201 protein-coding genes and 1 tRNA gene (2 of these 202 cut by a window edge) are annotated in these 230,686 nt (G+C 45.5%); 110 read left to right on the top strand and 92 right to left on the bottom strand.

Features of this window, described 5'->3' with window-relative positions; genetic code table 11:
- Window positions 1-68, bottom strand: the 5' end (the start) of a protein-coding gene (locus tag FIU99_RS19920) for an amino acid ABC transporter permease (protein WP_006960396.1). The gene continues 730 nt to the left of window position 1, outside the view; only the first 68 of its 798 coding nucleotides appear in the window; the start codon lies at window positions 66-68; its stop codon lies beyond the left edge, outside the window.
- Window positions 65-784 carry an amino acid ABC transporter ATP-binding protein gene (locus tag FIU99_RS19915; protein ID WP_006960397.1) on the bottom strand — a complete coding sequence of 240 codons (720 nt, stop codon included), beginning with the start codon at window positions 782-784 and terminating at the stop codon, window positions 65-67. The genes FIU99_RS19920 and FIU99_RS19915 overlap by 4 nt, the downstream gene beginning before the upstream one ends.
- 307 nt (window positions 785-1,091) lie before the next feature.
- On the opposite strand from FIU99_RS19915, the gene aroG reads away from it, so the two are divergent.
- Together aroG and FIU99_RS19905 are read left to right on the top strand one after the other, a co-directional pair.
- Window positions 1,092-2,144, top strand: coding sequence for a 3-deoxy-7-phosphoheptulonate synthase AroG (gene aroG / locus FIU99_RS19910; RefSeq protein ID WP_006960398.1), 1,053 nt, complete (start codon window positions 1,092-1,094; stop codon window positions 2,142-2,144).
- Between the two features lie 202 nt (window positions 2,145-2,346).
- Window positions 2,347-2,586 carry a hypothetical protein gene (locus FIU99_RS19905; protein WP_006960399.1) on the top strand — a complete coding sequence of 80 codons (240 nt, stop codon included), beginning with the start codon at window positions 2,347-2,349 and terminating at the stop codon, window positions 2,584-2,586.
- A gap of 46 nt (window positions 2,587-2,632) precedes the next feature.
- On the opposite strand, the gene FIU99_RS19900 is transcribed toward FIU99_RS19905, so the two are convergent.
- Together FIU99_RS19900 and FIU99_RS19895 are read right to left on the bottom strand one after the other, a co-directional pair.
- Window positions 2,633-4,696 carry an alpha-amylase gene (locus tag FIU99_RS19900; protein WP_039951911.1) on the bottom strand — a complete coding sequence of 688 codons (2,064 nt, stop codon included), beginning with the start codon at window positions 4,694-4,696 and terminating at the stop codon, window positions 2,633-2,635.
- Window positions 4,697-4,820: 124 nt separating this feature from the next.
- Entirely contained in the window at window positions 4,821-5,219 is a 399-nt protein-coding gene (locus FIU99_RS19895) for a helix-turn-helix transcriptional regulator (RefSeq protein ID WP_172855162.1), read from the bottom strand.
- 95 nt (window positions 5,220-5,314) lie between these two features.
- Here FIU99_RS19895 and FIU99_RS19890 point away from each other — a divergent pair, with 95 nt between their 5' ends.
- A complete protein-coding gene (locus FIU99_RS19890; protein WP_006960402.1) occupies window positions 5,315-6,223 on the top strand; it encodes an aldo/keto reductase family oxidoreductase in 909 nt (302 codons plus the stop codon).
- Window positions 6,224-6,269: 46 nt separating this feature from the next.
- Here FIU99_RS19890 and FIU99_RS19885 read toward each other — a convergent pair whose 3' ends face one another.
- A complete protein-coding gene (locus FIU99_RS19885) occupies window positions 6,270-7,859 on the bottom strand; it encodes an EAL domain-containing protein (RefSeq protein ID WP_152472521.1) in 1,590 nt (529 codons plus the stop codon).
- A 350-nt stretch (window positions 7,860-8,209) separates the two neighbouring features.
- Between FIU99_RS19885 and FIU99_RS19880 the strand changes: the two genes are divergently transcribed.
- Entirely contained in the window at window positions 8,210-21,439 is a 13,230-nt protein-coding gene (locus tag FIU99_RS19880; RefSeq protein WP_152472520.1) for a retention module-containing protein, read from the top strand.
- A 69-nt stretch (window positions 21,440-21,508) separates the two neighbouring features.
- Here FIU99_RS19880 and FIU99_RS19875 read toward each other — a convergent pair whose 3' ends face one another.
- The gene (locus FIU99_RS19875) at window positions 21,509-22,837 is read right to left on the bottom strand and encodes an anaerobic C4-dicarboxylate transporter (RefSeq protein ID WP_006960406.1); all 1,329 of its coding nucleotides are present in this window, start codon (window positions 22,835-22,837) and stop codon (window positions 21,509-21,511) included.
- A gap of 419 nt (window positions 22,838-23,256) precedes the next feature.
- On the opposite strand from FIU99_RS19875, the gene FIU99_RS19870 reads away from it, so the two are divergent.
- The 12 genes from FIU99_RS19870 to FIU99_RS19815 all read left to right on the top strand — a co-directional run bounded on the left by FIU99_RS19870 (window position 23,257) and on the right by FIU99_RS19815 (window position 35,993).
- Complete coding sequence (locus tag FIU99_RS19870) at window positions 23,257-23,721, top strand: low molecular weight protein-tyrosine-phosphatase (protein WP_006960407.1); 465 nt, start codon at window positions 23,257-23,259, stop codon at window positions 23,719-23,721.
- A 210-nt stretch (window positions 23,722-23,931) separates the two neighbouring features.
- Window positions 23,932-25,050 (top strand): non-hydrolyzing UDP-N-acetylglucosamine 2-epimerase, encoded by a 1,119-nt coding sequence (wecB, locus tag FIU99_RS19865; protein WP_006960408.1) that lies wholly within the window; start codon window positions 23,932-23,934, stop codon window positions 25,048-25,050.
- A gap of 17 nt (window positions 25,051-25,067) precedes the next feature.
- Window positions 25,068-26,309, top strand: coding sequence for a UDP-N-acetyl-D-mannosamine dehydrogenase VpsB (vpsB, locus tag FIU99_RS19860; protein ID WP_006960409.1), 1,242 nt, complete (start codon window positions 25,068-25,070; stop codon window positions 26,307-26,309).
- A gap of 65 nt (window positions 26,310-26,374) precedes the next feature.
- Window positions 26,375-27,508: a VpsD family glycosyltransferase gene (locus FIU99_RS19855; protein ID WP_006960410.1), complete on the top strand. Its 1,134-nt coding sequence runs from the start codon at window positions 26,375-26,377 to the stop codon at window positions 27,506-27,508.
- Entirely contained in the window at window positions 27,505-28,935 is a 1,431-nt protein-coding gene (locus FIU99_RS19850; protein WP_006960411.1) for an oligosaccharide flippase family protein, read from the top strand. Before FIU99_RS19855 ends, FIU99_RS19850 begins: the two co-directional genes overlap by 4 nt.
- Window positions 28,925-30,169: a VpsF family polysaccharide biosynthesis protein gene (locus FIU99_RS19845; RefSeq protein ID WP_006960412.1), complete on the top strand. Its 1,245-nt coding sequence runs from the start codon at window positions 28,925-28,927 to the stop codon at window positions 30,167-30,169. Before FIU99_RS19850 ends, FIU99_RS19845 begins: the two co-directional genes overlap by 11 nt.
- A complete protein-coding gene (locus FIU99_RS19840) occupies window positions 30,162-30,662 on the top strand; it encodes a serine O-acetyltransferase (protein WP_006960413.1) in 501 nt (166 codons plus the stop codon). Before FIU99_RS19845 ends, FIU99_RS19840 begins: the two co-directional genes overlap by 8 nt.
- An 11-nt stretch (window positions 30,663-30,673) precedes the next feature.
- Entirely contained in the window at window positions 30,674-32,002 is a 1,329-nt protein-coding gene (locus FIU99_RS19835) for a phenylacetate--CoA ligase family protein (protein WP_039951912.1), read from the top strand.
- Window positions 31,978-33,087, top strand: a complete 1,110-nt coding sequence (locus tag FIU99_RS19830) for a glycosyltransferase family 4 protein (protein ID WP_006960415.1) — start codon at window positions 31,978-31,980, stop codon at window positions 33,085-33,087. The genes FIU99_RS19835 and FIU99_RS19830 overlap by 25 nt, the downstream gene beginning before the upstream one ends.
- Window positions 33,084-34,250 (top strand): hypothetical protein, encoded by a 1,167-nt coding sequence (locus FIU99_RS19825; protein ID WP_006960416.1) that lies wholly within the window; start codon window positions 33,084-33,086, stop codon window positions 34,248-34,250. The genes FIU99_RS19830 and FIU99_RS19825 overlap by 4 nt, the downstream gene beginning before the upstream one ends.
- Complete coding sequence (locus FIU99_RS19820; protein WP_006960417.1) at window positions 34,247-34,978, top strand: WecB/TagA/CpsF family glycosyltransferase; 732 nt, start codon at window positions 34,247-34,249, stop codon at window positions 34,976-34,978. The genes FIU99_RS19825 and FIU99_RS19820 overlap by 4 nt, the downstream gene beginning before the upstream one ends.
- Window positions 34,979-35,174: 196 nt before the next feature.
- A complete protein-coding gene (locus FIU99_RS19815) occupies window positions 35,175-35,993 on the top strand; it encodes a hypothetical protein (RefSeq protein ID WP_006960418.1) in 819 nt (272 codons plus the stop codon).
- Window positions 35,994-36,210: 217 nt separating this feature from the next.
- On the opposite strand, the gene FIU99_RS19810 is transcribed toward FIU99_RS19815, so the two are convergent.
- Window positions 36,211-37,425 (bottom strand): glycosyl hydrolase family 28-related protein, encoded by a 1,215-nt coding sequence (locus FIU99_RS19810; RefSeq protein ID WP_006960419.1) that lies wholly within the window; start codon window positions 37,423-37,425, stop codon window positions 36,211-36,213.
- 269 nt (window positions 37,426-37,694) lie between these two features.
- Between FIU99_RS19810 and FIU99_RS19805 the strand changes: the two genes are divergently transcribed.
- The 4 genes from FIU99_RS19805 to FIU99_RS19790 all read left to right on the top strand — a co-directional run bounded on the left by FIU99_RS19805 (window position 37,695) and on the right by FIU99_RS19790 (window position 43,680).
- On the top strand, window positions 37,695-40,544 hold the full coding sequence (locus FIU99_RS19805) for a beta-prism lectin domain-containing protein (RefSeq protein ID WP_006960420.1): 2,850 nt from the start codon (window positions 37,695-37,697) through the stop codon (window positions 40,542-40,544).
- A 237-nt stretch (window positions 40,545-40,781) separates the two neighbouring features.
- Entirely contained in the window at window positions 40,782-41,777 is a 996-nt protein-coding gene (locus FIU99_RS19800; protein WP_006960421.1) for a trypsin-like serine protease, read from the top strand.
- A 67-nt stretch (window positions 41,778-41,844) separates the two neighbouring features.
- Complete coding sequence (locus tag FIU99_RS19795) at window positions 41,845-42,834, top strand: trypsin-like serine protease (RefSeq protein WP_006960422.1); 990 nt, start codon at window positions 41,845-41,847, stop codon at window positions 42,832-42,834.
- Between the two features lie 177 nt (window positions 42,835-43,011).
- Window positions 43,012-43,680, top strand: coding sequence for a LuxR C-terminal-related transcriptional regulator (locus tag FIU99_RS19790; RefSeq protein ID WP_031342955.1), 669 nt, complete (start codon window positions 43,012-43,014; stop codon window positions 43,678-43,680).
- A gap of 51 nt (window positions 43,681-43,731) precedes the next feature.
- Here the strand turns inward: FIU99_RS19790 and nadE are convergent, their stop codons facing one another.
- On the bottom strand, window positions 43,732-44,559 hold the full coding sequence (gene nadE / locus FIU99_RS19785) for an ammonia-dependent NAD(+) synthetase (RefSeq protein WP_006960425.1): 828 nt from the start codon (window positions 44,557-44,559) through the stop codon (window positions 43,732-43,734).
- A gap of 110 nt (window positions 44,560-44,669) precedes the next feature.
- On the opposite strand from nadE, the gene FIU99_RS19780 reads away from it, so the two are divergent.
- Window positions 44,670-45,182 (top strand): nicotinate-nicotinamide nucleotide adenylyltransferase, encoded by a 513-nt coding sequence (locus FIU99_RS19780; protein WP_006960427.1) that lies wholly within the window; start codon window positions 44,670-44,672, stop codon window positions 45,180-45,182.
- A gap of 30 nt (window positions 45,183-45,212) precedes the next feature.
- Window positions 45,213-45,701, top strand: coding sequence for a hypothetical protein (locus tag FIU99_RS19775; RefSeq protein ID WP_006960429.1), 489 nt, complete (start codon window positions 45,213-45,215; stop codon window positions 45,699-45,701).
- A 34-nt stretch (window positions 45,702-45,735) separates the two neighbouring features.
- Here the strand turns inward: FIU99_RS19775 and FIU99_RS19770 are convergent, their stop codons facing one another.
- Together FIU99_RS19770 and FIU99_RS19765 are read right to left on the bottom strand one after the other, a co-directional pair.
- Entirely contained in the window at window positions 45,736-47,595 is a 1,860-nt protein-coding gene (locus FIU99_RS19770; RefSeq protein ID WP_006960431.1) for a bifunctional diguanylate cyclase/phosphodiesterase, read from the bottom strand.
- 111 nt (window positions 47,596-47,706) lie between these two features.
- Window positions 47,707-48,600 carry a LysR family transcriptional regulator gene (locus FIU99_RS19765; RefSeq protein WP_006960433.1) on the bottom strand — a complete coding sequence of 298 codons (894 nt, stop codon included), beginning with the start codon at window positions 48,598-48,600 and terminating at the stop codon, window positions 47,707-47,709.
- A 113-nt stretch (window positions 48,601-48,713) separates the two neighbouring features.
- On the opposite strand from FIU99_RS19765, the gene FIU99_RS19760 reads away from it, so the two are divergent.
- Window positions 48,714-49,892 (top strand): multidrug effflux MFS transporter, encoded by a 1,179-nt coding sequence (locus tag FIU99_RS19760; RefSeq protein ID WP_006960436.1) that lies wholly within the window; start codon window positions 48,714-48,716, stop codon window positions 49,890-49,892.
- A 63-nt stretch (window positions 49,893-49,955) separates the two neighbouring features.
- A complete protein-coding gene (locus FIU99_RS19755; protein ID WP_152472519.1) occupies window positions 49,956-50,309 on the top strand; it encodes a hypothetical protein in 354 nt (117 codons plus the stop codon).
- A gap of 55 nt (window positions 50,310-50,364) precedes the next feature.
- On the opposite strand, the gene FIU99_RS19750 is transcribed toward FIU99_RS19755, so the two are convergent.
- The 9 genes from FIU99_RS19750 to norR all read right to left on the bottom strand — a co-directional run bounded on the left by FIU99_RS19750 (window position 50,365) and on the right by norR (window position 59,912).
- Window positions 50,365-50,988, bottom strand: a complete 624-nt coding sequence (locus tag FIU99_RS19750) for a glutaredoxin domain-containing protein (RefSeq protein ID WP_006960438.1) — start codon at window positions 50,986-50,988, stop codon at window positions 50,365-50,367.
- A gap of 52 nt (window positions 50,989-51,040) precedes the next feature.
- The gene (locus FIU99_RS19745) at window positions 51,041-51,931 is read right to left on the bottom strand and encodes a DMT family transporter (protein WP_029236124.1); all 891 of its coding nucleotides are present in this window, start codon (window positions 51,929-51,931) and stop codon (window positions 51,041-51,043) included.
- Window positions 51,932-52,075: 144 nt separating this feature from the next.
- A complete protein-coding gene (locus tag FIU99_RS19740; RefSeq protein WP_006960440.1) occupies window positions 52,076-52,999 on the bottom strand; it encodes a DMT family transporter in 924 nt (307 codons plus the stop codon).
- Between the two features lie 199 nt (window positions 53,000-53,198).
- Window positions 53,199-54,533, bottom strand: coding sequence for an MATE family efflux transporter (locus tag FIU99_RS19735; protein WP_039951913.1), 1,335 nt, complete (start codon window positions 54,531-54,533; stop codon window positions 53,199-53,201).
- Between the two features lie 52 nt (window positions 54,534-54,585).
- Window positions 54,586-56,505 carry a monovalent cation:proton antiporter-2 (CPA2) family protein gene (locus FIU99_RS19730; protein WP_006960442.1) on the bottom strand — a complete coding sequence of 640 codons (1,920 nt, stop codon included), beginning with the start codon at window positions 56,503-56,505 and terminating at the stop codon, window positions 54,586-54,588.
- Window positions 56,502-57,122 carry an NAD(P)H-dependent oxidoreductase gene (locus FIU99_RS19725; RefSeq protein WP_019275992.1) on the bottom strand — a complete coding sequence of 207 codons (621 nt, stop codon included), beginning with the start codon at window positions 57,120-57,122 and terminating at the stop codon, window positions 56,502-56,504. The genes FIU99_RS19730 and FIU99_RS19725 overlap by 4 nt, the downstream gene beginning before the upstream one ends.
- A gap of 81 nt (window positions 57,123-57,203) precedes the next feature.
- Entirely contained in the window at window positions 57,204-57,836 is a 633-nt protein-coding gene (locus FIU99_RS19720; protein WP_006960444.1) for an HAD family hydrolase, read from the bottom strand.
- A 21-nt stretch (window positions 57,837-57,857) separates the two neighbouring features.
- Complete coding sequence (locus tag FIU99_RS19715) at window positions 57,858-58,217, bottom strand: glutathione S-transferase N-terminal domain-containing protein (RefSeq protein WP_006960445.1); 360 nt, start codon at window positions 58,215-58,217, stop codon at window positions 57,858-57,860.
- Between the two features lie 105 nt (window positions 58,218-58,322).
- Window positions 58,323-59,912: a nitric oxide reductase transcriptional regulator NorR gene (norR, locus tag FIU99_RS19710; RefSeq protein WP_006960446.1), complete on the bottom strand. Its 1,590-nt coding sequence runs from the start codon at window positions 59,910-59,912 to the stop codon at window positions 58,323-58,325.
- Between the two features lie 244 nt (window positions 59,913-60,156).
- On the opposite strand from norR, the gene hmpA reads away from it, so the two are divergent.
- Window positions 60,157-61,329: an NO-inducible flavohemoprotein gene (gene hmpA / locus FIU99_RS19705; protein ID WP_006960447.1), complete on the top strand. Its 1,173-nt coding sequence runs from the start codon at window positions 60,157-60,159 to the stop codon at window positions 61,327-61,329.
- 38 nt (window positions 61,330-61,367) lie between these two features.
- On the opposite strand, the gene FIU99_RS19700 is transcribed toward hmpA, so the two are convergent.
- From FIU99_RS19700 to FIU99_RS19690, 3 genes are all read right to left on the bottom strand, one after another.
- The gene (locus FIU99_RS19700; protein ID WP_099608635.1) at window positions 61,368-61,904 is read right to left on the bottom strand and encodes a hypothetical protein; all 537 of its coding nucleotides are present in this window, start codon (window positions 61,902-61,904) and stop codon (window positions 61,368-61,370) included.
- Window positions 61,897-62,436 carry a YaeQ family protein gene (locus FIU99_RS19695; RefSeq protein ID WP_043010713.1) on the bottom strand — a complete coding sequence of 180 codons (540 nt, stop codon included), beginning with the start codon at window positions 62,434-62,436 and terminating at the stop codon, window positions 61,897-61,899. The genes FIU99_RS19700 and FIU99_RS19695 overlap by 8 nt, the downstream gene beginning before the upstream one ends.
- 74 nt (window positions 62,437-62,510) lie before the next feature.
- Complete coding sequence (locus tag FIU99_RS19690) at window positions 62,511-62,720, bottom strand: cold-shock protein (protein WP_006960450.1); 210 nt, start codon at window positions 62,718-62,720, stop codon at window positions 62,511-62,513.
- Between the two features lie 379 nt (window positions 62,721-63,099).
- Here FIU99_RS19690 and arfA point away from each other — a divergent pair, with 379 nt between their 5' ends.
- The gene (gene arfA / locus FIU99_RS19685) at window positions 63,100-63,312 is read left to right on the top strand and encodes a ribosome alternative rescue factor ArfA (protein ID WP_006960451.1); all 213 of its coding nucleotides are present in this window, start codon (window positions 63,100-63,102) and stop codon (window positions 63,310-63,312) included.
- A gap of 47 nt (window positions 63,313-63,359) precedes the next feature.
- Here arfA and FIU99_RS19680 read toward each other — a convergent pair whose 3' ends face one another.
- A complete protein-coding gene (locus FIU99_RS19680) occupies window positions 63,360-64,523 on the bottom strand; it encodes a threonine/serine exporter family protein (protein WP_152472518.1) in 1,164 nt (387 codons plus the stop codon).
- Window positions 64,524-64,993: 470 nt separating this feature from the next.
- On the opposite strand from FIU99_RS19680, the gene FIU99_RS19675 reads away from it, so the two are divergent.
- Window positions 64,994-65,356, top strand: coding sequence for a hypothetical protein (locus FIU99_RS19675; protein ID WP_006960453.1), 363 nt, complete (start codon window positions 64,994-64,996; stop codon window positions 65,354-65,356).
- Between the two features lie 212 nt (window positions 65,357-65,568).
- The gene (locus tag FIU99_RS19670; RefSeq protein ID WP_021457197.1) at window positions 65,569-66,735 is read left to right on the top strand and encodes a D-alanyl-D-alanine carboxypeptidase family protein; all 1,167 of its coding nucleotides are present in this window, start codon (window positions 65,569-65,571) and stop codon (window positions 66,733-66,735) included.
- A gap of 41 nt (window positions 66,736-66,776) precedes the next feature.
- Here FIU99_RS19670 and FIU99_RS19665 read toward each other — a convergent pair whose 3' ends face one another.
- On the bottom strand, window positions 66,777-67,292 hold the full coding sequence (locus FIU99_RS19665) for a cytochrome b (RefSeq protein WP_152472517.1): 516 nt from the start codon (window positions 67,290-67,292) through the stop codon (window positions 66,777-66,779).
- Window positions 67,293-67,713: 421 nt separating this feature from the next.
- Here FIU99_RS19665 and FIU99_RS19660 point away from each other — a divergent pair, with 421 nt between their 5' ends.
- The 6 genes from FIU99_RS19660 (at window position 67,714) to FIU99_RS19635 (ending at window position 72,165) form a co-directional block, all read left to right on the top strand.
- The gene (locus tag FIU99_RS19660) at window positions 67,714-68,067 is read left to right on the top strand and encodes a helix-turn-helix transcriptional regulator (protein ID WP_006960455.1); all 354 of its coding nucleotides are present in this window, start codon (window positions 67,714-67,716) and stop codon (window positions 68,065-68,067) included.
- An 85-nt stretch (window positions 68,068-68,152) separates the two neighbouring features.
- A complete protein-coding gene (locus tag FIU99_RS19655; RefSeq protein ID WP_006960456.1) occupies window positions 68,153-68,368 on the top strand; it encodes a DUF3820 family protein in 216 nt (71 codons plus the stop codon).
- A gap of 29 nt (window positions 68,369-68,397) precedes the next feature.
- On the top strand, window positions 68,398-68,640 hold the full coding sequence (locus FIU99_RS19650; RefSeq protein WP_006960457.1) for a hypothetical protein: 243 nt from the start codon (window positions 68,398-68,400) through the stop codon (window positions 68,638-68,640).
- Window positions 68,641-68,945: 305 nt separating this feature from the next.
- On the top strand, window positions 68,946-69,806 hold the full coding sequence (locus tag FIU99_RS19645; protein ID WP_152472516.1) for a hypothetical protein: 861 nt from the start codon (window positions 68,946-68,948) through the stop codon (window positions 69,804-69,806).
- Window positions 69,807-69,934: 128 nt separating this feature from the next.
- On the top strand, window positions 69,935-70,375 hold the full coding sequence (locus FIU99_RS19640; protein ID WP_152472515.1) for a hypothetical protein: 441 nt from the start codon (window positions 69,935-69,937) through the stop codon (window positions 70,373-70,375).
- A 359-nt stretch (window positions 70,376-70,734) separates the two neighbouring features.
- Window positions 70,735-72,165: an NAD-dependent succinate-semialdehyde dehydrogenase gene (locus FIU99_RS19635; protein ID WP_152472514.1), complete on the top strand. Its 1,431-nt coding sequence runs from the start codon at window positions 70,735-70,737 to the stop codon at window positions 72,163-72,165.
- 47 nt (window positions 72,166-72,212) lie between these two features.
- Here the strand turns inward: FIU99_RS19635 and FIU99_RS19630 are convergent, their stop codons facing one another.
- Window positions 72,213-72,461 (bottom strand): hypothetical protein, encoded by a 249-nt coding sequence (locus FIU99_RS19630; RefSeq protein ID WP_006960461.1) that lies wholly within the window; start codon window positions 72,459-72,461, stop codon window positions 72,213-72,215.
- A 231-nt stretch (window positions 72,462-72,692) separates the two neighbouring features.
- Here FIU99_RS19630 and FIU99_RS19625 point away from each other — a divergent pair, with 231 nt between their 5' ends.
- From FIU99_RS19625 to FIU99_RS19585, 9 genes are all read left to right on the top strand, one after another.
- Complete coding sequence (locus FIU99_RS19625) at window positions 72,693-73,325, top strand: hypothetical protein (RefSeq protein WP_006960462.1); 633 nt, start codon at window positions 72,693-72,695, stop codon at window positions 73,323-73,325.
- Window positions 73,326-73,334: 9 nt separating this feature from the next.
- Entirely contained in the window at window positions 73,335-74,018 is a 684-nt protein-coding gene (locus tag FIU99_RS19620; RefSeq protein ID WP_152472513.1) for an ABC transporter ATP-binding protein, read from the top strand.
- On the top strand, window positions 74,006-75,265 hold the full coding sequence (locus tag FIU99_RS19615; RefSeq protein WP_152472512.1) for an FtsX-like permease family protein: 1,260 nt from the start codon (window positions 74,006-74,008) through the stop codon (window positions 75,263-75,265). The genes FIU99_RS19620 and FIU99_RS19615 overlap by 13 nt, the downstream gene beginning before the upstream one ends.
- Window positions 75,258-76,007, top strand: coding sequence for an outer membrane lipoprotein-sorting protein (locus FIU99_RS19610; protein WP_006960465.1), 750 nt, complete (start codon window positions 75,258-75,260; stop codon window positions 76,005-76,007). Before FIU99_RS19615 ends, FIU99_RS19610 begins: the two co-directional genes overlap by 8 nt.
- A 34-nt stretch (window positions 76,008-76,041) precedes the next feature.
- Window positions 76,042-77,274, top strand: coding sequence for a hypothetical protein (locus FIU99_RS19605; RefSeq protein WP_050778628.1), 1,233 nt, complete (start codon window positions 76,042-76,044; stop codon window positions 77,272-77,274).
- Window positions 77,274-78,332 (top strand): sensor histidine kinase, encoded by a 1,059-nt coding sequence (locus tag FIU99_RS19600; protein ID WP_006960467.1) that lies wholly within the window; start codon window positions 77,274-77,276, stop codon window positions 78,330-78,332. The genes FIU99_RS19605 and FIU99_RS19600 overlap by 1 nt, the downstream gene beginning before the upstream one ends.
- Window positions 78,322-79,107, top strand: a complete 786-nt coding sequence (locus FIU99_RS19595; protein ID WP_006960468.1) for a LytTR family DNA-binding domain-containing protein — start codon at window positions 78,322-78,324, stop codon at window positions 79,105-79,107. The genes FIU99_RS19600 and FIU99_RS19595 overlap by 11 nt, the downstream gene beginning before the upstream one ends.
- A 16-nt stretch (window positions 79,108-79,123) precedes the next feature.
- A complete protein-coding gene (locus tag FIU99_RS19590) occupies window positions 79,124-79,633 on the top strand; it encodes a DUF6653 family protein (protein ID WP_039951920.1) in 510 nt (169 codons plus the stop codon).
- An 81-nt stretch (window positions 79,634-79,714) separates the two neighbouring features.
- Window positions 79,715-80,341, top strand: a complete 627-nt coding sequence (locus tag FIU99_RS19585) for a LysE family translocator (RefSeq protein WP_006960471.1) — start codon at window positions 79,715-79,717, stop codon at window positions 80,339-80,341.
- 52 nt (window positions 80,342-80,393) lie between these two features.
- Here the strand turns inward: FIU99_RS19585 and FIU99_RS19580 are convergent, their stop codons facing one another.
- Window positions 80,394-80,576: a hypothetical protein gene (locus tag FIU99_RS19580; RefSeq protein WP_006960472.1), complete on the bottom strand. Its 183-nt coding sequence runs from the start codon at window positions 80,574-80,576 to the stop codon at window positions 80,394-80,396.
- Window positions 80,577-80,746: 170 nt separating this feature from the next.
- Between FIU99_RS19580 and FIU99_RS19575 the strand changes: the two genes are divergently transcribed.
- A complete protein-coding gene (locus FIU99_RS19575) occupies window positions 80,747-81,361 on the top strand; it encodes a DsbA family protein (protein WP_152472511.1) in 615 nt (204 codons plus the stop codon).
- Here the strand turns inward: FIU99_RS19575 and FIU99_RS19570 are convergent.
- The 10 genes from FIU99_RS19570 to FIU99_RS19525 form a co-directional block, all read right to left on the bottom strand.
- Window positions 81,358-81,807, bottom strand: coding sequence for a hypothetical protein (locus tag FIU99_RS19570; RefSeq protein ID WP_152472510.1), 450 nt, complete (start codon window positions 81,805-81,807; stop codon window positions 81,358-81,360). The genes FIU99_RS19575 and FIU99_RS19570 overlap by 4 nt on opposite strands.
- Window positions 81,808-82,005: 198 nt before the next feature.
- On the bottom strand, window positions 82,006-83,853 hold the full coding sequence (malZ, locus tag FIU99_RS19565; protein WP_152472509.1) for a maltodextrin glucosidase: 1,848 nt from the start codon (window positions 83,851-83,853) through the stop codon (window positions 82,006-82,008).
- Window positions 83,850-85,643: an alpha-amylase family glycosyl hydrolase gene (locus FIU99_RS19560; protein WP_152472508.1), complete on the bottom strand. Its 1,794-nt coding sequence runs from the start codon at window positions 85,641-85,643 to the stop codon at window positions 83,850-83,852. Before FIU99_RS19560 ends, malZ begins: the two co-directional genes overlap by 4 nt.
- Before the next feature lie 171 nt (window positions 85,644-85,814).
- Window positions 85,815-87,605, bottom strand: coding sequence for a M28 family metallopeptidase (locus FIU99_RS19555; protein ID WP_006960476.1), 1,791 nt, complete (start codon window positions 87,603-87,605; stop codon window positions 85,815-85,817).
- Window positions 87,606-87,950: 345 nt separating this feature from the next.
- A complete protein-coding gene (locus FIU99_RS19550) occupies window positions 87,951-89,660 on the bottom strand; it encodes an ABC transporter permease subunit (RefSeq protein ID WP_169312892.1) in 1,710 nt (569 codons plus the stop codon).
- 46 nt (window positions 89,661-89,706) lie between these two features.
- Window positions 89,707-91,221, bottom strand: a complete 1,515-nt coding sequence (locus FIU99_RS19545) for an ABC transporter substrate-binding protein (RefSeq protein WP_006960478.1) — start codon at window positions 91,219-91,221, stop codon at window positions 89,707-89,709.
- Window positions 91,211-92,059: an ABC transporter ATP-binding protein gene (locus FIU99_RS19540; RefSeq protein ID WP_006960479.1), complete on the bottom strand. Its 849-nt coding sequence runs from the start codon at window positions 92,057-92,059 to the stop codon at window positions 91,211-91,213. Before FIU99_RS19540 ends, FIU99_RS19545 begins: the two co-directional genes overlap by 11 nt.
- 20 nt (window positions 92,060-92,079) lie before the next feature.
- The gene (locus tag FIU99_RS19535; RefSeq protein ID WP_006960480.1) at window positions 92,080-92,841 is read right to left on the bottom strand and encodes an ATP-binding cassette domain-containing protein; all 762 of its coding nucleotides are present in this window, start codon (window positions 92,839-92,841) and stop codon (window positions 92,080-92,082) included.
- A gap of 169 nt (window positions 92,842-93,010) precedes the next feature.
- Window positions 93,011-94,315, bottom strand: coding sequence for an MATE family efflux transporter (locus tag FIU99_RS19530; protein WP_152472507.1), 1,305 nt, complete (start codon window positions 94,313-94,315; stop codon window positions 93,011-93,013).
- 209 nt (window positions 94,316-94,524) lie between these two features.
- Window positions 94,525-95,538, bottom strand: coding sequence for a methyltransferase (locus FIU99_RS19525; RefSeq protein WP_006960481.1), 1,014 nt, complete (start codon window positions 95,536-95,538; stop codon window positions 94,525-94,527).
- Window positions 95,539-96,001: 463 nt separating this feature from the next.
- Between FIU99_RS19525 and FIU99_RS19520 the strand changes: the two genes are divergently transcribed.
- The 13 genes from FIU99_RS19520 to FIU99_RS19460 all read left to right on the top strand — a co-directional run bounded on the left by FIU99_RS19520 (window position 96,002) and on the right by FIU99_RS19460 (window position 118,657).
- The gene (locus FIU99_RS19520; protein ID WP_006960482.1) at window positions 96,002-99,052 is read left to right on the top strand and encodes a non-ribosomal peptide synthetase; all 3,051 of its coding nucleotides are present in this window, start codon (window positions 96,002-96,004) and stop codon (window positions 99,050-99,052) included.
- A 67-nt stretch (window positions 99,053-99,119) separates the two neighbouring features.
- Window positions 99,120-100,607 carry an amino acid adenylation domain-containing protein gene (locus tag FIU99_RS19515; RefSeq protein ID WP_006960483.1) on the top strand — a complete coding sequence of 496 codons (1,488 nt, stop codon included), beginning with the start codon at window positions 99,120-99,122 and terminating at the stop codon, window positions 100,605-100,607.
- Window positions 100,608-100,625: 18 nt separating this feature from the next.
- Window positions 100,626-100,901, top strand: coding sequence for an acyl carrier protein (locus FIU99_RS19510; RefSeq protein WP_019276642.1), 276 nt, complete (start codon window positions 100,626-100,628; stop codon window positions 100,899-100,901).
- A 139-nt stretch (window positions 100,902-101,040) separates the two neighbouring features.
- Window positions 101,041-106,569 (top strand): type I polyketide synthase, encoded by a 5,529-nt coding sequence (locus FIU99_RS19505; protein WP_152472506.1) that lies wholly within the window; start codon window positions 101,041-101,043, stop codon window positions 106,567-106,569.
- Between the two features lie 93 nt (window positions 106,570-106,662).
- Entirely contained in the window at window positions 106,663-110,748 is a 4,086-nt protein-coding gene (locus FIU99_RS19500; protein ID WP_152472505.1) for a non-ribosomal peptide synthetase, read from the top strand.
- Window positions 110,745-112,334, top strand: coding sequence for an MDR family MFS transporter (locus FIU99_RS19495; RefSeq protein ID WP_152472504.1), 1,590 nt, complete (start codon window positions 110,745-110,747; stop codon window positions 112,332-112,334). The genes FIU99_RS19500 and FIU99_RS19495 overlap by 4 nt, the downstream gene beginning before the upstream one ends.
- The gene (locus tag FIU99_RS19490; protein ID WP_095664210.1) at window positions 112,331-112,948 is read left to right on the top strand and encodes a hypothetical protein; all 618 of its coding nucleotides are present in this window, start codon (window positions 112,331-112,333) and stop codon (window positions 112,946-112,948) included. The genes FIU99_RS19495 and FIU99_RS19490 overlap by 4 nt, the downstream gene beginning before the upstream one ends.
- Window positions 112,949-113,017: 69 nt before the next feature.
- Window positions 113,018-114,034 (top strand): NADP-dependent oxidoreductase, encoded by a 1,017-nt coding sequence (locus tag FIU99_RS19485; RefSeq protein WP_040121343.1) that lies wholly within the window; start codon window positions 113,018-113,020, stop codon window positions 114,032-114,034.
- 34 nt (window positions 114,035-114,068) lie between these two features.
- Window positions 114,069-115,073 (top strand): HlyD family secretion protein, encoded by a 1,005-nt coding sequence (locus tag FIU99_RS19480; RefSeq protein ID WP_152472503.1) that lies wholly within the window; start codon window positions 114,069-114,071, stop codon window positions 115,071-115,073.
- Between the two features lie 2 nt (window positions 115,074-115,075).
- Window positions 115,076-115,837: a 4'-phosphopantetheinyl transferase gene (locus FIU99_RS19475; protein WP_152472502.1), complete on the top strand. Its 762-nt coding sequence runs from the start codon at window positions 115,076-115,078 to the stop codon at window positions 115,835-115,837.
- Window positions 115,838-116,160: 323 nt separating this feature from the next.
- A complete protein-coding gene (locus tag FIU99_RS19470; protein ID WP_006960491.1) occupies window positions 116,161-116,817 on the top strand; it encodes a response regulator transcription factor in 657 nt (218 codons plus the stop codon).
- Between the two features lies 1 nt (window position 116,818).
- Window positions 116,819-118,258, top strand: a complete 1,440-nt coding sequence (locus FIU99_RS19465; protein ID WP_152472501.1) for a HAMP domain-containing sensor histidine kinase — start codon at window positions 116,819-116,821, stop codon at window positions 118,256-118,258.
- Between the two features lie 207 nt (window positions 118,259-118,465).
- Window positions 118,466-118,657 carry a hypothetical protein gene (locus FIU99_RS19460; RefSeq protein ID WP_006960494.1) on the top strand — a complete coding sequence of 64 codons (192 nt, stop codon included), beginning with the start codon at window positions 118,466-118,468 and terminating at the stop codon, window positions 118,655-118,657.
- 42 nt (window positions 118,658-118,699) lie between these two features.
- On the opposite strand, the gene FIU99_RS19455 is transcribed toward FIU99_RS19460, so the two are convergent.
- From FIU99_RS19455 to FIU99_RS19425, 7 genes are all read right to left on the bottom strand, one after another.
- Window positions 118,700-120,511 (bottom strand): GGDEF domain-containing protein, encoded by a 1,812-nt coding sequence (locus FIU99_RS19455; RefSeq protein ID WP_152472500.1) that lies wholly within the window; start codon window positions 120,509-120,511, stop codon window positions 118,700-118,702.
- On the bottom strand, window positions 120,504-121,673 hold the full coding sequence (locus tag FIU99_RS19450; protein ID WP_006960498.1) for a substrate-binding protein: 1,170 nt from the start codon (window positions 121,671-121,673) through the stop codon (window positions 120,504-120,506). The genes FIU99_RS19455 and FIU99_RS19450 overlap by 8 nt, the downstream gene beginning before the upstream one ends.
- Before the next feature lie 119 nt (window positions 121,674-121,792).
- Entirely contained in the window at window positions 121,793-122,521 is a 729-nt protein-coding gene (locus FIU99_RS19445; protein WP_006960499.1) for a GGDEF domain-containing protein, read from the bottom strand.
- A 34-nt stretch (window positions 122,522-122,555) separates the two neighbouring features.
- Window positions 122,556-122,864 (bottom strand): helix-turn-helix domain-containing protein, encoded by a 309-nt coding sequence (locus FIU99_RS19440; protein ID WP_019276654.1) that lies wholly within the window; start codon window positions 122,862-122,864, stop codon window positions 122,556-122,558.
- Between the two features lie 345 nt (window positions 122,865-123,209).
- Window positions 123,210-124,190 carry an N-acetyl-D-Glu racemase DgcA gene (gene dgcA / locus FIU99_RS19435; RefSeq protein ID WP_152472499.1) on the bottom strand — a complete coding sequence of 327 codons (981 nt, stop codon included), beginning with the start codon at window positions 124,188-124,190 and terminating at the stop codon, window positions 123,210-123,212.
- An 8-nt stretch (window positions 124,191-124,198) separates the two neighbouring features.
- Window positions 124,199-125,203: an N-acetyltransferase DgcN gene (gene dgcN / locus FIU99_RS19430; RefSeq protein WP_152472498.1), complete on the bottom strand. Its 1,005-nt coding sequence runs from the start codon at window positions 125,201-125,203 to the stop codon at window positions 124,199-124,201.
- A 98-nt stretch (window positions 125,204-125,301) separates the two neighbouring features.
- Window positions 125,302-126,186, bottom strand: coding sequence for a LysR family transcriptional regulator (locus tag FIU99_RS19425; protein ID WP_095571439.1), 885 nt, complete (start codon window positions 126,184-126,186; stop codon window positions 125,302-125,304).
- A 151-nt stretch (window positions 126,187-126,337) separates the two neighbouring features.
- Here FIU99_RS19425 and yegD point away from each other — a divergent pair, with 151 nt between their 5' ends.
- From yegD to FIU99_RS19410, 3 genes are all read left to right on the top strand, one after another.
- Window positions 126,338-127,690, top strand: coding sequence for a molecular chaperone (yegD, locus tag FIU99_RS19420; RefSeq protein ID WP_152472497.1), 1,353 nt, complete (start codon window positions 126,338-126,340; stop codon window positions 127,688-127,690).
- Window positions 127,691-128,079: 389 nt separating this feature from the next.
- The gene (locus FIU99_RS19415) at window positions 128,080-129,111 is read left to right on the top strand and encodes a porin (protein WP_006960509.1); all 1,032 of its coding nucleotides are present in this window, start codon (window positions 128,080-128,082) and stop codon (window positions 129,109-129,111) included.
- 191 nt (window positions 129,112-129,302) lie between these two features.
- Window positions 129,303-129,917 carry a fumarylacetoacetate hydrolase family protein gene (locus FIU99_RS19410; RefSeq protein WP_152472496.1) on the top strand — a complete coding sequence of 205 codons (615 nt, stop codon included), beginning with the start codon at window positions 129,303-129,305 and terminating at the stop codon, window positions 129,915-129,917.
- A 175-nt stretch (window positions 129,918-130,092) separates the two neighbouring features.
- Here the strand turns inward: FIU99_RS19410 and FIU99_RS19405 are convergent, their stop codons facing one another.
- From FIU99_RS19405 to FIU99_RS19395, 3 genes are all read right to left on the bottom strand, one after another.
- The gene (locus FIU99_RS19405) at window positions 130,093-130,401 is read right to left on the bottom strand and encodes an AzlD domain-containing protein (RefSeq protein ID WP_099608599.1); all 309 of its coding nucleotides are present in this window, start codon (window positions 130,399-130,401) and stop codon (window positions 130,093-130,095) included.
- On the bottom strand, window positions 130,401-131,117 hold the full coding sequence (locus tag FIU99_RS19400) for an AzlC family ABC transporter permease (protein WP_172974079.1): 717 nt from the start codon (window positions 131,115-131,117) through the stop codon (window positions 130,401-130,403). Before FIU99_RS19400 ends, FIU99_RS19405 begins: the two co-directional genes overlap by 1 nt.
- 76 nt (window positions 131,118-131,193) lie before the next feature.
- Window positions 131,194-132,021, bottom strand: a complete 828-nt coding sequence (locus FIU99_RS19395; RefSeq protein ID WP_152472494.1) for an AraC family transcriptional regulator — start codon at window positions 132,019-132,021, stop codon at window positions 131,194-131,196.
- A gap of 211 nt (window positions 132,022-132,232) precedes the next feature.
- Between FIU99_RS19395 and FIU99_RS19390 the strand changes: the two genes are divergently transcribed.
- The 6 genes from FIU99_RS19390 to FIU99_RS19365 all read left to right on the top strand — a co-directional run bounded on the left by FIU99_RS19390 (window position 132,233) and on the right by FIU99_RS19365 (window position 137,196).
- Window positions 132,233-132,871: a LysE family translocator gene (locus FIU99_RS19390; RefSeq protein ID WP_038158378.1), complete on the top strand. Its 639-nt coding sequence runs from the start codon at window positions 132,233-132,235 to the stop codon at window positions 132,869-132,871.
- Between the two features lie 49 nt (window positions 132,872-132,920).
- A complete protein-coding gene (locus tag FIU99_RS19385; protein ID WP_021457600.1) occupies window positions 132,921-133,340 on the top strand; it encodes a GNAT family N-acetyltransferase in 420 nt (139 codons plus the stop codon).
- 83 nt (window positions 133,341-133,423) lie between these two features.
- The gene (locus tag FIU99_RS19380) at window positions 133,424-133,789 is read left to right on the top strand and encodes a hypothetical protein (RefSeq protein WP_019276666.1); all 366 of its coding nucleotides are present in this window, start codon (window positions 133,424-133,426) and stop codon (window positions 133,787-133,789) included.
- A gap of 92 nt (window positions 133,790-133,881) precedes the next feature.
- Complete coding sequence (locus tag FIU99_RS19375; protein ID WP_152472493.1) at window positions 133,882-135,984, top strand: protein-disulfide reductase DsbD; 2,103 nt, start codon at window positions 133,882-133,884, stop codon at window positions 135,982-135,984.
- Entirely contained in the window at window positions 135,984-136,484 is a 501-nt protein-coding gene (locus FIU99_RS19370; protein WP_006960533.1) for a redoxin domain-containing protein, read from the top strand. The genes FIU99_RS19375 and FIU99_RS19370 overlap by 1 nt, the downstream gene beginning before the upstream one ends.
- Window positions 136,485-136,494: 10 nt before the next feature.
- On the top strand, window positions 136,495-137,196 hold the full coding sequence (locus tag FIU99_RS19365) for a DsbA family protein (RefSeq protein ID WP_095571447.1): 702 nt from the start codon (window positions 136,495-136,497) through the stop codon (window positions 137,194-137,196).
- A gap of 53 nt (window positions 137,197-137,249) precedes the next feature.
- Here FIU99_RS19365 and FIU99_RS19360 read toward each other — a convergent pair whose 3' ends face one another.
- The 8 genes from FIU99_RS19360 to FIU99_RS19325 all read right to left on the bottom strand — a co-directional run bounded on the left by FIU99_RS19360 (window position 137,250) and on the right by FIU99_RS19325 (window position 146,432).
- The gene (locus FIU99_RS19360) at window positions 137,250-138,569 is read right to left on the bottom strand and encodes an O-antigen ligase (RefSeq protein WP_031343092.1); all 1,320 of its coding nucleotides are present in this window, start codon (window positions 138,567-138,569) and stop codon (window positions 137,250-137,252) included.
- Window positions 138,570-138,627: 58 nt separating this feature from the next.
- Complete coding sequence (locus FIU99_RS19355) at window positions 138,628-139,203, bottom strand: hypothetical protein (RefSeq protein WP_039951931.1); 576 nt, start codon at window positions 139,201-139,203, stop codon at window positions 138,628-138,630.
- Between the two features lie 136 nt (window positions 139,204-139,339).
- Window positions 139,340-140,032, bottom strand: a complete 693-nt coding sequence (locus FIU99_RS19350; protein ID WP_038158365.1) for a VpsP family polysaccharide biosynthesis protein — start codon at window positions 140,030-140,032, stop codon at window positions 139,340-139,342.
- Window positions 140,032-142,236 (bottom strand): exopolysaccharide regulatory tyrosine autokinase VpsO, encoded by a 2,205-nt coding sequence (gene vpsO / locus FIU99_RS19345; RefSeq protein WP_040121359.1) that lies wholly within the window; start codon window positions 142,234-142,236, stop codon window positions 140,032-140,034. Before vpsO ends, FIU99_RS19350 begins: the two co-directional genes overlap by 1 nt.
- A 9-nt stretch (window positions 142,237-142,245) precedes the next feature.
- On the bottom strand, window positions 142,246-142,764 hold the full coding sequence (gene vpsN / locus FIU99_RS19340) for an exopolysaccharide export protein VpsN (RefSeq protein WP_040121360.1): 519 nt from the start codon (window positions 142,762-142,764) through the stop codon (window positions 142,246-142,248).
- Between the two features lie 4 nt (window positions 142,765-142,768).
- Window positions 142,769-143,968: an outer membrane beta-barrel protein gene (locus FIU99_RS19335; RefSeq protein WP_172974083.1), complete on the bottom strand. Its 1,200-nt coding sequence runs from the start codon at window positions 143,966-143,968 to the stop codon at window positions 142,769-142,771.
- A gap of 12 nt (window positions 143,969-143,980) precedes the next feature.
- Entirely contained in the window at window positions 143,981-145,375 is a 1,395-nt protein-coding gene (gene vpsL / locus FIU99_RS19330) for an exopolysaccharide biosynthesis glycosyltransferase VpsL (protein ID WP_152472491.1), read from the bottom strand.
- A gap of 448 nt (window positions 145,376-145,823) precedes the next feature.
- A complete protein-coding gene (locus FIU99_RS19325) occupies window positions 145,824-146,432 on the bottom strand; it encodes a TetR/AcrR family transcriptional regulator (RefSeq protein WP_006960550.1) in 609 nt (202 codons plus the stop codon).
- 109 nt (window positions 146,433-146,541) lie between these two features.
- Between FIU99_RS19325 and FIU99_RS19320 the strand changes: the two genes are divergently transcribed.
- Complete coding sequence (locus tag FIU99_RS19320; protein WP_152472490.1) at window positions 146,542-147,702, top strand: MBL fold metallo-hydrolase; 1,161 nt, start codon at window positions 146,542-146,544, stop codon at window positions 147,700-147,702.
- A gap of 158 nt (window positions 147,703-147,860) precedes the next feature.
- A complete protein-coding gene (locus FIU99_RS19315; RefSeq protein ID WP_039951937.1) occupies window positions 147,861-149,105 on the top strand; it encodes an MFS transporter in 1,245 nt (414 codons plus the stop codon).
- A 29-nt stretch (window positions 149,106-149,134) separates the two neighbouring features.
- Here FIU99_RS19315 and FIU99_RS19310 read toward each other — a convergent pair whose 3' ends face one another.
- The 3 genes from FIU99_RS19310 to FIU99_RS19300 all read right to left on the bottom strand — a co-directional run bounded on the left by FIU99_RS19310 (window position 149,135) and on the right by FIU99_RS19300 (window position 152,310).
- Window positions 149,135-150,229, bottom strand: coding sequence for a mechanosensitive ion channel family protein (locus FIU99_RS19310; protein WP_006960555.1), 1,095 nt, complete (start codon window positions 150,227-150,229; stop codon window positions 149,135-149,137).
- Between the two features lie 137 nt (window positions 150,230-150,366).
- Window positions 150,367-150,813, bottom strand: a complete 447-nt coding sequence (locus FIU99_RS19305; protein ID WP_039951939.1) for a DUF2850 domain-containing protein — start codon at window positions 150,811-150,813, stop codon at window positions 150,367-150,369.
- A 186-nt stretch (window positions 150,814-150,999) separates the two neighbouring features.
- Window positions 151,000-152,310 (bottom strand): AarF/ABC1/UbiB kinase family protein, encoded by a 1,311-nt coding sequence (locus FIU99_RS19300; RefSeq protein WP_152472489.1) that lies wholly within the window; start codon window positions 152,308-152,310, stop codon window positions 151,000-151,002.
- Between the two features lie 170 nt (window positions 152,311-152,480).
- Here FIU99_RS19300 and FIU99_RS19295 point away from each other — a divergent pair, with 170 nt between their 5' ends.
- Complete coding sequence (locus FIU99_RS19295; protein ID WP_064486068.1) at window positions 152,481-152,762, top strand: pyrimidine/purine nucleoside phosphorylase; 282 nt, start codon at window positions 152,481-152,483, stop codon at window positions 152,760-152,762.
- Between the two features lie 349 nt (window positions 152,763-153,111).
- On the top strand, window positions 153,112-153,399 hold the full coding sequence (locus FIU99_RS19290; protein WP_039951941.1) for a hypothetical protein: 288 nt from the start codon (window positions 153,112-153,114) through the stop codon (window positions 153,397-153,399).
- Here FIU99_RS19290 and FIU99_RS19285 read toward each other — a convergent pair.
- Both FIU99_RS19285 and FIU99_RS19280 read right to left on the bottom strand, forming a co-directional pair.
- On the bottom strand, window positions 153,386-154,552 hold the full coding sequence (locus FIU99_RS19285) for a GGDEF domain-containing protein (protein WP_006960560.1): 1,167 nt from the start codon (window positions 154,550-154,552) through the stop codon (window positions 153,386-153,388). The two genes, FIU99_RS19290 and FIU99_RS19285, sit on opposite strands and share 14 nt — an antisense overlap.
- Before the next feature lie 296 nt (window positions 154,553-154,848).
- Complete coding sequence (locus FIU99_RS19280) at window positions 154,849-155,736, bottom strand: LysR substrate-binding domain-containing protein (protein ID WP_152472488.1); 888 nt, start codon at window positions 155,734-155,736, stop codon at window positions 154,849-154,851.
- Window positions 155,737-155,826: 90 nt separating this feature from the next.
- Here FIU99_RS19280 and FIU99_RS19275 point away from each other — a divergent pair, with 90 nt between their 5' ends.
- Window positions 155,827-156,738, top strand: coding sequence for a DMT family transporter (locus FIU99_RS19275; RefSeq protein WP_152472487.1), 912 nt, complete (start codon window positions 155,827-155,829; stop codon window positions 156,736-156,738).
- 4 nt (window positions 156,739-156,742) lie between these two features.
- Here the strand turns inward: FIU99_RS19275 and FIU99_RS19270 are convergent, their stop codons facing one another.
- Window positions 156,743-157,342 (bottom strand): alpha-ketoglutarate-dependent dioxygenase AlkB, encoded by a 600-nt coding sequence (locus FIU99_RS19270; protein WP_152472486.1) that lies wholly within the window; start codon window positions 157,340-157,342, stop codon window positions 156,743-156,745.
- A gap of 190 nt (window positions 157,343-157,532) precedes the next feature.
- On the opposite strand from FIU99_RS19270, the gene FIU99_RS19265 reads away from it, so the two are divergent.
- The 8 genes from FIU99_RS19265 to gntR all read left to right on the top strand — a co-directional run bounded on the left by FIU99_RS19265 (window position 157,533) and on the right by gntR (window position 165,839).
- Window positions 157,533-158,906, top strand: a complete 1,374-nt coding sequence (locus FIU99_RS19265) for a diguanylate cyclase (RefSeq protein WP_039952048.1) — start codon at window positions 157,533-157,535, stop codon at window positions 158,904-158,906.
- Window positions 158,907-158,991: 85 nt separating this feature from the next.
- Entirely contained in the window at window positions 158,992-159,426 is a 435-nt protein-coding gene (locus FIU99_RS19260; RefSeq protein WP_006960565.1) for a DUF962 domain-containing protein, read from the top strand.
- Window positions 159,427-159,697: 271 nt separating this feature from the next.
- Window positions 159,698-160,714, top strand: coding sequence for a TRAP transporter substrate-binding protein (locus FIU99_RS19255; RefSeq protein WP_006960566.1), 1,017 nt, complete (start codon window positions 159,698-159,700; stop codon window positions 160,712-160,714).
- Between the two features lie 65 nt (window positions 160,715-160,779).
- Entirely contained in the window at window positions 160,780-161,337 is a 558-nt protein-coding gene (locus FIU99_RS19250) for a TRAP transporter small permease subunit (RefSeq protein ID WP_019274236.1), read from the top strand.
- Window positions 161,330-162,646 (top strand): TRAP transporter large permease subunit, encoded by a 1,317-nt coding sequence (locus FIU99_RS19245; RefSeq protein WP_006960568.1) that lies wholly within the window; start codon window positions 161,330-161,332, stop codon window positions 162,644-162,646. Before FIU99_RS19250 ends, FIU99_RS19245 begins: the two co-directional genes overlap by 8 nt.
- An 85-nt stretch (window positions 162,647-162,731) precedes the next feature.
- Window positions 162,732-163,232, top strand: coding sequence for a gluconokinase (locus FIU99_RS19240; RefSeq protein ID WP_019274238.1), 501 nt, complete (start codon window positions 162,732-162,734; stop codon window positions 163,230-163,232).
- Window positions 163,229-164,722 carry an NADP-dependent phosphogluconate dehydrogenase gene (gene gndA / locus FIU99_RS19235; RefSeq protein ID WP_152472485.1) on the top strand — a complete coding sequence of 498 codons (1,494 nt, stop codon included), beginning with the start codon at window positions 163,229-163,231 and terminating at the stop codon, window positions 164,720-164,722. The genes FIU99_RS19240 and gndA overlap by 4 nt, the downstream gene beginning before the upstream one ends.
- A gap of 115 nt (window positions 164,723-164,837) precedes the next feature.
- Complete coding sequence (gene gntR, locus FIU99_RS19230; protein WP_019274240.1) at window positions 164,838-165,839, top strand: gluconate operon transcriptional repressor GntR; 1,002 nt, start codon at window positions 164,838-164,840, stop codon at window positions 165,837-165,839.
- A 285-nt stretch (window positions 165,840-166,124) separates the two neighbouring features.
- On the opposite strand, the gene FIU99_RS19225 is transcribed toward gntR, so the two are convergent.
- A complete protein-coding gene (locus FIU99_RS19225) occupies window positions 166,125-167,654 on the bottom strand; it encodes a DUF3612 domain-containing protein (protein ID WP_038158333.1) in 1,530 nt (509 codons plus the stop codon).
- A gap of 161 nt (window positions 167,655-167,815) precedes the next feature.
- Between FIU99_RS19225 and FIU99_RS19220 the strand changes: the two genes are divergently transcribed.
- The gene (locus FIU99_RS19220) at window positions 167,816-168,391 is read left to right on the top strand and encodes a malate synthase (protein ID WP_006960573.1); all 576 of its coding nucleotides are present in this window, start codon (window positions 167,816-167,818) and stop codon (window positions 168,389-168,391) included.
- Window positions 168,392-168,784: 393 nt separating this feature from the next.
- Window positions 168,785-170,608: a M4 family metallopeptidase gene (locus tag FIU99_RS19215; RefSeq protein ID WP_019274242.1), complete on the top strand. Its 1,824-nt coding sequence runs from the start codon at window positions 168,785-168,787 to the stop codon at window positions 170,606-170,608.
- 52 nt (window positions 170,609-170,660) lie between these two features.
- On the opposite strand, the gene FIU99_RS19210 is transcribed toward FIU99_RS19215, so the two are convergent.
- The 15 genes from FIU99_RS19210 to FIU99_RS19140 all read right to left on the bottom strand — a co-directional run bounded on the left by FIU99_RS19210 (window position 170,661) and on the right by FIU99_RS19140 (window position 181,712).
- Complete coding sequence (locus FIU99_RS19210; protein WP_152472608.1) at window positions 170,661-171,617, bottom strand: iron ABC transporter permease; 957 nt, start codon at window positions 171,615-171,617, stop codon at window positions 170,661-170,663.
- 70 nt (window positions 171,618-171,687) lie between these two features.
- Window positions 171,688-172,644: an ABC transporter substrate-binding protein gene (locus FIU99_RS19205; protein WP_152472484.1), complete on the bottom strand. Its 957-nt coding sequence runs from the start codon at window positions 172,642-172,644 to the stop codon at window positions 171,688-171,690.
- The gene (locus FIU99_RS19200) at window positions 172,644-173,471 is read right to left on the bottom strand and encodes an ABC transporter ATP-binding protein (protein WP_172974078.1); all 828 of its coding nucleotides are present in this window, start codon (window positions 173,469-173,471) and stop codon (window positions 172,644-172,646) included. The genes FIU99_RS19205 and FIU99_RS19200 overlap by 1 nt, the downstream gene beginning before the upstream one ends.
- 214 nt (window positions 173,472-173,685) lie before the next feature.
- Window positions 173,686-174,774 (bottom strand): nickel/cobalt transporter, encoded by a 1,089-nt coding sequence (locus FIU99_RS19195; protein ID WP_253899456.1) that lies wholly within the window; start codon window positions 174,772-174,774, stop codon window positions 173,686-173,688.
- Between the two features lie 21 nt (window positions 174,775-174,795).
- Window positions 174,796-175,446, bottom strand: coding sequence for a DUF1007 family protein (locus FIU99_RS19190; protein WP_253899458.1), 651 nt, complete (start codon window positions 175,444-175,446; stop codon window positions 174,796-174,798).
- A gap of 384 nt (window positions 175,447-175,830) precedes the next feature.
- Window positions 175,831-176,082 (bottom strand): DUF2999 family protein, encoded by a 252-nt coding sequence (locus FIU99_RS19185; protein WP_152472481.1) that lies wholly within the window; start codon window positions 176,080-176,082, stop codon window positions 175,831-175,833.
- Window positions 176,083-176,154: 72 nt separating this feature from the next.
- Window positions 176,155-176,409, bottom strand: a complete 255-nt coding sequence (locus tag FIU99_RS19180) for a Rho-binding antiterminator (RefSeq protein WP_152472480.1) — start codon at window positions 176,407-176,409, stop codon at window positions 176,155-176,157.
- Between the two features lie 2 nt (window positions 176,410-176,411).
- The gene (locus FIU99_RS19175) at window positions 176,412-176,726 is read right to left on the bottom strand and encodes a cupin domain-containing protein (protein WP_152472479.1); all 315 of its coding nucleotides are present in this window, start codon (window positions 176,724-176,726) and stop codon (window positions 176,412-176,414) included.
- 4 nt (window positions 176,727-176,730) lie between these two features.
- Window positions 176,731-177,027 carry a Dabb family protein gene (locus tag FIU99_RS19170; RefSeq protein WP_021455366.1) on the bottom strand — a complete coding sequence of 99 codons (297 nt, stop codon included), beginning with the start codon at window positions 177,025-177,027 and terminating at the stop codon, window positions 176,731-176,733.
- The gene (locus FIU99_RS19165; RefSeq protein WP_040121373.1) at window positions 177,024-177,551 is read right to left on the bottom strand and encodes an O-acetyl-ADP-ribose deacetylase; all 528 of its coding nucleotides are present in this window, start codon (window positions 177,549-177,551) and stop codon (window positions 177,024-177,026) included. The genes FIU99_RS19170 and FIU99_RS19165 overlap by 4 nt, the downstream gene beginning before the upstream one ends.
- Window positions 177,551-178,528 (bottom strand): D-2-hydroxyacid dehydrogenase family protein, encoded by a 978-nt coding sequence (locus FIU99_RS19160; protein WP_152472478.1) that lies wholly within the window; start codon window positions 178,526-178,528, stop codon window positions 177,551-177,553. The genes FIU99_RS19165 and FIU99_RS19160 overlap by 1 nt, the downstream gene beginning before the upstream one ends.
- Window positions 178,529-178,596: 68 nt before the next feature.
- The gene (locus FIU99_RS19155) at window positions 178,597-179,004 is read right to left on the bottom strand and encodes a VOC family protein (protein ID WP_152472477.1); all 408 of its coding nucleotides are present in this window, start codon (window positions 179,002-179,004) and stop codon (window positions 178,597-178,599) included.
- An 18-nt stretch (window positions 179,005-179,022) separates the two neighbouring features.
- Entirely contained in the window at window positions 179,023-179,619 is a 597-nt protein-coding gene (locus tag FIU99_RS19150) for a LysE/ArgO family amino acid transporter (protein ID WP_152472476.1), read from the bottom strand.
- A gap of 8 nt (window positions 179,620-179,627) precedes the next feature.
- Entirely contained in the window at window positions 179,628-180,176 is a 549-nt protein-coding gene (locus FIU99_RS19145) for a DUF924 family protein (protein WP_019276195.1), read from the bottom strand.
- An 87-nt stretch (window positions 180,177-180,263) separates the two neighbouring features.
- Entirely contained in the window at window positions 180,264-181,712 is a 1,449-nt protein-coding gene (locus FIU99_RS19140; protein ID WP_152472475.1) for a PLP-dependent aminotransferase family protein, read from the bottom strand.
- An 86-nt stretch (window positions 181,713-181,798) separates the two neighbouring features.
- On the opposite strand from FIU99_RS19140, the gene FIU99_RS19135 reads away from it, so the two are divergent.
- The 3 genes from FIU99_RS19135 to FIU99_RS19125 all read left to right on the top strand — a co-directional run bounded on the left by FIU99_RS19135 (window position 181,799) and on the right by FIU99_RS19125 (window position 183,912).
- Entirely contained in the window at window positions 181,799-182,710 is a 912-nt protein-coding gene (locus FIU99_RS19135) for a DMT family transporter (protein ID WP_152472474.1), read from the top strand.
- A gap of 67 nt (window positions 182,711-182,777) precedes the next feature.
- Entirely contained in the window at window positions 182,778-183,053 is a 276-nt protein-coding gene (locus FIU99_RS19130; protein WP_029236156.1) for a hypothetical protein, read from the top strand.
- Window positions 183,054-183,126: 73 nt separating this feature from the next.
- Window positions 183,127-183,912 carry an ABC transporter substrate-binding protein gene (locus tag FIU99_RS19125; RefSeq protein ID WP_052126595.1) on the top strand — a complete coding sequence of 262 codons (786 nt, stop codon included), beginning with the start codon at window positions 183,127-183,129 and terminating at the stop codon, window positions 183,910-183,912.
- Between the two features lie 27 nt (window positions 183,913-183,939).
- On the opposite strand, the gene FIU99_RS19120 is transcribed toward FIU99_RS19125, so the two are convergent.
- Entirely contained in the window at window positions 183,940-184,488 is a 549-nt protein-coding gene (locus FIU99_RS19120) for a hypothetical protein (RefSeq protein WP_006960594.1), read from the bottom strand.
- A gap of 283 nt (window positions 184,489-184,771) precedes the next feature.
- Here FIU99_RS19120 and FIU99_RS19115 point away from each other — a divergent pair, with 283 nt between their 5' ends.
- Entirely contained in the window at window positions 184,772-187,060 is a 2,289-nt protein-coding gene (locus FIU99_RS19115) for an ATP-binding protein (protein WP_006960596.1), read from the top strand.
- A gap of 123 nt (window positions 187,061-187,183) precedes the next feature.
- Window positions 187,184-188,533, top strand: coding sequence for a UDP-glucose/GDP-mannose dehydrogenase family protein (locus FIU99_RS19110; RefSeq protein ID WP_039952055.1), 1,350 nt, complete (start codon window positions 187,184-187,186; stop codon window positions 188,531-188,533).
- A 43-nt stretch (window positions 188,534-188,576) separates the two neighbouring features.
- On the opposite strand, the gene FIU99_RS19105 is transcribed toward FIU99_RS19110, so the two are convergent.
- A complete protein-coding gene (locus FIU99_RS19105) occupies window positions 188,577-189,038 on the bottom strand; it encodes an RDD family protein (protein WP_039951948.1) in 462 nt (153 codons plus the stop codon).
- A 434-nt stretch (window positions 189,039-189,472) separates the two neighbouring features.
- Between FIU99_RS19105 and FIU99_RS19100 the strand changes: the two genes are divergently transcribed.
- Window positions 189,473-191,941: an immunoglobulin-like domain-containing protein gene (locus tag FIU99_RS19100; RefSeq protein ID WP_006960599.1), complete on the top strand. Its 2,469-nt coding sequence runs from the start codon at window positions 189,473-189,475 to the stop codon at window positions 191,939-191,941.
- Window positions 191,942-192,032: 91 nt separating this feature from the next.
- Here FIU99_RS19100 and FIU99_RS19095 read toward each other — a convergent pair whose 3' ends face one another.
- On the bottom strand, window positions 192,033-192,296 hold the full coding sequence (locus tag FIU99_RS19095) for a DUF3012 domain-containing protein (protein ID WP_006960600.1): 264 nt from the start codon (window positions 192,294-192,296) through the stop codon (window positions 192,033-192,035).
- Between the two features lie 307 nt (window positions 192,297-192,603).
- On the opposite strand from FIU99_RS19095, the gene rbsD reads away from it, so the two are divergent.
- The 7 genes from rbsD (at window position 192,604) to FIU99_RS19060 (ending at window position 200,260) form a co-directional block, all read left to right on the top strand.
- Window positions 192,604-193,023, top strand: coding sequence for a D-ribose pyranase (gene rbsD, locus FIU99_RS19090; protein WP_006960601.1), 420 nt, complete (start codon window positions 192,604-192,606; stop codon window positions 193,021-193,023).
- Between the two features lie 24 nt (window positions 193,024-193,047).
- Entirely contained in the window at window positions 193,048-194,553 is a 1,506-nt protein-coding gene (rbsA, locus tag FIU99_RS19085) for a ribose ABC transporter ATP-binding protein RbsA (protein ID WP_006960602.1), read from the top strand.
- Window positions 194,550-195,533, top strand: coding sequence for a ribose ABC transporter permease (rbsC, locus tag FIU99_RS19080; protein WP_006960603.1), 984 nt, complete (start codon window positions 194,550-194,552; stop codon window positions 195,531-195,533). Before rbsA ends, rbsC begins: the two co-directional genes overlap by 4 nt.
- 58 nt (window positions 195,534-195,591) lie before the next feature.
- Entirely contained in the window at window positions 195,592-196,470 is an 879-nt protein-coding gene (gene rbsB, locus FIU99_RS19075; protein WP_006960604.1) for a ribose ABC transporter substrate-binding protein RbsB, read from the top strand.
- Between the two features lie 136 nt (window positions 196,471-196,606).
- Window positions 196,607-197,527, top strand: a complete 921-nt coding sequence (rbsK, locus tag FIU99_RS19070; RefSeq protein ID WP_006960605.1) for a ribokinase — start codon at window positions 196,607-196,609, stop codon at window positions 197,525-197,527.
- Window positions 197,528-197,549: 22 nt separating this feature from the next.
- Window positions 197,550-198,554 (top strand): substrate-binding domain-containing protein, encoded by a 1,005-nt coding sequence (locus FIU99_RS19065; protein WP_006960606.1) that lies wholly within the window; start codon window positions 197,550-197,552, stop codon window positions 198,552-198,554.
- Window positions 198,555-198,712: 158 nt separating this feature from the next.
- Window positions 198,713-200,260 carry a DUF3369 domain-containing protein gene (locus FIU99_RS19060; RefSeq protein ID WP_152472473.1) on the top strand — a complete coding sequence of 516 codons (1,548 nt, stop codon included), beginning with the start codon at window positions 198,713-198,715 and terminating at the stop codon, window positions 200,258-200,260.
- Window positions 200,261-200,270: 10 nt separating this feature from the next.
- Here the strand turns inward: FIU99_RS19060 and FIU99_RS19055 are convergent, their stop codons facing one another.
- The gene (locus tag FIU99_RS19055; RefSeq protein WP_095571479.1) at window positions 200,271-202,205 is read right to left on the bottom strand and encodes an ATP-binding protein; all 1,935 of its coding nucleotides are present in this window, start codon (window positions 202,203-202,205) and stop codon (window positions 200,271-200,273) included.
- A gap of 127 nt (window positions 202,206-202,332) precedes the next feature.
- Between FIU99_RS19055 and FIU99_RS19050 the strand changes: the two genes are divergently transcribed.
- Window positions 202,333-203,301: an ABC transporter substrate-binding protein gene (locus tag FIU99_RS19050; protein ID WP_095664252.1), complete on the top strand. Its 969-nt coding sequence runs from the start codon at window positions 202,333-202,335 to the stop codon at window positions 203,299-203,301.
- A gap of 60 nt (window positions 203,302-203,361) precedes the next feature.
- Here FIU99_RS19050 and FIU99_RS19045 read toward each other — a convergent pair whose 3' ends face one another.
- Entirely contained in the window at window positions 203,362-205,287 is a 1,926-nt protein-coding gene (locus FIU99_RS19045) for a DEAD/DEAH box helicase (RefSeq protein ID WP_006960610.1), read from the bottom strand.
- Between the two features lie 309 nt (window positions 205,288-205,596).
- Between FIU99_RS19045 and FIU99_RS19040 the strand changes: the two genes are divergently transcribed.
- Together FIU99_RS19040 and rnb are read left to right on the top strand one after the other, a co-directional pair.
- On the top strand, window positions 205,597-206,754 hold the full coding sequence (locus tag FIU99_RS19040; RefSeq protein WP_006960611.1) for an NAD(P)/FAD-dependent oxidoreductase: 1,158 nt from the start codon (window positions 205,597-205,599) through the stop codon (window positions 206,752-206,754).
- Window positions 206,755-206,994: 240 nt separating this feature from the next.
- The gene (gene rnb, locus FIU99_RS19035; protein ID WP_152472472.1) at window positions 206,995-208,998 is read left to right on the top strand and encodes an exoribonuclease II; all 2,004 of its coding nucleotides are present in this window, start codon (window positions 206,995-206,997) and stop codon (window positions 208,996-208,998) included.
- A 72-nt stretch (window positions 208,999-209,070) separates the two neighbouring features.
- On the opposite strand, the gene FIU99_RS19030 is transcribed toward rnb, so the two are convergent.
- The gene (locus FIU99_RS19030; RefSeq protein ID WP_021455390.1) at window positions 209,071-209,424 is read right to left on the bottom strand and encodes a DUF3024 domain-containing protein; all 354 of its coding nucleotides are present in this window, start codon (window positions 209,422-209,424) and stop codon (window positions 209,071-209,073) included.
- Between the two features lie 138 nt (window positions 209,425-209,562).
- Between FIU99_RS19030 and FIU99_RS19025 the strand changes: the two genes are divergently transcribed.
- Complete coding sequence (locus FIU99_RS19025; RefSeq protein ID WP_152472471.1) at window positions 209,563-210,381, top strand: phosphate ABC transporter substrate-binding protein; 819 nt, start codon at window positions 209,563-209,565, stop codon at window positions 210,379-210,381.
- Between the two features lie 50 nt (window positions 210,382-210,431).
- On the opposite strand, the gene FIU99_RS19020 is transcribed toward FIU99_RS19025, so the two are convergent.
- Window positions 210,432-211,124, bottom strand: a complete 693-nt coding sequence (locus FIU99_RS19020; RefSeq protein WP_006960615.1) for a MaoC family dehydratase — start codon at window positions 211,122-211,124, stop codon at window positions 210,432-210,434.
- A 309-nt stretch (window positions 211,125-211,433) separates the two neighbouring features.
- Between FIU99_RS19020 and FIU99_RS19015 the strand changes: the two genes are divergently transcribed.
- A tRNA-Ser gene (locus tag FIU99_RS19015) sits at window positions 211,434-211,524 on the top strand.
- Window positions 211,525-211,638: 114 nt separating this feature from the next.
- Here the strand turns inward: FIU99_RS19015 and FIU99_RS19010 are convergent.
- Both FIU99_RS19010 and FIU99_RS19005 read right to left on the bottom strand, forming a co-directional pair.
- The gene (locus FIU99_RS19010; RefSeq protein ID WP_152472470.1) at window positions 211,639-212,892 is read right to left on the bottom strand and encodes a peptidoglycan DD-metalloendopeptidase family protein; all 1,254 of its coding nucleotides are present in this window, start codon (window positions 212,890-212,892) and stop codon (window positions 211,639-211,641) included.
- Between the two features lie 121 nt (window positions 212,893-213,013).
- Window positions 213,014-213,901 carry an AraC family transcriptional regulator gene (locus tag FIU99_RS19005; RefSeq protein ID WP_152472469.1) on the bottom strand — a complete coding sequence of 296 codons (888 nt, stop codon included), beginning with the start codon at window positions 213,899-213,901 and terminating at the stop codon, window positions 213,014-213,016.
- Between the two features lie 189 nt (window positions 213,902-214,090).
- Here FIU99_RS19005 and FIU99_RS19000 point away from each other — a divergent pair, with 189 nt between their 5' ends.
- Window positions 214,091-215,287: a sugar efflux transporter gene (locus tag FIU99_RS19000; RefSeq protein ID WP_152472468.1), complete on the top strand. Its 1,197-nt coding sequence runs from the start codon at window positions 214,091-214,093 to the stop codon at window positions 215,285-215,287.
- A 39-nt stretch (window positions 215,288-215,326) separates the two neighbouring features.
- On the opposite strand, the gene FIU99_RS18995 is transcribed toward FIU99_RS19000, so the two are convergent.
- From FIU99_RS18995 to FIU99_RS18970, 6 genes are read right to left on the bottom strand one after another with little or no spacing between them, the layout of a single operon-like run.
- A complete protein-coding gene (locus FIU99_RS18995) occupies window positions 215,327-216,109 on the bottom strand; it encodes a heme ABC transporter ATP-binding protein (protein ID WP_152472467.1) in 783 nt (260 codons plus the stop codon).
- The gene (locus tag FIU99_RS18990; RefSeq protein ID WP_152472466.1) at window positions 216,109-217,146 is read right to left on the bottom strand and encodes an iron ABC transporter permease; all 1,038 of its coding nucleotides are present in this window, start codon (window positions 217,144-217,146) and stop codon (window positions 216,109-216,111) included. The genes FIU99_RS18995 and FIU99_RS18990 overlap by 1 nt, the downstream gene beginning before the upstream one ends.
- A gap of 12 nt (window positions 217,147-217,158) precedes the next feature.
- A complete protein-coding gene (locus FIU99_RS18985; RefSeq protein WP_152472465.1) occupies window positions 217,159-218,013 on the bottom strand; it encodes a hemin ABC transporter substrate-binding protein in 855 nt (284 codons plus the stop codon).
- 8 nt (window positions 218,014-218,021) lie between these two features.
- On the bottom strand, window positions 218,022-218,438 hold the full coding sequence (locus FIU99_RS18980; protein WP_038158278.1) for a biopolymer transporter ExbD: 417 nt from the start codon (window positions 218,436-218,438) through the stop codon (window positions 218,022-218,024).
- Window positions 218,435-219,124, bottom strand: a complete 690-nt coding sequence (locus FIU99_RS18975) for a MotA/TolQ/ExbB proton channel family protein (RefSeq protein ID WP_095664260.1) — start codon at window positions 219,122-219,124, stop codon at window positions 218,435-218,437. The genes FIU99_RS18980 and FIU99_RS18975 overlap by 4 nt, the downstream gene beginning before the upstream one ends.
- A 2-nt stretch (window positions 219,125-219,126) precedes the next feature.
- Window positions 219,127-219,891, bottom strand: coding sequence for an energy transducer TonB (locus FIU99_RS18970; RefSeq protein WP_172974082.1), 765 nt, complete (start codon window positions 219,889-219,891; stop codon window positions 219,127-219,129).
- Between the two features lie 163 nt (window positions 219,892-220,054).
- Between FIU99_RS18970 and hutW the strand changes: the two genes are divergently transcribed.
- The 4 genes from hutW (at window position 220,055) to FIU99_RS18950 (ending at window position 223,164) form a co-directional block, all read left to right on the top strand.
- The gene (gene hutW / locus FIU99_RS18965; RefSeq protein WP_172974077.1) at window positions 220,055-221,428 is read left to right on the top strand and encodes a heme anaerobic degradation radical SAM methyltransferase ChuW/HutW; all 1,374 of its coding nucleotides are present in this window, start codon (window positions 220,055-220,057) and stop codon (window positions 221,426-221,428) included.
- A gap of 11 nt (window positions 221,429-221,439) precedes the next feature.
- Window positions 221,440-221,943, top strand: a complete 504-nt coding sequence (gene hutX, locus FIU99_RS18960; protein WP_006960634.1) for a heme utilization cystosolic carrier protein HutX — start codon at window positions 221,440-221,442, stop codon at window positions 221,941-221,943.
- A gap of 80 nt (window positions 221,944-222,023) precedes the next feature.
- The gene (gene hutZ, locus FIU99_RS18955) at window positions 222,024-222,554 is read left to right on the top strand and encodes a heme utilization protein HutZ (protein WP_019277743.1); all 531 of its coding nucleotides are present in this window, start codon (window positions 222,024-222,026) and stop codon (window positions 222,552-222,554) included.
- Window positions 222,555-222,630: 76 nt separating this feature from the next.
- On the top strand, window positions 222,631-223,164 hold the full coding sequence (locus FIU99_RS18950) for an ATP:cob(I)alamin adenosyltransferase (RefSeq protein WP_152472463.1): 534 nt from the start codon (window positions 222,631-222,633) through the stop codon (window positions 223,162-223,164).
- Between the two features lie 63 nt (window positions 223,165-223,227).
- Here FIU99_RS18950 and malK read toward each other — a convergent pair whose 3' ends face one another.
- Complete coding sequence (gene malK, locus FIU99_RS18945; protein WP_006960640.1) at window positions 223,228-224,349, bottom strand: maltose/maltodextrin ABC transporter ATP-binding protein MalK; 1,122 nt, start codon at window positions 224,347-224,349, stop codon at window positions 223,228-223,230.
- Between the two features lie 679 nt (window positions 224,350-225,028).
- Here malK and malE point away from each other — a divergent pair.
- The 6 genes from malE to FIU99_RS18915 form a co-directional block, all read left to right on the top strand.
- Window positions 225,029-226,210: a maltose/maltodextrin ABC transporter substrate-binding protein MalE gene (gene malE / locus FIU99_RS18940; protein WP_152472462.1), complete on the top strand. Its 1,182-nt coding sequence runs from the start codon at window positions 225,029-225,031 to the stop codon at window positions 226,208-226,210.
- A gap of 72 nt (window positions 226,211-226,282) precedes the next feature.
- A complete protein-coding gene (gene malF / locus FIU99_RS18935) occupies window positions 226,283-227,854 on the top strand; it encodes a maltose ABC transporter permease MalF (RefSeq protein WP_039951955.1) in 1,572 nt (523 codons plus the stop codon).
- 11 nt (window positions 227,855-227,865) lie between these two features.
- Entirely contained in the window at window positions 227,866-228,756 is an 891-nt protein-coding gene (gene malG / locus FIU99_RS18930; RefSeq protein WP_006960645.1) for a maltose ABC transporter permease MalG, read from the top strand.
- A 158-nt stretch (window positions 228,757-228,914) separates the two neighbouring features.
- Entirely contained in the window at window positions 228,915-229,361 is a 447-nt protein-coding gene (gene tnpA / locus FIU99_RS18925; RefSeq protein ID WP_039951144.1) for an IS200/IS605 family transposase, read from the top strand.
- A gap of 540 nt (window positions 229,362-229,901) precedes the next feature.
- Window positions 229,902-230,492: an outer membrane beta-barrel protein gene (locus FIU99_RS18920; protein ID WP_006960646.1), complete on the top strand. Its 591-nt coding sequence runs from the start codon at window positions 229,902-229,904 to the stop codon at window positions 230,490-230,492.
- Window positions 230,493-230,567: 75 nt separating this feature from the next.
- Window positions 230,568-230,686, top strand: partial view of an ABC transporter substrate-binding protein gene (locus FIU99_RS18915; protein ID WP_006960647.1) — the start only. Its footprint extends 1,534 nt past the window's final position; 119 of the gene's 1,653 nt are visible here — the first part of the coding sequence; it begins with the start codon at window positions 230,568-230,570; the stop codon falls past the right edge of the window.

Here is a 230,686-nt window from a genome sequence, read left to right as displayed (position 1 = left end):
AGCCCTAAACCTAGTATTAGGATTTGAGCGAAGGCGGACAAAACGGGCTTTAAAATTCGGCTAATCATTGGTGGCTCAGGATTTGCTCCAGAAACTGTTGTGTTCTAGGGTGTTGCGGCGTACTGAACAATTGCTCAGGAGTAGCCATTTCGAGTATTTCTCCCTGATCCATAAATATCACTCTATCGGCCACCTTTCGGGCAAAGCCCATTTCATGTGTTACGCATATCATTGTCATGCCATCTGTAGCTAAATCTGTCATGACTTCCAAAACTTCTTTGATGGTCTCTGGATCTAAAGCGGAGGTTGGCTCGTCAAACAACAAAATCTCGGGCTTCATACACAAAGAGCGTGCAATCGCGACACGCTGCTGCTGCCCGCCAGACAATTGAACGGGATATTTGTTTGCCTGTTCCGTGATGTTGACGCGATCTAGAAAGTGCATGGCTGTATCGATAGCTTGTTGTTTCGACTGCTTCAATGTGCGCATCGGTGCCAGCGTCAGGTTCTCTAATACGGTTAAGTGAGGAAAAAGATTAAAATGCTGAAAAACCATGCCGACTTTTCCCGGTGAGACAGAGGTCAAAGGCTGGCCGAGTACTTGAATATTGCCATTTGAGATGGTTTCCAACCCGTTAACGGTTCGAATTAAAGTCGACTTTCCAGAACCAGAAGGGCCACAAACGACTAACCTCTCTCCTCTCTGTACTGAGAGGCTAATATTCTTCAGTGCCTGAAATTGGCCGTACCACTTGCTGACGTGTGTAAAATCGATGGCGCTCATGCCGATTCTTTATATGCATTTATTTGTATTTCCACCTTAACAATATCAAGAAGATATTGCATCTCATGTGGTTCAAATAGAGCTAGAAAGCCTGATATTGCTCACTCTTTATCGTATGTAATTTAAATTTTACATGCGGTGTAAAATGTAAAAATAGAAGAAATATTGCCTTTTGGTTTAAAAAGTGGTTGCAAGCATCGTTTTTGATAGATAAGTTACAGGGAAGATGAAAAACAAAATAGAGCATTTATGCACCACTAATTTTTGGTGCGGTGTTCAAGCTAAGAGAAATAGGAAGACGTAAGCAATGTTCCAGACTGATGATGTACGAATTAGCAAAGTAAAAGAATTATTACCGCCAGTGGCTGTTTTAGAGAAGTTTCCGGCGACTGAAACTGCGTCTTCAACGACTTTTCGCTCTCGTGAAGCAATCTCTAAGATTTTAAACGGCGATGATGACCGCCTGCTGGTTATCGTTGGTCCTTGTTCTATTCACGATCCTGAAGCAGCAATCGAATACGGTAAGCGTTTGAAAGTATTGCGTGATGAGCTGGGTGACCGCCTAGAAGTCGTGATGCGAGTTTACTTTGAGAAGCCACGTACAACTGTGGGTTGGAAAGGCCTGATTAATGACCCGTACCTGAACGACACGTTTAAGATCAACGACGGTCTGCGCATGGGTCGTAAGTTGCTGCTGGATCTAACTGATCTTGGCCTACCAACGGCAAGTGAATTCCTTGATATGATCACTCCGCAGTACGTTGCAGACTTAATCAGCTGGGGTGCTATCGGCGCACGTACAACTGAGTCTCAGGTACACCGTGAACTGGCTTCTGGTATCTCTTGCCCAGTCGGCTTCAAAAACGGCACTGATGGCAACATCAAAATTGCATCAGATGCAATCCGCAGTGCGAGTGCTTCTCACCACTTCTTGTCAGTCACGAAGTACGGTCACTCAGCAATCGTTGAAACTGCTGGTAACCCAGACTGCCACATCATCCTACGTGGTGGTAAAGAGCCTAACTACAGTGCTGAACATGTTGGTGCTATTAAATCTGAACTTGAAGCGTCAGGTCTGCCTCAGAAGGTGATGATCGACTTTAGTCATGCGAACAGCTCGAAGCAGTACCAGCGTCAGATGTTGGTTTCGGAAGATGTAGCGGGCCAAATTTCTGCAGGTGAAGATGCTATTTTTGGTGTAATGATTGAGTCGCATCTTGTTGAAGGTCGTCAAGATCTTGTTGATGGTCAAGCTCCAACTTACGGTCAGTCTATCACTGATGCGTGTATTGGTTGGGAAGATACTGAAAAGGTTCTTCGTCAGTTAGCCGATGCTGTAGAAGCTCGTCGTAACAAATAACCTATTTCTTATTTGTAAGAAAAGCTCCCAAGTCGGGAGCTTTTTTCGTTTTAGGGGTTTAATTGAACACTGTTTAATATATTATGGAAATCAAACTTATCGACCCCAATGATTCATGAAGCGAACGTCAACGACTATCTGGACTGTCATACTATGCTTGGCTTTATCCCCATGGACTCACGCGGCCCAAAGCGAGAGTGATTTGTTTATTTACACTCTGCCCAAGTACGATGACTCGCGCAATGTGATGAATCAAGACCCGAATGATGCGAAGGTTGATACTACGCCGCCGTCTCCTACCTTGAAGCTAGATTACGAAGTCCCTTGCGATCTCAAATGTGGTATCGGTCATACAGGGCTGTTCTTACTTTATATTGCGGCTGAAGGGCAGAAAGATCAGCAATATCGATATTCATTGATGAATCCAAACTACGAACCTTAATCTGACTAATTTGAACAAGGGCTCTCGGCAGAGAGCCCTTGTGTATTTATTTACCAACGAAACCTACAACAACCGTGTCGCCTTCCAAACTCCGAGAGAAAACATAGGCTGAATTGTTGCCAATTTCTTTGTGTATACCAGCTCCTATTGCTGGGTGGGATTGACGGAACTGGCCTAACGTTTGCCAGTGCTTGAGAAGTTGTTGGCGCTCTTTGCTTAGCTCCCACAGCATGTCTGAGCGAGTGCCCTGATGGAAGTCATCAGCATAGGGGCCTAAATCTCTTCCCACTTCATCACCGTAGTAAACCTGAACAGCGCCGGGGCTAAGTAATAAAGCGTTGGCGGCGTTACGCTGCATCTCAATCGAGTTGAAACGACTGAAAAACAGTTCTGTGTCGTGTGAAGACATGTAGCTGACAGGGGTAAAATCTGGCGTTTCTTGCATTGAATCGGCGTAGTTTTGATAGGTCTCCTGCATTTGGCTCAGACAAGCAGCGCCTTTGTCGAGTTTCTTCTGCATATCAAAGTTGATTAGCGCATCGAAACCTTGGTCAGCATAAGGAGAGCGGTAAGCAGAATGACCCCAGACTTCACCCATCATCCAGAAAGGTTGTCCGATCTGATTATCATTGGCACGCCATTGCTCAAGGCTCTTTGTTGCCTCGTTTTTCAACCGTTTCCACACATCTCCTTCAACGTGCTTAACGGTATCAACTCGAAAACCATCAATACCAAATCGTTTGACCCAGTCTGTTTGCCACTCGATGAGATAGTCGGATACAGTGTAGCTTTCGCGTATTTGAACGCGGGTTCCTGGATTGTTGAGTAACCATTTTGGTGGCGTAACGTGCTGCTCAGACTCGGTCAAAAAATCAGGTAAGCCGGCTAGTGTCATGGTGATGTCGCTTGAGCCGGGTTTGCTGTAGCCTGGCAGACCTGCACGAACCCAGTCTTTACCCCACCACTGATGCCAGTTAGAACTCGTGTAATCAACGGAATCATTAAAGCTATGCCAGTTCTGCCCTGATTTGGGTGCCCAGTCTTGCCACTTATCGGGCATATTATCGGTGTTAACAACGTTTATGTTGTCGAACTGTAAGTCTGCCAGTGTCGAGTAACCCGAATGATTGACCACGGCGTCTAGGAAGATACGCATACCGCGTTTGTGAGCCTCTGTGACCAGCTGCTTTAGATCCTCTTCATTACCAAAGTTCTGATCGATTTTGGTGAAATCACGAGTCCAGTAACCATGGTAGCTATAGAATGGAAAACTGCCTTTCTCTCCACCACCGACAAAGCCGTGGACTTGCTCTACGATAGGAGAAAGCCAGATCACGTCAGTGCCAAGGCTTTGAATATAGTCGAGCTTTTCGGTTAGTCCTTTAAGATCCCCTCCATGAAAGGTGCCGATCTCTTGTTTGCCATCTTTCTTTCGGCCATAGCTTTGGTCATTGGATGTATCTCCGTTGTTGAATCGATCCACCATGGCGAAATAGATATTGGCGTTTCGATAGTCGAATTGCGCAGAGGAGGCGCTGGCGTCGGCCTGTTCAAGTAGAACAAGTCCACCACTGTTCGGGGAGGGCTTTAATCTGACTTGGTCGTTTTGCACGGTAACGAGTTGATTTGAAAATACTTCTCTTAATTGAGTACCATCAGTGAAGGTGCCACCTAAAGAAAGTGTCACCTCTCCACCTTTGTATTGCTCGCAAACGACATCAGGGATAGATCGGGTAAACTTCTTGGCTGCCACTTTCTTAGTTTCTCGAGCTATCGTGATCGTGTGTTGGCCCTCATCGTAGGCAAATGAGTAATCACCACTGAAGCGAATTTTGACCGATAATTCAGTGTCGCTGCTGCAATTGAGGCTCAGTGGTTTACGAAACTTAACTTTCTGTTCTGCTACTGATGGGCACGTACCATCAATCCCCGATATACTGACTTGATAAGTTTCTTTTTTGAGTGGCAGGACCAATGGATCCGATGCGCTTAAAGGGAAATCCCGACTTGTGGTGGTGGTTGAAATGGTGAGAGTCGGCGCGGCTATACTTGCTGAACTGATTAGGGCAGTCAGCACAGCAAGAGATACATGTGTTTGCTTCACGTTCATTCCTTGATTGTTTTTTAAACAAGGTTAAACGGATTACCTCAAGCTGACATCATTCCCCTAATCTACGCCCCAAAATTTGCTCAAAATCACAGCAGTCATCCTTTATGTTGTACGAATGACAGTTTCAGCGTTGTGCCTTTATCTGGAGGTTTAAAAATTGCACCATGGCAGATTCATCCAGGTAGCCATCGGCTTTCTTGTGACCTCGTAGATATTGATAGCCTGCAATGACATGGCGGTGTGGTTCGTGGTCTTTTGGCTCAAAGCCATTGACGTGTCGATAGGCCATTATATAGGCGTCCATGTCGACCACTTCAGCTTGTCTATATAGATACCCGCAGCCAGTAGCCAGCCATTCAAGTGAACAGTTGGCTTTCATGGCTATCTGATTAGCTTTCGACAAACTCGGTTCACTCCCGTTGAGGTATTTGCGAATCAGGGCTTCTGAAAGTTCTACTCGGCGAGCAAAACCAGAAACCGACTCCTCACCAATCAATTGTTTTAGCCGTTCGGAGAAACTCAATTTTTCGTACTCTGGTTCGAATTTGTTGTCAGTATACGTTGAGCATTGAATTAAACAAGAATACTGTAAAGGCAGTTTTTATTAGGAGGTAAGTGATGGTGTCTAAAGTCACAATTGCGCCGCAAGGCCCGGAGTTTTCTCAACTGGTTCAGGGTTACTGGCGCCTTGCAGAATGGGGTATGACGCCTCAGCAAAGATTGTCGTTTCTCAAGCAACATATTGAGTTAGGTGTTACAACAGTCGACCATGCCGATATCTACGGCAATTACGAATGTGAAGCTCTATTTGGTGAAGCGTTAAAGTTAGATCCTGCCGTCCGTGATGAGATTGAGATCGTCACTAAGTGTGATATTAACCTCTGTACTGACAAATTTCCTCAACGCAAGGTGAACCACTATGACACCAGTGCGGGGCATATTTATGAATCTGTTAACAATTCGCTTGCACGTCTGAACATCGAGCAAATTGATGTCTTGCTTATCCATAGACCTGATGTACTGATGGATGCGGATGAAGTGGCTGATGCGTTTAATGAATTACACAAAGTTGGCAAAGTGAAGCACTTTGGCGTGTCTAACTTCACTCCAAGTCAGTTTGATCTTCTACAATCTCGTGTGGCCAAACCGCTCGTTACTAACCAGGTTGAAATCAATCCATTGAATTTTGAAGTTGCCCATGATGGTACGTTAGATCAGCTTCAAATGAAGCGCGTGCGACCAATGGCGTGGTCTTGTCTCGGCGGCGGGAGCATCTTTACTGGTGCAACCGAGCAGGCACAACGTGTTCGTGATGAGCTAGAAGCAATCCGATGTGAAGTAGGTGCGCAGAGTATTGATCAAGTGATCTACGCATGGGTAAATAGACTGCCATCACGACCTCTGCCTATTATTGGTTCAGGAAAAATTGAACGCGTGAAAAGCGCTGTTGAAGCGATGGACATTGAGCTCACTCGTGAGCAATGGTATCGCGTTTGGGTAGCCTCTAAAGGTCATGGTGTGCCATAGGCCACTCAAAAGGAAGCAAAAAGGAGCCAGCTAAGCTGGCTCCTTTTTAGTAACAGATAGAACGATTGGCAAAACGAACACTAAACGGTGTGACCGTATATTCGACAAGTGCCTCCGGCTTTATCGGCCTCGAATAGTAAAAACCTTGGATGTAGCGGACGCCAAGCTCATTCAACTGGCTGATCTGAAGTTCGTTTTCTACACCCTCAGCAATAACCTTCATGTTCAGTTCTTTTGCTAAGCTCACCATAGACTGAATAACAGGTTTAATATGGGTGTCTGCGCCTAAGCTGTTAATGAAAACCTTATCTATTTTCATCACATTAAACTTGTGCTGTCTTATCAAATTTAACCCGGAATATCCGGTACCAAAATCATCCACAGCGACTTCAAATCCAAGCTGGCTTATACGTTGCAAAGAACTGAGAGCGTCTTTAAGTTGATCGACAGGGAAATCAAGGTTTTCCGTCACCTCTATTAGAATGTGCTGCACGTAAGCTGGGTTTTCTTTGGCGTAAGACTGTAGAAAAGCCATGAAGTCAGGCTTGAGTAATGATGTACGGCTTAAGTTTATACTAATGTAATGATTACCCAGGTTATGGCCATTCTGTGTTAGAAACCCTGTCACCGATTGAAAGGTGTGGCGAGTCAAATCATCAATGAGATCCAACTTCTCTGCGAGTGGAATAAATATTTCAGGAGAAATGCGGCCTTTCAGCGGGTGATTCCAACGCAGCAAGGCTTCACTACCGACCACATTGCGTGTTTCGATATCCACAATCGGTTGCAAATACAGTTCGATCTGACGCTCGCTAATGGCTTTATTCAAACAGAATTCGATCGAATGCCTGACAAGAGTGTGATGGCGCAGCAGGATATAAATCAGTGACAAGGCGAAAGCGAACAACACGACCTGCCAAATGTTTTGTTGGTAGTGGTGAAGATAGGCGGCGGTATCAAGCTGGATTTTGACCGACAACGGATAGAGTTGTGATGAGAAGTTGAAAGGCGTGGTCATATATTCAGAAATCTGATGCTGTCCTTGAATACTGCGGCTGAGAAGCTGAATCTGATACCCGTAGTGTTGATTGTCTAACAGAGAAGACGTTTGTTGCAGAAACTGATTAGGCGGAAGCAACGCGTTAATACCTGTTCCGTCATCGGAAGAGACATAAATGAAAAATGAATTGAGTTTGCTTTTTGATTTGGTCAGCGAAATGGTGATGTTATTTGATGACTCTGAAATGCGTTGCAACACGGAAGAAAATAAGCGGATACGGGTTGGTCCTTCGTTACTGGTGCAGTAAACATGGGAGCCTTGATATAAGCCAATCTCTTTAATCATATCAGAGTGGAACATATGAGCACGAAGAGCGAGTTTGTCTTCTTCGCTACACGAAGCGCTCACATTCTTCTTTAGGATGATTAATTCGCTGGCTACTCGGTCGATATAATTTTCCAACGTGGTCACTGAGTGATTGCCGTCGAGAACGGCCTGTTCTCTCGTTTGATGGTAGTTCCAAATAAACGACACGATAAATACTGCCCCAAATATGCCCGCTATGGGAAATAAATTGGGTAAGTGCGCAAAAACTTCTCTTCCATTAGCCAAGTAACGCTGAATTTTGTAATTCATGAAGACATCAATGTCCGTATAGTATTTTCTTTACTTTAAGAGTTATCTATCAAAGATGATGTTTTTCATAGCCTTATTTTGGCGTTTAACGTATTTTTTAATCTATTTTCTCACTTGTGAGACTTTTGGCGGCGAGCATGAGTTAACTGTTGAATATCATGCAGTTAGCTGAGGGGTGACAGTGTGCAATTAGGTCTATACTTACTCTAATAGCGAACAACGGCCATATTGCGGAAATAAGCACTGGAATCACGTACAAATTTTGATATTTTTGTCGCCAATACGCTTGTTAAATATTATTAAAATTCTTAATTGCTGTTGACTTGCTGAGTCAGATTGAGGGGATAAGTATGGAAGTCGAAATTGTACGCCAGACTCGCATCGTTGAAGAGGTAAATGGTGATGTTATTGCCGTGAAGCCAGACGGTGCTGCGAGAAAAGTCATTCAAGGCGAGACTATCCAGTCGAATGAAATTATGATCACCGCTCGTAATGCCTCCGTGGTGTTAAGTGCGGACGGTGTTCCCTCAGAGATTGACGAAAATAGCATTTCTCTTGATTTGGAAAGCGCAGAAACAGGTGCATGGCATGTTGCGCCAGTTGATGGAGATGTTGAGTTTGATCTTGACCAGCTTGGTGAAGGTGCTTTAAGTGAAGACGATATTGCGGCAATTCAAGGCGCAATTTTAGACGGTGCTGACCCGACTCAAATTCTAGAAGCAACTGCTGCGGGAGCAGGTGGTGCTGGTTCCGCTAATGGTGGCTTTGTAACCATCGACTACAATGGCACCGAAGTGTTAGCAAGTACTTTCTTCGAAACATCTGCGCAAGCACAAGACGATGCAGAAGAGACAGAAGATGAGCTAAGAACGTTAGTATTTGCTGCTGGTGGTGAAAGCATTTCAGAAGCGCTTGTTGAGGGCTCTCTATCATCTGGTACTTACCCCCAATCAGAAACAGCAACAGTCACCATCTTTGCTGGTGACCTTCCCTTAGATGCCGATAGTTTTGTCCCTGAACCTGCTTCACTCGCTAGCTTATTGGCTGAACTCAATTCTGATATCACATCTTCAGGCGAAGCCGTTACGTTTACTTATGATTCTGCCGAGAACGCTATTATCGGTGTCAACGCTCAAGGTGAAGTGTTGCGCATTGATATTGATACGACTCTGGTCGGCAAAGATGTCAGCCTTGAGCTGGCCACAACAGTAAGCCAGCCTATTGATCATGTAGATTCTGTTGGTGGTGGACAAGTTGCAATCAGCGATGATCAGATTTCAGTCAGCTTTGATATCACAGGTGCTGATTCAGGTGGTAACGCTATTCGAGCTCCTATCGATGCTCAGGTTTCAATTGGAGATGGCGTTAATCCAACACCTCAAGCGACGAATGTTCAGAACGTCGAATCTGATTCAACGTTAATCCAAGGCGCATTCGTTGAAATTGGCAGTGATGCACTGGCCTCAGTAACGTTTGACAGTTCTGCACTTCAGCAATTTGATGGCTTACTCAGTGACAATCAAACCACGACGGCAACGCTGTCAGATGACGGGACAACAATCACGTTAACGGCTGATGGTTCAGGAGATACCGTACTGACGGTTAGCGTTGATACGCAGGGGCAGTATGAGTACCAGCAGTTTAAGCCTTTGGAACACAATGGCTCTGATACGATTTCTCTTTCGCTGCCTACCACTATCGTAGATTACGATCAGGACACGGTAACCAATGACCTTAATATTGAGATTACTGACGGCGACAACTCTGTTATTACTAATGTTGATGGGTTGAGTCTTGATGAATCAGGTGTTGCTGGTGGTTCGCAAGTGGGGACTGCTGTGGTTTCGGGTAGTGGTTCTATTACAGCCACCGCAGGCAGCGATATTATCGATCACTTTGAGTTGGAGCCTAGCGAATTTAATACCGATGGCTCACTGACTTCACAGGGGCAGCAGGTCACTCTTGAACTAACGGCTAATGAGAACGGTGTTCGAACGTACGAAGGTGTGATTGAGCTCAATGGCAGCCGTGTCACAGTGTTCGAAATTAAGGTGGATTCACCTGCGCAAGGTGATTATGAGTTCGCGTTGTTTGAACAGCTTGATCATTTAGGTGCGAACGATGAGTCATTGACGATTGAACTCCCAGTTTACGCGGTTGATGCGGATGGTGACCGTTCTGAATTAGCGGGCGGTACGGGTTCCGAGGAAGCGGGCAAAATTCTCATCCAAGTGAAAGACGATGCACCGACGATTAGCAGCGCTGACGCCTTGACTCTTGACGAAGATGACCTCGCTTCAGGTTCCTCACCAGACGTGGCTTCTTTGACGGCAAACGGTCAGTTTACTGTAACTGAAGGCGCAGATACGGTAGTTGAATACCGACTCGATACGAACTCTAATCCAGTATCAGGTTTGAAGTCCGATGGCTTGGCGGTATCGCTGAATGAAACCTATGACAGCGCAACTAATACCTATACCTATACCGCTTCAACGTCTGCTCAGGATGTATTTGTCCTGACGATAAAAGGAGATGGCACCTACTCATTTGAGTTGAAAGGACCGATTGATCATGCTGCGAATGCTGATGATAAAACATTGAATTTCGCGGTTATTGCCAAAGATAATGATGGTGATACTGCTGCGCAAAATATTTCTGTCAATATTGTCGATGATGCTCCTTCGATAACCCATGCTGAGGCGTTAATCCTCAACGAGAATGACTTAGCCAGTGGCACTAGTCCAGACGCGACACGCGTGAGCCAAGATGGAGACTTCACCACGCTTGAAGGGGCGGATAAGGTCGTGAGCTACAAGCTTGACCTGACCACTAACCCGATTGATGGCCTGACTTCTCAGGGCAAAGCGGTGACGCTCTCTGAGTCCATCGATGCTGATGGTGTGGCGACGTACACGGCTTCAAGCACTGATGGCGATGTGTTTGTACTGACGTTACGTCCTGATGGCAGCTACACCTTTGAGCTGAAAGGTCCGATTGACCATGACGCTAACAGCGACAGTGAACGCCTTGATTTCACGGTGGTGGCGACCGACACTGATGGAGACACCGACCGTATTACCATGCCTGTGACTATTGGCGATGATAGCCCGAACATCGCATCGGCTGAGGCGTTAATCCTCAACGAGAATGACTTAGCCAGTGGCACTAGTCCAGACGCGACACGCGTGAGCCAAGATGGAGACTTCACCACGCTTGAAGGGGCGGATAAGGTCGTGAGCTACAAGCTTGACCTGACCACTAACCCGATTGATGGCCTGACTTCTCAGGGCAAAGCGGTGACGCTCTCTGAGTCCATCGATGCTGATGGTGTGGCGACGTACACGGCTTCAAGCACTGATGGCGATGTGTTTGTACTGACGTTACGCCCTGATGGCAGTTACACCTTTGAGCTGAAAGGTCCGATTGACCATGACGCCAACAGCGACAGTGAGCGCCTTGATTTCACGGTGGTGGCGACCGACACCGATGGTGACACCGACCGTATTACCCTGCCTGTGACCATTGGCGATGATAGCCCGAACATCGCATCGGCGGAGGCATTAATCCTCAATGAGAATGACTTAGCCAGTGGCACTAGCCCAGACGCGACACGCGTGAGCAAAGACGGAGACTTCACCACGCTTGAAGGTGCGGATAAGGTAGTGAGCTACGAGCTTGACCTGACCACCAACCCGATTGATGGCCTGACTTCTCAGGGCAAAGCGGTGACGCTCTCTGAGTCCATCGATGCTGATGGTGTGGCGACGTACACGGCTTCAAGCACTGATGGCGATGTGTTTGTACTGACGTTACGCCCTGATGGCAGTTACACCTTTGAGCTGAAAGGTCCGATTGACCATGACGCCAACAGCGACAGTGAGCGCCTTGATTTCACGGTGGTGGCGACCGATACCGATGGCGACACCGACCGCATTGCGCTGCCAGTTACGATTGGCGATGATAGCCCGAACATCGCATCGGCTGAGGCGCTAATCCTCAATGAGAATGACTTAGCCAGTGGCACTAGCCCAGACGCGACACGCGTGAGCAAAGACGGAGACTTCACCACGCTTGAAGGTGCGGATAAGGTAGTGAGCTACGAGCTTGACCTGACCACCAACCCGATTGATGGCCTGACTTCTCAGGGCAAAGCGGTGACGCTCTCTGAGTCCATCGATGCCGATGGTGTGGCCACCTACACGGCTTCCAGCGTAGATGGCGATGTGTTTGTGCTGACGTTGCGCCCTGATGGCAGCTACACCTTTGAACTGAAAGGTCCGATTGACCATGACGCCAACAGCGACAGTGAACGCTTTGATTTCACAGTGGTGGTGACCGATACCGATGGCGACACCGACCGCATTACTCTGCCTGTTACGATTGGCGATGATAGCCCGAACATCGCCTCGGCGGAGGCGTTAATCCTCAATGAGAATGACTTAGCCAGTGGCACTAGCCCAGACGCGACACGTGTGAGCCAAGACGGAGACTTCACCACCCTTGAAGGTGCGGATAAGGTCGTGAGCTACGAGCTTGACCTGACCACTAACCCGATTGATGGCCTGACTTCTCAGGGCAAAGCGGTGACGCTCTCTGAATCCATCGATGCCGATGGTGTGGCCACGTACACGGCTTCAAGCACTGATGGCGATGTGTTTGTGCTGACGTTACGCCCTGATGGCAGTTACACCTTTGAGCTGAAAGGTCCGATTGACCATGACGCCAACAGCGACAGTGAGCGCCTTGATTTCACGGTGGTGGCGACCGACACCGATGGTGACACCGACCGTATTACCCTGCCTGTGACCATTGGCGATGATAGCCCGAACATCGCATCGGCGGAGGCATTAATCCTCAATGAGAATGACTTAGCCAGTGGCACTAGCCCAGACGCGACACGCGTGAGCAAAGACGGAGACTTCACCACCCTTGAAGGTGCGGATAAGGTCGTGAGCTACAAGCTTGACCTGACCACCAACCCGATTGATGGCCTGACTTCTCAGGGCAAAGCGGTGACGCTCTCTGAATCCATCGATGCCGATGGCGTGGCGACCTACACGGCTTCAAGCACTGATGGCGATGTGTTTGTGCTGACGTTGCGCCCTGATGGCAGCTACACCTTTGAACTGAAAGGTCCGATTGACCATGACGCCAACAGCGACAGTGAACGCTTTGATTTCACAGTGGTGGCGACCGATACCGATGGCGACACCGACCGCATTACTCTGCCTGTTACGATTGGCGATGATAGCCCGAACATCGCCTCGGCGGAGGCGTTAATCCTCAATGAGAATGACTTAGCCAGTGGCACTAGCCCGGACGCGACACGCGTGAGCAAAGACGGAGACTTCACCACGCTTGAAGGTGCGGATAAGGTCGTGAGCTACGAGCTTGACCTGACCACCAACCCGATTGATGGCCTGACTTCTCAGGGCAAAGCGGTGACGCTCTCTGAATCCATCGATGCCGATGGTGTGGCCACGTACACGGCTTCAAGCACTGATGGCGATGTGTTTGTGCTGACGTTACGCCCTGATGGCAGTTACACCTTTGAGCTGAAAGGTCCGATTGACCATGACGCCAACAGCGACAGTGAACGCTTTGATTTCACGGTGGTGGCGACCGATACCGATGGCGACACCGACCGCATTACATTGCCTGTTACGATTGGCGATGATAGCCCGACAATTCGCTCTATTGACCCATCAAGCACGTTTGTCGTTGATGAAGATGATACGGCAGCAGGTTCTGATTCGTCTGGTGCAGTCGCCGTTGCGACAGGTAGTTTTGTCACCTCACAAGGGGCTGATGGTGTTGTTGCCTATGAGTTGGTGAATATAGCTGATACGCAAAATGGTCTAACGTCTAATGGGCAAGCCGTTACGATTTCAGAGGTGAATGGCGTTGCCGGCGCGACCACTTATCAAGGTGTGGCTGGCGGTCAAGTGATCTTCACTATAGTGCTGTCTGACAACGGTGATTACACTTACACCCAATTTAAAGCTTTGGACCATGCACAAAACAGCGATACGTTGACCATTCCGTTCGATGTGGTTGCGATTGATAAAGACAACGACATCTCACCTGCTGTCCGCCTACCAATTGCAGTCATTGATGATCAACCTGTACTAACGGGGACGACAGGGGAAACATCTGTCGACGAAGATGACCTAGCGGGTATCGGCTCGGATCGCTCAGAAGACACCACGATTAATGGTAACTTCGTCATTGCTGAAGGCGCTGACAGTGTTGTGGAATATGAGTTAACTAATGCAGATGATACGTTAGATGGTTTGTCTGCTGACGGCGAAGCGCTTGAGTGGGCTGCTGTCCAAACCAGTGGCACGACGTTCACCTATACAGCAATGACTGAAAATGGTCATGAGCCAGTATTTAGAATTGTTTTTGATACATTAGACAACAGCTATCAATTTGAATTACTTAAACCTCTTGATCATGCAGACGGTGCGGGTGAAAACAGTGTCCAAATAGACTTTACAATCAAGGCGACAGATTTTGATGGAGATGAGTCCGCTGCGATTACTCTACCTATTACCGTCGTCGATGATGTCCCATTGTTGACTGACCACTCGATTTCTAGAGTTGAAGGTAGTGGTTTCAAGAGAGTGAATATGTTTGAAGCCTCCACTGATAAAGGGGCTGATGACGCTGCTATTACGATGATTGAAGGGACTACAGACGGTACTTCGGTGATTAAATTTGGCGGTGAAAATGGTACCTATGTCGATAGTGTCGATATTCAGTCTGGCAATCAAACGATCAAAGTTTACGAAGAGTACGATACTGGTAACGGAACAAGAGATATCCGCGAACTGGGTGAGTTGAGAGTCAACTCTAATGGTGACATCCGTTTCAAAGCGTACGATAACCTAGAACATGATGGTGATACGTTTGATTTTAGTATTGATGTGACTGCGACGGATGGAGACAAAGATACCTCAACGGCGCAATTGGATCTGACCATCGTCGATAGAAAAGCGTCAGCAATCGCGCTCAAAGTTACGACTTTCGAAGAATCTGGTCGTGATCCGTCGATTGACTACGATCCAAATAATCCGAATACCGTTGATACCGCTAACGTTCAGGATAACCAGAGCGGCATCACGGGTCTTGACTCTCCAACACAGATTTTGCTTCAAGCGAATTTGTATGATGCGGATAACAACGAATCTATCGGTGGTATGACGATCAAGGCGGGAGATCACCACGGTACCTTCTACTACTTTGACGGCAGCCAATACGTCGAACTTGAACCAAACAACAGAGGCAAAATCTACATTGATGGCTCTTTGATTGATCAGACATCGAGTGTGAATGGCGATGGCGATCAAATCACCACGATCACTAACCTGTATTTTGTACCAGACAGAAACTACTCGACCGATGAATCAGGTATCCAGATCAAGTACCAGCTTGAAATTGACAACGATGGTACGTTGGATCATAAGCTGAATTCGAGCTTCAGAATTGAAGTGGAAAGTGTCGCCGATATTGCCACCTGGGATGATGCCAATAGCACCTACGAATACACGCTAACAGAGGATGGGGCTCATCAGACGCTCAACTTGAGTGCGGTGACACAAGATACCAGTAATCCAGAGACGATTACGTACCGTCTTGAAGTGACTCAAGGTCAAGGCGAGTTTGAGTTACTGGATGCATCAGGAAACGTCATTGCAGAGTCATCTCCAGGCGTTTATCTGATCAGCTCTGATGACATCAACAGTGTTCAGCTAAATCCGAGGGATAACTTCTCTGGAGCGATTAAGTTTGACGCAAAAGCATTGACCGAAGAAAGCTCCAATGCTGTTTCTGGCAAAGAAACTGCCGAGTCCGTGGTTCAAGAGCTGGTATTCAATGTTACGCCGAAGGCAGATGAGAGTAGCTTCTCAGTCAACCGTATCTCAATCTTTGAGGATAATGCGGCGAGCCAGAACACAGTCGATCCCGATACCGATCATGAACCGTTTACACTCGATAAAGTCATCACGCTCAATTCAACGGTTGACATTGATACTCCGGGAGATACTTCTGAAGTGCTGTATGTCCGTTTATCTGATTTCACTGACGAAAATGGTCAGCCGCTAACTGGCTTTGAAGTACGTTGGGTGAGTTCAGGTGATCCGCTAACGCTGATTACGGATGGTAGTGAAAGCTATTACGAGATTGCACAATCTGATTTGGATAAAGTTGAAATTCAACCGCCACTACATTCCAACGAGAGCTTCACCTTTGAGGCCACAGGTGTTGTGAAAGATACCGCAACACTTGGCGATGGCTCTCAGGTTACCGATGTGGTCGAAATGGGTGCGGGTAAAACCGTTCATGTGTCGGTGAAAGGTGTCGCTGACATCCCTTACATCCCAGATGTACCAGATGTTCCTGACACTGGTGCTGAGCTTGATACTTGGTACAGCTACACAGACGGTAATGGCAATGCAGGTGCGCAGGTTGTCATTAACGAAAACTCCAGTATTGAGCTGAGTTTTGCCGTCCTGTCGGGTGAAGAAAAAGATGGTGTCAATGATAACTCTGAATCGATAACGGTACTTCTCTCGGATATTCCTGATGGCGTTCAATTGTACGACAGTAATGGTGGTGCAATTGACTTGGTATATGTAGGTAGTGATGCTAATGGCCCTATTTATCAGGCCAATATTACTCAAGAGCAATACAATTCAGGTATTACGGTTGAACCGCCAAAACATTCGACGGAAGACATTAACATAACGACGAAAGTTATCGTTACGGAGAATGACGGCCACATCAGAGAAGTTGACGGCAGTATTCTGGTTAAAGTTGTTCCTGTTATTGATGCCGGTGGTAGTGATGACGCTTACAGTAGGACTTCTACAGGTAACGAAGACAGCTTTATCGTCGTCCCTTGGAATCTGCAAAATGCAGAGAATCCTGACAGAGCACCAGATACCAATGATCGTGATTATGAGTTCGTCTCATCCATTACTATTTCAGGTTTCCCTGAAGATGTTGAGATTACGATTGATGGCGTTCCAGTGGCTAACTACACAGGCGGCACCGCGATTTATGATGACGTTACCAATACATTGACGATCACTGGGTTGGACGAAAACTCCAGCCAACCTGTCGTGCGTGTTAAGCCGCCAGAAGACTCTAGCGTCGACATGAACTTACAGACCAAATTGGTCATCGAAGAGCATGACGCCGATAATAATGGGGACAGTGTTGCCCCTAAAGAAGTGACGGGTTCACTCACCGTTGTGGTTAGGCCAATTGTTGAGAGTGATGGTGATCTTCAGGTTAAATCTAATAATGCTGTTGTTACCACGATTGACGATGCAGATGATGATGGTCGTATAGACTTCACTATCAACGATCAAAATGGTGATGCGAATGTTATTGTCTTTGAAGATCTTGATCCGAGTTCGGATGAACTAGTCAAAGAAGTGGTGGTTCGTTTTGTCGGCATTTCAGGTGATGACTTGGATCAGCTGTTTGTCACAGGTGCTGTCAACAATGGTGACGGCTCTTGGACAGTGACGGATGAAGAAAACTTCAGCATTGTCGCCCCTGATGGCCTTAGTTACACCGATAGCAATGGGTTACCGAGCAGTACCTTGACGGTTGAGTTTGTCGCTCAGGTTTACGATAAAGGTGATGAAAACGAGAATGGCCCAGTGAGTCAGAAATCGACCACTGTGGATCTTACTTTCCCGACTGATGTTATTGATCAAAACAGCGAAGCTGCGGTTATTGAGCAAGTGACGACTCCAGACGCCATTATCACAGGAGTCGAAGACAACTACGTTGACCTTAGTAGTCAGCTAAGCAATGTTGTCCAAATTGGTGTCGATGGTAGTAATATCAGTACTGCTGATCATGTCGCGGATCAGCTCACGATAGTGATTGATCCAAGCGATATTCCAGCAGAAGTGAGTGGTTTGAAAGTGATCGGAGCGGAATACGATTTCGCTAATAACCTTTACCTGTTCGAAGCAACCGTCAATCCTGATGGCAGTATTTCGATTCCTGATGGCCTCAAACTAGAGCTGCCAGAGGATTATGCTGGTGACTTCAACTTACCGATTACCTTTGTCACTACGGATAAAGCGTCCGGTGATGAGAATCGTGTCGAATTGAATATTCCTGTCGCAATAACACCGGTAGTTGATATAGCGCCGGGAGCGGGCGAGCAGGGTCAGCCTCTCGACAGCGATGTCACTCCTGAAATAAGCCTGAGTGCGACTTCAGTTGAAAAAGGCACGGGTACTCAGTTGGACGCTAATGCACTGGAAGATAATCTTATTAAGTTAGATCTTGATATTGATTTGGCAGATGTTCGCAACGATAGTCACCAAGGCCAAGAAACACTGACGAGAGTTGAAATCACGTTACCTGATTCTAGCTTGGGTTATTTCGCTGATGTGAATGGTGACCCTATCCAACCAGACAGCAGTGTGTTTGTCGTTGATTCTAACGATCCTGTGGTTATTCAGGCGGCATTAGATGGCTTGTACTTTGTACCTAAAGAGAACTATCCGACGGACAGCAGTGGCAATTCAATCTCCTTTACAGTGAAAGGCACGGTGGTTGACCAAACCACTTTTGATACCACAGGTACGACGCAAGTTTCCAATACGAGTAGTGAGCGCACCTTCACGCAGAACGTGGACATTGATATCACGCCAGTCCTGGATCCTGTCACTATGCCAACCGCAGCGGACAATATCGTTGTGGTTGGTGATGAAGATACCGACATTTCGCTCACTTCAGGTGGTTCTGGATTGTCGATCGCATTGAATGACACGGATGGCTCAGAGCAATTCCTTTCAGCCAAACTAACGGGTGTGCCTGATGACTTTACGGTAACCAGTACTTCGTCTGACTTTGTAGTTAAGAACAGTGGTGGTGGTGAATGGGTTATTCAATTGACTGACCCGAGCGTAACAGAAATCGATCTGTCAGCGATTTCGATTCGCCCAGCAGAGCATTTCAGTGGCACTGCCAATATTGGAATTACTGTGTTTACGCAAGAGCAACTGTTACAAGAGCCTACTGCACATCAAGGGCAATTCACCATTGATGTTACCCCTGTTGGCGATGTGGTAGACATTGACCCAACAAGCAGTGTGACTGGTAATGAAGGTGAGAATATCGACATTGCTATAAACGCGAGTATCGTTGATAAAACCGATCTGTTACCGGGTGATTCTGCTCAGGATCAGCCAGAAACATTGTTAATTACTGTTGAGCAAGTACCGGACGGTGCGACGATTTACTACCCAGATGGTGTGACACCTGCGAACAATCTAGGCAATGGTAAATGGGAGCTGCGTGTCGATGCTCAGGAAGTCGACAAGATTGTGTTTAATTCCGGGGATCACAACAAAGGAACTTGGAATGAAGATAGCCTGAAAATTACCGTCCAATCGGTGGATAAAGATGCGGATGGCAATGAATATCTTGGTCCGACAACGAATCAGGTCTTTGATGTCGCCGTTGATGTTGAAGCGGTGAATGACCGCCCAGAGTTCAACAATATCGCTGATATTCAGACCGCAGAAGATACTGTCGTGGCGATTAAAGGCTTCACGGTGTCCGATGTGGATTCTAGCCTTGATGATCCCGATGCTGAATACACGTTGACTTTAAATGTAGATAGCGGCGAGCTATTCCAAAACACCACGATAGCAGCTAACAATGGGCTCACCGTCTCGGTGGATGCATCAGGCCAGACTGTGACAATTACGGGTAAAGTCGCTGACATCAACTCGGCTCTTGCTCAAGACCTTGTCACATTCAAGCCGGATGAAAACAGCAATGATTTGATCGACACTGATGGCGTTAAAGTGACGGCCCACATCGACGATCAAGGCAATGTGGGTTCGGTGGATGCTGCAAACCCAGACACCTCAAACACCAACGAAACGTCATTCGTTATTCATGTCTCTGAAGTGAATGACGAGCCTCAAGCTGGCGATCTTGACCTAGGGGATATTCTTGAAGAAGGCAGTATTCAGATCACCGCCGCGCAGTTGATTGCCGCCAGCAATGACATTGATGGTGATGATTTGGTGGTTAAGTCCATCTCTGTCCCCGCAGAGCAAGGTACACTGACTCTTAACCCAGACGGTGTTTCTTGGACGTTTACGGCAGCAGATGACTTTAATGGTGATGTGTCCATCAGCTATACCATTGAGGACAATGGTGCAACGAACGGAGTCAATGACTTCCTTCAAGATACAGGTACGGTTTCATTGTCTGTGATAGGGGTAAATGATAAGCCTGAGATTGATGTGGACGACATTACGACCATCATCAATGAATCTTCGGGCCAGTTGATCAGTGGAATCTCCGTCAGCGATGCTGACTATGTTGACGCATTTGCTAATGACGCCATGACTGTCACGCTCAGTGTCGATTTTGGACAGCTGAATGTAACCATACCTGCGGGCTCTTCTATCACAGCGACTCCGTCGTCAGGCAGTTCAATTACACTGACGGGCACTATTGGTGAACTGAATACCCTGCTGGATTCTCCATCTGCTGGCACTGGTGTAACCTTTGATGCGACGCACGCCCCATCTGACAGCGTGACGCTTACCATTACTGCGACGGATTCAGGCAACCCTTCAGGCATGGTGATGTCGGAGACAACGCAAAAACCGATCACGATTACGCCTGTTGCAAACGCGCCAACTCTATCGATTGCGCCAGATAACAATTATGTGAAGAACATTAATGCCAGCCTAACAGCAAGCAATAATGGTATCGCTCTACTGGGGATCGTTGCGGCACTTACGGATGTCCATGAAGCTCTATCTCTGGAGTTGTCGGGACTTCCTGCTGGATCAACGGTGGAAACATCGTCAGGAACGCTGGTTCCAGTGGACGGTAAAGTTGTCGTGCCTGCAGATGATATTGATAGCGTCTCTATCGTCGGTGCACAGGAAGGGGCACATACCATTCAATTGACTGCGGTGTCGACTGAAACGGATAGCTCTACGGCTGAATCAGCACCTATTGATATCAACCTTAACGTGACCAATGATATCTCCGATATTGATGTTTCTTCCTCTAGCCAAGATAACCAGCTATTGGGAAGTGACGAAGGTATCGAGTTGCAGGCGGGTTCCGGTGACGACCGAATCGAAGGAGGAACTGGCAATGATACGCTTATCGGTGGTGCTGGTGACGATATTCTTGATGGTGGTTTAGGTTCAGACATTCTGACAGGTGGAACTGGTGAAGATACCTTTATTTGGCATGAAATTGATGATGGTGCGACGGACACTATTACCGATTTCAGTATTGCTGAAGGAGATCAGATTGACCTGCGTGAAGTGTTACCTGAACTGAAGCAAGCTAATGTGGATATGGATACTTTACTGTCCCATTTGGATGCAAAGTTAGTTGATGGAGATGATATTGAACTTAAAGTGCACCCTGATGGTAATGGAAATGGTGAGCAAACTATTCTGGTGGAGGATTTAGGTCAACAAATTGACTTCAACAGCATGGATTCCTCGCAAATTATATCGACCTTGCTTGATCAGCACATTATCGTCCACGATCAGTAATTCTGAATATAAAAACGCCCTCAACCTTGTTCAGGCTAGGTTGAGGGCGCTTTGTTTTATCTCATGCTTTTAACCGATAACAACCTGGCCTAGCACGTATCCTAGGCAACATGCCCCAATCACACCTATCAAGCCGACAGACATAAATGAGTGGTTGAAATACCACTTACCGATTTTAGTTGTACCGGAAGTATCAAAGTTTACCGTGGCGATATCTGAAGGGTAATTTGGGATGAAGAAATAGCCGTAAACGGCAGGCATCAAACCAATCAATAGGGCAGGATCTAAGCCGAGCCCTAGACCGACAGGGAGCATCATACGAGCAGTCGCTGCTTGAGAATTGACCACAACAGAGACGATGAACAGTGCCAGAGCGAATGTCCAAGGGTAGCTGGTCACCATTTCGACGATACCTGAACGGAATTGAGGCATGGCATATTTAAAGTATGTGTCGGACATCCATGCAATACCAAAGATGGCAATAGCTGCGACCATACCAGACTTAAATACCACGCCGTTGGGGACATCGCGGGGGTCGGTTTTGGTTGCCAGCAAGATTACACCACCAAAACACAGCATCATCATCTGGATAATGACGGACATTTTTATTGGCTTATCGCCCTCAACAACGGTGCGTATTTCCGGCACCATCGCGATAATGACAATGGTTATGATGGAGGCAAGGAAGATCAGCACTGCGTTGCGAGCAGATGCAGGTAGCACTTCGTCGAGAGAAGTGGCTGTTGTGCTCTCGATACGCTTGCGCCATTCGGGATCTTTGAGTCTCGCCTGATACTCCGGGTCATCATCCAGTTCCTTTCCTCGTTTTAGGCTATACAGGGACATCAGCAGAGTGCCAAACAGCGTTGCGGGAACTGTCACCATCAGGATGGACAGTAAGGTGATGTCATGTTGAATATCGGCAAGCTGAGCGAGGTAGTAGACCACAGCCGCCGATATAGGTGACGCGGTAATCGCTATCTGAGAAGCCACTGAAGAAGCAGCCATGGGTCGCTCAGGACGAATACCATTTTTCAACGCCACATCCCCAATGATAGGCATGATCGAATAGACAGCATGACCAGTACCTAAGAGAAAAGTCATTGAGTAAGTGACGAAAGGGGCGATGAGTGTCACGCGTTTGGGATTTTTGCGCAGAAGTCTCTCTGCCACTTGCAGCATATACTTCAGGCCACCAGCAGCTTCCAAGATAGAGGCACAGGTTACCACCGCAAGGATTATCAACATGACCGTCACAGGTGGCGATGTTGGTGGCATCTTAAAGATGAAGACCTCGATCACCAACCCAATTCCTGATACGACACCTAAACCGATACCACCATAGCGTGAACCGATATAGAGCATTAACAGCAGGAAGAGAAACTCAAAATACAACATAGAGTAATTCCTTAAAATTATTGTGGATAATGACATTGTCAGAAGCTGACGGATAATTTCTTCGCTGATGGTCACACAATACAGATGAGCAAAAATGGAAAGTGCTTTCTAAGACGTTGCTCACAGGGATATCAATGCAACTTACTGACGGTTAACAATAATTTCACATAATTGGAACGCTATAGATAAGTAGCGGCTAAGTTGTAATGTGCTTTTGGAAAGTCGTTCTTCTTAGTAGAAGAATGGATTTGCATACAAGTGTGGCGGATTATAATTGGAATAATAACTCAAATATTGTTTAGCAATTATTTTATATACTCAAAATTGAGACAACTTAGATTACATCAATAAGATAACCTATAGCCGATTTATAGTTTGGGAAAAATATATATAAAATTTGGTTAGTCGCTATGGAAAGTATGCCTTCGATCCTTATTGTTTGTATGGGTAATATATGCCGATCACCACTTGCTGAAGCTGTTCTGAAAACAAAAGCACAGCAGCGTGGCTTAGTACTCAATATTGCCAGTGCTGGAACTATTCGAGATCAGGTTGGCAACTCGCCAGACAGACAGGTTCAATCATTAGCGAGCCAGCACGGTTATGACCTGAATGGTTTGACTGCAACACAAGTGACGAAAAATGATTTTTCTAACTATGACATGGTGTTAGCAGCAGATAAGGCAAACTTGGCTGCGTTATATGACCTCTGCCCTAGGGAGTACAGAAACAAACTTGCGTTGTTTCTTTCGTATTCCGATGTTGATGAAAAAGAAATCCCCGACCCATATAAAGGGAGTCAAGTTCGTCACCAGAAGGCCTTTGAGCTGATTGAACAGGGAAGTGATGGTGTACTTAATTATATTACGTCAATAGCGGCATAAATTTAATTTTTCCAGTTATTAAAAATGAGACACACCAGAAGAACTGTTTATTAATTGATATTGAGTCTTTCTTATATATAAGACTCATTTTTTATCTTTGTATTTATTTTCCTATTGTCTTGCCGGGCTCAGGTTCGGTTGGGTAAGTATTATTTGAATTTTTATCGATAGCGATAAATGACTCTTGGCTTAATTCAGGGAACAAGTGTTGTGAAAAAGGTTTTGATTACGTTTGGTACGCGACCAGAAGCAATAAAAATGGCGCCTTTGGTTCATCAAATGAAAAGTGATTCTCGATTTGAAACCAAAGTATGTGTAACTGGGCAGCACAGAGAAATGCTGCATCAGGTATTAGAGCTTTTCCACGTCGAACCGGACTATGACCTCGATATTATGGAACCGGGTCAAACACTGACAACGGTGACAACCAAGATTTTAACTGGGATGGAAGAGGTTCTTAGCGAATTTAAACCTGATGTTGTTTTGGTTCACGGTGACACGGCAACAACTCTGGGTGCGACGCTCGCCTCGTATTACCAGCAAATTCAGGTTGGCCATGTTGAAGCTGGTCTTCGAACTGGAAACATCTACTCTCCATGGCCTGAAGAAGGGAACCGAAAACTTACAGGTTGCCTAACGAAATTCCATTTCGCGCCCACAAAAACCTCTTTACAGAATCTGGTTGATGAAAACGTGCCTGCCACGGATGTTCATGTGACGGGTAACACGGTTATCGATGCGCTGTTCATGATTCGCGACAAGATTGAAAACGATTCAGATCTTAGAGCAACACTAGACAGTGTGTTCCCAATGCTTGAGTCCGACAAGAAACTGATTCTGGTGACTGGTCATAGAAGAGAGAGCTTTGGTGGCGGCTTTGAGCGTATCTGTCAGGCGCTGTCTGATACGGCATTGCGTCATCCAGATTGCCAGATCTTGTATCCGGTTCATCTAAACCCGAACGTACAAGAACCAGTCAATCGCTTGCTCAAAAACATTCCAAACATCCATTTAGTGGAGCCTCAACAGTATCTGCCATTTGTTTATCTGATGAATAAGGCTCACATCATATTGACGGACTCTGGCGGTATACAGGAAGAGGCTCCATCTCTCGGTAAACCCGTTTTGGTTATGCGAGATACCACCGAAAGACCTGAAGCTGTGGAAGCAGGAACGGTCAAACTGGTAGGTACGGACAGCGATTTGATTTGTCGCGAGCTCACTCAGCTTTTGACTGATCAAACAGCCTATGAATCCATGAGTCAGGCCCACAACCCGTATGGTGATGGGCAGGCTTGTCAAAGAATTGCAGATATTTTAGCGCTTTAAAGATTAAGGAACACACAATGTTTAACAAGGTTTCAGTTGTAGGCTTAGGCTATATCGGCTTACCAACAGCTGCGGTTATTGCTTCACGCGGAATTGAAGTTATCGGTATTGATGTCAATCAGCATGCGGTGGACACCATCAATCAAGGTGAGATTCATATCGTTGAACCGGATTTGGATATCGTTGTTCGCAGTGCGGTAATGACAGGTAAACTAAAGGCAACAACCGTTCCTGAAGCAGCCGATGCGTTTATGGTTGCGGTTCCAACACCATTTAAAGGTGACAACCACGAGCCTGATTTGAGTTACATAGAAAGTGCCGCAAAGGCAATTGCACCAGTGCTTGAAAAAGGCAACTTAGTGGTTTTGGAAAGTACGTCACCAGTGGGTGCTACTGAGAAAATGGCTGGCTGGTTAGCGGAAGCTCGCCCTGACCTGACGTTCCCACAGCAAAGCGGAGATGCTGCTGATGTTAAAGTTGCACATTGCCCTGAACGTGTTTTGCCGGGTTATGTTCTACAGGAACTGGTGAGCAACGATCGCGTGATTGGCGGCATGAGCGATGCCTGTAACAAGCGTGCAGTTGAACTATACCAAACCTTTGTGCGCGGAGAATGTATTCTTACGAATTCTCGTACGGCGGAAATGGCTAAACTGACTGAAAACTCATTCCGTGATGTGAACATTGCTTTCGCCAATGAACTGTCCCTTATTTGTGAAAAGTTGAAGATCAATGTTTGGGAATTGATCAAGCTTTCTAATCGCCATCCACGCGTAAATATTCTTAATCCAGGACCTGGTGTCGGTGGACACTGTATCGCTGTTGACCCATGGTTCATCGTCAACAGCTGCCCAGATGAAGCAAAAGTAATTGCAATGGCTCGTGAAGTTAACGATGGCAAGCCTCTTTGGGTGATTGATCAGGTTAAACAAGCTGCAGATGAATTTAAAAAGCCAGTGATCGCGTGTTTAGGCTTGGCGTTTAAAGCCGACATTGATGACCTGCGTGAGAGCCCTGCGCTGGACATTACCACTCAGCTTGCCAATGAAAATGTTGGGCAGGTGATTGCTGTCGAGCCTAACATTTCTTCGCTGCCGGAAAACCTCGTTAAAGCGGGAGTTGAATTTATGGATCTGGAGCGTGCTCTTGAAGTAGCGAATGTGGTTGTGGTCCTTGTCGATCATAAGCAGTTTAAAGCCGCAGACAAACTCGCTTTCAGTAAGAAAGTGGTCATTGATACAAGAGGTGTTCTGGCGTGATATGAATCAGAGAGTGAAGCGGCTCAGTCATTCACTCTCTGAGCCTTCTCGCTAAAGGTTCGATGATGAAAAAAGTCCTACTAGTGATGCCATTGAGTACCCTTAAATGGGGAAGTGATAACGCCGGTGGCGTTGACTCCGTCTGCCAGCAAATAGTTCAGTCACTTGAGCTCAGCGCGCCTAAAGGTTTTGAGTATGAAATTCTGGCGATCAAAGTGGGTTCGTCGCAACAAGAGTTAAACAAAAGAATTCAACTCAATGAGCGAACTCATATCACTTTCATACCCAAGAAAGGGAAAGTATTTGGACTACCTGTGCCAGGGTTTGTTTTTCAGAACGTTAAGCTAAGTGAGCTTGCTCGTCGCTTTCAACCGGATGTGATTCATAGCCATCTACCGAGCCTTCCACTACTGCCAAGTCGTAAAGCCAGTTCAGTAATTACACTGCACTCATTAGGAAAGGTAGGTCGAAAAAGTCGCAGTTGGCTCAATAACTTAATTTTTGAAACTTTACTGCCTGCTTTCAGTTTGCGCTCTGCTGATCGATTAACTTGCGTGGGTGATATCTTGCTTGATGCGCTACCAAATAGGATGCATGAGAAGGCGTACAAAGTGGGTAATCCGGTTAATGATGTCTACTTTAAGCAAACAAAACGAACAACGTCAGACGCATTGCGCTTGGTGACCTGTTCTTTAATTACACCTCGCAAACAAGTCGATCAGATCATTAGGCTGCTGGCTCGGTTAGCGAATACTGTTAACGTTGATCTAAAAATCATTGGCCCTGTAGATGAGAGCTACGCGAGAGAGCTTAACACTCTTGCTGAAGAGTTAGGCGTCGCAGAAAAAATAGTTTGGCTTGGCCCGATGAATGTTGAGCAGATCAAACAAATGTATGCAGACTCTGATGTCGGAGTATTTCTTTCCCGTGAGGAAACGTTTGGACTTGCGCCATTGGAAAAACTTGCCTCTGGCCTGCCTGTGATCGCGACCGAAGTGGGTATCTTGCAGGAAGAACGAGCCTATTTCCGTGCTGCTGGGGTGCACTACACATCGGCCGACGGATCCGACGAGGAAACTGACAACGTTTTGCAGTTTTTGCACAACCTACCTGTGGTGGATACCGAATCCTTGAAAGCGAAGTTTTCATCACGTGCAGTGGTCGATGAATATCAAAAGCTCTACGGAGAGTTGTTGTGATTAAAAAGCTGCTCACTTATGCTCCTGTTCAGCTCTTTTCTGCTCTAAGCCTATTTACACTTATTGCAGTACAGACTCGCTTTCTTTTGCCGCAAGAGTACGGCTTTCTCGCTGTCTTGATGGTGATTGTAGAAGCGTCACGTTCAGTATTAGTTCAGTGGATCAATAACTGCCTTATTCGCTTCTATCCGAGTGCGGAGCAGGATCGGCAAAAGCAGATCAGCGCGACAGTTGTTCGTTGGTTGATTGGCAATATTCTCTTCTCTTTCTTTGTCATTGGTGTTTTGGTCGCGTTATTGACTGAGTTTGAATGGCGCGTCTTTTTCGCGGTTTACGCCTTTTTTGTCGCTAAAGCTCTTTATCTGTTTTCGATTGAGTATGCGCGTGTGAACCAAAAGTCCGGCCACTACCGCCGGTCTGTAATGACTCAAGCAGTCCTGTCGATACTCACAACCGTGTTATTCCTATCATTTTTTCCCGCTTTAGAAATGGCGTTGCTGTCTTTAGTCGTGAGCTATTCGATAGGATCTGCGATGTGTGTTGGTGCTGGAGCGTGGCATCGAAAAGTGACGCCTGAAACTGCGCTTAAAAAAGAGCTGTTCTCCTACGGCGCACCGCTTATGTTGTCTGGCCTGCTGGGCATACTGGCAGCGAGAAGTGATCGTCTTTTTATTGCCAATCTCACTGGGCTTGAACAAGCAGGGCAGTATGCCGCGATTGCGAATCTATTGTTCGGCATTATGGCGTTGGTTTTTATGGCTATTGCTCTACCGCTTTATCCAGAACTCACCAAGCTTACCGAAGACAGAACACGCCTAATTGCAAAGCACAAGATGTATAGCGGATTACTGTTTGCACTCAGCTTGCCCGCGACTACTGGTCTGTGTTTGCTAGCTCCGGCACTAGTGGGTATTTTCCTTGGTGACGCCTACGCAGATATCGACCTAACAACGTTTTATTTGGTCGCCGCTGCCGCTTTACTGTTTAACTTACGTGCGCATTTCTTTGATCATGGTTTGCAGTTCACCCTACAAACCAAGTACGTGCCTTTGATTATGGCGACTGTTTTATTCGTTCAAGTGCTGGCAGCTTTTGCTCTTATTCCTCAACTTGGCGCGCAGGGAGCAGCAATCGGCATTCTATTGGCCATGTTTGTTGGCCTGTTGCTAACCGCCTTTGTTGGTTGGAAGGCTGGATATCGATACCCGGCTCCTCAATCTGCGCTAAAAACAGTTACCGCATCAGGTGTGATGGCGTTAGCGATTCTTGTTGTCCAGCCATTCCTTGGGCAAATTAACGATGTCTTGGCTCTAATTGTCTCGATTAGTATTGCTTTAGTCGTATATGGCTTAGCGCATTTGCTGTTGAACAGCTTTGAGGTTCGCTCATCTCTACTCAAGCTAAGGAGTAGACAACGTGCTGTCTAAGATCTATTTATTGCCTTTTATCGCAATTACATCTGCGATTCTTCTTGGCGGTTACATGTTAGAAGATCTTGGGGTGCCGTACGTATCTCAAGGGGGATCACCGCTGTTTAAGATCCATTTGTACTCTTATCTGGTTTTGATGGGGTTTGGGTTGGTTTTTCTGTTTGATGGGGTGAAAGGAATTTCTCAACGGTTAGGCAGCTATTACCGTTTTTGGCTGATTGCTTTGGCATGTAATGTTTTCGTGATCCTATATGGTTTTGCCATTCATGGTTCTTCAGGGATGGCCTATTTGGTCAATACGTTTTTAGCACCAGTTTTGATCGTGCCGTTACTGGCTTACCTTAGTGATAATCAAAAATCGTTTCTGCTCAAACTGATTGCCTATCTAATATTACTTAACTCGCTTGTGGCTGTGATGGAATACATGCTCCATTTTCGTCTGGTCAAGGTTGAGTTCCAGGAGTTTTCATTCTTTCGCTCAACGGCATTTCTTACTCACCCTCTTAACAATGCGTTGATCACGGTCAGCATTGCGCTACTCATCGCCAACAAAACCAAGCTACCAAGTTTTGTGTATATGTTGATCGTTGCGTTAGCGTTATTCGCGTTTGGTGGTAGAGCTGCGTTAGCCATCTTTATTTGTGCGGTATCCGTGTCTTTTGCTCCCATGCAGTGGAAAGCCATCACGCAGGGCATCCCTGACAATAAACAAAAAATCGCATTATTCATGCTGATTGGATATTTCGCTTTCTGGGCTGGTGCGTACCTGCTTGTTGAGTCTGGAATTACGGAACGAATTGCATCAAAACTCTATATTGATGGCAGTGCGTCAGCACGATTAAACGTGTTTTACCTCATTGATCAACTTAGCCTTCGTGAATGGTTGCTGGGTGCAAGCCATCGTTTGATGGAATCCATTGAGCTTTATATTGGCATCAATGTAATCGAAAACTATCTCATTGGCTGGATATTCACCTTTGGACTCGTAGGAACTATTCCCTTGTTCTTAGTGGTTTATGTACCACTTACTTATTTTGCGATGACAGGAAACCTTATTGAAAGAATGAGCGTTTTCTCTTTTGCTGTAATCAGCATCACTAACAACTCTCTGACGACGAAAACACCGACCTTGCTATTGCTTTTCACCTGTTTGTACTTAAGCAAGTCATTGAGAGAAAAGTTGTCAGCTCCTCAAAATTTTCAATTAAATTCGGGTTACTCACATGCCTAATGCTATTGCCATCTATCGAATTGCTCGCTGGTTTTATCTGAAGAAAATCCCGCTGATTCCAAAGCTATTCCAGCTGTTTATTTTTATGTTCTATAACTGCCGAGTGCCCGTTAAGTGTCATATTGGTAAAGGAAGTTTTTTCGTCGTTAAAGGTATCGGCGTATCGCTGCATGACAAAACGGTAATTGGCGAGCAGTGCAGTATTGGTATTGGTTGTAAAACGGTGGGTAAAGGGCCGTTTAAAGAAGTCCCTAATGTCGGTGACCGTGTGTTTATCGGCCCAGGAGCAGTGCTGGTTGGGCCGATTGTGGTTGGTGACAACGCGATCATCGGCGCAAACAGTGTGGTGACAAAAAGCGTCCCAGAAGGTGCCATTGTTGGTGGGATTCCAGCCAAAATTATTGGATGGGTAAAAGACAACGATTATGACATCCATGACAATCGTTCTGACGTTGAAGGGACAGCCCCATTCCTTCAGGACCTCCGTGGTTAGGGGATAGTAACGTGTACACCTCGTCGATATATAAGAAATCGCCAATATTTATTCAGAACGTAATGGTGTCTTTACGAGACCTAGTGCGTGCAGCCATTCGTAGTGAAAAACGTGTCGCAGGCTTGAAGGGGCAACTTAGAGAAAACGAATACTCTCATGATGCACTCAAGATCTTTTGTGATTCGCAACTTGAAGCGGCATTGTTACGCGCAAAAAGCACTGCTGCTTACGGAACACATCAACAGCTAGACCAGTTTGCGTTTATTGACAAACAAGATGTCAAAGCCTCACCGGACGCTTTTCTCAACACACAGCTCAACCCTAAAGTGACAGTGAAGGGCAGTACTAGTGGCACAACAGGTACGCCTCTATCGATCCCACAAGACCTCAATTCGGTGCTTAGGGAGCAGGCGTTTGTCTCTCGTCATTTAGAGTGGGCTGGCTACCAAAAAGGCGACAAGCGAGCGTGGATTCGCGGTGATGTAGTCGTGCCACTATCTCAGAAAGTTGGCCCTTATTGGCGCTATTCAGTTTTTGAAAACATGATTCTAATGTCGTCGTTTCATCTGACAGCGGATGCGATTCCGGGTTATCTGACAGCAATGGAAGACTACGGTGTCGATATTATTCAAGCGTACCCATCCTCAATCGCTACGCTAGCCAAGTTCCTAGAAAGCAAGGACTTGTATTACCGAGGCAAATTGAAATCGATCGTGACCTCCTCAGAATCTCTCTCACAAGAAGATCGAGAAGTAATTGAGAAACGTTTTCAGTGCAAGGTGTTTGATTGGTATGGGCTGTTTGAGCGTGTCGCAGCGATTGGTAGTTGTGAACATGGCAATTATCACCTTATTTCTGATTATTCGCATGTTGAATTTCTAGATAGTGGTGATGGCAAGCACGAGATTGTTGGCACGAACTACAACAATGCACTTTATCCCCTCGTACGCTACCGCACTGGGGATCACGTTGTTTTGGCAACTGAACAACGTTGCCCATGTGGAAGAACATACCCTGTTATTGAGAAAATCGAAGGACGCGTTGGTGATTTTCTGCTCGGTGAAGATGGTCAGAAAATCCATATTCTTAACCACATACCAAAAGGTATAGAAGGTTTAATAAGCTGCCAGTTTGTTCAAGAAAAAGCAGAATCAATCAAAGTATTAGTTGTCGTTGACCAAGCCAAGTTTACGACGCAGCAGGAACAGCAACTCATCGCCAACACTAACGAGCGTGTAGGACAAAGCATTACAGTCGATGTTCACAGAGTAGATGCATTACCGAGAACGAAAAATGGCAAGGTGCGTCAGGCCGTATGCAGCGTGGAGAGCAAATTTTGAAAAAGACCATCAATCTGACCATTGCAACTGATATCAAAGGGCAGGGCGGAATTGCAACTGTATTGGGCGTTTACCAACAGTCCGGTTTCCTTGCTGACAATGCGGTAAGGCTGATTGCAACTCACTCTACCAACAATCGACTTGGTCGCGTTGGAGCATTACTGCTTTACATTAGCGCGTTAGTTAAAGTCTTGTTCTATTTTGCGTTTTATCGTGTCGGGTTAGCACATATTCATGTTGCCTCAAGAGGAAGCTATTTGCGGAAATCAGTGCTTGTGAGGTTGATTAAAGCACTGGGTGGCAACGTGATATTGCATTTGCATGGCGCTGAGTTTCGCGATTTCTATGCGAACGAGTGTGATGAGAATAGAAAGAAGCACATTCGTGACACATTCGAAATGTCGGATGTGGTTATTGTGCTCTCCTCTCAGTGGATCGATTGGGCAAGAGCGACTTTTCATCGCTCAGAGCACTTCCAGTTGGTCTATAACGCTGTGCCATCACTTGAGCTTGAAGCATCGTCTACATCTTCTTCAACCATCAGCTTTCTAGGAAGAGTGGGTGAGCGTAAGGGCGTTCATGACCTGCTCAAGGCCATGGTTAGAGTCAAACGACACTGCCCTGACGCTAAGCTTATGATCGGAGGTGACGGTGACGTTGAAAAGTACCGTGCGATGGCAAGGGATTTAGGGCTTGAATCCCATGTGGAGTTTTTGGGTTGGGTTTCTGGTCAACGCAAGCTCGACGTACTGAGACAGACTCAAATCTATTGCCTGCCTAGCTATAACGAAGGGTTTCCAATGGGTGTATTGGAAGCGATGTCGGCTGGTATTGCCGTGGTGTCCACTTTCGCTGGTGGTATTCCTGATGCGATATCTCATGGCAAGGAGGGCACTCTCGTAGAAGCTGGGGACTCAGAGGCCTTGGCTGATGCGCTTATTGAACTATTGATTAATCAAGATATGAATCAAAATTATACCCAAAACGCAAAACAAAAATTTGATGAACACTTTTCTGTGCAAGCAATTATTCCTCAAGTGCAACGTATTTATGATGCCGTGCTTCTCCAAAGGAGCCGCGCATGATTACTGATATTCGTTGCTCACTTTTAGACGATGCCACTCACAATGATTTTGCCGGTTTTGATCCGTTTGATGGATTAAATGCTCGCCTTTTCGATATTTTCCCACGGTTGCGTAATTCGCTATTCGGCCTCGCATGGATTCAGATTTTCAAGCGCTCGAGTATTAATATGCGTCACCTTCTTGGGGTACCAAAGAAGCGCAATCCCAAAGGCGTTGCTTTGTTTATTTCAGGGATGTTAGAGCAATACCAGACCACTCATGAAACTCACTTACTTGAAGAAGCCCAGAAATTGGCTGACTGGTTGTTGGAGCATCAGTGCTGCTCGAAAACTTGGGGTGCTTCTTGCTGGGGGTATCATTTTGATTGGAAAGCCCGGGCATTTTTTGTACCCAAGGGTAAACCCAACGTCATATCAACCATCTACGTAAGCAGAGCTTTGTTCGACCTTGGAAAGCTGACCAACAACCAACGCTATGTTGATGCAGCATGTTCCAGTGCAGAGTTTATTGTTGAGCATTTATACACAGAAGATCAGCAACGACAATTTTTTGCTTATATCCCAGGGGAAAAAGCATTCGTCCATAACGCAAGTTTATGGGCCGCTGCCTGGGTTGGATTTGTTGGTTCTGAGACAGACAACGCGAAATATCAAGAACTTGCTAGAACTGTGGCTTGGCAAAGTATCAATGAGCAGTCACCTGATGGCAGTTGGGTATATGGTGCACGCAGCCACCACCAGTTCATTGATGGTTTTCATACAGGTTATAACCTTGAAGCGTTATACGAACTCAAACATTCGCTGCAAACCGACGAGTTTGACGAGTCGATTGATCATGGGTTGGTTTACTACAAAGAGCATCTTTTTGAAGAAGATGGTACGGCTAAGTACTACAACAATAACCGCTACCCTCTTGATCCGCATTCAGTAGCCCAAGCTGTGATCACCTTAATTAAGGTCGGTGGAGAGCAAGACGATTTAGACATGGCAGGTAAAGTACTCAATTGGTCTGTCAAAGAGCTTTATCTTTCAGATAAAAAACAATTTGTTTATCAAAAGACCGCACGCACAACTAACGCAATTAACTATGTGCGTTGGACTCAAGCTTGGATGTACCTGTCCATGAGTATTTATTTAAAGAATCAGAAAGGAGAAAAGTCATGAGTCGAGTGACATTCTTGGGAAGCCCAATGGACACAATGACCATGGCTCAAACCGTAGAGTCAATAAAAGATCGTATTGAATCCGGAGAGTTTACTCAACACGTGGTTGTGAATGTTGCCAAACTGGTAAACATGAAAAAAGATCACGAGCTGGCAAGATCTGTGACTGAATGTGACATCATCAATATTGATGGTATGGGTGTCGTGTGGGGTGCAAGGTTTCTTGGTCATCAGATCCCTGAGCGAGTCGCGGGTGTCGATCTGTTTCATCATCTCAATGCTATGGCTGAGGCTGAGGCGTTTCCTGTATTTTTCCTAGGAGCAAAACAAGAAGTTGTAGAGAAAACGGCGCAAGTCATGAAAGCCAATCACCCCAACCTCAATATAGCTGGATATCACCATGGCTATTTTTGGGATGATGAAGAAGCTTTAGTAAACAAAATCAAGGAGTCAGGCGCAAAATTACTATTTGTAGCTATTACATCGCCAAAAAAAGAAAACTTCATTAATAAATGGCGGGATGAGTTGGGCGTGGACTTTGTTATGGGAGTAGGAGGTACATTTGATGTGGTTGCGGGTAAGGTTAACCGCGCTCCGATTTGGATGCAAAATGCTGGATTAGAGTGGTTATATCGAGTTATTCAGGAACCAAGAAGAATGTGGAAGCGCTATTTGGTGACTAACTCAAAGTTTGCTCTTTTATTACTGAAAGAACGACTTGGCAAATAATCAATCCTGTCTATATAATTCTTAATGTGACTTTTGTCACTAAAGTAATGTAACAACTGAAAACATTTTCTTTGATTAATAAGTTTAATTATTACCCAAGGTGTTATTGGTTTTTTGTTTGAATGCAAAACACTCAGTTGTTACGCTTTGTTCTGCCGTACTAATCAAATCTATTTATTAACATTTTGGTGTGAAAATGAAAAAACTAATTATCGCTCTACTTTCGGGTAGTATAGCGCTGAGCACTTCTTTGTCTGTATTTGCTGTTGAGAATCAAATTGCGAACGAAGAATTTCTTCTTGATGCACAAATTCAACTTTCTAAAAATCAGGTACCGACAGAAGGTGGGTATTTGTCTGCAAGTATTGATTTAACAAATATTGGTGATGGAGATGCCAGCCTTAAATATTGGGTATCTGTAAAAGGTCCCAAAGGTATTGTATTTCCTGCTAAGTCAGTTGTTGGTGTTAATAGTTCTGAATTTGACAGTGAAAATATTGAAGAAGGGTCTGCACTACATATCGAACGTGGTATTTGGGTACGCGAGTATATGGATGATGGTTTATATCAAGTAGCTGTCGAAGGTGTTAACGTTGAAACGGGTAAAACTTTCTCTAAATCAGAGACGTTTGCCAAGGGCGTAAGTATTGAACAGCCAGCGGCTATCGATGGCCTGATACTAGAAGCATTTGCTGTTAACGACACGATTTTCCCTAGTGAAGGTGGTTATCTGATTCTCGACCTGCAAGCTCATAATACCAGAGATCAATCTGCCAACATTGAGTTCTGGGTAACTGCTGTTGGTCCAGACGGCTTGGCAATTCCTGTTCACGCTCGTGTACTTAAATCGGTACCAGCTCTGGAGGAACTTAGTATTATTCGTGGCTTCACTCTGGACGCTAGCTACCCGGATGGCGAATATACTATCGTACCGCAACTATATGATGTAGATAGTGGCAAACGTGTTGAAGGTGCAATTAAAGTTTATAAAGGTGAACGTGCCGTTACTGACTAAATCTTTCGTATATCCATCATTTCATATTCTGTAGCAGGTATCTTCCTGCTACTTTCTTCATCCATCCCTTCTAAATACCTACATTAGTTTAAGTACTTCCCCATGTAATATTCTCAATATTTTTAAATTCATGTATTTTCATAGCAGGTGCCTCTAATTAAACTCACGAATTAAAGTACGCTTCCACTTGTCACGTGAAGTATCAAACGTTAGAGAGCTAGTTTCCATCGACCTTTAGCGTTTTGGTATTTTCTTCTATTTTTATTTTTTCGGATGACGTATCAATAGAAAGAAAATCGCATCCTGACTCCCCGTCGTACTCGTTACCAACAATATTTACGTTTTCAAATGAGTAGCCACTTTTCTGACTATAAGTTCGAATGATCTTTTTATATTTCTGCTCATTTGTTCCTTCACAGGTAATGTTGGAGAAACGATTATGTGAGACGGAAATATTTTCCACTGACTTTGTCGGTGACTCGTTCGCGGAAAAACTTTGTAGCCTGATCCCCATCGTACTATCGGATACATCGTTATTATGAAACTCAACATTACCCCAGTGTACTGGCTGTTCAGCACGTGTATTGGGGTACACATTCATGACGTAACCGGTGATATTGTCGAATTTATTGTCTTTCACCGAGACATCCGTGTAATAGCTGACTTCTAATGCCGCGCTACTAATATCTTTGAAAGTATTGTGAAGAACAAGAGCACCCTGAACTTGGTGTCGGCTTGAAAGCTTTAGAGTACATCCCTGAAATAGATTGTATTCGAAAGCGATGTTTTGTGTGCCGGGTGCACTAGAGCCCTGAGTCGCCTGCGTGGTGGTGACTTGGCTGCAGTTGCGAAATGTGTTGGCGAACAATGTCGCATCTTGCGAAAGAGACTCCCCTTGATTCGGTCCGGTTGTGACTCTTAATGCCGCGTCACCAAAATTCTCAAACGTATTGTTCGATAGATGGGAGCCAGACGTACTGGCGAGATAAACGCCTTGCTCGCCCCAAACCTGTTTGATGTCACCATTATTTAGACCGATAAAGTGAAGACCACTTATGAATATGTTCTGAGTTTCTTTTATATAAAGTAGGTATTCACCAATAAAATCAGCGCACTTACGCAATACCGCTCCTTGGCTACCAATTAGGGAGATTTGCTTGGTGTTGGTTAAGTACAGCGTTTGACACACATCATATGTGCCTTCAGGGATGACGAGAATGTCCCCAGGGTTTAGAGAAGAGAGGGCGCTCTGAATTGCCTGGCTATCGTCTTGGGAATCGTTACCAATGGCACCAAACTGATCCAGTCTGTACACCTTGTCCTGAGATAACGTGGGCAGAGCAAAAAGAGCGATAATGACGAACAAAGGTATTTTCATAATAAACTGACCTAGCTTGGGCATCGGTACGTTTTCTCGAATTATGGCTGCCATTCTATACGCCGCTGGATATTGAGATAAAAGTTTTTATCTTTTGTCTGTTAAATGAAGCGGTATCCCAATTTAAATGTCTCGTTTCTAAGATGTCTCATTATTGAGGCGTGATATTCTCGCCTAATTGTTGAACAGACCAAATTCCATACAGATAATTTGCGCGAATCAATCCTAACCGCTTATTTCTGGATTAAGCAACGTAACAGAAGAATTACGCCAGTCTTGAGCAATACATTAATTTGGCAACAAATCAGCAAAGGGTGTTCTTAATGGAACGTAAATTATTAGCAGTGGTATTTGGCTCACTTGCATTAGCCAACATCAGCTTGCCTGCCCATGCATCCGAACCTATGGGATGTATTATCAGTCAGCAGTCAGGGGAGAAGTATTGCCTTAAAGCGGGAGAGCGCTCAGGTTATTCACTTCCAAATTGGATCTATGCGCACCCGGTCGATGTTCTCGCTCCGAGTGGTGTTTCTGTTATGTTGAGTGACTGGGATAACTTGTCATACAACAGACTAGCCGTTTTTGACTCTTATACGTCAAACGAACAACTTAAAAATGTGAAAGCGTATAACGGTCGTTACTTAGACTTTTCTAAGCCTCGTTCGATGCGTGTATTGGCGTCGGAGCAATACCCAGAAGCATGTATTGTCAGCCTAGAGAATGATGAACGTTACTGTCTAAAAGAAGGACAACGTTCAGGTTACTCGTTACCTGAGTACATTAAAGGTCATGAAGTTGAAGTCCGTGCTCCAGAGGGGCTTGGGGTGATGCTAAGTGATTGGGACAACCTATCTTACAATCGCCTAGCGGTATTTGGTGGTTACAAGTCTAATGCTCAGCTAGAGTCAGTTAAAGCGTACAACGGTGAAATCCTTGATTTCTCAAACCCACGCTCTATGCGAGTTTTGGCTTACACTGAGCCAGATAAGAAAATCGAGACTGAGCTGAAATGGTCTTGGCAGGGTAGCAGCTTTAAACCCGAGTCTGATCAGGTAATGGTAACGCCAGTTACCGCTCAGCTTAATGACGACAACGGTGATGGTCGAATCGATAACCAAGACGTCGCAGATGTGATTGTTGTAACGTTTGAAGGCCGCAATTATTCAAGCGGTGGTCTTGTTCGAGCACTAAGTGGTGTGGATGGTTCCGAGCTATGGAGCTACGACAATGGCGGTGTTATTGCAGATGCTCGCTACAGTCCTGCTGTTGCCGATCTTGATCATGACGGTGTGGTGGAAATTGTCACGACCAGTACAGGCAGTGACTTCATCAAGGTGCTAGATAATCACGGTAATGTGAAGAAGCAGATTGCGACTATTGAGTCTGGCTGGAGAACAGTCGGTGACATCGCATTAGCAGACTTGGATGGCGATGGTGATATTGAAATTCTGTCTGCGGATGGCGTCTACGATTATCAATCTGGTCAGCTAGTGTTTAGCCATACTTGGTCTCCAGCATCAATCAGTGGTGATTTTGACGGTGACAACCGCCAGGAAGTGTTTGCTGATGGTACTTTATTCCAAAGCTCTGGAGCTGTTGATTGGCAGTACAGCGCAGCTGATAAAGTATGGTTCTCTTCATTGGTCAACCTAGATTCAGATAAGAACCCTGAGTTGGTCGTCTCTGTTCCGGCAAGTTACTCGTCGGCTCAGAACAGCTCACTTGCAGTGTTGGAGCATGATGGTTCAACTAAATGGGAAATCACTAACGAGAACAACCCAGGTGGCGGCGTTCAAGCTGTTTCAAGTTTCCTAGCTGCGTACAGTGAGTCAGTGACTCAGCAATCGGAAGTTTTTGGTTACGAGAAAGGCAATGTGGAGTCGGCACAAGTCGGTAATGACAGCCTGCTCTATGTCCGTTCTGGTGCTGCAATCGATGCGATTGGTACGGATGCCCATAACACGATTGGTGGTAATGGCGGAGCACTTCGTGATCCTATCGATCTTTCAAATGTTACGGCAATTGACGTCACATACGGCAAGTACTTCTGGGGTGGTCGCCATCTCCTGGCAATGGAATTCTCTCTGAAGAATGGTTCATCAGTCATGGTGGGATCTAAAAACTATGGCTACCATCTGCAAACCAAGCGCTTTGTTCTTCCTGAAGGTGAGAGCGTTACGGGCGTTAACGTTTGGTCGCAAGGTTGGCTGGTTGAAGGCGTACAGTTTGAAACGGCAACGACAGCAGGTACAGACAGCATCGGTATTGTTTACGCAGGTTATAAAGCCGTTGATATGTACAATGCTAAAGGCGAGTTAGTTTGGTCTGTTGAAAACGACGATATTGGTAGCGGTAAGATTGGTGTCTCTGCGTACGACTTTGATGCTGATGGTATCGACGAAGTGCTTGTACAGGATCATTTCAAAGTACGAATCCTTGACGGTCAAACTGGTAAAGAGTTAGCTGTTATCGATAACTCAACCGGAACTTTGTGGGAATACCCAATCGTTGTTGATCTAGAGGGTGATAACAATGCTGAAATGATCGTGGTCGCAAACAACTACGACGGTAAGTACAGCATCAACAAGGGCGTGTATGTGTATCAGTCTGCTCAGGATGACAAACCATGGACTAACGCGACGCGCATCTGGAACCAACACTCGTTCAACCTAACGAATATTACACAGGCGGGACAAATTCCTGAAACGTATCAGCCAAGCTGGCTAAGTCACAACACTTACCGCTCGAGCACGCTACGCGCAGGTAAAACGGAGTTTTCTCCTATCTTTGGTTACCCGAATGGTGATGTACAAAAAGCGGAAGTGACAGCGAGCAACTTGCTTTACGTACGTTCCGGCTTAGCGATTGATGCAGTAGGTACAGAGCTTAATGCGCTAATTGGCGGTAACGGAGGCGCGCTACGTAGCCCTGTTGATTTGAGCCAAGTAGAGAGCATCGAAGTCAGCTCGGGCCACTACTACTGGGGTGGTAACCATATCGTTGCGTTGAAGTTTAAGTTCAAGAATGGTTCTTCAGTCATGTTGGGATCTAAAGGCTACGCTTCGCCAATCAAAGTCGAAACTTTCGATATCCCTCAAGGTAAGCAGATCAAAGCAATCAATGCTTGGACTGCGGGTTGGTTAGTCGACGCGATTCAGTTCGAACTGAACTAATTGCCACTTAAGCTAGTACATATAATGCCAGTCAGATTCTCTGACTGGCATTTTTTATCCTCATTTTGTCGAAAGTAGCTCGACATATCAGTTTCTATAGTAGATATGAGTCTTAACCAAGTTAACACTTTGGGTCAAAAGATAGCCCGAACGCATGAAATCTCTCGACGTAAGTAATTTCTGATATGTACTATCAGACCTGATATTAATGATAATAATTCGCATGGAAAATTTTGTATGAGAAAGCTATCCATACTTTTACCGTTTGCATTGTTTGCCAGTGGTTATGCTCAAAGTGCCGAGATTTCGCCCTATATAGTGAACGGTAGTTACGCTAACGTAACGACATACCCCTCGATAATAAGCTTGTTTAAAGATCGTATTGATTATGACAACAAGTATTATGTCGGAAGTTACTGTGGCGGGACGTTACTAAATGATCAGTATGTTTTAACTGCTGCGCATTGTATTTATGGTGACGAAGAAAAGCAGTTGTTTACCTCCGCCGTACCAAAGCTTCAAAACGAGTCAGATTTTCCATATAGCGTCATTGAACGTGTGATGGTAAATGAGATTTACTATAAAAGTACCTATAACGATTCGACTTTAACCGATGATATTGCGATTTTGAAGCTTGCAACCCCTATGCAAACATCAAGTTCAGCAGACTACGTAGTTAGAGTTAGTACTGGTGATGATACTACATATAGAAGTACCTCTGAGACCTTTCACGCGGTCGGGCACGGGAATACAGAACCTGGAGCGGACAATAATGATAATCTGCTATTCACTCAACTCCAATATGTAGCCAACTCATCTTGTAATGTTTACACAGGTGTTGATACCAGTGCTAACCTTTGCATGGGGTGGCCAACACCAAGTAGCAATGGTCTCGATAATGCTACTTGTCAAGGAGACTCGGGAGGCCCGCTATACTGGTTGGATGGCAGTACCTACAAGCAAGCCGGTATTACAAGCTTTGGTCCTGCAAGTGGGTGTGGAAATCCTGCAGTTGAACCTAACTCAGTGTTTACTGAGGTTTTAGATCACGAAGCATGGATAGTCTCTGTGCTTAGCGGCTCGGAAACGCCTGTTCGGACTATTAGTGACTCAGATCGAACTAGTTATTTAAATTCAACGAACTCTTCTGGAGGCGGTGGCGGCGGTTCACTTGGCTATCTGTCTTTTCTATTGATAAGCGCCGCCTTATTTAGAAGGAAATTAACAAGTTAGAATCTAAACCGTTTGCCCTTTCGTAAGCTAAACTTAATGTTGACGGATGCGAAAGGGAGACGGGAAAATGAAAAATCCAATTTGGTTCCTTAGCCTAATACTGGTTAGCTCCCGATTGCTGGCTGTCGACGTATCGCCTTATATCGTGAATGGCAGCAACGCGAATATCGTCAATTACCCATCTTTTGCCAGCCTTTTTTACCGCAACGGAAATACTTACAGTACCTCGAGTTATTGCGGCGCGACTATGATTAACAGCCAATACGCGTTGACCGCGGCTCACTGTATTTATGGTAATGAAAGTACCATGTTATATACGGTTGTCGTCCCCCAGTTAGAAGATGAAACGAATTTTTTATCTACTCAACAAGCAAAAGCAGAAGAGTTTTATTATCCGGATGACTACATTGATTCAGGCTCTGAGCTGTGGCCCAATGATATTGCGATTATAAAACTTGAATCTCCACTGTCCGTATCTGATTACACCTCTCTTCTAAATACCACTCTCAATAACAACTTTCCCAGCTCAGCAGACTACAAAGCGATTGGACATGGTCTGATAGAAGGGGGAGGAAATGGAACCCAGCTTTTGGAAACGTCGCTAGACTATATATCGCTTGCTAGCTGTCAAACGCAGTACAGTAAAGTAACCGATAAACAAATCTGTTTTGGCGGGCCTCAAATTGGCAGTTATCAAAACTCCACGTGTAATGGTGACTCAGGAGGGCCAGTCTATTGGTTCAACGGTGTTCAATACATACAAATAGGTATTACTAGTTTTGGTCCCAGCACTTGTGGAGACCCATCCTTGAATGTCACTTCTGTGTTTACCGATGTCTATGACTACATTGGTTGGATCAACAACGTCATTAATGGGCAAGTCACACCAAAGTACTATGTTACAACCGTTAACGGGAATAGGGTGTTGAATAGTAATGTGAATGGCAACTCTGTCGCAGCGACTTCGGGTGGCAGCAGTGGGGGCTCGCTGCACTATGCCGCTTTATTGATGATGATTGTAATATACTGTCGAAGAAAACTGACCTCAGCTCACTGATTTAGCCTGATGTTAGCTAAATAAAATCGTTCTCAAAAGTGAGAATTGTGCGTAAATAATTGAAAGATATCTTCTTAATGGTGTATTTAGCCAGCGAACAATGATTTGCTATGTTGACTAATTTTAACTAAACGATAGTTTTAAATTACATAATAAGTTGAGCCGGAGAGTTCGCAGATGGCAAATAAATGTACCCACGAGATAACACTTCTTTCAGATGTAAGCATGCAGTCTAGATTGTTTAAAGACTCTTTGGAGCAGGGCATTCAGTTAAACGTGTCAATTGTTCCGGTTGAAGAACTTGAAGCGTGCGAAGGTGAGACTTCCGTTCTCGGCGACTATATTCTGTTCGACTATCATTATTTGGATGATGAAAAGTTCGATTTCTATAATCAAGTTCGATCAAAAAGTTATAAGAATTCTAAAGAGATAGTCATTAATTGCCCGAAGGATGTCCCATCCACTCAACTTTTCAAATGGCGTAATTTGGTCGGTGTGTTTTATGTCGATGATGACATCTCGTTATTGCTCAAAGGCATGGAAAAGATCATGCAAGATGAGATGTGGTTATCAAGGAAAGTTGCGCAAGACTATATTGAACACTTCCGCTGTGCTAACAGCGTCACCACATCACAGGCATACGCTAATCTGACTAAACGCGAGAAAGAGATCATGCGCTTACTGGGCCATGGTGCATCCAATCTACAGATTGCAGATGAGCTGTTTGTCAGCGAAAACACGGTTAAGACACATCTACACAATATTTTTAAGAAGATAAATGCCAAGAACCGTTTGCAGGCTTTACTGTGGGCAAACAACAACATTGCGCTAGAAGAAAGAGTCTAGAAGCGTTTAAGGTAGCCATTAAAAACGGGAGCTGAGAGCTCCCGTTTTTTATTAGTCGTATATGGTTGGAATAGGTTGACGCTTATGCTGTGTGGCTTTGTAGATTGCGACCAACCTGTCTGACGCTTCCTGTGATACTGGCTTACCTTCTAAGAAGTCATCAATCTGATCATAAGTGAGATTAAGAGCATCTTCATCGGCCTTTTGTGGAGCCAATTCTTCAAGGTCAGCGGTAGGTGTTTTCTTTACAAGAAGCTCTGGTGCACCTAGTGTTGCTGCAACTTCACGTACCTGACGCTTGCTCAAGCCAAATAACGGGGCAAGGTCACATGCGCCATCACCGAATTTGGTATAGAAACCTGTGATGTTTTCCGCTGAGTGGTCTGTCCCAAGTACTAATCCACCAACATAACCGGCAATTTCATATTGAGCGACCATGCGAGCACGTGCTTTTACATTGCCTTTGACGAAATCGATCTTAGATGCCTGCTGAGGCAAAAGTTCAGTATGAGCGAGTGCTTCGCGGGAGGCGGCGTGCAGGCCATCAACTCCAGCTTTAATATTGACGGACACAGAGTGAGTTGGCTGAATGAACTGCAACGCTATCTGGGCTTCATCTTCATCTTTTTGTTCACCATAAGGTAGACGAACTGCGATAAACTGGTATCCGCCATCGGTTTCTTCATTCAGCTCATTGACGGCAAGCTGTGCTAGACGACCACAGGTTGTTGAGTCGACACCTCCACTGATACCCAGTACTAACGCTTTGCATCGTGCTTCCTGCAACTTGCGCTTAATAAATTCGACACGACGTGATATCTCAAACTGAGGGTCGATTGATGGCAATACGCGCATCTCGTCGCGAATTAGCTGTTCCATTATGTTTCCTTCCTGCAAGCAATGATTTTTAGAAAATAATGGTAATATCATACCTAAATGAACAGATTAGAAAACTGTGAACAGTGATTTCACAATCATCAGGAAAGAAAATGAACAAAATCGCAGTATTTGGCAGTGCATTTAACCCGCCGAGCCTTGGACATAAGAGCATTATTGATTCGCTTATGCATTTCGATAGGGTACTGCTACTTCCTAGTATTTCTCATGCTTGGGGTAAAGAGATGCTTGATTATCAAGCACGTTGTGAACTGGTGGATGCATTTATTGAAGACTTGCAGTCGAGCAATGTCGTGCGGAGTACTGTTGAAGAGACGCTTTATCAGCCAAACCATAGCGTAACGACATTTGCGGTTTTAAGTGAATTGCAGCGTCAATATCCAGAATATGAAATAACTTTCGTAATTGGCCCTGATAATCTTTTTAATTTTGCTAAATTTTATAAAGCGGATGAAATACTTAATCGCTGGTCAGTGATGGCATGCCCTGAGACCGTGAAGGTACGTAGTACGGACATAAGAAAGGCAATAAGTGATAAAAAAGACATTAATTCACTTACTACGCCTAAAGTTTGCCAAATGTTGGTCGAAAAAGGGTATTATTAACGAATGCTGTACTAATTATTTGGGGTGTGAATGAAAACTCATGCATTGATATTGCTAGCAAGTCTGGCTTCTTCAACTATTGGTGCATGTGAGCTATATAGCTCTGGCTATCAGTCTGATTCGGTTTTATTTCATTCCTCACAAGGTGTGTGTTTTTCCTTACTTGACGGTATTCAATACACCGCTGACAAACTGGATGCGTTCGATGACTGGGTATCAGAGGAACAATCTCCAGATTATTCTTCTTATTGGTCTGATTGGGTTCTGCAAACAGAGACTAACCCTATACTGAGTCAAAGTTTAGCCTCTAATTATATTGGCATTGGCGTTTGGGTACCGTCTGAGTTGGAAGATCAGATTAATGTCTCTGATACAGAAAATTGGATCATGAGCCATGGCCTTCAACTCAGTCTAGGCTTCGGTGATAAGAAGCCGGGAGAGCCTCGACTCCGATTAGATTATCGCTGGCACGATGACTACGAGCGCGATGTTATCATGCAGCTTGAGTTACCTTTCTAATGAAAAGTGAAATGGACGCAGCGAGCGTCCATCTTTAAGATTTGAACATGTTCACGACGGTTGGTGGTTCATCCTGAACGGTGTGTGAAGCCTGTATATCAATAATCGTTTTAGGTTTCTCTGGGCGTGAGTAGAAGTAGCCCTGAATCTGATAACAATCCATCTCATGCAATTTCTCTAACGCTTCTTGGCTCTCCACTCCTTCAGCCACTAAATCAACTTTGAGCTGTTTAGCAAGCTGAATAATCAGCCAGACTACGCGTTCCGATGTTTCGTTACACAGCATGTTGCGAATGAAAGTTGCGTCAATCTTAATACAATCAATGGGGTAACTGTGAATGTAGTTAAGGCTTGAGTATCCGGTACCAAAGTCATCCAGTGCAACGGTAAAGCCTAATAGCCGTAACTGGTCCAGAATAAATCGAATTTCATTGGTCTGAGACAGTAAGACGGTTTCGGTTAGCTCAATCGTAAACTCATTAGGTTTGAAGCCATAACGGTGGATGGTCGATGTGAGGTGCTTTAAGTAACGATTAGTATCATTGAGTTCATGCGCTGAGCAGTTGATTCCAAGTTTGACCTTGTAACCAAGGCCTTGCTCAAGTTCCTGCTTTGCCTGACAAGCGAGATCGACAATACGTTCTCCCAACTCCACAATCAAACCTGACTGCTCAGCTGCTTCTATGAATTCCAATGGGGAAATCATTCCAAGTGCGCTGCTTTCCCACCTAGCGAGGATTTCAAAGTAATCCCAGTGTTCTTGGTTTCGACGCACTATAGGTTGCGCTAGCACATAGATTTCGCTGGGATTAAGGTTCGATGGTGAGAGCTCGTTGCGCAGTGCGTCAATGACCATAGTACGTCGATAGTATTGCGCGCTGAGGTGGGTGTCATAACATTGCACTTGAGAGTTTCTTGACTGCTTGCAATCTTTCAGAGCTAAGCTGGCGTTGAGGATGAGCTGATCGGCAGTGAGTCGATTATCTGATTTTCTCGCAATGCCTATGCTGACATTGACTTTGATATTGTGTGCAGGGTCTTTATAACCGGACTCCAACTTGTGCAATATTAAGCGGCACACTTCGAGCGGGTCTCTATTGTACGTAATAAAGGCAAATTCGTCCCCCGCAATTCTAAAGGCTAACTGTCTGTCCTGAATCGAGGTTTCAATCGCCTTGGCAACAAACTTAATAACTTGGTCACCGATATAGTTGCCGTACAAGTCATTGATGGACTTAAAGCTGTCAATATCGACATAGGCTAGAGTGAATGAGTCTCCACTGGTTTCCGACAATCTTTCGAGCTTGTCGGATAAAAAGCTTCGATTGAGCAAGCCTGTGAGATTGTCGTGCGATACTTCATAGCTAAGTTGATTGACGAGACTCTCCGATCGTGCCGAGAGCCACTTAGCTCTCAAGCTATGCACTACGACATTAGCGAATAGAGTGTGGTAGTAAATCAACTCTTCACTTTGCTCAATTGGGGTTCTAAAGGCTGATAGCAAAATGCCAAGCACATCTCCAGAACGAGTTCTCAGCGGAATACCAAGGTAAGCCTCAATATTATTCTCTCGAATGTAGATATCTTCAGGGAAGTCTTTTGCTACACCTTTGGGGTAAAGTACAAAGTCAAGATCTGACTTGCTAACGTGTGCGCTGGGAGTTCCTCTCAGGGCATAGGAGAATGGTTTTTTTAAAGCGCTATCGCTAGCATGAGATAACATATGAGCATTGGAGTTGAACTTATCAATCTCTATCACGCAGGTGCAAAAAGACTCAAAATGCTGATGGAGCACTAAAGTGACCTGATCGAGTAGCTGCGCACCGTCTAATTGAAGAGTTTGATTAACCACATCTAAGCTAATAGACGTAGTTTGTTCATGTAACCTAGCCATTTGAGTACCCTACCTTATCGTGATTTAAATCACTTATTTGTTGGTATTGGTTCAATTAAAATATGGTACAGATCTCATAACAATTCAAATTGGAAGGAGATATTTCTTGGCTTAATGCTCTTCCATTTGTTCTTTAGCTAAACGCTCTTTAAGGTAGTCGAGAAACAGTTTTGTCCTAGTATGTTGATAGTCCAGCTTAGGATAATACGCGTAAACTGTTGCTTCATCAGCAGTTATTCGGGGTAGGATACGTTTTAAGGTGCCAGCTTTTAGTTCATCTTTTATCATCACATCGTTGGAAATTAAAATCCCCATAGCATTTTTAGCGGCGTAAAAAAGTGCTTCGGGGTTAGTGGTTGCAAGATTTCCTGACAAAATGATCTTCTTTCCATTCGTCAGTGTTATTTCACGATGTGGCCGTTCTCCCCATATTAGCGTGTTGTGTCCAGTCAACTCATCAACCGATTGTGGTTCACCGTATTTATCCAAATATTCAGGCGAAGCGTAGAAGCCTGCTTTGTGCTCGAACAGTGCTGAGGCTTTAAAACTGAGTGAATTAAGCTGTTCTATCTCACGGCTGATGAACAGATCAAGGCTAAGTTCAGGCAGTTGGCCAGGGGTAGTAGTGATCAATTGGATGCGAATGTCTGGATACATTTGTAGAAAATCATCGAGATACTGAACCAGAAATTTGGATCCAACTGCAATGGTGGCACCAATTTTTAAAAGCCCCGCTGGTGTCTGGTTTACTGAACGAGTTTCATCGACAATGGATTGCCAGCCATCAAGTTGGACCTTAGCTCGCTCATAGAACAGCGCTCCGGCTTCGGTTTGAGTCACGGTTCGGGTAGTGCGCTTGAGAAGTTGAACCCCAATCCTTTCTTCCAGCCAATGGACACGCTTGCTGATCGCTGAGCTGGTGGTATTCATTTTTCTCGCTGCGCCGTTGAAGCTGCCTTCGTCTACCACACGAATGTAGCTTTGAACACTTTGTATCCAGTCCATGATTTCCTCCCATTAATTCTTTTTGGGAACTAATTAGTTTCCAATTGAGGATATTATCATTCGTTAGCGTCGAATTTAAACTTTATTGCATAAAGAATAAACGAGGTGACGCTATGAAAAAAACGCCGATTCTGCTGGCGATGATGATAATTGCGACGGGTCAGGTAGGTGTGAGTATCTATCTGCCATCATTACCGATGATCAGTGAAACGCTTCAGGTTAACCAAGCTGATGTCCAACTTCTTGTGACGCTGTTTTTAGTTGGCTTTGGTGCTTCGCAGTTGTTTTATGGCCCATTATCGGATGCTATCGGACGTCGTCCGGTGTTTCTGCTCGGGCAAGGGATATACCTGATCGGAACCGTGATTTGTTTGCTGTTTTCTCATAACTTGTGGATTTTGGTGTTGGGGCGTCTTCTACAGGGCCTCGGAGCGGGCAGCGCGTCTGTATTAGGCAGAAGTGTGCTTCGTGACTGCTATGACGGTGCAGAGCTGACCAAAGCTTTATCTTACGTTTCTGTCACGGCTTCGATCATGCCTGTGATTGCGCCTGTCTTCGGTGGCTGGGTGGCATTTTATCTGGGTTGGGAAGCTGTGTTTATTTTTGTTCTGGTCTACCTAGCCGCAATTTTTACACTGGGTTACTTCATCTTACCTGAGACAATGAACTACGGTCGAACATCATTCAAGGTAGGCCAAGTGGTCAAAAACTATGGAGAATTGATCACCAACAAACAAGTATTGAGTAGCGCAAGCTACAACTGGATTACTTACCTTGCTTGCATGGTTTCCTTGTCTGTAATGCCTTTCATGTTACAGCATGAATTGGGCTTAACGGCTGCCGAGTATGGTTCAGTCATGGTGATACCGTCCGCAGGGCTACTGATTGGTACACTGGCATTGAATGTCCTTAATCGCTATTTGAGTACACAACAACTCATGGCTCTCGCTATCTTCATCATGATGGCTGCTGGAGCTTGGTTGGCGGTGACTGGGTTGACGCTGTTCAATATTGTCTGGGCCTTTACATGGATGACGATTGCACAGGGGTTGTCTTTCCCTCTCTCAATTAGCATGTTGCTTGCGCCACATAAACGGCAGGCTGGTTCTGTATCTGCTCTGACAGGAGCAATCCAGATGTGTCTTGCAGGGGTGTTTGGGGGTTATTTAGTGGAGAATTGGATACAAAGCCAAATGGCATTAGGTGCGTTTTATTTGATATCAGCAAGCCTGTTGGCAATGGTGCTTTACTCGAGTCGGGTTCGGCCAGTGACACGCCAAGAGTTTGCTTGAAAGGAGTAAAACCCCTGCTACAATGCGCCTCAATGATTGAACTGACGATCTGAGAGGTCGACGATGGAACACAAACAATTCGAAGAGTTAGTCACTGCGCTTTGTGCAAAAGAGAACTTACCGCAAGCACTTGAAGTGTTGAAACAACATGAAAATGAAGAAGTTGCTGAGGCGGCGCAGTCTCTAACAGGTCAGTTTGCTTTGGCAGAAGTTGACGGTGAACAACGCATTTACCATGTGACGATGCAAGAAAATGAGCAGGGTGAAGAGCAAGAATACGTTGAGCATGTGATGAATGAAGGCGATGACGTGATTCGATTTGTTGCTTGGTTCTTTGAAGTGATGTTTGATGTGAAACGTAAAGATACCTATCAGGCTGCAGGTAAAACGTACCAACAACCAAAACGCGCGAAATAGTCGAGTTTACGCTTCCTATAAAAACAAAGCCCCATATTTGGGGCTTTGTTTCTTTTTAACCAACAGAGCTTTGGTTGTTGTCCATGGTCACTACATTATCGGGCACATTACTTAAGCCTTTTTCTGCCAGCCAAGCTTGCAGATTGTCGGCGCCGCCAATGTAATGACCATCAAGCCAGATCTGGGGAACGGTTACCGGTGTTTTTTCGCCGATAATGGCTTTCACTTCTGGGATCATGCGATACAGAGCCGCACTGTCTTTAACGACGTCGTGATACTGGTAATCAATCCCAGCGTCATCAAGTAATTTCTTGGCTTTCACGCAGTAAGGGCAGGTCGCTTTTCCGTAGACAATGTTTCCTTTCAACGTATCGCGTTTAGTCCACTCTTGAATAATAGACTGTACCAACACACCGCGATTCAAGGCTTCACCTTGGCTGACCACCTTGCCTTCGACCATAAGAATAGGAGCATGCCAGGCTCCAACCTTCAACGGTTCCCACCAATGAGAGAGCCAATCTTTCACTTCCAATTCAACGGGAACATCGACCAGTTCGTTCTCAAATGTATCTTTGAGAATGTCTTTGGTCAGGGTACATTCGCCACATGGAATTTTTACACTGAACGGTCCCCAACTGCCGGCCCAGCGATATAGTGTTACTTTGATTGGATCTGTCATAGAGCTCTCTCCCTTAAATGCCTTTAACTAATAGAACGGCGCGCGCTGATATTTATTTCAATTTGCGGGATTTTTTTGATTCCCATTGAGTAATAAAAGCGACAGAAGCAATGATGATCGCAGCCCCTAGCCACAGTCTGCCTGGTGGTACCCAACTAAATACAATCCAACCTGCCAGTACATTTAATGGTAATTTCGCGTGGTCAAATGGCTGAACAAACGAAGCATCGGCGACTGAATACGCTTTTACAATAGCCCACTGTGCCAAAGCTGTCAGTGCTCCAGCGGCGAATAGCACCAGCCAGATCGTACCGCCAGTTGGCGTCTGCCAATCTGGAATTGCTAGCAAGATATTAAATGGTGTGATGAGGATCAGTAGGTAGACCACCATCGTCGATGGGGAGTCATCGGAGGATAGTTTTTTGACCATAAGTGAATAGCAAGCCCAGAAAAATGCAGCGCCCACTGGGAGTAAAGCGGCCCAGTTAAAGCCATCAGCCCAAGGTTCAAGGATGATCATTGCCCCAATAAAGCCGGACAGTGTTGCTCCCCAACGTGCAATACCTACGTTTTCTTTAAGAATTAGCCCTGAGCCTACCGTTGCAAAGAGTGGTGAGGTCATCAGCAGTGCGATCCCCTGCCAAATTGGTACCGGGTAAGCTAGCGCCCAGAGCCACAATTGAATACCGATAACCGATAGAAAAACCCGGAAAATGTGCATTCCGAGATGTTCAGTACGCAGAGAGTGTCTGATACCCAATGTTTTTAAGTAGGGCAGAATGACAACCAACGCAATCGCATATTGGATCAATGCGACAGTAGTGGAAGACAAGCCGAAATTAATACTAGCAACCTGAGCGAGGCTGTTAACCAAGGCAAAGGCTAAACCAGCTGTGAGCATCCAGCTCGCGCCCTGAATAGGATGGTGGGGTCTTGAAGCCATAATTGTTGTGTTAAGGAATGTAGTAGGCTGAATCATACGATGTTCTTTGTAGTACGTCATCTATCTATCTTGTTGTACTTCATCAAAAAAACTGAAGAAACAGCCTGTTTTATTGTGCGGTGTCGTATCATTAGCGACGACGGACTAGTCGGTTTTGGGTTTATTGAGCAGGTAAACCGAAAATACGACCAAAGTCATTCCCATGGCATGCCAAACAGTAAATGCTTCCCCTAATACGAGTACTGCAGATATCGCAGTGATCGCAGGGCCAATATTACTGGTTAGGCTCAATTGAGTCGGTGTTAAGCTCGCCATCGCGGCCGCAATCAAATAGGAAGGAACAACCGTACAAAAAATACCTAATGTAACGCCGATGGTAATTAGCTCTGAGCTCCAACTGTAGATTTCTGCCTGACTTAATAGCAGGTGAATGACGATTGCGACTCCGGCACTGCCCATGCCAATGCTCGTGAACAGAGAGCTACCCATTCTTGAGATGAGCGGCTTACTCCACACAAGATAAAAGGCGAACACTAAGGCCGACGTGATGGCGAGACCGCTGCCGAATAAAACAGAGCTGCCAAGGGTGTTAAAGTCATGGACAAAGATCAAAGAGATACCAATATAGCCAAGCAATGTGGTCACAATGACCCGACGGCTTGGGACCTGCCGATACAGAGCCCAACTAATGAGCACGACAAAAGTGGGGAACAAGAAAATCAGTAGTCGCTCTAATTGAGCAGAGATGAACTCCAATGAGGCGATATCCAGATAGCTGGCGATGTAGTAGCCCATGATACCGATAGCCACGGCTTTAAGACCATGTTGCTTGGCCTTGGTACGATTGTCTGGTGTGCGACACAAATACACCAACATGGCCAGATAAAGCGGCAGAGAGCTAAATGCACGCAGTGCCATGATAGAAGTTGCGTCACCACCGTATTGGTAGGCGATCTTGATCAGTACAGGTTTGATGGAGAAGAGCAGACAACCCGCTAGAGCCAGCAACAGGCCAACTTGAGTGGCGCGAAAAGCAAGAGGTCGAATTGTCTGGGTGTTTTCGGTCATTAATCTCGTATCCTTTATTGAGAGTTGGGCTACGAGAAGAATTAGGCTGGCTACGTGTTCTCGTAGCCAGGCACAGGTTTACCTACCGGCTACAGGCAATGAGAAGGAGCCAAAGGTAAGTAAACGAAATTTGCATCAGAGATATTCCTTAGTGATGAAAAACCAGATTAACCAGCATAGTTAGGAAAGGCAATCAGTTTTATCGCTCAAGATTGGCTTCAATCTGCCTCAATGCTTTTTGATACATTAGCCATGCACAGATGCCAGCTAATAGGTTACCAACCATAGAGCCCCAAAATAGCCCCTCTATTCCGCCAAGATGTGCACCTAGCCAAAGGCAAGGCAAAAAGAACGCAAATAAACGCAACGCTGAAATGGTTAAGGCGGTGTAGGATTTACCTAATGCATTGGCAATGGATACCATTAGCATGCAGATGCCTAGTGGTCCGAGGCTGACAGGGACAATCAATAAATGCCAGATTAAAATCTCAGTGACTTGAGATTCGCTGGTCATCAATGAAGCTAGCCAATCTGCAAACAGCCATGTAAAGGCGGCAATCAGTAGTTGAAATCCAATCACAAATTGGCTGGCAATAACCACTAGTCGACGTATATCAGTGATGTTTTTCGCCCCTAATAATCGACCGACCATTGGTGGCATAGACATCGTAAGAGCAAGCACAGAGACGATAGCAAAAAACTCGAATCTAGATCCCAGTGCCCAAGCGGCGACTGCAGCAGTGCCAAACCCTGCGAGTAACTTGGTTGCTAACATCGAAGACAAAGGTGGTAGCAATTGGCTGATCATCGCTGGTCCCATGATATTACCAATCGACTTAACACTTTGAGTGATGTTGAGGTCATGCCAGTCAAAGCTCATCCAATGTTTGCGTGTGACTTTAGGTGCAACGATTAGGATACCGATACCAAAGGCGATAATGGTTGCGATGGCAGCGCCGTTTAGCCCGAGATCGAGAGTAAAAATGAAAATTGGATCTAGGATCAGGTTAAGTACACTGGTGACCATCATCATTGTGCCTGGCAGCATAGTATTACCATTGGCTCGGCAAACACTGTACAAGAAGTAGAGTAGAGCGCCTGTCCAAGCACTGACTAGCCAGTAAATCCAGTAGCTGTCAATTACAGGAAAGAGAGTTTCGGGTGCACTGAGTAACTGCAGGATCGGGACTCGAATGAGGTAAATAAACACAGAGATAACCGCAACACCAATTGTCCCTATGGCAATCACTAACCCGCCAAGCTGGTGGGCAAAGCGTGTGTTGTTAGCCCCAATAGCCTTGGCGATTACGGCGGTTGTTGCGATACCTAATCCGACTTGAATGCCGATGATGATCATTTGAATAGGCAAGGTAAAACCTTGTGCTGCAAGCGGCAGTACGCCAAGCTGGCCGATGAAAGCACTGTCGACCAACTGAAAGCTCATCAAAGACAGGACACCAAATAGCATTGGCCATGTCATTTTGAACAGCTGTTGACCCAGAGATGGGGAGTTTTCAATGTTTGTAGCAGTCATATCATTCAATCATTCTGTAAAAGAAAAACCGAGGCAGTGCCCCGGTCTCAACTTATTCTTCCTTGAACTCTTCAGCATAACCTTTGGGTGGCGGTGTCCAGCCTCGCTCACCACCCTCATGTTTGTCTGAGCGATCGGTATTCATCGCCAGCTTTATTTGCTCTTCGAGGTGCATAAAGAGTTTTCGGTAGTTATTATCAAATCGTTCGCCTTCAGAGTCATCTTCCCATGCCTGATAAAGCATGTCGGATTTCTTGTCTTCAATTCGGCGATACGCAGCTCGTTGTTGCTCTACATGAAATGGGTGGTATCCCAGAGATTTCAAGGCCTGTGCTCCAAGTTCAAGCGCAGAATGGTAAGTTTCTGACTCGATAATGTCAGCGCCAGCCTGACGTAATAGGTAGCCATGGCCTCGGTCGAAGGCACGGACCAACACTTTGATCTTTGGATACGTGTGTTTGACGTACTTGGTCAGCTCAACGCTGGTTTCAGGGTTATCAATGGCTATAACCAGCATAGAGGCTTCTTCAATACCAGCCGTGTGAAGTAGGTCAGGCCGAGTGGCATCACCAAAGTAAGCTTTGGTGTCGATACGTCTTACGACATCAACTTGATCAGCCTGATGATCAAGCACCACAGTTTTGACCCCATTAGCGACGAGTAATCGATTTACAATTTGTCCAAAGCGGCCGATACCCGCAATGATGACTGTGCCCTTTTCTTCAATTTGATCGGCTTCACGGTCATTCGACTCAAGTTCAAACCTTGGCAAGATGACTTTATCAAACAGGATAAATAAACCCGGAGTCAGGAACATCGACAGGGCGACCACCAGTGACAGAGTTTGAGCAATATCTTGTGGAATGACATGATTCTGCACCGTAAAACTGAGCAAGACGAAACCGAATTCGCCCGCTTGGGCTAAGCTGAGTGTAAACAGCCACTTGTTGCTGTTTTTAATACGGAATATCAGTGCTAACACGTAAAGAATAGTTGCTTTGAGTAACATTACGCCCAGTGTTAAACCGATGATAAGTGCAAAGTCGTCGAACAGGATACCAAAATTGATACCAGCACCGACGGTGATGAAGAATAGGCCTAATAACAAGCCCTTAAACGGATCGATGTTGGACTCAAGCTCGTGGCGAAATTCACTGTTTGCCAGAACCACGCCTGCAAGGAAAGTCCCGAGTGCAGGGGACAGACCAACCAAGCTCATCAGCGCCGCGATACCGACAACTAACATTAACGCCGTAGCGGTAAAAATTTCACGAAGCCCTGAACTAGCGACGAAACGAAACAGTGGACGACTTAAATAATGTCCTCCAACGACCAGGCCAATAACAGAGCCGATAATCACCAAGGCATACGCCCAACCCGGTAGACCTGCGACTAAACTGAGTTCATCGTGGTGATCGGCTGCACTGCTGACTGCCGCCTGAGCTTGTTCCACCAACTCGGGGAGTGCCAATAGTGGGATAAACGCCAGCATAGGAATGACGGCGATGTCTTGAAACAGCAACACTGAGAAGGCATTCTGTCCCCCCTCTGTTTTGTTTAGACCCTTTTCATTAAAGGTCTGTAATACAATCGCTGTTGAAGAAAGTGCGAAGATCAAACCAATCGCAAGGGCAATGGTCCATGGTTGGTCAAACAGTAAAGCCACGCCCATGATTGCCGCTGTGGTTCCTCCGACTTGTAGACCTCCTAAGCCAAGCAAGCGATTTCTCATTGACCAGAGCATCTTTGGCTCTAACTCAAGGCCGACCAAAAACAGCATCATGACAACACCAAATTCAGCAAAATGCTGAATGGTCGTTGTTTCTTCTCCAACTAAACCTATGATTGGTCCAATGACGACGCCTGCAATTAAATAACCGAGTACAGAACCGAGCCCAAGTCGCTTTGCAATAGGAACAGCGATGACAGCGGCAACAAGATAGATAAATGCTTGTAGGAAATAACTGGTCATTGTAAACCTCCTACAATGATTTCATCCAAACAGTGGCAGAGTTTTTCGACTTTTGAAGCTTTGTCGTAATCGACTCTATCTTCAACCAATGCCGATAACAGTGCTTGCCAAGCCTCAACATGTGTTTTGATACGACCATCTTCTTTCGCGGTACGAGCACCAAACAGAGCAAATGGAGCAAGGTATTCCATACCTGTCAGCGTCGCCATTTGTTCAAGAGGTTGGAGTAATTCACGTATGGTGAAGTGGTTGTATCCTTCTGTTTGGTACGCTTCTTCTTGACCACCCGCAGTGAGAGCACAAAGAAACTTTTTACCGTGTAATGCAGTGCCATCGTGGCCATACGCAAAGCCGTACTCCAATACCAAGTCTTGCCACTCTTTTAAAATTGAAGGTGTTGAATACCAGTAAAGCGGGAACTGAAATACGATTACATCGTGGTCGAGTAAGCGTTGCTGCTCACGATCAATGTTGATGTTGTAGGTCGGGTATTCGTAATACAGATCAACCGCAGTGACACCTTCGACCGCCTGACAGGCTTTAAACAGTGGTTGGTTAACTTCGGAGCGACGCTGAGAGGGGTGGGCATAGAGCACTAAAACTTTATTCTTTGACATTATCCAGTTCGCAGATCTTAGGTTTAGAACTTTATTGTTGCACACAGATCAACTTTTAACCATTGGTTACTTTTTGGTAAGTCATGAAATAGTTTCAGTTTTTTGTTGATAAAAAGTTGAGAACAAGTCCAATAGGTCGTTGAGATGATTTACAGTCAATGAGGCGTGTTGAGTAAATGTACTTGGTTTACCATGAGTCACGAGACAAGACGGCATACACGCGTTGCTTGCTGCCTGTAGGTCATAGACATAGTCACCTACGTAGAGAATTTGTTGCGGATCCAATTGCCATTCTTTTGCGAGTGCAAGAAGCGCATCTGGTGCTGGTTTAGGCGGGAAATGTTCACGACTGATTACACGCGAAATATTGAGTTGGTTATGCTCGATTTTTCGTTGTGAGGCTTGTTGGCAGTTGCGAGTAATAATAGCGGTGTGAAGGTTATGATGTGTGATGAAGTCAAGCAAGTCGTGACAGCCGGGCATCGGAGAGGAGTGATCGGCATCATCCAATTCATGTTGCAGTATCAACTGTTTTGCTCGAATAGCTGATTGAGAGCAATCCAATTCGTCAATGAAGGTGAGCAAGTCGACTTCTTTTGGACAGCCGACTTGTGTTCTTAACCAATGAAAGTCCAAGTTTGAGGTGACTAAGGTGTTATCTAAATCAAAGACAATGGCTTTGATTTTGCTGATCTCCAGAGTCACTACATTCATGGCATTTTCCTTCAGTTAGTTTTAGGCAAATTCCTGCTCTAAGTAAGCAACAATATCAGAGGATTCATACATCCACTCGACCTTGCCTTCTTTCTCGATTCTTAGGCATGGCACTTTGATTTTGCCACCGCCAGCTTCGAGTTCAGAACGGTGTGCCTGATTTGTTTTGGCATCGCGCAGCTCAATATTGACTGATTGGCGCTTCATAGCACGACGAACCTTTACGCAAAATGGGCAAGCTTCGAATTGGTACAGAGCCATAGACTGGGCTTTGTCATTGACGGCTTGCTGACTCTCTGCCGAGCGTTTTACACCTTTTGGTGAAAAGACAAAGTTAAGCAATAGGATTACGCGGCCTAAAAACCAACGGATAAACTTCATAACATTCCTTTACAATACAACAAATAGGGTGACTTTAGCGTGGGTTGTCTCACCCACTTTTTATATCGTGACTAACTAGTGTTTGCATTGTAACCAAGTTGTTCGTCAATTAGTACTTATCTTATGCTGCTTCGTAACTGTGATACCTAATCGTTTTGCTAACCGCGTCAGATTCGCTCGGTCAGTTTTAAGCTGTCTTGCTGCCTTTGCCCAGTTAAAGTCGGCATCGGTCAAGGCGAGTGTGATGATGTGTCGCTGGTACTCTTCCGTTGACTCACGAAGTCCTTTTGTCCAATCGATGGATTCCGTATGTTTAGTTGCAACGACGCTGCTTGGCGACTCTTCAACAGGCAGAGAATGGAGCTCACCGATGTCATCAATGGAGACTGTGATCAGTTTGCCGTTGTTGCCTCTCGCTCTTGCTTTCAGCGCCGCTCGGTTAATCACATGTTCTAACTCACGAACATTGCCCGGCCAGTTATAACGCGATAAGAGGAGTTGAGCCTCTTTGCCCAGCTTGATTTGGACGATACCAAGCTTACGTCGCGCTTGTTCGAGGAAGTAACCCGCGAGAAGAACAATATCACCTTCGCGTTGACGAAGTGGTGGGACGCTGATCGGATACACGCTAAGGCGATGATAAAGATCTGAGCGAAAACGACCTTCGCTGACTTCTTCTTTCAAATCACGATTGGTCGCGGCCAAAACGCGAACATCAATTGTCTCCACTTTATCTTGACCAACGGGTTGAATCTCGTTGTTTTGCAATGCACGAAGAATTTTGCTCTGTGCTGTCAGAGGCAGTTCACCAATCTCATCAAGAAATAGAGTGCCGCCGTCTGCCAAGGCAAATTTGCCTAGCCGCGATTTATCGGCTCCCGTAAACGCTCCTTTAACGTGACCAAATAGTTCACTTTCTACCAAGTTTTCAGGAATGGCTGCGCAGTTGACATAAACAAGAGGCTGCTTACGGCGATTGGATAGGTGATGAAGGCTTCGAGCGACAAGCTCTTTACCTACACCAGTTTCGCCATTGATCAGAATATTGAAATTGGATGGAGCGACGACATCGATATCGGACTTCAGCGTCGTCATTTTTTCGCTGGCACCGATGATCTCGCCGCCTTCACGCTCCCATGCATCCTCATTGAGTTCTTCGAAACGTTGTTGAGTCTGCTTAGCTTGTTGTTCTAACTGACTAACGGTCATAGCAACTTTGAGAGTTGATGCCACAATCGCCGATAGAGCGTCTAAACTGCGAGTAGGGATTTGGTCAAAGACATTAGGTGTTAGGCTGTCCAGAGTCAGAATGCCAAGCAGTTTGTCAGCATAGAGCAGAGGAAGGCCCATACAAGCATGCATTGGCAAATCGCCATCGTAATCAAGCAGTAAGTTATCGAACGGATCGGGCAGTTCGCAGTCTGCGTCGAAACGCACAGCGGCTTTTGAGGCACAGATTGCGTCAAAGCGAGGATGTTCGTCGACCTTAAAGCGACGACCCAGCGTATCACGTGTTAAGCCCTGAATGGCTAAGGGGACTAAGGTATCTCCTTGCAAAGAAAGCAGCGCCACACTGTCGCATTGGATGGCTTTGCGAATAGCATCAAGCAGTTTGTTGAAACGATCGTGCTCATTGTGGCCTGTGGCTAGGCCGATGGTCATATCGATTAAAGTCGAAACAGAGATATCTTGCATGGTGCGGTAGGGCTCCAAATGACAGTAGGTGACTCCTCACAGAACGATGTGAGCTAAAAGTAACCAGTGCTAACGTGTAATTATTATATTTTAGAGTCATTTCGACATATTTCAACTAGGTCATTATGACTTTTTGATAGTGAATAATGCTCGATAATCCAAGTAATTAGGAGATGTTTAAACTTGGCATCAATCGTGCTCTTAGAAGGGAAAAAGATAATACCCATATGAGGAGAAAATAAAGATGCTTAACAACCAACATATCGAAGTCGTAAAAAGTACTATTCCTTTGCTCGAAAGTGCCGGCCCGGCTTTAACACAGCATTTTTATCAACGAATGTTTTCGCACAACCCAGAGCTTAAAGATATCTTCAATATGACGCACCAGAAAACGGGCCGTCAAAGTGTTGCTCTATTTGAAGCGGTAGCGGCTTACGCCAAGAATATTGAAAACCTTGAAGCACTGACATCAGCGGTTGAGCGTATTGCTCATAAACACACCAGCTTTAACATTCAAGCTGAACACTACCAGATTGTTGGTCATCACCTAATTGAAACGTTACGTGAATTGGCGTCAGAGGCATTTACCAAAGAAGTGGAAGAGGCATGGACGGCAGCATATCTGTTCTTGGCAAAAGTGTTTATTGATCGTGAAGGCGAGCTGTATCTTCAGCGTAAGCAAGCCATTGGTGGCTGGGAAAACGCACGTCAGTTTGTGGTTAAACAGAAGCAACCTGAATCAGAATACGTTACCAGTTTTGTTCTTGAACCAAAGGATGGTGGTGATGTGTTGGATTATAACCCTGGTCAGTACGTTGGTGTTGAAGTTAAGCCGTCTGCAGGCGAGCACAATGAAATTCGTCAGTACTCTCTGTCTCAGAAACCTAATGGCAAAAACTACCGAATTTCTGTTAAACGTGAAGTTGGGGAACACAATGGGTTGGTATCTAATTTCATGCATGATGAAGTAAATGAAGGCGATACAGTTCATTTATATGCACCGGCAGGTGATTTCTACTATCAAGAAAAAGACGCGCCAGTGGTTCTGATTTCTGCCGGCGTTGGCGCGACGCCAATCCAGTCGATGCTGCAAACATTGGCTGCGGCTGATAAAAAAGACGTCTCGTACCTTTACGCTTGTAATAGTGCTGATCAGCATACCTTCAAGAGTGAAACAGAACAGCTGATTTCACAGCGCGGTTGGCAGCAGTTTACATGGTACTTAAACGATCAGGCCCATTTCGAAGGACAGATGAACCTGTCTTTAGTGGAACGCGAGTTACCGTTAAGCAGTGCTGACTTTTATCTTTGTGGGCCGGTCGCGTTTATGGAAGCGGTGGTTAAGCAGTTAGAAGGATTGGGTGTGACAAGAGATCGAATTCACTACGAAGTGTTTGGACCTCATACCTATCTTTAAGATTGATAAAGGGCTTCCCATTGGGAAGCCCTTTTTAATCAACCGAAGGTGCGTTTGAACCAACTCCAAATAGGGTTGCTTCGTTGCGTTACTGGGGAATTGTCGCTTCCCAGGTAGTAGCTCGCGAGATACTGTGTCCGGATGGCATTTACATCTAGACCAGAAAGGTCGTTTTGTAGATTAGCGGTTGTTTCAGCGTGGTCATTAGCCAGGCTGAAATCCATTTTCAGATAACCCTGAATATAGAGCCAGACATGTGTTACCAGAGTTAGCATTTGATAATCTTGATACTCGAATCGCTTGGCATTTTGTTCACCAAGGTTATCGTGTAATGCTTTCCACATGGCTTGAACCGCTTCTCGGTTGGTTTCAACACGAGACAGGCACTCAATATGCGCTTTCGTCATGATGCCGAGTAAATGGGATTCATCGGCGCTATTGGGTTTATTCTGTTTTACTTTGTCAAACAAGGCCGATTGGTGCTGCAAAAACTGCTGCCACAGTTTGGGATGTTCCTTTACTGCGTCCAGTGACTCTGCGCCAATCGCTGTGAATGCCTGTTCCAGATCAGTCATTGGATTGTAGAGTCTCGATCTGAACTTCAAATGAGCCTTTGTCACAGTCAATGAACAGGCTGCTGCCAGTAATCATTACGGATAGATCCATTCCGCGTTCAACTACTTCAGACAAAGCATCGATGCCTTCTGCACTGAGTCGGTATATGTTGGCGTCATACTGGTGAGATTTGTTTTTGGTTTGCGTCCACCAGACGTCAGATTTGCTGGTAAAGGTGAAGATGTCGACTCTCTTTGCTAAGCGAGTGGCTTTCTTAATGCGATCAAGGGAAGGTTCACCAATTTCAATCCAGTGTAGGATCGTATCATCAAGTGCTTTGATCCAGAGGTCCGGTTCTTCAATCGAAGATAGGCCTTTAGTGAATGCAAGTTCCGGTTGATATTGAATACAGTAAGCCAGAATACGCGCCATCATTCGCGGAATGGTTTCTGATGGGTGCTGTGCGATAGTCAGTTGCGGAGAATCGTAGACGTCACGGTTAGTGTCCGAGAGCGAAATTCGAAACTTATAGATAGTGGGTTTGAGTGCCATAGTCGTTTACTACACATAAAAAAATAGCCAGCTTTAAGCTGGCTATTGTAAAACTTTATCTAGCTAGTTGAAAATTAAACTAGTTTGATGTTCTCAGCTTGTGGGCCTTTTTGACCTTGAGATACAGTGAACTCAACTTTTTGACCTTCAACTAGAGTACGGAAACCGTCGCCAGTGATTGCAGAGAAGTGAGCGAAAACGTCAGGGCCGTTTTCTTGTTGGATGAAACCGAAGCCTTTAGTTTCGTTGAACCATTTAACTGTACCAGTAACAGTGTTAGACATAATGTATATCCTTGATAAATCTTGTAAAAGCCATGACGGCAACGATAGCGTGGAAAAGGAGATTGCTATTGCGCACGACGTTACGGAAGAAATACAAGAAATCCAACGAAACGGCGGAATAAAAACAAGAACCGTTTTCTAGCTGCCGTCTAGTCTAAAGCTAAGTGGCACTAAGTCAATAAAATTCATATGATACTTTTTCGTTACCATGCTCTTTTCATTCGAAATTTGCGCTAGGTAGAGTTTCGGAAATATTACTGATTGGGCTATAGATAGTGTAACATTCGTTTGTATGGTGATTTATTCTGTCAAATATGGGTTTGATGAGTGATTTATCACCAAGTACTAGTCGTTTGTAAAATCAAAGCAGGACAAAATTATGGGCAAGAGTGCCAGAAAAAAACTTAAGCACGCCGCTTCCCTTCAAGCTAATTTGGAAGTTGGAAGAGGTGAAATACAAGACAATGCGTTAAAAGCCATCGTTACCAGCCAACTGTTTAAAACGCGGGTAGAGAAGTCGAAAAAGGGTAAAGGGAGTTTTTCTCGTAAGCTAAAACATAAGGGCAAAGAGCCCTATTCAAAAGCCGCTTAAACAGCAACTTTCGAATAGGGCTCTTTTCTTTTATCTATTGAGTGCGACTATCGCTCGATTCGCGGTGAGTAAATCGAATAAGCCGTAACCTGACCAGCAACAATCGCTGAGAACATAAACAGTGCTGAGAGACCAATACTTGGAATGGGCAAGATAGACTGTTCAAATACAGATTGCCCAGCACTGACCAAAACTCGACTACCTGGTACCAAGATGATGATGCCCTGAACGATATAGATAGACCCGGTGAGCTCCATCTTCTTCGCCACCCAAGTGCCGTAGAGCGTGATCAGTACGGTGGTAATCCAAGTACCCACAACCCAACCACTTTCGAAACCTAGGTAAAATGGTCCCCACATGCCCAGTACCGCTACAGGCAAACCGAGCAAAATGTCTTTAGGTCTGGCATTGAATATCACACCAAGAGATACGGATATTAGAAACAGCCCTGAGATGTGGAGCCAAGTGGGTATCTCATTGACGTAAGAAGTGGTATCCGGCTGCCCCCAGATTGCTTCTCCGATGTTCAAACCCATCATAATGCCGACAAACAGTTTAATCAGGGTGAGAAAGCTTTGACCCAGCAGGCTGGTCCCTGAAACCAAATCGTTAAACGCTAGACATTCGAGCGAGTTAGCTATCGATAAACCGGGAACAAATAAGACGATAGCGGCGATACACAGCGCCCAGACAGGGAGATCGGCGCTGGTACTTGCGAAAAAGGCAACCAGAATGCCGGTGACCAGTGCAGCGACAAACTCTACGGCGATAGAGCGCCTCGCTTTACAGATTTGCTGAGCGCCCCATGCGAGAAAACCAAGAAAGATCGAAATATAGACAGCCTCTAGCGTACTACCAACCAGCATAAGGTACGCAGGTGGAATCCCCATATTCGCAAGTGCCGTGACCCATTTAGGGTAGCCTACAGGCTCTGGAACGGGCTCCTTACTGGGTTGGTTAATTCGAATAATGGTGTTCGCCAGTAAGCTGAGGTTAATCGAAGCGGGCTGATGGCGCTTCATAACCACGGCATTGTTGTCGTCAGGAAACTGATAGTTAACGGTTGTTGGAGTCGCTTGAATCATGACATCGACGCCATGTTTTCGAGCATAAAATTGAGTGTATTTTTCTAATTTGTAGGGCGCGCAGCCACTACGATGCAAGGTGTCACCGATCTCAACGATCTTTTTGATTCTGTACTCTGAAGGCATGGTATGTAGTACGAAATATCGAATGCGCGCAAAGGTAACAAAGCCATATGTTCTATTCGAGCGCAAATCTACTGAACAGTGGCTAGAGTCACACTCTTTTTGATATTCCCAATGATAGGGATGCTGAAAAGTGAAAACTTAGATTGTAACAACGTATTTGGGCTCGAAATGTCTGGTTTAAAATGCATCAGATCACAAAATTGCCAACGATTATAGATGTAAATGTTGTTACTTAAATGTAACTGTATATTTCGATTTTGGCGGGTTTGTTGGGTTTTGAGCTTGAGTTGTAAGGAACCTTACCTATTGTTTTGTTAACCATTATTTTACATATGTTGCAGGGGTATTTGACGGACAAAAAATGTACCAATTTAGGGGTTGAATTTCGGAGGGAAATGGCGAAAATATGTGCAAAATGAGTTTGCAAAAATGAAAGGAAGCTTTTTCCAAGTTTAAAAAGCGAGGCAATGATGAAACTATTTCTGATAATAATGGCGTCAATCTCAGCAGGTGTGCTATCCGCTGAACACCTTCATTCTTTCATGTTAGGTCTTTCGATTTCTGCATTGGCCGTTGGCAGCTGCTACTGGTTTGCATTCCGAACGACTCGTTTTCCTCAGCTAGCTTTGTTGCTTCTGATTTGTGGCATGCTATCTAAGCTGACTATCACCGTGATTGGGGTGAGTTGGAGTATGTCGGAAGAGCTGATTACTTCTCCATTAGTATTCGCACTGTCATACCTATTCTTCTCTTTAGTAGTGACTTACTTGTGGTTTAGCTACCGAGACAGCATTACGCCAAAACCGAAGAAGGTTCAGGAAGCTCAAGCTTAGTCGCTCAGAGAATCAAGATTGATAAAGCCAGTGTTATGAACACTGGCTTTTTTGTACTAATCTACCCATATATGGAGTCGAACTCTCATTATTTAATAAAACTTTCCAATAAGCGTAACGATTGATTACAAAGCGAATAAATATCATTGTTGTTTGTTTATACTCGAACTAATCATAAAAACTCCGATTGTGACTAGAGTTGGTAACGTCCCATGAAAAAAACGTTTCTCCTAAAAGCAGCACTTTTCTCCTCTATCGCTGCGACATTCAATGCCATTGCGGCACCTACTATTATCCCTGAGCCTCCGACATTAGGGGCGAAAGGCTATGTTTTGATTGACTACAACACTGGGCAAGTGTTGGTAGAAAAGAATGCGAACACCAAGCTTAATCCGGCCAGTTTAACCAAACTGATGACGGCTTATGTGGCGGGACAGGAAGTTAAAGCGGGCAACATTACTTTGGATGATCAGGTTGTGATCAGCAAAAACGCTTGGGCAAAGAACTTCCCTGATTCGTCAAAGATGTTTATCGAAGTAGGCACTACGGTACCTCTGATGGATCTTTATCGTGGTCTTATCGTGCAATCAGGTAACGATGCGAGTGTCGCGATTGCAGAATACGTTGCTGGCAGCGAAGGGGCCTTTGTTAACTTAATGAACTCCTGGGCTGAAAAGCTTGGCCTAGAAAACACCGCCTATACCAATCCGCACGGTTTGGATAGCAATGGTCTTTATTCAACCCCTATGGATATTGCGAAACTGGGCCAAGCCATAATTCGTGATTTGCCTGATATCTATCCTCTCTATAGCGAGACGTCTTATACCTACAACGGCATTACTCAGTACAACAGAAATGGTTTGCTACGAGATCGCAGCATGAACGTTGATGGTATGAAGACAGGTTACACCAGCGGTGCAGGGTACAGCTTGACCACATCCGCAACCAGTGGGGACATGCGTTTGATCGCAGTGGTGATGGGCGCAAGCAGCACTAAGAGTCGAGAATCTGAAAGTAAGCAATTACTTAGCTATGGTTTCCGATTCTTCGAAACGGTGTCACCTACCAAAGCTGGCGACACTGTGACCGAAGCGAAAGTCTGGATGGGTGAGCAGGATCAGTTAAGTGTGGGTGTCAATGAAGATATCTACATGACACTACCAAAAGGTAATGCGGCCAAATTGACGGCTGAAGTCGAATTTGACCGCGAATTGGTGGCTCCTATCACTGAGGGAGAAAAAGTCGGCACCATCATATACAGCGTGGAAGGTGACGAGGTCGCGACGGCAGATCTAATCGCTCAGGCTGATGTTGATGAAGGCAGCCTTTTCAAAAAGCTCATGGACTGGTTCAAACGTCTGATTTCTAGCTGGTTCTAACAGATAAGCGGATGCCTTGTGCATCCGCTTTTGTCTGTACTCTAAAGCATCAATTTAAGGACATTGTGTTTCCTAATAAGATGATGGTGAGCCACTGCGAGAATATGAAGCATCACCAGTGAAGCAAGCATCAGGCAAGATAAACGGTGAACTTGAAAGAAAAACGAACTTATTTCTACTTCTTGAATTAGATTGCTAATTTCTACTATCCAGAAAAAATAATACGGGCTTTGTAGCATCAGAAATCCGGAAATAAATACCCAAGACATCATGAAATACATCAGCGAATGAATGAGTTTAGCAATACTCTTTTGCCAATGAGCAATGTTGTCGTCAACCTCTAGGCTTGGCCTAAAATACTTCCACACCCAACGTGCCAAAAACACGGGAGCAGCAACTGTGGCAAGAGACATGTTTAATGTCGACAAGAAGTGAAACATAGGAGAATCCTGGGTTGTAAGGTGCATCCCATATCCTGCCATTGTTGTGTACACAATGATGATTGCCATAAACCAATGAAACGTTTTGGTGACTCTGTCATAACTTACTCCGCTCATGTTCATACCTTCCCTTTCATATTCACACTAGACAGAATCAAGCCAACATAATAAGTGCTTAATAAAAGTTATTAGATGATTCTGCTGTTATTTTATTTTGCTAATTAAGTGAGAATCTAGCGGAAGGAGAGTTATATTCATCATTTATCCCTGTTTTTGGAAAGGATATCCCGAATAAAAATAACGGTTGTAAGTGAGTTTATAAAACTATTGTTTGGTTTATTAATAAGCATTTATTTGGAAGATATGAGCCGTCGAACTGTTACATATAGTAAATGGGTTTGTACGTCATCATTGCACCGCATTAGAGACTGCCGTTAGCGAGCAAACCAAACTCTTAACTAACGTTAACTCATTGCTGACATCTCTGTGAATGAAAAGGCGCAGAATCCATCGCACTAAGCGATACAAGGATTCACCCATGGAATTTACTGAGAAGGATAGAGAGGCGTTATACAATACGTGGATGTCTCAAAAGTCTAAAATGCGTCTCACGCAAATGGAGTTTGCGAAAAAGTTAGGGATCAGTCAGCTAAGCTTCTCGCAACTCTTACGCGGAGAAGAGCCTTTGACGATGTCGTTCATTAGCCACTTTTGCCGATTACTTCATCTCGATGCGAAACTGGTCTTTCCTTCACTTAAACAAGCTAATGATATGGGCCCTAAGGTGGTTTATCTCCAAAGCCGAATGAGTGTTGACGGAGAAATCCAGAACGCTTACATCGAAGGTAATCAAATCGTGGTCGAGTACGCTCACACTGTAAATCAAGCGTAATGTGAGCCTACGGTAGCGCCGCCTCTGTCTGGCATTAAATTTCAGTGGTACTCTAGGTATAGAGTTCATCCTGAATAGTAATATCATGCTGGAAAAAGAAAATCTTATTAAGTTAGCACGCGTCCAGATGCCGTTTGGCAAATATGCTGGACGCGTTTTGATCGATCTCCCCGAAGAATATCTACTGTGGTTTGATAAGAAGGGCTTTCCTAATGGGGAGCTCGGCGACCTCCTCAAGCTATGCCTTGCGCTAAAAATCGAAGGATTAGATAGCGTCGTTAAGCCTTTAAAGCGAATGTAACCCCCAAAAACTTAAATAAAAGACTGACTATGAATTTTGATATCGAAGCATTGAGACACCACCAACTGGTCGAAGATGGCCAACTTGAGGGATGTTACATTCATCAACCTGCTGAAGGTAGCCAGCAAGATGACAAAGCCGTTTTGGCAGAGCGCCAAGCGTTAGAAAAGATGGGCTATAAAGTAGTGCAGGTTCAAGCGAAAGGTAAAACAACAACCTTTGCTGAGGCGATGCAAAAGTTTGCGAAGAAGAGTGGTCATCAGTCCAAATAATCGGCGGATGTAACCTGCCACAATATCCTTAACCTCTCCCAAGATAAATCCTGTTTCTATTCAAAAGAGTCAGCCTGTTAGGCTGACTCTTTTTTGCCCTGTTCCGTGCCATAACCGCTCAACCTCATGAATCATATTGTGGTGGTTTGACTTACTTTTTCTTATCGGTGTAATGTCTAATGAGTTGGGGCTTACCATTTAGCTATAGTTCGTAAGTTACTGATAAATTATAATCTTTATCAAAGGTAATCTTGAAAGTAGAAAGTCAGATACCACCTCTATAACTCATTGGGTTGTACTTATATATGGATACTAAGGCGCAGAGAAAAGCTCTCGATTTGAAACAAAGTAGGCTAGAAAAAATGTTCATTCTGATACTTTCTATCGGAGCAGCTCTAGTCCTTTGCTTACTATCAATCGTGCTTGTTGATGCCTTTTCTAAACCAGTTGATCTTAGTGTCTCTGGAGTGAACTACTTTTTTGGAGAGGTGTTAAAAATCCCTCTTCTTACATTGGCTGCATTGATACCTGTTTTGGGACTGATTAAGGCTTCGAGTAAGATGATTCAGTCTGAGAGGCAGTTGTTCGAGACTCAAATCCAAAACACAGCTAGTAATTATTATCTTCATAAACAGCAATTCGCTGTGCTGTGTGACAGAGTTACTAAGAATGAGTTTCTTGATATAGAAGTTGATTCTGATGCATTGTATCGTTGGTTGTTCCCCCAAAATACGCCTTACAATATGGTTTTTGATCGCGATATGGAAAACGTAAGTCCTCTCGGTGGACTAGTTTCTTTTCTCAAAGGTCAAGAAATGACTTACGGTAGTTTTGAAAATTGGGTAAAGCACATTGGAGACTCTGGGGACAAGCAGCATGTAATTCATCTTCATAAAAGCTTCAGAGATACATGTCGAGCGTATGGTATTAACGCCAAAGGTAATAGCAATCATTCCGTGTCCATTCAGATTGACCAAGACAGTTGGCATGTGTTCCCAATTATTGCTGATGGCACTGGGATGTCTATTATGGCGTTAAGAAAGGTTCTTGATAAATTGTGTAGTTTCGCAAACGCAAGACTAGATTATCCAGCTAGTAATGATTTCTTTTGGCTCGACGGAAAATTATCAGAGCTCGACTTTTATGAAGTCAAAGCAATAGAGTGAGACGAACATAACTCGAGAATCGTTAATTGTCGTAGTGTTTACCTTGCCGAGATCGACTCTGCTCTGTATTAACACTGGTGTTGTATCGCTCACAAGTTAACAAAGGGTCATGTTTACACGGAGGAAAATTGGAAGATATTCGAGGTAATTTAGAAACTTACAACAAGCAAGATTTAGCTATAGAACATCTTAATCTTGCACTATCGCTGTACGTAAAAAATGAAAATATGGCTTCAGTCATCCACTTAGCAGGTGCCGCAGAAGAGATGCTAGGTAAGATCGTTGCTCTTCATGATAAAGAAAATTCTAAAGACGCTTTATTTCGCCAAATGCGCACATGGTGGCAGCAAGTACTGAATACAGATACACCGAAAAACTCAGTTTTAGATAAAACAGTGTTGAATGCGAAAAACACTGTTAAACATATCAACGGTAAAGAGGATCTCACTGTTGAACTTGATTTAAAGAAACAGGCAAGACAACTCTTAGATCGAGCAGTTCAAAATTATCACAAGATACCGGGTTTGAAGAACACCCCGGAAATGCTCGCGTATCATCAAAAGAAATAAACATAGAAACGTTTAAGGGGGCAAAGTAATTTCTCTCATCAATTCCGATTGAATTAGGTTCATTGCTCTAACAAGCTTTTGTCCAATCTTGAGTTGCAGCAAAAACTCCTCAAAGAAAGCTCTTTACTTTGGTTTGATAAACAACGCAGACCAACTAGTGAACTGGATCAGTGACCTCAACTATGTTTCTCTTTGAACATTGAAGACCTAGATAGTGTTGTTAAACCCCTCAAACGTATGTAATTCTAGAGGCACACAAACCGTGGGCTTTATTTCCTAGCGTGAGCAGTTTTTCATCGTCAGAAAATCACCAGTATTCACAGCCCAATCCTCAATAGGCGAAGAACAAGGTAATCACAATGCAGCAAATAGGTAATCAGAGTTTAGTGTCTTTTATGGTGTCGGATCAGGACAGAAGTATCGCGGTTTATAACCCCGCGACACAAGAGCTGCTGGGTTATGCACCGGTTTCCACTCAGGAGGAAATCGAACAGGGAATCGTTCGGGCTCATAACGCTCAGAAAGAGTGGGCCAAGCTGACTGGCAAGCAGCGAGCTGCCATCCTCCAAGGTTGGTTTCGATTACTGGTTGAAAACCAAGATGACCTCAGCCGTTTAATGACCCTAGAACAAGGCAAGCCACTAGCGGAAGCGAAAGGTGAAGTGCTCTATGGCGCGAGCTTTGTTGAGTGGTTCGCTGAAGAAGCAAAACGCACTTATGGCGAAACCATTCCAGCACCAACACCGGACAAGCGTATGGTGACCATTAAGCAGCCAGTCGGTGTAGCGAGTGCGATTACGCCGTGGAATTTTCCGATAGCGATGATTACTCGCAAAGCCGCTCCCGCGCTTGCCGCAGGTTGTAGCTTTGTGGTGAAACCCGCTGAACTGACGCCGTTGTCTGCGTTTGCGGTAGTGGAACTGGCCTATCAGGCGGGTATTCCTCGCGATGTATTACAAGTGGTTGTAGGTGAAAGTGCGCCAGAAGTTGGGGCGCTGTTTACCTCTCATCCACTGATTCGCAAACTGTCTTTCACGGGTTCAACTCGTGTCGGCAGTCTCCTGATGCAGCAAAGTGCCCACGATATTAAACGCACTTCAATGGAGTTGGGTGGTAACGCCCCTTTCATCGTATTTGATGATGCAGATATAGACGCTGCTGTTGCTGGAGCTGTGGCTTCTAAATTTCGTAATGCAGGCCAGACTTGTGTGTGCGCCAATCGCTTCTACGTTCATCGCAATGTATACGATGAATTTGTGGCTAAATTTGATGATGCAGTAAAACAGCTCAAACTTGGTAACGGCTTGGACGAAGGCGTGAATATTGGGCCTGTCATTAGCCAAGTCGCCAAAGAGGGTATTGAGGGTTTAATTCAAGGGGCGATTGAGCAAGGGGCGCAGCCTGTTTCACCTATAGTGCCTCAATCTGGTCAGTTTATCGCTCCGGTTATCCTGAAGAACGTGACTCAAGAAATGGATATTGTCTCCAAAGAGATTTTTGGCCCTGTGGCGCCAGTCTTGGCGTTTGAGAGCGATGAAGAGTTGATTGAGATGGCGAATGACACCATCTATGGTCTGGCGGCTTACTTCTACAGTGATAATATTCGTCGTATCTGGAAGGTGGCTGAAGCGCTTGAATACGGAATGGTTGGAATTAATGATGGGATTATCTCATCAGAAGTCGCGCCATTTGGCGGCGTCAAACAATCCGGTATTGGCCGAGAAGGAGCCAAACAGGGGATCGATGAGTACATGGATTTGAAATACCTTTGCTTTGGAGGCCTGAGTTAACCTTGCCTCAGCATCTGAATTAAAAAAGCCCGCAATTGCGGGCTTTTTTAATGGCTTTTCTTCGGCCCGTTGCGGACTAAATCCTGACCTGTTTTGAAGATTTCGTCTGTTACCCAACGAGCTAGCAGCAGCTGGTGGTTATCATCCAACACTGCCACAAAGTGGCGGCCATCAGCATTGTTCGTTGCAAGGGCGATACCTGCAATGCCTTCCAGACCAAAACTGCCGTTTTCGACAGCAATAAGAAAAGCTTCTAGCTCTTCGAGATTATCAATGATGCGATCATCACTAAACATAATTTCTTCTCTCTCGTCACATTGAATTTCAATGCGATAACTAATCATGGCGCTACTTTAACGATCATAGCCGTTGATTTCCAGATAAGCCGCAGAGGCTGAACAAAATCTCACCATTCACGCTCTATTTTTACCATTCACGTCTTCCAACCACCGTTCGTCGCATACCCAAGCAGCCTTGCTCATCGCTGATTAACCTTTGAACATCAGCTAAGAAGAAGGAACGACAAAATGAAACTAACGCATCAGTTAGGTCTGTGTTTACTGGTTAGCGCTCAAGCGGTCGCAGCGCCAAGTGACAAGTTAATAGAGCAATATAATCAAGCCGCTCAAGGCGATGAAGATAAGGTTGAATCCGTTTATGAGCAGCTGCAAGGTCAGATCGAAAGACAAGGCGGTGATGCTCTGACATTGGTCTATCTCGGTAGCTCACAAACCTTGATGGGACGCGATGCTTTTCTTCCTTGGAACAAGATGAAATACGTCGAGCAAGGGCTCGGTACGATTGCCAAAGGGTTGGATATGCTATCGGATGATACAACGCCTGTTCCACTGCAAGAGATTCGTCAGGGGCTACCAGAGTCCCTATTGGCAAGAGCCGTTGCGGCGACGACTTATACATCATTGCCCGACATGTTTAATCATTTCGAACGTGGTTATGAACTGTATTCGGGGCTTCTCTCTGAGCAGGCTTTTAGGTCTCAATCCTTTGATGCGATTGCCTGGGTTTACATCTACGCCATTCAGGCCGCCATACGTGCAGAAGACAGCATACAGGCACAAAAATGGGCACAGGAAATGTCAACGCTCAATGCCCAACATCCGATGACGTTACAAGCGATAGCGATGGCCAATAACGCCTAAGGAGAGAGCATGTTGCAGTTTCAAAATCTAGCCAAGCGGTACCAACTCGGTCAGCAGCGAGTGGAGGCTCTCAGCAACGTCACTGGCGAAATCAGTAATGGTGAAATGGTCGCGCTTTGTGGCCCGTCAGGCTCTGGCAAAAGCACGTTGCTGAATATTCTGGGTTTGCTTGATAGTGAGTATGAAGGTCAGGTTATGTTCGATGGCTCGTTATACCCGAAAGAGCCACAACAATCGGCGCAATTGAGGCGAACCAGCATGGGTTTTGTATTCCAGCGCTTTAACTTGGTTCCCGTAATGAGTGCATGGGAAAACGTGGCGTACCCACTAATGTTGAACGGATACTCTGCCAAACAGCAGCAACGGCTCGCCATGGAAATGCTTGGCAAAGTGGGGCTGGAAGAGTTTGCTCACCATCGACCTGATCATCTCTCGGGTGGTCAACAACAGCGCGTCGCCATTGCACGGGCGCTGGTTCATCAACCCAAACTTGTTATTGCCGATGAGCCAACCGCCAGTCTGGATAGCCATACCGCGCAGCGTGTGATTGAACTGATGAAAACCCTCGGGCATGAATTGGGAACAACCTTCATTGTCGCCACTCATGACCAAAGAATGGCGAATCAATGTGACCGCCCCCTCTCACTGGTGGATGGCAGAATAAGCGAGGAGGCGATGAAATGGGCCAGTTAGTTCCTCAATCAGTGCGCATAGCGTATCTGAATTTGCTGCGAAATCGTCGTCGCAGTGTGCTGTCCGCTCTTATTATCACGATTGCCGTTTTTGCTTTGACGTCAGCGGGTGGGTTTGGGCTTTACACCTATGAATCACTCCAAGAATCAACGGCGCGGGATACGGGGCATCTGACAATCAGCATTCCCGGATTTTTTGAGAAAGATGAAGACATGCCATTGACGAATGGTCTGGAAGACAGCGCTGCGATCTACAAGCAACTGATATCGAATCCGGATATACGAGGCATTCAGCCTAGGATTGAGTTCACAGGGCTGGTCTCAAATGGCAATAAATCGACCATTTTTGTCGGTACTGGCGTGAATGAACGTGAGTTCGATATGAAGGGGCCGTTTCTCGACGTGCGTCAGGGTAAAACTTTGTCTGATATTCGCTCTTCGCGGTATCAACCCTCGGAGCCTGAGGTGATGCTGGGCGTCGATTTGGCCCGTAACCTCAACGTATCAATTGGTGACTGGATCGCCGTGCTTGCGACGACGAGCGACGGCGCGCTGAATGCGCTCGATTTTAAAGTTCATGGTATCTATTCAACGGGTGTACCGGACTTAGATAAGCGCCAGCTATACCTGCATATTGAATCGGTACAGGAACTATTGGTGAGTGACAAAGTGAGTACTTTGTCGGTCTTCCTCTACGAAACACAAAACACGTTGAAGCTTCAGAGTTGGGTGGAAGAACAACTCGCTTCTTTGCTACATAGCCAAGCACTGGAAGTCACGCCGTGGCAGCAAAGAGCCTTTTTCTACACCAAAGTGAAAGATTTATACGATCGAATCTTCGGCATTATGGGGGCGGTGATGTCGCTGGTGGTGTTCGTTGCCCTGTTTAACACCATGACGATGTCGGTGACGGAAAGAACGCGAGAAATCGGAACCTTGTCCGCGTTAGGCACATATCCTGCGGAAATCGTGGCGGGCTTTGTGCGCGAAGCCGCATTGTTGGCTGGCATTGGCACACTCTTAGGTGGGCTTCTAACAGCCGTCACCAGTATTGTCCTGATGGTGGTGGATGTGCAAATGCCACCACCACCGGGTCGAACCGACGGTTATCCACTCAATATCTATTTTTCACCCGAGCTACTGAGTTACAGCGCATTGGGTGTCATGGCAATTTGTATTTTCGCTGCGTTTCTTTCCGCCCGAAAGGGTGTCAATAAGCCGATAACGGAGGCATTGACCTATGTTTAAATCACTTTCTATCGTCATCGCATTGAGTCTGTTGAGTGCTGGTGTGTTTGCTAATGACACGGCAACCATGGTCAAAAATGCAGATGCCTACCGCCTTGATACAGCGTCCGCCAAAGTGGTGTCTCTCGTTACCTTGTATAAAAACGGAGAGCTGGATAAAACACGCCAATACAATGTTTATACGCGCCCCGAACGCGAGTCTTTGGTTGTGTTTAAGTCACCAGTTGAATCGGGGCAAAAGATGCTGATGTTGGGAGACAACTATTGGCTAGTGATGCCTAAAAGTCGTCGCCCGATCCGTATAACACCAATGCAAAAGCTACTCGGTGAAGCCTCCGTTGGCGATGTTTCTACTCTCACTTGGAGTCAGGACTACCGAGCGACGCTGACGGCTCAGGAAACCTTGACCATCAATGAGCGGGCAGTGCTGGCAAACCAGCTTTCTCTGCAGTCTGTAACTCAAGGTGCGAGTTACGATCGCATCGAATTATGGTTGGAATCGGAGAGCGATTTCCCGATCAAAGCCGATTTGTACTTAAAATCTGGCAAGCTGGCTAAGCAGGCATTGTTTGAACAGGGTGAGCGCGATGGCCAGTCAAGAGTCGTGAGCATGACCTTGATTGACAAGATTCAGCCAGCGAAGAAAACGGTCATTGAATATCAGCAAGTGACGGCTCATCAACTTGAAGATAAATACTATATTCCGGCATTTTTGACGCGTAACGCACTGTCGGAGCTGTAACGTGACTTACCGTTTGATTTTCGCGTTGGCGGCAATGGTTTCAGGCAGTGGCCTTGCTCAGCCAAGTTTCAACTGGGACTGGACGGTTAGTGTTAGCCAGAGTCAGCACAGAGACTCCGTCTGGTTTGAACCGCATACGGCGTCGCACACTGAGCAGCTAGACGCATTGCTTCGTGTGCAAGCCGAGTGGCAAAATTGGAGCGGCCTGTTAGCAGCAAAGAGTAGTCAACTAGCGTCGAGCAACTCATCCGATTCAACTGACAATGAGTTGATTGTTCAGGAGTTTTTTTGGCAAGGCGTCTGGGAGACTGGCGTACTACCGATTGATATGACGCTGGGTAAAATCCGCCTCGATTGGGGAGTAGGGTATGGATATCGTCCTTTAGATTTGTTCAAACCTTATCGGCGTAACCCAGTGGGAATTCAGGTAGAGGAGGGCGCAGGTGTCGCAATGGCGTCATACTTTGATCCTTCGGGAGAGTGGAGTTTGCTTTACAGCGACTCCAGTTGGACAAAGCAAGAGTCTAGCGAGCTCGAACAGAGAACTGAGCAACAGGGCATTGGTCTGCGTCGTTACTGGTTGGCAGATGAGACGGAATGGCAGGGCATTGCTTACTATGACGACGTGAGACAGGGTTTAATTGGTGGCTCCATGGTGTCTGTTTATGATGCGTCATGGGCATACCACGCTTCTTTTGTGTACCAGAGGGATTATCTAGGGTTTGAGCAGCAAGGGCTCTACTCACCCGTAACTCTTGCTAACAAAAGTAGTGGCTTTCAAGGTTTGGTTGGGCTTAATTGGGCGAGCCAAGCCGGCAATCAAATCATTGTTGAATATTGGTATGACAATCGGGCGTGGAGCAAAGAAGATTGGCGTCAGGGACTGGAAAGAGCGACTGCTTTATCAGAAAGCGCCAACACCGCTGGTCTATCGCATTCGTACGCTCAGGGGCTCAACCATATCAATCTGGCGCAGCATAACGTCATGTTTCATTGGAGTTTGAATCCCACTAGCTGGGGTCAGTGGCAATGGAGTAAAAATGCCTTATGGCTGGAGAATGTAGAGCCAACTTTTGATCTCTTATTATCGCCACAAGACGGCGGTGTCATTGCAACACAGTGGATTAATTACAGTGCTTATGACTCGGGGCAGACTTCGGTCGACGTTGAACTTGCAGCCCGTTTTATGACGGGAAGACATGACTCCGTATATGCAAATCTATCAGATAAGCGTATGATTTTTATAAATCTAAAAGGGAAATTTTGATGACTGACTTTGCTACTCGTTTAACAGACGTATTGAAGAGTTTGGTGTTTACCTCAGTTTTTTGCCTCATCATCGCATTCGCAACACATGCCATCTGGCCGAGCCCGTTTTGGGAGCATATTCTTATCAGTTTCGGCTACGGATATAGCGCAGTATTGAGCTCTCATTTATTGCAGTGGACGAGTGAGCATTGGACTCGGCGTCAGCTGAGCATGTTGTCTATTGGCGCTTCAATGGTGTTTGGTACGACCAATGCCTACTATTGGTTAAGCAAATACGACAAGTTTGCCGACTTCAGCCAGATGAAGCCGGTAATCATTCTTGGGTTTATTTTCTCAGCGGCTTGTTTTCTGTATTTCTATACGCATGAGCAAAAGCTGCAGACTCAAAAGGAGCTGGAACGGGCTCGCCGTATTCAAACGGAGCAGGAGAAAGCACTGCTACTAAGCCAACTGAAGCAGCTGCAAAGTCAGATTGAACCCCACTTCTTGTTTAATACACTGGCTAACATTAGCGTATTGATAGATAGCGATGCGACAAATGCCAAGCTGATGCTGGAGAAACTGACCGAGCTATTACGCGGGACGTTACAACGCAGTCGTCAGTACAACACGACCTTAAAAGGCGAATTAGAGCTGGTGGATGCTTACCTTGCCATTCAAAAAATACGGCTCGGAGAACGCTTGAATTATGAAATCTCCGACCATTGTTTGGGGGACCTCAATATACCGCCTCTGTTGGTTCAACCGCTAGTGGAGAACGCAGTACAACATGGCATTGAGCCCAGCTCTGTCGGTGGAAAAATAACAGTAGAGGTTGCTGAAAATCAGGATAGTGTGACCATTTCTGTTATCGACAACGGGATTGGTTTTAGCGATACGCCTAGTCATGCTGGGCAAGGTATTGGGCTGGACAATATTCGTCATCGGCTCACCACTTTGTTTGGTCAACATGCGTCACTGAACCTGAAAGAGAATGCATCGGGTGGTGTGATTGCTCAGTTGTCTGTACAACGTCGCTCATTGGAGAAACTTGAGGAAAACATGGATGCAAACTGATCTTCTTACGGCAGTCATTGCCGACGATGAGCCGTTGCTGCGCCGTCATCTTAATCAGGCGCTTGCTGAGTATTGGCCTGAACTCGATATTGTCGGGCAGGCTGCGAATGGTGAACAAGCCCTTGAAATGATCGAGCAACATCAGCCTCAAGTGGTATTTCTGGATATAAAAATGCCCGGGCTGGATGGTATGTCACTGGCAAAGAAGCTCTCTAAGCGTGATTGCCAACTTCATATTGTGTTTGTAACGGCGTATGACGAATACGCTGTCCAAGCTTTTGAAACTAATGCGGTGGATTACCTGCTTAAACCTGTCTCTGATTCTCGCCTTATCCAATGCGTTGAAAAACTGAAAGCGCGGCTAAGCAGTGCTGAACCCGCGACAGAGCTTGGTACTTTGTTGAATCAGATTCAGCAGCTCAACGCGCCCGCTCAGCCGAAATACTTAAGTTGGATTAGAGCAAGCAAAGGTGAAGAGATCCACCTCATTGCTTTGTCTGAGGTGCTTTACTTCAAAGCGGAAGACAAATACGTCTCTCTGTACAAACGAGAACAGGGCAACAAAGTTGAGTATGTGCTGCGAACGTCACTTAAGGAACTACTGGCTCAGCTTGATCCGGATTTGTTTTGGCAAGTGCACCGCTCGAGTGTGGTTAACGTCTCGATGATAGACAAAGTGAAGAAAGATTTTACCGGTAAAATGGTTGCGGTAATTGGTGACGACAGCATTCCCATCAGCAGAGCGATGCAAAGCAAATTTACCAGTATGTGGTAATGGAAGGAGATCAAAAGTGGATATCTTTAAGTGGACTGAGAAAATGATGGGAATGGATGAAGAGGCGTGGCAGCGACATGCGAGTCCGCTCAGCGTTTATTCTCGATTTACGATATTGCCGCTGCTCTCATTATCGATTTGGTCAAAAGAATGGATCGGCGTCTGGTCGACACTCCCGATTTTTATCTCTATTGCTTGGGTCTGGCTCAACCCTCGCGTTTTCTCAGCGCCAAAAAACACTAACAGTTGGGCGTCTATCGGAACCTTCGGAGAGCGGATTTATTTGCAACGATCAAAAGTTAAGATACCGGGGCACCATCTGAGGATGTGTAACCTGCTGAGTACGCTTTCTGCGCTTGGTGTACCTATTCTGATATACGGTTTGTATACCTTGGATGTTGGTATCGTCGTATTGGGGAATTTCTGGGTAATGGCATTCAAAGCATGGTTTGTCGATCGCATGGTCTGGATTTACATGGATCTAAAAGATACGGATCCTGAGTATGCCAGTTGGCTAAAATTATAGTGGGTTTGAATGCTGCAAGGCGATTGTATTTTTATACAATAATGTTACTTTTCAGTAACCCACTATGTATGAGGCACAGCCATGACCGTTGAAAGTGCGATCACCTTCTTTATCGCTATGTTGATCTTTAGCATCACACCTGGGCCGGGCGTATTTGCCATCGTTGCTCGTGCTATGGTTTCAGGCGCAAAACACTGTATTTCTCTTTCTGCTGGAATGGTTGCCAGCGACGTTATCTATCTCCTTTTAGCCTGCTTGGGTTTGGCCGCAATAGCTGAAAACTGGGCAACGCTGTTTGTGGTGATTCGTTACGTCGGTGCGGCTTACCTCATCTATCTCGGTTATAAGATGATCAAAGCACTGCCTCAGGCCAGTGAAGCGATTCAACAGGATCAAACACCAAAAGCTCCGTCTCATATCGCCGGATTTGTACAGGGCTTTCTGATCTCGGCTTCAAACCCTAAAGTGATCCTATTCTATATTTCATTCCTGCCAACGTTTATGGACTTAACCGTTCTTAATAGTCAGGATATTGCACTGGCTGCGGTATTAAGCATTGTTGCTCTGATGACAGGGTTAATGATGATAGCGATTGGTGCAGGGCGACTGGTTAAAGTGTTGAAAACTCCAAGTGCTCAACGCAAGCTGAATCAAGGGGCTGGTGGCGTGATGATTGCTGCTGGTACTTACCTCGCAATCAATAAATAGACAGATAAAAAAAACAAGCGCTTAGCAATGGGGGTTGCTAAGCGCTTGTTGTTTAAACACTCTGAACTAACAGTTCAATAAGTTCGTCTTCTGTTTCAGGTATTTTGTTAAATTCCACACTCACGTCTGCGCCGCCCTTGAGCATATACGCTTTACTGGTACAGTGATCATGGTGAAACCATTTACCACCTACACAAACATCAGTGTAACATCTTGGGTCTTTTTTCAGTTCCATGGGCATCCCTCTTGTTAACCTCCGTAACATTATGTCAACATAAATGATGTAATCACTTTGTTAAAATGATCTCGATCAAGCAGAGGTAACAATTACCTCTATGGGGTTAAAGGAAATAGACGAATTGGTGATGTAGACCCTGATTCGCTACTCACTATAAGGATGAACTTATGCAAGCTGCCAAACTCTACTACGTTTACGACCCTATGTGTTCTTGGTGTTGGGGTTATAAACCCACTTGGGAAAAAATCCAGAGTGCGTTAGCTGATGAGGTGACAGTGCAATATGTGGTTGGAGGGTTGGCGCCAGACTCTATGGAGCCTATGCCCATCGCCATGCGTGAACAAATTGCCTCATATTGGAAAAAGATCGAAAACTATTTGGGCACTGAGTTCAACTATGACTTCTGGACAAAAAACACCCCTAAGCGCTCAACTTATCCTTCTTGTCGAGCAGCGTTAGCGGCACGTAAGCAGGGAGCGGAGAAAGAGATGCTACGCGCCATTCAGCACGCTTATTACCTTCAAGCACGAAACCCGAGTGACAGTGAAGTTTTGATTGCGATAGCAGGGGAGATTGGGCTGGATGAAGCGCAGTTCTTGCAAGATTTTCAGTCTGAAGCTCTAAACCAACAATTTATGGAGGAGCTCAGTTTCGCTCGCTCTATCGGTGGGAATAGTTTCCCATCCTTGTTTATAGAGACGGCCAATGGTGTGGTCGAGCTCCCCGTTGATTATGAATCTGCCCAAGATACCATTGAGCAGATTCATCGCTTGATGGCTTAGGCTAATCGCGCGGGCTTTTTCTGCTTCATAACGTCTCGGATACTCATGCTCATTAGTATCAAGTTGGTAAAGCCCGCAATCAATTCGATAATCTGAACGATGTAAAACGTACTGTTAAACTGCCCTGCGTTTGCGAGATAGTGAAGGTAGCTGGCTGCAGGAGTAAGAACCAGCAAACCATTCAACGCAATAAAGGGCATGCGCTTTTTCTTTGCTGCAATCGGCCCTCTTGTGACCTTTGGTGCCATCTTAGCCCCCGTAATACCCGCCAATGCCATGGTTGGAATCAAAAACCATATTGCATAGAAGATGTATGTCTTAACGCTTGCTATCTGAGCAAGACTGCCAAATAGTTCCACATAAAGCGTGCTAGTAAAGAAGCTTAGAATCATCATAAAGCCACTTAAGGCGGCTGCTTTATGTATTGTTCGAATCCAGTTTTTCATCTTAATTACCTTTGCTTTATCTGTATGGGATGATTTAAATTTACAAAACAACAGTTGCAATTGCAATTGTTGTTTTTGCAATTTAAATTAAAAATCGCAAATATGAAGGGTAATAGATTGATTATTAATAAGAATAAATTTGAAACTAAATAGCGTTGCCCAGAGGTACCTGGGCAATCGGGTTCTATAAGATGTGTATTAGCGTTGGTTTTCGATAAGAATTGAAGAGACGGGCTCAAGCTTAATCGAGATTTCGCTGTTACTGGCCTCTAGTTTCTGCTTTGTCATGGCATTGAAGAAAGCTGGGATGGTGATATTCAGTTTCCAGACAGGCAGGGTGAGCGACTTTACATTATTCCCCAAATTGAAAGCCGCGATCACACATTGTCCAGTGAGTTGACGAGCATAGGCAAAGCTTGTGTCATCTTGGTAAAGCAGCAAAAAATCACCTTCTTGTAGAGCAGGTTGAGTTTTACGGATCTCAATCAGTTGCTTGATAAAAGGTAAATAGGTGTTGTGGTCTACTTCGTCCCAAGGCATACATCGTCGATTGTCTGGATCATGACTTCCCTCCATACCTAGTTCTGTTCCGTAATAGAGACAAGGTGTGCCAACGTAGCTAAACAACAAAGTTGCAGCCAGCCTGAACAGCCTAGGATCATGTTTAACCAACTCCATAAATCGCGCAGTATCGTGGCTGTCTAATTGATTTAACTGGCTAAGTTGATTCAACCAAGGAACTTTCGCTCTGGCTTCGGACAACCAATTGAGAAACTCAGGTACGGATATTGATATTGGATCAAAGGCAATGTCGAGATTGGCAAGCAGGGCACGCAGTGGGTGAGCGAAACCATAGTAATTCATCGCACCGTCTTCCTGATCGCCTTGTAGCCACTGAGTGGCTTCAAAGAAATGTTCACCAAGAACATAGCAATCAGGATTGACGGATTTAGCCGCTTGGCGAAACGCTTTGACATAGTGCTGGTTATTCTTAGCACCTTGTCCTTCACCGAGCATATGGATTACGTCGAACCGCCAACCATCAATAGAATAGGGCGGTTTTAGCCAGTGTTTGATGACAGCATCGTCCCCGAGGTAAATGTAATTTCTTACGTGGCTGTTTTCAAAATTGAGGACAGGCAGTGACTTAATACCTTTCCACCCCTCATAGAGCTGACTTTCTCCTTCAAAAAGGTAGTAATCGCGATATTCAGAGTGAGTTCCTTGGTAGGCACCCGCTTCGGAATGCAAACCTTGCAGATTGAACCATGGGTGCTCTGTTGAGGTGTGATTAAAAACCGCATCCAACATGATTTTTATATCGCGCTGATGGATTTGTTGGCAGAGCTCGGCGAAATGTTGGTTGCTCCCAAGGTGTGGGTCGACATTCAAATAGTCGCTGGTATCGTACTTGTGGTTGCTCGGAGCGGCAAAAATGGGATTAAGATACAAAGCAGTGATGCCAAGTGTTTCAAGGTAGTCCAGCTTTTGTTCAACGCCGTGCAAATCACCGCCATAGAACTCGCAGCCAGCATTACCGTTACTCACATCAACAGGTTCGCCCCATTGTTTGGCAACGACGTTTCTTGTTCCTCCTGAAACCTTGTATTCGCCAGTCTTAACACTGATCTCAGAGTTTCCATTACAGAATCGGTCGGGAAATATCTGATAGAACACCTGCTTGTTGACCCAAGCCGGAGGCTGATGCTTAGAGTTGAACTTAAAGTGGGTTTCTCTTGGCGGCATACGTGTATGGAGGCCTTTTGCATCTAGCCAAAGCTGACGCTGGGGCATGAGAATCTTAAACGCGTAGCGAGTGAGGTCTTGGTCTGAGTTGGCAGTGATTGATGCGGTCCAGAAGGTAAGATGATGTGTTTCACCATCGGGCTGCATTTCTACCAGATACTCTTCATTGTCAGGTTCGTGACGGACCAAGACTTTGTTCAACTCAATGCCTTTTTCTATTACCAGCTTGAGGGCTAGCGTGCCATTGGTAACACGAAACCAGTCTTTACTTTGGCCATGAAAGATAAATGGATGTGTCATAACTTTTGTTCCGAATCAGGGGTGACAAGCTCAAGGAACAGGCTTGCCAGTGGGGAAAGCAGCATAGAAATGGAAGCTGATGTTTGAGTCACATTCAGGGTGTACTCCGAGTCACTCATCCTATCTATCCAACGATATTGTCCGGGAAGCAGCTGCCAGTCAGTAATGAGCGAGTAAGGGAGAATCAGTTCGACTCGTTTACCTTGTTGTGCGCTGAAATTGGCAACAACAATCAGCTTTTGTTCTTCACTGGCTCTGGCGAAAGCGAACAACTGATCTTGCATTTCGCCGAAATTGTCAAAGTTCGCAGCGTAAAGGTCGTGATAGTCTCCCAATAGGGCAGGGCTTTTTAACGTCAGGTTAAGCAGCTTTTGGTAGAAGGTTCTCAGTGCTTTTTCATCCTCACTCAGTTGGCCTCCGTCAAAAGCGCCATGGTTCATCCAACGCTGATGGTGAGGGACGCCCACATAGTCGAATATCGACGTACGGCTAGGTGTACCAAATCCACCGATTTCCGCTCCAGGTTCACCGACCTCCTGACCAAAATAGATCATGCTAGGGGAACTTGATAGGCAAGTAGACACCAACATGGCGGGTTTGCCTTTTTGAGCACACCCCGAAAATTCAGGCGAAGCAAGTCTCTGTTCATCATGATTGTCGAGAAAGTGCAGCATATGGTGCTCAATATCGCGCAGCTGATACTCAATACGGCCAATCTCTCGCGTAGATCCATGACCTTGTATAATTGATTTCAACTGGTCATAGAGATCGACCTTGTCGTAAAGGTAATCCATTTTTCCGAGCTGGATATAGTCGCGATAAAGTTCCGGCTGATAGACTTCAGCCATCAGAAAGGCTTCTTGATTAGCCATTTTTATCGAAGAGTTGAGGTAGCTCCAGAACTCGACAGGCACCATTTCGGCCATATCGTAACGAAAGCCATCGACGCCTTTTTCAAGCCAGTAAAGTGCGATATCCCGAAACTTTTTCCACGAATCGGGAACGGATTTATCCTGCCAGAATTGATGGTGCTCAGAATGAGGCTTAAAGCGGTATTCCTCTGGCAAGATAGGAAAGTCTTTGCTGCCGTCAGGGCGAACACCATAATTGATTTTTACTGTCTCGTACCAATCATCAATGGACGGTTGAGCTTTCCTTGATCCATTGCCGGTCCATTTCGCCGGAAACTCCTGATAAGGCGTCTCCAAGTGTGGATGCACGTCTCCTCCAAGGATCTTTTCAGGCGATAATTCGCTTGGCAGTTCAAAAGGAGCATCTGGAATATAGTAGAAGTTGTTGTCTTTGTGATAACCGACATTGGTGTCATCGTGAGCTCCAAAATCTTCCACACCTGAAGGGTTGTTTAACCCTTTATAAACCCGAGCCACATGATTAGGTACGATGTCGATGATCACTTTGAGGCCAGCATTGTGGGTGCGACTGATTAAATCGTCGAATTCCTGGTTTCGTCGACTGGGATCATCAGCTAGATCTGGGTTGACCGAGTAGTAATCCTTTACCGCGTAAGGAGAGCCTGCACGGCCTTTGACAACCGAAGGGTGATCATTGTCGATTCCTACATGCGTGTAATCATTGACTAGAGCATGATGTGGTACGCCAGTAAACCAGATGTGTGTGATGCCCAAATCACGAATTTCATTTAAAGCCTTTTCAGTAAAGTGACTGAACTTGCCAACCCCATTGGTATCTATGTTGCCCCATGGCTGATTGGTGGTATTCGTGTTGCCAAACAGACGGGTAAAGACCTGATAAATATTGTACTTCTTCATTCAACAATCTAACCATTCTTATTGAGGTTGATTTAAGGCTAGTGGAAGTTGATGGGGTTTGACTCCTCCTTTTGGCGAGAGTGTGGGGCGTAGAAAGACGCTCAGTGGTGAAAACGTGAGATAGAACGAAAAACGCCGTGCGAGGCACGGCGTTTGTATTACGAAAGGTGATTATTTTAGGTCTTGATCAAAGTCACCGTGGAAGTGATCGTGGTCAGAGACGCTGTCGGCTGCTTTAAGTCTTTCGCCAATGCGTAGTTTCTCTTTTGGCGCTTCACCAGTAGAGAAGGCACGTTGTGCTTTCACTTCTGGTTCTGCCGGCTGCTCTGGGAACAACTGTTTGCTCATCGCGTAGTAAGTTGTTACGTAAGCAAGTGACTGAGTATTGGTGTAAAGCGCGTTCTGGTTAACGTTATTCACGTCATCACACGCCTGGTGGTAACACTTATCGTAAGACACATCGATGTCACCGCCGAATTTCTCAACTTCTTCAGCTGTTTTCACTTTCTCTGCACCAGTGAACAGGCCACCAAATGCAACACCCCAGTCAGCGAAACCTGCGTAGTCAGAACGTTTCGACAGAGCTTGAGGAATGGTCGCTTCTTCTTTATCAGTAAAGAACTCCTGGAAGATAGACTCGATGTCAGATGTGCCGTATGGCGGTTTGAAATCACCAGTGTAAGCGTTATCTGGGCTGTCTTTAGTATCAGACAAGTCGCCGTCCATCACACCATAGATGTAGTTCGGTGAACCAATCATGTCGAAGTTCAGGTACAGCTTCACTTTATTGAGCTCAGTGTAACGAGCTTCAACCAGTTCTACTTGCTCAGGCGTTAGCTCACTTGGATCTTTCAAACCAAGTTCTTCAAGAATCTGAGCTTGTGCGTCATTGTAGATTGGTTGGAACAAGTCATTGGTGTAGTACTCAGAGCCTACTAGACCTGCTTCTTCAGCTGCCCACCATGCGAAGCGAACTTTGTTCTTAACTGGTACTTCAAGCTCAGATAGGGTCACGGCGTATTCAAGTAGGCCAGCCGTACCTGTGCCGTTATCGTTGATACCTGGACCTTCTGGAACAGAGTCGAGGTGAGCACCAAGCATGACGACTTGATCGTCGTTACCGCGAGGGGTTTCTGCAAGAATGTTTTGCGTTACGACGTCTTCATCTTTCACATTGACCGTAAGATTTGCCAATACCGTTTCAGATTGTGCTTTGTTGTACCACTCTTGACCAAGATCGAAGCGCGCGCCCAAAGCGGCGATTGTCGCTTTCGTATCACTGCCTAGCGTGCCGTTAACGACAGATTTTCTGCCTTCATCGTTGCCTTGGTTGAAGACGATAACCGCTTTCGCTCCTGCGTTTTCTGCGTTGACAACTTTTGCGTCAAATGCACAGCCACCACGCTGGATAACGGCAATCTTGCCTGCTACGTCTTTGCCTGTGAAGTCAGATGCTTCACAGCCATCAGTGCTGTCGTAATCGGGTGCATCAAAGCGGAAGTCTGGTGTAATGAACGCGAGCTCGCCACTGACCTGGCCATTGGAGTTACCTGAGTAAGACATGACGGCGAAGTCTGCTTCAACACCTTCATCGGCTTCACGTACGCTGATGAGATCTTTGCCATCGACGTTGGCTTTCGTGCCTGCTAGCTCTTCCCAAGCGCGGAAGTCAAACTCTTGTGTAGTAACGATGTAGCCATGTTCTTTCATGGTTTCGACAATGAACTCAACCGAGTTGGCGTAACCTTTGGTGCCTGCTGCACGAGTAATGGAATTGCCATCTGTAGTGGCAGAAGCCAAACCTTCTAGTGTCACTAGGTGGCTGACGACTTCATCTCTATCGATGTTTTCACTGACGTATTTTGCCACCTCACGTGGATCGTCCCAGAAACACCCCGATAGCATGGTGGTACTGATAACAGTCGCGAGAATGGATTTTTTTGTTGTTATGCTTACTTGCATGTGTGACTCCTTTTTAAACAATCCATTCAATTCTTCACAAAAGATTAAGTTATAAAAATGTTAAAATTAACATATTTTATAAAAATGAATGCATATCAAATAATAAAAATGAGAAAGATGTAATTCATAGGTAGAGCTAATGTTCTAGATCTCAAAATCAACATTTTCAATTAGTTATGAGATTTTTATGGTCTTTTAATTGATAAGTTTGTTATCTGGCAAACTGTGATACATGGCAATATGATATGCAGTTAAATTCATATTAATTTTTACTGTTAGCTGCATAGTTGTGTAATTGATAGGTGGTGGGAGATGGAGGAATCGATGATTAGAAGCGACTCATTCCTAATCATCGAACAATAGATTGATTGCTATTGCCATCAAAACTAAACCTGAGATTGGCAGCAAGACACCCAATGGCGAGCGCTCTATGTAAGGCAGATTCTCTGCAATCAATAAGCCCCACTCAGGTTCTGGCGGTTTAACGCCAAGTCCGATAAAACTCAGAGAAGTCAGGCTGAGCGTAATGTACGGCAAACGTAGAAACGCGTGACGAATCAATGGCGGTAGCACATAAGGCAACAAGTAGTAACGGAGTACCCGCCACTGACTGGTTCCCCAAATTGGCGCAAGATGCGTATAAGGCTGCGCTTTGGCCTCCATCAACAAGCTTGCACAGTGCGCGGCTAATGGTGCCCACGACACCATAACAATCGCAATCAAAGCACTGTTTGGATTCATCCCCGTTAGGCCAGCAATCAGCAGACCCGCCACAATGTATGGCACACCTTTGGTGATCTCAATTAAGCCTTGGCTATAACGAGTCACGAAGCCGAGCAGCAAACCAATCACCAAACTTAGGAACGTTGCGATGATGCCCATTTTGATAGTCGACATCATACCGCCACCAACACGAGCAAGCAGATCTCGACCAATTGCATCGGCACCAAACGGTGCTACTAAGCTTGGCGATTCAAGGCGGGTAAATTGGATGGTGTAAGGATCGAGCATTAACGCCCACCCCGCACAACCAATCAGCAAGGCAAAGATTGTCGCACTGACGATACGTTTGGTGGTGCTTTGGGTAAAACGGAACGTACTGTGACTGCTGATCAACTTGCCACTTGTGACACTGTGCCCGAGTAACCAGCGTTGCAATAAGATGCTCGCACTGCTGATCAGCATCGAGAACACCAGCAACACCAACAAGCCTCCTTGCAACATCGGCAGATCTTGTGACTTCGCCGCGCCTAAAATTAGTCGTCCGATACCCGGAATGGAGAACACCTGTTCCACAGCAACCGCGCCGCCGGTCAAACCAATCACCGTCATTGCGATTTGAGGAATCAAGTTACTAACGGCACGCCACAAGGCAAAGCGTAAGATTTGAAACTGACGGACGTTCGCCGATAGCCAAGTGATCACCCAAGGTTCATCTAATACACGCTTGAGGCTGTCATTGAGCAAGCGACCGAACAAGCCAGCAGCAGGCAATGCCATTGCCAAACTTGGTAGCCAGAGGTTTTGCACGCCTTGCCAACCATAAGGCGGGAACCAGCCCAACCAAATGGAAAACACCATGATCAGCAATGAAGCAATCACGTACTCAGGCAATGAAACCAACACCGAACTGAGCGTGTCATGATGTTTGTCTAAACGATTCTGTTGCCAACGACGCACAGTGTAAAGCACGCTCGCCATGCACATTACAAATGCCATACCTAACGCTGTAACCATCAGTAATAGCGACGTTTTTGCGGTTTGTTGAACGCTCTCCATTACGGATGCGCCACTCACCCAAGAGACACCTAAGTCACCTTGCATGGCAAGCGTCAACCAATCCCACAGTCGCTCAGCAGCGCTGCGGTCAAGTTGAAGATCCTCTCGAATTGCTTGCAGAGCTTCTGCCGTCAGCAATTGTTGAGCACCCGCACGAGCACGGAGGATTGATTGGCTTGGATCGATACCGGCAATATCCGGCATCAAACCCACCAAAACAACCACTACCCCGAGAGACAGGAAGCGCGACAAAAAACGCGTAAACCATTCAGGCATACAAGCGCTCCAACGAGAGCGCATGTTGGCAACAGACGACATCGAGTTAGTTCACCTCAGTAAACTGGTCGATCAGACGACGCTCACGTGGGTCACGTTGTGCATTCTTTACGCGGTTACTCTCACCTTGGATTACACGCTCGTGAAGCAGTGGAATCACAGCGTATTGCTCAAGGATTTTGCTTTCTGCTTCGATGATCGCTTGTTGGCGTTTCTCACCCAAAGGTTGACGATCAGCGTGTTTCAATGCTGCGTCCACCTCTTCAGAGCAGAACTGACCTAGGTTGTAAGAACCTTTACAGCTAAAGTCACTTTGCATGTACGCCACTGGGTCACCAGAATCCAGCACCGTTGCACGTGACAACAAGAACGCATCGAACTTACCTGCTAGTGCATCGTTTTCGATTTGTGCGTATTCACGAACATCTAGCTCAACCACAAAGCCTGCCGCTTCAAGTTGTTGCTTTAGCAGCACCGCTACTTCTGGCAACTCAGCACGGTCGGTAAATGTACCGATGGTGATCTTCTCACCGTTCGCGTGGCGCATTTCCATGGTTTCCATACGAGGGTTCGCATCACGAATTGGTTGAGCCCATGCCAATGCTGGACCTAACAGACCTTTCGCTGAATCGGCGTGGTTCTCGTAAACCGTTTTGATGATTTGCTCACGGTTAACCGCTTGAGCCGCTGCTTTACGCAAACCGAACTGGCTAAACACATCTGATTTGTTGTTTAGGTAAAGCGTGTTGGTACGTGGCATTGCAACTTCGTGCAGCTGTGAAGATTCCATCATCGCGATTTGCGAAACAGGAACCGCTTCAACGACATCCGCCTCACCGGTACGCAGCGCTGCAGCACGAGCAAAACCGTTTGGTACGTATTCCGCAAAAATGCTATCTACTTTCGCTTTTTCACCCCAGTAACCGTCAAAACGCTTCAGTTTTGCGCTGGTTGTCCCGTTGATTTCTGTCAGAACGAATGGACCCGTACCCGCATTGATTGGCACAACACGACCGTTTTCTTGATATGCAGCACCAGAAAGGATCGCTAGCTGTGGGCTAGAAAGACGGCTTGGCAACAATGGATCGTTAAAGGTCGTTTTGATTTCAACAGTGAAGTCGTCCAATGCGCGAACTTGCCATTCGATACCATCCAAAATGCGTGGCTTTGGTGCAGCATCTAATGCTTTTTGCAGAGAGTTCACGACCGCGTTGGCATCAAGGTCAGAACCATCGTGGAATTTCACGCCCTTACGTACCGTAAATTGCCACGTCTTCGGGTCAACTTGTTCCCACTCTGTTGCCAGCATAGGCTCTGCTACCGACTGATCGTTTAGGTTCACCAGCGTTTCTGCCGTGCTCCAACGTGACAGTTTGAACGCGTCATCTGAAAGTGGCGACAAACCTGTGCGTGGTGGCTGCATCATGGCAACGCGAATTTCCGTTGCTTGCGGTGCCGCTGCTTTTTCCGCTTCTGGCTTGCTTTCGCCAGAGTCAAAACAACCGGTCAGCAGTGCGCTTAAGGCTAGCGACAAAGCTAACTTGGGAGTACTAAGGTGCATAAGAAACCTCTCCAATGGTTTTTGTGAATTCATTACTTTTGTGTTGAGCGCTCATTAATGCTCTCGTGATCAAGTGCGATGGGTTATTTGCCACACTTTGTGTTGTGCCGTGCTCGACAACGCGTCCTTTGTCTAACACCAGGATTTCATCGCATAGGGTTTGTGCAGCATCGAGGTCATGTGTCACCAAAATCAGGCGCATTTGACGACTCTTTTGAATACCTGTTAACAGGTCGAGAATCTGTTTACGACTGACGGGATCTAGGCTGCTGGTTGGCTCATCGGCAACCAACACACAAGGCTCAACAATCAAAGCTCTGGCGATAGCCACACGTTGGGCTTGCCCAACTGATAATTGCTGTGGGTTACGATCCAGCAAAGTGAGTTCCAAGCCGACATCCGCCAATACCTTTTCGACCTTCTCATTGAGCCCTTGCGTTACACCAATATTGCTTAGCGGCTCCAGTAAGATCTGGCGAACACTGTAATACGGATTCAAGCTCGATTGCGGCTCTTGCGGAATCAGTTGAATGTGCTGACACAACTCTTGGCGCTGATTAGCCGACATACGCGATAGCGGATAGCCACACACATACACTTCACCAGATGTGGGTTTACGAAGACCAAAAAGAAGCTCAATCAAGGTCGATTTACCCGCACCAGAAGGACCAACAATCGCAATGTTCTGTGTGTCGATAGCAAGATCCAATTGTTCAAGCGCTTTAAACGGTTTGCCCCCTAACCAACTTGGTTTGGAGTAATAGTGAACACTGGCTTGCTCAAAGCGAACTTCCGCCGATTTAGGCTGCGTGTGCCCGCTCAAGTTGTGCTTAGTCAAAATAGGCTCCAGAGATGAGGTTAAGGCAGCAGTTGCGCAAGTTGTTGGCAGAAAGGATGCGAACTTTGCTGAATGGCTTGCCATGGTGCGCCATAAGCCACCATGGTGTTGTCCGCAATCACTAAGACTTTGTCACACGCCAAAGCAGCAGATAGATCGTGCGTGATCAACAAACCACTGATGTTGCGCTGCTGAACACTACTGCGTAGCAACTCAAGGATCTCCGCTTCAGTTATTGGATCGAGCGCACTGGTGGGCTCATCAGCGATGATCAAGTTGGCACTACCAAGCAACGCAATCGCAATACAAATACGCTGGCGCTGACCACCAGATAACTGGCTTGGGTGCTGCGCCAATGCTGCTTTTGGATCCGTAAATCCGAGTTGAGACAACAAGGTCGTCACCGTTTCTCTGTTTGCTGAAGACAAGCGTGTTTTGTTGCCCGTTAACGCCAAACACAGTTGTTGTTCGACAGACGCCAATGGATTCAGCGCTTTGAGTGCATCTTGGAAAATGACCGCTGGACGCTGCGAATGACTGCGTTGCAACATGCCAGTTTTTGCGACTTCACTGCTGTTAAGCTGGATACTTCCGTCCACCCAAATATCAGACGGCAAAAAACCTGCGACGGCTTTCGACAACATGGATTTACCAATGCCAGAAGGTCCCATAATGGCAAGAACTTCACCTTGGAACAGCTCAAAAGAAATGTCTTTGAAGAGTGTGCGTTCTGAGTCTGCAAGGCTGAAATTATTAACGGAGAGTATTGGTTGAGAAATCACGACACCAAAACAAATGTAACATTATAACATAACAATGCTATCACGTGATTTTGTGCAATAAAACCGTCTGGAGTAGTTATTTCAGCTTATTTTTCCCTCACATCATCAATGCGAACTATCGCGATTGGTTTGATTCACAATGATATGAAATGACGTCCATTTAATATGACTAAAGACATTTTTTCTTCACCTGAATGATGCTTGGGTACAAGAAAACAAAGCGTCCAACGTAGAACACAGTAAATGCCAGCCACAAACCGTGATTGCCCCAGTATTGCACCGCAATAAATTGGGTCACTAAGAACACCACCATGGTTAAGAAGGTAGAGTTACGCACTGGTCGCGTCGTCCCCGTGCCGGTAAAGATGCCGTAAAACGTAAGACCAAAACCCGCAACTAATGGGAACACCAATAACCAAGGGCTCATATCTAAATACAGCTCAACAAGGTTTGGCAAAGTGGTAAACAACGTCACCACTTGGTGTTTGAAAAGAACCAACAGCAAGGTCAAGACAACGACGAACGCTGCGGTCCATTGCGTGTTTAGCTTAATCACGTTATCAAGCAATGTTGGATTCTTCTGCCCAACCGCTTTACCTGCAAAGACGCTCGACGCATTCGCCACACCATCAAACATGTAGCTGACGATGAAGGTCACTTGCATCAAGATTGCATTCACTGCGAGCACATCAGAACCAAGTTGAGAGCCTACACGCGCCATCATGTTGAAGAACACAAGCAGGCACACAGTACGTAACAACAAATCCATATTGGAAGATGCAATGACTTTGAGATCTTTACGCGTCATTTTTGCGGTCTGAATGTAATCAAACAACGAAAAACGACAGGTTCTCAACACCAGCACCGCACCAATAACAAACGTCGAGATTTGCGCGATAAGTGTCGCCAACGCAACACCAGCAATTCCCATGTCGAAGTACAACACAAATACGACATCCAGCACTATGTTAAGCACGTTGCCAAACACTTGCGTGAACAAGGTTTCTTTGGCTTTCGCCTGCCCCATTAACCAACCAATCACGGTGTAATTCAGCAGTACAAATGGCGCACCAAAGATCATGATATCGAAGTAAATCTTAGTGTTTTCTGCCACGACTGGATCAGGGGAGATAATCAGTTCTGCACCCATCCAAATCACGGACTGCAATGCAATAAAAATCAAGCCAAGGCTGAGCGAAAGTACGAAAGGACGAAATAAGCTGCTCGCTTGCTCTTCTGGACTGTTTTTACCTAACGCAATCGCACTTTGCCCTGTGGTACTGACTCGGAAAAAGCCAAATAGCCAATACAAGGTGTTCATGATGACCGTACCGACCGCTACACCACCAATCATCTCAGCGACACCGAGCCTACCAATCACGGCAGTGTCCACCGCCCCCAACAAGGGCTGAGTTACAGTAGAAACGATGAAAGGAAATGCAATTTTTAAGTAGTCTTTATGGGTCAGAGCCATCTTATTCTGCCGAGTTTAATAAGAATTGTATCAGGGTAAAGGAGGGAGATGATGTCCAAGATCGGGATGAGAGTCAAAGGTTGTATTGATTATCATTACAGTAAATAGTAAAACTCAAAAATATAACAAGGCTAAGCATATTAAATGCTTAGCCTTTACTTGTTGATAATTTGGTTTGTGAATCTTTAGTTTTAGTGCGTAACTTTTGGTTAGCCTTTCATCACTTCCATCACAGTGTGTCCCGTGGCGAGTTTTGCACTACGGGCGACGCGTAGATTTGATTTGGCGAGTAGCTTTTCCATATCGCTTAAGCTGCGTTGATGGGTGCCGTCTTCACAGATAACCGATTGGAACAGGGCGTTGAACAGCAGTCGTGGAGAGCGCTCACCGTCTTCAACGAGAGGTTCAATCACCAGCAGGCGATTGTCTTCTAGCGATCGAGCAACCGTGTCGAGTATGTCTTTACAAGACTGTGTATTCCAGTTGTGCAGGACGTTTTTCAGCAGATAAATATCGTAGCCAGAGGGGATAGAATCGAAGAAATCGCCGCAGCAGACCTCGACTCTGTCGTGAATGTCGCTGGGCAGGTACTGCCAACTTTGCTCGCACACTTCTTCTCGGTCAAAGATACACCCAGACAGATGTTCGTAGCGATGGAGTAACTCTGCGGTAATTACGCCGCTTCCGCCGCCAATGTCCATTAAGCTACCCGCAAAACTGAACATATCTGGAAAAACTCTGGCGAGCTCTGCGCCCACTGGTCTTGAAAAGTCACGCATAGCGAGATCATACACGGAGGAACGTGAAGGTGTGGATTCTAAATACTGGTAAAGCATCTGATCATAGATGTGTTTGAATCCGGAGTCTCCAGTTTTACAGGTATGGAGTAGCCCCTCATAGCCGCGATAATATTCTTCGCCGAACAGTCGGCAGAAATGTCGCATAGATTGGGGGTGGTCGGAAAGAAGCAGCATGGAATGCGTGTTATTGCTGATCATTCGATCATCTTCAACATCAAAAAAACCAAACAGCTCGACGACCTTAAGCGTATTTAGCAGGACAGTCTTATCCGCATTACAAGCTAAAGCAAGTGCGTCGATGTCGAGCGAGCCCTCTTTTAATAAGTCGGCAAGCCCCAGTTCTGCGGCCACATTGAGTGCTTTGGCTGCCAGAGGCAGCATCATGATTTCAGATATCTTTTTAGTGGACTCTACATTACTCATAAAACGACCTCATTAAACCGTTAATTATTGCGTATTTAGCAAGCTAGCTTTGAAAACTTAATATTTAATTAAGATTGAATGAGTAAAGAATATTATTGGCGGTGTAGGTTACTAATGAATGTTTTATCATTATTACTTGATGATTATGTTTGAGTTGTTTCTTCATTTATAAAAAGAAATTAAATTTAATTCCAAAGTGTTTTTTATGTCTGTTTATAGTCAATTTAAAGTCAGTTTATAATTGATAATATTGAATTTAAAGTAAGTTTTATCTCCATAAGTGGTTGTTATTTGGTTTTTATTTCCACTCTATCTCTGCCTTAAAAACTTTGATGCTTAAAAGCAATTTGTTTCCTTAATTAAATCCTAAGTTTTCATGTCTAACTTTTATTTGTAGAAACCGGTCAGCAAGAAAATATTCTCGCATGACTTCAGGAATACCTTAACCAGCGAGGTAAATATTGTGAAAAATAACAATCCTGTATTTGAAACTATTTCAATGCAATCGTCGATTTCCCCTGAGGCAATAGCGGTTATCTACAAAGACAAGTCGCTGACCTATTCTGAGCTTGAGCTGCAATCAAACCAATTAGCGAGCTACTTAGTTAATCAATATCCTGATGGTGATAAAGGCAAAGTAGCGGTTTACCTTGAACCTAGCCTGATGTTGCCTGTGGTGATACTGGGGGTAATGAAAGCTGGGTTCAGTTATGTGCCTCTCTCTTCGTTCCAGCCGACAAAACGCATTCAGCAAATCTTGGATGATTCCGATGCATTCCTCATCATCACTGATGAGTTACTGAGCAAGAAACCGAGCATGGCTGAGTGCGATACAGAGAAGCTGAATGTTGCAGCGCTTGATCTAGCTGGCACTCTACACTGCCAATCATTGCCGAAGGTAAACCATTCTGATTTGGCTTATACCCTTTACACATCAGGCTCGACGGGTGTGCCAAAAGGGGTAGAAGTTGAACATGGTAGCATGGCGTATTATCTCGATTGGTTTAATCATGATTTATGGCCTGAAACTCAGGTAACCCTACCGCTCACCTCCTCTCTAAGCTTTGCGGCTGCGGTGACTCAATTGTTTGCTCCTTTGCTACGTGGTGACACCCTTCATATTCTTCCTGAAGGTACTTTGAATAACCCGCAACGACTCTTTGATTGGTATCAGAACCGAACTAACACGGCGATCTACTGTGTCCCTACAATATGGAATGAATTACTCAATTACCGCTGCTCAGTCGATAGCGCGCTGTCTCTGCCTGAAACTGTTTTTCTATCCGGAGAACCTATCGGTGAAGACATTAAGCAACGTACGTTCGACAGCATCGAGAATGTGCGTTTGTTTAACCTATATGGCCCGACTGAAACCGTTGCAAACTGTGCGTTTACTGAGTTAGAGCCAGACCAGCCCGTGACTATAGGCAAAGCGTTGGCAGGAAGTGAGTTGTTTCTACTCGATGAAAAGGGCGCATTAGTGACAGACGGCAGCGTGGGTGAAATCTGTATATGCGGCCCGGGCGTGGCTCGCGGATACAGTCATCGACCTGAATTGAGCGCAGAGCGTTTCTTCTCTCATCGCGGCCATAGCGCGCATCGCACCGGAGATTTGGGTCAGTTCAACGCAAACGGAGACATGGTGTGCCTGGGTCGCAAAGATCGTCAGGTGAAAATTCACGGAGTGCGAGTTGAGTTGGGCGAAATAGAAGCCAATCTTCGTCAGCATAGTGAAGTAGCCGACGCTGCGGTGAAAATGGTCAATGGTGGGCTGGTGGCTTACTTGCTGACGGACAAAAAACCAAGTGCTTGGGATCTACGTGCTTTCCTTAGCGAGCGCTGCCCGAGCGCGATGATGCCCGCTCAATTTGTTTACCTTGAAAGCTTTCCAAAACTACCGAATGGAAAACTCGATAGCGCTCGTCTGCCCGAGCCTGCGCCAGTAAGGCCAGAGCTGAATTATGATCGCAGCGTACCCGCTAACGACCTTGAACGGGACCTCGTAGACATCTGGCAAGAAGTGCTCGGTTTTAGTGGCCTAGGGGTTGATGATGACTTCTTTGACTTAGGCGGGAATTCCTTGCAGGCGATGCGTGCCAGAACCCTGATTCGACGCCGCCTCTACAGCGAGATAGATTTCAAGCTCTTTTTCAGCAATGCGACGCCGCGTAAATTGGCTGCGGTTGTACCTTATTATCTGGCAGATGACTTGGATGACGCGACATCCACTCCAAATGAGAAGAATCAAGAAGCGCAATTCGAACCGCTCACATCGCAACAGGCTTACTTCCTGACGTTAGAACAAACCAGCGCTAACCCGAAAGCCTACCAGCCTGCGTTTTGTATTTACCTTGAAGGAAAGGCAAGTTCGGAGAGCGTGGAATGGTGCCTCAATCGGGTGTTGGCCAGCAACCCAATCCTGACTACTCAATTCGATCTCGATAACTTTACCGCTAAAGAAGGTGGCTATGGTGCAGGTAAAGTAGAGATTCCGCACCGCAAGGTTGAGCATGTGTCGGGCAAACTCAGTGAAATGTCGCATTGTGATTTGCTGGATATGGCAGACATGCCGGACATCGACATTGATAGAGAGCCGCCGATTCGCCTGGCGTTATTGAGCAATAGTGACGATGAGCATGTGATCGTTGTTCGTGTCCACCACGCTGTGTTTGACCATGATTCCATTGGCATATTCTTTGAGCAATTTGTTCAAGCTTACCGCGCTTATATGGCAGGAGATTATGGTTTTGCCCAGCATCACCAACACCACTTGAGCTTGAAACAGCATCGCGGTGCGATGGTGGATGAAGAAAGCCAGATGCAATTTTGGTTGTCGAGATTGAATCGCTATCTGACAAAAGGAGCGGACAGTTCGTTGTACCCAAAAGCGGATTACCCGTCACCACAAGGCTACGTTGTGGAACTTTCCCAGCCTTTCAGCCAAGCGATAAAAGACTTTGCGCACGCACACAATGCAACGGCGTATGTCGTGTTACTCACGCTGTTTAATCTCGTGTTAAACCACGAAACTCGTTATCACAACATAACGATTGGCTTGCCTGTCTCCAATCGAGCTCTTTGTCAGAACGATGGTCAGCTCGGCTGTTTCGTCAACATGGTCACCTACCACGAACAGGTTGATCAGGTGGATAGCGTTGTAGGCTTGATTGAAGCCAGCAGCAAAGCGATCTACTCGTTGATAGAAAATCAGTCCGTGTCCTACCTAGAACTTGCTGATGAAATGCGAAGCAAAGGCTGGCTCGAGAAACTACGTTTCCCTGTCACGTTTAATTATCTGTCTGCAATGCCGGAAGCTACAGAGGTGCAAGGCTGCCGCATGAAAGTTCAACACATCGCTGAGCAATCCGCTCGATGCGATTTGACTCTAACTGTCGATGACGGCGAGCAGTTGACCCTCAATTTCGATTATGAAAGCACGGCGTTTACCAAGCAGCAGATCACCTTGCTGGCAGAACAATACTTGGCTCTGATTTCAGACACATTATCTCTGTAATGCGGAGTGTCTCCGGCTCGCAGGGAGCCGGAGATGAATAACGATTAAATATGGGGAGATGAATACAATGTCAAAATTGATCCACCGTCAGTTTGCTCATCAGTGCGCCAAAACACCGGATAATATCGCTCTGCGAAGTGACAGCGAAAACATCACATACCGCCAACTGGAACTGCGCGCCAATAATATTGCTCAGTCATTAATCCGCTCTGGCATTACATCAGGCGATGTTGTCGGCATCTACATGAATCGCTGCAATAACCTTGTTGCGACCATATTGGGTATTTTGAAATCAGGGGCTTGTTACTTACCGCTCGATCCTTATTACCCAAGCGATCGCCTCGCTTATATGGCAGAGCACTCGGAAGCCAAACTGGTGATCACTGACAATTTGAATAGCATGGATTGGCTTAGCAATGATCTTCCAACGTTGGATGTGAATAGCATAGATTTTTCCAGCGCGACAACCCCAGACTTACCGCAGGTAGACGAACAGAGCTTGTGTTACATCATGTACACTTCGGGCTCAACCGGTAAGCCTAAGGGCGTGATGATCGCGCATCATACGGTGGTGAATTACCTCAACTGGATGCAAAATGCCTTTCAACTGACGACAAACAGCCGGGTACTGAATCAGACCACATTCAGCTTTGATATTTCAGTCTGGGAAATGTTCTGGCCTCTGATGACTGGAGCAAGCTGTGCACTGATTGCTGAAGACGCTAAGTATGACCCCGTGCTGTTGGCTGACTTCGTTGAGCAACATCAGGTCACTGTCGCCCAATTTGTGCCAACCGCACTGCGTATCATTGTCGATGCGGATGTACTGCAACAATGTACCTCGCTAGAGCATATCTTCTCTGGTGGAGAAGCGTTGCCGCAACGCTTGGTGGACGACCTTTCCGCGCAGTATCCGGGTCATATCCACAACCTCTACGGGCCGACAGAGGCCACCATCTTTGCCTGTCACTGGTACTGTCAGCCACAGTGCGTAGAAAAAGTTGTGCCGATTGGTCGCCCGATTCCACACGCAGAAGTGCTTGTCCTTGATGAAGATTTACAGCCGGTAAAACAAGGGCAGTGCGGTGAATTGTATTTGGCCGGAGACATTCTGGCGAAAGGTTACCTCAAACGTGCCGACCTTACTCAAGAACGCTTTGTAGATCATCCCCAGAGTGGAGAAAAAATGTATCGCACAGGCGATTTGGTGAGTACCCGAGAAGACGGCGCGTTACTCTTCCATGGCCGAACCGATTCACAAATCAAACTGCGAGGTCACCGAATTGAGCTGGCTGAAATTGAAGCTCAACTACAAGCGATGCCCAGCATTTCTCACGCTGCAGTGATTGTGGATAGCAGCGATGACGGTAAGGCATCTTACCTGACTGCCTTTTATGTGCCCTCTCAGCAGTCCAACGTTGATGTGCAAGTGATCAAAGAACAACTGGCAAAAGTATTGCCTTACTACATGCAACCCTCCCGATATTACTCCGTTGATAGCTTACCCACGCTCCCTAATGGGAAAGTTAGCAAGTCAGCTTTAAACGCTCACTAATTAGAAGGTTCTAGCACTATGTCGAATAACAAACCCAATATGACACCTGAAATTGAAAACCGTGTTCTCTCAATCTGGCAATCGGTTTTAGATGTTAAAAAAATTGCCCGAGATGAGAACTTCTTTGATGCAGGAGGCAACTCATTATTAATGAGTAAAGTACACAGGGAAATAAAAAGACAGCTTGGAATTCCGATTAATATTATCGAGCTATTTCAATGTCCTACAGTGGATTCGCTAAGTAAGAATATATCTAAAAAATACCCTCAGGTGTTATTAGAAAAATCGAATTAAAACTTCGCTAAATAGTTTTACCTAGAAGACAAATTCATTTTATTCGCTGATTGAAACACTCCTTTCTGTTCAAAGGAGAGGGGCCGTTTTTCCCGAAATAAGTACAAATAAATACGACATACAACCCGTGAGGTAGCATATGAAAGACCAAGCAACACTGCGCGATAAAGATATAGCTATTATTGGCATGTCAGGCCGATTCCCTGGTGCAGAAGACATCACGACGTTCTGGAAGAACCTCGCTGAAGGGCTGGAAACCATCACAACATTTAGCGAACAAGAGCTTCGCGAGTCGGGTGTCGATGAAGAATTGATTGCCTCACCCAACTACATTCCTCGCCGAGGTATTCTCGGCAACGCGCAACATTTCGATGCGCACTTCTTTGATATTACTCCTCGTGACGCGGAAATCATGGATCCTCAACACCGTGCGTTTCTGGAAAGCAGTTGGCATGCTTTTGAAGATGCGGGGTACGTGCCTTCGAGTTATCCGGGCAAAGTGGGTGTTTTTGGCGGTACAGGCACAGCGTGGCATTTAAACAAAGTCCATTCCCATCCGGGCGTCAGTCAGTTTGCCAGTGGCGCGTCTGTTGTGACCAATAACGATAAAGACTATGTCACAACGCGAGTCTCCTACAAGCTGGACTTAAAAGGGCCAAGCGTGAATGTGCAGACGGCCTGTTCAACCGCAATGGTGGCTGTGGTGATGGGGATTAACAGCCTATTAAGCCGTGAAAGTGACCTCGTAGTTGCTGGTGGTGTGTCTATCGATACACCGGAGCGCCGCGGCTACAAATACATGCAAGGTGGTATGGAGTCAGCGGATGGACGCTGTTACGCGTTTGATTCTCGTGCCAATGGCACGGTGTTTAGCCGCGGTGTTGGTGCTGTGCTGCTTAAGCGTGTTAAGGATGCAGTCAAAGATGGCGACCACATCTACGCAGTGATAAAAGGTGGGGCAATCAACAATGATGGTAGCCTCAAAGCGGGATTCACGGCACCGGGCATTGAGGGGCAGGTTGAAGTCGCGAAGCAGGCGATTTCCAACGCCGATATTGATGTAGAAAACATCCGCTTTGTTGAAGCGCATGGTACGGCGACAGCGTTGGGCGACCCGATTGAATTTTCGTCTTTGTCGCAAACCTTCCGCCACTTCACGGATAAAGAGCAGTTCTGTCGTTTAGGGTCAGTCAAAACTAACATCGGCCACACCGATGCTGCCTCGGGCGTTGCCAGTCTGATTAAAGCCTCAATGGCATTGGAATCCGGACAGCTGCCAGCTTCGCTGCATTATGCTGAGCCGAATCCTAACATTGAATTTGAAACCAGCCCGTTCGTAATGAACACCGAACTGACGGCATTTAAGCAGCAGGACAAGCCAAACAATGCCTTGGTCAACTCCTTTGGTGTCGGAGGTACTAATGCTTGTGTGATCCTTGAAGCGGCGCCCGAGACTCAACCGGGTGATGCGCATAACTCGCCACTCATGATCCCGTTCTCAGCTCGCAGTCGTAACGCATTGAATGAGATGAAGAAGCGTCTAGCAAGTTACCTGACAGATAACCCAGATGCAGATGTTGCGGACGTGGCGTACACCATGCAGGTAGGCCGCAAACAGTTCGAATTTTCCACCTCGGTGGTTGGCAATGATCGTCAGGCAATCATTGAAGCGCTGGCTAAGCCTTCTCAGATTGTGTCTGGAAACAAATCCAAGCGACCAATGGTGTTTATGTTCCCGGGGCAGGGCAACCAATATCCGAATATGTCTCGCGATCTTTACCAGACGTATCCGGTGTTTAAGCAGGCGATGGATCAGTGCTGCGAATATCTGCTGCCAATTCTAGAACAGGATCTGCGTGAGATTATCTTCCCGCAAGATGATCAAACCGCGGCTCGTATCAACGAAACTCAATTCACCCAGCCTGCGTTGTTCGTTGTTGAGTACAGCCTTGCTCAGCTTTGGATGTCATGGGGCATTCAGCCAGATGTGATGATTGGTCACAGTGTCGGTGAGTACGTGGCAGCATGCTTATCGGGTGTGTTCTCGCTTGAAGATGCGCTCAAAGCTGTCGCGATTCGTGGCAAGTTGGTTCAGGCTCTGCCGGCGGGCGCAATGTTAGCGGTTCTGATGGAAGAAGCTGAGCTTACTGAGCGCTTATCAAACAGTGAACTGGATATCGCGGCGGTCAATTACCCAGAGCTCTGTGTGGTGGCGGGTGAGCTTGAAGCGATAAAAGCGTTCCAGTATGAGCTGGAAGAAGAAGGCATCTTCTGCAAGCACTTGGATACGTCACACGGTTTCCACTCAAGCATGATGGATCCTATGTTGCCAGCGTTCAAAGACGTGATCGATGGCATTGAACTGAATGCGCCGCAGATTCCGTTCGTCTCTTCAGTAAATGGCGAATGGATCAGTGACGAACTAGCGCAGGATAGCGACTACTGGGTTCGTCATGTGCGAAATCCTGTGCTGTTCTCGCATGCATTCAAAACCTTGATGGCCGATCATCAGGATGGCTTCGTGGCACTAGAAGTAGGGCCGGGCCGTTCTTTGGAGTCTGCGGCGAAGCAACACTTCCGTGAAGAAGATGGTTCGAATGCCGATATCTTCTCCTCTTTGCCTACGGCCAAAGAAGTAGAGATTTCCGGTGAGTATTTCATCTCAATGCTTGGTGCTTTATGGGCGCACGGCGTCGAGATTGACTGGTCATCTTACTATGGTGGTGAGCGCCGACGTCGCCTGCCTCTGCCGGGCTACCCGTTCGAGCGAAATGAATTCAAACTGCCTGAACTGAAAACAGGTATTGCTGAAAGCCTATCAAGCAACAGTGCGGAAGCCGGTTTGAAACGCAAGAAAACCGATGTTGGTGACTGGTTCTATATGCCTGCGTGGAAGCGAACCATTCCTGCTGACTTCATGCCGAGCAAGCAAACTCAAGATGAAAATGATTGTTGGGTGGTTTTCGCTGACGAATATGGTGTGGCTGATCAGCTGCATGCTCAGCTTCTGGCATCAGGCCAGCAAGTGGTGACTGTGTTCAAAGGCGTCTGCTATCAGGAGAATGTCGTCACCAGCGACAGCGCGAAGAGCTTTGTCATTGACCCTACCTCTCGTGAAGACTACATCCGAGTGCTTAAGGCAATCAAAGCTCAAAAGATGAATCCGGTTCGTATTGTTGATCTGTGGAACCTCTCTCCTGAGCAAGGTGATGTCGACCTTGAACTGTGCCGTGAACACCAGTTGGATTCTTTCTACAGCCCGTTGTACCTGCAACAGGCGTTAGTGAATGAAAACTTGCTGGATAATCTTCACCTGCTGTTGGTGACCAATAATATCTTCAGTGTATCTGGGGAGCGAGTTTACGCACCTGAGAAAGCACTGTTGGTCGGGCCTGCGCGTGTGTTCTACCACGAGTACCCTGATGTTCAGTGTCATTTAGTCGATATCGACTGGCCTGCGGACTTAGCGAATGAATCCGGCCAGTGGACAGCAGAGCAAGCGGCACGTTGTCTGATTGCTGAGAGCAGTATTAACACTGACGGCCAACTGGTGGCGTATCGAGGTGGTTGTCGCTGGGAGGAAGACTATCAGGCGGTTAACTTAAAACAGCAAGAACCAGGCTTACCAGCGCAATTCAAAGATGATGGCGTTTATCTCATCACTGGTGGATTGGGCGGTCTTGGTATGCTGGTGGCCGGCCACATCTCGGAAATGAGCAATGCGACGCTTGTTCTGACTTATCGCAGTCGTCTGCCTGAACGCGAGCAATGGAATGACTGGATTCAGAATCACCCAGTCGATGATCCAATGAGTGAAAAACTGGCGGGCATCCTGCGTCTTGAAGAGCAAGGTAACACCATTGACCTAGTCAATGTGGACGTCTGTGATTATGTCGCTATGTCGGAAGTGTTTGAACGCTATGATCGCTTTGATGGCATTTTCCACACGGCTGGTATTGCGGGTGGTGGCATCATTCCGCTCAAGTCAGATGAAGATTGTGCCAGCGTTCTGGAGCCGAAAATCCTCGGCAGCCTGATTCTCGATGACCTGACCAGAGACAGCCAGCCTGATTTCATGGTGCTGTTCTCTTCCATCAGCTCGATTGTCGGTGATGAAGCTCGGATTGATTACTGTTCTGGTAATGCCTTTATGGATGTGTTTGCCAGCTACCGTAATCAGAATCGAAACGGTCGCACCATTGCAATCAACTGGGGTAAATGGGGTGATGTCGGCATGGCGGTTCAGTGGGCTCGTGAGTTGGATGAGAAAAACAAAGCCAACGAAGCGCCCCTAGAACAAACAGGGCTGCTTACGCTGCTCGGCCGTAAAGGTATGGAAGAAGAATATCGAGTCAATCTGGATGTGCGAAACGACTGGGTACTCAACGAACATAGCTTGTCGAATCAACCGACCTTGGTTGGTACCACAATACTGTCGATGCTGCATACCCTGATGAATCACTTCAAGCCTCAGGAAGCGCTTCAGGTTAAGAACTTGCTGTTGACCAAACCGGCGATTTACCACAACGCATGGCCACGTGAAATGCGCCTGTATGTACGCAGTGAAGGCGCGGGCTACAGCTTTAGCCTTCGTAGCCGCGGTGTCCGTGACATCGAGTGGGACGAACATGCGCTGGGCAACCTTGGCCGCGGTGTCGAGAGTGAAGAGAGTCTTGCCGCTGTAGATTCACTTGAAGCGATTCAGTCACGCTGCATTAACAAACTGCCTGATGACTTAACCGGCAAGGATTACGTCAATGCCGTGACGGGTGAAACCTTCCTGTCGCTCAGTGAGCGTTGGAATGGTCCTAAGTGTGCATGGCAAGGTGAGGGTGAGTGGTTGATCCATAAAGATCTCGATGCTCAGTTCCAGAGTGATTTTGAACAGTACCCGTATCACCCGGCACTGATTGATTCGGTATCCATTCGCTGTATCAACCTGATCACGACAGACAACTACCTGCCAATCAGCTACGGCAAGATCAGCTATCTGGCACCGCTTGATGGAGACTGCTACGCGCACATCAAACTCAAGCAGCCTTATCAGGCGGAAGACAGCACCATCATCTTGGATGTGGTCTTCCTATCTGCTGATAGCAAGCCGTTAATGGTTCTGGAGAACTACACACTAGTGCGTATGAAAGCCGAGAATCAGGTTGCTGCTTCTGCGCCAGCGTCTGCTGTAGCTCAGGTTACCGTCGATGTCTCCGACAAGGACATTTTGTTCTACGAAGGGCTGGATGCACTGAAACGACAGCTTGCACACCTAGAGTTTGAGCAACTGGTCGTGGTGACCAGTGATCTGGGTCAGCTTATCTACGAAGCGATTCCTGAACAGGAAGATGAACAGCTGGCAGAGCTGGAAGCGGAAGTGAGCCAAGGGCACGCCCGTCCAGAACTCTCTGTTGAGTATGTGGCACCTGAAAACGATATCGAAAAAGAGATCATTGCAGTCTGGCAGTCGATTCTAGGCATTTCAGGTATTGGTGTTGATGACAATTTCGTCGAGCTTGGCGGTAACTCGCTGTTGGCGGTGCAAATTGTGTCAAAAGTGTCAGCCAAGTTTGAAGTCGATATTCGAGTGGATCTCTTCTATCAGGATCAAACTGTAAGAGGGCTGTCTGGCCTGATCATCGAAGCGTTTGAATCTGTTCTTCAGAGCGAATAGCGCCCATTTCCCCGGGCATTAGCCCGGGAAGTTCATCACCTTCAGGCTGTCGCAACGGCAGCCAAATCTTCCAAATGGTAAAAGGGCACGGCTATGACAACGAAAACGAATCAGATTTTGAACTCTATGGGACTCGAAGAGCTGAAAAGGCTCGCCAGAGAGAAAAAACAGAAAAAAGCGCAGCTCATGGAAGAGAGCCGTTCTTCAACAACGGAACCAAAACGCAAAATATTCCCTCTCACCAATGCGCAAAAGAGCATTTGGACACTGGATCAGTTCCTCGAAGACAATAAAGCCTATAACAACCCATTGGCGATCACTTGTCACATTGATCACGAGTTCGAGCCAGACAGAGTCGAACGCGCTCTGACGAAAATGGTCAATAATCACGACATATTCCGCACCACGATCCGAGTGGTCGATGGCGAGCCTTGCCAGTGCATCGACAACCTGCCCAGTTTTGATTTTGGTTTTGATGACATTACTGCCATGCCAGAAGCGGATAAAAATCAGTGGGTCATGCGAGTCGCTCGTGAAGAAGGCAGAAAGAATTTTGACCTGACTAACGGACCACTGTTTCGCTGGCGAATGGCAAAAACTCAGCCGGGTGAATACATCATCATGCTGACCTTCCATCATATTATTTCAGATGGTTGGACCGTCAGCTTGTGCTTCAAAGAGTTTATGAGCACCTATTTTGGTCAGGCGGTAGATCATGCAGCGCAATTTACCGATTACGCCTTAAAGGAAAGCCGCTGGCTTGAAGACGGTAAGTACGAACAGGGGCTGAACTACTGGCGCGATAAGCTAAGTGGCGTTCAAGGTGTGCTGGAACTGGCAACCGATCACCCTCGTCCGGATGCGCTCAATTTTGAGGGAAGCTATGTCAGCCATCCACTTGATGCTGACTTCTGTCACCAGCTTCAGTCTTGCGCAGCAAAACAGGGGGCAACTACCTTTCACTTGATGCTGGCGGCCTACCAGTTACTCCTACATAAATACAGTAGTCAGAACGATATTGTGATTGGTGTGCCTTTTGCCAATCGTAGTGACGCCCAGACGCAGGAAATGATGGGGCTGTTCATGAACACGCTACCACTGCGCTTTAATCTCAATGATGATTTGCCTCTTTCGGCTGTGATAGAAGCAGCAAAAACCGAGAGCGAAGAGGCAATTGCCTATCAGAACGTGCCGTTTAATCGCATTCTCGATGTTGTCGACTATTCGCGAGATGCACGTGTTAACCCGCTTTATCAGGCTGTGCTGACTTATCAGGTTTATCCGCATTCGCGAACCAATACCTTGTTTAGCTATTCGCCACTCAAAGTCGATTACGGTGTGTCTAAGTTGGATCTCAACTTATGGATTGAGGAAGACGGCGACGGTTTGTTGTGCACATTCAACTACAGTACAGCATTGTTTGAACGCGCCACCGTGCAGCGAATGCTGCGCGATTTACATACCATATTGACCGCATTGGTTGAGCACCCACAGCAATCGATTCAAGCCTTGTCATTGGTGACAGAAGATGAACGTCAGTCTCTACTTAAAACGTGTTTATCGGCAGAGGCAAGTCAAACGTTGCCGGTTCATCAGCAATTTGAGCAACAGGCGCTAGCTTGCCCTGAAGACGTGGCAGTACGTTGTGAAGGCCGTACACTGAGCTACGCCGCTCTTAATGAGCGCGCCAATCAGCTGGCAGCACAACTGGCCTCGCAAGGTATGAGTCACGGTGAGCCCGTCGCGATACTGATGGAAAAAAGTGAGCATAGTGTGGTAGCGATATTAGCCATTCTGAAAGCGGGTGGTTGCTACCTTCCTATCGACATCAATCTGCCAGAATCTAAAATCGGCTTCATCTTAAACGATGCTAAAGTTAAGCGTGTTTTACTCGTAGGTGAAGTACCCATTGCTTTAAAAGCACTGGCTACACAATCTTCACTAAATTGGGTCGACATTCTGAACACAGATACGAGTAACACTTCACCAACACGCACTAATCCGCCAGATGATTTTGGCGATGGACCAGCGTACATCATTTATACCTCTGGCAGTACAGGGGCACCAAAAGGTGTGTGTGTTCACCATTCCCAACTCAGCCACTATTGCCGAGCGATTGCTCCGGTACTCGAACAAACTCACAGAGCGCGATATGGCTTAATGTCGTCTTTCTCCACGGATCTGGCTCATACCATGCTATTCCCAGCGTTGGTCGGGCAAGGCGAGCTGGAGATAGTGACCAATGGCCTACTGGAAAGCCCTGAACAACTCGCCAATTATCTAAAAGATAAACCTCTTGATTGCATGAAAATCACGCCGACACATTTGTCTGCGTTGTTGAATGCCCCGAACGCGCAGCATTTGCTTCCGGAGCAAACATTGGTACTTGGCGGTGAGCGTTTACCTGTTTCTCTGATTGAGAAAGTCAAAGCGCTCAAACCAAGCTGCCAGATAGTCAATCACTATGGCCCAACCGAGTGCACGGTGGGCGTGACGACATTGACGATTCCCGACAACATTGCGGATTTGGGTTATCAGGTTGCGCCTATTGGTCAGGCCCTCGATGGAAGTCATGTACTGGTTCTCGATGCTCATCAACAACTGCTTCCTGCTGGCGTACCCGGTGAAATTTTTATTGGCGGAGCGCAGCTCGCTTCTGGATACCTTGGCCTCGATGAGCAAACACGGCGTCACTTTGTTCCCCACCCGTACTTACCGGGTGGGCGTCTGTATCGTACTGGTGACAAAGGCCGCCTGTTAGCGGATGGCAACCTTGAATATCTTGGTCGCTTGGATCGTCAGGTCAAAGTACGTGGCTATCGAGTTGAGTTGGCCGAGATTGAGCAGGCTTTAGGCCAGATTGCTAATGTTGAACGTGCGGCGGTTGTTCAGCAGCATACCGCGGACACCAACCGTTTGGTCGCTTATGTCGTTGCTGGTGAAACTGGCGATCAGGAAGGGATTAAGGCGGAACTGAGACAGCTATTACCCGCTTACATGCAGCCAGAAGTATGGATGTGGCTCGACGTTATGCCAATCACCGCAAGCGGAAAAATCAATTATCAGGCGTTACCTGCGGCTAAACGGAATCCAGAGACATCGGCTTCTGCCCTTCCGAACAATCAAACGCAAGCTCGTTTGCTGACGCTGTTTCAGCAAGCCTTGAACACTCAACAGGTCGGTATTGATGACGAGTTTTTCAATCTTGGGGGAAATTCCATCAGTGCATTGAAGCTGTTGATTGAAGTGAATAAAGCGTTCTCTACTACATTGACCCTCGGCCAGATACTGGAAAACAGCAGTGTTGCTCGACTTGGCAAACTGATTGAACAGGTATCCGATAACGCTGAATACGGTTCTTCGATTGTGATGCTCAATCAAGGTAACCCACAGCAGAAGCCGACCGTACTTCTGATTCACCCTGCCGGTGGCAATGTGCTTTGTTACGACGAATTAGTGAAGGGGTTGAGTAAAGAGTATCCGGTCTACGGTGTTCAGGTGGCTGATTTTCAGGGGCTAGCTGAGTACAACCGCCAAGTGTCAACGTTAGCTGAGCACTACGTGAATCAGCTCGGCGAACTGACAGAACGTTCTGATTTGATCATCGGAGGTTGGTCACTGGGAGGCACCATCGCTTTTGAGATGGCGTGTCAGGTTCAGGCCTTGACCGGAAATCAGCCGAAGGTTTTGGTTTTTGACCAACCAGCCCCTCAAGTGAACGTCGATAACAGTGCCACTATGGCTGAGCATGAGCGTCTTGCTTACTTTGTTCACAAGGTAGAGCTATTTACCGGAACGTCTTTTGATACCTCGGGCCCACAACTGGCCAAGATGTCACAAGCGGAAAGAACACAGGTATTCCTGACGGGCTTTCGTAAAGCGAATTTGGTGCCGGATAATATCCGCGCTGAGGACTTCCAGCATTTTCTCGCCATTCTTCAGGCTCACATGAATGCGACAGATGAATATCAGGGGCAGCGATATTCTGGTCCTGTTATCGTGGCGGAAGCAGAAGAGATCTTAGCTGGCCGTACGCGATTGAAAGAATCTGGGCTGGGTTGGCAGGCATTCAGCGAGCAGCCTCTGACCGTATTGCCTGCTAAGGGAGATCACATCTCCATGATGAACGCGCCTCACATTGGTGACTTGGCGAGTCGTCTACAGGAGGGGCTGCTTTGAGTACGATCGCACTTTCAAAACCGGAAAGCGAAGTCGTCGTTTCAAGGAAGGAGTGGTGGGCCATCATTGGTGGCCTCATCGGTGGCTTTATGGCAATTCTGGACATCCAGATCACTAACTCCTCGATGAAAGTCATTCAGGGGGCGCTGTCTGCGTCCCTGGATGACGCCTCTTGGCTGATGACGTCGTACTTTACGGCTGAGATTGTTGCGATCCCACTTTGTGGCTGGCTATCAAAAGCGCTGGGAACGGGTCGTTACGCTTTATGGTGTATCGGCGGTTTTCTCGGCTCGTCCTTGCTTTGTTCAATGGCGTGGAATCTGGACTCGATGATTGTATTTCGCGCTTTGCAGGGCTTTTGTGGTGGCGCATTGATTCCGCTGTCTTTCCGTTTGATCATTGAAATCCTGCCGCTAGAAAAGCGCCCAATGGGGATGTCGTTATTCAGTATTATTGCCACTTTCGCTCCAGCGATAGGTCCGGCGATCGGCGGTTGGCTCACTGAACACTTTTCATGGCACGCGATCTTTTACGTCAATGTTTTGCCGTCAGTCGTGGCATGGGCACTGATTCAACGTTCAATGAAGCATCCCATTATTAACTGGCAAATCATTCGTCAGGGCGACTTTGTTGGCGTTGTGTCGGTGATGATGTTTCTCGGTACACTGGAAGTCATTCTGGAAAAAGGTGGCGATGAAAATTGGTTCGATTCACGCATGATTTGCGTACTGGCGGTGCTCTCTGCCATCAGCTTTGTGATTTTTGTTTATGACCAGATCGTACATCGCAACCCGCTGATTAACATTCGCCTGTTTAAGGAATATCAGTATTCCTATGCTTTGCTCATTTTTGCCATGTTGGGCTCAGCTATCTACGGCACGCTGTTTCTAGTGCCGTATTATCTGACGATGATTCATGATTACAACGCGACAGAAATTGGTCATGTTGTTATCTGGATGGGGCTGCCGCAGCTGGTGATTTTGCCGATGATCCCATTTCTCATTCGTCGCTATAACCCCAAGTATCTTATTTTCATCGGTTTCGTTGGTTTGGCCATTAGTGCCTTTATGGATTGCCATATGAATGCTGATTTTGCCGGACCGCAGATGGTCGCCTCGATGTTGGTTCGTGCGTTAGGCCAGCCGTTTATCATGGTGCCACTCTCCATGCTGGCGACCCAGAATATTAAAGCGGAAGATGCGGCCTCATCGGCAGTGTTAATCAACGTATTTCGCAGTCTGGGTGGCTCAATGGGAACCGCAGTACTGTCGACCTATTTCACTACTCGGATCGATTTCCACCTCGACTCCATCAAATCCACCTTACTGACAGGTAGTCAGCAATTTTATCACTATCTGGGTGAGGTAAAGAATCTGCTGGTCAATCAGGGGTTGCCGTCTGATAGCACCAATGTCCAACAAACTGCGGTGAGCATTCTGGGCGAAAGAATGGCAGTTCAATCGCAAATCATGGCCTTTAACGACCTGTTTATGATCATGGGAATCATGATGCTCGCCACCGCCATCATGGTGTTGTGTTCAAACCGTGATTTCCAGTTTCAACTGAAAAAAGAGGAAACAGCATGAGTGATAAAACATCAATGAGTGTCTGGAGCTATCTGCTGTCTTCAGAAGCAAGAATGACCATCATAGTGCCCATTCTGATTTACAACCTGACATTCTGGGGAGTAGGAGCAGGAGCGGCGTTGATTGTCACCGCGTGTTACTCCGCGTTGCTGGAGTTGTTCAGCAAACGAAGTGGTTCTCTGTCCATTATCGCTTTGATTTTGGTTTCGGGCACTATTCATTACCTTTACCTGCATGGTTACACCCTGTTTGGGATTGACCAAGAAAGCGTCTTCCTTTCGGTAGGCGGATCACTGTCTGTCATCGTCGTGTTCGGCTTCTACTCGATGATTGGCCGCCCAGTGGTTCGTACTCAGGCGGAAAATGCGCTCCCTCGTTTGATGCAGTTGCCTGTCTATGGCTCGCCAAAATACGCCCAAGTATGGCAGGAGATTTCTCTGGTGTGGATTCTCGCCTACGCAGTGAAAGCGTTACTCGTGATTAAGTGCTCCCGTGATATGCCGGATTACGCTGACTACTTCGTTTTCATTGGCGCCTGGCCACTGACGCTGGCGATGATTGCTTTCAGTTTTTACTGGCCCGGCTTTCGTTGGTCATCGGAGGCAAGCGCATAAATCCCCAGCTACTTGGCGTCAGGTGACTTGGTATCGAATTACAACACTATAAACTCAATGAGGTGCTTTATGAATCAACTAGTTAACCCATCAATTGTGCTTGATAACCACCCCCAAGGTGCCGCGACAACGGGCAATTTTCGTATCGCCAACCAGCCAATTGGCGAGTTAAAACCGGGTGAGTTTTTAATTGAAAACACTTGGCTTTCGATGGACCCATATACGCGACCTCGCCTCAATGAAAACACTGCGTATGTAGAGCCGATCAAACTGGGTGAGGTGATTCAGGGAGAAACCATTGGCAAGGTTGTCGAAAGTAACAGCCCTAAATATCAGGTCGGCGATAGGGTGTTCACTTTTTCAGGTTGGCAAAAATATTGTGTCGGTAACGATGCGGATTTCATGACTTATCGATTGCCAGATACGGAACTATCGCCAACGATCTTTCTCAGTGTGGCGGGAACTCCGGGTCGAGCGGCGTACTTTGGATTGAACAAAATTGCCAAACCTAAAGCGGGTGAAACCATGGTGGTGTCAGCCGCTTCAGGTGCTGTGGGGTCGGTTGCCGGTCAACTTGGCAAAATGGCGGGGTGTCGAGTGGTCGGTATCGCGGGCAGTGAGGAAAAATGTCGTTATGTGGTCGATGAACTGGGTTTCGATGCCTGCGTTAATTACAAGTCTGACAATTTGGGTGAGGAGATTGAAGCCGCTTGTCCGAACGGCGTGGACATCTACTTTGAAAATGTTGGGGGACGTATTTCTTCCTTGGTTGCACGTCATTTAAACGAAGGCGCTAGAGTGCCAATCTGTGGTAGCGCAGCGTTATACAACAAGGGTAAAGATGTGGATGCCTCGACGTTATCGCGCTTCTACTCTTCACTGCCTAGTGCGCCGGAAAATCGATTCTTTCTGGTGACCGAGTGGGTCAATGAATATGCCAGCTCGATCAGTTGGCTGACCGCCGCAGCGGAAAGTGGTCAACTCAAATTTCGTGAAACGGTGACCGAAGGATTGGAAAACGCACCGCAGGCCTTTGTCGATCTATTGGAAGGGAAGCACTTCGGTAAACAACTGGTTCGAGTTTAATACTCTTCGCCTTTTTTGATTGGTTGGTCGTGCTATGAAAAAAATAATAAAGATTTTGATTCCACTGATGTTGTTAGTCCTGGCTGGCGGTGCCTATTGGTATTACTACGGGCGCTTTTTCCAGACCACCGACAATGCTTACGTTCAAACGGACATTACTAACGTCAGTTCGCGCATCAATGCGGAAGTGGTAAAAATTAATATTAAGGACAATCAGAAGGTCAAAAAAGGCGATTTACTGGCGCAGTTGGATGACCGCGAATTCGTGATTAAAGAGCAGCTCGCTGAAGCGACCTTGGCGCAAAGTCAGGCGGAACAGTCGAACGCGGACGCGGCGTACAAGATGCAAAAAAGTGCCATTGAAGAGTACCAGAGCAAGGTGACGTCGGCGAAGGCCAAATATCAATACTCACTTCAGCAATACAAGCGCTTGCAGGCTTTAGAGAAACAAAACTATGTGTCCAAAGGTGAACGTGACAACGGCGCGTCTGCCTATAAAGTTGATGAAGCGGCGTATCTTGAGGCTAAGGCCAGCCTGAAAACCCAGCAAGACAAGCTATCGGTACTGGAAAGTGAAATAGAGCAGGCCGACGCGATGGTCAAGCAAGCCACAGCCAGTTTGTCGCAGGCGAAGCTTGAATTGGGCTATACCCGAATTGTGGCTCCAATAGATGGCGTGGTCAGCAATCGTAACCTGCAAGTCGGTATGATGGTGCAACCGGGGCAATCGGTGGTGAGCATAGTCTCTGATCGTACACCGTGGATTCTGGCGAACTTTAAAGAAACGCAAAAGTCTCGCATGCACAAAGGGCAGTCTGTTGATGTCACCATTGATGCCTATCCAGGGAAAACCTTCTCAGCACGAATCGACAGCGTATCGCCAGCTACAGGCGCCACCTTTGCTTTGCTACCACCAGATAACGCGACGGGCAACTTTACCAAAGTGGTGCAACGTGTACCGGTTAAGATTGTGTTCGATGATGCGGTTCAGGTCGACAATGGGTTATCTGCGGTTGTTACTGTGGATACGAGGCAGTAATTATGGCTACATTATTTCCTGACATTGACGTCATAATGGGAGCGCGTGATTTATCTGAACAAACAAGCGGTCGGTTTATCAACAAGGAGCAAAGGTTTCTAATCAATGGCGCGAGTGTTTTTGTGTGCCAGTTTAACCAAAGCCTTTATCACGATGCCTTATTCAAGCAGTTCAGGATTCGATGTCCTGATGGACTTGGCCGCGCGGTAAGCTCAAGACGAGCTGAGTTTCTGGCGGGTCGTTATGCGGCCAGACAGGCGATATCTGCTTGCGGTGGATTGGTTGCCAGCGGAGTCCAGATCGGGGTCGGGGCAAATCGCTGTCCAACATGGCCAGACGGAATTTTAGGTACCATTACCCATTGCGATGATATCGCTGCATGTGCAGTGCTTCCTGCTATTCAGAACATCAGGCGCTACATCGGAATGGATATTGAGAAAGTGCTAGTGACCAAAGTGGTGCGTGAGATATCCAGCTCCGTTTGTTCTGTATGGGAGTGGCAGCGTCTGGCGTCACTGCCATTTAGTAACGATATCATCACCACAATCATCTTCTCCGCCAAAGAGAGTCTGTTTAAAGCGCTTTATCCCTACATTGGTGAGTATTTCGGCTTTGAATGTGCTCAGGTTAAATGTGTTGACCCATACAAACAGCGCATATGGCTGGACTTATCGCCTTCGCTGGTGGCTAAGACGGGTTTTCGAGAGGTGGAGTGTCATTACTCCTTGCAGTCAAACTACGTCATTACTTTTCTCTCTCAATAGTCGGTCTCTGCGGTGAAATGGAACTATATGCATAAACTGATGTACTTAGCATGTTCAACAAGATTAATATAATCGGAGCCTTTCGAATGCCAAGCTAGCACTGGTAAGGCCAAAAATTGAAATGTTTTGCAGTTTATTAAATGTTTTTTAAGTCTGGCTTGCTAATTTGAACGAATTCTATGTTTGGCTTCTGCGCTCTCCAAAGCTCAAAAGGCCGACACAGATGGATTGAAAGCAGTGAGACTCAGTAAATAAAACCATCGCTTGTGACCTTCCTTTTATCACTGCTGAATGGGTCACGATACAGAACAGAGATAGATAACATGCGCGTATTATTAGTTGAAGATGACCCTATGCTTGGCAATGCGATTACCGCTTCCCTTGCCAGACATCACTATACCGCAGACTGGGTAACATCGGGTGAAAGTGCCCTTCATGCACTGCAAACTGACAGTTTCCTGCTGGTCATTCTTGATATTTCATTACCAGGTATTAGTGGTTTGAAAGTACTCAAAGAGCTCAGGAGCAAAGGAGACAAGACGCCCGTTTTGATTCTCAGCGCTCGAGATGAACTCAATGACCGTGTTTATGGGCTCAATCATGGCGCAGATGATTATCTGGTTAAGCCGTTCCAACTGGAAGAGCTGCTGGCGCGTATGGGCGCGTTGATTCGCCGATCGGCGGGCATGGCAGATGACACCATTGTGGTGGGAGATGTCTCTGTGTCGGTCAACTCACATAAAGTCGCGGTTGCCGGTGAGTGCATTAATCTGACGCCGAATGAATTTAAAATTCTCCTCTATCTGGTGACGAATGCTGGTAGGGTGCTAAGCAAAACTCAGATATTGCAAAACATGCACGGTTGGGATGAAAGTGCCGGACTTAATTCGATTGAAGTACACATCCATAATCTGCGCAAAAAGATGCCGAAAGGTACCATAGAAAATATTCGAGGAGTCGGATACATCATCCAACACTAGTATGAGACTGAATTCTGTTAAACGTCGTGTCGCATTGGCGAGCGTGCTACTTTGTCTCGCGGTTATTACTGCGTCTACCATCTGGGTCTATCTTGATACTCGTCAAGCTATTACGGACGTTGATGATGCACGGCTTCAGGATCTCAGTGAGAGTTTCTTGAAGGTGTTGTTATTGACCGACCCCTCTGTGATTGGCGAAGACCGAAACTCAGACCCAGAAACCGTTTTCGCTAACATCACCAGTAAAACGTCTCCCAAAGACAACCTAGAAAAATGGTCACGAGCCAAGCTGCTTGAAGATAATTTTGCCTACTTATTGCTCGATTCAAAGGGCGCTGTATTGGCAAGCTCTCCGAATGCGCCACCTGTTGACTTAAAGATGATGCGTCATCCTGGCCTGAACGACATTCATGATCAGCAGCAATCCAACATGTGGCGTGGCGTAACCATGCTATTAACGCAACCGAAAACGGGTGAGCCAATGTGGCTCTGGCTGGGTGAAGACAAGCACCTGCGCAGCGAAGTCGAAAACAAAATTGCGATCCCAGCTATTGTCCCCATGCTGGTGGCAACACCATTCTTATGTTTGCTATTGGTGCTTTTTACCTATCATTTGTTTGCACCAATCAGCCGCTTAGAAAAGGAAGTGTCGGAGAAGTCGATTGATAACCTCTCACCACTTAATATTACTGATGTCCCAACGGAGCTGGATAGCTTAGTAAAACGCTTAAACTACCTGTTTGATCAAGTCGATGCCGCTTGGCAAAGAGAAAAACGATTTAATCAAGACGCTGCCCATGAACTGCGAACACCTCTGGCCGTGATCAAGCTTAATGCGCAGAATGCACTTGAAACACAAAATGCTGAAGAAAAAGACCATGACCTAAAACAGATTGAAAAGAGCATTACACGTTCTGAGCGAACCATTGAGCAGTTATTGACATTGGCAAAAGTAGAGAGCGGACTGGTCGTAGATTTAAGCCAAACCGTCGATGTTGCTCAGATACTACGCAATGTGATTGCCGAGCTGGTGCCTCTTGCATTGAAGCAACAGCAAAAAATCACATTAGAAGCCGATGAGGAAACCTATGCGATTCAAGGCAATGAGATTTTCCTTAACTGTCTGTTTCGAAATCTGATGGATAATGCTATTCGCTACTCTGGAGAGGGAACTCGAATTTGGGCTGAAGTGACTGAGCATGAAGAACATGTACAGGTCGTGATTGCCGATAGCGGTCGAGGAATGAGTCAAATTGATATTGACCGGATCTTTGAGCGCTTTTTCCGTGGTAAAGAAACTCAAAACAAAGCTCAAGGAGCAGGTTTGGGGATGGCGATAGTTGAGCGTGTTATTGCTCTTCATCAGGGAAAAATTGATGTGAGATCTCAAGAGCCGGGTTTGGCGTTCATCATCACCTTGCCAAAGTTCCGTTTAATTTAGCTTCAAATTAGGATGTGGATGTAAGCTCACAAAAACAGAATTCCTGTTAAATGATTTGTTTTAGGCAAAAAAGAGGCGCAAACAAGGAAGTGTCTAGCTTAACGCTCTGCTAATCTGCAACCCATGCTTAATGGGGCGCTTTGACAGTCTGAGATCCTTTTCTACGCTTAGAGTCGTGTATACGTAAGATGAAAAGGAGAAGAGAAAATGGCGACATTTAAACAGGACATTCCACATCGCGTTACTGTCTACCACGATGACATTGATCAGGAAAACGCGTTGAAAAATGCCATGCTGCCTGAAAAACCAAGATATTTTAACGGCTCACCCACCTATCAGGCTGACAGTATTGAAGAGTTCAAAACTCGAATTGGTCAGGTAGGAATGTCGCTCGAATGAAGATTTGAGTCAGTAGAAAAAGTTATTCAACATCAGCCCGCACTATAGCGGGCTTTTTGATTCCTGTACTTTAATCTGATTACGCCCACTTTCTTTCGCCATATACAGTTGTTTATCTGCACTAGATAGTGCTTTGGCAAAGTCATCATCCAACCATTCCACCACACCGATGCTGACAGTTACTTTGGAGCAGACGACCGATCTCAAACTGGCGACCAGCTGAACTTCTACTCGGCTGCGAATTCTCTCCGCTAAACTGGCTGCATCTTCCAGCTGAGTTTCCGGCAAGATTAACGCAAACTCTTCACCACCCAGTCGACCAAAGATATCGGTATCGCGGATCTCACTGGCCACTAACGTACAGAAAGTTTTCAGCACCGAATCACCAATCGCATGGCCGTAGTTATCGTTGATCTGTTTGAAGTGATCAAGGTCCATCATACATATGCATGAGACGGCGTTAAGCCGTCGAATATCCTCGGCATGATTGACCAATGCGCGACGGTTGAGAATGCCTGTTAATGGGTCTTCGCGCACCAGCTTAACCAGTTGAGATTCTTTGGTCTTGATGCTGTAAGCCATGTCAGAGAAGGCACTAAAGAGCTGGCCAATTTCATCATCTCTGACAGAGAAATCAGTTTTCGCCCGGCCTGTTTTTGAGAGCACTGAGATTCGTCGACGCAGATCGACGATCGGTGAGGCGATGTAGTGGGAAAGATAAAGAGTCAAAGATGCAAATAAGAACAGAGCAATACATAGATAGAGGAACACCTCGCGCATTAGTAGTAAGTTGCTCGACTTGAGTTCCTCCATTGATACATACACCACCAAGTTTATGCCTTTTTGATTATCGGGAATGGATGGGTGGGTGTTGTCCACAGAGATAAGATGATTTTGAATATTCAACTCTATAGGTTGATTGATCAGCATCCCGTTTAGATCGTCTCTCATCTGTGGCTTATTGGTCTCATTAAGGCCTGCTTTTGAGAGTTCATGCAGCGATAAATGATTGGCTGCGGACAATGAGTGAAGACCTTGGTTTCGTACCATTAAAACATCTACGTGTTGGAGGTTACTCTGAATCAAGGTGTTTTTTATCTGGTAAAGGTGGTCTTCAACTATGGTGCGATCCAATACGGCGGTGTAAAAGCCGACTATTTGCTTATCGCATCCAATAAGAGGTCGCGAATATAGATAAGTTTCGGTTTCGAATATCAGGCCTAGCTTTGAAATAGTTTCTGCGCTGGCAAGGCTGATGACTTGGCGAGGGAGTCGTCTTCCCTCACGAATCTTAACCAGTAAGTTACTCAAATCTCTACTCGCTTGAGAGTTCACCTCGCCACGCTGGTTAAGTTCGAGTAACTGACGGAGGGTTTCTTGTTCTAACCGTAGATTCTCGGGATAAGTGGTTTGCCACTCTTGGTATGAAGTGTGTAGTAGGGCAAGAACGTGTTCAGGCAGAAGAATAAGGCCCTTAATGTTTTTACGAAGTACGTACCGATTACTCTTATTCGAAGACAAACTAAATGCAGTGACCTGTCCGGATAAGTCCGAAATCGCGAGCGCGGAGAAACCACTGGTGAAACTCAAGGCGTCTGCAGAAGAGATAGATAATGAGCTCTCTCCTTCTTTGCAGGTTGTTATCTCACTACTAAGGCGATCAAATTCGGTAAATCGTCCTTCTACATAGTGACTAATTTCATTAGCGCCTAGAGACGAAGAAAGTTGAATAGACTGGAAAATGTGGTCGATGGTGAGCTTTTCTCGAGCTTTGTAATAGGCGTAGCTGAAGATCAGCAATGACACTGCTAAGGGTAGAAGTATGATAAAAATCTTTACGCTAAGCTTATTCATTTCCTACAGGTCTTTGATCCTCTGGTTTGATGGTCCCTAACTGTTCGATCACATTTAGCTTACCGTTGGTAAACTGGCCCAAGTACATGGGCAGTTCAAAGTGATGATCATCTCTGAGTTTAATCGCCAGCTCTCTCTCATATAGAGTTAGCCCAGGGAGTTGGTTGATGACAACTTCTTTATCAACTGAGCCTGCTTTTTCTATCGCTGCTTTGAGTAAGTAAATCAGATCGTAATGAGACTTGCTGGAATAGGTCACCACCGATTCAGAACCATGATAGTTTTTATAATCGTTGACGAATTTCTGTAATACAGGTTCATCGTTCTGACTAAAAAAGTGAAGAGCAGTGAGTACGCCTTCTAAAGCGTCATCACCAAGATTGGACAAATAGGTTTCATCGGCCGCAAAAGCTACGATTTGAAGAGGTCGGCCAAAGTTAAACGACTTCAACTGGGATAAGAAAGTAAAGCCATCAACACCGGGTAAGATGAGCATTAGTGTTTCAGCGCCAGAGGTTTTAATGCGCTCGAATACAGAAGTGAAGTCTTTTACACCAAATGGGGTAAACTCTATATCAACGACGCTACCTTGGTGTTCATTGACGGAGTTTACAATACTTTCAGCCATCCGGTGTGGCCAGATATAGTCATAGCCGAAGATATAAAAATCTTTCCCCACGTTGTCGATCAGGTAAGGAACGATAGGTTCAATGTAATGCTCTGGAATGGCGCTGTAGCAAAACAGGTAGCGATTAAAATGTTGGCCTTCATAATCGATACCGTAAAACAAAGGGGTTTGAAATGTTTCCGCGACTTCCGCCATGGCATAACGAGCCGCACTACTAACAGGGCCAAACAGAGCAAATACTTGGCTTTGCTGTACTAATTCACGGCTGTATTTTACGGTTTTTGCTGGATCAGTCTGGTTATCACGGATGATGAGTTCAAGTTGTCTGTCAAGAACCCCACCATTTGCATTGATTTGGTCGACGGCAAGCTGGGCGCCTTTCAGTGCTTGCTGACCATATATAGCAAAGGTCCCTGTCAAAGGTAGGACAACACCGAGTTTGATATTGGGCTGCTGCGGAAGGCAACTGGTCGTGAGCAGCAAAACTGATGCCGCGAATACATATTTCACGATACGTCCAACCGATGCCACCATAAGCTACCTTGAGAATCCATTCTCACATTCTATTAATAAAAGTTTAAAAAGCGCATTTAGTAAAGCGCATTGGGGGCTTGCTTGTGATGCAGACTAAGTAACGCCATAGTAAAGTCGGCTCAGGTCTCGTTAACCTGGGCAGGTTTACGGCCTCTAGATGTTGATCTTCGCCTCTTCATCAGATACATGTTTTTATCGGCACGGGTAATTGCTGAAAATAACTCGCCTTTAGCACTACCCGATATACCATAGCTAAACTCAATTTCAGAGTTTGCCACGTATCCTAACAACCGTTCAATGAAGTCACCGCTACGCCCAGGTTGGACATAAGCAATAAATTCATCTCCACCATATCGAACCAAATATTCATTCTTGAGAATGCAATGAGACAAATATCGAGCAAATAATACGAGCAAAGCATCACCGTAATCATGGCCAAGCGTATCGTTGATAGATTTAAAGTTATCAATATCCAGATAGATGACGTCGTAATCCTTTTCTGGGATCTTGCGCATGAATTTTCGATTATTAAGTTGGGTCAGATGATCTTTTTCTGATTCTTCTTTGAGTTTAAAATATAACGAAGATACGCCAGATAGCATCAAAATATGAGCAATTAGCAGCGTTGTCGACGAAATTAACAAAACTTCATCTTTATGATCAGAACTAATAGCAGGCCATGACAACTGACAATAGTTGATGAATAGCTCAATGATCATCGAAATCATTGCTAATAAACATCCATACAGTATTTTATTGCTCACCTGATGGCGCAATAAAAGATAGGATATATAGAGAAGAATTATTATTTTTGTCAGTTGTATGGCGAGGTCGAGTTCAGAAATCATTGTCGTGTCTATCCAAAACAGCAAAGATGCTAACTTATTGTTTTTGAATTCCTTCTAGTATTTTTAGAATATCAAGCTTTGTTGTTTCACTGTGGCTGGAGGCTTCTATTATGATATTTGCTAACGTATCGTCATCACAGTAGAAGTAAGCGACGGTTATCTCTAGCGCCGCAGATATGCGTTTTACGGTCGTGTAATCAGGAGCATGTTTACCAGTTTCGTACTGACTAATTCTAGCGCTTGCGCTTCCTGACTCCATCCCTAGTTTTTGCCCCAGCTCTTCCTGAGTGATACCTCTTTTCTTTCTTATGTCTCTTAGCCTTCTAGGTAATGGGCTGGTCATGCAGTGAGTACCTCCACTATCAAAGCAGAGTCATTTTAACCTTATAGTATTAGATATATTACTAAGGAATTTTTAGATTCTAAGTTTTTGGGTATATCTATTAAATAAGCAATGACTTTTTCACTGTTATCGACAGCTGTTTTATGAACTTTAGAACAATATTTTGTTAATTCATGATGCGATTTAAGTGAGGGGCTATTATCGATATATTTGTGATTATTTTTACTAGCACTTTATTACTAGTTTGATCTAGTTAATAGGAACTATTTTGATCAATAAGTAAACAGAAGCCCCCGAATAAAGAGTTTATATTTAATTCGGGGTTATAAAATTGGAAGGAATATATTATTTTTGATGATTGTTTAAATCTAAAGTTCCAGATTGATAAATTAAGCCATCAGGGATATCCGTGCCAAGTAGCACTGGCCCGTCCAAGTCAACAATCTCTGCTCGGGTTGCGATAGGTAAAGCAGCCTTCATTGCTAACGAGGTACCGAGCATACAGCCCACCATAATAGAAAACCCTTTCGCTCTTGCTTCTTGTTCCAACGCCATTGCTTCTGTTAGACCGCCCGATTTATCGAGCTTAATATTGATCATCTCGTAACATCCCTCTAAGCGGGAGAGGTCGCTACGCACATGGCAACTCTCATCAGCGCAGATAGGAATCGGATGTGAGATCCCCTTTAATAAACCATCTTGACCTTTGGGAACGGGTTGCTCGATCATAGTGATATTAAGCTGTTCTAAAGCTGAAAATAGCTCGCCGAGATCTTGATTCTGCCAGGCTTCGTTGGCATCAAGGATAATTTTGCATTCTGGCGCTGCACGTCTAACGGCAGTGACTCGCGGTACAATGTCTTTGTCGTCCAGTTTGACCTTGAGCAGAGTGGCGCCCTGCTCTATATAATCACTGGCTTGTTGCGCCATTTTTTCTGGTGTATCGATCGAGACCGTCATCGCTGTCTCGATTTGTGAGCGGATATCAAAGTAGGGAGATGGAAAGTGTAATCCGTCCGTCTTTGCAATCAAATCCCATAATGCACAGTCGAGCGCGTTTCTTGCGGCTCCAGCCGGCATTTTCTGTAGCGCGACTTTTGCTTCAGTAGCGGAAAGCGTTTTCAACGTAGGAATAATTTGATGAATTTGCGTCAATACTGATTCAACGCTTTCGCCATACCTCGGGTAAGGCGTACATTCTCCCATCGCAACATGAGTTAGATGGTGGATCTCCACTCGAACTACATCACAATGCGTTCTTACTCCTCGCGAGATGGCAAAAGGACGAGCTAGAGGAATTGATTCACTGAATGCTGTAATGTCCATGTTTAGCCTCACAGAGTTTTAATATGTGCGGCAATTGCATCGATGCCGAATCTGACTGGGTCGGTGACCGGAACCTGATATTGCTCTTGCCAATCGGCACAAAGCGCCATGGCATCTTCTTCACTAATAGCAGAGGTATTCAGACTGATACCTGCCAGTTGAGCATTAGGATTCGTCAGTTGTGCAGCTGCGAGGTTAGCGCTTATTGTTGCTTCAATTGTCGGTAATTGACAATGCGGTAGATGACGAATATGAGGGCGGCCAATTTCGTGGCATAGCACCAAAGCATCTGCCTGCGCGCCGTGTAGTAAGCCGAGACTCACGCCTGCAAAAGAAGGATTGAACAGTGAGCCCTGGCCTTCGATGATATCCCATTCGTGATCGGTAAATTCAGGGCTGATTTTTTCTACAGCGCCTGAAATGAAATCCGCAACAACCGCATCAATCGATATGCCTCGTCCGTCAATTAAGATGCCCGTTTGACCTGTGGCTTTAAATTGTGCTGAGACATTAATATTGCGCAATGCTTTTTCTAATGCCAATGCTGTAAACATTTTACCGACAGAGCAATCAGTACCGACAGTTAAGATACGTTTACCTTTGCGTGGTATGCCATTGCCGACTTCTAGGCTCTGGTCAAAATGACGAACATCGTGCAGTTTAGTAGTACCTTGTTGTTCCAGCTCGGCCAGTTCAGGGATATCTTTTAGTCGTTGATGCATGCCGGAGGCAATTTCAAAGCCTAGCTCCGCTGCTTGAATTAAGCACTCTTGCCAGCTTTCAGGTATGAAGCCGCCTGCATTGGCTGTACCAATGACGAGTGTCTTTGCTCCCTCATTTTTTGCTTCTTCTAGAGTTAGATTGGGTAAATTAAGAGTGACAGTGTCACTCGCTAGGCGTAGCTCACCAACACATTGTTCAGGTCGCCAAAGTGCAATACCTCGTGCCGTTTTTGCTGAAATCGGGTCGGTAACGTCGCCAAGAAAGAGTAAGTAAGGTTGAGCAATAGACATAAAGCATCCTTGATTAACAGAATAAGCAGATGCATACACTCTATTGAACTCAATGCTTTATGCCGAATACCTATTTGTTGCTAGGGTATAACGTTAAGCTATACACCTTGTCGCGCGGCTTCTTGAAGGCGCTCAGCGAACCACTTGGCTGAAACAGAAAGCGGGTAATGCTGGCAATAAATCAGGGAGACGTTTACTGGTATCGCTGGCATTAATGAAGCACATTGGATCTGCGGATACGATTGATAATGCTTGGCGGTCCAAGGATCGATAATGGCGTTTGCCGCACCATGCACGACCATTTCCGCGGCAACATTATAACTTCTAACGCTGACCTTTGGGTGAAAGTTTGGGGCGACGGCATGAATGGATTGGTGCAGCTGAAACCCAAGTGGATCTCGCGTGTCGAGTCCAACCAGTGGCAACGAACTCTCTAGTAGTTCCTGAAGTGTGACTGAGTGCTGAGCGATCGTCTCTGTGGGGGTCAGCACCTTCATTTCTGTGTTGAGTAACGTGTCTTGAACAATGGAAGAAGCGCTCTCTTCCCCAAAGCATACAGCGAGGTCTAATTCGTTTTTTACTAGACCATCAATCAGTTCATCTCGATTTGCAGTGCACACTTCTAAGGTATAGTCCGTGTTATTGCAAACCTCTGCTATGACCGGTGCGAGGAAACCAGAGGCAAGTATTGGCGGTGAACCAATGCGGAGGTGATGCTGTCCATGCTTGAGTTTGCTGGTTAAACTTCGAAATTGACCAAGTTGTTGGTAGATCTTTTCTGCCTCTGTAATCAGAGATTGGGCTTCCTGAGTTGGAACCAGCCGACCTTTTACTCGATCAAATAGCGTGAACCCTAATTGCTGCTCAGTATGAGCCAGTACTCGGGTGACATTGGGCTGTGAAACATGAAGCTGCTTGGCTGCCCCTGACACTGTGCCAGCGTGCATGACGGCATAAAACACTTCTATCTGGCGTAGATTCACTTCCTCGCTTCCCTAAGTACATGAACGGATAGCAGCCACTTTAAAACAAATGGATGCAGTTAAAAAGAATTAACCTAACTGGGTTGACCTGTCTATAAGTGTAGGCTTTACTGTGCGGCCCGATTTTTGGTAGATGATAAAGAGGTGATTGATGGCGATTGGATTCGATTATGGAACGGCTAACTGTTCGGTAGCGGAATTGGTCAATGATGAGATCAGGCAGATCCCTCTGGTTGGAGATAGCTACTATATTCCATCTACTTTATGTGCGCCAACAGCGGAAGTTGTCTCTGAATATTTGTTTCGCTGTTTAGACATTGAGCCTGGTAGCGAAATCAGTGAAAGCGTACTGCGTCGAGCAATTAAGCTTAATCGCGAGGAAGGACTGGAAGTACGCTCTGACGATATTCGATTTGGTCAGCAAGCCTTAGAGCTCTATCTGGAAGATCCCAAGGATGTTTATTACGTAAAGTCCCCCAAATCGTTCCTTGGGGTGACAGGCCTGCGTGATATGCAGTTGGCCTTCTTTGAGGACTTGGTCTGCGCCATGATGGCTAATATCAAAACTCAGGCAGAATGCTCACTTCAAAAAGAGATTTCACAGACAGTTATTGGTCGTCCAGTGAACTTTCTTGGTCGGGGTGGAAATGATTCTAACCTACAGGCAGAAGGTATTTTGCGCCGCGCTGCCCGCCGAGCAGGCTTTAAAGATATCGAGTTTCAGTTTGAGCCTCTGGCGGCAGGTTTAGATTATGAAGCGAGCCTTGAACAGAATAAAAATGTGTTGGTTGTTGATATTGGTGGTGGTACAACAGATTGCTCATTTGTTCAGATGGGCCCAAGTTGGTGTGGAAAACAGGACAGAAGTGAGTCTTTAATTGCTCACTCTGGGCAACGAATTGGCGGTAATGACCTAGATATTTTCACTGCCTTTAAGTGCTTTATGCAGGAGTTTGGTATGGGGTCAACTAGCCAGTCTGGCCTAGACATCCCAACCACTCAATTTTGGAACCCCATTGCAATCAACGATGTTCAGGCCCAGCGCAAGTTCTACGCACATGAAAACCTCAAGCAGCTACGACTATTGCTAAAGGAAGCTCGTGAACCTGAAAAACTGGCTAGACTAGTGCAGTTGCATCAAGAAACCCTTGGTTATTCGGTGATTCGAGAAGCAGAGCAAACTAAGATAGCGTTGGCTGACGCGGCGGCTTACAACGCAAATCTGGATCTACTTTCTGAAGTGGTTTCACTATCTGTAACACGCCAACAAATGGAAGAAGCCATTGTCAATCCAACTGAGAAAATCAAAGCGCTGGTTATCGAAGCTATTAAGCAAAGTAGTATCAAGCCTGATGTGATTTACATGACAGGGGGCTCAGCCCGTTCACCTATCCTCACTGGGGCAGTGAAATCCGTACTTCCTGACACACCTGTGATAAGCGGGAACTATTTTGGTTCGGTAACGGCAGGGCTTGCTCGCTGGGCAAATACGATCTTCAGATAGCGGATGTAGAGTAACCAACTAGGTTGTTCCACCATTGCACTTTGCCTAATTACTATCCTGTTAATTTGACTGGATTTAGCTTTAAAAGCCCTCTATTGATAGAGGGCTTTTTACTTTTTTCAAAAAAGTTCCGTTTAAATTTCAAAAAGTGTGAACTTGATCGAGAGGTAAGAAAAGGCCTCTTCTCTCACTAAAAACTTTAATACTTTCATGTGGTTAAAAATTGTTCACATTTTTGTTATTTGAGCAATTTCTAATAAATCTTCAAGCTAAGCACTTGGTTGCACTTCATTTTTAAATATTTCGTACTACGTTTTAATTGTTCGTGATGCTTTGGCCCTACAGGCCAGACACGGACAGAAGTTACAAACCTAAACGGACGTTAAGTTATGAAAATTAAATTATTAGCCGCTGCGATTGCGGCAACAGCATGTGGTACTAACGCTTTCGCTGCAGAAATCTACAATAGCGAAGGTTCAACAATTTCTATCGGTGGCTACGTAGATGTAGGCATCGGTGAGTATGACTCGGCAGATGAAGTGGAGGTGCATGATGTGTCTCCTCGAATCAACATCGCCGGAACACAAGATATCGGTAACGGTTTTACTGTCGATGCGAAAGGGGAATGGGCTCTAAACTACCTTGATGGTGGTGACACTTCTTTCACTACTCGTTTGGGTTACATTGGTGCGACTCATGAGCAGTTCGGTCGATTTGTAGTCGGTACTCAGTGGTCTCCATACTACGATATCGCCGGTGTTGCGGATTTACCAATCGCATTCGCCAATGACTTCTTATATGACGATCACAACAATCTCGGTACAGCTCGCGGTGAAGACATGGTCAGCTACCGTAAAGCGATCGAGCTGGGAGACATGGGAAGTCTAAATCTAGGCTTAGCATGGCAAGGTAAGCATACTGCAACCACGGATACTCAAACCGTTTCTGGTGGCACTGTTACGACGACTCGTACAAGCAAAGAGTACGACGCACGTGGTCAAATCGCATTGTCGATGAGTGTTTACGGTTTTAACCTAGGCTATTCATACAACGGCGGTGATGTAGACAACGTAGATGCGCATTCGCACGCGTTTGCTTTTAGCTCTGGTTCATACGGTGACGGCCTATACTCTGCTGTTGTTTATGCAATGAATGAAAATATGAATGGCTTCGAGGAAAGCGATGAGTATGAAATCCTTCTCGCTTACGCATTGGGTAACGGTTGGAACTTAAGCGTCAACTACGAAGCTGAAATTGATGACAAAGCTAGTAAAACTCAGTACAGCGAATCTGCATTGCAGGCAGAGTACACCTTCACGCCTAATTTCATGGGCTTTGTTGGTTATCAGTTTGACCTAGGCAATGACATTAACGTGAAAGAGGAAGACAATTGGACCATTGGTGCTCGTTACTTCCTATAAATCAATAAGATCTACTGCCTCAACACGTAATTGTGTTAGCGCCTATCCAGTGTTGGATAGGCGTTTTTCTGTTTTCTGGGATGGGTGTACCAATTATGGGGATTGGATCTTAGTTTCGAAACACGATGGGTTAATTCATTAATATGTTGAATTAATATTGGCGTTCGGAGTAGAACGATCAGGGAAGCAGCATGAATTCGGTAAAACTTGGCGATAAAAGTATCTATCCTAGCAAAGTGGTTTGCGTGGGACGCAATTATCTTGAGCACATCAAAGAGCTAAATAATGCAGTACCGGATGAAATGGTTGCGTTCAACAAACCGTCTTCTTCTATCTCTTCGCAGTTAATATCGCACCACGGTGAAACACTACACTACGAGGGCGAAATCTGCTTTATCGTAAGTGGAGGTCAATTGAGTGCGGTTGGGCTCGGATTGGACCTAACCAAACGCGAGTTGCAATCCAAACTTAAGAATAAAGGGTTACCGTGGGAGCGCGCGAAAGCTTTCGACGGCTCAGCTGTATTTAGCCGCTTTATTTCTTTAAATGGTATTGTAATTGAATCGCTGGAAATTGAGCTGTTTATTAACTGTGTTCGTGTTCAAAAGGGGGCCGTCACCCAAATGATGTATCCGCCCCAAACCATTCTCGAAGAGCTCAGAACATACACCACTTTAAATGATGGCGATATCGTAATGACTGGCACCCCGCAAGGCGTTGGTGAAGTTCATACTGGTGATGTGTTCCTTGGACGATTAAAAGCTGAAGGTAAAACGCTGATCGAAATTGAATGGTTAGCGCAATAACCCTTTACCTTTCCCCTAGGGAAAGGAGTAACCTCTGAATTCTGGTTAACTCAGAGGTCATTATTATGGGATGTTGTAATCAAGCTCCAAAAGGTGGTACTACTCAGCTAGGTGTACTGGTCAAGTGGGTCACGATGCTAGGATGTGGTGTTTTGTTATTGGCTTTGATATTCGGCTAAAGCAGCTTTAGGCCAACAAACACCAACATACTGGCTAAGGTCGTCAGTAACACATTTTTAGTTTTCCAAGCCAAGATTGCCGCCAATACTGCAGAAAGTAGGTATGGGTTATCTGGCGTAAGCCAGAGCTGCTTTTCAGGCATAAATACAATAGGAGCCCAGATTGCGGTCAGAACTGCCGGGCTTGAATAGCTGAGCAGGCGATGCGTTTTTGGGCTTAATCGCAAAGGTAGTCTAGGCTCAAGAAAAACATAACGGCTTAGGAAAACCAATGCTGTCATGGCTAAAATAGAAAGCATAATCATTATTTTGCCCCTCTTACTGTCTCGCAAACATAGCCCGCCACCATTCCGCATACGCTAGCAATCATTAGCCCTGACTCAATTTTCAAATAGCTGCAGACCACCGAGACGAGAAGCGAAGTTAACACCGCCATTAATATAGGGAAGCTTTTGATGTTGGGTGTGACAATTGCAATGAATGTCGCGGCGACCGCAAATTCCAATCCGAGCTCATTCATTCCTGGGATCTGGCTGCCAGCAATGATGCCAGCCAAGGTGGCTAGGTTCCAGCAAAGGTAAAAGCTGAGTCCAGCGCCGAGTGCATACCAGCGATTGAACTGCTGTTCTGATTGTTGACCACACAATGCAAACAACTCATCAGTGAGTAGAAAACCCAACCCTAATCGCCATTTGAATGGTAATGGGCTGACTTTACTGCGCATAGATACGCTGTATAAAAAGTGGCGTGAAGTAATAAAGAAGGTTGCCAGCAGCATAGTGGCGAGTCCAGCTCCGGCTTTTAACATACCTGTTGCCACAAGCTGAGCTGAACCTGCAAAAAGAATCGCCGACAAAGCTTGGCTTTCTATCACAGTAAGACCGGCATCAATGGCAAAAGATCCTGCAAGCAGCCCCCAAGGAATAACGGCAAGGCTCAGAGGCATCATAGCGAATGCTCCTTGCATGAATAATCGTTGTTTACTTGGTGTGTATGGAGAATTCAATGTCGTACTACTCATAAAAATTTGATTGGTTGTTAGACTTGTAATTATTAATACACACGTAAAATCGCGTGCCTTGTATAAAATTGCGCAGCTAAATGCTGTTGGCGTATTGCTTTGGGGTGACCCCCATAGCTCGTTTGAAGTGGCGATGAAAGTGGCTTTGATCGTGGAATCCGGATTCTTGAGCTACATCGGATATTTTCATGCCTTGACGCATCAGGCGCTTTGCGAATCTAAGTCGTGATTGGATTTGGTAGGAGTGTGGTGGCAACCCATACGCTTTCTGAAAGCTTCTCACAAGATGAAATGGGCTTAATCCTGCGAGTTTGGCCAGATCTTCCAACGACACATTCGCCTGTGGAAAGTCATCGAGAAACTCTTTAACGATACCAATCTGTTTAGAGCCAGACGTTATCAAATCGCTGGATTGTCTGCTTTTGCTATGGCGAGCGATGAGTTTAACCAGTGTGCCGTAAACCAACGTTTCTCTAAGTAGTTTATTGTCAGACTTTTCTAGTACATCAAAGACCAGCCTTAACTGTTGTGCCATTTCAGGGTCGTATACGACTGGCTCTGGGAAATAAGGGGCAGATAATGCTGGGGCTAAACCTGAAGTAATCTGAGTGAATTGTTCAGGAAGAGGGTACATGGCTTTGTATTCCCATCCTCCTTCAGTCGCCGTCTGGCCGTTATGCACTTCATCCGCATTGACTAAAATAATGCTGTCTTGAGGCGCAATATGATTGCCTCCGGTTCGATAGAACTTTTGCGCGCCTTTCTCTATAACACCAACGGTATAGCCTTCGTGGCTGTGGCGTGAAAAGTTTTGATGAGTATATTTCGCATCGAGTAACTCTAGCCCGCCAAGCTCAGAAGCAAATTGAAAACGTGCCGACTCCTTCTTTTTGATATCAGCCATTCCTAGAAACTCCACACTTAAAACTCTCACCAGTCTAGCTTATAAGTTTCGCTTATTTTTGTACAAAATTGCTTTCCTTTTAAGAAAAAGTTAATGGTCTGTGATGGTTTTATGTGTTGCTTTTTTGCTTTTCAATTGAGTTTTGTGCCTGGTTATTGATCTTTTTTTGATATAAAATCCCGCGCTTTATTGATTGCCTAATATAATAATTATGATTGATATGTCTGTGCTTCCAGTTTATTTAACTGCAGTGGTGGCACTTTTATTGTTGCCTGGCCCGGATATGCTTCTGATCGCCAGTTCCAGTATGAGTTATGGCCGTCGAGTAGGTGTTTTTGCCAGTTTGGGTAACGCGACATCAGGTGTGATCTTAACGCTGCTTGCTGCCGCGGGCGTCTCAGCCTTGGTGGCGATGAGCCCTCTAGCGCTTAAGGCGCTTCATCTTCTAGGTGGCGCTTACTTGTTAAAAATGGGCTGGGATTGTCTACGAGCGAGCGACAGTGGGAATCCTGATTTGGACCCGTCAAGTAAAGTGGCTGGGACTTTCTATCAGCGAGCATTAGTCAGTAACTTGCTTAACCCTAAAGCTTTAGTCTTCTTTGTCATGTTTTTACCTCAGTTTGTTTCGGTAAATATAGAGGCTTCATCTGGAGAACAAATGTTGGCATTGGGGTTACTGCTCAATGTGCTAGGGCTGGCTTTCAACTTCCTGTTGGTTGCATTGGTGGGTACTTTAGGTAAACCACTGCTTGAAAATGCCAAGTTCCGAACATACCAACATAAGTTCATGGGGCTGATTTTTGCCATTCTGGCATTTTGGATGCTAAGCTCGTTTATCGCAGAGTTGTAATATAAGGCCAGCAATTGCTGGCCTTATTTGTTAAGAGGAAAGGACGTCTATGCACATCAGTTTCATGTTGAACCCGCCAAAGAACATTAAAGATGCTATCTACAATGGGCTGAAATCATTTAACCTCAAGCATTTTCCTGATGAAGACATTGTGTCGTTGGCGTGCATTGCTGAAAATGAACAAGGTGATTTTGTCGGCGGATTAACGGGTGAGATTTTTACAAATACACTTTTTGTTGAATTTTTATGGGTAGACGAAGTCAAACGCTCTGCAGGCACGGGTTCTAGCTTAATGGCTAGAGTCGAGCGAGAAGCTAAAGCCCATGGCGTAACGGATATTTACTTGGATACCTATTCGTTTCAGGCTGCGGAATTTTATCTCAAGCTTGGTTTTAAAGAAGTTGGGCGCTACGAAGGTTTCCCAACGGCAGGCGTTGATAAGATTTTTTTACAAAAGAAAATTGTATAGTGAAGTTCTGACACTACACTAACATTCACTTTAGCCGCATACCCATAATGGGGCGTTTTTAATCCTCGGGTTTTACAGAGTTAATGATCAAGCGTTTGAAATCTGCAGTGATGGCGAGAATTACCTTACTTTTGGTTGGGTGGGTTTTTGCTATCTGCTTTATGCAGAATACCAGCATCATTAGCATGTGCTCGTTTAAGCAGTCTGCTCTTACCGACACAATTCAGCTCACCGATAACGGTGATGGCATTCAAAAACAGTGTGACCTGACAGAAAAGCTGCTCAGCAGTGCCAAGGTTAATCTTGATAACATGATGGTACCGATGTTTTTGTTCATCGTGGTCATCGTTGCCTGGCTGGTTCGGAGTCGACCAGAAGCCCCATCCTTTACCGAACCTATCGTCCCAAAATCTAGGGTTCACCTCACCTTGTGTGTTTTCAGAGAATAAATTCAGTCATGTGTTTCTGACTTCGGTCAGAGGATTTAATACGTCTGTTATATCAACCATTTACAAAAATGGTGACTATTTTGGAAATACACATGAGAAGTTTATTAAAAGACATGGTCATGAGTGCAATCTCTCTGTTGTTTGCACTGAGTACCTTGCTATTCACCACCCAAGCCTTTGCAGAAGTCGATACCGGCTGGATGACCAAGCAGGAGCATCCGCCGCTCAAAACTCGCTTTGTTCTTACGGGTCAGGCTGACGCTGCGAGTAAAACCGTAGAAGGCTTTTTAGAAGTTGAACTGGATGACGACTGGAAGACCTACTGGCGCAGCCCGGGAGAAGGTGGTGTTGCTCCTTCTATTGATTGGGGAGAGTCGACCAATCTTGAAAACGTAGAGTGGCACTGGCCTTACCCGGAACAGTTCAGTTTGCTTGGCATTAATACACTGGGCTATAAAGATAAAACCGTGATTCCTATGACGTTAGCAGTCAAGGATTTTGCTCAACCCGTTGTATTGGATGCCAAGCTAACGATGTCGTCCTGTACCACGATTTGTGTGCTTACGGATTACCCATTTTCACTCACTTTCACCCCAAGTGAGCTGATTATCAATCAAGACGCACTTTATACGCATGCCCAAGCCATCAGCCAGGTACCTAAGTCTTCGCCTTTGTTGTCGAATGCAAAAGCGATCTGGGATGCGAATGCCAATGTTCTTCAAGTTGAGATGACCAAAGCGCTTGGTTGGCAGAACCCGGACTTTATTGTCGATGGGCATTCGGATGATGCAAAGGAGTACAGCTACAAACTGACTGGCTATAGTGTTGATGGAGATACAGTTACGGCAACGTTTGATGTGTCGAGTTGGCTAGGCGACATCAGCTTTATTGATCAGAGTATTTTTGTCACGGTTCAAGACAACAACTTTCTGGCTGAGCAGGACGTCACCGTCTCAAATGGGGTAGTAACCAAGACCGATATCTCTCTATTGCAGATGATTGGCTTTGCTCTGTTCGGCGGTTTGATTCTTAACGTCATGCCGTGTGTTCTACCTGTCTTGGGTATGAAGCTCAGCAGTATTGTGGCAGTGCAAGGTGTTGAACGACGCCAGATCCGCTGGCAATTTCTCGCGTCTTCGGCTGGTATTCTTACCTCATTCTGGTTGCTGGCTGGTTTCCTGTTGATACTTAAGCTGACCGGAAATGCAGTGGGTTGGGGGATTCAGTTCCAAAGCGGTTGGTTTATCGCCATTATGGTGCTGGTCACCAGTCTATTTGGTGCCAATATGTTGGGGTTGTTCGAGATTCGCCTGTCTTCGAAAACCAATACTTGGGCTGCATCAAAAGGCGATAATTCCTATGCCGGACACTTTACCCAAGGCATGTTTGCCACCTTGCTTGCCACTCCGTGTTCTGCCCCGTTCCTAGGAACAGCGGTAGCTTTTGCATTAGCCGCTAGCTCACTGGAGCTGTTTACGATCTTTACTGCCTTAGCCGTTGGAATGGCGCTTCCTTGGATTGGTGTTGCGCTTTTCCCAGGTATTGCGAAACTGCTGCCGAGACCAGGCGCATGGATGAATAAGCTCAAACTCTTGTTTGGCGTCATGATGCTGGCGACCAGTATTTGGCTACTCACGTTACTCAATAACCACATTCCTCCGTTCTGGACGCTGCTTATTGCCTTGGTGGCATTTGTTGTCGTACTGATTCGCGTGAAAAAGGTGTATGGCGACAAAGCCATGGCGATTTCAGGTGGTGGTGCCGTACTCTTGATAGCGGGCGGTTTTGTTCTAGCGAGCATGACCACTGATCACTGGGCAACTCCCTTGCCAGATGATTTGGTTTGGAAGCGCTTATCTAATGAGCGGATTGAGCAAGCCGTTGAACAAGGTCAAACGGTGTTTGTTAACGTGACGGCAGATTGGTGTGTTACCTGTAAAGCGAACAAAATTGGCGTCATTCTACAGGATCCGGTCTATTCGGCACTGAAGCACCCATCGGTCACTTTGATTGAAGGGGACTGGACGCATCCTGATGGTTTAGTGACGGATTATCTGCGTGCCAATGGCCGATTTGGTGTGCCGTTTAACATTGTCTATGGGCCAAGCGCACCCGAAGGTATCCTATTGCCTGTTATCTTATCAAGCGAGGCTGTGATGGAAGCCATTGCAACTGCTGGGGGAGGGAACAGTTAGTGAAACGTTCTCTGCGTTACTGGCTTAAAGAGATTTTGATTCTGGTGGTATTAGCTATTGCGATTTCTGCGGCAATAGACTGGTTTCGTAGCCAGAGCCTACCGACTGAATCGGCGCCGCCGATCACGGGTGTCACTCTGGATGGAGAGTCAGTCGATGTGATTGCCATGAGCTATGAGCAGCCAGTGATGGTCTATTTCTGGGCGACTTGGTGTCCTGCGTGTAAGTTTGTCAGCCCAACGGTTGACTGGTTGAGTCAGTACTATCCGGTCATCGGTGTCGCTGGTTCGTCAGGAACCTCCGCTCGAGTTCGCCAGTTTATGCAGGCTCAAGAGTATCAATTTAGCAATATTAATGATGAAAGAGGGGAGATATTTAATCGTTGGAATATCTCCGTAACCCCAACCGTTTTCATAATCAAAGATGGCAAGGTGGAAAGCATTACAACAGGCATCATTACACCACCGGGTATGTTAGCCAGACTTTGGTTAAATCAATAGGAACAATAAAGTGATTAAGAAATTAACAATAGCACTTGCGATGGGCGTTATGGCGCTATCGCCTCTGGCTCAAGCTCAAAATCAGGATGAGAAAATCAACGAAATTGTCGAGATGCTCAAAGCCAATCCAAGTGTCGTCGACGGGCTTCATGAGAGTCTGGGCATGTACGTTAAACAGCAGCAACAATTTGATCAGTTGCTATCGAGCAGCCAAGCGTACATCAATGACCCTAAGCACACCTCTATAGGGGCAGAAAATGCGGAGTTAACCTTGGTTAACGTGACGGATTACAGCTGCCCTTATTGTAAGAAGCTAGATCTTGAATTGCAGAAGCTGGTAGAGGACTACCCGCAGATCAAAGTCGTTAACTTGTATGTTCCGTTGAAAGAAGGTTCTTCGAGTGTTAACTCGGCGGGTTATGCTTTGAATGTGTGGCAAAACGCACGTGACAAGTATCCTCAAGTTCACGAGTTGCTAGTGGCGAAACCAGGTACTCACGATGCAATTTCTCTGGCTAAAATCGCCAAGAAAACAGGTACAGAGCAATACCTGAACAACCCTGAAGACATTGAAAAGCAGTTGGAAAACAATTACGCGTTGTTCAATGGCTTCGGTTTGCGTGGAACGCCTGCTTTGATTGTCGGCGAGAGCGTGATACCAGGTTATGTGCCTTACGATAAACTGGAAGAAATCGTAGAGAAGCAATTGTAATGAAAAAGGAACACTCCCTCATTGCGAGGGAGTGTTCGCTTACTCGTTACTCGTTAGTCATCTGAGCGTTTACGTTTTACGGCAGGGATGGCAAAAGCCCAGTGAGCGATGAGTAGACAAAGTAAGAAATAGATAGTCGTTGCTGGTGCTTGCAGTGGGAAATCAACACTCATGTGGATCAGCATCCCTAATATAGCCATAAAAGCCCCAAGCCCTGCCCCTTTCATCTGACGGCTGCGTCGATTTCGAAAAGCTTGCATCGACTTAAGCAGAGCAGCGACAACAGCCACTGCCAGTATTGATGTACCAATCAGACCATACTCGAAGACAAACTGGATATAGTCGTTGTGGGCGTGATCGTAAAAGAGCTGAATCTTTCCGTTGTTGTAGGCCTGAAACGACGAGTAAAAACTGCCTCCCCCCAAGCCAAGCAGAGGTTGATGTTGAATTGCCTCCAATGCGGCGTAAACCACGTCGTCACGCGATTCGTTGCTCAGGCTGGTTTCCACCAAACGTTGTTTGACTTTTTCTAGGCCAAACCAAGTGCTGACGATGACCGTATCGATCACAAACAGGCTGGCAATCAAAACGTACATACTTTTAGGCTTGTTCTTATACAGGAGCAACAGAAGCAAACTGCCTGTGGTTAAGGCGATGAAAAATGCCACGTTCCCCATTCTTGAACGCGTCAGCACTAAGGCAATCACCATGATAATCAAACCCAGGCGGATAAAAGCCTTATCGGACAGGAATACAGCGAAGAAGCGCTGTGCCGATAGGGTGATGCTTTGCTTTTGACTGTCTTGCAATTGGGAGATCAGCAATCCAAAACCAATGCATAGGTTAATCATCAGAAAGTTGGCTAAATGATTGTGATAAACGAAGCTACCAGACGCTCGATGTCCATTGGGTAAATCAAAAACGGGTGATAAGGGAAGATCAACCAACTGAATGACACCGGCATAAAAACCCTGACACACACCGCTGCTAACCATGACAAGAATAAGCGCTTTTAGCCGCGGCATATTGGTGATAACGACGGAAGCGATCAGGCAGATCTGCAAATAATGGAGTGTTTTTACTGAGGAAACGAGTGCTAGGCCGGTGTCCTCAAACGAACCAAAGGGAAGAACGGGTTGAATAAAAGCCCAAAGGGTAAATATTGCAAGTGGGATCAATACCCACCGAGTTCGTTTTAATTGATGTAGCCAGTGGTCAGTGGAAAAACACAGAATGCAAAACAGTAGTAATCCCGCTACGAAGAATTCATTGATCGACCACGCCCAAGGTCTGTTTCCTCCGAGAGGGATCGGTAGCCAAAATACAAATAAAAGAAACAGTGGGTAGATCAGACGTTCAAGATAATTGGTCATAAAAACAGCACAAAAAAGAGGCAGGCTCATGGCCTGCCTTGAATAGACATATCCAAACTCAATTTGGCGAGGCAGTACCGCCACCGCTACCATTGCCAGTACCCAATGCGGTAGTTGCGCCTGGGTTAACCGCTAAAGGTGGAGCGGTTGCAATACCCGCAGCGGTTGGTTCACTGATTAATGCCGGGTCAGCACCGCCAGAAATCGCGGCGATCAGAATGTCTGTTGGGTCGAGTAAATTGAGTTCGGCGACAGCATCGACGATATCCTGAGCATAGTCAGGAGCAGAGAACACCGCTTGTTGGATGAGCTGTTCGTACGCATCAGGGTTGGCATGGCTAACCACAATCGCTGTTGCTTTGGCGATTTGTTCAGGTGCCAGAGATTGTGTTGCCGCTTCGAGTACAGCCAGACTGTCATCGGAATGGCTTTGAGCAGCAAGAGAGAGAATATCGGTCGTTTGGTCAGGACAGCTGGTTAGCAAACTGGTGAGAGTTGAAGTCAGGTCCGTTGCGCTATCTAAGGACGCTTGGACAGCGTCGAGATCGGAACAGGCCACATTTGGTGTTTCTTCTGCCATTGTTTGTGCTGAAAACGCAAGGCTGGCAATCAACATCCATATTCTGTTTTTCATGGTGATAAGTCCTGAATACTCTATGTGAGCGTTAATAAGGCCAGTATATGGTCTTACACTGATTAATCGACAATTATTGATTTAACATTCTGTTTTTCTTAAAAATGATTCGCTCGCATGTTCAATTATGAAACACTCATACTTTGAGATAGCGGCACGAACCAATCGACGCATAGTCCACATCCTGCATCTGTTTCATCACGATACAAGCAAAGCGAAACTTGTTACTTTGCGTTAGGTAATCGCGAAATGTCTGGCGAACGTCTTTGTGTTTGATAGCTCGATAAATGTGTGGCATCGCTAGCTTCCTTTCCTTAGGTGTGAATGTCTGCCAGTTGGAGAGTGCCAGCGTTGCAATTTTAAGGTTCACCTCAGGAATAAAGGGACCGTGAGTATCGGCTTGGATCAGGTATTGGCTTCGATTAGCCCCGCTGAGCTGAGTTTCTAAAGCCGCTAGGTTCGCCCAGGTGTTAGGCCAGTTCGGTCTAAGCTCTGCGCTATTGATGTATGCTTGCTTAGCCAAACTCAGATATTTGCCCTTCTCTGATTCGTCGCTTATATACGCCTTCCACTCGTACACTTTTCCTTGTAAGTCAAAGTAGTGAGGGTGAGAAGAATGGTGATTAAGGCTGGCGTCGATCAGTTTCTCAGCGCTTTCTATTTCGCCTAGCTGCGGCTTCTCTTCTGACGCGTTCCAGTGCTCTATTTTATTTGAAACCGCTTTGGCGTAGAGCGAGGCCACACCAAAGTGATACGAAAGAAACAGAATGAACATGGCTGAGGCAGCTAGCCCCAGCTTAAACAACAAAGCGGAAACCTTGCCTTTCATTACGCGTTTTCGACTCCGTAATAAGACTGATACTGTTTGTAGCCGCTGTAAGCGGACGCTTTTTTAACGTTCAGCTTGTTAAGGATCACACCGTCAATCCTTGTGCCTTGCTGAGCGAGCTTGCCAACTACATCACGTACTGTTTTGGTTCGAGTATGCGAAGCATTGATGACGATGACCGCTGAATCAACATATCGCGATAGCATGAAGGCATCACTGACAGCCAGACAAGGTGGTGTGTCGATGATGATGCGATCGTATTTAGTTCTCAGTTGCTCAACGAAATCGCCAAAACCTGTTGAAGAGATAAGCTCAAGTGGGTTGTTGGTGTAAGTCCCAGCGGCGAGAATATCCAGCTCCGATTCCTCATCGTGATAAATGCAATCTTCGATAGCGTGAGTTTTGGTTAAGATGTTTGTCACACCTGGTTGCGCAGAAGGCAGGCCAAATCGTCGCGCGACAGTCGGTTTTCTCAAATCGCAGTCGATCAGCAAGGTCTTTTCCATTTGTGCTAATGACAGCGCCAAATTGAGTGCTGAAGTGGTTTTCCCTTCATCGGGTTGTGAAGACGTCACCATGACAACAGAATTGGACTTGTTTGAGTTCGCTAGCAAATATCCAGTACGCACTGTTCGAACGGCTTCAGTCAATTGACGGTTGCGCTCATCGAAGTAGGCTTTGCCATCCAGTGGGCGTTTGGTTTTTAGTGCTGGAACGATTCCCAGAATTTCGAGTGACAACTGTTTTGATACCTGTTTGATATCGGTAAAGGTGTCATTCACTGCATCAGCAACGAATGCCATTACGCAGCCAAAACTCAAAGAAGCTAGGAATGCTAAGATGACGATCATCTTACGGTTTGGTTTACTTGGCGCAAGCGGAGGGCTCGCATAGTCGGTAAAACGTGCAATATTGGCGTTGAAATCGCTAGACGCATTGGTCTCTTTCTGGCGACTAAGGAACAGGTCAAACAGCTCACGGTTTGTTTGTACTTCGCGCTTCAACTCAGAGTATCTAGCGTTCTTAACGGTCAGAGCCTGAAACTCAACTTTGCGTTTTTCTAGTTCGTCACGAATGGTTTGCTCGGCTTGTCTGGCGGCTTTAAGCTCGTTATTGATGCCATTGAGCAGTTGGTTTAACTCCGAGCGCAGGTTCTTCTTAACGGATTCTAACTCTGCAATTGCTGCCTTGAGTTTAGGGTGTTTAGGGCCGTAACGCTTAGAGAGTTCCGAAACTTTTCGCTCAGCCTGAACTTCTGCAACTTTGACATCACGAATGGTTGGATGGTTAGAAATCTCTGGTACCGAAGCTAGCGCAGACAATTGGTTAGAGTCAGATTTGTAGTTTCTGGCTACCTGGTACAGTGTTTCAGCTGCAACACGACGATCACGAGCTTTGTTTAATTGAGAGGTGAGTTCAGCCAGCTCTTGTGAGGCGAGGCTTTCCACCCCTTGGATATCAACTAGACCTTCTTGTTGCAAGAACGCCTGTAGCTGTGCTTCAGACTGACGTAGCTTTTCGCGTAAATCACCAATACGTTCATTTAGCCAGCTCGACGCCTGCTGAGTGACCTCAATTTTCGCTTCAATATTGCTGTCCATGAAAACGCGTCCGATTTCATTGGCAATTTGCGCGGATAACTCTGGGTCTCTACTGGTATATGAAACCTGTACAAGTTGCGTTTTACGGATTGGGTTGATCGCTAATCCGCGTTTGAACTTGTAAAGTACTAGCTTGTTTCTTGCGTAGTCTGACTGCTCAAGCTCTTCATTGGGTAGAGACTTTCTAAAAGCTTGCAGGACAGGAAACCATTCCATCAAGCGATCTTTCAAAGAAACGTTGGATTCTTCCTGTGCTCGCGGATCAAACTCAGGGTGACTGGTCAGATTGAGACGACGAATCACTTCTTCGGAGACTCGGTCTGATTTCAAAATCTCAATCTGAGTGAGGTAGTATTCCTGACTCTTGGTGTCTAAGCCGTAAAACTCTTCAATGGAGATGATGTTGGCTTGCTTAGACTCAATCAGAAGTGTTGCTCTTGCGGTGTATTTTGAAGGCAGTGAAAGTACCACCAATATCGCCAGAGCAGTGACCAGTATTGAGAAAATAATGATGCGCCACTTATAGTTAAGCAACACTTTAAAGTATTGGCGGATATCAATGAGCTCTTCTTTGCTCACCGGAGAATTCTGGGTATTTTCCATAATATTCAATTAAAAGAAGCTTTCTTCAACGGTGATAATGTCACCAGGTTGGATTCGGTGAAGTAGGGAGACACGAGTTGGTTTTGAATCTGGTTCGTCGCTGGACGAAACGAAGATTTTTGACTTTGAAGCTCGCTCAGTAAATCCACCCGCAATAGTAATGGCCTTATTCACGGTTAGCCCGGGATGAAACGGGTAACCGCCAGACGTGATGACTTCGCCGTTGATAAAGTAAGGACGATATTCCACGACACTGACGTAGACGTTCGGGTTGACCAGATAGCCGTCAAGCAATCCATCATGAATGGACTGCTTGACTTCTCTTAGAGTGCGGCCTTTGAGAGCGATGCTGCCAAGGAAAGGGTAATCGATAGAGCCACTATCGCTAACGCGGGTTTCTAGTGACAGTTCAGGTTCGTCATAAACCTGCACCTTAATCAGATCGCCAACGCCAAGACGATAAAGCTCATCGCTAGCAAAGACTTGAAACGAAACACATAGCAGCAGAATTGAAAATAGAGACTTCATGAGCTTACATCACACCTTCTACTGCTACGTAGTAGACAGACTGGTCATAGCTAAAGTTGCTTAGATTAGAATCACGAGATTCGTAAGACACCCCGCCTTTGAACGTCAACCAACGACGAAAATCGTAATCAAGATAAACACTCGCTTTGGAAGTATCGTCTTTGCGACTACTGTCAGTGTAATCTTCAGACAGATAAGAAAGCTCAGTATGCGTAGAGATAATTTCTGACCAGTTGTGTGACCAATTAGCGTTGTAGACTGAGGTATCAATTGCACCACCCAAACCATTAGGGTCAGTGGATTTACGGCTAGATTTCAGTTCGAGTGCTGAGTAGCTTCTCAGCATGTACGCAACGTCAACGTCCCATGAAAATGAGTCAAAATCCTCTCGCTGTGATGTGTCAAACTCTTTGTTCTGATAACCAATTTTAACACTGCCGCGCAGCTTACCGGTGGCATCCCATGAGGTACCTAGGTAAACAAAATGGTGCAAGCTATCACGTTCACTGGAACCCGGCGCGACTTCGTTGTAGCTACGATCATTGACGATGTACTGCGCTAACAGCGATGTTTTAGGAAATGCTTTGTAGAAGAAAGCGGTACTGAATCTTCCTTCGTCCCAGTTTTGGTATCGGGTCACATTTCGGTTGTTCTTGTATGACAAATCACCCCAACCGACATTCGCTTCTATTTGACCTTTTGCTTCGGTGCTGCCATAGCGATAGCCAAGGTTGAACGAATTAGAGACATATTTGTTGTAGTCGAGGTTGGAGGTTGTATCGTTGTCACCACGGTTTTCATGCGTTTTGGCTAAGCTGTAGCGTAGATCAAGCGCATTTCTTGAGTTCGCTTCCCAGTAACTGGTCAGGTCAAGAAAGTGATCGGTATAGTTGTCGCGTTGTGAGCTAAAAAACTCACCGCGCTGGATGCGATAGCCAAGATTGTGCTTTTGTTTGTCACTTTCCAGCTCAAACCCGACACCGGGTTCATAGACAGCGAACCAAGAGCTGGTTTCATCAAACTCTTCTTTCGCCACGTTACTGTTGTAGCCACTGTAGAGGTTCAGGTAAGGCACAATTGCGATACCCGATTCTGTTTCAATTGGCACTGGTGTTGGCGCCGCATAGACCGAATGAGAAACCGCAAGAGTCAGAAACCCGCTTGTGATTGATGTGAGTTTGTTGAATCTATTCATAATAAACATCATGTCCATGACTTAATAGGCATTTTTGCCAACAAAACCTTTGAAAACTGTAAGAAAAACAATCTTAATATCGAACCATAGAGACCATCTGTGGATGTAATCCAGGTCGAATTGCACGCGCTTTTCCATCTTGTCGATGGTGTTGGTTTCGCCGCGCCATCCGTTAACCTGAGCCCAACCTGTAATGCCTGGTTTCACTTTGTGGCGCAACATGTAACGGTTCACAATATTGCGATACTCTTCGTTGTGCGCGACAGCGTGAGGACGTGGGCCAACGATAGACATGCGACCTTGCAGTACGTTGATAAACTGTGGGAGCTCGTCCAATGAAGTACGACGAATGAAAGCCCCGAACTTAGTCACACGCGGGTCGTTCTTTGTTGCCTGAGCGACCTTAGTGCCATTATCCATTACCTTCATGCTACGGAATTTCCACACTTTGATCGGCTTACCATCCAGGCCGTATCGAAGCTGCTTGAAAATGATGGGGCCCGGAGAAGAGATTTTTACACCGATCGCGACGGCAAGAAGTACTGGGCTAATCAACACAAGAATTAAGCTGCTCAAAACCAAATCTTCTAAACGTTTTAACCAAGTCGATAACCCATTAAACGGTGTGTCGAATATGCTGAATGCGTTGACTTCACCTATGGTGTACCAACGGGAATGCAATAGATTAAACGTGAAGAAATCGGGCACGACATACGTATTTACGGTACTGTCAGAAAAGGCTTCCAAAATATCTGAAATACGTTTTTGTGCCTGCATTGGCAAAGCAATATAGATATTTTGCACTTCGCCATTCTTTGCTAGCGCTAATGCATCTTTTATTGTGCCTAATATAGGTAAATCACTGGTTAGTCGCTTCGGCTCTCGATCATCATAGAAACCCGTGAGCTTAATTCCTAATTCTGGATGATTACGCAAGTTGTTTGATAGTTCTAATCCTTGTGGAGTTAAACCTATAATGGCTGCTTTTTTTGTATGAACGCCCCGCTGGTGGAGGTAATAAAGTGCCATGAAAGCGAACATGCGCCAAATAAGCAGAGCTGCAAAAGTGAGTACAATCCAATAACCAATAATTAGACGGGAAAAGTCTGGGCCAGTTTTTGAAAAGTAGCTGAGTAACGTGAGTCCACCAACGGTAGAGACCCAACAAAAAGAAGTATAAAGCGCCAGAGAACGAAGTTTAGCAGTACGCCAATGGCTGTATATATCCAGACTTTCAGCGATGAAAGAGTAGATGATAACACCCAACAGACCTGCAGAGATGTAGCCTAAGGTAACAATGTGCGCATTTGCTTTGATAGCAATGTACAACGCACAGAGTATTACCAAGCAGTCAATAAGACGATAAAAGACTTTACCGTGATAATTGGTAATACGTATCCTTCCTCGTTCACTCATTGTGAGCTCCTGAAATACATGTAATCCCTGTAAGGTTTTAACAAATAAAAATAGCAAGGCGCATTTTTATAACATCTTTATATAGGTTGCAATGATATAAGGTGGCTCAATATTAAGACTGATGGTGTATTGTTTTAGATTGAGGGAGATAGATTAAATTATTTACTAATTAATAGTGGGTTAGATAATAATTAGATGTTTTACTCAATAATTTGAGAGTGTGTTTTTTATTTATTTTATTTTCTAAGTTGGATGAGAATAATTAAATTTTCTCAAAATAGAAACAATTATAGACACCTAAGATTCTTATTTATAAGAATAGTTGTTATTGGCTATTTACAACAGGTATTTACTTTGAGTCTGGACTTTTATTTAGTTATTGCTAATTAGACAAATGGTTAGAAGAGAGAGGCAAGAACTTGACTTGGTATTCTTGCCCAGAGAGACGTTATTTCGTCTGATAACGTGCAACGAAGGTGTGAGTTGCACATTCTACTGCACTTTTTAGTAGTTCACAGTTTGCCGGAGGTTGATGCCCAAGTAATTGAGGCCAAAAAACGACGGCTTTAATACTGCCGATAAATTGTTCAACAGCCATGGAGATGTCATCGACTTCAAGCACCCCAGCCTCAATGCCTTGTTTTACCCACTGATTAAGGCCATAAGAGTCCTCGATAGCCTCGAAACGTTTCATCAGCAACTGAGAAGTGTGAGGGCATCGAATGCATTCCGCCATGACTAAGCGTGCGGTCATTTGAAAATCGTCGGTATTGATGTAACACATCTGCTTGAGTGTGATATCGATAAGTTGTGCTGCCACTGACACAGAAGGTTCAAATTTCAGCTCACATTGTTCATCAAAGCGACATATTAGCTTATCTACAATGACCTCAAATAGAGCATCTTTGTTTGGGTAGTATTTGTATAACGTGCGTTTTGAAACCCCAGCATGTTTAGAAATACCTTCCATACTGGCCTGCTCAAAGCCTTTTTGAGAGAAAACTTCAATGGCGGACCTGATGATATCTTCTTGTTTTATATCGCTTCGTTTAATCATGCACTCATCTCAAGATACTTAAAGTAAACGATGGTGTTTACTTTTAATGTTGTAGTGTCTAAAGTATACACCATCGTTTACTTTCTTGGGTAGCTACTAGGTCATGAAAATGAGCAATCGGATTAAAGCATCGGCAAATTCAGCACTAGGTGTAATGGGATTCAGCCAGCTTCTTAACACCGAAAGCGGTGTTGAGCGTCAACAGAGCGAACGGCTGAGAGCGAAAAGAATCGTCAACTCAAAGCAATTTAAAAATGGCAAAGTAGTGGCTAGAATGCCTAGCGTGCCAAGCTCAGAGAGTATGTCTGCAGTGATGTGGAAATTCTTTTTCCAACGAGGCTCCCTCAAGCCTCAAACCATGTTGCCCCATGTTCCCGTCAATATGGTCAAACTGGCGCAACGCAGTGATGATATGCGTGTTACTTGGTTAGGACACTCAAGTCTATTTATCGATATAGACCGAACTCGAATCCTTATTGACCCTGTGTTTGAGCACGCGTCACCTTGGGTGGCGAAAAAGTTTTTCTCCCGTAATGTAAAAGCGCCGGTTAAACGTGATGAATTACCTCTACCAGACGCTATTGTGATTTCACACGATCATTATGATCATTTAGAAGAGTCGACGATTCGTTACTACGCCGATAAAGATGTCGCCTTCATGGTGCCGTTGGCGGTAGGGCGCCATTTAGAAAAGTGGGGCGTAAGTCCTGCTAAGATCCAAGAATTAGATTGGTGGGAGTCGACCACTATCAATGGCGTTAAGCTGACTGCAGCCCCAGCAAACCATAATTCTGGCCGTACTGGTTTTGATTCCAATAGCACGCTTTGGGCTTCTTGGGCCATCCTTGGTAAATCTGGCTCATTGTTTTACAGCGGTGATTCAGCGTACGACACACATTTTAAAGAGATCGGAAAAAAACTCGGACCGTTTGATATGGCATTCATTGAAGTGGCCGCCAATGTGAAAGAGGGTAAAGGTTTCCCTGTCGAAAACTGGGGGCATATGCAAGCGCGACATACGATGCAGGCATTTATGGATCTGGGCGCAGAGCAATTGTTCCCAGTTCATTGGTCCACTTTCGAGCTGTTTGCTCACAAATGGGATGAACCCATGACCGATCTCATCGAAGAAGCCAAAGTTACGGGCGCGAGATTAGTGACACCTATGGTTGGAGAAACACTTGAGCTCAATGATGAGATAAACACGTCATTCTGGTGGAAAAACCAGAATGAAAAGTGGGTAAAAGGTGATTTAAGCTTTCAGAATTAGATACTATAACTCCATAGAAAATAAACGATATTTTGACTAGGCCTGCGTATTGCGGGCCTTTTTATTGGAATTATAAATAACGCTATCTTTTACATCGAAAACTCATGTACTCTAAGTTAACATTTATGCAACAAGCTGGTTAATGAAGGAGTAAGCCAATGGATAAAGAACAAAGTCTTTTTCAATGGGAAAGGGTGAAACGTTTTAACTTTTCCGTTTGGACAGTTCTAATTGGCGTACTCATTGCTAGGACCAGTTATTTCATGGCCTGGCCGTTTTTGATTGTCTTCCTCTATCAGGATTATGGTACCTCTGCTATCGAGGTCGGTTCGATGCTTGCAGCGTCTGCCTTGATAGGTTCAGTCGCTGGGCTATATTCGGGTTATCTATCTGACAAGTTCGGCAGAAAGTGGCTGATGTCGGCCGGCTGTATCATCGCTTTTTTTGCGTATAACGGCATCGCTTTGGCGAGTGAAGTTTGGCATTTCTACATTCTCATTCTCTTTACTGGCTTGATGCATCCTCTCATTGATGGGCCAGCTAAGGCGGTGTTAGGAGACTCGCTTGATGATCTGAAAGACCGAGAGCTGGCACTTAACACACGTTACTTTTTGCTTAATATTGGCGGGGCAATAGGGCCTCTTATTGGGGTAACGCTAGCATTATCGGATCCTCAAAGCCTGTTTATGGTGACTGGGTTTACTCACTTAGCGTATTGCTTTTGGATTCTTTTTGGTATTGAACGTAAAGGCAAGTTTAAGCAACCGGATCGTTCACAATTACCCAATTTTCGCCAGACGTTGAAAGTCATCAGTAAAGACCGAATCTTCGTCTTGTTGATGTTGGCTAATCTGATGTTGATGTTCGTTTATGCGCAGCTCGAATCATCAGTTCCTCAGGTTATTGTGCGAAGTGGCATTGAAGAGTCTGCCACATTGATTGCGATGCTATTGTTTATCAACACCGCGACCATTGTTCTATTTCAGTTCCCGCTACTTAAACTGATGGAAAAGCTTCCGCTTTTTACCCGTACTCGCATAGGGATGATCCTGATTGCTATTGGGCAACTGGCATTTATTGTGTCACCAAAAGATGCCGCGATAGGCTGGGCGATAGCCAGCTTTATTATCAGCCTCGGAGAGGTGGTGACTTTCCCAACCATTAACGTTCAAATTGATCGACTCGCGCCTGCCCATTTGAGGGGCTCTTACTTCGGTGCGACGGCGCTCTATACGTTGGGTTTTGCAATTGGTCCATTGCTTGGGGGAATGATGATTGAGTGGTTAGGCGCTAACTGGTTATTTGGTTTCTGCTTTATCGTCTGTCTATCAATGATCTGGCTCTATTGGTATGCCGAACACGCTGAAGACCCAGTGGAAAGAGAACCTGTGACTCAAACATAAATAGAAGCCCTCGAATGAGGGCTTTATTATTAGAGTTCGTTTGGCGTCTGTTCGTCTGAAAATTGCGGCTCAAACTTCAAGGTTTGAGTTGGGTACGCGATATCTGCGCCATGCTTGTGAATGATAGACATGATTTTTAACAGAACATCTTCTTTGACTTCATGATAGCGAATCCAGTTAACGGTTTTGGTGAAGGTATACACCATCATTTGCAGAGATGACGGACCAAAAGCGTTGAAGTTGACGATGAGAGTCTGCTTGGTATCAATATCAGGGTGACTTTTCAACATTGTCTTAATGTCTTTTACGATTTGAGCAACCTTCTCTCCATCATCGTAGCGAACACCAATCGTCTCTTTGATTCTTCGGTTGAGCATTCGTGATGGGTTTTCCACCACTATGTTGCTGAATACTGAGTTAGGAACATAAAGAGGTCGTTTGTCGAAAGTGCGGATAATCGTCATTCGCCACCCGATGCGCTCTACGGTGCCTTCGATCTGGCGATCCGGAGAGCGGATCCAGTCTCCGACTTTAAACGGACGATCGAAATAAATCATCATACCGCCAAAGAAGTTAGAGAGGAGGTCTTTGGCTGCTAAACCCACAACCAAGCCACCGACACCACCAAAGGTCAGTAAACCGGACAAGCTTAGGCCAAATGCCTGCATGATGGTCAGCATACCAATGGTAATGAAGAACAGCCTCGACACCTTGGCTATCGCTTGGACTGTCGTCTCGTCCCTAGACTTCTGTTTTAAAACATACTCTTCGACATTGTTTATCAGCCGCATGGTGATCCAGATAAAGATAGCGATCACCAGTAGAAGCTTTAAAGTACTTAGCCAGTTCAGCTTAGACCCCATGTAGTCTTGCAGAATGAATCCAAGTGAAATTGTCGCGGGCCAACACCAAATCAGTGTGCTGACGGGCGTTTTGAGTGCGTGTAGAGTAAGGTCATCCCAGTGGAATTTGGTTTTGCCGACAAGAATCTCTAGTCTACCGTAGATGATGCGCCATGCGATCCAAGCAAAGAAACTTGCGGCAGTGATGAACAGAACGTTGGTATCCCAGCTTTGCAGCATAGTCACAAGGTTCTGAGGCAATAAAGCAACTAACTCATTCATTTAAGGGGTCTTATTGTTGAAGTTATGAGGACAAGTATAAGGGGTTGTCAGTAGGCACACTACCGACATTTTTCCGACAGGTCTTATTCGCCTTCATTTCTGATGACGGTAAATCAATAAACTGAGCAACGCTCTGTTTATTTCTTACTGCTGAAGTGTTCAGATAAAGCGGCTCGGCGATTTTTGGCAGAGCCTCCGCCGCCTTCCATATCAACCGTGTTTTCATAACCGGCTTTGATAAATCGCTGTGTTGGGCTGTTGGGTTCTAGACGACGAAGTTGAGGTGATTCGAAGGTACCTGCAATTTGATAAATTGAAATACCACCACCCGTTGTTACCGTGACTAGCTTTCCGTCAAAGTCGAAGTTAGTGGTGATTAACCGGTCATTTCGATAAACACCTATTTCGTTAAACGTCAGAATTTCAGTGTTGTATTCAGGAGTGCCGATTTCTATCCAACGGCCGTAGACATTCTTAGGGTGGACGTAATCTTTGTAGCTGAAAAAAAGCAGCGCAGCAAAAGCTGTCGCCAAAATGAAAAATAGCGTTGCGAAAGATAATTTTACAAAAGCTTCTTTTTCCATGTAAGAGCGCTTTTTCAATTTGGGTGCATTGGTTGTTCTGTTTAACGCCACACTAAACTGCTCTGATCAGCGGAACTAAATCGAAAGTTTACCTTTAATTCGATTGCTGTGGTGTAAGAGTTTTCTCATTGACATTACTTATCAATAATAAGTTTGATCTTCAGCCCAAAAAATGCACGGTTTATTTTAGTCAATATAAGGTGCCACCAATGCCTTAACATTCACTTTTGCCTTTAGTCTTGCTGCTAATAAGTATAGTCCGCCTATCTTGCGATGGAGAAACAGCGCATCTGCTGGCGGAGTATGCCAGTAGTTCTTTTCCATACTTAATACTGTCCCTGCTTCCCTCAATCGCATGGACAAATCACTGGTGCCAAAATCGTACTCCCCATCGAAAAGCATAGGTTCACAGGCCTGCTCAACTAGATTTAAAATCGCCGCTTTCTGTTGGCTTTCAATATTTTGACTAAAGAAACCTATCTGAGAGAGTGCGCTATCCAATGCATGGTTATCATTATTAGTCACCGCTTTAAACGCTCGTTGATAACCTTGACTGATTTTGTCGCTATATGTTCTGGTCGCTCCGAAATCCAACAGAACGATTTTCTTACTCTCATGATTAAACAGATAGTTGGCAAAGTTGGGGTCTGTTTGCACAAGTTGATACTCAAAAAGCTCTCTAAAAAGAAGAGATAGCAACGCGGTCATCACTTTATCGCGAGTGGTTTGATCGCAATCACTAATTGTTTCAATAGGCTGCCCTTCTAGGTAAGACATAGTTAGCACAGTTTCAGAGCTCACGGCAGGGTAAACTGTTGGAACTTCAAACTGAGATTCATTAATCAAATGACTTCGATAAGCTTCGAGATATTCGGCTTCTTTTTTATAGTTGGCTTCGTCATGAAGCTGTTCTTTCGCTTGCTGAAGAAGGCCATTGATGTCGACATTTTTGGGAATTAAGCCTACCAGATTAAGAAGTGTCGCCACATTGTCCACATCACTGTCGATGCTTTTTCTGATACCTGGATATTGAACTTTGACTGCTATGGGATCACCCGCATCAGTATGAGCAAAGTGTACTTGTCCGATTGACGCGCTGGCTATTGGTTTAAAGTTAAACGACAGGAATTGAGATTTCCAATCGTCGCCTAAGCTGCTCGACATGACTTGTGTGAGCTGCTTAGCCAACATGGGGTTGGCGTCAGAGCGTAAACGAGCCAGAATATCGGCCAGTTCAGGAGAAAGAAGATCACCCGCATCCATAGAGAGCATTTGACCTATTTTCATTGCTGCACCGCGTAGGTGTGCTAATTGATCGGCCAGGCGTTTGATATTGGTAGGAGTAAGCAATAACTCTTGTTTACTAGGTTTATTACCTTTCATCCATTGCTTTGTTCCTTCCGCAACGACATTAGAGCCTATTTTGGTCGCCAATGATGCCATCTGACCAAAACGAGATAATCTATTGGTTGGGATCTTGGATTCTTCCTTAGACATCGAACATTCTCCTATCTTTTGGGTATTTATACGGCAACCCACTGTTTTTATATCACTTTGTAAATGCACCGCCTAGCGTGCGGTTGAAATACTTACTTGCTAGGTGTCAATGATTCCGATAAAACCTAGCTCTAACGTTTAGTTTTTATCGAAAATTTCAAGGAGGATGCATGATCAAAGCAAACCGTTATTTTGAAGGGAATGTACAATCTTTAGCGTTTGAGCAAGATGGTGCGCAATCTAGTGTAGGAGTGATGGCTCCAGGTGAATATACATTTGGCACGGCAGCACCAGAACGTATGACGGTTGTGCAAGGTAGCTTAACCGTTAAACGTGTTGGCGATGAGGATTGGGTAACGTATACCAAAGGTGAGTCATTTAACGTAGCAGGCGACTCGTCATTCGATCTTAAAGTCACTGCAGCAACTGCTTATCTGTGCGAGTACCTTTAAAATAAAACCAACAATCTCGTCGCTTATGTCTGTATGGTGGGCGGCGAGTAATAACATGCAAAACAAAACGCAATTCGATTTTAAAAACGCAAATTCCATCTACAGAGGACGTATATTTCCTCTCTTCATCACATTTCTGTCCAAAAATCATTTCTTACATGCTTTCAAATATTGGCAAAGACTTTGCTTAAACAAACTAATGAAAGGGCTTGAGAACAAGGCTATATGATGAGGTAGCTGCATTATTGTTCGGAAATCCCGAGATATGACCAAGTAATAAACAAATTTGTCAGTTACATCGTTAGCTATACTTAGTTTGTAACTGAACTGCTTCGAGAGGAGGTTGATGATGGCTGTAGTACCGAAACACAAAGACCCGAACGCTCGTTACGATCCCAATCAGGAGCTTACTGCTGATCAGTTACACCGATTTGGCAAAGTAGCGAATAAAGCGCAAGCTCGGCGCGATCAAATGGCACAGCGTAGCTCATTATCGACTGCTGCAAGGGCTGCCAAAGAGACCGCAATGAAGCCTATTGTTGTGCCAAAGAAGGATAAACCTAATTCTGCTCGTTACGCTGCTTGGATGTTGGTTGTGATGGCTATCTGTCTATGGCTCATGTTCATGAGCCGCTAAACTTATTTATTGGGGTTACCTTCTCTGCATCGGTACTCTTGATTGCAGGGACAGATCCAGCGTGATCACTTTGGTAATATCGATATTGGTTTTTTCCATTATGTTTTGCGGCGTACATTGCTTTGTCTGCACAGCGAGTGAGCTCTGGCAGTGAGTCTCCATCGGTCGGAAAGATTGCGACACCAGCGCTTACGGTGAGTTTATTAATCCTTTCTGTGCTTTGGTAGCTGTCTTCAAACAAATGACAGATGCGCTCCAGTATATTGTTAAGGTCTTTTATGCTTCGTACATCGTAAAGAAGTAAGACAAACTCATCACCAGCATAACGTGCGATTGAATAGTCGTGTTTCTGTGTCTTCCTGTCTTTAGAGCGAATATTGTTCTTTAGGCGTTTTGAGAAATGTTGTAAAACTCGATCCCCTACATCATGGCCATAGGTATCATTGATGGCCTTAAAGTTATCAATATCGAGAAACACCATTGCGGTGACCGTCTTATTGGCACGTACTTCTTCTAATTTCTCCATTGCCCAGCTCTCAAAGCTCCAACGATTCGCAAGTCCAGTGAGTTGATCGCGATAAGCGAGGTCTTCAATCCCCTCTTTATAGAGCGATTGAATATAGTTGACGACTTTGGAGTAGAAGTAAGATGAGGTATTACACAGTAAGCATAGGGCAAATAAACTGATCAGAAATCTATCTACAGAGAGCTGCAGTGGCACAGAAACTAAATCCGTAAATAGACAGGTGATCATCGTCAAAACATAGAAGCTACTACTGAACAGCAATCCATAGCGGAATTCACAGACAAAAATAACAGCCGCCATAATAGGGTAGAGCCAAAGAAGGCGATCGGAGATATGTTCGCCGAATAGTAGCAACATCATTCCTTGAAAGAGCAAAACACATGAAAGCACCAAGTCTGAAAAGTTGGCTGACTGATTAAGTCTGAGGTACCAAAGATTGGCAGAGAGCACTGCCACGCACAGCATATTGAGTGTGCCAAACAGGTAGTTTTGATTGGCAATATGGATAGAGCCGTAATAGGTTAAAATGACGAGCGCAATGACAGAACAGAGGAGCACGACTTTGCACTTGCGAGCAGAGCGCATATCCGCCATTTCTTCTAAATGTTGTCCTACAAAACTCGCCATTTGATTCCTTGCCCGTAAATTCACAATCCGGCAATTAAAGTCTAGAAGAAAAAAAGGAGTCTGAATGAAGGTATTAGAAAAGGAAATTGAATGAGATCAATTAATTATATGAGTCGTATTGCTTATGAGTTGGGGCTAAATTTAAGGCACTAAATTTTGGCGCATAGGTAACTCATTGTATTTGATGGTCAAATATAATAATCGATAATAAATTGGCGTTTTTAACTCTATGATTAGTTTAGAGAAAATGGAGTCCTAGTGTCATTCTATATAATAAAAAAATCTATAAATGGCAGCTAAGTACTGAATTCGCTACGAAGCCAATTGCGAAGTATTAGAACGTGTTCATTTTTAAGCTTCTCGGGCTGGCAGGCGAAGTAAAAATCCTGATGAGGGTTGAGGACTGGCTGGCCAACCTCGACGAGAGAGCCATGACTGACATCATCCCGGATAAACTGTCGATGTGTCACAAAGACACCCAGTTTACGAATGGTCGCTTGAACTGCTTGAATTGAGGCTGAAAAGCTTAAATTATTGGCAAAAGGTGGCATAGAGAGTTGATGGTTTTCACACCATACCTGCCAGTCATATTTTCGTCTGTCGTTAGCAGCAACGATAGCGGGATACTGAGCCAATAAAGATGCTGGTGTGGTCTCTTCATTGACTAGCTCAGGGCTAGCGGCCATTACCAATTCATCCCTAGCTAGTAATTCACAGTAGTAATCAGGCCAATCGTCAGTGTTTCCATGAATGATTGCGACATCAATGCCTTCGTTTTCCATAACAAAGCTACCGATTAGGTTTGAAATGCGTATATCCAGTTGCGGTGCATACTGATTAAATCGATTGACTCGGGGAATCCACCAGTGCATTGCCAGAGAGTGGACCATATTGAGTGTCAGTCTCTGGCTCTGCTGTTCGTCAATCAGATTTTGAGTGGCCGCTACAATCTGTTCTATTGCCGGGGCTACTTGTTTGTAGTACCTGCGGCCAGCTGCGTTGAGAGCCACTTTTCGCCCCGTCCGAATAAACAACGCCTGACCGATTTGCGTTTCGAGTGACTTGATAGCTTGGCTAACAGCAGAGTGGCTGACGCTCAATTCATTGGCTGCCTCCGTCATACTGCCTGTTTCTGCCACAGCAATGAAGGAGTAAATAGACTTAAGAGGTGCTAGTTTTTTCATCTGTAAGTTTTTCTTACTTAACCTGTAAATATTACTCGTTTTTTATTTCTGCTTCAGACTTCTAAACTTAGCAGCAAATAGGGAGGAGTTATGCCAAATCAGTTGTACCCAGTTTTATTCATGTTGTCTTCAACATTCAGTTTGTCACTAACCGGACTGTTTTCCAAATTTTTAAGCGAGCATTTTGATGCTAACCTGCTAAGCTTTCTGCGTTTTATCTTGCCTGCGATGGTGCTCCTTTTGATGTTTATTGGCAAAGAAGTAAGATGGCCAGACCGCAATGAACAGGTCCCTCTTTGGGTGAGAGCGCTTTGCATTGGTGCATGTCAGGTGTGCTTTATCTATGCACTACAGCATCTGACTCTCGTTGAGAGTGTTGTATTGTTTGGTACAGGGCCATTGTTTATTCCAGTGTTAGAAAAGCTTATATTTTCTGTTCACTTGAGTGTCGTTAATATTGTGGGGCTTGTGACTACGTTTACCGGGGTCGTTTTGTTAGCGGGTGATGTTAGTGGCTTCAATTTCAGACCAGAACTCCTGATTGGCCTTGGAGCTGGGGTGTTTAATGCGGGTTCGCAGTTGAGCCTATACCGCATCAGCAAGAGTAGATTGAATGCGTTTGAAATCAACCTATGGACTTTCCTCTATGCTGCTGTGGTGATTACTCCGCTTTTAGCGCTGACTTTAGTCAATAATCAAACTATGTATCAGCCTGCTGGAACTAATCCTTGGCTTATAATAGCGGTGCTTGGTGTTCTGGCGTTCCTGATCATCAATACTCAAGTATTTCGCTCAAAAGCCTATAAACTAGCAGAGTCCGGATCTCAGCTCGCACCGCTCATTTTTACCAACTTATTGTTTACCGCGTTATGGCAAGTACTGTTCTACAAAGAAAGTTACAGTGTGTATCAAGTGTTAGGTCTTTCGCTCATTATCATTGCTAACGTAGCCTGCGTACTGTTACCTAAGTGGTTGAAGAAAAGTAACTTAAAAGTAGCGTAAGAAATTAAAAAATGGTTCTGAAGGTGAGATTGATACGTTCACCTATTGATTGGTTAGTTTTGGGTAAGCTGTGCTTCCAGTGGTGTTGCATTTCTCCGGCCATGATGAGCAAGCTACCATGGCTAAGCTCAATATCATGGTTTTGTCCTGTATGCAGGTGTTTGAGAGTAAATCGTCGTGTAGCTCCAAGGCTGAGAGAAGCGATAGTAGGGTTTTGTCCTAACTCAGGCTCATTGTCTTGATGAGCCCCCATCGAATCCTGACCATCTCGATACAAGTTAAGTAATACTGAATTGAATGTTTGGTTGGCGACGCCTTCGCATCGAGACTTCACGGATTGTAATCTTTCCGTCATTGGCATAGCAGGCATAGTTAAGCCAGAGTAGGAATAGGATTTATCTCCGTACCAAGCTTGCAAACGCGGTTGTAGCACGCTACGTCCAAAAAGCTGTATTCGCTCTTGTGTCCAAGGTGTTTCTAATTTGAGTGAAGACATCAGTTCGTCGGCTTCATTGGATGAAATAAAGTTGTCTAACCACAATAATCGACCATTCGGTAAGTCGATCCATCTTTGTTCATAGGGTAAGGCTTCAAACAAATCCAAAATTCACTCTCTTATCAATAATTTTATCTTTAACCGATGAAAACTCACTCAAGTTAATGTAGTTTTTATATAAGTGCTAAAACAATAGCCATAATAATAATTATATACCTCTAACTGGTTAGGAATAGAGGCATTACTACTCATCGGTCTAACAAACATGATCTTTTCGATGAGCTTTTGTGGGGGTGGAATGAAGTATCGCTTTGGCAATCGATGGTCAGTGTTCTTGCTGGCTTTTACACTGTTTTCTTTGGCAGTTGGACTTATCGAGTCTATCGATCGCAGTCAAAAGAATTTTTTGAGAGATAGCTTGTTAGACCGCGCTAAAGAAGAGTTGTCTATTGTTCGTTCAGAGCTAGAGTCAGCTATCGTATACGACATATTCGCCGTTAACGATATATCGGCGTTAGTCGCTTCTAATCCCAGTTTCGAATATTCAGGTTGGGATTTACTCGCTTCCAGCATTATGCGCAAAGCGAGCCACGTTACTATCATCGGCTTGGCGCCTGATGATGTCATCAAATACATCTACCCGTTGGAAGGCAATGAGAAAGCACTTGGACTTGATTATCGAACAGTTCCAAGTCAGTGGCGAACGATAAAGAAAGCCCGCGAGGTTCAGGAGATCTTTATTGCTGGTCCTGTTAATTTGGTTCAGGGGGGAAGGGCGCTTGTTGCTCGCATACCTATATTTACCGATCCGCTATACAACCGTGATTACTGGGGCGTATGTAGTGTTGTAATCTCATTGGAAACCTTGTTTATTGATGCTGGTGCTGAAGAGTTTTCTTTTAAATACAATTTAGCAATGCGTGGAATAAACAGCTCGGGATTGGATGGAGAAGTTTTTTACGGCTCGCAGAGCACTTTTGATAACGCATTTGCCACCGAAACGGTCCACTTTCCATACGGCAGTTGGATAATAGCTGCTTCCACTAAGGATGATTTGCTTCGACACAGTGAGTGGTACCGAGTCCATGCAGTTCGTTTGCTAGGGTATCCAATGGTGCTGGTTCTGCTGATTGCCTTTGTCACCATTTTTCGCCTATATCAAGCTGCAGATCGACGCTCCCTTCACGATGAGCTAACGTCGTTACCTAACCGTCGTTATTTTATGTATACCCTTCAAGGGCATTTTGACGCAGTCTCTCATTCTGGAAAAGGTGAGGTATTTGCAATCCTCAATGTTGATCTTGATAAATTTAAGCAAATCAATGATACCTACGGTCACGCAGCGGGGGACAAGGTATTGATTGCGGTAGCAGAGAGAATTAAAAGCGTACTCAGGGCTTCAGATGTGGTGGCTCGCATTGGTGGAGACGAGTTCTTAATTATGCTTCCAAGGATATCTTCTATTGAAGATGTTGATGTTCTAAACATTGAGCTACAGAAAGCCATTTGCCATACGCCAGTTATTTTTGAGCAGCATCTCATCAATATTCATGTAAGTGTTGGTTTTGCTTTGTATAGCGCAGACTTTAAAGATGTTGATGACATGCTTAAGCTCGCCGATGTCCGAATGTATGAAGAGAAACGTCGACAGGCTCAGCGTAGCGGATTGTAGTCACGAATCTCTGATTGCGTGTCGGCACTTACTCTAATTTCATGCTATAGACAATACTATAAGATGATGATTTAGAGGGATAAGAATGCGAGATCTGACCCAGTGGCTAAGCGATTATGGTGAGAGTCATCAAAATCCAGTTAACCAGAAAATCCACAAAGTAGCAGTGCCGGGGATTTTCTTATCTATTGTCGGCTTAATCTGGTCAATTCCATCGATTTCGTTTTTCGGTTTTACCCTAAACTGGGTTTGGGTTGCGATGCTACCTGTCATGATTTTCTATTTTAAACTGTCGCTGAGCGTGTTTCTAATGATGCTTGGTTTTACATTGGCGTGTATTTCTTTGATTTGGTCTTTGGAAATTCTTCAGGCGCCCGTGCTCCTTGTTTCGCTGATCTTATTTGCCGTATTGTGGATGTTGCAGTTTATTGGGCACAAAATTGAGGGTAAGAAGCCTTCATTCTTTGAAGATCTTCTTTTTCTTCTTATCGGTCCTGTCTGGGTATTTCGCCAGAAATAGCACACACTTCTTCAACAAAACGTTTGTCTCTAACAGTCCTTCAACTGTTGGGGGCTTCGTATGTGTTTTAGATCACACTTCTTCTGCTCTTAAGCTATCTTGCTATTAACAAAATTGAAACTTGTGACTTTTGTCATGGAAAACGTTTTCTTGTTACCGGTAACATTCGTATCAAAGTTACCGGTAACATAAAATAATAATCCGGTCTCATCCCGGGCAGCTAGACTAGGCTGCATTGGAGTACATGAAACAATCTAAGGACACCCCTACTATGAAAGCGATGACAAAACCTTTGCTTGCTGCCACTTTGACAGGACTTTTTGCGACTTCGGCCTTGGCCGCTGACTTCAAACTGAAGATTCAGTCTTCTGACCCATCTGGTGATTTGAACTTTAAAGTTCAACAAAAATGGGCAGAGCGCGTAGAGAAAATGTCGAATGGCCGAATTGACATCGACCTTCTACCAGTAGGGGCAGTGGTGAAACACACTGAAACTTTAGGCGCGATCAAAATGGGTATTCTAGATGGGCAAGTGACAGCAACTGGTTACTTCTCGGGTAAGGATCCTGCTTTTGGCCTAATTGGCAACATGGTCGGTGCATGGTCAGATACGACCCAGCTTCTGCAGTACATGAACTACGGTGGTGGTAATGAACTGATGACTGAGCTTTACGCACCATATGGTGTGAAGTTTGTTGGTGCTTCAACAACGGGCGTTGAATCCTTCATCTCGAAAAAGCCGCTCAACGGTGTCGATGACTTGAAAGGTTTGAAATTACGTGCGCCAGAAGGTTTGGTTCAGCAAGTGTTCGCCGCTGCCGGTGCAACGCCTGTAAACCTACCTGGCTCTGAAGTCTTCACTGGTTTGAGTAAAGGTGTTATTGATGCAGCGGACTATACGGTATTTTCAACCAACCAAAAAGCGGGCATGAATGATATTGCTACGCACCCAGTTCAACCGGGTTTCCACTCATTACCACTGATCGATATTTCTGTATCTCAGAAGAAATGGGACAAGATGCCTGAAGACTTACAAACTATTCTTCAAACTTCAGTCCGTGATTTTTCTTACGACATGACAACTCAATTGAAAATGGCGGATCAGGCTGCAGTGAAAGAAGCGCAAGCGAACCCATCCATCACTATCCATAATTGGTCTGACGAAGAGCGTAAGAAATTCCGTGAAATTGCTAAGTCTCAATGGAAAGTGTTTGCTGAGCGTTCACCAAACGCGAAAAAAGTGTATGACTCAGTGACTGGTTTCCTAGAAGAAAACGGCCTTCTTTAAGCTGAACATGTGTTCTAGCTTCTCTCAGGAGGGCTTAGCCCTCCTTCTTTTTGGAATTGATTGGTATGAATGACAACGTCCCACATCCACCTCAACAGCAGGATGAGCAACCGAGAAACTTTCTCGACAGAGCCATTATAAAAATCAGTAATTTGCTGAGCTGGTTATTCATCTTCACTGTATTTATTTCGTTTTATGAAGTTCTGATGCGTTATGCCTTTAACGCGCCAACAACTTGGGTTCACGAAACGGCGTCCTTCATTGGTGGTTCACTGTTTATTGTTGGAGGTATCTATGCCTTTGCTGCTAATAAGCATGTGCGAGTGGTATTAATTTACGATTCTGTGTCCGAACAGACACGTAAATACCTCAATATTGTTCACCACCTCGTGGGGCTGGCATTTGCTGGCATGCTGGCTTACGCGTCTTTTGCGATGGCGAAAGAATCTTGGTATGCCCCGTGGGGTGAGCTTCGCCTTGAAACATCGGGTTCTGTACTGAATGCACCTTACCCAGCTTTACTCAAGGGCCTGATTTTTGTCGTCCTTTGTATTCTTGTTATCCAGTTTGTCTTACACCTCATTCAGGAAGTTATGGGGCTAAGGAAGAATAACGATGTTTGATTTATCTTCTATTGGCATCGCATGGGGTAGTGTACTCATGCTGGTGATGATGATTGCCTTGCTGCTCACAGGTATGCAGTTGGCCTTTGTCACAGGCTTTGTCGCCATTTTCTTCACTCTTTGCTGGTTTGGGCCAGATGCACTGCCTTTGATCGCGAGCCGGACTTACAGTTTTGCTTCAGGTTATGTGTTCCTTGCTGTGCCTATGTTTGTTCTCATGGCTGCGCTGCTTGATCGATCAGGCATTGCCAGAGACTTGTTTGATGCGATGAAATCTGTCGGCCGTAAAGTACGCGGTGGTGTGGCTGTGCAAACCTTGCTGGTGGCGGTTCTTCTAGCCTCAATGTCAGGCGTGATTGGCGGAGAAACGGTCCTGCTTGGTATTCTTGCTTTACCACAGATGCTACGTCTTGGTTATGATCGAAAATTAGCGATTGGTACCACCTGTGCAGGCGGCGCACTGGGCACTATGCTTCCACCAAGTATTGTTCTGATTATCTATGGTATGACGGCGAGTGTATCAATCGGTGATTTGTTCAAGGCTTCGTTCTTACCAGCATTCATTCTTGCTGGTTGTTACATCGCTTACGTATTAGTTCGCTGTAAGCTCAATCCTTCATTAGCCCCTATTCCAAGTGATGGTGATGAAGAAGATGAAAGGCAAGTTAGCTACTTCAAGGCTCTGTTTTTCCCGCTGTTGTCTGTAGCGGTTGTCCTTGGGAGCATTTACACCGGTGTCGCCTCTGTAACCGAAGCTTCTGCACTGGGCGTTGTGGGTATTATGATTTCAGCGATCATTCGCGGTGAAATGAGCATCAACATGCTCAAAGAGAGTGCAATCGCAACCATGCGCACTTGCGGCATGATCATGTGGATTGGTATTGGTGCGAGCGCATTAGTTGGAATCTACAACTTAATGGGCGGTATCGACTTTGTAGAAGAAGTCATTCTTGGCCTCAGTGGCGGTAGCCCTCTCGCAACATTGTTGATCATGATGGTAGTTCTGCTGGTTCTCGGTATGTTCCTTGACTGGGTTGGCGTTGCACTGCTGACTATGCCGATTTTTGTGCCGATTATTACCAGTTTAGGGTATGACCCAGTTTGGTTTGGTGTGGTGTTCTGCCTCAATATGCAGGTTTCATTCTTATCGCCTCCGTTTGGGCCGGCAGCATTCTATCTTAAGTCCGTCGCACCAAAAGACATCAGTTTAGGGGAAATCTTCAGCTCACTATTGCCATTTATTGGCCTGCAGATCTTCGTATTAAGCCTAGTGATTATGTTCCCAGATCTTGCTATGTGGTGGAAATAACCGCAAAGCATTTTGAATTAGTAAAGTATTGAAATTGGTATTCACAGCCTTCTGATGATTGGAAGGCTAAGGATAGTATTACCCAATGAAAGTGAAAAAAATATTAGTAATGGGCGTTTCAGGTTGTGGTAAGAGCCTGATTGGTAAAGAGATTGCCGATAAGTTGTCTCTGCCTTTTTATGATGGTGATGATTACCACCCAAAAGCCAATGTGGAGAAAATGGCGCAAGGAATTCCACTGGATGATTGCGACCGCTTAGGCTGGCTAGAAACACTAAACCGAATTTACGTTGAGAATGATGCTGCGGTGATTGCCTGCTCTGCACTCAAACCAGCGTACAGAGATATTCTTCGTCGTAACAATCAACAACTGGCTATCGTCTATCTGAAAGGTGACTTCGATACTATATGGTCTCGACACAAGCAACGTGCTAACCATTATTTTAATGGCGAAGCGATGCTCAAAAGTCAGTTTGAAGCCTTAGTTGAACCAAGCGACGATGAAGCGTTGTTTATCGATATTACGTCGGATGTCGATACCGTAGTGGAATCAGCGCTTATTGCACTGAAGGAGCGAGTGCTATGAGCCAGTCAAATATTGCGATGATTGGCCTTGGTGTGATGGGTAAAAGCCTTGCGTTGAATCTACTCGACCATGGCTTTAATGTCACTGGGTTTGATATTGATGAAGCTAACCGTCGACGGGCTGTTTCCGAAGCGGATCTCGTTTCATGCATTGCCAGCAAAGGTCAATTTGTTGCGGCGTCGAATCTCTCTGAGTTACTGAAGACTTTGGAAAAACCACGTGTGATTGCCTTGTCTGTTCCAGCCGGAGAGATTGTTGATAAGGTGATTGATGATTTACTCATTGCTGGTATCGATAGCGAAGATATTGTGATTGATACCGGTAACAGCCTTTGGACGGATTCTGAGCGCCGAGAGACTCACTACCAGGGCAAATTGCGTTTCTTTAGTACTGCGGTTTCTGGCGGTGAAGTCGGGGCTCGAACAGGGCCGGCTCTTATGGCTAGTGGTGACCCAGCAGCTTGGGAATATGTGCGTCCGATGTGGGAAGCGATTGCCGCAAAAGTGGATGAAAAAGGTCTGCCAGTCGGACAATTTGAACAAGGAGAATCATGTGCAGCATATCTAGGGCCTGTGGGAGCTGGGCACTACGTTAAAATGGTTCACAATGGTATTGAATACGCTGATATGCAGCTTATCTGTGAAGCATTTCATTTCATGTCCGATGTTCTTGAGATGTCGGCTAGAGAAATCAGTGCAGTATTTTCAAGTTGGAACAAGGGTGTACTCAATAGTTACTTGATCGAAATCAGCGCAGAGATATTGCAGACAGAAGATCCAGTAACAGGAAAACCGTTTGTTGATGTGGTGCTTGATAAAGCGGGTCAGAAGGGGACTGGGCTGTGGACGGCGGTGAATAGCCTACAAATGGGTGCGCCTGCACCGACCATTACTCAAGCGGTATTTGCCCGAGCACAAAGTGCACAAAAACAACTAAGAGTGAATGCGGCAGCAGTTCTAAAAACGCACACCAAACCTGCGGGTGGCTTCGACAAGCAAGCTATGCTCGATGAACTACACGACGCATTATACTGCGCCAAACTAGTGGTATACGCTCAGGGGTTTGATCTGCTGAAGACAACCTCTGTTGAAGAAGGCTGGAATCTAGATTTTGGTGATATCGCTAAAATTTGGCGTGCGGGGTGTATCATCCGCGCCATCTTTTTACAGGACATCACCAAGGCCTACCAAAATGAACCAGAGTTGGAACACCTTCTATTCGCCGATGTTTTTATCGAGCAAATCGCACAGAGATCGTGTGGCTGGCGAAGCAGTGTGTCTAATGCGGCTATTCATGGCGTACCAGTGCCAGCTATCTCTTCTGCATTGAGCTATTTCGACTCGCTTCGTTGCGGTGTTTTACCAGCGAATTTGCTTCAGGCTCAGCGAGACTACTTTGGAGCGCATACCTATTCCAGAGTGGATAAACCAGAAGATGAAAAGTTTCATTTAACTTGGAGTGAGCCAAACAAAACGCAGCTCACGGTTTAAAAACAGAGCGTTCGCTGCAAAGCGAGCGCTTTTTTGTTATCTGAACCAATAAATTCGTTTTGTTTTATGAGTAAAATGTTACCAGTAACATTAAAAGCAGAAAGAAACATCATCAATGGCCAATAAGAAAAAACGCCCTACGTTGCAAGATATTGCAGATAAAGTTGGGGTGACAAAAATGACTGTCAGTCGTTGTCTACGCGACCCTTCTCTTGTCTCTCAAGCAATACAAGAAAAGGTTAATCAGGCGGTGGAAGAGCTGGGATATATTCCCAACCGCGCACCGGATATTCTGTCCAATGCGAAGTCGAATGCTATCGGTGTGCTGGTTCCTTCCTTAACTAACCAGGTTTTTGCTGAAGTGATACGTGGTATTGAATCGGTGACCACACCAGCAGGTTACCAAACGATGATCGCACACTACGGCTACAGTGAAGAGCTTGAAGAAAAGAGCATTGCTTCTCTGCTGTCGTATAACGTTGATGCCATTATCCTCTCAGAGAATGTTCATACCGACAAGGCCCGCAAGATGCTGGAAACCGCATCAATCCCTGTGGTGGAAATCATGGATTCATTCTCGCCTCGCATTGAGCAGGCTGTTGGGTTTGACAACAGGCTTGCGGCTCGTGACATGACAAAAGCCATGTTAGCGCAGGGAAGAGAGAACATTGCGTATTTTGCTGCGCGGATGGATGAGCGGACCCGACTAAAGATGGACGGTTATCAGTTGGCACTTCAAGAGCAGGGAAAAGCGCCAGTTACTCTCCAGACGGAGGAAGCTTCGTCGTTTACCTTGGGCGCTAAACTATTAGGTGAGCTTTTACAAAAGCACCCTGAGGTAGACGGTATCTTCTGTACCAATGACGATTTAGCCATTGGTGCTTTGTTTGAATGTCAGAGGCGTGGAATAAAGATCCCAGAGCAAATGGCGATTGTTGGATTTCATGGTCATGATATCAGTCAGGCAATGACGCCAAAACTAGCGACAGTGATTACGCCACGTGAAGAGATCGGCCAAGTCGCTGCACAGCAATTAATTCAACGCCTTAAAGGTGTTGAAAGCTGGAAAGCTAGTATTGACTTGGGATATCAAATCGAATTAGGAGAAAGCCTGTAATTTGCAAAATGCATTTATTTGATATTTGCATTTTGCAATCAAGTGCAATTTAGAAATGGATTATGCGTATGGTTTTCATGCATCTGATGCAGAAGTGAACAAAAACAATGGTTTTTATTGATAATTAAAGTTGGCACGCTTCATGCTTTAGTAGTGATGACCCTTATTAAGCCGAGGGTCACCTAGCCAACTGACGTTGTTAGTGAACCTTATTTTTGTTCACATTCATATATAGCCAATCACGATTATTGTGATTGGCTTTTTTTCTTTTTAGGCCCTTACAACTCACATCAGTACATTTTCCTGACATCCGTTATAGCAGCTTGGTTTTCGAGGGCACACAGCGCCTCTGGAACAGATCACCCTTGCGTCGGTCTGAATACCTCGCTCAATCCAGTTAATATTGAGAATCTTGGCAATCGTGGTGAACTCTCTTTGGATATGACGAGGAATTGAAGCACTGCCTCCGTTATCAACACACAATGACTTCAGCTCTTCGGCGATACTACGTGAGTCACCACCTTGAGCGTCGATCGCTGGGTTTAAATCGATGCCCGCGCAGAGAACTCGATTGTTGCCCGCAGGGTCAGTCATGTTGACTGATTCACAGCAGTAGATTCTTGGCTCGTCACCAACATTGAGAATAGAGATTTGCGCTGAGCTGCCGTTTTGAGGCTCAGAAAGTCTTCTGAATACCGCCCAGTGCTGACAAGGGTCGTTAACCTTGCGCATGTTTCCCCAAGGAAGCGGGATGCCATTACCGCGATAAACCGCTTTCAGCTTGTTCTGGCCATAGGCATCAAAGTAATGCCAGTGTGGATAAGGTGACACCACCGTCATTCGGCGCATTGCTACAGAAGGGGAAACCCCTGCTTTGAGGTGAACATCAATCTCGTAACCGCTACGGTCGAGCAACTGGCGGAAAGGCACCTTTGGACATAACAGAGCACCAGCAAAAAAGCTCGATTCAAAATCTCGCCATGCTTGTAAAATATCCTGAGAGTTGAGATCTGAGGTTGGTGCGGCTTGGTTGTGTTCTTCCCAGCTATTGGCGTGACCAACAGACAAGACGCTCTTTAATCCCTCTTTACTATGCAGGACACAATGGCCGATGTAGACGGCCAAATCGTATTTCAGGCGAGTCGGGTATTGTTTCAGAATCTCGTTTAAATAGATAAAACCAGGCGGTTCAAAGAAAGAGGTGACGACCTGCTTTGCGCTAACTCCAAGTTCATCGACAATATCTTGTGGTGGACGCGACACCCAGCGGATGGTTAGCCCCATACTACGAGCAATATCCATCAGATCTTCAGCAGACAAATTAAGGCGTTTTAATCCGACTTCTTCTGCAGCACGTTCTAGATCAGGAAAGTGGTTTTGGTTGCTCTCCTGATGGGCACGGATCAATAAGTGAGCAAACTGGCGGCCGGTAATACCGGTTTGAGAGAGCATTTCTGGAATAGCAATTTGTAAAATCTCATTAGAGAAGAGGAAGCTTGGCTCAAGTGCCATTCCACTAATGCCACCTCTATTACCTTTATCAGGTGTGATATCGGCCTGTTCAGGTTCATCATCCAGAAACCAGGTCGGATCTTTTTGGAAAACTTCAGCGATGACCTCCAACATATCAATACTAGGGACACGCTTTCCACGCTCAATCATTGATAGATAGGAGACAGAAGGGGCGTATTCCGGATTAACTCGTATACAGCGAGCTGACAGATCTTCCATGGTTAAATGGTTGCGTTTACGTAGGTTTCGAATCTTGGTCCCTAAAAAGTGGGACTGACGAATTAGACTTTTTGACAGCATCATTTTGTAAAATTCACATTGTAAAATTTTTGTTGTGAAATTGTAGTCAAAATTTCACTAGTATACAAAGTAAGCAAAGTCACAAATCTGCAATCAGTTAAACGCAAGTTTGAAATATTTGCTCTAGGACAGAAAAATTGTGAAATATCCGCGAGGGAAACACTATGAATATGCTTACTTTCGATAAAACAGAAATCCAAAAACAAGACAAGCCATTTATCGCTGAAGCAGTCTTCGCGGTAGAAAAGATGAATTCAAATCAAACCACCGAGAAGCAAGTAAAAGCAAAACAATTGCTAGATCGTCTATTTCCACTTGAGAGTGGCTCACACAAAGACGTTACCGCATATGTTATCGACTATCGCCATGTAATGGCTTATTTCAAAGATGGTAGTCACAGTGGTTTGAAGCACTCTAAACACTTTGTTGCTTACACTGGTGAGAAAGAAGATCCTGAATCTATCTTGTTTAGAGATGGCACAGGAAGCCATGTTGAACTGACATTCGGCAATCATAAAGGCACAGGCTGTGTAGAGTTGGTTGAAATTGATGACATTCAACTAGAGACCTGCACTATGTTCCCTCAGGAAAGCAGTGAAATTTCTGCGATGCGCCATTGGATCAGCTTGGTGAAAGGGGATGAGAAAGGCAAACCACGTGCATGTACTGAAGCAAAAGAGTACACGGCGAAAAATGGTGACGACTATGACCTGGAGTGCTGCTACACACTAAGTCGCTAATCTAACTACAATTAATTCTGTCATTAAAAGCTCCACATTGTGTGGGGCTTTTATTATATCTGATGTTCTGTAAATTAATGAAATAAAAAGAAAAAATGTGACTGAATGTCACGCGTCACTAATGATAGAAATATGTCCGTTTTTAGTGGCATAAAATTATCATTTGTCGCTATCTGATTGTTTTGTTGATCACTTCTTGATCAAATTTTCTCGTATTCAAAATTTAATGAGTAATTCGTGTAGTTTTTTGTTTCCACTGTAAGAATTATAATTTCGTATGTAACTTGCTTGATTGTGCAGCTATCGCTCATGTTATTGGTGCGATTTATCGCAGAGACACTTCCTATTGAGTCGTTGGGGAGAAGGATTTTATACCAATAACAGGAAAGTAAAATGAAACAACGTCAAATGCTTTGGCTGATTGCTGCTGGATTAGGAGTTAGCCTACCAGTTACAGCCGCAGAGATGGTTAAAGTTGAAAACGATGCATTACTACAACAAGCACTAAAAGCTCAGTCAAACAGCGTAGTTCCGTTGGAAACCGGCTTCGCTGAAGTGAAACGAGTCGTTTTACCTAATGGTAAAGTCAAAGTTCGTTATCAACAGACACACATGGGCCTACCTGTGTTTAACACCTCTGTAGTCGCCACTCAGACCAAAAGCAGCCAGAATGAAGTTTACGGTGTCATGGCACAGGGAATCAGTGGTGACTTGGCAACAGTTGCTCCCACTCTGGATGAGAAACAAGCGATCGCAGCAGCGAAAAATGCATTTAAGAAGCACTCTCTTGGGGCTTCTGATGCTCCGTTCGAAAACTCCCAATCGAAGCTGATGGTGTGGCTTGATGACTCTCAAACTGCAAAAGTCGTTTACATGGTAGACTTTTTTGTTGCGGCAAAGGTACCAAGACGCCCATTCTACTTGGTTGATGCTACAACAGGTGAAGTGCTGAAACATTGGGAAGGCATAAACCACGCTCAAGCGACAGGTACAGGCCCTGGTGGTAACCAAAAGACAGGTCAATACAACTTCGGTACGGACTATCCGGGATTTATCGTCGATAAATCAGGCACAACCTGTACGATGAACAACTCAGCGGTGAAAACCGTGGATTTGAATGGTGGTACTTCAGGTAGTACAGCATTCAGCTATCCGTGTAATGACGATACCAATTTCAACGACCACAAGTATGTGAATGGCGCTTATTCGCCTCTGAACGATGCACATTACTTTGGTAAAGTTGTGTTTGATATGTACCAAGACTGGATGAATACTTCACCGTTAACCTTCCAGCTAACCATGCGTGTTCACTACGGCAACAACTATGAAAACGCGTTCTGGAACGGTTCATCAATGACATTTGGCGATGGTCAGAACACATTCTATCCATTGGTTGACATTAACGTGAGTGCACACGAAGTGAGCCACGGTTTCACCGAGCAAAACTCAGGGTTGGTGTACTCCAACATGTCAGGTGGTATGAACGAAGCCTTCTCTGATATTGCAGGTGAAGCAGCGGAATTCTACATGAAAGGTTCTGTTGACTGGGTTGTTGGTGCAGACATCTTTAAGTCTGAAGGTGGCCTACGTTACTTCGATCTTCCATCAAAAGATGGCCGCTCTATCGACCATGCTTCTCAATACTACGATGGCCTGAACGTTCACTACTCAAGTGGTGTGTACAACCGTGCCTTCTACTTGCTGGCTAACAAAGCGGGTTGGGATGTACGTAAAGGTTTCGAAATCTTTACGCTGGCGAACCAACTTTACTGGACAGCAAACAGCACGTTTGATGCAGGTGCTTGTGGCGTAGCCAAAGCAGCAGCTGATATGGGTTACAACGTATCGGATGTTGAAGATGCATTCACTACAGTAGGTGTAAACGCGTCTTGTGGTACAACGCCTCCACCAACCGGCGATGTACTCGTAAAAGGTACGCCAGTGACTGACCTAGCGGGTGCACGCTCTTCTGAAACTTTCTACACGTTCACTGTTGATTCAGCGTCTAGCGTTGCAGTTTCTATCTCCGGCGGCACTGGAGATGCGGATCTGTACGTAAAAGCGGGCAGCAAACCAACTACTAGCAGCTACGACTGCCGCCCTTACCGTTACGGTAACACTGAACAGTGCAGCCTATCAGCAACACCAGGTACAACTTATCACGTGATGCTAAGAGGTTACTCTAGCTACTCTGGCGTGACACTAAGATTAGACTAATAAAAAAACACAACATCGTAAGTGAAAGGGCTCCATCTGGAGCCCTTTGTTTTTATCGAGTTGGCCTTTTCCACACTAGGTAAAGCACGAACACACCACCTAATGCTCCAGTGACAATACCGACAGGCAATTCTTGAGGTGCCAGAATTGTTCGGCTTGCTATGTCACCAAACAGCAGTATTACTGCCCCCCAGACTGCAACTAATGGAAGTGCGAGTTTATGAGTCATTCCAGAAAAAGGACGAACCAGATGGGGGACCATGAGCCCGATAAAACCAATAACTCCAGTTAGGGCGACAATTGCAGCGGTACAGAAAGCGCAACAGATAAAAATTTCGCTTCGCAGCCGATGTACATTTATCCCTAAAGACCGTGTTGTTTGCTCACTGACGAGTAAAGTATCTAAGTCGCGATGGCGATACAGCGCGAGTACAACAACGCATAGTAATCCCAGCGCAGCGAAAATTAAGTTGTCCCAACGAGCTAAACCCAGGCCACCCATCGTCCAGAATAGAATGGAGCTAGCAGCGCGCTGATCGCCAGAAAAAATTAAAAAGCTGGTTAGGGCGCTAAACAAAAAAGAGATGGCAAGGCCGCAGAGAACCAGATCGTTGTTACCGCGCTTTTTCTGAGTTGAAAAAAGAAATAACACAGTCGTTGCTGAGACAATACCACCGGAGAAAGCCGCTATGGGAAGTGACCAAGTGCCTAGCGTATTTCCAAGAGAGGTTATCACTAAAACCGCGCCCGCAGATGCTCCGGAGGAAAGGCCAAAAATGAAAGGGTCCGCCAGATCATTTCGTGTCGTTGTTTGCAGCAAAGCACCAACCATCGCTAGTCCTGCTCCTGCGATTATGGCTAGCAATGCACGGGGTAATCGCAAATCAACCAAAATAAGACTAGTCATCGTGGCTTCTTCACTGTTAAACGAAGCCAGACTGCGTACAACCTCATGGAATGAGATTGGCACAGAGCCGTGCATCAAACTCAGAGCAAATGAAACCAGCATAGCACTGATTCCAAGTAGCCATGCTAGGTGGTATTTAGAGATTGGCATAGAGACCAGCACTAACGTTAAGCTATTGCGGGAAAAACGCATTGGATAACTTCTCAATAGCTTCTATGTTGGCAGGCCCCGGGGTGAGTTGTTCATAGCGGAGTTTGACGTAGCGATGAGCTTTCACGGCGTTAGTGTGCTTCATAAGAGGGTGCTGTTCCAGAAAGTTTTTCAGTGCGTCAGCACCGCTAGCTGTCTGATAATCGAGTAGTATGATGACATCAGGGTTCTGCTTAGCAACATACTCCCAAGAGGTAGTTGCCCAACTTGCTTCCATGTTGTCGGTAATGTTTTTGCCTCCGGCTTTCTGAATCATTGCGTTAGGCATTGCATACTTACCAGCTGTAAAAGGCTTATCTTCTCCTGAGTCGTACAAGAATACCTTTGGAGAGGCTTCCCCTGAGTTAGCACTTTTATGTTGTACTGCCTCAACTCTCTGCTTCCAGGCTTTCACCAACTTGTTTGCTTTGTCTTGACGGTCAAAGATGACTCCAAGCTTTTGTACGTCCTCATAAAGTAAGTTCATACTAGCTGCTTGTAAGGACTTATCCATGTGAATGCAGCTTTCGGATAAAACCAGAGTGTCTATCCCGTATGGTTTTAAGCTTTTTGGTGTAACTTCGCCACCGACTTTCATTCCATAGTTCCAACCAGCAAAAAAGAAGTCAGCTTTTGATGCAATTAATGTCTCAAGAGAGGGGTATTTTGCAGCCAGCTCTGGGATGTTACCCAGCGTGCGCTCGAAAGTGGGAGACATTTTGTACCAGCCTGTAATGCCTGTAACACCAACCATGCTGTCTTGTAGGCCGAGAGCAAAAGCCATTTCAGTCATATTGATATCGTGAAATACGGCATGAGTCGGGCGGGCATCAATTGTCAGAGGGCTACCACAATTATCAACTGTGACTGGGTAGTGCGTCACTGCAGCGTTGGCTGTGGCCAGTGGAACAAACAGGATTGGTAACATAAACCACTTCATTAGGCGGCTCCTTTTGATAAGTTAGAGTGGCGATGGGGCGTGGCTTCGAAATGGAAAACCACGCTATTGGTTTGTGGATGGCTGAAAGTAAATACGTCGAGTCCGAACACCGGAGCGATGAACTCATTTCGCAAAACGATATTCGGAGCAGCGCATACCAACATTTTTTGTTCAGACATGAGTAGCACTTTATCTGCAAAAGGAGCGACTAGAGTCAAATCATGCAGGACCACGATCGCCGCAATTCCTCTTCGTTTTACAAGTTCAAGTAACTCTATGCGTGCTAGTGGATCAAGGTGATTGGTCGGTTCATCTAATAGCAGTAACTCTGGCTTCTGAGCGAACGCACGCGCAATATTCGCTCGCTGCAATTCACCTCCAGAAAGAGACCCAAGAAGGCGATGTTCCATCTTTAACAAGCCGACGTCTTCTAACGCTTGGTTGACGGCAGCCTCATGTTCTTGGATCGAGCAGCAGAATGTGTGAGGTACTCGTCCGAGTCTAACGTACTCGCGGACAGTTAATCGTGGGTCGGCGTTTTCATGTTGTGCAACAATGGCGATCGTCTTTGCTAATGTTTGCGGAGTTTGGTCTTCGAGGTTTGTGCCGCAAATTTTTAACTCGCCACTGGTAACTTGGTATTCGCCAGAAAGGGCCTTCAGCAAACTAGACTTACCACTTCCGTTGGGGCCGATTATTGCAATACATTCGCCTGCTTTGATGTTTAAACTTACTTCGTTAACCGCTCGCCAACCTTGAGGGCCACAAGCGGAAAGCTGTGAAGCGAACATAACGGTCTGAGATAACTTTTCCATAAAACCAAACATTAAGTGTGATGTTATAACATAACATTTAATGAGGTTGAATTGTCAACAAAGTTTTTAATTTTCTAAATAGGATTGAGATAGATTCTAAACCTGCTGGATGTGTGTACATGTCCACAATCTAATCCGGCTTAGTTAGTCCGCGATTGGATTGAAAGTATGGTATATCCCAACATGCCCATATAGACCTATATTGCGTGGCAGTGCGAGTAACGTTCTAGACTGAGAAAACGGGAGACATGCCGTAATTTTCTCCTGCCATTAGTAAAACACCGATAACAATGAGAAGTATGCCACCAATAAGCTGGATGTAGGATCCAGTAACACTCCACCCTTTGCTTTTGCTGTTAGCCTTAACGAGGTAGCGCTTAACTACATGTTTGCCAGTCAATGTCATCATAGCAATCATAGACGTAGTAAGAGCTGTTCCCGCAGCCATCAGTATGGCACTGAGTACGCCCATCCAATACAAGCCAGCAACGTTGGCAAAAAGCAGCACCATAATTGCACCAGTACAAGGTCTAATGCCAATAGTGCTAATAATGGCAAGATATTCGCGCCATGTGGACGCCTGATTAATGGCATCAGCATCAGCTACGTGGTTGTGCCCACAACCGCACGTGTTGCTATGTTGATGTGCTGATTGAGTAAAGTTGCTATGAGGAGCGCTTAGCGAGCTATTTCCAATTGGTGCTAGTTTCCCTGAGAAAGGCGTGGCGAGTGGTGTTACTGAATTTACCCGAATTCGTGGTTTGCGTATCGACTTATATATATTTTTCAGAGCTTTGTACATGATCAACCCACCGAATAAGGCGACCAGACCAAAGCTGAATGTCACGAAAAGCGAAGCTTGCTGGTTGACTACCCGCATCGAGGCATTAAACCCCCACACTAAGACCGTCACCAAGGTAATGGCGACTATAGCCTGAAGCATGGCGGAAACAACCGTTATCATCAAGCTCGCTTTTACTTTAGTTGGGTGAGTAGCCAAGTATGTGGTCACAATTACTTTTCCATGTCCGGGGCCAAGCGAATGAAGCATGCCATACAAGAAGCTAAAGCCAATCAGGTAGCTACCAGCTATGAGCGTGTTTTCTTTCGCATCGTAGAGTAAGTCTGCAAGCTGACTATTGACCTCTCTTTGCCAGTGCGCCGTTTTTACGACCAGTGTAGGCCATGCGAGCCAGAGCTGATAAAGGCATACAGCTAATATTGCTGTGACTGCAAGGGCGACCAGCCAAGCTTGATAAGGACGTAAAGGCGTGCTTTCTTGACGCGCCGGAGTATTAATCGTCAGCGGTTTCATATTTGTACTCATGATTCATGTTTAGATGGAAGGGATGCTCGCACAGTGGATTTTGACGGTCTGGGTAAACAGCTGTCCTAATGCATTATCTGGGTCTGCATCCGCTGGTAATGACATTGCATAGCTCATCTGTTCAGGAGTAGGGTTTGGTTCAATCATCTCTAAATCACACTGTCGATCCAGTTCTGGAGACAAAACCACGTCATTGGATGATTTCCAGGCCATATCGACATAGTAACTGGGTTCGAAAATAAGTAAGCGTAGAGAATCTCGTGTCACGGGTTGGGGTTTTGAAAGAGGCAGTTCGAAGCTCAGAACGAGTTTTGACCGATTACGGGCTAGAGTCCCTTTCTGAGCGACTTTGTATTTGATAGGCGCTTCGCCATCATAGAAATAGGTAAAGTAGTGTTCATACAGCATATTCTCTAGCACAGAGGCGGATACCTCTTGCAAAGATGATTGCTCATTTTCAGCGCTCATATCTTTTCCGTCTAACATGTAGGCGGATGTCATCGCGTCAAATGTCCACTCCATCTTCAAACTTGTGATCATTCCGTTTTTGCCTTGAATATAGGTCTTCAAATCGATCCAAGAGTGAGGGTGGGCCTGTACTGAGGGAGCAATAATCAATGCGAGAAAAAGCCCGATCTTATTGCACCTACTTTCTTGCATACGATCATGGTGATCTGAAGAGAAGCTATTTTTAGTACCAGAGATTCGTTTTATAAGGCGTATACATGGCTCGAAGAAGCCGTCGATTTTGCTCATTTGTACTGTAATAATAATGATTTTGTTATGTTATAACATATGATTGCTGGTGGGCAAAAAAGTTCAATATTAGAAATTTGTACAGCGCTATAATCGAGGACTAAGCATACTCAGATTAGATTAAGAGTTAAGTGATTCATCTGGGAGAGTAGATGGCTTTTTCAGTCGATGAGATTCGATGTCATTGTTGAGTAGTATTACCGGTAGCCAATCTGATTATCAAAAGTCCTCCTGATATAAAAAAGCCGCCAATCAAAAGATAGGCGGCTTCTCTAGACTGATTTTTGCTTATTGCTGAAGCTTCGATTTAGCTTCTTCGACTTTAGATAAGTCTAGACCAAGCTCTTCAACAGCTTCTTTAATTAGCGCTGGATTTTGCATTACTTGGCCCATAAGAAGTTGTAGCTTCTCTTGTGGTAGACCAAGTTGGCTGATGGTTGCCATGGCTGCTAGAGGGTTCTGTGTCAACGTCTGAAACAGTTCGTTGATTTGCTCGTTGCTGATGTTGTTCTCTTTCAACGTCTCTAGAATTGGGTTCATCAAATTACCTTTTTACCACTAAATGAAATAGAAGCTCAGTCTAACATCAAGCTAATGAAGGTTGTACTAGCACTAACTGACCTGAGTGAATTTTATGTCTTTGAAATGCGGGTTTTCTATCAAGGCTGTCATAGAAACCAAGGCTTCGGTCGGTAGCTGTGTTTCACCCGTTGCTGTCGCGATGACGATGGACTCCCTTCGATGGGCATCATAGCTGGTTGTCATCGCTTTGCCTTCAACAATCTGGCCCGACTCCGTCACTAACCGAACAGGGATATGATAGAGGCAGGCTATTTCGATGTAATCGTATTGGTTACAAGAGATCATGCTCAGTCCTTATAAAAGATGGCAAGCCAGATCGTTTCTTCATCTGGCGTGGTGTAGCTGACTCTATGCTTAGTATGGGCCGGTATTTTGATATGGTCACCAGCCCTCAGCTCAACTTCCTTTCCGTCAGGGTACTGGAGGCGAGCGTAGCCTGTTAGCACCACGACCCATTCATGTTCGTCTTGGTCATACCAAAAATCTGGTTCGGATCTTTGCCCCTTTGAGATGATGCGCTCAAGGCGAAAAGAATAACCGGACAGGAGGTCTTCAAAAATTTCTTCTGATAGGTCATCAGGGATGGATTGTAAAAGGTTCATCGCATCATACCGTGTAATCAAACACCACAATGTCTTCAAGGATTGGTCTGAAAATCTCTTTCAAAGCATCATGCTCTGGGTGGGGCAGGTAACGGTCTCGACCTGCTTCATCAGCGAACGTCATCATAACGCAGTGGGTGTAGTGCTTATTTTTTCCTTCTGGGCTGTCATTGAGCCCCCATTCTACGCTATCGACACCTTCAATTTTGGTTGGCATGGATAGAAATGAAGCCTTGAGCTCTTCAATTTGCTGTGATGAAGCATTCGATTTAAATTGAATAAGTAGAATATGTCTGATCATAAGTGTTCCTGAATGAGTGTCTTCTGAACGTGTTGCCAGATGGTCATCATTTCTTCACCAAAAAGGTAAAACTGAATGTCCAGCTGAGCAAATTGGCTCTCTGTGCATACCGTTAGCGCAATCTCGGCGGCTTCCTGTAATGGATAACCATAAACGCCGCAAGAAATTGCTGGGAAGGCAATGCTTAGGCACCGATGAGTAAGTGCCAGCTTAAGCGATTCACGATAGGCAGATTGCAATATTTGTTCAGGATTAGCAACTTGATGATAAATAGGGCCGACAGTATGAATAACATATTTTGCTCTTAATTTACCTGAGGTGGTTATTCTTGCTTGGCCTGAAGGACAACGCACACCATCAACGGCTTCTACCTGCTGGCAGGCTTTCAGGAGCTCTGAACCTGCTGCTCTATGAATTGCACCATCAACGCCTCCGCCACCCAGCATCTTTGGGTTAGCCGCATTGACGATAGCATCTACTTGAGCTCGAGTGATATCTCCGTTGATGAGTGTGATCATGACCATTACTCCAGAATATAGGCGTTGGCGATGTTGCTATAGTCACCTTTAGCGAAGGAGAGGATATTGTCAAAGGCGTGTTGAAAGTAGAGCTCATAACTGCCTTGCTCTACGTAGCCTAAGTGTGGTGTTGCAATCACGCTGGGTAAACTCAATAGAGGTTCGTTGTCTTTTGTCGCGGGCTCATAGTCAAAAACATCCACGGCGGCTTGTTTGGTTGGAGCCGTAGCCAGTGTTTGATAGAGCGCATTTGGCTCAATGAGTTCAGCCCGACTGATGTTAACCAGCAACGAATCCGACTTCATTGCGTCTAAATCTTTCTGACTGACAATGTGTCGTGTTGCATCGTTAAGTCTCAGGTGCAGTGAAATCACATCGCATTGTTCAAAAAAGGTTTCTCGACTGTTTGCGGCTTGGTAACCCATCTCTATAGCATTTTGCCTGGAGGATTCACTGCCCCAGACCATCACATGCATTCCAAACACTTCAGCGTATTTAGCGATGCGTTGTCCGATTTTACCAAAGCCCCAAATGCCAAGGGTTTGTCCATTTAGTGTCCGCCCTAATGTAGGCTGTCCAGATTGTTGCCAGTGCCCTTGCTTGAACCGTTCGAGGTAAGCAGGAATATGGCGACTGGCTGCCATAATTAATGACCAACACAACTCAGACGGAGCAATAGGGGAACCAATGCCTTCGGCAACAGCCACCTGATGTTGATCGCAATCCGTTAGGTTTAGGTGATTGCTGATTTTTCCGGTCTGGCTGATGAGTTTAAGGTTTGGCAGGTTTTTAAGCAGATTGGGAGTGATGATGGTGCGTTCTCGAATCAGAACTAATACTTCAAACGGTTGAAGCTGTTCGATCAATTGACTCTCGTTTGAGGGGATGTCAGAAAAAACAGTGACATCATGGTCATTCAGTTTTTTATAACAGTCTAAGTGACGAACTTGATCTTGATAGTCATCCAATATTGCAATACGCACAGCACAGTCCTTTTAACCAATGAGGTGCATATATTAAAAGAGATGATCCAAGAAATGTAGCGATAGTGTTAAGTCAATATTTGCGCTTTGAGCTCGACCACATTTCCCTCTGGATCATGAATATATATTGAGCGACCAAAGCCTTGAGCACCGTATCGTTCTGCAAAGGGTTGATAGATAAGCCCGCATTGGTCGAGATAGTTAAGCAGAGCGTTCTCTTCTAGTGGCGCGATTTGAAGGCAGAAGTGATCGACATTGCGACCATTCTGGCTGGGCGCTTTACCACCCAGTTTACCCAGCGTACTGTCGACGCAAACCAAGTCAATGATGGCGCTACCTGCGCGAAGCTGTGTTAGGCCAAGTTCTGGAAGTTCGCGTTCGATAGGGCAGTGTAAAATATCTCGATAGAAGTGAAGCATATCTTTGATGTTACTCGTCCTTAGAACGATGTGATCTAACCCTTTCACTTCAATCATGTTGGTGACTCCCTAAAATCAAAATACTAAGTTATACGCTAGCACAAGCATGATGATTCCGATGATTGCTTCGAGTATTTTCCATGAGCGAGCATGGCGGAAAGCTGGAATCAGGCGCTTAGCCCCATATCCAAGGCTGAAAAAGAATACAAATGAGGCACTGACAGCGCCAAGAGCAAACTGCAATTTATTCGGTTCGTATTGGGTAGAGATGGAGCCAAGCAATACGACGGTATCCAGATAGACGTGTGGATTTAGCCAAGTAAAAGCTAGGCACATCAATGCCGTTTTTAAAGCACTTTGTGTTGAATCACCCGCAGGGTTGAGGGCGTGATTTGCCGTGTAAGCTGAATATAGGCTGCGTAGACCGTACCAGAGCAAAAACAGGCCACCGCCATAACGGGCGACTAGTTCAATCAAAGGAAATTTCGCTACGATTAAACCAAACCCTGCAACACCAGCAGAAATCAGGATGGCGTCTGAAAGCGAGCAAATCAAACAGACCAAAAACACATGGTGCTGTTTGATTCCTTGCTTAAGGACGAACGCGTTCTGTGCCCCGATGGCGAAGATTAATGAAAGGCCGAGCGTAAAACCTGCGAGAAACGTACTCATTATCGAAGTTAGAAGCTAGAGCCTGGCTGAGTCAGAAATTCAATTTCTTCGGCAGTACTTTCTCTTCCTAGAATCTCGTTTCGGTGCGGATAGCGACCAAATCTATCTATGATGACCTTATGTTTGATCTCGAATTCGTAGTTATTTTCCATGCCCGGTGCTTTGAATAACTCAACGGCACGCTCATGAATCAATAAAGATTCACTGTGCATAAACGGCATGTAGAGAAAAGACTGCTGTGTTGGAGAAAGCTCGGCATCTTTACCTAAAGCGATGGCCTCTTGTGCCAGCGCCAGTGCCAGTGGGTCCTGAGCAAAAGCTTTGGGCGTATTACGATAGACATTACGTGAAAACTGGTCGAGCACAATGACTTCCGCCAATCGACCAAGAGCGTTGGTACGCCAGCTATAAAGCTCAGATTTCGCGGCGCACTGTAATAGGTCACCAAAACGTTGCGTGATTGTATTGTCTAGCTGTTCGCTACTTACAAACCAGTCTTTAGGTTCTAACTCTTCAAACCAAAAGGACAGGACTTCTTGTGCAGTGATGGGAGTCATGGTGATGTCATCCTTGTGTGTGATGGGTTATCCGTCGAATCTAAATATACGAGAGCGACGGAGAAATTTAAATGTTTAATCAGAGAGTTATATCAGGGTCTGTGTAGATTGGATAACCTGCTGGTGAATCAGTTTAGCCAATAGTTCGATGCCTTGATGCCACTCCGAAGTATCTTCAAAGTTAGCGGTACTCAGACGGATACAGTGGCGAAATTGATCCGCGGTTGCAAATACAGTTCCTGGTAGGATGCTGATCTTATGTTTATTGCATTCCTTATAGAGAGCGAAGCTGTCAACCGACTCGGGCAAAGTAAGCCAAACCAAAAAAGATCCTTGCGGCTGAGATAGGTGGTAACTATTACGGAGCTCAGTATAGCGGTTTAACGCTGTTGTAAGCAGTAGGCTGAAACGACGGTTGTTTTGTTGATAGGTACGCTGCATCTTATTGATATGCTGTCGATACTTTCCTGTCGATAGAAATTCGCCTACAGCGGATTGCATCAGGTTCAAGCTGCCCATATTGTCACAAATCAGATACTTCTCGATCTCTGAACGATACTTTCCAGAAAGAATCCAACCGATTCGTAATCTGGAATCGAGCATCTTTGACAGTGAATTCACGTAGATAACTCGATCTTGGTTATCGAGTGTTTTCAGTGGCAATACGCCGCTATCAAATGCCAGTGCGCCAAAAACGTCGTCTTCGATAATTGGGATATCTTTAGAAACGTTGAGAAGTTCAACGCGCCGTTCTTCAGGCATCCGTGACCCTGTTGGATTAGTGAAATTGGGTGTTATGAGAATTACGGCAATAGGCCATTCCTGAATCGCATTTTCGAGCGCTTTAGGGTCCATACCATTGCGGGTACAACTCGAAATCTCGACCACTTTTAGCCCAAGTGATTCCATCAAAAGCAGATTTCCAAAGTAACAGGGGGACTCCACGGCGACGATGTCTCCGGGTGTGGTTAGAGCGCGAAGTGCAAGACTGATTGCCTGTTGAGCTCCGTGAGTGATGGCTAGATCATTCGGATTGGCTTTGACACCAAGATCACGGCTGATTTTTGCCAACTGCTTGATGAGCCTATCATTCCCCGGAGGCAGTTGATAATGACTCGGCATGTGACTTTGCATTCTGCTATGACGACCTATTTCCGCATACAGCGATTTGATGGCGGGAGTCTGAATGTTTGGATGAGCAGAGCCAGTCGGTAACAACTCTTTCTCCTCTGGATAGCTGAGGATTTCTTTCGACACAGACAGCAGATCGACGGACTGAGGTGGCTGCTGGTGCAACTCCCTTGGCTGTGTCGCTTTAACTCGATAGCCTGATTTGGGTACCGCATAAATGAGCTCTTCGGCTTCCATCTCCTGATAGGCTCTAATGACGGTATTTTTGCTGACGTTCAGGTCGGCAACCAGTTGACGGATCGATGGCAGTTTGTCTTCAGGTTGATAAATACCATTGTGAATCGCTTGTCGAATGTGGTGCTCTACTTGAACAAACTTATTGTCTGCTAATGAATCTGTACCCATTAAAAATACTCAATCTGTGTCTTTTTGATTTATCTGTCCCTTATTAAAGTAGCGCTAATTGAAGAGAAAAAGCCAGAGGAAATGACATGTTGGTGAGGTTAATCCCGTTTGTATTTGTGGTGCTTTGGGCATCGGGCTTTGTAGGAGCTAGGTTGGGTCTGCAATATGCGGAGCCAGCGACATTACTCACGATTCGCATGCTGGCCAATGTAGGGTTCTTTTTATTGCTGATTGCTTTACTGCGTCGCTCGATACCGCAAGGCAAGTTGTTTTGGCATAGCTGCGTGGTAGGAGTTTTAATTCATGGCTTTTATCTGGGTGGTACCTATATTGCGATTGATTTAGGAATGCCTGCGGGGTTGAGCTCGCTTCTGGTTGGTATTCAGCCGATATTAACCGCCATCTTATTAGTCGCTTTCAGCCGCGAGCAATTCAAAGTATCGCAGTGGATAGGCTTAGCTCTGGGGTTTGTAGGTATCAGTTTAGTCTTGATTGGCAAAACTCAATGGCAAGAGGAAACGCATAAGTTTGCTGCCATCGCTCTGTGTGTGCTGTCGCTGATCGGGATCACTTTGGGTACTTTGTATCAAAAACGCTTTTGCAAAGGGGCCGATATGGTAGGTAGTGCTATGGTCCAGTATCTCGCGGCAGCTTGCTTATTCCTCCCTTATGCAATGAATTTTGAAACCATGGAAGTCCAATGGACAACAGAGTTCATTTTTACGCTAACTTGGCTCGTTGTTGTGCTGTCCTGCGTTGCGATTCTGCTTCTGCTCTATATGGTGGAAAATGGTGCATCGTCGAAAGTGGCTTCGGTTTTTTATCTCGTGCCTCCAACGACGGCAATCCAAGCATGGCTCGTATTTGGTGAGTCTTTTGATGGTCTTGGGATGCTAGGGTTTGTGCTGGCAGCGACTGCAGTTTACTTGGTGGTTAAGGCACCAAGTCGACCGTTCATGAGGAAACGTCGTTCTAAGTTAGTAACCACTAATTCTTAATGGGTATTGGCATTGTCTGTAGGCGCATTATACTTCCCGCATTATTATTGAACACCAAAACCAGGCGATGAGCAAAAAGCCAGATAGGATGAGCGCAATGCTTTCCATCATTCAGCAAGTGAAGCAAGAGCTTCCTTTGTACGCACCGGAAACCTTTGTTTGTGGTTCAAAGGGCAGTTGTGTGGGGTGCCCGAAAAAGTTACTGGAGCTGGTTGATTCTGAACTGACCTATTGGGAATCGGCGATGGAGCGGGGTATTACGCCTCAATTCGATGAAATTCGCCGCTTTGGTAAGATGTGCAATGGAGTTCGTAGGGGATTACAGCGCAACGGCTTGGTATAAATCCGCTATTTTTCTTTAGAACTCCCGTTGTGTGGGCTAACTTTATAAAGTACTCACTAACTGGGAGTTTGTCATGAAGCGAATGTATTCTCTTCTGTCACTACTCATTGCGTTGTCTGCTTCTTTCTCTTCGGTATCTGTAGCCGGATACTCCGATGACCTTCGTGAGCTGTCATTTTTTACTGAGTCTTATCCCCCTGCCAATTATATGGAAGGCGATAAAATTACAGGTTATGCCGTGGAAATCCTCCTTGCCGCAAGTAAGATGGTCGGGGAAGAGATTGATATGTCGCAGGTGACTTTACAACCTTGGGCTCGTTCATATCGAACGGTGTTAACTCATGATAATTCGGTGTTGTTTTCTACGACACGTTCAGAACACAGAGAAACGCTGTTTAATTGGGTTGGCCCTATCGCTGATATAAAAATTGTCGTTTTGGCGCGAAAAGATGCGGACATTACAATTGAAAAGCCAATGGATATGGCCAATTACCGTATCGGGGTAATCAGAGATGATATCGGTGAGCAAACCCTGCTAGCGATGGGTTTGCCAAGGAACTCAATGCAGGAAGCCAATTACGTGACAACGTTGGCGGAGCAGCTAATGAAAAAGCGTATTGACCTTTTGGTTTACGCCCATCGCGCAGCAATTTGGTGGTCTAAGCAAGCTGAGGTCGATCCGAGTTTGTTTGAATCTGTTTATGTTGTGAGGGAAGGTCTGATCTATTACGCTTTTAACGTTGATGTTAAACCGGAAGTACTTGCTAAGCTGCAAAAGGGTGTTGATATGCTCAAGAACACCAAAGGTCAGTCTGGAAAGTCTTTATATCAGGAAATTATGGACAAATACGAGCGATAAAAAGCAGCCAAATGGCTGCTTTTGTATTTAAACTTTGGCCTTTTTGACGAAATAAGGATTATCGAATTTCTTTTGTGGCCCCAGCTCTGAAATAACCAGTCTGTTCCACAAGGCTCGGTCAAACTCACCTTTGGGGATAGAAGGGTACAAAGTTTCTTCTTCTTCACGGGCGTAGCGAAGAAACTCTTTCTTCTTGATTTGGTTGTACTTCCGTGCAACACGATTGTGCTTTGAGATCCACTCCAACTTAAAGTTGTTCAAAGCGGGCTCGGCTTCCTCTAGCGGCAGGCGAGTCAAGTAGATCCGTTTATAAGACACTTTTCGATCAAGCATGGTACGCATTGCAGTCTGTATGTACTTACCATGATTGGTGATCGAGATATCCTCTTTGTCGAATAGCGTTACGCTCCAACCAGATGGAAAGAAGTTAGGCTTACGATATTGCTTATTCCGGGTTTCAATCGCCTGATGAATGACCAGATCAGAGGTGCCATTAAATGTCTGCTGCCATTTGGCTATACGTATCTGTGTCGCAGTCGGTAAGCGATAGATATGAGTAAACTTATCTTGGTCCATATGAATACACAAATTGCTTCTAGTTATGAGAGAGCCTATTTCAAAGGTAAGAAAACAGAGTTAGGCGCTTCGAAATAGGAAATGTGGGATGAGATGCGTGCCCACAACAACGACTATCTTAGTGAATTCTTAAACAGGCTGCCACACTTTATTGGTCAATTTTTGGTAAAGAGCAGTCACGGCTTAAATATGCGTTTTAACATTTATAACTGATATGTATCAGAGTTCGTAGTCATCGACTACGCTTACTGATAAGTAGGGAAGTATAACTCTAAAGGTAAGTATGGCTGGGACGGACTTTGTGTCTCTTCTATGGTTGCTGGTTTGCACTTGTATTGCATTCTTCATGCAAGCTGGCTTTACCCTAATCGAAACCGGTTGTGTTCGCGCGAAGAATTCTGTCAATGTCGCGATGAAGAACATGGCAGACTTTCTAGTGGTGTCTGTCGTCTATGTTTTCGTTGGTTTCCATTTAGCACAGGGCAGCTCGCTTTTCTCATTCGACACTTTCCCTCTAACAAGTGAAGACTTTCCCGTTGTGATGTTTAACCTGATGTTTGTTGCGACCGCCGCGACTATTGTCTCAGGTTGTGTTGCCGAGCGAATGAGTTTTCGCGGTTATATTTATACGTCGGCTTTCATTGGTATACTGACGTACCCAGTGGTGTCCTACTGGACTTGGAACCCTAATTCTTGGCTCTACATACTTGGTTTTCAAGATTTTGCTGGAGGTGCGACGGTTCATGTTGTAGGTGGCATGATTGGTTTAGTCGGTACGATGATCATAGGGCCACGCAAAGACCGATTCATTGGCACACAACAAGTAAATGAAATCCCCTCCTATAATCACACTCTGGTTACGATCGGCGTGTTTTTAATGGTGTTTGCTTGGCTCGGTTTTAATGGTGGGAGTTTCTACCAATTCGATGCACGTGTTCCTGTCGTTTTGTTTAACACTGTCCTTTGTGGTGCCGTGTCAGGATTTGTCACTCTGATTCTTGTCCATCGGTCCAAACACGTGCCAGTGTTTGTCACGCTCAATAGTGTTCTGGGTGGGTTAGTTATCGTGACAGCGGGCGCCAATATCTTTAATACATTTGAGGTTGCTCTGCTGGGTTTTCTGGCATCCATTACGGTGTACTACGGCGAAAGAATCCTAGTAGCACTTAAGATAGATGACCCTGTTGGTGCCATCCCAGTTCATTTGTTCTGCGGTATTTTAGGCGTTATATACACCGGCTATTCACTCAGCTTGACGCAAAATGGTGAGTTGGTCTGGGACGTGATGGTGCAAGCTGTTGGTATTCTGGTGATCTTGTTTTGGTCTGGCATTAACTCTTATGCATGTTTTCAACTATTGAAGTGTTTTCATCTCGACAGGGTGTCTCCTCAGGATGAAGAGCTTGGTTTGAATGTCACAGAGCATGGTGTCCAGATGAGTTGGCTTGAGACCCTTAGAGTGATTGAAGGCATCAGTCGAGACGGTGATTACTCAAAACGCGTGCCGGTGGAAATCGGTACGGAAGCGGGTGACGTTGCCATTTCTTTCAATCATTTAATGGATAGGCTAGAGGCCAATATCGATGTGTTACACCACGTAGCAAAAGGTAACCTTGATGATGTGGATATTGTTCCGAGTAGTGATAAAGACGTAATGGCGAACTCACTTCATTCAATGATTGTCAGTTTACGCTCGCTGATTGATGAAGTGGAAGGCGAAATTGAAAATCAAGCCATGCAAATTGAAACCAGTGAGCACTCCATCCAAACACTCATCGAGAAATTTAAACGCACTCAAGATCAACTCATGGAAGCGGAAAAGATGTCTGCACTGACTGGGATGGTTGTGGGGGTGGCGCACGAGTTGAATACGCCGCTGGGCATCTCTGTTACGAGTCTTTCTGTTCTCAGCGAGCATCTTGATGAAGTGGCGAAGAAGTTTTCGGAACGGACTATTACTACAGATGACCTGAACCGCTTTCTCAACGTCGCTAATGAATGTATTGAAATGATAGTGAACAATATCGAACGCTCGGTTGATTTGGTCAGTAAGCTCAAGCAAGTCAATCAGAAAATGACGACAGAAGAGCCTAAGCTGATTGATCTCAAACCCATGCTGAATGATGCCGTTTTGCATGTTAAAGATACTTTATTGCAGAAATCGATCGAGGTTGAAATCGAATGTGAAGAGACATTGCAAGCGTTCTTACCACCGATCTCGCTCCAGTGTGTGGTAGAAGAGCTTCTCAACAATAGTGCACTGCATGGCTTTGGTGAAGAGCAAGATGAAGCTCAACGCGTGATTATGGTTAATGTGCACCAATCCAGTAACCGTATTGATATTATCGTAGAGGATAATGGTGTCGGCATTGCGCCAGAAAACCAGAAAAAAATCTTTCAGCCGTTTTTTACTACCCTACGTGCAAGAGGTGGTACAGGCCTTGGCCTACATATGGTCTATAACATTTGTACACAGAAACTTGCAGGTGCGATTAATGTTCAGAGCGAAGTGAATAAAGGCACTCGCATCGCGCTTTCTCTCGATACTATGGGAGCCGCTGCGGCTCAATAACTCTACTCCCTGTTTCTCAGTTTGATTCACAACGCTTGTCAAATTACTGCCTCAAAAGCGTAAGCAGCTTGTCATTTTCCCCCGGGACACTTAGTACTGGTGACATTAGAAGCTGGTATGACAATGAGAGTAGCAATTTTTGGTAGTGGTTATGTGGGGTTGGTACAAGCCGCGGTTTTGAGTGATGCTGGGCATAATGTGTGCTGTATCGATGTCGATGAAGAACGTATTGCAAAATTGAGAAATGGTGTTGTCCCAATATACGAACCAGGACTAGAAAAGCTGGTCGCTGAAAACTCCTTTGCGGGTCGGCTCACTTTCACGACCTCCGCAGAGCATGAGCTGAATCGGTCAGACGTCATTTTTATTGCTGTCGGCACTCCTCAGGATCAAGATGGCTCTGCCGATCTCAATTATGTGCTTGCGGTAGCGTCAGAAATTGGTAAGTACATTCACGAAGACAAAGTGGTGGTGAATAAATCCACCGTACCTGTGGGAACCGCTCAAGCCGTAGAGTGTGAGATTAAGCTTCAACTGGCTCGTCGAGGATTGAACTCATTGGACGTGGCGGTATTGTCTAATCCTGAATTTCTTAAAGAGGGCACCGCAGTTACCGACTGTACTCGCCCAGACCGCATCATTGTTGGTGTAGACAAACATCATGCGCGCTATCAACAACTTAAAGAGCTGATGCGTGAGCTCTATGCGCCATTCAATCGCAATCATGAAAAGTTGATCTTTATGGATGTAAAATCAGCAGAGTTAACTAAGTACGCCGCGAACAGCATGTTGGCAACTAAGATCAGCTTCATGAATGAAATGGCGAATATTGCGGAGCGCGTTGGAGCGAATATTGAAGATGTTCGTAAAGGTATTGGCAGTGATGAGCGTATTGGTTACCACTTTATCTATCCTGGTTGTGGTTATGGTGGTTCATGTTTTCCTAAAGATATTCAGGCGTTAATTAAGACCTCCGAAAGCTTCGGATATAGTAGTGAAATATTGAAAGCGGTCGAGAACGTTAACTTCTATCAAAAGCACAAGTTGTATGACCTAGTGCAAACACACTTTGGTGGTAGAGAGCAGTTGCGAAACAAGACGTTGGCATTATGGGGGTTAGCTTTTAAGCCTCGAACAGATGATATGCGTGAAGCCCCGAGTCGAGTTTTGATGGAAGCGTTATGGGAGGCGGGTGCAACGGTTCAGGCTTTCGATCCAAAAGCAATGGAAGAAGCGCAGCGAATCTATGGCCCACGTTCAGACTTGCGCTTGATGGGGACGAAAGAGGCGACTCTCAGTGGTGCGGACGGGCTTATCATCTGTACAGAGTGGCAGAATTTTAAGGCGCCAGATTTTGATTTTATTAAGCAGGCTCTAAATCAGGCTGTTATCTTTGACGGTCGTAACCTGTACGAGCCAGAGCGTCTTTCTAGCCGAGGTATTCAATATTATTCTATTGGTCGCCGAATCTAGGAAGTGGAAGGGGAAGTTTTCCCCTTCTTTTTCAACTCACTGGTTAGCCAAGAAATTCTGCTTGTTTCTCGTGTTGAACGACTTTACGCACTACGACTGTATTAGCAATCAAATCGTGCCAGCCTTGCTTCTTACCATTAAAAGCTATCCAGATAAAGCCGAGGCAAAGAGGAATAGCGCTGATGTAATATGCAAGGTAACGGATGACTGATTTAGAAAGCGTCAGCCGATGGCCTGTAACTGCATCTAATACTTCTAGTTTTAAAGCCATCTTTCCGGGTGTTGCTGAGCGGTAGACCCAGAACGCAACGGTGGCTATCAGAGGACAAATCCAGTTTAGGACTAAGTCCCAACCTCCAAGCAGAAAATCATCTGAGCTCCAATAGACTTCACCATAAACCCAGTGCATTAAGGGTGTTATTAGGAGTAACAGTAGTACGGTATCGATTAGTGACGCAGCAAAACGGATCCAAAAGCCTGCGTATTCCTTTGATGTATCTTTCATTTTTACCTTCTAGCCAGTAGACCAGCCCATTTATAGATAAGCTTGATTGTTTTAATAGTCATAAGTAGTAAGGGGAATGTATCAGAAGGTGAGGAAGAAGTGTTTTGTTTAAGGTGAATCTAACCAAATCATGACGTAAACCTCTCCGTCAAAACACGTTTTACGGACCGTAAAAACCGTCAAAATCGCTAAGGATAATAACGAAAAATCCTGATATATATCATAAAATCAATTGGTTAAGCTCTTTTTGGTTGGGTGTGAAGTGTAATCAAAAATTTTGTGAATTTTTCCAATACTGCAAGCTTGTGTCCATAAGCTAAAAAGAGTGCTCGAAGGTGTGAAACTTTGTTGTTTTTGTGGCTAACATAATTTTTGCGAACACGGTCTGTTGGCTGAATAAGCAGTGTGTATGTATCAACCACTCGAGGTTTATTATGAACAAGCGACAAAACAAAAAACTACTCGCTTTATCTATTGCAGTAGGGGCGACATTGTCTCCTATGTCAGCGTTAGCAAGTGCTCAAGCTGGTCAGGAAATGGTTAATCCCACTGGGATGATCTTAGAAGGCTATTGGCACAATTGGTGTAATGTTGGTGGCGGAGATGGGTATAGACAAGGCTCATCTGCATGTATCCAACTCAATGAGGTACCACGAGATTATAATGTCGTGATGGTTTCCTTCATGAAAGTGTTTGATGAAACAGAAGGACGTATACCAACATTTCGTTTAGACCCTGCTCTGGGGATGTCTGAACAAGATTTTATCAAGCAAATTGGTGAGTTAAATGCTCAGGGCCGCTCAGTGTTAATCTCTATGGGTGGCGCAAATGCGCACATCGCAATGCAATCAGGCGATGAGCAGCCTTTAGCTGAAGAAATCATTCGACTGACTGATCTCTATGGTTTTGACGGGTTGGATATCGATCTTGAACAATCAGCGATCAGAGAGAAAGACAACGAGCAAGTTATTGTTGATGCGCTTAAAATCGTCAAAGAGCATTACAGAAAGTCTGACAAGAATTTCATCATTGCTATGGCACCTGAGTTCCCCAATTTAAGGCACGCCGCAAATCAGTCTTATAAAGCTTACATAGAAAATTTAGAGGGCTATTACGACTGGATCAGTCCACAATTTTATAATCAAGCTGGCGATGGTGTGAATGGTGATTATAGCGGTGAAGCATGCAGTGGCTGGCTAGCTCAAAACAATGACGAGTGTAAGAAAGAGTTCATTTATTGGAGCTCATACAATGTTGCAAATGGTATCGACGGTTACGTGAAGATTCCGCACGATAAGCTTGTATATGGAGTTCCCGCTAACAATGATGCAGCTAACAATGGATTCGTAAAAGATCCTCAAGACCTATTTGATGCGTTTGCTCAGCTAGAGGCTGAAGGACTGGGTTTACGCGGTATTATGACTTGGTCAGTCAACTGGGATCTGGGAAAAGATTCAGCGGACAAACCCTATGACCAACAGTTTGTAAACACTTATGGCCCTTTCATTCATGGTGGCGATGTTGACATGCCGCCAGTGTTTTCTGGTACTCAAGATACTGAAATCTTTGTCAATACTGAGTTTGATGAAATGGCAGGTGTGACCGCATCGGATGAAGAAGATGGCGATCTAACCAGCAAAATCACTCATGAAGGGGAGGTGGATGAGTCCCGAAAAGGGGTTTATACCATTATCTACCGTGTGACGGATAGCGGTAACAATACCACAACTGATTCTCGCCTTGTAACGGTAAAAGATGATGATGGGACGATTGGGTCCAAACCTGAAATTCATGGAGTGGAAGACACAACATCTGTTCTTGGCCAGTTCTTCGATACCATGCTTGGGGTATCTGCGCTAGATAGTGAAGATGGCAACATCACTTCTCAGATAACGATCGAAGGTAATGTTGACACTGCCAATATTGGCGATAACACTTTGACTTATCGTGTGGAAGACAGCGATGGTAATGAAGCGGTTGAGGTGCGCAATGTCCAAGTCATTAACGAGGCACCAGTACTTCATGGTATCAGTGATGTATCAATTACTGTGGGCGATGAATTTGATGCATTGTATGGCGTCACCGCACATGACTCGACAGATGGTGATTTAACCAGCCGAATTCTAGTCGATGGTGAGGTAAACTCAACTGAACCTGGCCGTTATGCCTTGGTCTATTCTGTTTCTGACTTCAACGGAGCAACCACCATTGAAAACAGAAATGTGACAGTGAATGAAGCGTCGGTTTGTGTTATTCACGACTACCCAGACTGGCCTAGAAAGGACTGGGAAGGTGGCGAATATAATCACGCAGATAAGGGTGATTTAATGCGCTACGAAGGTGTGGTCTATGAAGCTCAATGGTACACCACAACAGTTCCTGGAAGTGATTCGAGCTGGATTGTGGCTGATGGTGATTGCCAAAGCGAAGGAAACCAAGCGCCAGACGCTATTATCAATGGCCCGGCAAGTGCCATTGTTGGTTCTTCTATCACTCTAGATGGTAGTCAGTCTGTGGATCATGATGGTTCTATTTCTAACTATCAGTGGAGCTGGAATGGGGTAGTGCTCAGTGAATCGAGTTCTTCGCTAAATGTGGATTTCACACAGGGGCATTTAGGACAAAATGTTTTCACTTTGGTCGTCGCGGACAACGAAGGCTTAACGGATTCAGTGGAACATACGGTGAATGTGACGTCTGATGATGGTGGGACTGATCCAGGTGTCTGTGAAGGCATTCCCGCTTACCAAACTTATGATCCTTCAACGGGAGAAGGCATTTACATGACGGGTGTTCAGGTTGCGCATAAAGGCGATAAGTATGAAGCGCTAACCGATAACTTGTATAACATAGAGCCGGGTACCGCAGATCATTGGTGGAAGCCTTTGGGGTCTTGCGAGTAGCAAAGTTTCTCGCGACGAAATAAAGGTTCATTTATTTAGCCACTAACAGGCAGGTTGAATTCCTCTTGTTAGTGGCTTTTTCGTTGAGTGACTAAAGAATGCAATGTTTGGCGTAGCTGGTGGCTTCGTTTGCTGTCCATTCGCCTTTCGGTTTATCAGCTAAGTCCTGGCACCAAGCTTCGCTACCGACCGTATTCTGAAATACACAGTGTTTGGCAAAGTCGAGCGCTCCCTGAGCATTCCATTCGCTCTTCGGTTTATCCTGCATGTTGTCACACCATTCCTGTGTGCCGATTTCTTCTTGGCATGCGCTCAGTGCTAACGCTGCGGCAAGAACGAAAACTATTCTTTTCATCGTTTCTCTCAGTTTTTTGTTTGCGCCACTATACCCAAATTTACGTCTCAAGTGTGTTATTTACGGCTGAATCAATCACCTGCTGCGTTAAAAAATGCATCAAATTTGGTGAATGATGTCACTGTTTGGGGCTGTTAAAATCATCAATTAAGGATCCGTTTCACACTCTAAAGATGAGTGACTCGCAAAACTGAAGTCAACGATTATGATTTCATCGAAACGTTTCGATGAGTTTTCTGTTAATAGCGGATGCAGTGCGAAATAGAAACTCAACGCAGTTTGAACGTGTAATCGATAGGTCGATGAAATGAAAAAAAGTACCCTGATAAACTCTGAACTTTCTTACCTCGTGGCGACACTAGGCCATACTGATGAAATCACGATATGTGATGCAGGCTTACCAATTCCCGAGCAGGTGCAACGTGTAGATCTTGCGTTGACTCACGGCGTGCCAAGCTTTTTGGAAACAGTGCGAGTGATTCTTTCAGAGTCGCAAATAGAAGGGGTGATCATCGCTGAAGAGTTTGCCTCCGTCAGTCCTGCACATCATGAGACTTTGATTGCTGAGCTGCGTGCTGAAGAAGCGCAGACAGGAAAATCTATTTCGGTGGTTTATGTACCACATGAAGAATTCAAAACGCGCACTCAGCAAAGCCGTGCCGTAGTGAGAACGGGTGAGTGTACGCCTTACGCCAATGTAATTTTTCAAGCTGGTGTTGTGTTTTAAGCCGTTTGAGACTGAGGACCAATTATGACTCAAGCTATTCTACAACTGAGTGAGATTGAGAAAGCTTTCCCCGGCGTTAAAGCCTTGGATAAAGCGAGCCTGAACGTTTATCCCGGTAAAGTGATGGCTTTGATGGGTGAAAACGGTGCGGGCAAATCAACGTTGATGAAAGTGTTGACGGGAATCTACAGCAAAGATTCGGGTAGCATTCATTACCAAGGCCAACCAGCAGCGTTCAAAGGCCCGCGTGATTCGCAGGAAGCGGGAATCAGCATTATTCACCAAGAGCTAAACCTGATCCCTGAACTCACGATTGCAGAAAATATCTTCCTTGGCCGAGAGTTTACAGGCGCGATGGGTCGAATTCAGTGGGACAAAATGTACGCTGAAGCGGACAAATTGTTAGCAAGACTGAACGTAAAGCATAGTGCTAAGCAACTGTTAGGCGAGCTCAGCCTCGGTGAACAGCAGATGGTTGAGATTGCTAAAGCACTGTCGTTTGAGTCGAAAGTTATCATTATGGATGAGCCGACCGATGCACTGACAGATACCGAAACCGAGTCTTTGTTTGCCGTGATTCGAGAATTACGTGAGCAGGGCTGCGGCATTGTTTATATCTCTCACCGTCTGAAAGAGATTTTTGAAATCTGCGATGACATTACGGTGCTTCGTGACGGAAAGTTCATTGGAGAGTGCGCTGTAGCGTCTACCGACGAAGATGGACTGATTGAGATGATGGTTGGCCGTAAGCTGGAAGAGCAATACCCACGCATTGACGTTCAACATGGCGACATTTGCCTTGAAGTGATTGGGTTGACAGGCTCTGGCGTTCACGACGTCAGCTTTAAACTCCAGCGCGGTGAGATACTCGGTGTCTCGGGTTTGATGGGCGCCGGTCGAACTGAATTGATGAAAGTCATCTATGGCGCTCTGCCTAGTGAGCGTGGCGTAATCAATCTGAATAACAAAACCATCAACCCTGTGAGCCCACAAGATGGTCTTGCAAACGGCATTGCTTACATCTCTGAAGACCGCAAGGGTGACGGCTTAGTCTTGGGCTTGTCAGTAAAAGAGAACATGTCGCTTTGCTCTCTGGATAAATTGACCAAAGGTGGTCGAATTCAGCATAGCGATGAAGTGGTTGCCGTCGAAGACTTTATCAAACTCTTCAACATCAAGACCCCAACTCGCGATCAGATCATTGGCAACCTATCTGGTGGTAACCAGCAGAAGGTGGCGATAGCTAAAGGTCTGATGACTAAACCTAAAGTACTGATCCTTGACGAGCCCACACGTGGTGTCGATGTCGGTGCAAAGAAAGAAATTTACCAGCTCATCAACAAATTCAAAGCCGATGGCATGAGTATCATTCTGGTCTCTTCAGAAATGCCGGAAGTGTTGGGAATGAGCGACCGTATCATTGTGATGCATGAAGGCCGCATTAGTGGTGAGTTTGATGCCAAAGACGCCGATCAGGAGAAGTTGTTGGCGTGTGCAGTAGGCAAAGAAATAAATGAGGAAGCAGCATGAGTACTAATACCATGAGCAAACCAAACGAAGCGGGCAGCAAGAAGCTGTTCAGCAAAGAGTGGCTGATTGAACAAAAGTCGCTCATCGCACTTATCTTCCTGATTGTTGTTGTATCGTTCCTTAACCCCAACTTTTTTACGGTCGATAACATTCTTAACATTCTGCGTCAGACCTCAGTAAACGCAATTATTGCGGTAGGTATGACCTTGGTTATCTTGACCGCAGGTATTGATCTGAGTGTCGGCTCGGTTCTGGCATTATGTGGTGCTTTTGCTGCCAGTTTAATCGCTTTGGAAGTGCCTGTATTGGTGGCGGTTCCAACGGCCTTGTTTGCCGGTGCAGCACTGGGTGCGATCAGCGGTATCATTATCGCCAAAGGCAAGGTACAAGCATTTATCGCAACACTGGTAACCATGACCTTGTTGCGTGGTGTCACTATGGTTTACACCGATGGTCGCCCAATTTCGACTGGCTTTACCGATACCGCTGATGCTTTCGCGTGGTTCGGTACAGGTTACGCTTTGGGAATTCCGGTTCCAGTTTGGTTGATGGTCATCGTTTTCGCTGCGGCTTGGTACCTACTTAACCACACGCGCTTTGGTCGCTATGTGTATGCATTAGGTGGTAACGAATCTGCGACACGCCTATCTGGCATCAACGTCGATCGCGTTAAGATTGGTGTCTACGCTATATGTGGCCTGCTGTCGGCACTGGCAGGCATCATTATCACATCTCGTCTTTCTTCTGCTCAGCCAACCGCTGGTATGGGCTATGAACTGGATGCCATAGCAGCCGTTGTACTCGGTGGTACTAGCTTAATGGGCGGTAAAGGTCGAATCATGGGCACATTAATCGGTGCACTCATCATCGGCTTCCTAAACAACGCTCTGAACTTGCTCGACGTTTCATCTTACTACCAGATGATTGCTAAAGCCGTAGTTATTTTGCTGGCTGTACTGGTCGACAACAAGAACAAGTAATTCATAAAAAGGCTTGGAGGTAAGTACTCCGAGCCACCCTACACAAGGACTAAACACAATGAAAAAACTCGCAACTCTTATCTCTGCTGCACTTCTTTCATCCACCGTCTCTATTTCAGCACAGGCGCAAGATACGGTGGCTATCGTACTGTCTACGCTGAACAATCCTTTCTTCGTTACGATGAAAGATGGCGCAGAAGCAAAAGCGAAAGAGCTGGGCTACGACCTGATTGTTCTGGACTCACAAAATGACCCAAGTAAAGAACTGTCTAACGTCGAAGACCTCACGGTTCGTGGCGTAAAGGCAATTCTGATCAACCCTACAGATTCTGATGCTGTTTCAAATGCTATTCGCATGGCAAACCGCTCTGACATTCCTGTACTGACTCTAGACCGTGGTGCGAGCCGTGGTGATGTTGTAAGCCATATCGCTTCAGATAACGTAGTCGGCGGTGAAATGGCGGGTCATTTCATCATGGAAAAAGTGGGTGAAAAAGCGAAAGTTATTCAGCTAGAAGGTATTGCGGGCACGTCGGCTGCACGTGAACGTGGCGAAGGTTTCATGAACGCAGTGAAGGGTAGTGAGATGGAACTACTGGCCAGCCAGCCAGCTGATTTCGACCGCACTAAAGGCCTAAACGTAATGGAAAACCTGCTAGCTGCAAATCCAAACGTACAGGCGGTATTTGCCCAAAATGATGAAATGGCGCTAGGCGCACTGCGTGCTGTACAGGCCTCTGGTAAAGACGTGATGATCGTTGGTTTCGATGGTACTGATGATGGTATCGCTGCAGTTAACCGCGGCAAACTGGCTGCGACAGTGGCTCAGCAGCCAGATCTTATCGGTTCATTAGGTATCGAAACTGCTGACAAAGTACTGAAAGGTGAGTCTGTTGAAGAGTACATCCCAGTACCTCTGAAAGTAATCACTAAGTAATGTGAATTTTGCCCTTCTCCTCATTTTAATCTGTCGTTTCGAGGAGGAGGGCAAATAAGCTTGCGCTTTTGCGAGAGCGCAAACTTATTACTCCCGTTCCAAATTAGTAAGGTTCAATTGAACCGAGGATAACCGTATGAATAAGTTAGTGGTATTAGGTAGTGTTAACGCTGACCATGTTCTCCAAGTGCCTTCTTTTCCTCGTCCAGGCGAGACGTTGCATGGTCGCAACTATCAAGTTATCCCAGGTGGTAAAGGGGCAAACCAAGCCGTAGCGGCGGCCCGATTAAACGCAGACACAGGATTCATCGCCTGCGTTGGTGATGATGCGTTTGGTATCAATATTCGTGAAAACTTCAAAATGGACAACATCAACATTGCTGGCGTCAAAATGCAGCCAAATTGTCCAACCGGAATTGCCATGATTCAGGTAGCTGAAAGCGGTGAGAACAGTATTTGTATCTCCGCGGAGGCGAATGCTAAGTTGACTGAAGACGCGATTGAGTTTGATTTAGAGCGAATTCGTCAGGCCAACTATCTGCTTATGCAGTTGGAAACGCCAATGTGTGGTATTGAAAAAGCCGCGCAAGTCGCGAAAGCGTCTAGAACCAACGTTATCCTTAATCCAGCGCCAGCGCGTGAGTTATCGGATGAGCTACTTTCTTGTATTGATGTGATTACCCCAAATGAGACCGAAGCAGAAGTACTTACTGGCGTGACGGTTACAGACAACGAGTCAGCCCAAGAAGCAGCAAATACGCTTCACCGTAAAGGTATTGAAATCGTATTGATTACGCTTGGGGCTAAAGGGGTATGGCTAAGTCAGAATGGACGTGGTGAACTAATCCCAGGCTTCAGAGTCGAAGCAACAGACACAACAGCTGCAGGCGATACCTTTAATGGGGCCTTGGTCACTGGTTTATTAGAAGATTTGCCTCTAGAATCTGCGATAAAGTTTGCTCACGCTGCCGCAGCCATTTCCGTAACACGCTTTGGCGCACAGACTTCAATCCCTAGTCGAGATGAAGTTGACGCTTTTCTGGAGCAACATAATTAGTCAAATATAAGGAGATAATTACATGGCTACAATGAAAGATATTGCCCGGCTCGCCGGTGTTTCCACTTCAACTGTCAGCCATGTCATTAATAAATCTCGTTATGTAAGTGAAGAAATTTCTGAGCGGGTAAACAAAGCCGCTCAGGAACTCAACTATACGCCTTCCGCGCTCGCCCGTAGCCTTAAAATTAATCGTACCAAAACCATTGGCATGTTAGTAACAACCTCTACAAACCCATTCTTTGGCGAAGTGGTTAAGGGGGTTGAACGCAGTTGCTATCAACAAGGTTATAACCTCATTCTTTGCAACACCGAAGGTGATAATGAGCGCATGCGTGAGTCAATTAACACCTTGTTGCAAAAACGCGTCGACGGTTTGATCCTCATGTGTTCTTCCTTGGAGGGCGAACGCATTGACGTGTTCGAGAAATACCCTGATATTCCGGTGGTTGTGATGGACTGGGGTCCGATGTTGTTCACCAGCGACAAGATTCAGGACAACTCACTGCGTGGTGGCTATATTGCAGCTAAGCATCTGATTGAATCAGGCCATAAGGACATCGGCTGTATTACTGGTCCGTTAGTGAAGCATCAGGCTCAGATGCGTTATGAAGGTTACAAACGCGCATTAATAGAAGCGGATTTAGAATTCAACCCAAATTGGATTATCGAATCTGACTTTGAATGTGAAGGCGGCTACGACGCTTTTAATAAGATGCACGCGAAAGGACCTCTGCCAAGTTCCATCTTTGTTTGTAACGATATGATGTCAATGGGCGTGATTAACGCCGCCAACGAAAAAGGTATTCGCGTACCTCAAGATTTATCGATCATCGGCTATGACGATATTCAAATCTCCAAATTCATGACTCCGGCACTGACAACAATCCATCAGCCAAAATACCGTTTAGGTAAGGCAGCAGTGGAAGCGTTGTTGAAAAAACTGGATGGTGGAGAGACGGAACCGCAAGTTGTCCAACTCGAGCCGACTTTAATCGAACGTAAAACGGTTCGTGCGCTCTCCTAGAACTATCGCAAGCCTTTAAGTTTCCACAGCTTTTTTAGTGCGAATTTTTAAATTAATTTTTGTGGACTAGAACTGCATATTGAGTGCCATTTACACTTTTTTTATAAGTTTGTGCTAAACCTTAAGTTAGAGAAATAGTATTAGGGGTTAGACAAGAAATGGAATTGTTTGCAGACCATCGACAGTCACAGCAACCTGCTACCAGTGAACGAGACTCAGCAGAGCGGTTGGCTTCCCCATGGAAAGTACTGTTGATTGATGACGATGAGCAAATGCATCAAGTCACTAAACTGGCCCTTTCTGATTTTGAGTTTGAAGGTAGACATCTGGAACTGATATCCGCTTTTTCCGCAACGGAAGCTAAAGGTATTTTTCAGAATTCAGATGACATCGCTCTCGCGCTTGTTGATGTGGTTATGGAAACAGAGCACGCGGGTTTGGAGCTGGTTAAGTACGTCCGTGAAGAGCTTGGTAACAGCTTAGTCCGTCTCGTTCTGCGAACAGGGCAGGCGGGTCAGGCTCCAGAAGATACCGTTATTCGTGAATATGAAATCGATGACTACAAAGAAAAAACTGAATTAACTACGCAAAAACTCAAAACCCTACTTTATTCTATGCTTCGTTCCTATCGCGACCTTTGCCTGATTGAGCAACAAAAGAAGGGACTTAGTAAAGTGATTGAAGCTTCGGCGTATGTTCAAAACACCACCACTCTTCAGACCTATGCTACCTCCGTGCTAGAGCAATTGACCTCGCTGCTTAAGCTGGATCAGTCCGCTTTATACTGCATTGTTCAACCTCGACCAAATGGCGAAGAGTCGCGAGCCTTAACGCTTGCTGCGACTGGTGATTTTGTTGATTTCTATAGTGAGTGTGCTTTTGAAAAGCTACCCGTAAAGGTGTCTGAGCGTTGTAAGCGTGTATTTGAAGCGCAAAAGTCAGAGAAGTTTGGTGATGCCTACGTGTTGTATACGCATGATGAACAAGGCGTAGACTGTATTTTATATGTGAATGTTAAGCGTGAGCTTACAGAATTGGACATGCAGTTGCTTGAGATTTACATGCAGAACATAGGTTTAACCTTTGAAAATCTCAGCCTGATGTTGGATATTCGCGAAACGTCTAAAGAGTTGGTTTACACCCTTGCTAATGCAGTGGAAGCGCGGAGTAAAGAAACAGGTGCTCATGTTCAACGAGTCTCTTTATTCTGTGAAAAACTGGCTCTACTGTATGGTCTAAGTGAATCAGAAGCATCTGTCATCAAGCACGCTTCTCCATTACATGATGTAGGTAAGGTCGCGGTACCTGATTCGATCCTTCACAAACCCGGTAAGCTCAATGCGGAAGAGTGGGAGATCATGAAGAGACATGTTGATTATGGCGTGGATATTCTCAGCAAATCTAAGCGTCGCTTGATTACTGTTGCTAAGGAAATTGCCGGTTATCACCATGAAAAGTGGGACGGGACAGGCTATCCGAATGGTTTATCTGGTCTGGATATACCCGTAACGGGTCGTATTACCGCTTTAGCTGATGTGTTTGATGCACTAGGGGCAAAACGCAGCTACAAAGAGCCTTGGAGTGATGAAGACATTATGTTAGAGCTGGTTGCCCAAAAAGGTAAGCATTTCGAACCTGAATTGGTTGAGCTGCTCATCTTACATTGGGATGAGTTTATTGAAATTCGCAATTCCCTACCAGATTAATTTTCTAACGTTAGTGTTCATCTTCCATAGGTAAATTTTCTGGCAGTGTGAGTTTAAAATATACCCCTTCACCCAGTTGAGAGTTGAATTCCAGCTCTCCTTGGAGCTTTTGTTTCACTAGGTTAAACACCAAGTTAAGCCCCAATCCAGAGCCACCCAACCCGCGTTTACTAGTGTAGAAAGGTTCAAAAATCTTCTGATGCAATGAGGCGTCCACGCCACTGCCGTTATCTCGGTACTCAACGATTATTGATTCATCTACTTGGTAGAATGAGATAGTGATCTCCGCTTGAGGTTGGTTATCAAAGGCGTGGTTGATACTGTTCATAACGAGGTTAGAGATAATTTGAGTTAGCACACCTGGTAAGCTGTTCATCAAAATAGTCCGGTCACCCGTTAATCTTGGTTCAACGGGGATCTTACGAGTTTCAGGATGCAAGCTGGCTAACAGTGCCTCCAATACTTGCATAACGTTGAATTGAGAACGAGCTTCGGATACCTGATCGACGGCGGTTTGTTTGAAATCCTTCACCAGTTTTGCTGCGCGGCTGAGGTTATGTTCGAGCATTTGGCTGCTGTCAGACATGCGTTTCATCAGTGTCTCAAATTGCGTACTGGTTAGAGTCTGAGCTGCGAAGGCTGCGTTGAGTTCGCTGGTTACATCTCTTATCACTGAAGTTGCGGTTACGGCGATACCTAATGGCGTGTTAACTTCATGAGCGACACCTGCCACTAAACCGCCTAAGGCAGCGAGTTTTTCTGACTCAACCAACTTGTCCTGAGTTTCTTGCAGTTGTTCCATACTTTGCTTGAGGTCGAGTGTTCTTGAAGCGACCATGCGTTCCAGATTTTGGTTCAGTTCTTCAAGCTCAATTTGTGTCAGCTTCAGTTCAGTAATATTGATGGCCGTGCCTCTAAAGCCCAAAAACTGGCTATTTTCATAACGCGCTTTAGCTTGGAACAAAAGATGTAGGGTGATGCTGTTGATGGTGACACTTTCTTCGACTTGCGTGAAATCATTCCGCCTAGCAATTGCCTGATGCAGGCCTGTCGAGTCATGCAAATCTTCTATGTCAGAAAAGCTGAGGCCATTAACCGCAGTTAGGCCAAGCGTTTCTTTCATTGGTTCAGAGCAATAAATAAGCTGACCAAGATCATTGGTTTCCCACAACCAATCCGACGACACATGCGTGAAGTCCGCCAAACGTTCTTGCTCGCTTTTAATACTGTTGTAGAGCAGAGTAATGTTGTTACTGATCTTATTAGCGCCTTCTCCCAGCCAGTCCAGCTCGTCATTTTTTTCTGTGATCCAACGAGTATGCTCCAAAACCAATGGGGGACTCGGATGACGCGGATTAAATGCTCTCAAGTACTGCGCAATCTGGAAGACACGACGATTAACACTAGCGTGAAAAATAAACAGCATCACTGAACAAACGAGTAGCGTTTTAAAAGCATTGAGAAGAAGTGTGGAAATAAACTGTTGAATCAGATAGTCATAGATTTCCTGTGCGTTTGATTCGACATAAATTGAACCAATATCTTCAGTATGACCATCTTCAGGATCGCGATAGGTGAGTAAATAAGTAGCTTTGACGACATTGCCTTTAACTTCTTTTCCTGAGTTGAAGGTGTAATTTCCAGAATGGACTTCAAGGTAGTCAATTTTAGGAAGGTTGACTAATCCATCAAGTCTTTCCTGAAGGACGACTAAATCGAAAGACCAAAGGGAAGAAGCCAACAAGCTGGCATGTACGTCGCGTATCTCAATGTGTCTTTGGTCGACATCACTAAACTCTTTTTCATAGTCCCAAGATAGCTGCAACAAAGTGGTAAGCAGTGTTACTACACTACTCAATGTCACCATGAGTAGGATGATGCGGCGACCAATTCGGCTATACAAAGGGTTATTTATGCTTTCTTCTACTTTTTTGCTGCGGCTCATAGGACTCTAAAGTCGTGTTTTTACTTGAGTATAGCCTGCACTGATTAACTTTTATAACGACCTATTCATACCAAAGATAGTTTTCAATCCTAAACTAAAGTATGAAATGTGATTTTAAGGGGGTTCTATGAGAGTGCTGACGTTTTTGTTGCTACTGCATTGCAGTTTTGCCCAAGCGGAGAAAGTGCTACTTATAGAGAGCTATCATGCCGAGTATCCTTGGGATGCGAGCTACGTGAAAGGGATTGAGGAAGTATTGACCAGCACTGCGCAGCTATTTCGATTTCAAATGGACACCAAACGTCTCCCTAAAGATCAATTTGAATCAAAAGCTGATGAAGCTCTGTCGTACTATTACAGTTTGCAGCCTGACGTTGTGGTCTTAGGTGACGATAACGCGTTGAATTACATGTTACCTAGACTATATAAAGAGCCTATTTCTATTGTGTTTTTAGGGGTTAACTCCAACCCCCGTTACCTTCTGTACCAATATCGAGGCGAAGCTAAGATTACTGGCGTGTTAGAGCTCCCGCTTTATATTAAAAGTCTTGGTGATCTTAGTTTCATCCATCCAGAGCGATATTTTAAAGTCCGTGTGATGTTTGACTCAGGGGTGACTTCTAAAATTGCGGCTAAGCACATTCAACGGCAGTACGAGATGATCAAAGATAATCTCGGTATAGAAACGGAAATTTTATTATTGTCGACTCGGAGTGAATGGGAAGCGGCAATTATGGGTGCTGAAGCTGACGGTGTGGCCTTCATTATCATTGGTTTATACCATACCTTGATTGATGAAGGGGGTGAGAGTGTGCCTTCTGATCTGGTGTTGCAGTGGACTAATGAGCATTCAACGATTCCATTATTTTCTTTCTGGGATTTTTCAGTCGGCGCTGGGAAAACAAGCGGTGGAGTTGTCTTATTCGGAGAAAGCCAAGGTAAACAGGCGGGCACTCTGATCAATCGGATATTAGCTGGTGAAAGAGCCGATCAAATTCCGATCACTATTGGTGAGCAGGGTCGAGCTATTTATTCGACAACAGAGATGCAGCGCTGGGGATTAAAGCCTCCTTCTCATTGGCTACCTATTGATTAACACAGGATAACAAAAAGCCCCACGAGCTTGCGCTGGTGGGGCTTCTAGAATGCTAGCTAATTAAGCTTCGCTGCGACGGTCACGGCCATGACCACGTTCGCCACGGTAGTTACCACGGTGATCGCCACCACGGTTACGATCAAAGCGACGTTCGCCATCACGACGGCCACCTTCGCGTCCACCACGACCGCCTTCACGGTTACCACGGTAGCCGCCTTCGCGATTGCCGTCACGGTTACCACGGTAACCACCGTCACGACGACCACCACCATCGCGACCACCACGACCACCATCACGACCGCCGCCACGACGTGGTTCACGGAAATCGTTGAAGTCACATACTACGGCATCTACTTGTTTCTGGCGGATGCGTAGTTTGCGTAGTTTGCTAGCAGTTTCAGAAGACATTGCTTTTGGTAGCTGAACGTAAGTCTCGCCTTGTGCTAGTTTAATCGCACCGATTGAACCTTTAACTAGGCCAAGCTCGTTTGCCAATGCACCAACGATATCTTTAACCTGAACGCCTTGCTCACGACCAACCTGAAGCTGGTAAGTATCCCAGTCTTGGTTGTTGAAGTTACGGTCACGACCACGACCATCACGGCCACCTTCGCGACGCTCTTTACGACGTTGCTTGTCACGCTCAATCGCTTCAATCATTGGGTCTTCGCCAATGTAGAATAGAGGGCGTTTGCCTTGCTGGCGCTTCAGTAGGATTGCTGCAAGCGTTGCTGCGTCAATCTCTAGTGCGTCTTGTAGCTTCTCTACAAGCTCACCGAATTTCTCAAGAGATTTGTGTTCTTTCTCTTGCTCTAGCTCAGCACCAAGTTTAACTAGACGAGCTTCTGCAACCTTGTCACGTAGTGGAAGTTGAATCTCTTCCATTGAAGACTTAGTCACGCGCTCGATAGTGCGAAGCATACGAATTTGGTTAGTGCGAACTAGAAGGATCGCTTTACCTTTACGTCCAGCACGACCTGTACGGCCGATACGGTGGATGTAAGACTCAACATCGAATGGGATGTCGTAGTTAAATACGTGTGTGATACGAGGAACGTCAAGGCCACGTGCTACAACGTCAGTTGCTACTAGGATGTCGATAACACCTTGTTTGATGTGATCAACAGTACGCTCACGTAGAGACTGAGGAATGTCACCGTGTAGTGCAGACGCTTTGAAGCCGCGAGCACATAGCCAATCAGCAAGACGCTCAGTATCTTGACGAGTACGTACGAATACGATTGATGCATCAGTCTCTTCTGTTTCTAGAAGACGAGACATTGCTTCGTCTTTCTCTACACCTTTAACAACCCAGAACTGCTGCTCTACTTTGTCTACAGTGTGGTTTTTACCTGCAACGTCGATAGTGATAGGATCACGTAGGAAGCGCTCAACAATGTTTTTAAGCATTGGAGGCATAGTTGCAGAGAAAAGTACACGTTGTGCTGATTCAGGAGCGTGCTCCATGATCTCAGTTACGTCGTCGACGAAGCCCATGTTTAGCATCTCATCCGCTTCATCAAGAACGAATGTGTGTACTTCGTCTAGGTGCAGACGTTCACGGTTGATAAGGTCTTGAACACGACCTGGTGTACCAACAACAATGTGAGCACCGTTCTTAAGTGCACGCATTTGGTCAACGATTGATGCACCACCGTAGATTTCAAGCACTTTAAGGCCAGAAATGTTTTGACCAAGGTTCTTTATTTCAGCAGCAACCTGAATCGCTAGCTCACGAGTCGGCGCTAGAACGATGGCTTGTGGTTTACGCTGAGAAAGCTCAAGCTTGTTCAGAAGTGGTAGAGAGAAAGCTGCCGTTTTACCGGTACCAGTTTGAGCTTTACCTAGTGCGTCAGTACCTTCCATCAGGTGTGGGATAGCCGCTGCCTGAATTGGAGTTGGTGAAACGAAACCCATTCCGTCAAGTGCAGAAAGGATAGAGTCGTTAAGCGCTAAGTCGCTAAACTGAATTACAGAATCTGTCATTGGGATCCTACTAAATTAATGTCAACAAAAGGTCCCACGAGCTCTACCAATTCCATTACCAATCCAGTTCTTTGCTGAATCCGTTCAGATGCGGATAAGTCGTAAATCGCATCAAGCCGCTAGGGACATATCTAAGGGGGCGGAATTATTCCCTAAATGCACAAAAAAAGCCAGAAAAAATTGAAATACATCACATATTTTTCTCACTATTGATTAAAGCGAGTATTCAATGACCAAAAATAGTGAATATATGAATCTATTAGCGCGCAAAATAGTCGTTATTAACTTTCGAAACGGATAGGTAAATCAATGGATAGGAGAAGCTTTACTAAACTTTGCGGTTTGCTCGGCATTAGCGCTGCATTCCCGTTAAATGCAGCGCTCAAGTTACAACTAAAAAACAAAAGGGTAGGTATCATTGGGGCTGGTGCTGCTGGAATGTGTACTGGTTATCTGCTCAAGGAGCTTGGTGTTGAATATACCTTATTCGAAGCTTCATCAAGAATTGGCGGACGAATCAAAGAAGAAAACACATTCGCTGACTTTCCCTTATCATTGGGCGCAGAATGGCTGCATGTCGCGCCAAGTGAACTCGACCGTATCGCTCAAAAGCCAGCTAATGTTCGGCTTAGCCCATATCCAAAAACGGCCAAAGTTGCTTATTTTGAAGATGGAAACCTCTATGAGGGCGAAATCGGAGACTATCAGGATGCAAGATTTACCAACAGCAGTTGGCTTGGCTTCTTTGAGCAGTATCTATTACCAGAAATTAAATCTAATCTACTCTTCGACACTGAGATTACTCAAGTAAACTATGCTGACGCGGGCGTAGTGCTGACCGATAGCCTACAGAAGCATTACAACTTTGATGTTGTTGTCGTCACTGTTCCACTCCCAATCCTTCGCAATGAACGCCTTCGCTTTCTCCCCCCACTTCCAGATTACAAGCGAGATGCGATCAATCAAGCTGCGTTCTGGGGAGGAATTAAGGTGTTTATTGAATTTAAGAACCACTTCTATCCGACGTTTTTGACCTTTCTCGATAGCGAGACTGATGAAGGCCAGTATCTTTATTACGATGCTGCTTATGGCCACAAGAGCTCTAAGCACGTGATGGGCTTGTTTGCCGTTGGAGAGCATGCACGTCGCTATCAAAGTCTCAATGACGTTGATCTGATCAATCAAATCCTTTCCGAATTGACCCCTGTTTATGGTGAGCAAGTTCGCAATGGTTATGTGAAGCACACAGTTCAAAATTGGAATGAGGAACCTTTTGTGATGGGTGCGTACCTTGCCGACAGCGCATCGTATCGCGGTCCGTCAAAATTGTTTAAACCTGTGAAGGATAAAGTGTTCTTTGCCGGTGAAGCCTACCACACCGATGAAGAGGATTGGGGCGGGGTACACAATGCTGCGCGGGCGGCGCGAAATGTGGTGGAGATGCTCACTCACCATAAGTTTAATTAACGGCGTTTTCTATGGCGATATTTCAAAGCGTTGTGATTGCGGTTTTAGTATGAACAATCGATGATAAAAAGCTTCTACAATATACATTCAGTACATTACCTAGTACCATGTGGCGCAATAGATTGACTCCCAAAAATGGGCCCGCCACTACCTTGTGCCGATAGCTTATTGACTTGGGAACAACATAGCGCCGCATGCGTTTGGCATTCGGAATAAAGAACGAATTAGTTAGAAGTTAAAATGTTCCAAGATAATCCTCTACTGGCTCAACTTAAGCAGCAAATCCAGGAAACACTTCCGAAGAAGGAAGGCACGATCAAAGCGACAGAAAAAGGCTTTGGTTTCTTAGAAGTCGACAGCAAGACCAGCTTCTTTATTCCACCTCCATACATGAAAAAATGTATGCATGGCGACAAAGTAAAAGCCATCATCCGTACTGAAAAAGAGCGCGAAGTGGCGGAGCCAGAAGAGCTGTTGGAACAAGGCGTTACTCGTTTTATCGGCCGCGTTAAGCTATTTAAAGGCAAACTGAATGTAACGCCTGATCACCCACAGCTTAAAAAACTCTCTTTGAAAGCTAGGGTCAAAAAAGGCCTGAAAAGTGACGACTTTAAAGAAGGTGACTGGGTTGTTGCGCATTTAATTCGCCACCCACTGAAAGGCGATAACGGCTTTTTTGTCGAAATCTCAGAGAAGATCACTGATGCGGACGACAAAATCGCACCTTGGTGGGTAACGTTAGCGCAAAATGATTTACCAAACAGTGAACCTGCAGGTATCGAAAACTGGGAAATCAAAGATGACGCGGAATTAGAACGTGTCGACATGACGCATGTACCGTTTGTTACTATCGATGGTGAATCAACCAAAGATATGGACGATGCACTGTACGCGAAGAAGACTGAATCTGGCGATTTTGAGCTGACAATTGCGATTGCCGATCCAACGGCTTATATCACGCCGGACAGCGATATGGACAAGGTCGCCCGAGAGCGCGGCTTTACCATTTATCTTCCGGGTCGCAACATCCCGATGCTACCGCGTGATTTGGCTGATGAGCTGTGTTCTCTGATTGAAAACGAAGAACGTCCGGCTCTTTGCTGTACAGTAACAATCAGCAAAGATGGTGTTATTGGCGATGACGTTAAGTTCTTCGCTGCGAACATTAAATCTCATGCGCGTCTCGCTTATGATCATGTGTCTGACTGGCTTGAAACAGGTCAATCTGAAGCGTGGCAGCCAACGGAAGAGATTGCTGAAATTGTTCGTGACTTGTATGAGTTTTCTAAAGCTCGCGCTGAATGGCGTGAAACACACGCAGTAGTGTTCCCAGATCGCCCTGATTACCGATTTGAGCTAAGTGAAGATAACGACGTGGTAGCCATTCATGCAGATATGCGCCGCTCAGCGAATCGCTTGGTTGAAGAATCTATGATTACGGCAAACATCTGTGCAGGTAAAGCGCTGAAGGCGAGCTTTGATTCAGGTGTATTCAATACCCACGCAGGTTTCAAACCAGAAAAGATCGCTGACGTGATTGAGTTGGTTAATCCTGAAGGTGAGTTGCCGTTTACTGCTGAAAGTGTGGTGACTCTGGAAGGGTTTGCGGAACTTCGTCGCTGGTTAGCAAAACAAGAGACTAGCTACCTCGATAACCGTATCCGTAAATACCAAGCTTACAGCGAAATTGGTAACCAACCTTTGCCTCACTATGCAATGGGCTTAGAGCTATACGCAACATGGACCTCTCCAATTCGTAAGTACGGTGACATGATTAACCACCGTATGCTGAAAGCGCACATCCTAGGTAAAGCGCCGGTACAAACAGCGGATGAAAGTGTTGGCGAAGAACTCGCACTGCATCGTAAACACCATAAGATTGCAGAGCGCAATGTTGGTGATTGGTTGTATGCCCGCACATTAGCTGAAGAACCCGCAAAAGAGACGGTATTTAATGGCGAAATCTTTGACGTGTCTCGCGCAGGCATTCGTGTTCGCTTGATTGAAAATGGTGCTGCGGCGTTTGTTCCAGGCTCCTTGATTCTGGCAAACAAAGAACGTCTAGAATGCAATGGTGAAGCGGGTACTGTATCTATCGATAAGGAAGTTATCTACCGTTTGGGTGATGTGGTTGAGTTGGTATTGAATGATGTCAACCAAGAAACACGCAGTATTGTCGCGAAGCCAACTCAAGTCTTTGAAGATGTAAAGGCGCCTGAAGCGGCAGAAACACCAGCGGAATAATTCGATTCTTGATAAAACAAAAGGGCGCTCAAAGCGCCCTTTTTTGATCGTGATTTATAGGGTTACATTAGATTAATCTTCCCAGAATACTGATTTAGGATCTTTGTCCACTTCACGCATAATGGCTGTAAGATCATGGCTTTGTGCTAGATAAGGGTAGGGCAACCAATTCTCTTCTTTCAATTCGTCAGCCATAAATAGCAGCCATGTATTGTGTTCATCGTTCCATTGCACTTTAGCCACAGGCAACATGTAGTCACAATGGGCTGAATCCAGCAAAAAGTGCTGTTTAATGAACACGACTCCGTTATCCGTCACTTCATAACTCGCTTTACCTAACTCGGCAGGCAAGCTTTTATTACGCTGTTCACAAATGACTTGTGCGCGGCTCTCTACTTGTTTTTGCAGCAAACTGACCAGTCCCATACCGGCTCCATTATTTCCGCTAACCTATTCATAGTATGTACAAGAATATGAAGAGTCTGCATAGGTTTTCACAAAAATGTCATCTAATCGAAATATGATAGCGCCAGTTAACTTATCCGCATCAGATTGGAGATTATTATGATTCGTGTTGCGCTGGCGGCAATATTGTCCTCTTCCCTACTCACTTTTCCTGCGCTAGCGAGTGAAGTCAATGTGTCTGGTTCAACGTCCGTGGCACGCGTCATGGACGTTTTAGCAGAAGATTTCAATACCACTCACCCTGATACTTATATTGCTGTTCAGGGCATTGGTTCTTCAGCAGGTATCACTTTGCTTAAAAAGGGCGTGGCTGACATCGGCATGAGTTCAAGATACCTGACGGAAAGTGAGCAGGACGAAACGCTCACAGTGACTCCACTAGCGTTTGATGGCTTGGCGGTTGTCGTGAACAAGTCGAACCCGGTTCAGAACGTGAGTCGTGAGCAGTTGTTTGATATCTATAAAGGCAAAATCACAAACTGGAAAGAGGTTGGTGGTGCCGATCAGAAAATTGCCGTGGTAACGCGTGAAGCGTCTTCAGGCTCGCGTTACAGCTTTGAGAGCCTGCTGGGTTTGACAAAAATCGTCAACGGCCGTCAGGTCTCTGATATCAACCCAGACAACTTAGTGGTCAATAGCAACAGCATGGTGAAGACCATAGTGAACCACAATAAGCAGGCAATTGGCTTCATTTCGACTGGTTCTGTCGACAGCTCAATTAAGGCGATTCAATTTGAAGGTGTTGAAGCGAGCAGCCAGACGATTGCTAACCGCAAGTATGAGCTTTCCCGTCCGTTTCTTGTGTTATACAAAAAAGCAAGCTTAGGTAAAGATGCCCAGTCGTTTATCCAATACTTGAAAGGTAAAGAAGCCAAAGCACTGATTAGCGAGTACGGCTACACACCAATCAGTAAGTAGTAGATACAAAAAAGGAGAGCTTCGGCTCTCCTTTTTTAAACTGCCAGTCTTTAAAAGTGCAATTGAATTACGGATACCACCACGGCGCCAGGGCGACGAACCCCTTCGATCTCGACTTTAATCTCGCGCTCTATTTCTATGCCTTTGCGAATTGGCGTGATTTTCGATAGTCGGCTTACCGCACGAACTCGGCTATTGGCTTTAACTGGATACGGGAAACGAACCTGATTAAGACCAATATTCACCACCATTTTTGCCGTTGGGAATAACGAGTGGTCCGGATCGACACTGTCAGTTAATTTTGGCAGCATTGCTAGTGTCAAAAAACCATGCGCGATGGTCGTTTTGAATGGAGATTCGCTTTCTGCACGCTCAGGATCGGTGTGGATCCACTGCATATCTTCCGTTACCTGACCAAACTGGTTAATACGCTCCTGAGAAATATCAAGCCAGTCACCTGTATGAATAACTTCACCAAGTTTGTCTTGCAGTTCGTCAAACAGTTTTTGTGCTTCTGGCTTCAATTCAATAGGCTTTGGCTCAGCTTTAGGTGGCTCGACAGGTGCCTGCACTTCATCGTTGACTGCTGGACGTTGCAGATCTCTGAGGCGAGTAAACAGGTGGCGGTTGTTTGTCTTGTGTAAAAACTCACCCCAATATTCACGTACAGCAGGAGAAACCCATTGCATGAGCTCTGAGTGCTGCTTATCACCACGATGTTTAAATAGGTCTGCGACTTTCATATAAACCTCAGAAATCTTATATTGATAAAGGTCAACCCGTTAATTTTGAAATACTTCACAATTATGTGCAATGACTTTCGGGCGTACATGTGTTATCTCAAAGCGCTATTTCTTATATAAATCAAAGGTTTTCTAATAAAACATTATTTTATTAGAAAATACAGTTTAGAGTATTTACACAGTAAACTTGCCTTCTTTTTGTCGTCTTTGTCCAAAAAACCAGATGGTTAGTTTGTCGTCACTTAAACAGATAACTGCAAATTAATCCTTTACAAAACTCATGCCAATACCTAGTATACGTCCCGCAACGGAGAGATGGCTGAGTGGTTGAAAGCACCGGTCTTGAAAACCGGCATACGTTAATAGCGTATCTAGGGTTCAAATCCCTATCTCTCCGCCACTTTCGATAAAAAACCGCTGTTTATACAGCGGTTTTTTCGTATCTGGTCTATTAGTCTGAACTAAGCTCATCTGAATTCATAGGGTGAGACTAGCCCTTTATCCTTCCGCTTTTTTATGAATTTTTCTCTGGGCTCTTTTGCCGCGCGGCAACACTTGCGTCAAAGTTGGCAACTCGATCTGTGAATGCCGCTGACATGCTTTTAGGAATAGAAGTCGCTAACGGTAGATTGGCTTTCATCGGGTCAACGGCTCGGTTTCTCACCAGTACTTCAAAGTGAAGGTGTGGCCCCGTCAGACGACCTGTTGCTCCGGAGAGGGCGATCTTCTGTCCTCTCTTCACGTGTTGTCCTTTTTTAACCAGAAAACGGCTGAGATGTAGGTAACGGGTTTTGTATACGCTGTTATGCTCGATAACCAGATATTTGCCTGCATAAGGGTGGTTTCGTACAGCAATCACTTTTCCATCTCCCGTTGAGTAGATTGGAGTGCCGACCGGTGTTGCGAAATCGGTGCCGTTATGAGGTGAAATTCTGCCTGTGACCGGGTGCCTCCTTTTAGGGTTAAAAGGCGAAGTGATACGGCGATAGGCTTTGGTTATCGGGTATCGATCAAAGGCTTGTTCTAAGCTATTACCTTCTCTGTCATAAAAGCGTCCATCGTCAGCGAGAAAAGCGGCTATTTCGTGACTTCGCATCGACAAGGAAATTCCCTCAATTTCGGCATTCCCTGTTTTATGATCATCGAGGTACTGTTCCTTAACTAGAATGTTGAACGAATCACCCGCGCGCAGATCACGAGCAAAATTTACCTTGTCCCTTAACACTCGTGTGATGTTTGCGATTTGCGTTGTGCTTAATCCTAGGCGATGCGCCGCCACAGAGAAGCTTCCATTGACCTCACCAGAGTAGAGCTTTGAACGCCAGCTACCGGGCTGTTCATCAAAACGATAGCTAAATTGCCCACTGTCGTCTTTTTCGTAAATTGCTTGCTCTACCAAACTCTCATGGAAGATCAGTGCGTTGAGTTTGCGTGTTTCATTATCAACAACGAACTCTAAATGATCGCCGGGTTTGATCGTATCCAGCTTAAGTGAAACCAGATCCGCTTCTAGAATGTGTTGTAGCGTCTGATAAGGCAGATGCCAAGCTGAGAAAATTGAACTTAATGTGTCACCTACTTTCACGATGTAGTGGACTTTCATCGGTTGAAACTTTGGAGTCACCGCATCGGGAAGAGATTGGTAGGGGACTATGGGGATTTTAACTTCAGGTGAGGGTGTTTCTTTGGTTGTTTCAACTTGAATGAATGCAGCGATGGAAAAACAAGTGACAGCGATGAGTGCTAGTAGAGAGCGTTTTGAAAGCATAGCAGGTGTTATCTATGAAATTATAGAAATGTTATAACATAACACTCTGGGTGTGTGTAGTGTTGTTGTGTCAATGTCAGTGAACCGTATTGATTAAGGTGACGGCCTAAGTTGGGCAGTATTACAGAAATTGCTTACGAAATGCTGAAGGCGTTATGCCTTTCATGGTTTTAAACTGGCGATTGAAGTTAGAAAGATTCTGAAAACCTGTCAGTTCGGCAATTAGCGCGATTGGTTTTGCAGAACTTGCGAGCAACTCACACGCTTTGCCTATTCGATACTGCTTCAAATGTTCGGAAAAACTCACCCCAAAATGCTTTTCATACATGCGATACAAAGAGCTCTCACTCATATGAAGAAGTTGGCAAAGATCGGAAACCTTAATAGGGCGGGCGTAGTGCTCCTCTATATAGAACCTAGCTTGCTGAATTCTTTGATAGGACTCTTTATCATCTTCAAAGCGGTGTAAATGGTAGGGAGTCGCTGATAAGGTTTGCCGAGTTTGATCTTCCACTAGGAGCAAAACAATCTCCATGACTCTGACGGCCTGTATTGGTAGGGATTGTTGCTCTAAGTCTCGAGTAATGACGTTGACTCTCTGGGCGGTTTCCTTACTAAACCTGACTCCGTAGGCGGCTTCTGCCAATATGCGTTTAAAGTGATGGGCTTCTGGAATCAGGTCTTGCAGTTTCTCTAGCCATTGGTGTTTAAACCAGATGACAACGGTGTGATGTGTGCATTGTTCCTCTCGTGATAAACGACCACTCAGCATGTGCGGTAATCCAGGCCCGTATAACAGCAGTGTGTTGTGATCGATCTTACCCACTGCATCACCCGCAAAGTAATTACCTTCAAAGGCGTCGTGCGGATCTAGGTAGAGCACCAGTTCATATTCAGAATGGTAGTGCCAGGCACAGGCATACTCTTGCTTGATAACATCGCAACAATAGTGTTTGACCAACCAGTTAAAGCTAGGGTGATTGCTGATGTTTTCTATAAACGGTTTCAATTCGAAGTTCTCCCCTGACACCTTACTAGGCTAATGAAACTGCGCGAAAACTGTCAATGAAAATACATCTATTGGTGGAAAAGTATCAGATGTAGGTCGAATACTATTAATTTAGCCGTACGATACTATTTAAAATTAAGCGGTTTTCTAAAGTGAATCTCTATCTCCAAATAGCATAAAGAGCAGAATATGCATAAAGACAGAACCGCGATACTTTTTATTATCACAGCCTTCATTTCTGGGCTTTGTGGTGCTTTTTTTTACCCGCTTTCGAGCCTGTTTATAGTGGAAGCTTTGGGGGCTTCTCCAATGATGCTGTCTGCCTACATGGTCACAGCGGTTGTTAGCTCAGTGATTGTCTCACAGGTCATAGCCCGCTACTCAGATCAGGGTTGGCAAAGAAAGCGAATACTGATTGTGTCGTTGAGCTGCTATTTGGTGACCGTGGTGAGCTTTATCTTTATTCGCGAATTTTGGTTGGCGATAGTGGTTGTGACGCTGTTTGGCAGTGTCAGTGGTGCTTCTTTTGGTCAATTGTTTGCGCTAGGCAGAGAGTATGGCGACAGTCGGTTTGAAGATAGCACCAGCTTTTTGTCGATAATGCGGGCAGGGATTGCGATTGCTTGGGTGTTCGGTCCGCCCGTGGCGTTTATCCTTAAAGCTCAGTTTGGTTTCAATGCTTCTTTTGCTGCGTCAGCCTTTATCGTCTGTACAGCAATTGTTGTCATTGCTTGCTACCTGCCAGATAGTGTTGTAAAGCCTGATATCGAAGAAAAAGATAAAGTGACAGCTCCTAGTTCAATAAACTTTCTGATTGTGTTGTATGCCTTTGTTGTGGTGTTCGCCTTTGCGGCAAACAACTTATACATCGTCAGTATGCCGCTCTATTTGTCTCAGGAGTTAAAAGTGGAAGCAAACTGGCTTGGAGTGCTGTTTGGAGTGGCAGCGTTGTGCGAGATCCCAGTCATGTTCTACGCCGGAAAGCTGGCTGCTAGGTTCGGTACCGTACGTGTTATGTCGGTCGGTTTGGTGAGTGGTTGTTTGTTCTTTGTGACCATGTTGATCGCAACAGACAAAGCCATGCTGATTGCTGCCCAGATCTTCAATGGCATTTTCATTGGCAGTTGTGCAACGTTGGGAATGGTTGCGCTACAGGACATGATGCGTGACAGGTTGGGAACTGCATCAACGCTGTTTTCAAATTTACTCAACGTTAGTATGTTAGCCGCCAGTTTAGCCGTTGGCATTGTTGGAGAGCTATTCAGTTACTACAGTGCTTTTTATGTCTGCTTGTTCGCGATAGTGCTAGCGTATCTATTGCTATCTCTCTTCGCTTACAAGTTAAACAAAAAGCAACGCCAAGCACCGTGTCCAGCGACGGCTTAATCAACCAATGAAAAGGAGCGCTTGATGCGCTCCTTACTTTTATGCTGCTGGGTAAACCATGGGGAAATCCAGTGATGGATGTTTGTCTACCAAAGACTTATAGCCGTAGACGGATTCAATCATTTCGGATGTCAGAGCTTCCCAAGGTGTTGCGTCACACACCAGCCCTCCGTCGTGCAGTACCACAAGGCGATCAGAATATTGAGCAGCCAAATTGAGGTCATGCAAGACCACGACCACGGCGGTGTTCTGCTCGTCTGCGAGTTGGCGAGCAATCTTCAGCGTATTGTGTTGATGGGCTAGATCCAGTGCAGATGTCGGCTCATCGAGCATCAAAATTTTCTCGTCGCCTGAGTGAGATAATTGCACTAATACGCGTGCGAGGTGCAGGCGTTGTTTTTCGCCACCAGATAAAGAAGGGTAGAGCCGCTCGGCAAGGTGCCCAACATCCGTCATCTCCATGTATTGTTTTGCTAACGTTTGAGTCTCTTTGTTAGGCAGGTTAAGTGGAATGGCACCGAGCTCAACCACCTCATGCGCCAGAAACGGGAAGCTCAAGGTGCTGTGTTGAGGCAGCATACCAAGATGTTTGGCCAGTGTGCCTGCTTGCCACTCTTTTCGATGCTTACCAAAGTACTGAATGTTATTGTTGGATGGGATCTCACCACAGAGCAACTTGAGCAACGTACTCTTTCCTGCTCCATTGGGGCCAAGTAACGCAGTCACTTCTCCTGCTTTAATATTGATATCCACATCGTCCAAAACTTTGCGTTTACCAAAACGCATTGAAATACCTTCACCGGACAGTACAACTTTTCCCATTACAAGATCTTCCCTTTTTGTTTGAACAGCAGATAGATAAAGAATGGCGCGCCAATGATAGCGGTGACGATACCAACAGGGAGTTCAGCGGGCGCAAAAGCAACACGAGAGAACATATCAGCGAAGGTGAGGAGCAATGCGCCCATCAACGCAGAAATTGGTAGTAGTGTACGGTGGTCAGGGCCAGACAGCATCCGACCTAAATGCGGAATAACCAAACCAATGAAACCGATCATGCCAGATACGCTGACGGTCACACCGACACCAATGGCAGTAAGCAGTATGAGTTGGCGTTTAAGCTTCTGTACAGGGATACCAAGGTGATTTGCTTCCGCCTCACCTAGTAATAAGGCGTTGAGAGGCATGGCTTTACGCATAAATATAACCATCAGTATCAATAGAGTGACGGCACAGAGCGTAATGCTGGTCCAGTTAGCGCCAGCCAGAGAGCCCATTTGCCACAGCGATAAGTCCCGAAGCATCTGATCATTGGCGACAAAACTCATAAAGCCGATACCAGCGCCAGACAAAGCACTGATCGCCACACCTGCTAGGAGCATAATAGTCACTGAGGTCCCCATCTTGCTGGTACCGAGCTTGTACACCATGACGGTTGTCAGAGCGCCGCCAAAGAAAGCGAAAAGAGGTACGGCGGCAAAGTTCATCAATTGAGGATAATCAATACTGAACTTCGCAAACATCACTATCGCAAAAGCGGCGCCCAAAGAGGCACCAGCAGAAACTCCGATAATGCCTGGCTCTGCGAGTGGGTTACGAAACAGCCCTTGCATCACTGTGCCGCAAATCGCCAATATGGCACCTACCAGCATGCAAAGCACGGTTCTAGGGAAGCGAATCTCGTGAATGACCATATTGATGTGAGGCGCGAGATCGTTAGAGCGAATAATCAGACTGTATACGCTGTCCATAAAACTGATGTTCATGGGACCGACGGTCACAGAGGTTAGCGCTGTCAGCGCCAGTATGGAGCCGAACAGCGTTAGAATTACGGACAGAGGAATATGACGTAACAACATAAATTCGGGCGTTTATTCTACGGTAGTCAGGATTTGGCTTAGTCGCTCAGCTTCAGAAAGACTCTTCAAGCCAAGACCGCCGACAAGTGCATGGCCGTCAACAGTAATAATGTTCTTTGATTGACCAGCAGGTGTGGCCGCCAATAGTGGCATTTTAGCCAGAATGGCATCAGCGCCACCCATCTTCTCATAGCTACGACCGCTAACCAGGATGACATCAGGTTGCATCTCTACCATGGCTTCGGTAGACAGTGGCTTGTATGAATCCAGCTTACTTGCCGCAGGGTTAATGCCTCCCGCCAGCTCGATGATCGCATTTGGTGTTGTGCTTGCTCCCGCTACATTGGCCGGGCGTCCTTCATGAATCAGCAGAAACAGGACTTTTTTGGCTTCTTTGGTTTTAGCTTTGTTTTTCTCAAGGCTCGAAATCTGCTGGTTTACTTCCGCTTTGAGCGCTTCAGCGTTCTTCTGGCTATCGGTTAGCGCCGCGATTTCATCAATGCGTTCCAGCAAGCCTTCAGGAGTTGGTAGGGTATTGACGATATCGACTTCAACACCAGCGGTTTTTAGCTGGCTAAGGCTCGTTTCTGGCCCCATTTCATCGGAACCAATCAATCGTGTTGGGTTGAGTGCCATCAAGCCTTCAGAGGACAAACGGCGATGGTAACCAATCTTTGGAAGCTCTAGATCTTGTGGTAGTTCGCTAGTGACATCAACGGCAACCAGCTGGTTTTGCTGCTCTAAAGCGAGGATAAGTTCTGTCACCGCGCTACCAGCGCTGATGATACGTTCATTCGCCATTGCTGTTGCAGCAACTGCAGATAGGGATAGGGCGGCAATTCCTTTGATCAATGTTTTCTTAAGCATAATAGACTCTATTGTTTTAATTCTTCCGTAAGTAGTTGTGTCGCCTGGATACTGTTTTCTTGTAAGAAGGCGAGTAGCTTGACGAGGTATTGCACGTCAGCGGTTTTCTCTGCACCAATCACTATCGGATGATTGTTTGATTTATGCTCTTCCAGCAGAGCAAGTTTGAAGTTTTCCCAATCAATGTATTCTTTGCCATTGATTGCCCAGTAAGGCTCATTTTCGAGAATATTGACGGTAATAGACTTAGTATCCACTTCCGCGACCGCTTGTGAGTCAGTCGTTGGAAGGTCGACTTCCAGTGAATCGAGCTTGACGGCGGCGGTGAGCATGAGGAACACCATGACGATAAAAATAATATCCAGTAGAGGAGTGAGATCTGGAGTTAGACCGAAGTTACTCTTCTCTTGTGATACTTTAATCATGATGACGCCTCGGTCACTGGTATTGGGGCTTTCGTTGATACCTGAGGTGAAACGTGTTGGAGACTGATGCCTTCCAACCACAAGTTAACGTAGTTGAGTGTGTGTTCTAGCTTCGCCATGACTTTATCCGCCCACAGGCCAAGTAACTGAGCGCCAGCAATGGCTGGTAGAGCGATCAGCAGGCCAGCAGCGGTTGTGCGCATTGCCAAACCAAGACCATCAGCGAGATCGTTGGGCGTGATACTGCCCGTTGATGCTGCAACACCTTTGAACATTTCAATAAGGCCAAGTACCGTCCCTAGTAGACCAATCAATGGGCTGATCACACCGATGAGAGTCAGCAAACGAAGACCAGAATTGAGTTGATGACGCTTTTCCTGAAGCCACATACCCGCGGCATCTTCACGCAAAACTTTGGAAAACGAATGGTGGGCTAACAGCATCGCTACGCCTTTATATAGCAGTGGGCGGCGTGGAGAGAGTTTCTCTGCTAGGGCTTCTAGTTGCTGCTTGTCTGAAGGGGAAATTTGGTTGAGCTCATTGCGGATAGCGCGCTTACCCACGCCCAAACTGATCATGACTTGAAACAAACGTTCGGTGATGATCATAACGGTTAATGCTGAACAAATGATCAGTGGCCATGTCATCAGGCCAAGCTGTTCTTGTAATTGATGTAGTTGTTCCATTGTTAATCCAATTTAAAGCGAACGGGTAATCTGACGCGGTGGGCCATTTTTTGTCCGTTAACGATGTGCGGGGAAAATTTCCACTTTTTGATGGCTTTCAGAGCAGAGTTATCCAAGATGGTTGCTCCGGAAGAAGAAATTAAGATTTGTCTGACCTGATCACCGTTTTCATCCAGCCAGACTTCATACATAGCTACGCCTTCAAGCTTTCTTTTCTGTGCGAGTCTCGGATAGACAGGTCGAGTCGGTTTAGATAAGAAGCTAGGTCTGTTTACCAGTACTGGTTCTTGGCTAACGCCTTGGTTTACCTCAGCAGGTTGAGGTTTCGTTTGTTCGACAACCTCTTTTTTCTTTTCTGGCTTCTCTACAGTTTTTTTAACAACAGGCTGATCTTGTGGTTTCTTTTGCGTTGTTTTTTTAACGGGTTTGTCAGTCTTTTTCTCAACCACCTTTTTCTGTTGTTTAGGTGCCTCTTTCTTTACTACCGGCTTCTCTTTCACCACTGGCTTTTTTACTGGCGGTTCGACTTTCGCCGGCTCAACTGGTTTAGGAGGCTCAGGTACTTCTACGGGTTGTTCAGCGACAGGCTCCGGTTCCGCTGGTGGTTGTGGAGTGGGTACGGCTTTGAAATTGATAGAGACCGTGGAAGATTGTGCATCAGCAGGCATCGCATGAAGCTTTGGTTCATCAGCGACAAAGAGAATTGCGGTATGAAGAGCAAGGGAAACGCCTCCTGCTATCGCATATCTTTTTAGGTTCACTACCAGCCTCACGAATGAATCATTTTTTACAACATGGAATCAGATTATTACTTACAATCGAAATAAGATCAATTATCAATTGCATTATCATTTGCACCATTTTATGATCGTTCGCAGTTTTGAAAGATTTAGCGCGAGCCCTTGTGGAATAAGCGTTAAGAGATGTTATGTGATGTTAGATATTTATAAATTTGATGAATCGATTTTGGGAGAGGATACGCCAGATCCACTACGATTTGCGTTCCCCAAAAAGTATTCTGCTCATGCGGGCGGTATGGCATCTCCCATCATGCCTGAACAAAAAGTGCCACTTCTCAACACCTTGTATGAACAACAAGGTCAACGTAACAAAAAGCGTTGCCTATATATTCATATTCCTTTCTGTCGGGTTCGATGTACTTTCTGCAATTTCTTCCAAAATGCTGCGAGCCAAAAACTGGTCGATGACTACTTCGAAGCACTGATTAATGAAATCAAACTGAAGAGCGCTTTGCCTTGGACACAGACGGGTGTTTTCCATGCCGTTTATATCGGTGGTGGAACGCCAACCGATCTCTCGGCTGAGCAGGTGGAACGTCTGGGTAAAGCCATTCGTCAGTACTTCCCGCTTTCTACAGATTGTGAGATCACCTTAGAAGGACGAATCAATCGATTCAGCAACGAAATGTTTGAAAGAGCTCTGGAAGGCGGCTTTAACCGTTTCTCCTTTGGTATTCAGAGTTTTGATACCAAAGTCCGCCGTAGCGCAAAACGTCTGGATGATCGTGAAGTCGTCTTGGAACGTGTCGCGCAGCTCTCTGCCACCGAAGAGGCACCAATCATTCTCGACCTTCTATACGGTCTTCCGTATCAGACGCTAGATGTGTTTGAGCAGGACTTGAATGATTTCATGTCGACAGGCGCTCACGGGTTAGATCTCTATCAGCTTGTGGTCGGTGGAACCGCACCGATGCTGAATTTGGTTGAAAAAGGCAAGATGCCACCACCAGCAACGACACCAGATAAAGCATCAATGTATGAACTTGGCGTCGCTTTTATGGACAAACATTATATGCGCCAGCTAAGTGTTAATCACTGGGCAAGAGACAATCGAGAGCGCAGCCAGTACAACAGCCTCGCTAAGACATACGCTGAAGTATTGCCTATCGGCTGTGGCGCTGGTGGCAACATTGGTGGTTATGGAATGATGAACCACCGTACATTAGAAACTTACATGAACGCGATGAAGTCTGGTGATTCAGTCGTCGCGATGATGACCAAGCAACATGCGCTGGAACCTTTGTTTGCTGCCATTAAATCTGGTTTCGACAAAGGTGTCGTTAGCCGTCATCAACTACCTTTATTAGCAGGTGAAGATACGTTTGATTTCTTTATGCCGCTGTTTGAAGTATGGCAGAACAAAGGCTTAGCGCGCATTGAAGGGGATTACCTAGCGTTGACTTTAGCTGGCAGCTTCTGGGCAGTCAGTTTGACACAAGCCTGCATTCAAGTATTGCAAAAAACACATTCTGAAGTAATCGCGTCACACAAAGTGGCACTCTAAGTGGAATTATTATGGAAGCACTAAAACAACAAGTCGCTCAACTGATCGAGCAAGAACCGACACTTCTACCCGCTGCAATTGCAGAGCGTTTAGAGGTGTCTGAATTCGAAGCGGTAGCGGCTCTACCAGAAGAGATGATTGCCTTGGCTCCGGGAGAGCAAGCTCAGTCTTTCTTGGAAAACTTGGTCGGTTTTGGCCCAGTGACAACCATTGTTCATTCGTTCGGTTCAATTTTTGAAGTGAAGGCACCATTCCCGAAAGGCAAAGTTGCTCGAGGCTACTACAACCTGATGGGTAAAGAAGGCGAGCTTCATGGTCACCTTAAGTTAGACAACGTGAAAAATATTGCTTTAGTTAGCAAGCCGTTCATGGGACGTGAGAGTCACTACTTTGGCTTCTTCTGTGAACAAGGTAATAACATTTTTAAAATCTATCTAGGACGCAACGAAAAGCGTGAGCTGATCGCTGAACAGGTAGAAACATTCAAGCAGTGGCAGCAAGAGCTACGCAAATAAATAAGAGCTCCGGCATGACAGGTTATGCCGAAAGCCAACATTATTAGAAATAAAAAGTATTGAAAAGTCAGGAGTTCAAAATGGATCCACAAGTAAAACAAGAGCGTCTTCAAGGTCGTCTTGGTCCGGAAATCAAAGAGTTTCGCCAAGAGCGCCGCACGCTTCAGCTAGCCACCGTTGATGCTGATGGTCAACCGAACGTGAGCTACGCGCCATTTGTTCAAAACCAGGAAGGTTATTTCATTCTGATCTCAGAAATTGCGCGCCACGCTCGCAACCTTCAGGTTAACCCAAATGTTTCTATCATGATGATCGAAGACGAAGATACGTCAAAGCAGCTGTTTGCGCGTAAGCGTCTGACATTTGATGCGGTAGCAAGTGTCGTTGATCGTGAGTCTGAACAATGGCAACAAATTGTGGGCCAGATGAAAGAACGCTTCGGTGAAATCATTGATGGTCTGAGCCAACTGCAAGACTTTGTTCTATTCAACCTGAAAGCGGAGAAAGGCCTTTTTGTAAAAGGCTTTGGTCAGGCTTATCAGGTATCAGGTGATGATCTGGTTGATTTTGTTCACCTTGAAGAAGGTCATAAGCAGGTAGAAAACGCTTAAGCTGTCCAATTAAGTCGAAAACTGTCTGATAAGGGAGCTATACTGGCTCCCTTTGTTGTATCTGAAAGGGAAAAGCGTGAAACCTGTAAGCAAGGATCATGGGGAAATTTGTTATCCCTTTATTTATGAAAACAGTCCAGTGTGTGATTTTGAGATTGCGGCGGACGAGCTGTGTACAAGGATTGGTCTGGTCCTGACGATGGATCTGGATGACTATAGCCGAGATGTACTGCAACGAGTCCAGCCTTATGTTTATCACTTGAATGGTTCGGTGCGCGGAAAACTGGCAATTTTTGAGGATAACCTGCAGGAGCTTTATCATGATTACAATACACTGCGTGAAAAGCTAGACGGAGGTTTTAAAGGCTTTGTATTGCCCGGAGGGCATCCTATTTCAGCAGAGTTGCATTTGTGCAGGACACAAGCGAAGAAAGTTGTGCGTGCTCTTGTGGCGATCGAACATGCGGGTAAAAAATCGCCTGATCCTATTTTGTTTCGATATGCTAATTTGCTAGCGAATGTCATGTATACGTTGGCTTCTTATACCAACCGCATGCAACAAGTCGTTGAAACGGAATTCGTTAGCAAAAGTTATCCAATGCCAAAATAGTATGGGGTAACGAAAATGAAAACGCCCGGCATTGAGCCGGGCGTTGTTTTAATCGGTTGATGATTATGCTTCGAAATCAACACCTGCTTCTTTGTACAGGCGGCGACAAGCTTTACCATCACTGTGGAACAAGTGACAACGGTGTGCTGGAATGCCTACCATCAGTTTGTCTCCAGCTTCTACCGCTAGCGTATCTGGTTGGCGATAGATCATATCTGCGTCAGCTGCATCAATGTGCATGTACACCTGAGTTTCGTTACCCAACTTCTCTACGATGTTGACTTCACCTTCAATGGCAGCATCACCTTGATCAGCTGGAAGCAAGTGTTCTGGGCGCACACCCAGTGACATACGCTCGCCACGTGTTACCGTGCGGCCATCAACCGGAATCCAGAAAGTGGTACCGTTAGCCAGTTGAACCATGACTCGATCGTCTTCTACAGCTTCAATGAAGACACTCATGAAGTTCATTTTAGGTGAGCCGATGAAACCAGCCACAAAGCGGTTTTGAGGGTAATGGTATAGCTCAAGTGGTTTACCAACCTGAGCAACATAGCCTGCGTCCAATACCACGATCTTATCAGCCATAGTCATAGCTTCTACCTGATCGTGAGTTACATAAATCATGGTACAACCTAGTTTGCGCTGAAGCTTAGTAATCTCAGAACGCATCTGAACACGTAAAGCTGCATCTAGGTTTGATAGTGGTTCATCAAGAAGGAAAACATTAGGTTGAGAAACCAGAGTACGACCAATCGCTACACGCTGACGCTGACCACCTGAAAGGGCTTTTGGTTGACGATCTAGCAGGTGACTCAGTTGAAGAATTTCCGCTGCGTGTTCAACGCGCTTGTCGATTTCACCTTTGTCGGCTTTCGCCAGCTTGAGGCCAAACGACATGTTGTCGTATAAGTTCAGGTGTGGGTATAACGCGTAAGACTGGAATACCATACCTACGCCGCGCTGAGAAGGTTCAACTTCATTCATGCGCTCTTCACCAATGTAAAGATCACCTGAAGTAATGTCTTCTAGACCAGCAATACAACGTAGCAGAGTTGATTTACCACAGCCTGATGGACCGACGAAGACAACAAACTCGCCTTCTTGAATGTCCAGATCAACGTTCTTTGAGATTAAAACGTCGCCATAAGCTTTACATACATTTTTTAACGTGACACTCGCCATCTAGCTCGCCCTCGATCAATATTTTTATTTTACTGCCCATCATTATATGAATTATCGCGCGAGCAGTAAGTGTAGGAATTCGGTAAGGTGAATTGAAGTGTAAGAAAATAAGGGTGATGGATTCAATCGCATCACCCGTCAAAGCCAAAATAAAGTTCGCTTCCCCCGTATGAAAGTAACTGTCTCCCCCGTTGAATCCAAACTGGTAATGACACCAGAATCACTACGAACATCTACTTCATAACAGCGAACCCCACGGCATTGCAAACCAGCTTTAGTTTGATTGCAAAGCAATCATAAACACACTGGAAAGGGTTCTTACCATCCACTCTTGGATGACTGTAGTTTGGCTTTCTTGGACTGTTACTGCATCCTCCTGATGATTTTTTTTAAAGGGGTAGTAGGCGGGGAGTAGGGAGAGGAGGGCTGATCGCACGGAGTTAGATCGAGTTCAAAGAAATCTGGGGTTTGATAGTGAAACCGATCACGTTAAGCGTCATTTTTGTGATTCTGGTCGCCTTCGTCGAAGGATGACGATCACGAAAATAGGCCATAATACCGAGGGCGTAGGGAGTAGGAGGATGAGCTAATTGACAGTTTAGCTAAAAATGTATGTCGAAATACGGTGAAACCTCTGAACGGTGGAACCCTACAACACAAATATAAAAAGGATATGATCATGAAAAACGCCCTAAGCACAGTGGCACTAGGTACCCTAGTTGCTCTTGGCTCATTTGGTGCAAATGCTGCTATCGAAGAAGGTCAATTAACTATCTGGATCAACGGCGATAAAGGTTACAACGGACTTGCTGAAGTAGGAAAACAGTTTGAAGAAGAAACGGGGATCAAAGTAACAGTTGCTCACCCAGACGCACTTCAAGACAAGTTCCCTCAAACTGCAGCGACCGGTGATGGTCCTGATATTGTGTTCTGGGCTCACGACCGTTTTGGTGGTTACGCTGAAGCAGGTCTTCTAAGTGAAATTAAGCCGTCTAAAGAAGTGAAAGAAGGCATCGTAGACTTCGCGTGGGATGCGGTTAAATACAACGGCAAAATCATCGGTTACCCAGTTGCGGTTGAATCTCTGTCTCTTATCTACAACAAAGACCTAGTGCCAAACCCACCTAAGAGTTGGGAAGAATTTGAAGCACTCGACACTAAGCTGAAGAAAGAAGGCAAGTCTGCCATCATGTGGAACCTGAAAGAACCATACTTCACATGGCCACTAATGGCGGCTGATGGTGGTTACGCGTTCAAATACGGCGCAGAAGGCTACGACATCAAAGACGCGGGTATCGCGAACGATGGCGTCAAAGACGCAATGAACTTTGTAAAAGGTCTGGTAGACAAAGGCGTGATCTCTTCTGATATGGATTACTCAGTTTCTGAGTCTGCGTTTAACCAAGGCAATACAGCGATGACCATCAACGGCCCATGGGCTTGGGGTAACATCGAGAAATCTGGCATCAACTACGGTGTAACCACTCTGCCTAAATTCAATGGCCAATCTTCTAAACCATTCGTTGGTGTACTAACAGCGGGTATCAGCACAGCTTCTCCAAACAAAGATCTAGCGGTTGAGTTCATCGAGAACTACCTACTGACTAACGACGGTCTACGTAAAGTTAACAATGACAAGCCACTAGGTGCGGTAGCGCTTAACTCTTTCCAACGTGAGCTAGATGCAGACAAGCGCATTGCAGCGACAATGGATAACGCGATGAACGGCGAAATCATGCCAAACATCCCTCAGATGAACGCATTCTGGGGCAGCGCGAAAAACGCAATCATCAACATCGTTGATGGTCGTCAGTCTGTAGATGCAGCACTGGCTGACGCAGAAAAACAAATGACAAAATAATTGTCGACCTTTTTAAGGAGGGGGTAACCCCTCCTTCATTTCTTTGTTTTATTATCGCTAGCAGGTTCTTTTATGCAGTCAGTTCAAGGTACAGATGCTATGACATCACCAACAACGAGCTTGCCTTCAAGTAAAAATGTATTCATAAAGTGGGCGCTTCTTGGCTCAGTCGGTATTCTTAATGGCTACGCGACGATTCTAATGTATTCACGTGGTGAGATTGCGTTTGCACTTCTTACCCTTATCATAACCGCACTTGCCCTTTATATCTTTGGTAGTAAAAAGACTTACGCACATCGCTACATTTACCCAGGTATCGCAGGCATGATTTTATTCATCCTGTTCCCGCTGGCGTACACCGTTGGTCTTGCCTTCACTAACTACAGTGCGAAAAACCAGCTTTCTTTTGAACGTGCTCAGTCTGTTTTGCTTGATCGTACTTATCAAAGTGGTGATAGCTACCCGTTCTCTCTTATCAAGACAGAGAATGGCCACCGTATCTCTGTGAAAAAAGGTGATCAGCTGTTCGCAACAGAAGAATTCAACCTCGCTACGTTATCTGGTGATATGTCGTTGACTCCTGTCGAGCAAGTTGAAGGTGAAAAAGAGAAAATTAAAGCCATCATCAAGAATAAATCTGTTCTTGGCGCTGTAGACCTGCACTTGCCGTCAGGTGAAGACATTCGTATGAGTGGTTTGCGCAAGTTTGCGGCAGTTGTCCCACTTTACACTTTGCAAGCGGATGGGGAGACGCTCTACAACAATGAAACGCAAGAAAACCTACGCCCTAACAATGAAGTCGGCTTTTACCAACCAGTTGATGAAAATGGTCAATTTGTAGGCTCAACTGTCTCACCAGGCTTTATTGTAACTATTGGTACTGATAACTTTGAGCGTGTCTGGAAAGATGACGGTATCAAAGAACCCTTTATTAGTATCTTCATCTGGACGATTGTATTCTCGGCAGTCAGTGTCGCTCTGACTGTTCTGATTGGTTTGGTTCTGGCAAGTGTTGTTCAATGGGAAGAGCTGAAAGGGCGAGCGATTTATCGCGTATTGTTGATACTGCCTTACGCTGTTCCTGCCTTTATCTCGATTCTTATCTTCAAAGGTTTGTTCAACCAGAGCTTTGGTGAAGTGAACATGGTCTTGGAGGCGATGTTTGGCATCAGCCCAACGTGGTTCTCTGACCCGTTCTTGGCGAAACTGATGATCATCATCGTGAACACTTGGTTAGGCTTCCCTTACATGATGATTCTGTGTATGGGCCTACTTAAAGCGATTCCAGAAGATTTGTATGAAGCATCGGCGATTGATGGAGCGAACTTTATCGACAACTTCCGTCGCATCACGCTGCCACTTATGATCAAACCACTGACGCCACTACTAATTGCGAGCTTTGCGTTTAACTTCAACAACTTTGTATTGATTCAGCTTCTGACTCAAGGTGGTCCGAACATGATTGGTACGTCGGAGCCTGCGGGCTACACCGACCTATTGGTTAACTACACATACCGCATCGCATTTGAAGGTGCTGGTGGTCAGGACTTTGGTCTGGCAAGTGCAATCGCTACGCTTATCTTCTTGTTGGTTGGTGCGCTAGCGCTATTGAACCTTCGTGTAACAAAAGTAGCTCAGGACTAAGGAGAGACACAATGGCAATGGTACAAGGCAAGTCATTAAAATACCGTGTTTGGGCTACTCACATCGCAATGTGGGCGTTCCTAGCACTGATTATCTTCCCGCTGTTGATGATCATCGCGATTTCTTTCCGTGAAGGTAACTTCGCAACGGGGAGCATTATTCCAGAAAACCCATCTTTAGAGCACTGGAAGCTGGCATTAGGCTTTTCCGTAACTAATGCGGATGGTTCAGTTACTCCACCGCCATTCCCTGTTCTAACATGGTTGTGGAACTCGGTAAAAGTCGCTGGGATTAGCTCGATTCTTATCGTGACACTTTCTACAACCTCGGCATACGCGTTTGCACGTATGAGGTTCAAAGGTAAGAACACCATCCTTAAGGCAATGATGATCTTTCAGATGTTCCCAGCTGTACTAGCATTGGTGGCGATTTATGCTCTATTTGACAAGCTAGGCCAGTATATTCCATTCCTAGGTCTGAATACTCATGGCGGTTTGATCTTCTCTTACCTCGGCGGTATCGCGCTTCATGTGTGGACGATTAAGGGATACTTCGAGACGATTGATAATTCGCTAGAAGAAGCGGCAGCATTGGATGGAGCAACACCTTGGCAGGCGTTCCGATTGGTTCTACTTCCTTTGTCGGTGCCAATTCTTGCAGTAGTGTTTATCTTGTCATTCATTATGGTGGTCGGTGAAGTTCCGGTGGCATCTTTGCTACTTTCTGATGTAAACTCATATACATTAGCGGTTGGTATGCAGCAGTATCTTTACCCCCAAAACTATCTATGGGGTGATTTCGCGGCAGCAGCAGTATTATCTGCACTACCAATTACCATCGTATTCTTACTTGCGCAGCGCTGGTTGGTCGGAGGATTAACCGCCGGTGGTGTGAAAGGCTAATAAGAACGATAAGGGCGACCGTGAGGTCGCCCATTTTGTTTTCTGGCCCTAAACCACCTTCTTTAGAAGGTGGTGATCGTTCTTTTGGGCTTTGCCCGAAGAACGCTCATGTTCAAGATGTCCTCGTTTGCAACCAACAAATGAAGGAAATAACGAACATGAGCAGATATGAATCCGCTTCACACGTTTATCATCGGTGCCAATATCATATTGTTTGGACACCTAAATATCGACTAAAGATTCTGAAAGGAAATTTAGGCAAAGAGCTGTATCGAAGTATCTACGTTTACAGCAATATGAAGAAATGCAAGGTTGTCGAGCTTAACGTCCAAATTGATCATGTCCATTTAGTCGTGAGGCTTCCGCCGAGCATGAGTATCTCAAATTACATGGGGTTTGTTAAAGGTCGTACAGCGATTAGGTTGTTTAACAAATTTCCGTATTTGAGAAAGAAAAAGCTCTGGGGTAATAAGTTCTGGCAACGAGGTTACTTTGTTGATTCGGTAGGGATGAACGAGGAAATTATACGTAGATACGTCAGGCACCAAGATCGTGTGGGGAAAGAAGAAGAGGAGCGACAAATGCTTCTAGGGTTAGATAAATAGCAGTGAGCCCCCTTATAGGGGGCCAACCAAAGCCACCTGCTATGCAGGTGGATTTTTACTTCTCGACTTAACACTTTTGGTTTGGCCGCCGATCAGTTAAGAAGAGGGCAAAACTGGCGTTACGCATAGCTGGCTGTTAGCTTAGATTCCTTACTATTTCACTACTAACAGTTTTTGTAACCAAAACCCGAGTTTAATCGGGTTTTTTTATGTCTTTTCACTACGTATTCATTCTGCAACAGTCTTACTTATCTTTTAATTTCAATGAAATGTAGATACTTACAGAAATAGTATGTCACTGGTTCTTGAGGGGAGAATGGGGCCCATTCTCTGCTGGATTACATACAGAAATGAAAGAAAAGTGACCTTTATTTTGAGTTGTGAATAAAAAAAGTAGAAAATTTACGAAAATATTCTGCGTGTTTTATTGATAAGCAAAGCTCTATTATCAGTTCTGTTTCGAAACCCAATGATAGGGAAAACATTGGCTACATAGGGAAGTGTCAATCTGAAAGTTCAATAAGATAGGCAGTAGATACAATGTTAAAAAAATCAATTTTAGTGATCGCACTTGCGGGAATATGTTCGGTTGCAAACGCAAACCCTTATCTTGGTGTGGCAGTAGGTCAAGCTAAGTTTAAAGACACTTACTCTTCTTACAACACCACTTTATTTGGAAACGGCTCATACAAGTTAGACTTGGAAGATGATGACAGCACGGCAGCGAAGCTATTTGTTGGTTATCAGTTCAATGATTATTTCGCGATAGAAGGCTCACTTGGTGGTTATGATGCTATCGATGGCTCTTATGTGTCTATTGGTGATATGACGTTTTTGGCAACACAAGCTAAAGGCATTCTGCCAATTGGTGATCGATTCAATCTATTTGTTAAAGGGGGGATCGCATACTTCGGTGCTGAGTTCAAAACGAGTTATGCTACAGTTTCTGATGAGGCTATCACAGGAATGTATGGTGCAGGTGCTGAGTTTGCAATCTCTAAAAATATCAAGCTGAGTGCTGAGTTTGATTATATTAGACCTGAGCTTGAGGTAGTTAAAATTGGTAACGAAACCTTGAGTGTAGAGTCAGATATTACCACTCTGTCACTAGGCTTAAGTTATCACTTCTAGCCATGAAACGAAGGAGCTCTATTTTTAGAGCTCCTTATGTCTTCTTAAACAGGGGCGATGAATTTTGGAGTATTCGTGAACGATGTGAATATAAGATACCTTGAGTTGCTACTTAAAAAGTACCAGCTTAATCAGGTTTACTCAGTTGGTCTTGGTGAACTTGAGACTGTGCTTTGTACCTCAAGACGCAATGT

It is taken from the genome of Vibrio sp. THAF64 (assembly GCF_009363455.1).
GTDB classification, from domain to species: Bacteria; Pseudomonadota; Gammaproteobacteria; order Enterobacterales; family Vibrionaceae; genus Vibrio; species Vibrio coralliilyticus.
Note: the sequence above shows the minus strand (reverse complement) of the source record. Positions and strands in the feature narration are given on the sequence as shown.

Bases quoted from the DNA above. Each gene is read 5' to 3' on its own strand.
- FIU99_RS19645 (WP_152472516.1), top strand. From the start codon at position 68,946: ATGGATACTAAGGCGCAGAGAAAAGCTCTCGATTTGAAACAAAGTAGG.
- FIU99_RS19675 (WP_006960453.1), top strand. From the start codon at position 64,994: ATGAAACTATTTCTGATAATAATGGCGTCAATCTCAGCAGGTGTGCTA.
- FIU99_RS19385 (WP_021457600.1), top strand. From the start codon at position 132,921: ATGCACATCAGTTTCATGTTGAACCCGCCAAAGAACATTAAAGATGCT.
- FIU99_RS19025 (WP_152472471.1), top strand. From the start codon at position 209,563: ATGATTCGTGTTGCGCTGGCGGCAATATTGTCCTCTTCCCTACTCACT.
- yegD (WP_152472497.1), top strand. From the start codon at position 126,338: ATGGCGATTGGATTCGATTATGGAACGGCTAACTGTTCGGTAGCGGAA.
- vpsN (WP_040121360.1), bottom strand. From the start codon at position 142,764: ATGAAGTCTCTATTTTCAATTCTGCTGCTATGTGTTTCGTTTCAAGTC.
- FIU99_RS19460 (WP_006960494.1), top strand. From the start codon at position 118,466: ATGGCGACATTTAAACAGGACATTCCACATCGCGTTACTGTCTACCAC.
- FIU99_RS19890 (WP_006960402.1), top strand. From the start codon at position 5,315: ATGGTGTCTAAAGTCACAATTGCGCCGCAAGGCCCGGAGTTTTCTCAA.
- nadE (WP_006960425.1), bottom strand. From the start codon at position 44,559: ATGGAACAGCTAATTCGCGACGAGATGCGCGTATTGCCATCAATCGAC.
- rbsB (WP_006960604.1), top strand. From the start codon at position 195,592: ATGAAAAAACTCGCAACTCTTATCTCTGCTGCACTTCTTTCATCCACC.
- FIU99_RS19390 (WP_038158378.1), top strand. From the start codon at position 132,233: ATGATTGATATGTCTGTGCTTCCAGTTTATTTAACTGCAGTGGTGGCA.
- FIU99_RS19195 (WP_253899456.1), bottom strand. From the start codon at position 174,774: ATGAAACCGCTGACGATTAATACTCCGGCGCGTCAAGAAAGCACGCCT.
- malF (WP_039951955.1), top strand. From the start codon at position 226,283: ATGCAGTCAGTTCAAGGTACAGATGCTATGACATCACCAACAACGAGC.
- rbsK (WP_006960605.1), top strand. From the start codon at position 196,607: ATGAATAAGTTAGTGGTATTAGGTAGTGTTAACGCTGACCATGTTCTC.
- FIU99_RS19465 (WP_152472501.1), top strand. From the start codon at position 116,819: ATGAGACTGAATTCTGTTAAACGTCGTGTCGCATTGGCGAGCGTGCTA.
- FIU99_RS19405 (WP_099608599.1), bottom strand. From the start codon at position 130,401: ATGATTATGCTTTCTATTTTAGCCATGACAGCATTGGTTTTCCTAAGC.
- FIU99_RS19840 (WP_006960413.1), top strand. From the start codon at position 30,162: ATGCCTAATGCTATTGCCATCTATCGAATTGCTCGCTGGTTTTATCTG.
- FIU99_RS19150 (WP_152472476.1), bottom strand. From the start codon at position 179,619: ATGAGTACGTTTCTCGCAGGTTTTACGCTCGGCCTTTCATTAATCTTC.
- FIU99_RS19765 (WP_006960433.1), bottom strand. From the start codon at position 48,600: ATGGACTGGATACAAAGTGTTCAAAGCTACATTCGTGTGGTAGACGAA.
- FIU99_RS19795 (WP_006960422.1), top strand. From the start codon at position 41,845: ATGAAAAATCCAATTTGGTTCCTTAGCCTAATACTGGTTAGCTCCCGA.
- FIU99_RS19040 (WP_006960611.1), top strand. From the start codon at position 205,597: ATGGATAGGAGAAGCTTTACTAAACTTTGCGGTTTGCTCGGCATTAGC.
- vpsL (WP_152472491.1), bottom strand. From the start codon at position 145,375: ATGAGTGAACGAGGAAGGATACGTATTACCAATTATCACGGTAAAGTC.
- FIU99_RS19300 (WP_152472489.1), bottom strand. From the start codon at position 152,310: ATGTCTAAGGAAGAATCCAAGATCCCAACCAATAGATTATCTCGTTTT.
- FIU99_RS19745 (WP_029236124.1), bottom strand. From the start codon at position 51,931: ATGGCTTCAAGACCCCACCATCCTATTCAGGGCGCGAGCTGGATGCTC.
- FIU99_RS19115 (WP_006960596.1), top strand. From the start codon at position 184,772: ATGGCTGGGACGGACTTTGTGTCTCTTCTATGGTTGCTGGTTTGCACT.
- FIU99_RS19620 (WP_152472513.1), top strand. From the start codon at position 73,335: ATGTTGCAGTTTCAAAATCTAGCCAAGCGGTACCAACTCGGTCAGCAG.
- FIU99_RS19250 (WP_019274236.1), top strand. From the start codon at position 160,780: ATGAATGACAACGTCCCACATCCACCTCAACAGCAGGATGAGCAACCG.
- norR (WP_006960446.1), bottom strand. From the start codon at position 59,912: ATGCAAGATATCTCTGTTTCGACTTTAATCGATATGACCATCGGCCTA.
- FIU99_RS19755 (WP_152472519.1), top strand. From the start codon at position 49,956: ATGGAACACAAACAATTCGAAGAGTTAGTCACTGCGCTTTGTGCAAAA.
- FIU99_RS19680 (WP_152472518.1), bottom strand. From the start codon at position 64,523: ATGCCTTCAGAGTACAGAATCAAAAAGATCGTTGAGATCGGTGACACC.
- FIU99_RS19525 (WP_006960481.1), bottom strand. From the start codon at position 95,538: ATGAGTAATGTAGAGTCCACTAAAAAGATATCTGAAATCATGATGCTG.
- FIU99_RS19045 (WP_006960610.1), bottom strand. From the start codon at position 205,287: ATGACAGATTCTGTAATTCAGTTTAGCGACTTAGCGCTTAACGACTCT.
- gntR (WP_019274240.1), top strand. From the start codon at position 164,838: ATGGCCAATAAGAAAAAACGCCCTACGTTGCAAGATATTGCAGATAAA.
- FIU99_RS19290 (WP_039951941.1), top strand. From the start codon at position 153,112: ATGGCTGTAGTACCGAAACACAAAGACCCGAACGCTCGTTACGATCCC.
- FIU99_RS19690 (WP_006960450.1), bottom strand. From the start codon at position 62,720: ATGTCTAACACTGTTACTGGTACAGTTAAATGGTTCAACGAAACTAAA.
- FIU99_RS19515 (WP_006960483.1), top strand. From the start codon at position 99,120: ATGTCAAAATTGATCCACCGTCAGTTTGCTCATCAGTGCGCCAAAACA.
- tnpA (WP_039951144.1), top strand. From the start codon at position 228,915: ATGAGCAGATATGAATCCGCTTCACACGTTTATCATCGGTGCCAATAT.
- FIU99_RS19885 (WP_152472521.1), bottom strand. From the start codon at position 7,859: ATGAATTACAAAATTCAGCGTTACTTGGCTAATGGAAGAGAAGTTTTT.
- FIU99_RS19180 (WP_152472480.1), bottom strand. From the start codon at position 176,409: ATGATCTCTTGTAACCAATACGATTACATCGAAATAGCCTGCCTCTAT.
- FIU99_RS19395 (WP_152472494.1), bottom strand. From the start codon at position 132,021: ATGGCTGATATCAAAAAGAAGGAGTCGGCACGTTTTCAATTTGCTTCT.
- FIU99_RS19510 (WP_019276642.1), top strand. From the start codon at position 100,626: ATGTCGAATAACAAACCCAATATGACACCTGAAATTGAAAACCGTGTT.
- vpsO (WP_040121359.1), bottom strand. From the start codon at position 142,236: ATGGAAAATACCCAGAATTCTCCGGTGAGCAAAGAAGAGCTCATTGAT.
- FIU99_RS19275 (WP_152472487.1), top strand. From the start codon at position 155,827: ATGCCAAATCAGTTGTACCCAGTTTTATTCATGTTGTCTTCAACATTC.
- FIU99_RS19205 (WP_152472484.1), bottom strand. From the start codon at position 172,644: ATGAAGTGGTTTATGTTACCAATCCTGTTTGTTCCACTGGCCACAGCC.
- FIU99_RS19650 (WP_006960457.1), top strand. From the start codon at position 68,398: ATGAATTTTGATATCGAAGCATTGAGACACCACCAACTGGTCGAAGAT.
- FIU99_RS19800 (WP_006960421.1), top strand. From the start codon at position 40,782: ATGAGAAAGCTATCCATACTTTTACCGTTTGCATTGTTTGCCAGTGGT.
- FIU99_RS19870 (WP_006960407.1), top strand. From the start codon at position 23,257: ATGCCTTCGATCCTTATTGTTTGTATGGGTAATATATGCCGATCACCA.
- rbsC (WP_006960603.1), top strand. From the start codon at position 194,550: ATGAGTACTAATACCATGAGCAAACCAAACGAAGCGGGCAGCAAGAAG.
- FIU99_RS19715 (WP_006960445.1), bottom strand. From the start codon at position 58,217: ATGAAGTTTATCCGTTGGTTTTTAGGCCGCGTAATCCTATTGCTTAAC.
- rbsA (WP_006960602.1), top strand. From the start codon at position 193,048: ATGACTCAAGCTATTCTACAACTGAGTGAGATTGAGAAAGCTTTCCCC.
- FIU99_RS19305 (WP_039951939.1), bottom strand. From the start codon at position 150,813: ATGGAAAAAGAAGCTTTTGTAAAATTATCTTTCGCAACGCTATTTTTC.
- FIU99_RS19695 (WP_043010713.1), bottom strand. From the start codon at position 62,436: ATGGCACTCAAACCCACTATCTATAAGTTTCGAATTTCGCTCTCGGAC.
- FIU99_RS19880 (WP_152472520.1), top strand. From the start codon at position 8,210: ATGGAAGTCGAAATTGTACGCCAGACTCGCATCGTTGAAGAGGTAAAT.
- FIU99_RS19450 (WP_006960498.1), bottom strand. From the start codon at position 121,673: ATGGTGGCATCGGTTGGACGTATCGTGAAATATGTATTCGCGGCATCA.
- FIU99_RS19570 (WP_152472510.1), bottom strand. From the start codon at position 81,807: ATGAAAAACTGGATTCGAACAATACATAAAGCAGCCGCCTTAAGTGGC.
- FIU99_RS19490 (WP_095664210.1), top strand. From the start codon at position 112,331: ATGAGTGATAAAACATCAATGAGTGTCTGGAGCTATCTGCTGTCTTCA.
- FIU99_RS19630 (WP_006960461.1), bottom strand. From the start codon at position 72,461: ATGTTTAGTGATGATCGCATCATTGATAATCTCGAAGAGCTAGAAGCT.
- FIU99_RS19315 (WP_039951937.1), top strand. From the start codon at position 147,861: ATGGATAAAGAACAAAGTCTTTTTCAATGGGAAAGGGTGAAACGTTTT.
- FIU99_RS19065 (WP_006960606.1), top strand. From the start codon at position 197,550: ATGGCTACAATGAAAGATATTGCCCGGCTCGCCGGTGTTTCCACTTCA.
- FIU99_RS19585 (WP_006960471.1), top strand. From the start codon at position 79,715: ATGACCGTTGAAAGTGCGATCACCTTCTTTATCGCTATGTTGATCTTT.
- FIU99_RS19295 (WP_064486068.1), top strand. From the start codon at position 152,481: ATGATCAAAGCAAACCGTTATTTTGAAGGGAATGTACAATCTTTAGCG.
- FIU99_RS19900 (WP_039951911.1), bottom strand. From the start codon at position 4,696: ATGAACGTGAAGCAAACACATGTATCTCTTGCTGTGCTGACTGCCCTA.
- FIU99_RS19820 (WP_006960417.1), top strand. From the start codon at position 34,247: ATGAGTCGAGTGACATTCTTGGGAAGCCCAATGGACACAATGACCATG.
- FIU99_RS19400 (WP_172974079.1), bottom strand. From the start codon at position 131,117: ATGAGTAGTACGACATTGAATTCTCCATACACACCAAGTAAACAACGA.
- FIU99_RS19455 (WP_152472500.1), bottom strand. From the start codon at position 120,511: ATGAATAAGCTTAGCGTAAAGATTTTTATCATACTTCTACCCTTAGCA.
- FIU99_RS19350 (WP_038158365.1), bottom strand. From the start codon at position 140,032: ATGAAAGGCAAGGTTTCCGCTTTGTTGTTTAAGCTGGGGCTAGCTGCC.
- FIU99_RS19810 (WP_006960419.1), bottom strand. From the start codon at position 37,425: ATGGCAGCCATAATTCGAGAAAACGTACCGATGCCCAAGCTAGGTCAG.
- FIU99_RS19120 (WP_006960594.1), bottom strand. From the start codon at position 184,488: ATGGACCAAGATAAGTTTACTCATATCTATCGCTTACCGACTGCGACA.
- FIU99_RS19325 (WP_006960550.1), bottom strand. From the start codon at position 146,432: ATGATTAAACGAAGCGATATAAAACAAGAAGATATCATCAGGTCCGCC.
- FIU99_RS19855 (WP_006960410.1), top strand. From the start codon at position 26,375: ATGAAAAAAGTCCTACTAGTGATGCCATTGAGTACCCTTAAATGGGGA.
- FIU99_RS18975 (WP_095664260.1), bottom strand. From the start codon at position 219,124: ATGGAACAACTACATCAATTACAAGAACAGCTTGGCCTGATGACATGG.
- malE (WP_152472462.1), top strand. From the start codon at position 225,029: ATGAAAAACGCCCTAAGCACAGTGGCACTAGGTACCCTAGTTGCTCTT.
- malK (WP_006960640.1), bottom strand. From the start codon at position 224,349: ATGGCGAGTGTCACGTTAAAAAATGTATGTAAAGCTTATGGCGACGTT.
- FIU99_RS19625 (WP_006960462.1), top strand. From the start codon at position 72,693: ATGAAACTAACGCATCAGTTAGGTCTGTGTTTACTGGTTAGCGCTCAA.
- FIU99_RS19595 (WP_006960468.1), top strand. From the start codon at position 78,322: ATGCAAACTGATCTTCTTACGGCAGTCATTGCCGACGATGAGCCGTTG.
- FIU99_RS19440 (WP_019276654.1), bottom strand. From the start codon at position 122,864: ATGACCAGCCCATTACCTAGAAGGCTAAGAGACATAAGAAAGAAAAGA.
- rnb (WP_152472472.1), top strand. From the start codon at position 206,995: ATGTTCCAAGATAATCCTCTACTGGCTCAACTTAAGCAGCAAATCCAG.
- gndA (WP_152472485.1), top strand. From the start codon at position 163,229: ATGAGCCAGTCAAATATTGCGATGATTGGCCTTGGTGTGATGGGTAAA.
- FIU99_RS19360 (WP_031343092.1), bottom strand. From the start codon at position 138,569: ATGACCAATTATCTTGAACGTCTGATCTACCCACTGTTTCTTTTATTT.
- FIU99_RS19320 (WP_152472490.1), top strand. From the start codon at position 146,542: ATGAGCAATCGGATTAAAGCATCGGCAAATTCAGCACTAGGTGTAATG.
- FIU99_RS19225 (WP_038158333.1), bottom strand. From the start codon at position 167,654: ATGATGCTGTCAAAAAGTCTAATTCGTCAGTCCCACTTTTTAGGGACC.
- aroG (WP_006960398.1), top strand. From the start codon at position 1,092: ATGTTCCAGACTGATGATGTACGAATTAGCAAAGTAAAAGAATTATTA.
- FIU99_RS18980 (WP_038158278.1), bottom strand. From the start codon at position 218,438: ATGATTAAAGTATCACAAGAGAAGAGTAACTTCGGTCTAACTCCAGAT.
- FIU99_RS19670 (WP_021457197.1), top strand. From the start codon at position 65,569: ATGAAAAAAACGTTTCTCCTAAAAGCAGCACTTTTCTCCTCTATCGCT.
- FIU99_RS19020 (WP_006960615.1), bottom strand. From the start codon at position 211,124: ATGAAAGTCGCAGACCTATTTAAACATCGTGGTGATAAGCAGCACTCA.
- FIU99_RS19055 (WP_095571479.1), bottom strand. From the start codon at position 202,205: ATGAGCCGCAGCAAAAAAGTAGAAGAAAGCATAAATAACCCTTTGTAT.
- FIU99_RS19415 (WP_006960509.1), top strand. From the start codon at position 128,080: ATGAAAATTAAATTATTAGCCGCTGCGATTGCGGCAACAGCATGTGGT.
- FIU99_RS19050 (WP_095664252.1), top strand. From the start codon at position 202,333: ATGAGAGTGCTGACGTTTTTGTTGCTACTGCATTGCAGTTTTGCCCAA.
- FIU99_RS19255 (WP_006960566.1), top strand. From the start codon at position 159,698: ATGAAAGCGATGACAAAACCTTTGCTTGCTGCCACTTTGACAGGACTT.
- FIU99_RS19915 (WP_006960397.1), bottom strand. From the start codon at position 784: ATGAGCGCCATCGATTTTACACACGTCAGCAAGTGGTACGGCCAATTT.
- FIU99_RS19285 (WP_006960560.1), bottom strand. From the start codon at position 154,552: ATGGCGAGTTTTGTAGGACAACATTTAGAAGAAATGGCGGATATGCGC.
- hmpA (WP_006960447.1), top strand. From the start codon at position 60,157: ATGCTTAACAACCAACATATCGAAGTCGTAAAAAGTACTATTCCTTTG.
- FIU99_RS19605 (WP_050778628.1), top strand. From the start codon at position 76,042: ATGGTTTCAGGCAGTGGCCTTGCTCAGCCAAGTTTCAACTGGGACTGG.
- FIU99_RS19560 (WP_152472508.1), bottom strand. From the start codon at position 85,643: ATGAAGAAGTACAATATTTATCAGGTCTTTACCCGTCTGTTTGGCAAC.
- FIU99_RS19500 (WP_152472505.1), top strand. From the start codon at position 106,663: ATGACAACGAAAACGAATCAGATTTTGAACTCTATGGGACTCGAAGAG.
- FIU99_RS19830 (WP_006960415.1), top strand. From the start codon at position 31,978: ATGCAGCGTGGAGAGCAAATTTTGAAAAAGACCATCAATCTGACCATT.
- FIU99_RS19635 (WP_152472514.1), top strand. From the start codon at position 70,735: ATGCAGCAAATAGGTAATCAGAGTTTAGTGTCTTTTATGGTGTCGGAT.
- FIU99_RS19575 (WP_152472511.1), top strand. From the start codon at position 80,747: ATGCAAGCTGCCAAACTCTACTACGTTTACGACCCTATGTGTTCTTGG.
- FIU99_RS19610 (WP_006960465.1), top strand. From the start codon at position 75,258: ATGTTTAAATCACTTTCTATCGTCATCGCATTGAGTCTGTTGAGTGCT.
- FIU99_RS19410 (WP_152472496.1), top strand. From the start codon at position 129,303: ATGAATTCGGTAAAACTTGGCGATAAAAGTATCTATCCTAGCAAAGTG.
- FIU99_RS19655 (WP_006960456.1), top strand. From the start codon at position 68,153: ATGCTGGAAAAAGAAAATCTTATTAAGTTAGCACGCGTCCAGATGCCG.
- FIU99_RS19760 (WP_006960436.1), top strand. From the start codon at position 48,714: ATGAAAAAAACGCCGATTCTGCTGGCGATGATGATAATTGCGACGGGT.
- FIU99_RS18990 (WP_152472466.1), bottom strand. From the start codon at position 217,146: ATGTTGTTACGTCATATTCCTCTGTCCGTAATTCTAACGCTGTTCGGC.
- malZ (WP_152472509.1), bottom strand. From the start codon at position 83,853: ATGACACATCCATTTATCTTTCATGGCCAAAGTAAAGACTGGTTTCGT.
- FIU99_RS19185 (WP_152472481.1), bottom strand. From the start codon at position 176,082: ATGAACCCAATTCTAGAGACGTTGAAAGAGAACAACATCAGCAACGAG.
- FIU99_RS19060 (WP_152472473.1), top strand. From the start codon at position 198,713: ATGGAATTGTTTGCAGACCATCGACAGTCACAGCAACCTGCTACCAGT.
- FIU99_RS19145 (WP_019276195.1), bottom strand. From the start codon at position 180,176: ATGACTCCCATCACTGCACAAGAAGTCCTGTCCTTTTGGTTTGAAGAG.
- FIU99_RS19110 (WP_039952055.1), top strand. From the start codon at position 187,184: ATGAGAGTAGCAATTTTTGGTAGTGGTTATGTGGGGTTGGTACAAGCC.
- dgcA (WP_152472499.1), bottom strand. From the start codon at position 124,190: ATGGACATTACAGCATTCAGTGAATCAATTCCTCTAGCTCGTCCTTTT.
- FIU99_RS19505 (WP_152472506.1), top strand. From the start codon at position 101,041: ATGAAAGACCAAGCAACACTGCGCGATAAAGATATAGCTATTATTGGC.
- FIU99_RS19175 (WP_152472479.1), bottom strand. From the start codon at position 176,726: ATGAACCTTTTACAATCCATCCCTGATGACCTATCAGAAGAAATTTTT.
- FIU99_RS19265 (WP_039952048.1), top strand. From the start codon at position 157,533: ATGAAGTATCGCTTTGGCAATCGATGGTCAGTGTTCTTGCTGGCTTTT.
- FIU99_RS19825 (WP_006960416.1), top strand. From the start codon at position 33,084: ATGATTACTGATATTCGTTGCTCACTTTTAGACGATGCCACTCACAAT.
- dgcN (WP_152472498.1), bottom strand. From the start codon at position 125,203: ATGTCTATTGCTCAACCTTACTTACTCTTTCTTGGCGACGTTACCGAC.
- FIU99_RS19665 (WP_152472517.1), bottom strand. From the start codon at position 67,292: ATGAGCGGAGTAAGTTATGACAGAGTCACCAAAACGTTTCATTGGTTT.
- FIU99_RS19660 (WP_006960455.1), top strand. From the start codon at position 67,714: ATGGAATTTACTGAGAAGGATAGAGAGGCGTTATACAATACGTGGATG.
- FIU99_RS19095 (WP_006960600.1), bottom strand. From the start codon at position 192,296: ATGAAAAGAATAGTTTTCGTTCTTGCCGCAGCGTTAGCACTGAGCGCA.
- FIU99_RS19480 (WP_152472503.1), top strand. From the start codon at position 114,069: ATGAAAAAAATAATAAAGATTTTGATTCCACTGATGTTGTTAGTCCTG.
- FIU99_RS19790 (WP_031342955.1), top strand. From the start codon at position 43,012: ATGGCAAATAAATGTACCCACGAGATAACACTTCTTTCAGATGTAAGC.
- FIU99_RS18985 (WP_152472465.1), bottom strand. From the start codon at position 218,013: ATGCTTAAGAAAACATTGATCAAAGGAATTGCCGCCCTATCCCTATCT.
- rbsD (WP_006960601.1), top strand. From the start codon at position 192,604: ATGAAAAAAAGTACCCTGATAAACTCTGAACTTTCTTACCTCGTGGCG.
- malG (WP_006960645.1), top strand. From the start codon at position 227,866: ATGGCAATGGTACAAGGCAAGTCATTAAAATACCGTGTTTGGGCTACT.
- FIU99_RS19730 (WP_006960442.1), bottom strand. From the start codon at position 56,505: ATGACCAGTTATTTCCTACAAGCATTTATCTATCTTGTTGCCGCTGTC.
- FIU99_RS19545 (WP_006960478.1), bottom strand. From the start codon at position 91,221: ATGCACCTTAGTACTCCCAAGTTAGCTTTGTCGCTAGCCTTAAGCGCA.
- FIU99_RS19485 (WP_040121343.1), top strand. From the start codon at position 113,018: ATGAATCAACTAGTTAACCCATCAATTGTGCTTGATAACCACCCCCAA.
- FIU99_RS19245 (WP_006960568.1), top strand. From the start codon at position 161,330: ATGTTTGATTTATCTTCTATTGGCATCGCATGGGGTAGTGTACTCATG.
- FIU99_RS19615 (WP_152472512.1), top strand. From the start codon at position 74,006: ATGGGCCAGTTAGTTCCTCAATCAGTGCGCATAGCGTATCTGAATTTG.
- FIU99_RS19335 (WP_172974083.1), bottom strand. From the start codon at position 143,968: ATGTTTATTATGAATAGATTCAACAAACTCACATCAATCACAAGCGGG.
- FIU99_RS18920 (WP_006960646.1), top strand. From the start codon at position 229,902: ATGTTAAAAAAATCAATTTTAGTGATCGCACTTGCGGGAATATGTTCG.
- FIU99_RS19720 (WP_006960444.1), bottom strand. From the start codon at position 57,836: ATGAATGTAGTGACTCTGGAGATCAGCAAAATCAAAGCCATTGTCTTT.
- FIU99_RS19555 (WP_006960476.1), bottom strand. From the start codon at position 87,605: ATGCAAGTAAGCATAACAACAAAAAAATCCATTCTCGCGACTGTTATC.
- FIU99_RS19475 (WP_152472502.1), top strand. From the start codon at position 115,076: ATGGCTACATTATTTCCTGACATTGACGTCATAATGGGAGCGCGTGAT.
- vpsB (WP_006960409.1), top strand. From the start codon at position 25,068: ATGTTTAACAAGGTTTCAGTTGTAGGCTTAGGCTATATCGGCTTACCA.
- arfA (WP_006960451.1), top strand. From the start codon at position 63,100: ATGGGCAAGAGTGCCAGAAAAAAACTTAAGCACGCCGCTTCCCTTCAA.
- FIU99_RS19815 (WP_006960418.1), top strand. From the start codon at position 35,175: ATGAAAAAACTAATTATCGCTCTACTTTCGGGTAGTATAGCGCTGAGC.
- FIU99_RS19000 (WP_152472468.1), top strand. From the start codon at position 214,091: ATGCATAAAGACAGAACCGCGATACTTTTTATTATCACAGCCTTCATT.
- FIU99_RS19100 (WP_006960599.1), top strand. From the start codon at position 189,473: ATGAACAAGCGACAAAACAAAAAACTACTCGCTTTATCTATTGCAGTA.
- FIU99_RS19775 (WP_006960429.1), top strand. From the start codon at position 45,213: ATGAAAACTCATGCATTGATATTGCTAGCAAGTCTGGCTTCTTCAACT.
- FIU99_RS19215 (WP_019274242.1), top strand. From the start codon at position 168,785: ATGAAACAACGTCAAATGCTTTGGCTGATTGCTGCTGGATTAGGAGTT.
- FIU99_RS19140 (WP_152472475.1), bottom strand. From the start codon at position 181,712: ATGGGTACAGATTCATTAGCAGACAATAAGTTTGTTCAAGTAGAGCAC.
- FIU99_RS19135 (WP_152472474.1), top strand. From the start codon at position 181,799: ATGTTGGTGAGGTTAATCCCGTTTGTATTTGTGGTGCTTTGGGCATCG.
- FIU99_RS19310 (WP_006960555.1), bottom strand. From the start codon at position 150,229: ATGAATGAGTTAGTTGCTTTATTGCCTCAGAACCTTGTGACTATGCTG.
- FIU99_RS19470 (WP_006960491.1), top strand. From the start codon at position 116,161: ATGCGCGTATTATTAGTTGAAGATGACCCTATGCTTGGCAATGCGATT.
- FIU99_RS19770 (WP_006960431.1), bottom strand. From the start codon at position 47,595: ATGGCTAGGTTACATGAACAAACTACGTCTATTAGCTTAGATGTGGTT.
- FIU99_RS19030 (WP_021455390.1), bottom strand. From the start codon at position 209,424: ATGGGACTGGTCAGTTTGCTGCAAAAACAAGTAGAGAGCCGCGCACAA.
- FIU99_RS19105 (WP_039951948.1), bottom strand. From the start codon at position 189,038: ATGAAAGATACATCAAAGGAATACGCAGGCTTTTGGATCCGTTTTGCT.
- FIU99_RS19445 (WP_006960499.1), bottom strand. From the start codon at position 122,521: ATGATTTCTGAACTCGACCTCGCCATACAACTGACAAAAATAATAATT.
- FIU99_RS19170 (WP_021455366.1), bottom strand. From the start codon at position 177,027: ATGATCAGACATATTCTACTTATTCAATTTAAATCGAATGCTTCATCA.
- FIU99_RS19375 (WP_152472493.1), top strand. From the start codon at position 133,882: ATGAGAAGTTTATTAAAAGACATGGTCATGAGTGCAATCTCTCTGTTG.
- FIU99_RS19805 (WP_006960420.1), top strand. From the start codon at position 37,695: ATGGAACGTAAATTATTAGCAGTGGTATTTGGCTCACTTGCATTAGCC.
- FIU99_RS19240 (WP_019274238.1), top strand. From the start codon at position 162,732: ATGAAAGTGAAAAAAATATTAGTAATGGGCGTTTCAGGTTGTGGTAAG.
- FIU99_RS19580 (WP_006960472.1), bottom strand. From the start codon at position 80,576: ATGGAACTGAAAAAAGACCCAAGATGTTACACTGATGTTTGTGTAGGT.
- FIU99_RS19600 (WP_006960467.1), top strand. From the start codon at position 77,274: ATGACTGACTTTGCTACTCGTTTAACAGACGTATTGAAGAGTTTGGTG.
- FIU99_RS19725 (WP_019275992.1), bottom strand. From the start codon at position 57,122: ATGTCAAAGAATAAAGTTTTAGTGCTCTATGCCCACCCCTCTCAGCGT.
- FIU99_RS19155 (WP_152472477.1), bottom strand. From the start codon at position 179,004: ATGATTGAAGTGAAAGGGTTAGATCACATCGTTCTAAGGACGAGTAAC.
- FIU99_RS19210 (WP_152472608.1), bottom strand. From the start codon at position 171,617: ATGCTGGTTTCATTTGCTCTGAGTTTGATGCACGGCTCTGTGCCAATC.
- FIU99_RS19750 (WP_006960438.1), bottom strand. From the start codon at position 50,988: ATGACAGATCCAATCAAAGTAACACTATATCGCTGGGCCGGCAGTTGG.
- FIU99_RS19355 (WP_039951931.1), bottom strand. From the start codon at position 139,203: ATGAAAAACAGAATATGGATGTTGATTGCCAGCCTTGCGTTTTCAGCA.
- FIU99_RS19190 (WP_253899458.1), bottom strand. From the start codon at position 175,446: ATGCAAGAAAGTAGGTGCAATAAGATCGGGCTTTTTCTCGCATTGATT.
- FIU99_RS19260 (WP_006960565.1), top strand. From the start codon at position 158,992: ATGCGAGATCTGACCCAGTGGCTAAGCGATTATGGTGAGAGTCATCAA.
- FIU99_RS19740 (WP_006960440.1), bottom strand. From the start codon at position 52,999: ATGACCGAAAACACCCAGACAATTCGACCTCTTGCTTTTCGCGCCACT.
- hutZ (WP_019277743.1), top strand. From the start codon at position 222,024: ATGGATCCACAAGTAAAACAAGAGCGTCTTCAAGGTCGTCTTGGTCCG.
- FIU99_RS19220 (WP_006960573.1), top strand. From the start codon at position 167,816: ATGAATATGCTTACTTTCGATAAAACAGAAATCCAAAAACAAGACAAG.
- FIU99_RS19125 (WP_052126595.1), top strand. From the start codon at position 183,127: ATGAAGCGAATGTATTCTCTTCTGTCACTACTCATTGCGTTGTCTGCT.
- FIU99_RS19200 (WP_172974078.1), bottom strand. From the start codon at position 173,471: ATGTTTGGTTTTATGGAAAAGTTATCTCAGACCGTTATGTTCGCTTCA.
- FIU99_RS19550 (WP_169312892.1), bottom strand. From the start codon at position 89,660: ATGCCTGAATGGTTTACGCGTTTTTTGTCGCGCTTCCTGTCTCTCGGG.
- FIU99_RS18995 (WP_152472467.1), bottom strand. From the start codon at position 216,109: ATGGGAAAAGTTGTACTGTCCGGTGAAGGTATTTCAATGCGTTTTGGT.
- FIU99_RS19780 (WP_006960427.1), top strand. From the start codon at position 44,670: ATGAACAAAATCGCAGTATTTGGCAGTGCATTTAACCCGCCGAGCCTT.
- FIU99_RS19280 (WP_152472488.1), bottom strand. From the start codon at position 155,736: ATGAAAAAACTAGCACCTCTTAAGTCTATTTACTCCTTCATTGCTGTG.
- FIU99_RS19380 (WP_019276666.1), top strand. From the start codon at position 133,424: ATGATCAAGCGTTTGAAATCTGCAGTGATGGCGAGAATTACCTTACTT.
- FIU99_RS19130 (WP_029236156.1), top strand. From the start codon at position 182,778: ATGAGCAAAAAGCCAGATAGGATGAGCGCAATGCTTTCCATCATTCAG.
- FIU99_RS19010 (WP_152472470.1), bottom strand. From the start codon at position 212,892: ATGCTTTCAAAACGCTCTCTACTAGCACTCATCGCTGTCACTTGTTTT.
- FIU99_RS19735 (WP_039951913.1), bottom strand. From the start codon at position 54,533: ATGACTGCTACAAACATTGAAAACTCCCCATCTCTGGGTCAACAGCTG.
- FIU99_RS19875 (WP_006960406.1), bottom strand. From the start codon at position 22,837: ATGTTGTATTTTGAGTTTCTCTTCCTGCTGTTAATGCTCTATATCGGT.
- FIU99_RS19530 (WP_152472507.1), bottom strand. From the start codon at position 94,315: ATGGCTCTGACCCATAAAGACTACTTAAAAATTGCATTTCCTTTCATC.
- hutX (WP_006960634.1), top strand. From the start codon at position 221,440: ATGGAAGCACTAAAACAACAAGTCGCTCAACTGATCGAGCAAGAACCG.
- FIU99_RS19165 (WP_040121373.1), bottom strand. From the start codon at position 177,551: ATGGTCATGATCACACTCATCAACGGAGATATCACTCGAGCTCAAGTA.
- FIU99_RS19700 (WP_099608635.1), bottom strand. From the start codon at position 61,904: ATGACTGATCTGGAACAGGCATTCACAGCGATTGGCGCAGAGTCACTG.